The organism is Bradyrhizobium sp. 17 (assembly GCF_023073515.1).
Lineage (GTDB): Bacteria > Pseudomonadota > Alphaproteobacteria > Rhizobiales > Xanthobacteraceae > Bradyrhizobium > Bradyrhizobium canariense_D.
Genome location: NZ_JADPJQ010000113.1, coordinates 235,625 through 432,465, shown reverse-complemented (window position 1 = coordinate 432,465; position 196,841 = coordinate 235,625). Strand labels below are relative to the sequence as shown.

The 196,841-nt window shown below is 63.6% G+C and carries 163 protein-coding genes and 2 pseudogenes; 73 read left to right on the top strand and 92 right to left on the bottom strand.

Features of this window, described 5'->3' with window-relative positions:
* From groL to IVB13_RS24575, 6 genes are all read right to left on the bottom strand, one after another.
* A partial coding sequence (groL, locus tag IVB13_RS24600) for a chaperonin GroEL (protein ID WP_247490771.1) occupies positions 1 to 1,192 on the bottom strand: 1,192 nt, incomplete at its 3' end.
* 34 nt (positions 1,193 to 1,226) lie between these two features.
* A complete protein-coding gene (locus IVB13_RS24595) occupies positions 1,227 to 1,544 on the bottom strand; it encodes a co-chaperone GroES (protein ID WP_247490769.1) in 318 nt (105 codons plus the stop codon).
* A gap of 454 nt (positions 1,545 to 1,998) precedes the next feature.
* Positions 1,999 to 4,560 carry a matrixin family metalloprotease gene (locus tag IVB13_RS24590; protein ID WP_247490767.1) on the bottom strand — a complete coding sequence of 854 codons (2,562 nt, stop codon included), beginning with the start codon at positions 4,558 to 4,560 and terminating at the stop codon, positions 1,999 to 2,001.
* Between the two features lie 366 nt (positions 4,561 to 4,926).
* A complete protein-coding gene (locus IVB13_RS24585) occupies positions 4,927 to 5,841 on the bottom strand; it encodes a plasmid partitioning protein RepB C-terminal domain-containing protein (RefSeq protein WP_247490765.1) in 915 nt (304 codons plus the stop codon).
* Positions 5,838 to 6,758 carry a plasmid partitioning protein RepB C-terminal domain-containing protein gene (locus tag IVB13_RS24580; protein ID WP_247490763.1) on the bottom strand — a complete coding sequence of 307 codons (921 nt, stop codon included), beginning with the start codon at positions 6,756 to 6,758 and terminating at the stop codon, positions 5,838 to 5,840. The genes IVB13_RS24585 and IVB13_RS24580 overlap by 4 nt, the downstream gene beginning before the upstream one ends.
* Positions 6,755 to 8,284 carry a recombinase family protein gene (locus tag IVB13_RS24575; protein WP_247490761.1) on the bottom strand — a complete coding sequence of 510 codons (1,530 nt, stop codon included), beginning with the start codon at positions 8,282 to 8,284 and terminating at the stop codon, positions 6,755 to 6,757. Before IVB13_RS24575 ends, IVB13_RS24580 begins: the two co-directional genes overlap by 4 nt.
* A gap of 114 nt (positions 8,285 to 8,398) precedes the next feature.
* Here IVB13_RS24575 and IVB13_RS24570 point away from each other — a divergent pair, with 114 nt between their 5' ends.
* The gene (locus IVB13_RS24570; protein WP_247490759.1) at positions 8,399 to 8,782 is read left to right on the top strand and encodes a hypothetical protein; all 384 of its coding nucleotides are present in this window, start codon (positions 8,399 to 8,401) and stop codon (positions 8,780 to 8,782) included.
* 65 nt (positions 8,783 to 8,847) lie between these two features.
* On the opposite strand, the gene IVB13_RS40490 is transcribed toward IVB13_RS24570, so the two are convergent.
* From IVB13_RS40490 to IVB13_RS24520, 11 genes are all read right to left on the bottom strand, one after another.
* Positions 8,848 to 9,570: an HNH endonuclease gene (locus IVB13_RS40490; RefSeq protein WP_247490758.1), complete on the bottom strand. Its 723-nt coding sequence runs from the start codon at positions 9,568 to 9,570 to the stop codon at positions 8,848 to 8,850.
* Between the two features lie 523 nt (positions 9,571 to 10,093).
* Positions 10,094 to 10,402: a diguanylate cyclase gene (locus IVB13_RS40070; protein ID WP_253075500.1), complete on the bottom strand. Its 309-nt coding sequence runs from the start codon at positions 10,400 to 10,402 to the stop codon at positions 10,094 to 10,096.
* A gap of 11 nt (positions 10,403 to 10,413) precedes the next feature.
* Positions 10,414 to 11,148 (bottom strand): diguanylate cyclase, encoded by a 735-nt coding sequence (locus IVB13_RS40065; RefSeq protein WP_253075499.1) that lies wholly within the window; start codon positions 11,146 to 11,148, stop codon positions 10,414 to 10,416.
* Position 11,149: 1 nt separating this feature from the next.
* The gene (locus tag IVB13_RS24555) at positions 11,150 to 14,260 is read right to left on the bottom strand and encodes an EAL domain-containing protein (RefSeq protein WP_247295905.1); all 3,111 of its coding nucleotides are present in this window, start codon (positions 14,258 to 14,260) and stop codon (positions 11,150 to 11,152) included.
* Positions 14,261 to 14,396: 136 nt separating this feature from the next.
* On the bottom strand, positions 14,397 to 15,482 hold the full coding sequence (locus IVB13_RS24550) for a branched-chain amino acid ABC transporter permease (protein WP_026233042.1): 1,086 nt from the start codon (positions 15,480 to 15,482) through the stop codon (positions 14,397 to 14,399).
* Entirely contained in the window at positions 15,479 to 16,489 is a 1,011-nt protein-coding gene (locus IVB13_RS24545) for a branched-chain amino acid ABC transporter permease (protein WP_247295907.1), read from the bottom strand. Before IVB13_RS24545 ends, IVB13_RS24550 begins: the two co-directional genes overlap by 4 nt.
* On the bottom strand, positions 16,486 to 17,208 hold the full coding sequence (locus IVB13_RS24540) for an ABC transporter ATP-binding protein (RefSeq protein ID WP_018455863.1): 723 nt from the start codon (positions 17,206 to 17,208) through the stop codon (positions 16,486 to 16,488). Before IVB13_RS24540 ends, IVB13_RS24545 begins: the two co-directional genes overlap by 4 nt.
* Positions 17,205 to 17,981, bottom strand: coding sequence for an ABC transporter ATP-binding protein (locus IVB13_RS24535; RefSeq protein ID WP_018455864.1), 777 nt, complete (start codon positions 17,979 to 17,981; stop codon positions 17,205 to 17,207). The genes IVB13_RS24540 and IVB13_RS24535 overlap by 4 nt, the downstream gene beginning before the upstream one ends.
* 167 nt (positions 17,982 to 18,148) lie before the next feature.
* Positions 18,149 to 19,333 carry a substrate-binding domain-containing protein gene (locus tag IVB13_RS24530; RefSeq protein WP_018455865.1) on the bottom strand — a complete coding sequence of 395 codons (1,185 nt, stop codon included), beginning with the start codon at positions 19,331 to 19,333 and terminating at the stop codon, positions 18,149 to 18,151.
* A 219-nt stretch (positions 19,334 to 19,552) separates the two neighbouring features.
* Positions 19,553 to 21,289: an EAL domain-containing protein gene (locus tag IVB13_RS24525; protein WP_018455866.1), complete on the bottom strand. Its 1,737-nt coding sequence runs from the start codon at positions 21,287 to 21,289 to the stop codon at positions 19,553 to 19,555.
* Between the two features lie 208 nt (positions 21,290 to 21,497).
* Positions 21,498 to 22,463, bottom strand: a complete 966-nt coding sequence (locus tag IVB13_RS24520; RefSeq protein WP_085349750.1) for a sensor histidine kinase — start codon at positions 22,461 to 22,463, stop codon at positions 21,498 to 21,500.
* Between the two features lie 195 nt (positions 22,464 to 22,658).
* Here IVB13_RS24520 and IVB13_RS24515 point away from each other — a divergent pair, with 195 nt between their 5' ends.
* A complete protein-coding gene (locus IVB13_RS24515) occupies positions 22,659 to 23,501 on the top strand; it encodes a glucose 1-dehydrogenase (protein WP_018455868.1) in 843 nt (280 codons plus the stop codon).
* A gap of 99 nt (positions 23,502 to 23,600) precedes the next feature.
* Here the strand turns inward: IVB13_RS24515 and IVB13_RS24510 are convergent, their stop codons facing one another.
* Entirely contained in the window at positions 23,601 to 24,977 is a 1,377-nt protein-coding gene (locus IVB13_RS24510; protein ID WP_018455869.1) for a cytochrome P450, read from the bottom strand.
* A gap of 64 nt (positions 24,978 to 25,041) precedes the next feature.
* Positions 25,042 to 26,277: an LLM class flavin-dependent oxidoreductase gene (locus tag IVB13_RS24505; RefSeq protein ID WP_018455870.1), complete on the bottom strand. Its 1,236-nt coding sequence runs from the start codon at positions 26,275 to 26,277 to the stop codon at positions 25,042 to 25,044.
* Between the two features lie 230 nt (positions 26,278 to 26,507).
* Between IVB13_RS24505 and IVB13_RS24500 the strand changes: the two are divergent.
* Both IVB13_RS24500 and IVB13_RS24495 read left to right on the top strand, forming a co-directional pair.
* Positions 26,508 to 27,913 (top strand): annotated as a pseudogene (locus IVB13_RS24500) (MFS transporter).
* A 147-nt stretch (positions 27,914 to 28,060) separates the two neighbouring features.
* Positions 28,061 to 29,227, top strand: a complete 1,167-nt coding sequence (locus IVB13_RS24495) for a PHB depolymerase family esterase (RefSeq protein ID WP_026233043.1) — start codon at positions 28,061 to 28,063, stop codon at positions 29,225 to 29,227.
* A 118-nt stretch (positions 29,228 to 29,345) separates the two neighbouring features.
* Here the strand turns inward: IVB13_RS24495 and IVB13_RS24490 are convergent, their stop codons facing one another.
* Complete coding sequence (locus IVB13_RS24490; protein WP_018455873.1) at positions 29,346 to 30,026, bottom strand: MBL fold metallo-hydrolase; 681 nt, start codon at positions 30,024 to 30,026, stop codon at positions 29,346 to 29,348.
* Positions 30,027 to 30,197: 171 nt separating this feature from the next.
* Between IVB13_RS24490 and IVB13_RS24485 the strand changes: the two genes are divergently transcribed.
* A complete protein-coding gene (locus IVB13_RS24485) occupies positions 30,198 to 31,796 on the top strand; it encodes an alpha-amylase family glycosyl hydrolase (protein WP_018455874.1) in 1,599 nt (532 codons plus the stop codon).
* A 158-nt stretch (positions 31,797 to 31,954) separates the two neighbouring features.
* Here the strand turns inward: IVB13_RS24485 and IVB13_RS24480 are convergent, their stop codons facing one another.
* Positions 31,955 to 33,652: an alpha-amylase family protein gene (locus tag IVB13_RS24480; RefSeq protein ID WP_018455875.1), complete on the bottom strand. Its 1,698-nt coding sequence runs from the start codon at positions 33,650 to 33,652 to the stop codon at positions 31,955 to 31,957.
* Positions 33,653 to 33,911: 259 nt separating this feature from the next.
* Between IVB13_RS24480 and IVB13_RS24475 the strand changes: the two genes are divergently transcribed.
* Positions 33,912 to 34,400: an MmcB family DNA repair protein gene (locus IVB13_RS24475; protein WP_018455876.1), complete on the top strand. Its 489-nt coding sequence runs from the start codon at positions 33,912 to 33,914 to the stop codon at positions 34,398 to 34,400.
* 120 nt (positions 34,401 to 34,520) lie between these two features.
* Here the strand turns inward: IVB13_RS24475 and IVB13_RS24470 are convergent, their stop codons facing one another.
* Complete coding sequence (locus IVB13_RS24470; RefSeq protein ID WP_007598178.1) at positions 34,521 to 35,075, bottom strand: ActR/PrrA/RegA family redox response regulator transcription factor; 555 nt, start codon at positions 35,073 to 35,075, stop codon at positions 34,521 to 34,523.
* Positions 35,076 to 35,178: 103 nt separating this feature from the next.
* Entirely contained in the window at positions 35,179 to 36,489 is a 1,311-nt protein-coding gene (locus tag IVB13_RS24465; RefSeq protein WP_018455877.1) for an ActS/PrrB/RegB family redox-sensitive histidine kinase, read from the bottom strand.
* Between the two features lie 105 nt (positions 36,490 to 36,594).
* On the opposite strand from IVB13_RS24465, the gene IVB13_RS24460 reads away from it, so the two are divergent.
* The 4 genes from IVB13_RS24460 (at position 36,595) to IVB13_RS24445 (ending at position 40,833) form a co-directional block, all read left to right on the top strand.
* A complete protein-coding gene (locus IVB13_RS24460; protein ID WP_085349757.1) occupies positions 36,595 to 37,398 on the top strand; it encodes an ABC transporter ATP-binding protein in 804 nt (267 codons plus the stop codon).
* 109 nt (positions 37,399 to 37,507) lie between these two features.
* Entirely contained in the window at positions 37,508 to 38,326 is an 819-nt protein-coding gene (locus IVB13_RS24455) for an ABC transporter permease (protein ID WP_018455879.1), read from the top strand.
* A gap of 121 nt (positions 38,327 to 38,447) precedes the next feature.
* Positions 38,448 to 39,776 carry a polyhydroxyalkanoate depolymerase gene (phaZ, locus tag IVB13_RS24450; protein ID WP_018455880.1) on the top strand — a complete coding sequence of 443 codons (1,329 nt, stop codon included), beginning with the start codon at positions 38,448 to 38,450 and terminating at the stop codon, positions 39,774 to 39,776.
* 217 nt (positions 39,777 to 39,993) lie between these two features.
* The gene (locus tag IVB13_RS24445) at positions 39,994 to 40,833 is read left to right on the top strand and encodes a SprT family zinc-dependent metalloprotease (protein WP_026233044.1); all 840 of its coding nucleotides are present in this window, start codon (positions 39,994 to 39,996) and stop codon (positions 40,831 to 40,833) included.
* Between the two features lie 175 nt (positions 40,834 to 41,008).
* Here IVB13_RS24445 and IVB13_RS24440 read toward each other — a convergent pair whose 3' ends face one another.
* Both IVB13_RS24440 and IVB13_RS24435 read right to left on the bottom strand, forming a co-directional pair.
* Positions 41,009 to 41,668, bottom strand: coding sequence for a hypothetical protein (locus IVB13_RS24440; RefSeq protein ID WP_247295909.1), 660 nt, complete (start codon positions 41,666 to 41,668; stop codon positions 41,009 to 41,011).
* 355 nt (positions 41,669 to 42,023) lie between these two features.
* Positions 42,024 to 44,237, bottom strand: coding sequence for a penicillin-binding protein 1A (locus tag IVB13_RS24435; protein WP_018455883.1), 2,214 nt, complete (start codon positions 44,235 to 44,237; stop codon positions 42,024 to 42,026).
* A 167-nt stretch (positions 44,238 to 44,404) separates the two neighbouring features.
* On the opposite strand from IVB13_RS24435, the gene IVB13_RS24430 reads away from it, so the two are divergent.
* Positions 44,405 to 44,830 carry a DUF1330 domain-containing protein gene (locus tag IVB13_RS24430; RefSeq protein WP_018455884.1) on the top strand — a complete coding sequence of 142 codons (426 nt, stop codon included), beginning with the start codon at positions 44,405 to 44,407 and terminating at the stop codon, positions 44,828 to 44,830.
* Positions 44,831 to 44,914: 84 nt separating this feature from the next.
* Here IVB13_RS24430 and IVB13_RS24425 read toward each other — a convergent pair whose 3' ends face one another.
* The 3 genes from IVB13_RS24425 to IVB13_RS24415 all read right to left on the bottom strand — a co-directional run bounded on the left by IVB13_RS24425 (position 44,915) and on the right by IVB13_RS24415 (position 48,097).
* Positions 44,915 to 46,141 (bottom strand): ABC transporter substrate-binding protein, encoded by a 1,227-nt coding sequence (locus IVB13_RS24425; protein WP_085385519.1) that lies wholly within the window; start codon positions 46,139 to 46,141, stop codon positions 44,915 to 44,917.
* 231 nt (positions 46,142 to 46,372) lie between these two features.
* The gene (locus tag IVB13_RS24420; RefSeq protein WP_026233046.1) at positions 46,373 to 47,599 is read right to left on the bottom strand and encodes an ABC transporter substrate-binding protein; all 1,227 of its coding nucleotides are present in this window, start codon (positions 47,597 to 47,599) and stop codon (positions 46,373 to 46,375) included.
* Between the two features lie 135 nt (positions 47,600 to 47,734).
* A complete protein-coding gene (locus IVB13_RS24415) occupies positions 47,735 to 48,097 on the bottom strand; it encodes a DUF1304 domain-containing protein (protein ID WP_231189569.1) in 363 nt (120 codons plus the stop codon).
* A 90-nt stretch (positions 48,098 to 48,187) separates the two neighbouring features.
* On the opposite strand from IVB13_RS24415, the gene IVB13_RS24410 reads away from it, so the two are divergent.
* Entirely contained in the window at positions 48,188 to 48,718 is a 531-nt protein-coding gene (locus tag IVB13_RS24410; protein ID WP_018455889.1) for a methylated-DNA--[protein]-cysteine S-methyltransferase, read from the top strand.
* 94 nt (positions 48,719 to 48,812) lie between these two features.
* On the opposite strand, the gene IVB13_RS24405 is transcribed toward IVB13_RS24410, so the two are convergent.
* A complete protein-coding gene (locus IVB13_RS24405; RefSeq protein ID WP_247295911.1) occupies positions 48,813 to 49,181 on the bottom strand; it encodes a nuclear transport factor 2 family protein in 369 nt (122 codons plus the stop codon).
* A 189-nt stretch (positions 49,182 to 49,370) separates the two neighbouring features.
* On the opposite strand from IVB13_RS24405, the gene IVB13_RS24400 reads away from it, so the two are divergent.
* Positions 49,371 to 50,270, top strand: coding sequence for a LysR family transcriptional regulator (locus tag IVB13_RS24400; protein WP_018455891.1), 900 nt, complete (start codon positions 49,371 to 49,373; stop codon positions 50,268 to 50,270).
* Positions 50,271 to 50,294: 24 nt separating this feature from the next.
* On the opposite strand, the gene IVB13_RS24395 is transcribed toward IVB13_RS24400, so the two are convergent.
* A complete protein-coding gene (locus IVB13_RS24395) occupies positions 50,295 to 53,084 on the bottom strand; it encodes a [protein-PII] uridylyltransferase (RefSeq protein ID WP_085361945.1) in 2,790 nt (929 codons plus the stop codon).
* Positions 53,085 to 53,271: 187 nt separating this feature from the next.
* On the opposite strand from IVB13_RS24395, the gene IVB13_RS24390 reads away from it, so the two are divergent.
* The 6 genes and pseudogenes from IVB13_RS24390 (at position 53,272) to IVB13_RS24365 (ending at position 59,596) form a co-directional block, all read left to right on the top strand.
* Positions 53,272 to 54,243, top strand: coding sequence for an aliphatic sulfonate ABC transporter substrate-binding protein (locus IVB13_RS24390; RefSeq protein WP_247295914.1), 972 nt, complete (start codon positions 53,272 to 53,274; stop codon positions 54,241 to 54,243).
* Between the two features lie 231 nt (positions 54,244 to 54,474).
* The gene (locus IVB13_RS24385) at positions 54,475 to 55,317 is read left to right on the top strand and encodes an ABC transporter permease (protein WP_247295993.1); all 843 of its coding nucleotides are present in this window, start codon (positions 54,475 to 54,477) and stop codon (positions 55,315 to 55,317) included.
* 4 nt (positions 55,318 to 55,321) lie between these two features.
* Positions 55,322 to 56,107, top strand: a complete 786-nt coding sequence (locus tag IVB13_RS24380; RefSeq protein WP_018455896.1) for an ABC transporter ATP-binding protein — start codon at positions 55,322 to 55,324, stop codon at positions 56,105 to 56,107.
* 69 nt (positions 56,108 to 56,176) lie between these two features.
* On the top strand, positions 56,177 to 56,686 hold the full coding sequence (locus IVB13_RS24375; protein ID WP_018455897.1) for an OsmC family protein: 510 nt from the start codon (positions 56,177 to 56,179) through the stop codon (positions 56,684 to 56,686).
* 67 nt (positions 56,687 to 56,753) lie between these two features.
* Positions 56,754 to 57,563, top strand: coding sequence for a hypothetical protein (locus IVB13_RS24370; protein ID WP_018455898.1), 810 nt, complete (start codon positions 56,754 to 56,756; stop codon positions 57,561 to 57,563).
* Between the two features lie 358 nt (positions 57,564 to 57,921).
* Positions 57,922 to 59,596 (top strand): annotated as a pseudogene (locus IVB13_RS24365) (PAS domain-containing methyl-accepting chemotaxis protein).
* A gap of 103 nt (positions 59,597 to 59,699) precedes the next feature.
* On the opposite strand, the gene mutS reads toward IVB13_RS24365, so the two are convergent.
* The gene (gene mutS, locus IVB13_RS24360; RefSeq protein WP_026233049.1) at positions 59,700 to 62,438 is read right to left on the bottom strand and encodes a DNA mismatch repair protein MutS; all 2,739 of its coding nucleotides are present in this window, start codon (positions 62,436 to 62,438) and stop codon (positions 59,700 to 59,702) included.
* Between the two features lie 216 nt (positions 62,439 to 62,654).
* Here mutS and pcaF point away from each other — a divergent pair, with 216 nt between their 5' ends.
* From pcaF to IVB13_RS24330, 6 genes are all read left to right on the top strand, one after another.
* Positions 62,655 to 63,863, top strand: coding sequence for a 3-oxoadipyl-CoA thiolase (gene pcaF / locus IVB13_RS24355; RefSeq protein ID WP_018455901.1), 1,209 nt, complete (start codon positions 62,655 to 62,657; stop codon positions 63,861 to 63,863).
* Between the two features lie 192 nt (positions 63,864 to 64,055).
* Positions 64,056 to 64,949: a dioxygenase gene (locus tag IVB13_RS24350; RefSeq protein ID WP_018455902.1), complete on the top strand. Its 894-nt coding sequence runs from the start codon at positions 64,056 to 64,058 to the stop codon at positions 64,947 to 64,949.
* A 91-nt stretch (positions 64,950 to 65,040) separates the two neighbouring features.
* The gene (pcaH, locus tag IVB13_RS24345; protein ID WP_018455903.1) at positions 65,041 to 65,742 is read left to right on the top strand and encodes a protocatechuate 3,4-dioxygenase subunit beta; all 702 of its coding nucleotides are present in this window, start codon (positions 65,041 to 65,043) and stop codon (positions 65,740 to 65,742) included.
* A complete protein-coding gene (pcaG, locus tag IVB13_RS24340; protein WP_018455904.1) occupies positions 65,743 to 66,333 on the top strand; it encodes a protocatechuate 3,4-dioxygenase subunit alpha in 591 nt (196 codons plus the stop codon).
* 208 nt (positions 66,334 to 66,541) lie between these two features.
* Positions 66,542 to 68,233 carry a methyl-accepting chemotaxis protein gene (locus IVB13_RS24335; RefSeq protein WP_018455905.1) on the top strand — a complete coding sequence of 564 codons (1,692 nt, stop codon included), beginning with the start codon at positions 66,542 to 66,544 and terminating at the stop codon, positions 68,231 to 68,233.
* Positions 68,234 to 68,281: 48 nt separating this feature from the next.
* Entirely contained in the window at positions 68,282 to 69,376 is a 1,095-nt protein-coding gene (locus tag IVB13_RS24330) for a phosphotransferase (protein WP_018455906.1), read from the top strand.
* A gap of 38 nt (positions 69,377 to 69,414) precedes the next feature.
* Here IVB13_RS24330 and IVB13_RS24325 read toward each other — a convergent pair whose 3' ends face one another.
* From IVB13_RS24325 to IVB13_RS24315, 3 genes are read right to left on the bottom strand one after another with little or no spacing between them, the layout of a single operon-like run.
* Entirely contained in the window at positions 69,415 to 70,971 is a 1,557-nt protein-coding gene (locus IVB13_RS24325) for an MDR family MFS transporter (RefSeq protein WP_018455907.1), read from the bottom strand.
* Positions 70,972 to 70,975: 4 nt separating this feature from the next.
* Positions 70,976 to 72,151 (bottom strand): HlyD family secretion protein, encoded by a 1,176-nt coding sequence (locus tag IVB13_RS24320; RefSeq protein WP_018455908.1) that lies wholly within the window; start codon positions 72,149 to 72,151, stop codon positions 70,976 to 70,978.
* On the bottom strand, positions 72,144 to 72,626 hold the full coding sequence (locus IVB13_RS24315; RefSeq protein ID WP_026233050.1) for a MarR family transcriptional regulator: 483 nt from the start codon (positions 72,624 to 72,626) through the stop codon (positions 72,144 to 72,146). Before IVB13_RS24315 ends, IVB13_RS24320 begins: the two co-directional genes overlap by 8 nt.
* 157 nt (positions 72,627 to 72,783) lie before the next feature.
* On the opposite strand from IVB13_RS24315, the gene IVB13_RS24310 reads away from it, so the two are divergent.
* From IVB13_RS24310 to IVB13_RS24285, 6 genes are all read left to right on the top strand, one after another.
* Positions 72,784 to 73,278, top strand: a complete 495-nt coding sequence (locus IVB13_RS24310; RefSeq protein ID WP_018455910.1) for a transcriptional repressor — start codon at positions 72,784 to 72,786, stop codon at positions 73,276 to 73,278.
* 35 nt (positions 73,279 to 73,313) lie between these two features.
* Entirely contained in the window at positions 73,314 to 74,267 is a 954-nt protein-coding gene (locus IVB13_RS24305) for a DMT family transporter (protein ID WP_026233051.1), read from the top strand.
* Between the two features lie 12 nt (positions 74,268 to 74,279).
* Positions 74,280 to 75,563: a flavodoxin-dependent (E)-4-hydroxy-3-methylbut-2-enyl-diphosphate synthase gene (ispG, locus tag IVB13_RS24300; RefSeq protein WP_018455912.1), complete on the top strand. Its 1,284-nt coding sequence runs from the start codon at positions 74,280 to 74,282 to the stop codon at positions 75,561 to 75,563.
* 147 nt (positions 75,564 to 75,710) lie between these two features.
* Complete coding sequence (locus IVB13_RS24295) at positions 75,711 to 76,607, top strand: TauD/TfdA family dioxygenase (RefSeq protein ID WP_204513101.1); 897 nt, start codon at positions 75,711 to 75,713, stop codon at positions 76,605 to 76,607.
* Between the two features lie 86 nt (positions 76,608 to 76,693).
* A complete protein-coding gene (locus IVB13_RS24290; protein WP_018455914.1) occupies positions 76,694 to 78,031 on the top strand; it encodes a Rieske 2Fe-2S domain-containing protein in 1,338 nt (445 codons plus the stop codon).
* 3 nt (positions 78,032 to 78,034) lie between these two features.
* Positions 78,035 to 78,856 (top strand): N-acetylmuramoyl-L-alanine amidase, encoded by an 822-nt coding sequence (locus IVB13_RS24285; protein WP_018455915.1) that lies wholly within the window; start codon positions 78,035 to 78,037, stop codon positions 78,854 to 78,856.
* 26 nt (positions 78,857 to 78,882) lie between these two features.
* Here the strand turns inward: IVB13_RS24285 and IVB13_RS24280 are convergent, their stop codons facing one another.
* The 3 genes from IVB13_RS24280 to IVB13_RS24270 form a co-directional block, all read right to left on the bottom strand.
* Positions 78,883 to 80,490, bottom strand: coding sequence for a Na+/H+ antiporter (locus IVB13_RS24280; protein WP_018455916.1), 1,608 nt, complete (start codon positions 80,488 to 80,490; stop codon positions 78,883 to 78,885).
* 49 nt (positions 80,491 to 80,539) lie between these two features.
* Positions 80,540 to 81,409, bottom strand: coding sequence for a class A beta-lactamase (bla, locus tag IVB13_RS24275; RefSeq protein ID WP_026233052.1), 870 nt, complete (start codon positions 81,407 to 81,409; stop codon positions 80,540 to 80,542).
* Between the two features lie 191 nt (positions 81,410 to 81,600).
* Positions 81,601 to 81,975 carry a nuclear transport factor 2 family protein gene (locus IVB13_RS24270; RefSeq protein WP_007598116.1) on the bottom strand — a complete coding sequence of 125 codons (375 nt, stop codon included), beginning with the start codon at positions 81,973 to 81,975 and terminating at the stop codon, positions 81,601 to 81,603.
* A 91-nt stretch (positions 81,976 to 82,066) separates the two neighbouring features.
* On the opposite strand from IVB13_RS24270, the gene IVB13_RS24265 reads away from it, so the two are divergent.
* Both IVB13_RS24265 and IVB13_RS24260 read left to right on the top strand, forming a co-directional pair.
* Entirely contained in the window at positions 82,067 to 82,495 is a 429-nt protein-coding gene (locus IVB13_RS24265; protein WP_018455918.1) for a GFA family protein, read from the top strand.
* A 178-nt stretch (positions 82,496 to 82,673) separates the two neighbouring features.
* A complete protein-coding gene (locus IVB13_RS24260; RefSeq protein ID WP_247295918.1) occupies positions 82,674 to 84,500 on the top strand; it encodes a caspase family protein in 1,827 nt (608 codons plus the stop codon).
* 16 nt (positions 84,501 to 84,516) lie between these two features.
* Here IVB13_RS24260 and IVB13_RS24255 read toward each other — a convergent pair whose 3' ends face one another.
* Both IVB13_RS24255 and IVB13_RS24250 read right to left on the bottom strand, forming a co-directional pair.
* Entirely contained in the window at positions 84,517 to 85,209 is a 693-nt protein-coding gene (locus tag IVB13_RS24255) for a DUF1345 domain-containing protein (RefSeq protein WP_018455920.1), read from the bottom strand.
* A gap of 7 nt (positions 85,210 to 85,216) precedes the next feature.
* Positions 85,217 to 86,140 carry a polyprenyl synthetase family protein gene (locus IVB13_RS24250; protein ID WP_085361935.1) on the bottom strand — a complete coding sequence of 308 codons (924 nt, stop codon included), beginning with the start codon at positions 86,138 to 86,140 and terminating at the stop codon, positions 85,217 to 85,219.
* 160 nt (positions 86,141 to 86,300) lie between these two features.
* Here IVB13_RS24250 and mtgA point away from each other — a divergent pair, with 160 nt between their 5' ends.
* The 3 genes from mtgA (at position 86,301) to IVB13_RS24235 (ending at position 88,111) form a co-directional block, all read left to right on the top strand.
* On the top strand, positions 86,301 to 86,975 hold the full coding sequence (mtgA, locus tag IVB13_RS24245) for a monofunctional biosynthetic peptidoglycan transglycosylase (RefSeq protein WP_018455922.1): 675 nt from the start codon (positions 86,301 to 86,303) through the stop codon (positions 86,973 to 86,975).
* Positions 86,976 to 87,143: 168 nt separating this feature from the next.
* Positions 87,144 to 87,326 carry a 50S ribosomal protein L32 gene (gene rpmF, locus IVB13_RS24240; RefSeq protein ID WP_007598106.1) on the top strand — a complete coding sequence of 61 codons (183 nt, stop codon included), beginning with the start codon at positions 87,144 to 87,146 and terminating at the stop codon, positions 87,324 to 87,326.
* 143 nt (positions 87,327 to 87,469) lie between these two features.
* Positions 87,470 to 88,111, top strand: coding sequence for a hypothetical protein (locus tag IVB13_RS24235; protein WP_247490756.1), 642 nt, complete (start codon positions 87,470 to 87,472; stop codon positions 88,109 to 88,111).
* Between the two features lies 1 nt (position 88,112).
* On the opposite strand, the gene IVB13_RS24230 is transcribed toward IVB13_RS24235, so the two are convergent.
* On the bottom strand, positions 88,113 to 88,373 hold the full coding sequence (locus IVB13_RS24230; RefSeq protein ID WP_026233054.1) for a hypothetical protein: 261 nt from the start codon (positions 88,371 to 88,373) through the stop codon (positions 88,113 to 88,115).
* Positions 88,374 to 88,593: 220 nt separating this feature from the next.
* Between IVB13_RS24230 and IVB13_RS24225 the strand changes: the two genes are divergently transcribed.
* A complete protein-coding gene (locus tag IVB13_RS24225; RefSeq protein WP_026233055.1) occupies positions 88,594 to 90,288 on the top strand; it encodes a bifunctional diguanylate cyclase/phosphodiesterase in 1,695 nt (564 codons plus the stop codon).
* A gap of 16 nt (positions 90,289 to 90,304) precedes the next feature.
* Here IVB13_RS24225 and IVB13_RS24220 read toward each other — a convergent pair whose 3' ends face one another.
* The 7 genes from IVB13_RS24220 to IVB13_RS24190 all read right to left on the bottom strand — a co-directional run bounded on the left by IVB13_RS24220 (position 90,305) and on the right by IVB13_RS24190 (position 99,897).
* A complete protein-coding gene (locus IVB13_RS24220) occupies positions 90,305 to 91,813 on the bottom strand; it encodes a tripartite tricarboxylate transporter permease (RefSeq protein WP_018455927.1) in 1,509 nt (502 codons plus the stop codon).
* Between the two features lie 4 nt (positions 91,814 to 91,817).
* The gene (locus IVB13_RS24215) at positions 91,818 to 92,303 is read right to left on the bottom strand and encodes a tripartite tricarboxylate transporter TctB family protein (RefSeq protein WP_085349786.1); all 486 of its coding nucleotides are present in this window, start codon (positions 92,301 to 92,303) and stop codon (positions 91,818 to 91,820) included.
* A gap of 154 nt (positions 92,304 to 92,457) precedes the next feature.
* A complete protein-coding gene (locus IVB13_RS24210; RefSeq protein ID WP_018455928.1) occupies positions 92,458 to 93,435 on the bottom strand; it encodes a tripartite tricarboxylate transporter substrate binding protein in 978 nt (325 codons plus the stop codon).
* A gap of 192 nt (positions 93,436 to 93,627) precedes the next feature.
* Positions 93,628 to 96,495, bottom strand: a complete 2,868-nt coding sequence (locus IVB13_RS24205; protein ID WP_247490754.1) for a PAS-domain containing protein — start codon at positions 96,493 to 96,495, stop codon at positions 93,628 to 93,630.
* Positions 96,496 to 96,721: 226 nt separating this feature from the next.
* On the bottom strand, positions 96,722 to 97,597 hold the full coding sequence (locus tag IVB13_RS24200; RefSeq protein WP_026233056.1) for a hypothetical protein: 876 nt from the start codon (positions 97,595 to 97,597) through the stop codon (positions 96,722 to 96,724).
* Positions 97,598 to 97,634: 37 nt separating this feature from the next.
* Complete coding sequence (locus IVB13_RS24195) at positions 97,635 to 98,615, bottom strand: amino acid--[acyl-carrier-protein] ligase (protein ID WP_018455931.1); 981 nt, start codon at positions 98,613 to 98,615, stop codon at positions 97,635 to 97,637.
* Positions 98,616 to 98,679: 64 nt separating this feature from the next.
* On the bottom strand, positions 98,680 to 99,897 hold the full coding sequence (locus IVB13_RS24190) for an acyl-CoA dehydrogenase family protein (protein WP_026233057.1): 1,218 nt from the start codon (positions 99,895 to 99,897) through the stop codon (positions 98,680 to 98,682).
* 356 nt (positions 99,898 to 100,253) lie between these two features.
* On the opposite strand from IVB13_RS24190, the gene IVB13_RS24185 reads away from it, so the two are divergent.
* From IVB13_RS24185 to mtnA, 3 genes are all read left to right on the top strand, one after another.
* Complete coding sequence (locus IVB13_RS24185; protein WP_018455933.1) at positions 100,254 to 100,526, top strand: phosphopantetheine-binding protein; 273 nt, start codon at positions 100,254 to 100,256, stop codon at positions 100,524 to 100,526.
* A gap of 124 nt (positions 100,527 to 100,650) precedes the next feature.
* The gene (locus IVB13_RS24180; protein ID WP_018455934.1) at positions 100,651 to 101,526 is read left to right on the top strand and encodes an S-methyl-5'-thioadenosine phosphorylase; all 876 of its coding nucleotides are present in this window, start codon (positions 100,651 to 100,653) and stop codon (positions 101,524 to 101,526) included.
* Positions 101,527 to 101,544: 18 nt separating this feature from the next.
* Complete coding sequence (gene mtnA, locus IVB13_RS24175; protein WP_018455935.1) at positions 101,545 to 102,654, top strand: S-methyl-5-thioribose-1-phosphate isomerase; 1,110 nt, start codon at positions 101,545 to 101,547, stop codon at positions 102,652 to 102,654.
* 41 nt (positions 102,655 to 102,695) lie between these two features.
* On the opposite strand, the gene IVB13_RS24170 is transcribed toward mtnA, so the two are convergent.
* Complete coding sequence (locus tag IVB13_RS24170) at positions 102,696 to 103,331, bottom strand: HAD-IA family hydrolase (RefSeq protein ID WP_018455936.1); 636 nt, start codon at positions 103,329 to 103,331, stop codon at positions 102,696 to 102,698.
* Positions 103,332 to 103,442: 111 nt separating this feature from the next.
* Between IVB13_RS24170 and IVB13_RS24165 the strand changes: the two genes are divergently transcribed.
* Positions 103,443 to 104,201: a trypsin-like serine protease gene (locus tag IVB13_RS24165; RefSeq protein ID WP_018455937.1), complete on the top strand. Its 759-nt coding sequence runs from the start codon at positions 103,443 to 103,445 to the stop codon at positions 104,199 to 104,201.
* Positions 104,202 to 104,326: 125 nt separating this feature from the next.
* Positions 104,327 to 105,829: an NAD(P)/FAD-dependent oxidoreductase gene (locus IVB13_RS24160; protein ID WP_247490752.1), complete on the top strand. Its 1,503-nt coding sequence runs from the start codon at positions 104,327 to 104,329 to the stop codon at positions 105,827 to 105,829.
* 213 nt (positions 105,830 to 106,042) lie between these two features.
* Here the strand turns inward: IVB13_RS24160 and IVB13_RS24155 are convergent, their stop codons facing one another.
* Positions 106,043 to 106,972 carry a response regulator gene (locus IVB13_RS24155; protein ID WP_007598081.1) on the bottom strand — a complete coding sequence of 310 codons (930 nt, stop codon included), beginning with the start codon at positions 106,970 to 106,972 and terminating at the stop codon, positions 106,043 to 106,045.
* Positions 106,956 to 110,327: an ATP-binding protein gene (locus tag IVB13_RS24150; protein WP_018455940.1), complete on the bottom strand. Its 3,372-nt coding sequence runs from the start codon at positions 110,325 to 110,327 to the stop codon at positions 106,956 to 106,958. Before IVB13_RS24150 ends, IVB13_RS24155 begins: the two co-directional genes overlap by 17 nt.
* 175 nt (positions 110,328 to 110,502) lie before the next feature.
* Here IVB13_RS24150 and urtA point away from each other — a divergent pair, with 175 nt between their 5' ends.
* The 9 genes from urtA (at position 110,503) to IVB13_RS24105 (ending at position 121,795) form a co-directional block, all read left to right on the top strand.
* Positions 110,503 to 111,762, top strand: coding sequence for an urea ABC transporter substrate-binding protein (gene urtA / locus IVB13_RS24145; RefSeq protein ID WP_018455941.1), 1,260 nt, complete (start codon positions 110,503 to 110,505; stop codon positions 111,760 to 111,762).
* A gap of 148 nt (positions 111,763 to 111,910) precedes the next feature.
* Entirely contained in the window at positions 111,911 to 112,837 is a 927-nt protein-coding gene (urtB, locus tag IVB13_RS24140) for an urea ABC transporter permease subunit UrtB (protein WP_018455942.1), read from the top strand.
* Between the two features lie 17 nt (positions 112,838 to 112,854).
* Positions 112,855 to 113,994, top strand: a complete 1,140-nt coding sequence (gene urtC / locus IVB13_RS24135) for an urea ABC transporter permease subunit UrtC (RefSeq protein WP_018455943.1) — start codon at positions 112,855 to 112,857, stop codon at positions 113,992 to 113,994.
* Positions 113,995 to 114,112: 118 nt separating this feature from the next.
* Complete coding sequence (gene urtD / locus IVB13_RS24130; RefSeq protein WP_018455944.1) at positions 114,113 to 114,868, top strand: urea ABC transporter ATP-binding protein UrtD; 756 nt, start codon at positions 114,113 to 114,115, stop codon at positions 114,866 to 114,868.
* 11 nt (positions 114,869 to 114,879) lie between these two features.
* Positions 114,880 to 115,569: an urea ABC transporter ATP-binding subunit UrtE gene (gene urtE, locus IVB13_RS24125; RefSeq protein ID WP_018455945.1), complete on the top strand. Its 690-nt coding sequence runs from the start codon at positions 114,880 to 114,882 to the stop codon at positions 115,567 to 115,569.
* Between the two features lie 27 nt (positions 115,570 to 115,596).
* Entirely contained in the window at positions 115,597 to 116,826 is a 1,230-nt protein-coding gene (fmdA, locus tag IVB13_RS24120; RefSeq protein WP_007598072.1) for a formamidase, read from the top strand.
* Between the two features lie 90 nt (positions 116,827 to 116,916).
* The gene (locus IVB13_RS24115; protein ID WP_247490750.1) at positions 116,917 to 117,291 is read left to right on the top strand and encodes a zinc ribbon domain-containing protein; all 375 of its coding nucleotides are present in this window, start codon (positions 116,917 to 116,919) and stop codon (positions 117,289 to 117,291) included.
* Positions 117,292 to 117,331: 40 nt separating this feature from the next.
* Entirely contained in the window at positions 117,332 to 118,372 is a 1,041-nt protein-coding gene (locus tag IVB13_RS24110) for an aliphatic amidase (RefSeq protein WP_018455947.1), read from the top strand.
* A 303-nt stretch (positions 118,373 to 118,675) separates the two neighbouring features.
* Entirely contained in the window at positions 118,676 to 121,795 is a 3,120-nt protein-coding gene (locus tag IVB13_RS24105) for an autotransporter domain-containing protein (protein ID WP_247295926.1), read from the top strand.
* 3 nt (positions 121,796 to 121,798) lie between these two features.
* Here the strand turns inward: IVB13_RS24105 and IVB13_RS24100 are convergent, their stop codons facing one another.
* The 5 genes from IVB13_RS24100 to IVB13_RS24080 form a co-directional block, all read right to left on the bottom strand.
* Entirely contained in the window at positions 121,799 to 122,629 is an 831-nt protein-coding gene (locus IVB13_RS24100; RefSeq protein ID WP_018455949.1) for an MlaD family protein, read from the bottom strand.
* Positions 122,630 to 122,787: 158 nt separating this feature from the next.
* Positions 122,788 to 125,007 carry an acetate--CoA ligase family protein gene (locus tag IVB13_RS24095; RefSeq protein WP_026233059.1) on the bottom strand — a complete coding sequence of 740 codons (2,220 nt, stop codon included), beginning with the start codon at positions 125,005 to 125,007 and terminating at the stop codon, positions 122,788 to 122,790.
* A 159-nt stretch (positions 125,008 to 125,166) separates the two neighbouring features.
* Complete coding sequence (locus IVB13_RS24090) at positions 125,167 to 126,147, bottom strand: glycosyltransferase family 2 protein (protein ID WP_085361926.1); 981 nt, start codon at positions 126,145 to 126,147, stop codon at positions 125,167 to 125,169.
* Positions 126,148 to 126,298: 151 nt separating this feature from the next.
* On the bottom strand, positions 126,299 to 126,868 hold the full coding sequence (locus tag IVB13_RS24085) for a class GN sortase (protein ID WP_085361925.1): 570 nt from the start codon (positions 126,866 to 126,868) through the stop codon (positions 126,299 to 126,301).
* A gap of 189 nt (positions 126,869 to 127,057) precedes the next feature.
* On the bottom strand, positions 127,058 to 129,319 hold the full coding sequence (locus IVB13_RS24080; protein ID WP_247490747.1) for a marine proteobacterial sortase target protein: 2,262 nt from the start codon (positions 129,317 to 129,319) through the stop codon (positions 127,058 to 127,060).
* 183 nt (positions 129,320 to 129,502) lie between these two features.
* Here IVB13_RS24080 and IVB13_RS24075 point away from each other — a divergent pair, with 183 nt between their 5' ends.
* Positions 129,503 to 130,273 (top strand): helix-turn-helix transcriptional regulator, encoded by a 771-nt coding sequence (locus IVB13_RS24075; RefSeq protein WP_247295928.1) that lies wholly within the window; start codon positions 129,503 to 129,505, stop codon positions 130,271 to 130,273.
* Positions 130,274 to 130,320: 47 nt separating this feature from the next.
* Positions 130,321 to 131,832: a glycosyltransferase family 2 protein gene (locus IVB13_RS24070; RefSeq protein ID WP_018455954.1), complete on the top strand. Its 1,512-nt coding sequence runs from the start codon at positions 130,321 to 130,323 to the stop codon at positions 131,830 to 131,832.
* Between the two features lie 50 nt (positions 131,833 to 131,882).
* Here IVB13_RS24070 and IVB13_RS24065 read toward each other — a convergent pair whose 3' ends face one another.
* Both IVB13_RS24065 and IVB13_RS24060 read right to left on the bottom strand, forming a co-directional pair.
* On the bottom strand, positions 131,883 to 133,103 hold the full coding sequence (locus IVB13_RS24065) for an ABC transporter substrate-binding protein (protein ID WP_247295930.1): 1,221 nt from the start codon (positions 133,101 to 133,103) through the stop codon (positions 131,883 to 131,885).
* A 73-nt stretch (positions 133,104 to 133,176) separates the two neighbouring features.
* Positions 133,177 to 134,727: a long-chain fatty acid--CoA ligase gene (locus tag IVB13_RS24060; protein ID WP_247490745.1), complete on the bottom strand. Its 1,551-nt coding sequence runs from the start codon at positions 134,725 to 134,727 to the stop codon at positions 133,177 to 133,179.
* 262 nt (positions 134,728 to 134,989) lie between these two features.
* Here IVB13_RS24060 and IVB13_RS24055 point away from each other — a divergent pair, with 262 nt between their 5' ends.
* The 7 genes from IVB13_RS24055 (at position 134,990) to IVB13_RS24025 (ending at position 143,759) form a co-directional block, all read left to right on the top strand.
* Complete coding sequence (locus IVB13_RS24055) at positions 134,990 to 136,126, top strand: acyl-CoA dehydrogenase family protein (RefSeq protein ID WP_018455957.1); 1,137 nt, start codon at positions 134,990 to 134,992, stop codon at positions 136,124 to 136,126.
* A 76-nt stretch (positions 136,127 to 136,202) separates the two neighbouring features.
* Positions 136,203 to 137,366: an acyl-CoA dehydrogenase family protein gene (locus IVB13_RS24050; RefSeq protein WP_247295935.1), complete on the top strand. Its 1,164-nt coding sequence runs from the start codon at positions 136,203 to 136,205 to the stop codon at positions 137,364 to 137,366.
* Positions 137,366 to 138,022, top strand: a complete 657-nt coding sequence (locus tag IVB13_RS24045) for a glutathione S-transferase family protein (RefSeq protein ID WP_018455959.1) — start codon at positions 137,366 to 137,368, stop codon at positions 138,020 to 138,022. Before IVB13_RS24050 ends, IVB13_RS24045 begins: the two co-directional genes overlap by 1 nt.
* Positions 138,023 to 138,192: 170 nt before the next feature.
* Positions 138,193 to 138,993 (top strand): AraC family transcriptional regulator, encoded by an 801-nt coding sequence (locus IVB13_RS24040; RefSeq protein WP_018455960.1) that lies wholly within the window; start codon positions 138,193 to 138,195, stop codon positions 138,991 to 138,993.
* Positions 138,994 to 139,192: 199 nt separating this feature from the next.
* Entirely contained in the window at positions 139,193 to 140,059 is an 867-nt protein-coding gene (locus IVB13_RS24035) for a 3-keto-5-aminohexanoate cleavage protein (protein ID WP_018455961.1), read from the top strand.
* Between the two features lie 113 nt (positions 140,060 to 140,172).
* Positions 140,173 to 141,789 (top strand): carboxyl transferase domain-containing protein, encoded by a 1,617-nt coding sequence (locus IVB13_RS24030; protein ID WP_018455962.1) that lies wholly within the window; start codon positions 140,173 to 140,175, stop codon positions 141,787 to 141,789.
* Positions 141,786 to 143,759, top strand: a complete 1,974-nt coding sequence (locus tag IVB13_RS24025) for an acetyl-CoA carboxylase biotin carboxylase subunit (protein ID WP_018455963.1) — start codon at positions 141,786 to 141,788, stop codon at positions 143,757 to 143,759. The genes IVB13_RS24030 and IVB13_RS24025 overlap by 4 nt, the downstream gene beginning before the upstream one ends.
* A gap of 50 nt (positions 143,760 to 143,809) precedes the next feature.
* Here IVB13_RS24025 and IVB13_RS24020 read toward each other — a convergent pair whose 3' ends face one another.
* The 7 genes from IVB13_RS24020 to IVB13_RS23990 all read right to left on the bottom strand — a co-directional run bounded on the left by IVB13_RS24020 (position 143,810) and on the right by IVB13_RS23990 (position 152,180).
* Positions 143,810 to 144,796, bottom strand: coding sequence for a dipeptide ABC transporter ATP-binding protein (locus IVB13_RS24020; RefSeq protein ID WP_018455964.1), 987 nt, complete (start codon positions 144,794 to 144,796; stop codon positions 143,810 to 143,812).
* On the bottom strand, positions 144,793 to 145,800 hold the full coding sequence (locus IVB13_RS24015; RefSeq protein WP_018455965.1) for an ABC transporter ATP-binding protein: 1,008 nt from the start codon (positions 145,798 to 145,800) through the stop codon (positions 144,793 to 144,795). Before IVB13_RS24015 ends, IVB13_RS24020 begins: the two co-directional genes overlap by 4 nt.
* Complete coding sequence (locus IVB13_RS24010) at positions 145,800 to 146,693, bottom strand: ABC transporter permease (RefSeq protein ID WP_018455966.1); 894 nt, start codon at positions 146,691 to 146,693, stop codon at positions 145,800 to 145,802. The genes IVB13_RS24015 and IVB13_RS24010 overlap by 1 nt, the downstream gene beginning before the upstream one ends.
* A gap of 9 nt (positions 146,694 to 146,702) precedes the next feature.
* Positions 146,703 to 147,650: an ABC transporter permease gene (locus IVB13_RS24005; protein ID WP_247490743.1), complete on the bottom strand. Its 948-nt coding sequence runs from the start codon at positions 147,648 to 147,650 to the stop codon at positions 146,703 to 146,705.
* A 35-nt stretch (positions 147,651 to 147,685) separates the two neighbouring features.
* Positions 147,686 to 149,284, bottom strand: coding sequence for an ABC transporter substrate-binding protein (locus IVB13_RS24000; protein ID WP_085361917.1), 1,599 nt, complete (start codon positions 149,282 to 149,284; stop codon positions 147,686 to 147,688).
* A gap of 172 nt (positions 149,285 to 149,456) precedes the next feature.
* Entirely contained in the window at positions 149,457 to 151,007 is a 1,551-nt protein-coding gene (locus IVB13_RS23995) for an AMP-binding protein (protein WP_247295941.1), read from the bottom strand.
* A gap of 18 nt (positions 151,008 to 151,025) precedes the next feature.
* The gene (locus tag IVB13_RS23990) at positions 151,026 to 152,180 is read right to left on the bottom strand and encodes an iron-containing alcohol dehydrogenase (RefSeq protein ID WP_018455970.1); all 1,155 of its coding nucleotides are present in this window, start codon (positions 152,178 to 152,180) and stop codon (positions 151,026 to 151,028) included.
* 279 nt (positions 152,181 to 152,459) lie between these two features.
* Here IVB13_RS23990 and IVB13_RS23985 point away from each other — a divergent pair, with 279 nt between their 5' ends.
* From IVB13_RS23985 to IVB13_RS23975, 3 genes are all read left to right on the top strand, one after another.
* Positions 152,460 to 153,665 carry an efflux RND transporter periplasmic adaptor subunit gene (locus IVB13_RS23985; protein WP_018455971.1) on the top strand — a complete coding sequence of 402 codons (1,206 nt, stop codon included), beginning with the start codon at positions 152,460 to 152,462 and terminating at the stop codon, positions 153,663 to 153,665.
* Positions 153,662 to 156,826: a multidrug efflux RND transporter permease subunit gene (locus IVB13_RS23980; protein ID WP_018455972.1), complete on the top strand. Its 3,165-nt coding sequence runs from the start codon at positions 153,662 to 153,664 to the stop codon at positions 156,824 to 156,826. Before IVB13_RS23985 ends, IVB13_RS23980 begins: the two co-directional genes overlap by 4 nt.
* Positions 156,827 to 157,132: 306 nt before the next feature.
* Positions 157,133 to 158,326, top strand: coding sequence for an ABC transporter substrate-binding protein (locus IVB13_RS23975; protein WP_026233063.1), 1,194 nt, complete (start codon positions 157,133 to 157,135; stop codon positions 158,324 to 158,326).
* Positions 158,327 to 158,487: 161 nt separating this feature from the next.
* Here the strand turns inward: IVB13_RS23975 and IVB13_RS23970 are convergent, their stop codons facing one another.
* The 4 genes from IVB13_RS23970 to IVB13_RS23955 are packed head-to-tail and all read right to left on the bottom strand — an operon-like array spanning position 158,488 to position 163,086.
* A complete protein-coding gene (locus IVB13_RS23970; protein ID WP_247490742.1) occupies positions 158,488 to 158,874 on the bottom strand; it encodes an MAPEG family protein in 387 nt (128 codons plus the stop codon).
* Between the two features lie 27 nt (positions 158,875 to 158,901).
* Entirely contained in the window at positions 158,902 to 159,984 is a 1,083-nt protein-coding gene (locus tag IVB13_RS23965; protein ID WP_247295944.1) for a lipocalin-like domain-containing protein, read from the bottom strand.
* Positions 159,974 to 162,436, bottom strand: coding sequence for an ABC transporter permease (locus IVB13_RS23960; RefSeq protein WP_018455976.1), 2,463 nt, complete (start codon positions 162,434 to 162,436; stop codon positions 159,974 to 159,976). The genes IVB13_RS23965 and IVB13_RS23960 overlap by 11 nt, the downstream gene beginning before the upstream one ends.
* The gene (locus tag IVB13_RS23955; RefSeq protein WP_018455977.1) at positions 162,433 to 163,086 is read right to left on the bottom strand and encodes an ABC transporter ATP-binding protein; all 654 of its coding nucleotides are present in this window, start codon (positions 163,084 to 163,086) and stop codon (positions 162,433 to 162,435) included. Before IVB13_RS23955 ends, IVB13_RS23960 begins: the two co-directional genes overlap by 4 nt.
* 145 nt (positions 163,087 to 163,231) lie before the next feature.
* Here IVB13_RS23955 and IVB13_RS23950 point away from each other — a divergent pair, with 145 nt between their 5' ends.
* Entirely contained in the window at positions 163,232 to 164,602 is a 1,371-nt protein-coding gene (locus IVB13_RS23950; RefSeq protein WP_247490740.1) for an MFS transporter, read from the top strand.
* Positions 164,603 to 164,789: 187 nt separating this feature from the next.
* On the opposite strand, the gene IVB13_RS23945 is transcribed toward IVB13_RS23950, so the two are convergent.
* The 10 genes from IVB13_RS23945 to soxX form a co-directional block, all read right to left on the bottom strand.
* Positions 164,790 to 165,998, bottom strand: coding sequence for an MFS transporter (locus IVB13_RS23945; RefSeq protein ID WP_018455979.1), 1,209 nt, complete (start codon positions 165,996 to 165,998; stop codon positions 164,790 to 164,792).
* 131 nt (positions 165,999 to 166,129) lie between these two features.
* Positions 166,130 to 166,303 carry a hypothetical protein gene (locus tag IVB13_RS23940; protein ID WP_018455980.1) on the bottom strand — a complete coding sequence of 58 codons (174 nt, stop codon included), beginning with the start codon at positions 166,301 to 166,303 and terminating at the stop codon, positions 166,130 to 166,132.
* Between the two features lie 76 nt (positions 166,304 to 166,379).
* Positions 166,380 to 167,417: an MBL fold metallo-hydrolase gene (locus IVB13_RS23935; RefSeq protein WP_018455981.1), complete on the bottom strand. Its 1,038-nt coding sequence runs from the start codon at positions 167,415 to 167,417 to the stop codon at positions 166,380 to 166,382.
* A gap of 270 nt (positions 167,418 to 167,687) precedes the next feature.
* Positions 167,688 to 168,146, bottom strand: a complete 459-nt coding sequence (locus IVB13_RS23930) for a hypothetical protein (protein WP_018455982.1) — start codon at positions 168,144 to 168,146, stop codon at positions 167,688 to 167,690.
* The gene (soxB, locus tag IVB13_RS23925) at positions 168,143 to 169,894 is read right to left on the bottom strand and encodes a thiosulfohydrolase SoxB (protein ID WP_018455983.1); all 1,752 of its coding nucleotides are present in this window, start codon (positions 169,892 to 169,894) and stop codon (positions 168,143 to 168,145) included. Before soxB ends, IVB13_RS23930 begins: the two co-directional genes overlap by 4 nt.
* Positions 169,895 to 169,949: 55 nt before the next feature.
* Entirely contained in the window at positions 169,950 to 170,267 is a 318-nt protein-coding gene (locus tag IVB13_RS23920; protein WP_018455984.1) for a hypothetical protein, read from the bottom strand.
* Positions 170,264 to 171,127 (bottom strand): sulfur oxidation c-type cytochrome SoxA, encoded by an 864-nt coding sequence (gene soxA, locus IVB13_RS23915; protein WP_018455985.1) that lies wholly within the window; start codon positions 171,125 to 171,127, stop codon positions 170,264 to 170,266. The genes IVB13_RS23920 and soxA overlap by 4 nt, the downstream gene beginning before the upstream one ends.
* A complete protein-coding gene (gene soxZ / locus IVB13_RS23910; protein ID WP_018455986.1) occupies positions 171,127 to 171,438 on the bottom strand; it encodes a thiosulfate oxidation carrier complex protein SoxZ in 312 nt (103 codons plus the stop codon). Before soxZ ends, soxA begins: the two co-directional genes overlap by 1 nt.
* A 15-nt stretch (positions 171,439 to 171,453) precedes the next feature.
* Positions 171,454 to 171,945 (bottom strand): thiosulfate oxidation carrier protein SoxY, encoded by a 492-nt coding sequence (soxY, locus tag IVB13_RS23905; RefSeq protein ID WP_018455987.1) that lies wholly within the window; start codon positions 171,943 to 171,945, stop codon positions 171,454 to 171,456.
* A 38-nt stretch (positions 171,946 to 171,983) separates the two neighbouring features.
* A complete protein-coding gene (soxX, locus tag IVB13_RS23900) occupies positions 171,984 to 172,337 on the bottom strand; it encodes a sulfur oxidation c-type cytochrome SoxX (protein WP_018455988.1) in 354 nt (117 codons plus the stop codon).
* A gap of 258 nt (positions 172,338 to 172,595) precedes the next feature.
* On the opposite strand from soxX, the gene IVB13_RS23895 reads away from it, so the two are divergent.
* Positions 172,596 to 173,267 carry a DUF938 domain-containing protein gene (locus IVB13_RS23895; protein WP_018455989.1) on the top strand — a complete coding sequence of 224 codons (672 nt, stop codon included), beginning with the start codon at positions 172,596 to 172,598 and terminating at the stop codon, positions 173,265 to 173,267.
* A gap of 116 nt (positions 173,268 to 173,383) precedes the next feature.
* On the opposite strand, the gene IVB13_RS23890 is transcribed toward IVB13_RS23895, so the two are convergent.
* The gene (locus IVB13_RS23890; RefSeq protein ID WP_026233064.1) at positions 173,384 to 175,450 is read right to left on the bottom strand and encodes a prolyl oligopeptidase family serine peptidase; all 2,067 of its coding nucleotides are present in this window, start codon (positions 175,448 to 175,450) and stop codon (positions 173,384 to 173,386) included.
* A 207-nt stretch (positions 175,451 to 175,657) separates the two neighbouring features.
* Between IVB13_RS23890 and IVB13_RS23885 the strand changes: the two genes are divergently transcribed.
* Both IVB13_RS23885 and IVB13_RS23880 read left to right on the top strand, forming a co-directional pair.
* A complete protein-coding gene (locus IVB13_RS23885; protein ID WP_018455991.1) occupies positions 175,658 to 176,905 on the top strand; it encodes an MFS transporter in 1,248 nt (415 codons plus the stop codon).
* 174 nt (positions 176,906 to 177,079) lie between these two features.
* Positions 177,080 to 178,324, top strand: coding sequence for an MFS transporter (locus tag IVB13_RS23880; protein WP_018455992.1), 1,245 nt, complete (start codon positions 177,080 to 177,082; stop codon positions 178,322 to 178,324).
* Here the strand turns inward: IVB13_RS23880 and IVB13_RS23875 are convergent.
* On the bottom strand, positions 178,316 to 178,753 hold the full coding sequence (locus IVB13_RS23875; RefSeq protein ID WP_026233065.1) for a helix-turn-helix domain-containing protein: 438 nt from the start codon (positions 178,751 to 178,753) through the stop codon (positions 178,316 to 178,318). The two genes, IVB13_RS23880 and IVB13_RS23875, sit on opposite strands and share 9 nt — an antisense overlap.
* An 80-nt stretch (positions 178,754 to 178,833) precedes the next feature.
* On the opposite strand from IVB13_RS23875, the gene IVB13_RS23870 reads away from it, so the two are divergent.
* Genes IVB13_RS23870 through IVB13_RS23860 form a run of 3 tightly spaced genes read left to right on the top strand, consistent with a single transcriptional unit; the run spans position 178,834 to position 180,210 of the window.
* Positions 178,834 to 179,706 carry a class I SAM-dependent methyltransferase gene (locus tag IVB13_RS23870; protein ID WP_026233066.1) on the top strand — a complete coding sequence of 291 codons (873 nt, stop codon included), beginning with the start codon at positions 178,834 to 178,836 and terminating at the stop codon, positions 179,704 to 179,706.
* Positions 179,699 to 180,052, top strand: a complete 354-nt coding sequence (locus tag IVB13_RS23865; RefSeq protein WP_247490738.1) for a DUF2938 family protein — start codon at positions 179,699 to 179,701, stop codon at positions 180,050 to 180,052. Before IVB13_RS23870 ends, IVB13_RS23865 begins: the two co-directional genes overlap by 8 nt.
* Positions 180,053 to 180,054: 2 nt before the next feature.
* A complete protein-coding gene (locus IVB13_RS23860) occupies positions 180,055 to 180,210 on the top strand; it encodes a DUF2938 family protein (protein WP_247490736.1) in 156 nt (51 codons plus the stop codon).
* Here the strand turns inward: IVB13_RS23860 and IVB13_RS23855 are convergent.
* Both IVB13_RS23855 and IVB13_RS23850 read right to left on the bottom strand, forming a co-directional pair.
* Complete coding sequence (locus IVB13_RS23855) at positions 180,207 to 180,701, bottom strand: VOC family protein (RefSeq protein ID WP_018455996.1); 495 nt, start codon at positions 180,699 to 180,701, stop codon at positions 180,207 to 180,209. The genes IVB13_RS23860 and IVB13_RS23855 overlap by 4 nt on opposite strands.
* Before the next feature lie 91 nt (positions 180,702 to 180,792).
* Entirely contained in the window at positions 180,793 to 181,338 is a 546-nt protein-coding gene (locus IVB13_RS23850) for a carboxymuconolactone decarboxylase family protein (RefSeq protein WP_018455997.1), read from the bottom strand.
* Between the two features lie 136 nt (positions 181,339 to 181,474).
* Between IVB13_RS23850 and IVB13_RS23845 the strand changes: the two genes are divergently transcribed.
* Together IVB13_RS23845 and IVB13_RS23840 are read left to right on the top strand one after the other, a co-directional pair.
* Complete coding sequence (locus tag IVB13_RS23845; RefSeq protein ID WP_085349645.1) at positions 181,475 to 182,689, top strand: acyl-CoA dehydrogenase family protein; 1,215 nt, start codon at positions 181,475 to 181,477, stop codon at positions 182,687 to 182,689.
* 148 nt (positions 182,690 to 182,837) lie between these two features.
* On the top strand, positions 182,838 to 183,977 hold the full coding sequence (locus tag IVB13_RS23840) for an acyl-CoA dehydrogenase family protein (protein WP_018455999.1): 1,140 nt from the start codon (positions 182,838 to 182,840) through the stop codon (positions 183,975 to 183,977).
* 192 nt (positions 183,978 to 184,169) lie between these two features.
* Here the strand turns inward: IVB13_RS23840 and IVB13_RS23835 are convergent, their stop codons facing one another.
* The 10 genes from IVB13_RS23835 to IVB13_RS23790 form a co-directional block, all read right to left on the bottom strand.
* Positions 184,170 to 185,207 carry an amino acid ABC transporter substrate-binding protein gene (locus IVB13_RS23835; protein ID WP_026233067.1) on the bottom strand — a complete coding sequence of 346 codons (1,038 nt, stop codon included), beginning with the start codon at positions 185,205 to 185,207 and terminating at the stop codon, positions 184,170 to 184,172.
* 53 nt (positions 185,208 to 185,260) lie between these two features.
* On the bottom strand, positions 185,261 to 185,854 hold the full coding sequence (locus IVB13_RS23830) for a L,D-transpeptidase (protein WP_018456001.1): 594 nt from the start codon (positions 185,852 to 185,854) through the stop codon (positions 185,261 to 185,263).
* Between the two features lie 196 nt (positions 185,855 to 186,050).
* Positions 186,051 to 187,025 carry a hypothetical protein gene (locus IVB13_RS23825; protein ID WP_018456002.1) on the bottom strand — a complete coding sequence of 325 codons (975 nt, stop codon included), beginning with the start codon at positions 187,023 to 187,025 and terminating at the stop codon, positions 186,051 to 186,053.
* An 84-nt stretch (positions 187,026 to 187,109) separates the two neighbouring features.
* Positions 187,110 to 187,673 (bottom strand): thioredoxin family protein, encoded by a 564-nt coding sequence (locus IVB13_RS23820; protein WP_018456003.1) that lies wholly within the window; start codon positions 187,671 to 187,673, stop codon positions 187,110 to 187,112.
* Positions 187,674 to 187,704: 31 nt separating this feature from the next.
* Positions 187,705 to 188,403 (bottom strand): cytochrome c biogenesis CcdA family protein, encoded by a 699-nt coding sequence (locus tag IVB13_RS23815; RefSeq protein WP_018456004.1) that lies wholly within the window; start codon positions 188,401 to 188,403, stop codon positions 187,705 to 187,707.
* A gap of 312 nt (positions 188,404 to 188,715) precedes the next feature.
* Entirely contained in the window at positions 188,716 to 189,327 is a 612-nt protein-coding gene (locus tag IVB13_RS23810; RefSeq protein ID WP_018456005.1) for a sigma-70 family RNA polymerase sigma factor, read from the bottom strand.
* Positions 189,328 to 189,738: 411 nt separating this feature from the next.
* Complete coding sequence (locus IVB13_RS23805; protein ID WP_018456006.1) at positions 189,739 to 190,473, bottom strand: response regulator; 735 nt, start codon at positions 190,471 to 190,473, stop codon at positions 189,739 to 189,741.
* A gap of 10 nt (positions 190,474 to 190,483) precedes the next feature.
* Positions 190,484 to 192,229, bottom strand: a complete 1,746-nt coding sequence (locus IVB13_RS23800; protein WP_018456007.1) for a DUF3369 domain-containing protein — start codon at positions 192,227 to 192,229, stop codon at positions 190,484 to 190,486.
* On the bottom strand, positions 192,199 to 194,229 hold the full coding sequence (locus tag IVB13_RS23795; protein WP_018456008.1) for an ATP-binding protein: 2,031 nt from the start codon (positions 194,227 to 194,229) through the stop codon (positions 192,199 to 192,201). The genes IVB13_RS23800 and IVB13_RS23795 overlap by 31 nt, the downstream gene beginning before the upstream one ends.
* A 54-nt stretch (positions 194,230 to 194,283) precedes the next feature.
* Entirely contained in the window at positions 194,284 to 195,279 is a 996-nt protein-coding gene (locus IVB13_RS23790) for a TRAP transporter substrate-binding protein (protein ID WP_026233068.1), read from the bottom strand.
* A gap of 186 nt (positions 195,280 to 195,465) precedes the next feature.
* Here IVB13_RS23790 and ugpB point away from each other — a divergent pair, with 186 nt between their 5' ends.
* On the top strand, positions 195,466 to 196,806 hold the full coding sequence (gene ugpB / locus IVB13_RS23785; RefSeq protein ID WP_026233069.1) for a sn-glycerol-3-phosphate ABC transporter substrate-binding protein UgpB: 1,341 nt from the start codon (positions 195,466 to 195,468) through the stop codon (positions 196,804 to 196,806).
* Positions 196,807 to 196,841: the final 35 nt, after the last annotated feature.

The following is a 196,841-nucleotide window of genomic DNA, read 5'->3' as shown; positions in this document are numbered from 1 at the left end:
CATCCACGCGATCCTTGCGCTCCTTCACTTCGGTTTCAGTCGCGCCGCCGACGCGGATCACCGCGACGCCGCCGGCGAGCTTGGCCAGACGCTCCTGGAGCTTCTCACGGTCGTAGTCCGAGGTGGTTTCCTCGATCTGCGCCTTGATCTGCGAAACGCGCGCCTCGATGTCGGCCTTCTTGCCGGCCCCGCTGACGATGGTGGTGTTTTCCTTGTCGATCATCACCTTCTTGGCGCGACCGAGCATGGCGAGCGTGACATTCTCCATCTTGATACCGAGATCTTCCGAGATCGCCTGACCACCGGTCAGAACCGCGATGTCCTGCAGCATGGCCTTGCGGCGATCGCCGAAGCCCGGAGCCTTGACGGCCGCGACCTTCAGGCCGCCGCGAAGACGGTTGACGACCAGGGTGGCAAGGGCTTCGCCTTCGACGTCTTCGGCGATAATCACTAGCGGTTTGCCGCTCTGCACCACGGCTTCCAACAAGGGAAGCAACTCATTCAACTGAGATAGCTTCTTTTCGTTGATGAGGACGTAAGCATCTTCCATTTCAACGCGCATCTTGTCGGCGTTGGTGACGAAGTAAGGCGAGATGTAGCCGCGGTCGAACTGCATGCCCTCGACAACCTCGAGTTCGGTCTCGAGCGATTTTGCTTCCTCAACCGTGATGACGCCCTCGTTGCCGACCTTCTTCATGGCGTCGGAGAGGAACTTGCCGATTTCGGCATCGCCGTTGGCGGAGATGGTTCCGACCTGGGCGATTTCCTCGTTCGAGGTGACTTTCTTGGAGTTCTTGACGAGATCAGCGACCACGGCGTCCACAGCCAGGTCGATACCGCGCTTCAGATCCATCGGGTTCATGCCAGCGGCAACGGACTTGGCACCTTCCCTAATGATGGCGGCAGCCAATACGGTCGCGGTGGTGGTGCCGTCGCCGGCAGCGTCCGCCGCCTTGGAGGCCACTTCGCGCACCATCTGCGCGCCCATGTTCTCGAACTTGTCCTCAAGCTCGATTTCCTTGGCGACGGTGACGCCGTCCTTGGTGATGCGGGGAGCGCCGAACGACTTGTCGAGCACGACGTTGCGGCCCTTGGGGCCGAGCGTCACCTTGACGGCGTTGTTGAGAATGTCGACGCCGCGCAGCATCTTGTCCCGCGCATCAACGCCGAACTTAACTTCTTTGCTAGCCATGATGTGGTCCTTGAAATAATGGAAGGATTAGGCGCTATGCGGCCTTCTTCTTGGCGACAGGCAGATCGGTGAGAACGCCCATGATGTCGCTCTCCTTCATGATCAAGAGCTCCTCGCCCTCGATCTTGACCTCGTTGCCCGACCATTTGCCGAAGAGCACACGGTCGCCGACTTTGAGATCGATCGGAATTAGCTTGCCGGCCTCATCGCGGCCGCCTGGGCCGACCGCCGTGATCTCGCCCTGCGAGGGTTTTTCCTTGGCGGTATCCGGAATGATGATGCCGCCGGCGGTTTTGTCTTCGGCATTAATGCGTTTGACTACGACGCGGTCGTGAAGCGGACGGAATTTCATGCTGTCCTCCTTAGCTTTTTGTGGTTATTTCTGGATTGGCAATCGCAATGGGCGAGTGCTAGCCGCTTCTTACATAAGCCTGTGACGCTGGGGCGCAAGGGCATCGGGCCACGCGACTTGAGTTTCTTGAGGAGGAACGCTTGGCGGCGATTGCTAGCAGACGAAGTAGCATCCTGTTAGCGCGCGCGGGCGGAGACGACCGTCATCGATCAAGGTTGTCATGATCCTTGCGTCTATGAAGGCGGTGTTCAAGGCAAGGCCCGGCCGCGAAGAACCATGAGTCGAAGTTGCTTTTGCCGGCCATTAACGCTGCCGATTGTAAGGTTGCTAAGGCTAGGTTCGCTTTGGCCTACTTAAAGCGGCTTCATGCGTTCGGGGTCAGTTTCCTGATGCGCCTCGTAGATCCGCGTAAGCGCGCCAGCATTTTTGCCTTTAGGCTACTGGCCGCAATGAACTAAGGGTTTTCGCCCCAATGAACGTTCTGCAACGTGCTGGTGCTGTCGACGAAAAATAGCCTAACGTGCTCGGCTTTTCGCGAAACTGCAATTAGGTCGGATCCGGCTGCTGCGACTCCGGCTGCGACCGCAATTGAAGGCGTGCTCCAGGTGGCGGGCACCGCATCGGGCCGAGGAGCCCACCAGGTCGTCCATACAGAGCTGTCCGCCTCCTGCCAAAAAACCTGGAGACGTTCGTTCCATGAGTTCGGAGCGGCCAATGCAGAACCTGAACGAGCAGTGCGCCCAGCAGCGATGGCAAAGGGTGCCGACCAAAGCCCTGTCGCGGTATTCCAGAAACTGGACATCGGAGAGCGACTGACCTTATCGATCCAGAATACGTCTAGTTGTTCATTGTTGCGCGAGACGAGAGCGACCGCGCCATCGGCAATTCCAGCAGGAATTATTCTTTGGGGTGGCTGAAACCCAACTTGGTCATCAACGGATAATTCCCAAAACGCGCCCGCACCATCAACCACGATTATGAAGATGCGACCTGCACGAGGCACTGCTGCTATGGCCACAATCGGCCGCTGCCAATTGGCACGCGTGTTAGCAGCGACCCAGCCAACCGCCCCATTTGAGGCGACAATCTCTAGGTCGTCTTCTTTACCCGCGAAAAACACCGCGACATGCTGGTCGTTGAGCGACGATGCAATTAGGGGCGATGAAGTTACCGGCGGCATCGCCGCCGAATTTGCTGGACGCACAGGATTCCCCACAGGCGGGCGAAAACCTGGCAAAAGCCAGAGCGGTCCTGTAGGAAGTGTGCCTGATTGCGCGATTGTGGTCGAAAAACCGCTTCGGATAAAATTGTCGAAACCGACATAGAAAACATTCGCGGTGCTGGTGCTTCTGGCTGAAACGGCGACATTTGAATCGACGCGCGCATCGTTCGCCGGCTTCGGGCCCACAAACTCAAGAATGTCGCTGCCCTTGTTCTCGTCCAGGTCAGTCTGGTCCCAGACGCTGATCTGCAGCGGCGCATTAGCTGGTCCAGGAACTCCGCGGCTGGCCAGCACGATCGCTGCCTCGGACAGAGCCGCCGCGGCGATTTTCACTACTCCCGTCCCGTTCGGCACCGGCCGCACAACATTCCAGGTCGGCATTGGCGGCGATAGCACTCTGATGTAGGCGGCATCAGGTCCGTCTGGCGCGTCCAGCGTCAGCACTATGACATCTGGTCGAAGTGTTCCTCTAATGTTCGCGAAGGCTGCGCCGGCCCCACCGGTTTCATTGCCCCAGCTTCCAGGGATGCTGTGCGGCGTGCCCCACCCAGTAATGGGGACGCCATCGCGATCAAGATCTTCGCCAATCCGAACAAATGCATTGTTTGCTCCATCCGGATTGTCGATCCAGAACACCAGCATGTCCGGGCGACCGTTACCCCGCGTGTCCACGACGCTAATTCCGAGACCGCTGCTTGAGAAGCCTACTGGGTGTGGCACGGACATTTGGTCGGACCAAACCGCAACTGAACCATCCGCCGCGATGTCGTAGCCAATCTTATAATAGATGGTGTTTTCACCATCAGGGTTGTCAATCCAGGCGACAATCAGATCGGCGCCGCCGCTACCGTTAACGTCGAATAGAGCGCAGGCAACCTCCTCAGTCGTGTTTCCGAAATGACCCGGCACGGGAAAGTTGCCTGTCCACGTTGGCGTCAGCCCGTCCTCTCCGAGATTAAAGCCCACTCGATAAAGCAGCTGGTTTTCGCCCGACGGGTCGTCCATCCACATCATCACCATATCCAGCGATGAGCGTCCGTCCGGAAGGAGCCCGTGAATAAAGCCGGTGGCAAGGCCCAATCCTTGACTATCGTTGCCAAGTGGACCGCCCATGGCGATAGGGGGACTCCATCCACCGCGGGGATTTCCGTTGGCGTCTATATCGTATCCGACGCGGTAATAAGCAGTGTCGGCCCCGTCGGGATTGTCAATCTGCCCGACAATGACATCTAACGTTGTGCCTGAGCGACTTAGATCGACGACCACCACATCGGCACCGCTGGTCGAGTTTCCAAACCACCCAGGCACCGGTATAGGCGGGGCGCCCTTCAGCGCCTGTATACGCTCGATATCATCCGCGGAGAGACTTCGAACCCCCTGATTAACGGGATACATCGCTGATTCGAGGTTGGTGGAATGTTTCAACCCGAGATAATGACCCACCTCGTGCAATGCGGTGGAGCCCATATCGGTGAACCCCGGGAGCGGCGAAGGTGAATTGACCCAAAGCACGTTCGGGTTGAATGTGATCTGCTTATTTTTAGTCAAACCGATCGGTGGACTGACCCCAGGCGGAACGACCCCGGTGAGGATATTCAGCGTCGTGTTGTCCGAATTAGTTATAAGCCCGTCGAAGCGAAATCGAAGGTCCGGACTGTCGTTCACCAACTTAAACTGAATCGGCGCGACCTGTGCCCAAGCCCCTAGTGCGAATTCGATGGCACCGACAATGGCTCGACCGGACGCCGATGCGGGCGGAACATCAATTTTATAGTTATAGCTGGTGAGGCCCATGTCGTTCCTCCCAAAAAGCAATGTGATGCCGCCTATCAACAGCCCAAAACGTCTGATTGTCAATCATACGATCCAAAACCAGCGGTTTGATTTGGACCCGCTCCTGGATGCTTGCAATCTCACCGCTTTATTTCGACAGTAGATCGTTGCACTGTCAGAGCCACGGCCCATTCGGTTCGGCCAATCGGAGTGCCTGCTTCTATGGCGATGCCGACACCCCGAACTTGGTCGATTTAGCCCACGAAAGCTCGCTGGCCTGATGGGCTCCGAGCGGGTCCGCCGCCATCCCCACCACCACGATTGATCCGCCCCTGGTGCGGCTTCTCCTGTGGTCCCCGCGCTTTCGGGTCCGGGTCCCCTTCAGCATCAATCGGATGCCAGTGTAGAAGTCATTTGCACTACGTTCCGGAACTCTCCCAAGAACTCAGGCTGTTTCTTCTCCAAGTATCTTGTCACCTTCGCATTTCCGACCAGCTTGGCTAAATAGGCCTTTACAACCGTAAGATGCAGATGGTCTTGACCGTATGAATCTTGTATAGAAGTTATTGCTTGCTGCAGTTTTGTAAGCTCAGTTTCCATGCGAGCGAGTGCCTCTGCAGTCATTCCTCTTATTCGTTTGGGTGCGGATGGGTTCACAAGCTGGGTTTGAGCAGTTCCTGCGAGGATTGCCGAAGCGTAGCCGACGGAAAAATTGTTCGCGTTGATCAGAAGTTCGGCGGCCTCAATCTGTCGAATGGGTATCATCTTTCGGAGCACATCAAAAACAGCCATCGGACACATCTTGTCTTTAAGAAGATTCACAACCTCTTCGCATATCCCCTCAACCAATGTTGCCTTCCGAATCAGGCTGCGAATGTTGATGTCCAGCGCTTTTGCGATCTTTTCCTTCGGAACGTTGCGCTCGATTGCTTTTGCGATCATCCTTTGCTCTTGAATGGCCGATAGGCGGCTCACCCGCTTATTATAGGTAAAGGCCTCATCATCGGTAGAAATCAGGCACTCAACCTCCTGACGACCTAAGTCCTTCAGGACTTCAATGCGAAGATGTCCATCTAGGAGTAGAAAGATACTTGGATTCAGCCTATCTCGGCACACGACCGGTGGTTCAACGAGCCCGATCTCCGCGATGGAACAGGCTATTTGATGATACTTGTGGCTAGCTTTAATCGTCTTTCCAATCGCGCGGACTGGAAGAATGCAGCTGATGGCTAGGACCTGGGTGTCAGAACAGAAAGCTTGGGCAACGGCCTTGAGAGCGTCAACGCTGACATATCGATTCATGGGGTTGTCCTTGCGGCTAGTCTCTCTTCTAAGAATGCAGGCATAGACGCCAGCTCTTCAGTGTGGAGTAGCCGGACGAAATCCTTATCTTCGCGAAGCGCTCGAATGGCCTCTACTACAAACAAAAGTCGGCTTTGCGTCACCTCAGCCTTTTTTATCAGAAGCCGTTGCCGATCAGCTTCTCGTCTGTATACCCGGATCATAGCTTCGGTTGTCAGAGGCCGTTTCGCCGCGTCCCGCCGGCCATAGCTTTGCGAATGCAAGTGCTTGCCGCGCCTTCGGCGTTGATCAAGCAGCCGACGCACTGCAACGAGCTTTCGTCCCCGTAGCTTTTTTTCGGAATAGGCTTGGGTCAGGGCGCGTTGCACATCATCGTCGTCGGACTTGGCGATTTCGATCGCCATATTGATAGGAATAATGCCCATCTCTACAGCGTTTACCAGGCGCTCTTCGCCGTTGGCCAACAGAGTGCTGATCATTCTGATGTAATCAACGGTAACTCCAATCTTGTCCGCAATCTCTCGGTCGCCGTAGCCGCGCTTACGAAGCGTGTTGATGTCTTCAAGTAGGTCAATCGCGCGATGATGACGGCGAGCACAGTTCTCGACCAAGCTCATCACCAGGCAGTCGCTCTCTTCAGCATGGACAATTATGGCCGGGATTTCTGTTTGGCCTAGCTGTGTAAAGGCTTCTATTCGGCCTTGGCCGCAGACCAAGTCGAAACTGAAGCTGTCCCCCTCGGACCGTCGAGGACTGACGGTGATCGGCCGCTTCAAGCCGACCTGCGCGATGCTCGAAACTATGTCGCGGAAGTTTCGTTGACTTCTCGCTCGCGGATTGAGTATGCGAATCTGGTCTATCGGAATCACTTGCAATTCTCTCTTGACGATCTCTCCTTTGCTCTCGAAATCATTCATGCCGCTTCTCCGAAAGAACAGCGACGGGCCAAGGAATACACAAAGTCCAATGTTTCGAACCGATATGCATCTAACGCCAGTGGATTGTCTTGGCTCAATCCCATACGCGGTATCGTGCAGTCGATGCGCGGAAAAACGTAATAGTCGAGAGCTTCAGTGTTGGTAGTATCCAGGCGGACCGCAATTGTGAGGTCGGGAAGAAGCCCAGTATCGAGACGTATGTGCCAGCGGAATCCCGCTCCGCAGGGCGACGCGCGGGCAATCACGAGTGCTGCACTGAACTCATAGTTGATATTCAGTAACTGATTGTCGTCATTGCGCTCGACTTTGCCGCCCGAGAACTCGAAACCAGCAATCACCTCGTTTAGAATACGGGGGTGAGCCTCCCGAATAGCACGGTTGGTTTCTATGTAGGAGTAGTCTCGGTCCGGTGCGTATCCGATCAAGCCATACGCACGGATCAAACTTCCGAACCGCCGCCGATACACGCTAGAGGATGGCATGTCATCACGTTCATCTATGATGATTCCCGATAGGTAACCTTCATCCTTGAGCGCGGCCTGAAGGAGTGTAAGGAGCTCTTCGTCTGAGTAATGAGAGCTTCGCGCGTCAATTATGGCCCGAGCTCGGTCAAAGACGGCGCGAGACACCAGTGCTGGATATGCAGCGTCGGCGCGCACCCAAGTATCCGGGCTGTTTTTTACTCTCTTCTGCTTTAGCTTGAACGAGACACGATTAAAGACGTTGTTTCCGACGTATTTCTCGTTCGTCAAGATCTGATGAACCGAGGATCGCGTCCAGGGAGTCCCGCGATCGGTGATCAACCCCCGACCGTTCAGCCTTGACGCAATCTCCTTCTCTGGCAAACCGTGCTCGATGAACATTGAGTAGATTTCATGAACCTGCTGGACTTCTTCGTCTGGACCTAACGTAAGCACCACTCGGTCGGTCTGAAGGCTCTTCCGATCACCGCGGCCGAGCTCTCCTTTGGGCGTCCTGCTCTCATCAACAAGCTGGCGCCTGAGACCATAGCCTGCGGGCCCGCCTTGCCTGAACCCGAGCTCGATTAAACGGCATTGGCCAGCAAAGACTTTGACGGACAGCTCCCGACTATACTCGCCGGCCATGACGCGTTTGACGCTCTTCAGCAGGACTGAGCCAATACTGCCGTCGTTATCAAACTGCTCTCCGCAATAGTGAACTCGTATCCCGGCTCGGGAACAAACATATTCGTAGTAAGCGCCTTCGTCCGCGTCTTGGAAGCGCCCCCAGCGGCTCACGTCATAGACCAATATAGCCGTGAAACCCGCAGAGCCGTTCTGAACCTTTCGCATCAATAGTTGAAGGCCTTCGCGACCATCAACTGTCAAGCCGCTCCGGCCCGAATCTTCGAAAACTTCAGATACGTGGAATCCACGTTGCTCGGCGTAACGACGGATGACTTCGAGCTGGTTCTCGGTCGAATACTTTTGGTGGTCCGTTGACATGCGGACATACGCTGCTGCGAGCTGCTCGCCAACCAACATTTGGTTATTTCGGAAGGAGCGGCCACTTGGTGTTTTCAAACGCCACCTTCATCAAATAGCTTACTTTCTGCTATCGCCTAGCAGCTTGATTTGATCATAGAGCAGGGGAGCGGAATGTCGTTTCCAAAAAAGGGCAAGTTGTTTCCACCTGGATCAGTGGCAGAGCAGAGCGGTCGCCGGGTAGAATCGCAGATCTTTGCCGCCAACGTGGCATCTGCTCTCAACGATGCCCTCGGGCAGACTACTGCGCATGTGAAGATTGTGGCATCATGGACAGGTGCCAATGAGCGAACCGTCAAAAATTGGTTTGCAGGAAACTACGGCCCGAGCGGAGACCACCTCGTAAATCTTATGAAGCACTGCGATCCGGTTTTTGGCGCAGTCCTTACGATGGCTGGTCGCCCCGAGCTGCTTCTCGCTCTCGAGCTCAACGACATCAAAGGACGAGTAAACGAACTCACGACCCTTCTTCGCAGGCGGAAAGCGAGCGATTTGTGAGGACAGCGGGCGATCTCATGGAGTGATGTATTCGATTTCCGCGCAGGGGCTGAGAATCCGAGCCGTCACGCAGCTCGCCGGAAGAGGGCAAAGCGTTGCGCCAATCGGTCGCGATCAGGTTGGTCTTGGGGTCTCTGAGGCAGTCTGATCTTTAAGCCATTGAGCGCTTTCAGTGCGTCCAACATTGGGCCGTCATTTTGGCTAAGCAATCGACCTGAGACATGCATACGAAAGTCAGGATCAATTCCGATAAGATGTGCATCAAAGGCTGCGTGGTGAATTTTTGATAATGGGATGCCATTTGTTACTAGGGGTTGGCCTAGGAGCTCATGCCCATCCGCAATGATATGCGCAGCGTCGAGCAGCAAGGGCTCAGGGAGGCCCGACAGCGCGCAGCGCCCGTCGTAGGCGGTGATCACAGCCTCTCTGAAAGTTGCCTGATGCAGGCGCTGTTTGACCATGCGCACCGCATATCGCCGCTCTAGTCTATCCGCTGGAGGGTCCAGAGTGGCTGGCGCAATCCCAAAGGTAACTCGCGCTTTGAGCGTTTCTCGGTCCCAACCGGCTATGAAAGTTGGAAAGAAAGCTTGGTAACGGCCAGGGGCTATCCCGAGAAAATAGATTATCGCTACGTTGTTCTCGTATGCCTCGCGTAGCCAGCGATTATCGGCGGCATCGGGGTTTTGACCCATGAAAGCGTAGTCAATCGTCTCATCGCCGTCGAATATCTGACGATGAACCTCTCTCTGGTCGTCATACCAGATCTTCCCGCCCGCGTTCGGAAACACGGTTTTATCGACAGCAAGAACCGCATTTGCTGGGGCTTGAAGATGCCGCGCTGCGGATTGACTAGCGGGATGCGCTGCCCGCCGAAGACAAAGCCGGGCTTTAGTTCTGCTGCGGTCAGCTGGTCGTGCGTCTCAATAAGCCTTCGAACGTGTTCGAACGCCGCCTATCGCATTAGCGCATCATCTAGGCTTGTTCGGTCCATTTCCGGTAAGCTAGCGCGAGGAGTCCGAGTCTTGGAGGCTCAAGCTTCGCATAGTTTTCATGGGATTCGAAGCCGCTCCGGGCGAGTGAAGGATAGCAGCTCCAGCACAGCAGAACGTGGCCCGGCTGTGCCTATGAAGCGAAAAAGAGCCGCCCGAGCGTTGGGAAAGCTTAGTTTTTAAGGGATTCGGTCAATCTGCAAGCCAGCTTCGGAGGGCAACGCTCTATCCAGCTGAGCTACGGGTGCTAGTCGAGGTTCATTTAGCCGATTGGCGGAGGGTGGGCAACCGCTTCCGCCGGCTTCGTCCAGGCTGATTTGGGCTAGGCTGATTTACGAGTCGCGCGGTCAGGAACCGGCACGCCGTCCCGCCCGAGCTTGGCGAACTCGGCGAGCAGCCGTTCGGAGCACATGACGCGGTTGCGGCCGAGCCGTTTGGCCGCATAGAGCGCCTGGTCGGCCGCGCCCAGCAGCCGTTGGGGGCTGTCGTCGGTTTCGTCCGGAATGTGGCTGGCGACGCCGACACTCAGGGTGACGTGCTCGCCGGCACCGATGGCGCCGTGGGTGACCCGCAAGGCCATCACCGCGCAGCGGATTTCGTCGGCGATGGCGCAGGCGGCATCGCAACCCATGTCCGGCAGGATCAGCGCGAATTCCTCGCCGCCATAACGGCTGGCGAGATCGGCGGGCGCACGGCATACCGGCTGACGACGGACGCGACCGCGCGCAGGCATTCGTCGCCGCTCTGGTGGCCGTGGCGGTCGTTGAACAGCTTGAAATGATCGACATCGACGAACAGCAGCGCCATGGGCTTCTGCGTCCGCTGGGCGCGGGCCCATTCACTCATCAGCATCTGGTCGAACGCGCGGCCGTTCGACAGGCCGGTCAGCCCGTCCTTGGTGGCAAGCTCCTTCAGGGCCATCTCGGCGCGCTTCTGGTCGGCAAGGTCGCGCAAAGTCTCCACCACCGCGATCAGATGGCCGGCCTCGTCGTGAATGGGGCCGGCGTCGATGGCGAGATAGAGCTGGCTGCCGAGCTTCGGCATCACGCACCAGTTTTCGGCGCTGAAGCCGAGCCCGTTATGACCGCGCGCGGCATATTCCGAATAGAACGCCGGCAGCTGTTCCGGGCGGTCGAGCGCGACGAGGTCAGCGAGGCAAGGGCGCCTGGTCTCGTAGAAGGCCTGCCAGTGCTTATTGGTGCCGATCACCTCGGAGGCGGCGACACCGGTCAGCCGCTCGCAGGCCCTGTTCCAGATCACGACGCGGCGCTTGGGGTCGATCACGAAGGTCGGCACCACCAGATGCTGCATCAGCCGCACGGCATAGGAATCCGCAACGTCGACCGTCTTGGCTGGCGTTTTCCCCGGCTTCGCCATCTCAGGCCACCGCCGCCACCGGCAAGGCATGGCTCGAACCGAACAGCTTTCGCACTTCGCTGGCCGGCTTCGGTCTGCTGAAGAGATAACCCTGCATCTCCGTGCAGCCGAGCGCACGCAGCATCTCGCGCTGCGCCTCGGTCTCGACGCCCTCCGCGACCGTGGTCATGTCGCTGGCGGCGGCGATGTTCACCACCGCCTGCACGATCACGGGCGCGCCGCTCGTCTCGGCGATATCAGCGACGAAACAGCGGTCGATCTTGATCTTGTCGAACGGAAAGCGCTTCAGATAGCTGAGCGAGGAGTAGCCGGTGCCGAAATCGTCGAGCGCGATGCGCACGCCGATGGCGCGGAGCTGGTGCAGGATCGAGAGCGCCGCCTCGTCGTCGCGGATCAGCACGGCCTCGGTGATCTCGAGCTCGAGCCGGGAGGGGGCAAGTCCGGAAGCGACGAGCGCGCCGGCGATCCGCAGTGCCAGCGTGTCGCATTTGAGCTGCACCGGCGAGACGTTGACCGCGACACGCACATGCGCCGGCCAGGTCGCGGCCTCGTTGCAGGCCATGCGCAGCACCCAGTCGCCGAGCTCGTTGATCAGGCCGGTGTCCTCGGCAATCGGAATGAACTCCGCCGGCGACACCATGCCGCGCTCGGGATGCCGCCAGCGCAGCAGCGCCTCGCAGCCTGTGACCTCATTGGTGCGCAAGTCGACCAGCGGCTGATAGTGGATCTCGAAACCGCCGTTCACCAGGGCCTGCCGCAGATCCTGCTCCAGGCTCAGGCGCGCCTTGGCGCTCGCATCCATCTCCGGCTCGAAGAAGCGGTGAGCGCGGCGTCCTCCGGCCTTGGCGCCGTACATCGCGAGATCGGCATTCTTGATGAGCTGGTCGAGATCGGTGCCGTCCTGCGGCGCCATCGCGATGCCGATGCTGGCGTCGGTGGAGAGCTGATGGCCGAAGCAGTGATAGGGCCGGCGGATCGCCTCGAAGATCCGCGTCACGAATGACACCACGTCGGCGGACGACTTGATGCCGGTCTGGATCACCGCGAATTCGTCGCCGCCGAGCCGCGCGATCAGGTCGTCCTGTCCGAGGCAGCCGCGGATGCGGGCGGCGATTCCCTTCAACAGCTCGTCGCCGACGTGATGGCCGAGCGAATCGTTGATGCCCTTGAACTCGTCGACGTCGATATAGAGCAGCGCGAACTGACTGCCGCCGCCGACCTTCTCAAGTTCGCGCTCGATCTGCTCGCGGAATAGCGTCCGGTTGGGCAGGTCGGTGAGCGCATCGTAATGCGCCATATGCGCGATCTTCTCGTCGGCGCGCCGTCGTTCGGTGACGTCCTCGACCACGTTGATGAGGTAACGCGGCTCGCCGGAATTGTCGCGGATCCCGATCCGGGTCGAGGTGATGTAGCGCATTCCCTTGGCCTGGCTCTGCCAGGCATGTTCGTCTTTGAACAATCCCTCGGTCATCTGCAGCGCCTTGCTGTCGTCGTCGGTGACGACTCTGGCGGAGGCATCCGGGTAAATGTCGAAGGGAGTCTTGCCAACGATGTTTTCACTCGATTGGCCGAATTGCTCTTCCGCGGTCCGGTTGACCAGCAGATATTGCCGCGTTTGAGCATCCTTCACCGTGATCTGCGATGGGATGTGGTCGATGATCTCGCGCAGGAACATGTAGTTGCGGTCGCGTTCCTGCTCCAGATTGCGGCGTTCGGTGATGTCTTCGATCGTGGCCACCCATCCGCCCTGCGCGAGTGGGGTGTTGATGACCTGGAAAGCGCGGCCGCTCGGCAAGTGATGGCTTCTGGTGGAGACCGTGCCCTCCGCGACGATCCTCATGACGTCGGCGCAAAATGCCTCGACATCGCCTTCGAACGCGCCGCGCTCCTTGCGATGATACATCGCCTCGCGGATGTGACAGCCGGGCTTGATGACGTCGTGGGAGAGGCCGAACATGTCGGCGTAGCGGCGGTTGCAGGTGACGATGTATCCGGCTGCATCGTACAGGATCAACCCTTGCGACATGTTGTTCAAGGCGGTGTCGAGCCGCCCTCGCTCCGCTTCCAGCCGCTGCTGCGCCTCCCGATTCTGACGGCTGATCTGGCGAACGATCAGGAACAGGATCAGCGCAATCACGGTCGCCGAAAGCGCGGCGGTGGTGACCATGAAACCGGTCTGCTGCCGCCAGTCGGCCAGCGCCGCGCTCGTGGTGTTGGTCGCGACGATGACCAGCGGGAAATGCGAAAGCGAGGCGCCGGAGCCGAGGCGCTCGTCGCCGTCGATCGGGCCCCTGACGCGCAGGGTGTGCCGGCCACCTTCGGCCAGCATCTTGCGCATCAGCGGCGCGTCCTTGAAGTCCCTGCCGATCAGCTCTTCGACATGCGGGTAGCGCGACAGCATCTTGCCATTGCGGTCGAACAGCGAGATCGCCGTGCCCTCCGCAAGCGCAACGGATGCGAAATAGTTCTGGTAGCTGTCCGGATCGATCCGGCGGACCATCGTGCCGAGGAAGCTGCCGTCCACGCCGCTCAGCCGACGTGCGACAATCGTGGTCCATTTGCCGATGATGAAACTGCGGACCGACTCCAGAATCACCGGTTCGGCCATCGGATCGGATTTGAAGGTCTGGAAGTAGGCGCGCGAGGAGATGTTGATCTTGGGCAGCGGCTGGGCTCGCGACCAGTTGATCAGCTCGCCGTCGGCATCGTAGATCGCGATGTCGCCGAGATAAGACACCGAGCTGATCTTGCTCCGCAGCATCTGGTTCGTCGCGGGTCCGGACATGCGCTCGCGGAAAGCCGTGGCGGAACTGATCTCCGGCAGATTCATCTGCCCGATCACATCGGCGGCGACGACGTCCGCATCTTCGAATTGTTGATCGAAGTGCCGCGCGATCAGCTGCACCGTGTTTTCCAGCTCGCGCTCGCGGTTGGTCAGGGTACGTTCGCGAAATTCGCCGACGGCCATGGCGGTCACCGCGAAGATCCCGGCGACCAGCAACACGCCGCACAAAGTAAGCCACAGCACCGGTCCGCGCCGGATGGCTGCCTCCCAGCCGTGCTTCGCGGCTAGGAACATTCGTGACGCAATCTCTGCAAAGACCTGGCGCATTCCCTCCCCCTGGAAGGACAGGAATACACCGCACAAATGGCGTAAAGCTTAGGAAAGCCAGTTACCTGGGGGTTAATCTCGTTGCACGAATACGGTTGCGCCGAGCGAGCCGCCGCGCTGCATCATGAATCACGCGTTAATGCGATCCGCTCGCGCTCTTGTCGCCGCCGAGATTGCGCAGCCGTCCGACCACGCCGGTCGGAAAGAAGTAGACGCTGGCGATGAAAAGCAGCCCGAGCCACAGCAGCCAGCGGTCTGGATGCAACAGCCCCGGCAGCAGTGGCAGGCCGGCTTCCGAGGCCGCCTTGGAGGCGACGCCCATCAGCGCCTGCAGATAGTTCTGGGCGAGGATGAAGATGGTGGCGCCGATGATCGCGCCGTAGATCGTGCCCATGCCGCCGATCACGACCATCAGCAGGATGTCCAGCATGATCGAGAAGCTGAGCGAGGTATCGGGACCGGCATAGCGCAGCCACAGTGCATTGAGAATGCCGGCGCCGGCGGCGACCAGTGCGGCGATGCAGTTGGCGTAGCTCAGGTGGAAAACGGTGCGGAAGCCGAGCGCCTCGGCGCGGAAGCGGTTTTCGCGGATCGCCTGCAGCACGCGCCCGAACGGCGAGTTCACCACCCGCAGCAAAGCGAGGATCATCAGGGCCGAGACGGCGAACACCAGATAGTAGGTCAGGAGGCGGCCGTTGACCTCGAATCCCAGCACGTTCTTCGAGATCAGCACCGTGCCGGGCCTGAGCAGCTCGGGCAGCTGAAAGCTGCGCCCGTCTTCGCCGCCGGTCAGCCAGGACAGCTGCGAGGCCAGCACCTGGAAGGCGGATGCGACCGCGAGCGTGATCATGGCAAAGAAGATCGCGGCAACCCGCAGCGAGAACAGTCCGATCGCAAGCGCAAGCAGCGCGGCAAGCGGCAGGCCGACCACGATGCCGGTTGCGACCGCGCCCCAATTCGGGCCCATCCCGTACAGCGCGATCGCGATCGCGTAGCTGCCGATCCCGTAGAACATGGTGTGTGCGAATGACACCGAGCCGGTATAGCCGAGCAGGAGGTCGTAGGAGGCGACCAGCGCGGCGAAGACGCAGATCTTGGCCGCGACGTTCAGCGCCTTCGCCCCGGGAGACAGGAACGGCGTCGCCACCAGCGCCAGGATGATGAGGACGAGAACGAGCGTGAGCACGCGGCTGCGCGGCGGATCGCCTGACAGGATCATCATCGGCTGGTCACCGCATAGAGGCCGCGCGGCCGCCACATCAGAATGGCGACCATCAGCAGGATATTGGAGACGAGGGCGAGCTTAGGCACCAGGAAGCCGCCGTAATTGGCAATCATCGCCACCAGGATCGCGCCGATGAAGCAGCCGCCGATCGAGCCGAGGCCGCCGATGATGACGACGATGAAGATCAGGACGGTGAGGTCGTCGCTCATGGAGGCGTGGACTTGCTCGCGATACAGCGCCCACATCACGCCGCCGAGGCCGGCGAGCGCCGATCCCGTCATGAACACGCCGAGGAACAGACGGCGAATGCGATAGCCGAGCGCCTCGACCATCTCGCGGTTCTCGACGCCGGCGCGGATCAGAAGGCCAAGCTTGGTTCGGTTGAGCACGAGCTGGATCGCGATGAAGACGGCGAGGCCGATCAGCGTCGCCAGCACGCGGTATTTCGCGATCGCGACGTCGCCGAGGATGAAGGAGCCGCGCAGCGACGTCGGCAGCGGCGTCGGGATGATCTGCGGCCCCCACACCGCATAGAGCGTCTGCTCGGCGACGATCAGGCCGCCCGTCGTCATCAGGATCTGCTTCAGATGCTGACCGTAGACGGGCAGGATCAGCACCCGCTCGACAACCAGCCCGAGCGCGCCGGATACCGCCATCGACAGCAGTGCCGCCGGCGCCAGCACCGCGAGGTTAGTCCACAGCGAATCCGCCTGGAGGGAAGCGGCGAACGGCGCCAGCACCAGGGTCGCGACATAGGCCCCGACCGCGATGAAGGCGCCATGGCCGAAATTGAGCACGTCCATCAGGCCGAACACGAGCGTCAGGCCGGAGGCCATGATGAAGATCATCATGCCCATCGCGAGGCTCGCGGCCGTCAGCGTCAGCCAGGTGCTGGGCGAGCCGATCAGCGGGATCATCACCAGGGCGACCGCGATCGGCAGCAGGATCGGCGCGATGTCGCGCTTCGGCTTCGGCAGCGGATCGGTTGCGGCGAGCTCGGTCATTGATGCGTCTCCAGGCTCAGGCCGAGCAGCCGCTCCTGCAGCGGCACGTCTGAGGCCAAGGCCGCCATCTCGCCGCGATGAACGATGGTGCCGTTGTCCATCACCAGCACGTTGTCGCCGAGCTCGCGGGCGGCAAAGAAATTCTGCTCGACCATCAGGATCGTGGCGCCCTTGCGCTTGATCTCCTTCAGGCACTCGATCAGCGCCATCACGATCGCCGGCGCCAACCCCTTGGTCGGCTCGTCGATCAGCAGGAGCTTGCGGGGTTCGATGATGGCGCGGGCAATCGACAGCATCTGCTTCTGTCCGCCCGAGAGACTTCCCGCGCGCGACAGCCAGAACCGGCGCAGCGCGGGGAAGAAGCCAAAAATCCAGTCCAGCTGGGCGTCGTCGAGTGGTCCGTCGCGCGCCGCCAGCACCAGATTTTCCTTCACCGTGAGGTCGGAGAACACCGCCATGCTCTCCGGCACGTAGCCGACGCCGAGCCGCGCGATGTCGGGCGTCGCACGGCTCTCGATGCGCTCGCCGGCGAGGCTGATCTCGCCGGAGGAGGCCTGCCAGAGGCCCATGATGGTGCGCAACGTCGTGGTCTTGCCGGCGCCGTTGCGGCCGAGCAGCATCGTGGTCTGCCCCTGCGCGACAGCGAGATCGATGCCCTGGAGGATGTGATAGCGGCCGATATGAGTGTGAACACCGGAGAGCCTCAACAGATCGGTCATGCTGCGCTCCCTGCAACTTTATTGGGCGCGACGCCGAGATAGGCTTCCTGCACGATCGGTGACGCAATCACCTCGGCAGGCCTGCCGTCCGCAACAAGCTGCCCGTTATGCAACACGATGATGCGGTCGGCGAGCGATCGCACCACGTCCATCTTGTGCTCGACCAGGAGAATGATCCTGCTTTTGTCCTGCTTGAGCTGCGCGATCAGGTTCAGCACGACCGGCACCTCGTCGATGCTCATGCCCGCGGTCGGCTCGTCGAACATGAACACCTTTGGCTCGAGCGCCATCATCAGCGCGACCTCGAGCTTGCGCTGATCGCCATGCGACAGTGCGGTCGCGGCGACGCCACGGCGGCCGCCGAGCGCGACCTGATCCAGGATAGCATCGGCGCGGGCGATCAGATCGCGGCGGACCATCCAGGGCCGCAACATGTCGTAGTGAGTGCCGTTGGCGGCCTGCACCGCGAGGCGGACGTTTTCCTCCACCGACAGATTCGGAAAGAGGTTGGTGAGCTGGAAGGCGCGCCCCAGGCCTGCGCGCGTCCGCATCGGCGCGGAATGCTGGGTGATGTCGGTGCCGTCGAACAGAATGCTGCCGCTCGATGCGCGGAGCTGGCCGGAGATCAGGTTGAAATAAGTGGTCTTGCCGGCGCCGTTCGGGCCGACGATCGCGGTGAGTTCGCCCGGGCGGAAGCTGCAAGTGACGCTGTTGACCGCGACATGGCCGCCGAAGCGGATGGTGAGGTCGCGGGTTTCGAGGGTCAGCGTCATGGCGGATCTGGCAAATGATGAGAGGAGAATTTGTCCGCGATCAGGCTGCGCTCCCTCTCCCGCTTGCGGGAGAGGGTGGGAGAGGGTGTCTCCTCAGGCGAGAACCCCAAGAGGACAGAGCCTTCTCCCGGCCTCTCCCGCAAGCGGGAGAGGTGAAGGAAGAAAGATCAGCGCTTGTTCTTGACCGGAACGTCCATGTCCTCGATCTTCAGCTCGCGCACCGGCTCGAGCACGGCCCAGGCGACATTCGGATCGACCTTGACCTTGAAGTGATACATGCTCTGCAGCGCCTGATGGTCTTCCTTGCGGAACATCATCTTGCCCTTGGGCGTATCGAACTCCAGGCCTTCCATGACCGTGATCAGCTTCTCGGTGTCGGTCGACTTCGCCTTGGTGACGGCGGCGACGACGGACATCGCCGCGGCGAATCCGCCCGCGGTGAAGAAGTCCGGCGGCGCGTTGAAGCGCTTCTGGTGCTCGGCGACAAGCCAGTCATTTACCGGGTTCTTCGGGATCGCGTAGAAATAATAGGTCGCGCCTTCCATGCCGGGCAGGCCCTTGTAGGCGGCGAGCGCCGGCAGGATGTTGCCGCCGGTGGACAGTTCGATGCCGTAGCGCTTCGGATCCATGTCCTGGAGTTTCGCCAGCGGATTGCCGGCGCCGGCCCAGATCACCCAGATCACCTTGCGGCCCGGCTTGTCCTTCAGCGCGTCGAACAGGCGCTGGCCGACCGCGGTGAAGTCGGTGGTCGAGGTCGGGGCATATTCTTCGGCGGCGAGCGTCGCCCCGGTCTTGCCGAGCGCCTCCTTGAAGGCGGCGACGCCGTCGCGGCCGAAGGCGTAGTCCTGCGCCAGCGTCGCGACGGTGACGCCCTGCTTGCCGATCGCGACCGCGTTCGAGATCGCGTCCTGCGACGAGTTGCGCGCGGTGCGGAAGATGTAGCGATTCCACTTCTCGCCGGTAATCTGATCCGCGACCGCGGGCTCGACGATCAGGATCTTCTTGTTTTCCTCGGCGACAGGCAGGATCGCGAGTGCCGCGGCCGACGAGGTCGTGCCGATCGCGATGTCAACCTTGTCGTCCTGATAGGCTTCCGCGAGCGCGGCCTTGGAGAGATCCGGCTTGCCCTGGTCGTCCTTGGTGATGACGACGATCTTGCGCCCGTCGAGCGTCATGGTGCCCTTGGTGGCGTATTCGAACCCCATCTGCAGGCCGGTCTCGGTCTGCTTGGCATAGGCCTCGAGCGGGCCGGTCTTGCCATAGATCAGCGCGATCTTGAGATCGTCGGCCTGTGCGGAGGTGCCCGCGGCGAGGGCGAGGATGGTTGTTGTTAAGATGAGCGATCGGCGCACGATGGTCCCTCCTGATGAGTTCTTTGGCCATAGCGATTTGCACAACCGTGCGGACATTGCAATTCCACCTTCCGGCGGACCACGCGACGGGCATGTGTGATATTGTCCGGCCCGGCCGAGCCGGATCGCTTCTGCCGAAGAAATCGGCAGATGCAATTGTTGACCTCACCCGTGGAACGGGTTGCTCAGGCTTTGCAAAGTAACGACTCAGGCCCGGGGTTACCGCCGGTATCCGTTCGCGCGGGAATAGCCCTGCCGGTTCTGCTGCGTCGAGCGGTTTGTGACGCTGGCGCGTGCTTCGCTGGAAATGGGCGTTGCGAGCTTCAGCTCCTCCAGGAAGATCGGCCGGGAGAAGTAATAGCCCTGCGCGTAACGGATCTTGGTCGCAGCCTGGAGGTAGGCGAGCTCCTCGTAGGATTCGATGCCTTCGGCAATCACGGTCATGCCGAGCGCTTCGCTCAGGGATTCGATCGCGCGCAGGATGCCCTGGTTGCGTGGACGCTTATGGATATCGGTGATGAAGGAGCGGTCGATCTTGATCTCGTCCGCGGTGATGTCGGCCAGCGCCGAGAGCGAGGAATAGCCGGTGCCGAAATCGTCGATCGAGATGGCGACGCCGAGCTTGCGGAACATCGGCAGGATCTCGGCCTGGAAATGATTCTTGGCGACGAAGGCGTCTTCCGTCACCTCGATCATGAAGCGCTGCGGAAAGCCGGTGTCGTCGAGCGCCTGGGCAAAGCTGCGCATGAATTCCGGGTTGCCGGCCTGCTTGGCCGCGACGTTGATGCTGATGGTCGCTTCCGCACCGAACGTCTCGTTGATCAGGTCGATCGACTTGACGATCTCGGCGAGCACGAGATGGGTCAGCTCGTCGATCAGCCCGAGTTCGGTGGCAAGATTGATGAACGAGCCGGGCGCCTGGATCACGCCCTCGTCGTCGCGCAGCCGCACCAGGGCCTCGATGCCCTTCACGTCCTGCGTGCGGATGTCGACCTTGGACTGGAAGGCGCAGCAGAAGCGCTTCTCCAGGATGGCCTGCCGCAGCGACTGCTCGATCTTCATCCGCGCCAGCGCCTCGCGTTCCATGCTGGAATCGAAGAAGGCCGCCGATCCCTTGCCGTCATTCTTGATGCGGTACATCGCGATGTCGGCGTTCTGGCGCAGTGTCTCGAAGCTGCTTCCGTGATCGGGGTAGAGGCTGATGCCGACGGAGGTTGAGGCGAACACTTCCGAATTGTCGATGAAGAACGGCGCGGTCAGCCGCTCCAGCGTCGACTGCATGAATTCGGCGACTTCCTCCTGGTTCTGGATCGGCGATAGCAGCAGCAGGAATTCGTCGCCGGAGATGCGCGACAGCATGTCCGAGTCGCGCAAGCCGCGTCCAAGCCGCTTCGACAGTTCGACCAGCAGGGCGTCGCCCACGGCGTGCCCGTAATAGTCGTTGATGTGCTTGAAATTGTCGACGTCGAGAAAGGCGAGCGCAAAGCGATCGCCCGTGCGACCCTGCGCGAGCAGGCTGGTGGCGCGATGCTCGATCACGCGCCGCGAGGGCAGGCCGGTCAGATCGTCGAAATAGGCCGAGCGGAACAGCTGGTCTTCGAAATTCTTCTGCTCGGTGATGTCAGAGGAGGCCGAGATCAGCAGCTCGCGTCCGTCGAGGCGGACCGGACGATGGGTGGTCAGCAGCACCTGGCGTGCGGCTCCGTCGTGGAGCGCTTCCTCGGCGACGACCGCCTGGCCGGAGCTCAGGGCCTGCCGGCAGGCTTCGAGGCGCGACGCTAGATCGCGCGAGGGGCGGCTGCCGTCCATGCCGAGCTGGGCAGCCGCGACATCGTTGACCAGGAGAAGTTCGCCTTGCGCGTCCTGCACGGTCAGGCCGGCAGGCAGCATTCTAACGATTTCCTTGAGAAATCCGAGTTCGGCTTCGCTCGCGCCGGAATATTTGTTGTCGTTCATAGAAGTCATGAATCTTGTTGTTTCAGCGCGCCTTTGCAATGGCCGCGATCTTGCGCGGTTCCCTCTTAAGTTTGGTTAAGGGGCCCGGAGAATTACGGTGGTGTTTTGCGGCGATGCGACGCGCGCAGCCTATCGTCATTAACAGGGCGTCAACGCGTCCGGTGAAACCGCGAACGACGCGCGCGAACGGGTTTCGTTGGCGCCGCGTCTAACCGTCCTTGGGGATACGGCATTGCATGGTGCAATGAAGTCCGGTCCTGAGATAGGAAACCTCAGTCTTGCCGTCGAAGGCCGACAGCGCCGACTTCAACAGCTTGGTGCCGAAACCCGGCTCGGAGATCTTGTCGACGCTCGGACCCTCGGTTTCATCCCAGGTCACGGTCAGGCGATCGTCGCTGACGGTCCATGACACCTGCAACAACCCGCGCGGCGCGGAGAACGCGCCATATTTCCCCGCGTTGGTGGCGAGTTCGTGAAACATCAGGGACAGCGTGACCGCAAGTTTCGGCGGCAGGAACAGCCGGTCGCCGTTGAGCGTGAAGCGGACATGGCCGTAAGGGCCGAGCTCGGAGATCAGGAGGTCGCGAATGTCGCAGCCGGCCTTGTCGATCCGTGAGATCAAATCGTCGGTCGCGGCAAGCGACCGCAGCCGCGGATCGATCCGGGCCCAGATTTGCGGCTGATCGTGCAGCACCTGATGCAGCACGGCATGCACCGTCGACAGCTTGTTCTTCAGCCGGTGCTGGAGCTCGTCGACCAGCAGCTTGCGGTAGTCTTCTTCCTCGATCAGGCGTCTGGAAATCCGCCGCTGCTCGACGAGGAGCGAGCGATAGTGCTCGACGCCCCAGATGGTGAGCGCGCAGACCGCCCAATACAGCGCCAGCAGGGCGAATCGCGCGTTATCGGCAAAGGCATCGCCGAAATTCACGACGACGCCGAGCACGCCGCCCACCAGCGCCGTGATGATGCCGATGCGGAAGCCGCCGAACGCGGCTGCAAAGAACACGGCCGGGAAATACGGCGTGAAATAGACGTCGGGCCGCACATGGGCGAGGGCCCAGCGCGCCAGCGTCGCAACCAGCAGGCAGGCGACCGCAAACGCAAGGCTCAGGCCGAGCGACGGCGGTGCCACGCCCTGCCAGCCCTTGCGGAATTCGTCGATCAGCTTCCCCATGCGCAGTCCGGTCGCGATATGCGTTCGACAATCGAGCGATCGCCAGGAATGTTACGCATGTCGCCGGCCCCAAGCAAAGCTTGCCTTGTCGGAAGCCGGCAGGAATAGTGCCTGCCGCGGCGCCGACCGTCGCGGCGCCGTCGTCGATCGGTGTCCGCCATTTGGCGTCAAGGGGTTCGAAAACAGGGACATTCCATGGGCAGGCTGGATGGCAAGGTCGCGGTGATCACGGGCGCGACGAGCGGGATCGGGTTGCGGACTGCAGAAGTCTTCGTTGCCGAAGGTGCCAAAATTGTGATCGCGGGCCGGCGCATACCGGAAGGCGAGGCGCTGGCGAAGCAGCTCGGGGCGAATTGCGTCTTCCGCCAGACGGATGTGACGGTCGAAGCGCAGATGCAGGCGGTGATCGCGCTCGCGGTGGACAAATTCGGCCGCATCGACTGCCTGTTCAACAATGCCGGCGGTCCGGCGCAGACCGGCGGCATCGAAGGCCTCGAGGTCGAGCGCTTTGACGCGGCGATGGCGACCCTGCTGCGCAGCGTCATGCTCGGCATGAAGCACGCCGCGCCGCACATGAAGAAGCAGGGATCTGGCAGCATCATCAACAATGGCAGCATCGCCGGCCGTCTTGCCGGCTTCTCGTCATCGATGGTCTATGGTGCAGCCAAAGCGGCGGTGATCCATCTCACCAAATGCGTGGCGATGGAGCTCGGCGAATCCAACGTCCGCGTCAACTCGATCTCGCCCGGCGCCATCGCGACCGGCATTTTCGGCAAGGCGCTCGGGCTTTCGACCGACGCGGCGGAGAAGACGCCGGCGGTGATGCGCGAGGTCTACAAGACCGCGCAGCCGATCCCGCGCGCCGGCCTTCCCGATGACATCGCCCATGCTGCGGTGTTCCTGGCCAGCGACGAATCCAGCTTCATCAACGGCCATGACCTCGTCATCGACGGCGCGATGACCGGCGGCCGCAACTGGAGCCAGCAGCAGCAGGGCTACGTGGCCCTGCGCAAGGCGTTCGATCAGGGGGGCGGATAGTTTCGTCATTGCGAGGAGCGAAGCGACGAAGCAGTCCAGGCCGCTTCCGCGGACGCAGTCTGGATTGCTTCGCTTCGCTCGCAATGACGACTGCGATGCTCAAACCGCCTTCACCCGCACCCGCAATCCGTCGCGCGGCTTCGGGATCGGCCACATCTGCCAGTCGGGCTTGTAGCCGGGCTCCAGCGACACCTCGATGTTCTGCAGGAAGTGCCGCGCGAAGCATTTGGCCTGCATGTAGGCGAAGTGCAGGCCGAGGCACATATGCGCGCCGCCGCCGAACGGCACCCAGGCGAAGCGGTGGCGGTTGCGCTGGGCCTCTTCGGTGAAGCGCAGCGGATCGAAGCGATCCGGCTCCGGCCAGATGTCCTTCATGTGGTGGGTGTAGAGCGGATTGACGCCGATCGCAGTGCCGGCCGGAATCGAAAAACCCTTGAAGCTGAAATCGCGCACGGCTCGGCGCGGCATCGAGGGCACCGGCGGCTTGATCCGCAGCGCTTCCTTGAACGCCATCTCCGACAGCGGCATCTTTTCGAGATCGTCGAAGCTGCTTGGCGCGTCAGGGGCGAGCCCCAGCGCCATGACTTCCGCGCGAAGCTTGTCCTGCCAGCCGGGATTTGCCGCGAGTTCGCCAATGAACGACGTCAGCGACGAGGTCAGCGTGTCGTGCGCCGCCATCATCAGGAAGCTCATGTGGTCGATGATGTCCTGTTCCGAGAGCAGCGCGCCGTCCTCGTGGGTTGCGCGGCAGAGCTGCGAGAACAGATCATCACCGCCGAGATTGCCGCGTCGCAGCGGAATCTGCTCGCGGAAATAAGCCACGATGCGCTTGCGTCCCCTGACGCCGGCCGCCATCTGCGTGCCGGGCAGCGGTCGGCGGATCGGGGCGACGGCAGCGGCGACCATGTCGACGAAGGCCCGGTTGATCTCGTCGACCTCCGGCCCGATATCGGCGCCGATAAAGGACGCGGCGGCGAGATCGAGCGTGAGCTGCTTCATCGCCGGATAAAGCTGCATCTCGCCGGGCTTGGCCTTCCACTGCGCGACGCGGGCGGCGATGCCGCGGTCGAGATCGCTCAGATACGACTTCATCGGGCCGGACTTGAATGCGACCGACAGCGCCTTGCGGTGCAGCCGGTGCTCCTCGAAATCCAACAGCATCAATCCCCGCGGAAACAACAGGCCGAGCACCTTGTTCCAGCCATGGGTCGAGGAGAACAGCTTTTGCTGGTCGAACAGCACGAGCTCGTTGGCCTCGGGGCCGAGCAGCACGATATTGGTCTCGCCGAAGAAATGCGTGCGATAGACGAGGCCGTATTTGGCGCCGTTCGCCTCGATATGCCCTTTGGGGTCCGCGAGCACCTGGAAGGTCTTGCCGATGATCGGCCAGCCTTCGTCGCCGGGGATGTGGGTCAGCTCGTTGCGCTTGGGCGGAGTGAAGCCGTGCGCAGGGGCGGCCACATTCTGCATCGACATGACGATTGCTCCGGTTGGCTAGACCCGGCCAACATAACACAATCCAGCTGCGATGACTCCGCGCTTACCGCTTCGCCGCTTCCTTCTGCAAATCCGGCGCATTGACGGCCGGAATCGCAACGCGGCCGGCGCCGGTCACCTTCAGCGCCTCGGCGGCCTTTTCGTTTTCCATGATCTTGGCCATCACGGCCTGTCCCGCGCGCTCGAAGATCGCGCGGTTCTCGATCACAAATTTTTGCGACTTGCGCAAGCCGTCGATGTAGCCGTTGATCTCGGGCACCACGTAGCGCGCGACCATGTCCCAGCTCCGGCGCGTGTTCTCCGGATTGGCCCAGTCGTGCACGAAGCCGATGACGGCGCCGATTCCGCCGGAGACCTGCATCACGTTCTTGATCATCTTGACGAGGTCGTCGGGCGTGCCGATGACGGAGGCCGCGCCGTCGACGAAAGCGGTCTTGTCCACGGCCTCGTCGGGTGAGGCGAACGCGGTGAGCCCGGGCCGTTGCAGCGTGCCGACATTATATTCATTGTGCCAGCGCATTAGGCCGGGGCCGGCCTCGCGGCGCGCCTGCTCGCGGGTCTCGGCGATGTGCCAGGTCAGCAGCACGCGCCAGTTCGCGCGATCGACTTTGGTGCCGTGCTTTTTCGCCGCGTCCTCGGCGAACTGCCATTGCTGCTGCAGCGACATCAGCCCCTGAGTCGTCATCGAACCCAGCGAAATGATGCCGATTCCGTATTTTCCGGCGAGCGTCATGCCGGAGGGCGAGATCTGCGAGGCCACGACGAAGGGCATTTCCTCCTGCAACGGCAGGAGCTGCAGCGCGGCGTCGTTCATGGTGAACCAGTCGCTCTTCGCCGTGACGCGCTCGCCGCTGAAGAGGCGGCGGATCACGCCGATCGCTTCGTCCTGGCGGTCGCGCTGCGTCATCGGATCGATGCCGAGCGTATGCGCGTCGGAGGCGAGCGCGCCGGGACCCGAGCCGAAGATGGCGCGGCCGCCGGTCATGTGGTCGAGCTGCACCATGCGCTGCGCGACGTTGTAGGGATGATGGTAGGGCAGCGACACCACGCCGGTGCCGAGCCTGATCCGCTTGGTGCGCTCGCCGGCGGCCGCCAGGAACATCTCGGGGGAGGCGATCATCTCCCAGCCGGAGGAATGATGCTCGCCGCACCAAAACTCGTCATAACCGAGGCTATCCAACTGCTCGACCAGGTCGAGATCGCGCCGGAACTGGAGCATCGGATGCTCCCCGATCGGATGATGCGGGGCAAGGAAGGCTCCGAACTTCAGGCGCGCCATGGCGTTCTCTCCGGCTTACATTTTTTTGTTTGTGGCGCGAAGCTACGTGCTGGAGACAGCGAACGCAATCGTGCGATGTCCCGCGCGGCGGAATGCAGCCATGCGTATGTCGTCTTCCTCTCCCGGCACGCTGAGAGAGGCGGAACGCGCGAGGATCCTACCTTCGAGGTAATCGCGGCGCCGCATGCGGTCTGAGATGATCGGCAAGGACATCCGAGGATCACGCGCCGATGCATCAAACCGTCACAAAGCAGGTCGACACGTCGCGTCGCTGGTGGGTGCTGGCGATCGTCGTGGCCGCCCAGTTCATGTTCGGCGTCGATGCCTTCGTGGTCAACGTCGCCATTCCCACCATCGCGGTCGAGTTGAAGGCGTCGCCGGCTCAGATCGAATCCGTCATCGCGATCTACCTGATCGCCTATGCCACGCTGGTCGTCACCGGCGGCCGGCTTGGCGACATTCACGGCACCAGGAACGTGTTCCTGGCAGGTCTGCTCGGCTTCACCCTGACGTCGCTGTGGTGCGGACTGGCGCGATCCGGTTCGGAGTTGATCGTCGCGCGATTGACGCAGGGTGCCTCCGCCGCGCTGATGGTGCCGCAGGTGCTGGCGACGCTGCATCTCCTGTTCACCGACGAACAGCGCAACCGCGCCTTCGCCATCTACGGCATCGTGCTGGGACTCGCGGGTGCCGCGGGCTTTCTGCTCGGTGGTCTCCTGGTCACGATCGATCTCGCCGGCACCGGCTGACGCTCGGTGTTCTTCGTCAATGTGCCGTGCGGTCTCGTGATCGCGGTGGCGGCCTGGCGCATCATGCCCTCGGCACCGCATCGCGCCGGCACACGGCTTGACATCACGGGCAGCATCGTCCTGTTCGCCGGATTGCTGTGCATGATCGGTCCGCTGCTGCTGGGTCACGATGTCGGCTGGGCACCGTGGCTGTGGCTGGTGATGGCGGTCGGCGCCGCGATCCTCCTGGGGTTCCCGAAGCTGGAGCATGCGGTGACACGCGCCGGCGGCATGCCGCTGATTGATCTCTCGCTGCTGGCGGACGCCGCTTTCCTGCGCGGCCTTGGCGCGGCGTTCTTTTTCTTCTCCGCCAATCTCTCGTTCTATCTGGTCATGACGCTGTTCATGCAGCGAGGGCTGAAATCCCGCCGCTCGCGGCCGGCATGGCCTTCATTCCGCTCGCGCTCGCTTTCGTCGTGGCCTCGCGCCATAGTGGCGCACGGGCGCGCCATCGCGGCACCAGGGTCTTGATCGAAGGCTGCGCGCTTCAGATCGCGGGCCTCGCGGCCCTTGCGCTGGTCGCGTTCTCTGTCGACGCGCCGTCCGCGCTCCTGCTCGCGCTCACCATGATCGTGTTCGGCTACGGTCAGGGGCTGGTGATGGCGCCGCTCTCCGGCGCGGTGCTCTCGACGGTGAAGCCTGTGGCCGCCGGTTCTGCCTCCGGCATGTACGGCACCACGGCGCAAGTCGGAAATGCGGCCGGAGTGGCCGCAATCGGCGCCATGTTTTTCGCCGTCGAAGCGGTGCAATCAGCGCGCGCAGGATTTCTCGTCTCGCTCGCACTGTTCGCAACATTAATCATGATCTGCGCCGCATTCCTGGCGTGGATGCGCCGGGTATCTGCATGAAGTTGAGGCATTGCGGTTAATGCGTGCTGATTTCTGCAGGCTTTCCTGAGATTTAGCACCTCATCGACAGCACACGGTCTTTTTATTTTGCGCTGCAGCAACTATTTGGTTTGGGTGGACGTTGAACGTCGCCTGCTAGGAGCTGCCGTGTCGTTAACCAGAAATGTCGATCTCTTGAGACGTCTGCCAAAGCTGGACGGATTGCGCTTCGCCGAGTTTGGCCGGAGCGCCGATGCGTCCAGTCCGTTGCAAGAGGTCACGGGCTTCGGCGACAATCCCGGCAATCTGCGCCTGTTCGCGTTCGTGCCGCCGCAACTGCAGAAGCCGCGCGCGCTCGTCGTCGTGCTGCACGGCTGCGGCCAGACGGCGGCAAGCTACGACCTCGGTGCCGGATGGTCGACGCTCGCCGAGCACTACGGCTTCGCGCTGTTGATGCCCGAGCAGCAGCGCATCAACAACAGCAACACCTGCTTTAACTGGTTCCATCCGGAAGACACGGCGCGGGACAGTGGCGAGGCCTGTTCGATTCGCGAGATGATCGCGCATATGACGGAAACGCATCGCGTCGATCCCAAGCGCATCTTCATCACGGGCCTGTCGGCCGGCGGCGGCATGACGTCGGTGATGCTCGCGACCTACCCTGAAGTCTTCGCGGCCGGTGCGGTGATCGCGGGACTTCCCTACGGCATCGCGACCAATCTGCGCGAGGCGCTCGACGGCATGTTTCATTCCCCGGAGCGGCCGGCGCGTGAACTTGGCGATCTGGTGCGGCGGGCCTCGAATCATCGCGGGCCCTGGCCGAGGATCTCGGTGTGGCACGGCAGCGCCGATCGCACCGTCAATCCCGGCAATGCCAACGAGATCGTCAAGCAATGGCTCGACCTGCACGATCTGCCCGAGGCGCCGATGGCGGAAACTGACATCGACGGCTATCCGCGCCAGGCCTGGTGGAACAAGGACGGCGAGACGCTCGTCGAGTCCTACGCCATCACCGACATGGCCCACGGCACGCCGCTCGGCCTTGCCGACAACGACCAGCGCTATGGCGTGGAAGGCGCGTTCCTGATCGAGGCCGGCATCTCCTCGTCTTATCACATCGCCAAATTCTTCGGCCTCACCGGCTGGATTCCCGACGCTGCGAAGAAGGCGGAGGCAAAGCCGACGCCGGCCCGCTCGCCCGCGCCGCATCTGGCGCGCTCGATCCGCGCCGCGATCGCCGAAGAGCCGGCCGAGCCGAAGCGCGAGGAGGCCCGCGGCTTCGATCTCGGCCAGATCATTACGCGCGCGCTCACGGCCGCGGGATTGATGAAGTAACTCAGGCCGTCGCGCCGATAAGGCAGGAGTTTTGTGCCCGTCGTCGCTGCGATCCGCGAATGGGGTGACCGCAACCTGAGCCAGCCCGCGGCGTTCGCAGACGCCGCGGAATAGGCGCTCACATCTCGCCGGTGATGAACGGATTTGTCATCCGCTCCTGGCCGATGCTCGAGCCGGCGCCATGGCCGCAGATGAAGCCGACATCGTCGCCGAGCGGCAGCAGCTTGGTCTTGATCGAGTCGATCAGCGTCGCGTGACTGCCGCCGGGCAGATCGGTGCGACCGACCGAGCCCGCGAACAGGACGTCGCCGACATGGGCGAAGCGCAAGTCCTTGTTGAAGAACACCACGCTGCCGGGCGAGTGGCCGGGGCAATGATAGATCTCGAACTGGAGATCGCCGATGGCCACGCTGTCGCCTTCGTCGAGCCAGCGGTCCGGCTCGAAATTGCGCACCCCCGTCATGCCGAAGCGCGCGCCGCTCTCGACCACGTTGTCGAGCAGGAATTTGTCCGCGACGTGCGGGCCCTCGATCGGCACCTTCAGCTCGTCGCGCAGTTCGGCCGCGCCGCCGACATGGTCGATATGGCCGTGGGTGAGCCAGATCTTCTCCACGGTGACGCCGGTCTGCTTGATGGCGTCCAGGATCTTCGGCACGTCGCCGCCGGGATCGATCACCACGGCCTTCTTGGAAGGCTCGTCCCAGATGATGGTGCAATTCTGCTCGAACAGCGTCACGGGGACGATGATCGCGCCTGCCTTCGCGCTGGCCTCAGCTTGTGTCTCGTTTTGCTCGGTCATGGCGCCACAATGCCGATTTTTGCCATGCCGCCAAGCAAAAGATTTCTCCCCGGGGCCTGGGAACAACCGCAGACATCGTCACACGGCCGTCCCAATTCGCCTGCTGGTTTGAACCGGAGCGCTCCTTCCGCGTTCTCCCGCGCAACAAGCAGTTTTGGATGGATTTCCCGCATGGCTCAGGGCGGCAGCGATTGGTGGCGCGACGGCATCTTCTATCAGGTCTATCCGCGCTCCTTTCAGGATTCAAACGGCGACGGTGTCGGCGATCTCGCCGGCATTTTGCAGCGGCTACCTTATGTGAAATCGCTCGGCGTCGACGCGATCTGGCTGTCGCCGATCTTCCCCTCGCCGATGGCCGATTTCGGCTACGACATCTCCGACTACACGGGCATCGAGCCGCTGTTCGGCACGATGGCGGATCTCGATGCGCTTCTCGCCGCCGCGCACGACAACGGCCTTAAGCTGATCCTCGACCTCGTGCCGAACCACACCTCGGACCAGCATCCCTGGTTCGTCGAGAGCCGTTCCTCGCGCGACAATCCCAAACGCGACTGGTACATCTGGCGCGACCCGGACGAGGGTGGCGGCGTGCCGAATAATTGGCTGTCCGAGTTCGGCGGTAGCGCGTGGCAGTTCGACGAGACCACCGGCCAATACTACTATCACGCCTTCCTCGCCCAGCAGCCGGATCTCAACTGGCGCAATCCCGATGTCCGCGCGGCAATCTATGACGTGATGCGGTTCTGGCTGGAGAAAGGCGTCGACGGCTTTCGCGTCGACGTGATCTGGCATCTGATTAAGGACGCCGAGTTCCGCGACAACCCGCCCAATCCGCATTATGCCGAGGGCCGGCCGCCGAACGAAAAGATAATGACGCAATATTCCACCGACCAGCCGGAGGTGCACGACGTCATCGCCGAGATGCGCCGCGTCACGGATGCCTATGATGCCCGCGTCCTGATCGGCGAGATCTATCTGCCGCTGCATCGCCTCATGGCCTATTACGGCAACGATCTCACCGGCGCGCAGATGCCGTTCAACTTCGCGCTGCTCTCGACCTTCTGGAGCGCGCGCTCGATCGAGAAAATCGTCGAGGATTACGAGAAGGCGCTGCCGAAGGGCGCCTGGCCGAACTGGGTGCTCGGCAATCATGACCGTCCACGCGTCGCAAGCCGCGTCGGGCCGGAGCAGGCCCGCGTCGCCGCCATGCTGCTGCTGACGCTGCGTGGCACGCCGACGCTCTACTATGGCGACGAGATCGGCATGCATCAGCTCGCGATCGCGCCCGAGGACGTGCGCGACCCCTTCGAGAAGAACGTGCCCGGCATCGGTGTCGGCCGCGACGGCTGCCGCACACCGATGCAGTGGGATTCTTCCAACTTCGCCGGCTTCTCGGACGTCAGGCCATGGCTGCCGCTGCCGGAGGATCACATCCGCAACAACGTCGTCGATCTCGAGGCCGATTCACGTTCGATCCTGACGCTCTATAAGCGTCTGATCGCGTTGCGGCAGGGCTGTCCGCCGCTGGTCGCGGGCGACTATCATCCGCTTGCCGCGCAAGGCGATCTCCTGATCTATCGCCGCGAGGCCGAGGGCAGGGCGGTGACCGTGGTGCTCAATCTCGGCCCTGAGCCGATCGCGGTCACCACCAGCGCGATCAGGTTCGGCAGCGAGATTCTGCTGTCGACATTCCTGGATCGCGAGCGAGAGCGGATCGAAGGCGTGCTGGATCTGCGCGGCAACGAGGGCGTGATCATCACGCCACCCTGACCGTCGTCCTGGACAAGGCGAAGCGCAGATCCAGGACCCATTGCCCCAGGGAGTGGTTTGACGAAGATTCGTGGTGATAGCTTCGTACAACAATCACCTATTGGGGTAATGGGTCCTGGCTTTCGCCAGGACGACAACGGAGTGCGTGGTCGCACTGACTACCCCGGATGCTTGTTCCCTCGCACCGTCCCGTCGATATCGCTCCGCTTCAACAGATAGTCCAATCCGCCGACGCGGTACCAGCGATAGCCATAGGGCTCCAGCACGACGCGGTGCTGGCCGCGCTTGTCGGCGTGGCTGTGGTCCTCCGCGAGCAGATTGATCAGGTGCGCGCCGGCCTCGCCTGGCAGCCCCGCCGAGAACGCGATCTCGCGCGGCTTCTCGTCGAGATTGTGCACGAACAGCACGGAATTGTTGCGCCAGTCATAGCGCATGATGAACACGGCGGGATCGCGCGTCGCGATGATCGAAAAATCGCCCCAGCCGATCTCCGGCACCTCCTTGCGCATGCGGACGATGCGCTCGGTCCAGTTCAGCATCGAGTTGGGATCGCGCCGCTGCTTGGCGACGTTGACGTGCGGATAGCCGTACGGTCCTTCGTCGATGACGGGCAAGGCCGGCTTGTCGCTGGTGGTGAAGCCGCCATGCGGCTCCGTCGACCATTGCATCGGCGTGCGCGCGCAATTGCGCTCGGGGAGCGAAAGATCATCGCCCATCGCGATCTCGTCGCCGTAGCGGATCACGGGCGTTCCCGGCAGCGTGCACATCAGGCTGTAGGCGAGCTCGAGCCGCCGGCGGTCGCCACCGAGCATCGGTGCCAGGCGACGGCGAATGCCGCGGTCGTAGAGCTGCATGTCCTTGTCAGGACCGAAGCTTTTGAACACGGTGTCGCGCTGCGCCTTGGTCAATCGCCCGAGATCGAGCTCGTCATGATTGCGCAGGAACAGGCCCCATTGCGCCGAGGCGGGCCGCGGCTTGGTCGCCTTCAGCGCTTTCCCCAGCGGGCGGGAATCGGACGAGGCCAGCGCATAGAACAGATGCTGGTTGACCTGGAAATTGAACATCATATGCATGCGGTCGGCATCACGGCCGAAATATTCCATGTCCGTCTTCGGCAGCACGTTGGCCTCGGCGAGGATGATGGCATCGCCCTGCCGCCATTGCAGGAATTCACGGAACGTCCGCAGCATGTCGTATTGTTCGGCCGGCTTTTTCACTTTGGCGCCTTTGGTCGCGATGACGAAAGGCACGGCATCCATCCGAAAGCCCGAGACGCCGAGTTGGATCCAGAAGCCCATGATCTTCAAAATCTCGGCCTGCACGCGCGGGTTCGAGGTGTTGAGGTCGGGCTGGAAATCGTAGAAGCGGTGGAAGTACCAGGCGCCGGCTTCCTTGTCGCGCGTCCATGTCGATTTCTGAACGCCGGGAAAGACCATGCCCTGATTGGCGTTGGCCGGCTTCTTGTCGGACCAGACATACCAATCGCGGTAGGGCGAATTCCTGTCGCTCCGCGCCGCCTTGAACCAGGGATGCTGGTCGGAGGTGTGGTTGACGACGAGATCGATGATGACGCGAATGCCGCGTTGCTTGCAGCCATGAGTGAACTCGACGAAATCGCCGAGCGTGCCGTAGCGGGCATCGACGCTGTAATAATCCGCGACATCGTAGCCGTCGTCGCGGCCGGGCGAGGTCTGGAACGGCATCAGCCAGATCGTGGTGATGCCGAGGCCGTGCAGATAATCGAGCCGGCGCAACAGGCCCTTGAAATCGCCGATGCCATCGCCGTTGGCGTCCATATAGGTGCCGACGGACAGGCAATAGATGATGGCGTTCTTGTACCAGAGATCGTCGATCATGCGCGCGCAGCCTCGGTGGTTCCGCCGAGGTGCGGCGGCTGCGTGATAAGTGTTAAGAGCGAGAGCGGTTCCGTACCCCGCCGTCGTGCTGGACAAGCGAAGCGCAGATCCAGGACCGAATACCACAGGCCGAAATTTGACGAGGACTGGTGGTGATCCCCTCGTGCACCAACGATCCCTTGGGGTCATGGTCCTGGCTCCCGTGCGCAATTGCGCACTAGGCCAGGACGACGACGGAGGAATCGGCTATCCTCCCCCGATGGACAACACCGCCCGCATTGCCCTCGTACCGCCGCCGGACCGCCGACAATCCGAGACGGCGCTGGCGATCGCGCGCGGGACGGCGCGGTTGCTGCGCTCGCTCGGCTTCACCTGCATCAGCGAATTGCCGCTGCCCTCGGGGCGACGCGCCGATCTCGTCGCGCTGAACGAACGCGGCGAGGTCTGGATCGTCGAGATCAAATCGTCGGTGGAGGATTTGCGCGCCGATCAGAAATGGCACGAATACCGGGCGCATTGCGACCGGCTGTTCTTCGCCTTCACGCAGGACCTGCCTTGCGAGATCTTTCCGCAAGATACCGGCTTGATCATCGCGGATGCCTATGGTGCGCACCTGCAATGCGAGGCGCCCGAGCACAAGCTCGCTGCGGCCACGCGCAAGCAGATGACGGTGCGGTTCGCCATGGCGGCGGCGTTGCGGATCAACCGGCTGGTCGATCCGCAGGGGCATGCGGAGTTTTGGGAATAGCGGCGCCGCGAGCGCGATGCCGTAGGGTGGGCAAAGCGGAGCGTGCCCACCATCCAGGTCAAAGATTGAAGCAGACATGGTGGGCACGGCGCTTTGCGCCTTGCCCACCCTACGGCACCGTTATCGCGGCGCGCGCTTGGCCAAAATCCGCTGCAACGTGCGCCGATGCATGTTGAGCCTGCGTGCCGTCTCCGAGACGTTGCGGTTGCACATCTCGTAAATGCGCTGGATGTGTTCCCAGCGCACGCGGTCGGCCGACATCGGGTTCGCCGGCAACTCGGACTTGTCCGAGCCGGTCGATAGCAGCGCCGCGACGACGTCGTCGGCGTCCGCGGGTTTCGAGAGATAATCGACCGCGCCCATCTTCACCGCGGTGACGGCGGTGGCGATGTTGCCATAGCCGGTCAGCACGATCGCGCGGGCGTCGGGGCGCTTCTTCTTCAGCGCCGAGACCACGTCGAGACCGTTGCCATCACCGAGCCGCAGATCGACCACGGCGAATGCCGGCGCCGCCTTGCCGATCTGCGCCAGACCGTCCGAGACGGTGTCGCATGACGTCACCGCAAAGCCGCGCGTTTCCATGGCGCGCGACAGCCGCTCCAGAAACGGCTTGTCGTCCTCCACGATCAGCAGCGAGCGGTCGGTCTGTTCGTTCAGTTCGGCGATGGCGTTCAAGGTTTGGTCCTCTCTCCAGCGCGTCTACATATGGCGGCGCAATCGGGCGGTGCCAAGGGCGCCAATGGTCGATCGGCCCCGTTGTGCGACGCAAGGTCGCGGCCTATCCTATTGTTTCTTCGAAGGTCTCGATAGCCTCAAAACGGTCTCGCGGCCACGTGATCTGGACCACTGCGCCATGGTCCGGAAAGGTCCGGTTGGTAAACGAGACCTTGGCGCCGGTGCGCTCCAGCAAGGTGCGCGCGATGAACACGCCGAGCCCGAGGCCGCCGCCTTCGTCCTTGCTGCGCCGCCGCGACAAATAGGGCTCGCCGATCCGGTTCAGGATGTCAGGCGGAATGCCGGGACCATCGTCGGAGATCACGAGCTCGATTGTGTCCTTGTTCCACCACGCATTCACCTCGACGGTGGTGCGGGCGAAATCGACCGCGTTCTCGACGATATTGCCGACGCCGTAGAGGATCGCCGGATTGCGCGAGCCGACCGGTTCGGCCACGATGGCGACGGCGATGCGCACCTTGATATCGACGCCGAAATCGCGGTGCGGCGCCACCACCTCCTCGATCAGCTCCGACAGCTTCATGCGGTCGAACGGCGCGCCGGTGGAGGAGAGCTGGGTGATCTTGCTCAATATGTCGCGGCAACGCTGCGTCTGCTCGCGCAGGGTCTTCAGGTCGGCGGCAAAGTTCGGCTCCTTCACCGTCTTCTCCAGCTCGCGCGAGATCAGGAAGATCGTCGCGAGGGGCGTGCCGAGCTCGTGCGCTGCGGCTGCGGCCAGGCCGTCGAGCTGGGTCAGATGCTGCTCGCGCGTCAGCACCAGCTCGGTCGCGGCCAGCGCGTCGGCGAGCTTGCGCGCCTCCTCGGTGACCTGGAACGAGTAGAGGCTGGTCACGCCGATCGCGAGCGCGATCGAGAGCCAGACGCCGACGAGATAGATCGGCGGCAGCACCAGCGGATCATCAGAATCCCAGGGCAGCGGCAGATGGAAGAAGAACAGGACCGAGGCGCAGGCGACAGCCAGCACGCCGAGGCCGAAGGTGAAGCGGGCCGGCAGCGCCGTCGCGGAGATCAGCACGGGCGCGAGGAACAGGAACGAGAACGGGTTCTGGAGTCCGCCGGTGAAGAACAGGAGACCCGCCAGCTCCACGATGTTGAGCGCGAGCAGTCCGGCCGCCTGCATCGGCTCCAGCCGCTGCAGCGGATTGGACACGGTCTGGAGCGCCAGATTGAGCGCCGCCGACAGGGCGATGATGCTGACGCAGGGAACGATCTCGACATTGAATTCCAGCCCCTGCGCCACGATGAAGATCGCGGCGAGCTGGCCGAGCACCGCGAGCCAGCGCAGTCGCAGGATCGTATCCAGGCGGATATGCCGCTGCGCGGGGCGAAAGTCGGAAGCGGCAAGTTCGGTCATTTCGGCCAATGGGGCGGTGCCTTCTCGATCACAAGCGCGCGGCTCACGGAACCGCCGGATTACAAGCCTTGCGCTCTCCGCTGCAATAGCAGAAGAACGCCCAGCATGACGGAGAATGACAAGGCTTCAAGCTGGCCGACTGTCGCGGATCGCAGCCTCTCCGCGGCAATCGCGGTCGATCACCTGGTCAAGGTCTACAAGCAGACCCGCGCCGTCGACGACATCTCCTTTTCGCTTCCGCGCGGCAGCATCACCGGGCTGCTGGGCGGCAACGGCGCCGGCAAGACCACGACCATCGCGACGATCATGGGCCTCGTGCTGCCGACCTCCGGCCGCGTGCAGGTGCTCGGGCATCGGATGCCGGAGGACAGCGCGTCCGTGCTGGGTCGGATGAACTTCGAGAGCCCCTATGTCGACATGCCGATGCGGCTCACGGTGCGTCAGAACCTCACGGTGTTCGGCAAGCTCTATGCGGTGAAGAACCTCTCCGATCGCATCGCTGAGCTCGCCGACGATCTCGATCTCACCGAGTTCATCGACCGCGCCAACGGCAAGCTCTCCGCAGGACAAAAGACGCGCGTTGCGCTTGCCAAGGCGCTGATCAACCAGCCCGAGCTGCTGTTGCTGGACGAGCCGACCGCCTCGCTCGATCCCGACACCGCCGACTGGGTCCGGGGGCATCTGGAGCGTTATCGCATGGCGAACAACGCCACCATCCTCTTGGCGTCGCACAACATGCTCGAGGTCGAGCGGCTCTGCGATCGCGTCATCATCATGAAGCGCGGCCGTATCGAGGACGACGATACGCCCGAAGCCATCATGGCCCGCTACAACCGCACCACGCTGGAAGAGGTGTTTCTGGACGTCGCGCGCGGAAGGGTGAACGGCGCGCAGGAGGTGGCACGATGAGCCAGGCCGTATGTTGCGACCGTAGCCCGGGTGAGCGAAGCGATACCCGGGAACGCCGCCAGCAAGGTCCCGGATATCGCTTCGCTCATTCGGGCTACGCGGTGCCGCAATGACCGAACTCTCCCTCCACCGCGGCATCTCCGTCCACCGCATTGGCGCGATGATCCTGCGCTATTGGTACCTGTTGCTGTCGTCCTGGCCGCGGCTGCTCGAGCTGCTCTACTGGCCGGCGCTGCAGGTCATCACCTGGGGCTTTCTGCAGCTTTACATCGCGCAGAATGCCAACTTCTTCGCGCGTGCCGGCGGCACCCTGATCGGCGCCGTCATTCTCTGGGACATCCTGTTTCGCGGGCAGCTCGGCTTTTCGATCTCGTTCCTGGAAGAGATGTGGGCGCGCAACCTCGGCAATCTCATGATGAGCCCGTTGAAGCCGATCGAATTTCTGCTGTCCCTGATGATCATGAGCCTGATCCGGCTCGCGATCGGCGTCATCCCCATGACGCTGCTCGCGTTATTCCTGTTTCACTTCAATGTTTATGCGCTCGGCGTGCCGCTGATCGCGTTCTTCTGCAATCTGATCTTCACGAGCTGGTCGGTCGGCATTTTCGTCTCCGGACTGGTGCTGCGAAACGGCCTCGGCGCCGAGAGCATCGTCTGGACCTTGATGTTCGGCATCATGCCGCTCGCCTGCGTCTACTATCCCGTCAGCGTGCTGCCGGTCTGGTTGCAATACATCGCCTGGACGCTGCCGCCGACCTACGTGTTCGAAGGGATGCGCGCGCTGCTGATCGAAAACACCTTCAGGACCGATCTGATGCTGAGCGCGTTGGCCATCAACGCGGTGCTGTTGCTTGCATCTTTTGGGGCATTCCTTGCCCTTTTGCGCAGCGCCAGGATGCAGGGCTCGCTGCTGTCAGGCGGCGAATAACGTCACTTTCTCGTGGATTCTGCCCGGTTTGGGCACCTCGGCCACGTAGATGTACGGAACCATGCATTGACGCAATATTACGCATTCGGCAGTATGCTGCGATGCGAAGAGGAATATAGCGATGCCGATTGGTGAGTTTGGCGGGGCGCCGCCCCTGGTGGCCGAAGGCAGTCCTGTCCTGACGACGCCGATGTACTGGATGTACGAGATGGGGCAAGCCTCTCTCAATCCGGCGCGTGCGATCACGGACGCGACCAAGCTCCTGTTTCAGAATCCGCTGAACCCCTGGGCACGCACCGAGGTTGGCAAGTCGGTTGCCGCGGCCTGCGAATTGTTCGAACGCACCACCCGCCGCTACGGCAAGCCGGAATGGGGCCTCAACGACACCGAGGTCAACGGCATCCGCGTTCCCGTCGAGGTCCGCTCGGTCTGGGAAAAGCCGTTCTGCCGCCTGCTCTACTTCGATCGCAAGTTCGCCCGTCCACTGCGCAGTCCGCATCCACGCGTGCTGATCGTCGCTCCGATGTCCGGCCATTACGCGACGCTCCTCCGCGGTACCGTCGAGGCTTTCCTGCCGGCGCATGAGGTCTACATCACCGATTGGGCCGATGCCCGCATGGTGCCGCTCAGCGACGGCCGCTTCGATCTTGACGACTACATCGACTACGTCATCGAGATGCTGCATGTCCTCGGCGGCAACACGCATGTGCTGGCGGTGTGCCAGCCCTCGGTTCCCGTCGTCGCTGCCGTTTCGATTATGGAAGCGCTACGCGATCCCTTTGTGCCGACCTCGATGACGCTGATGGGCGGCCCGATCGACACCCGGCGCAATCCGACTGCGGTGAACAACCTGGCCCAGGAGCGCGGCATCGACTGGTTCCGCAACCACGTCATCACCAAGGTGCCGTTCCCGCATCCGGGTATGATGCGCGACGTCTATCCGGGCTTCTTGCAGCTCAACGGCTTCATCAGCATGAATCTCGACCGGCATATGGATGCCCACAAGCAGCTATTCGCCAACCTGGTAAAGGGCGACGGCGACCTCGTCGACAAGCATCGTGACTTCTACGACGAATATCTCGCGGTGATGGATCTCTCCGCCGAGTATTACCTGCAGACCGTCGACACCGTGTTCGTGAAGCATTCGCTGCCGAAGGGCGAGATGACCCATCGTGGAACACGCGTCGATCCCTCCAAGGTCACGCGCGTCGCGTTGATGACCGTCGAAGGCGAGAACGACGACATCTCCGGCATCGGTCAGACCGAAGCAACGCACACATTGTGCAGCTCGATTCCCGATCACCGCCGCGTTCATTACGTCCAGAAGGGCGTCGGACATTACGGCGTGTTCAATGGCTCGCGCTTCAAATCGGAAATCGTGCCGCGCATCCACGACTTCATGGTCTCGGCGGCGAATCCGAGCTCATTGCAGGCTCTCGCGGCCGAATAATCGCGTTTTTCGGCTTTCCCGCTGAAAATCGACGCCCTGTCGGAGGCTCCGACAGGGGCGAGTTCCCGCTAGATTCGCGGTATTTAGGTAGCTTTGTAGGAGTGAGTCCAACCTCACCCCTTGGGGGTGCCACATGCGCCGAACGGGGGCGAAAAAAGCCGGTTCCAACCCCAGTCTGTAGGGTCTCCCGGACGCCAGACCCCTGTATATTGGGCAAATGATTTGTTTTTGCGCCGAGCGCTTTCCCTGGCGGCGGTTATGGCAGAATCCGGGCGCTCTCCTGCCCCCCGGACTGACAGACATGGCCACTCGCGCACTCCTCTATCGGCGGCCCCACGAGCCGAAGACCCTCCTGATCACCCATGGATCGCAATATTTTGCGATTCGACTGCGCCGGCATCGCCGCGCGCGCCGTTACACGCTCAGAATTCATCCGAGCGATCGCGAAGCCATCCTCACCATGCCGCCGCGCGGCACGCTCGCCGAAGCAAAAGACTTCGCGCAGCGCCACGGCGCGTGGATCGCGGCACGTCTCGGCCGTTTGCCGAAGGCCGCGCCGTTCCAGCCTGGCACAGTGATACCACTTCGCGGCACGGCCCATCGCATCGTTCATCGCGCCGGCACGCGCGGTACGGTGTGGACGGAAGTGCGCGACAGCGGGGAGCGCATTCTCTGCGTCGCCGGCGGCGTCGAGCATGCGGACCGTCGCATCAGCGACTTCCTCAAGCGCGAGGCTCGCCGCGACCTTCAGCGTGCGGCGGAATCCTATGCCGCCGAGCTCGGCGTCAAGGTCAAGCGGCTCTCGATCCGCGATCAATCCAGTCGTTGGGGCTCCTGCACCTCGGCCGGCTCGCTGTCGTTCTCCTGGCGCCTGATCCTCGCGCCGCCCTACGTGCTCGACTATCTCGCCGCCCACGAGGTCGCCCATCTCGTTGAGATGAACCACTCGGCGCGGTTCTGGCGCGTCTGCGGCAAGGTCTGCCCGTCGATGGAGCGCGCCAAGAAGTGGCTCGATACGTACGGCAACGACCTGCACCGCTACGGGGTCGAGGATTAGGCCCTCGCTGCCAACCTCCATCTGACGCTGTCATCGCCCGGCTCGACCGGGCGATCCAGTGTTCCGAGGCGGTTGTTATTGAACCGAGAGGCCGCGGCGTACTGGATTCCCGCGTTCGCGGGAATGACAGTTGAGAATGCAGCGACGTCCGCGCGTACTCAATTCATCCCTCTGCTCAGGCGCTGACATCCGCGCTTGTCCCCGGCTGCGTGCGCGAGGCGAGATAGGATGACTGCAATTGCACGCCGGCCTTCTGGCCCTCGGCCAGCATCGCCTGGAAGGCTGCGTCGAGTTGATCGCGGCTATAGGTTGCGGAGCTGCTTTCACGCGGGGTCCATTGCGATTGCGTGATCGCGGTGGAAGCTTTTTCAACGGTGCCACCGAGCCGCTCGGCGTATCTGTCGGCCCGCCACTGCGCCAGATCCGGTCCACTCAGATCGGGTGGATCCTCCAGCTTGCCGATCTTTCCAGCCGCCTCGTTGGTCATCGTTGAGGACCCGCCATTGTACAGGGTGGCGACCACCTTGCCGTCGACCTTCACCTGAGCATAGGTGTTCTCAGGGGCATCGTCCGAGACGACCGACTGAGTTGCGCTCGTGTCATGGGTCATCAGCCAGTTCGATGCCATGAGGTCGCGCAGGTGAGGATTGTCCGCCGCCGATATCGACTTGGCGCCTGTCAGGGGCTTGACCTGCGAGACGTCAATCCGAAAGCCGTCGGTCGCAGCATCAGTCGCATCCGGTCCCGCCGGCTGAAGACTCGATGTCCTATTCGAAGCGGACGTTGATGCGGGTCGCAGATGAGGCAACGCCGCGCTGGATACACCCGACATCATGGAACGCTCTCCGATACTTGCTCAACCTGTGAGAGCAAATCCCGGGCCGCCGACCGGAGCTTGAAGAGACTGGTGTTTTTGCGTTCCGGGAGCTGCGGGGATCGGCCGATTTTGCCATGGTAGGCAGGACTTGCCGAAGACGACACCGGTGGCGAACCGGGAGAGCCGAGATAGCGGCCGCGTTCGGGATGATGGCGGAACGGTTCTGTTTTGCCCGAGGTGTCAAATGGCTTTGCTGTCAGAATCAGCCGTCTTGCGCCTCACGCAAGCCGTTGATTTCGTTATCCTCGGCTACTGTGCATGGGGTTGTTTTCGCTTGTTTTTGTTTTGAGGTCACCCGGACCTCAGGTCGGCGCTAGCGATTCCCGCCGAACAGCCGGTCCATCAGCCAGCCATCGAGTCCTGCGGCTGCCTCCGGTCGCGCATTGGCGCGCGTGGGGGGTGGGCGATAGCCGCCGTTGCTGGCCGGTGCGGGTCCGGGCGCTGCCGCTGTTGGCGGCGACACCTGCGACGTCGCCTGCGCCAGGTTCGACAGGCCCCAGCCACCTGGAGAGCTCGGCAAGGCTGCTACCGGCACGCCCTCGTGCGCTGTGCGCATGAAGCGCGACCAGACTTCGACCGGCAAGCCGCCGCCGGTGGCCTTCTTGGTCGGCGAGTTGTCGTCATTGCCGAGCCACACGCCGGTGACGAGGTTGGCGGTGTAGCCGATGAACCAGGCGTCGCGGTAGTCCTGGCTGGTGCCGGTCTTGCCGGCCGCTGGCCAGCCCGGGATCTCCGCCTTCTTGGCGGTGCCGCTGATCAGCGTTTCCCGCATCATCGCGTTCATCATGCCGACATAGCGCGGGTCGACCACCTGGTTGTGCTCGTCCGCCTGGCGCATGTAGAGCAGCTTGCCACTGAGCGTCCTGATCCGCGTGACGACATGCGGCGTCGCCGTGAAGCCGCCATTGGCGAAGGGTGCATAGGCGCCGACCAGCTCGACCATCGAGACTTCGGAGGTGCCGAGCGCGATCGAGGCGTTGGGCTCGAGTTTCGAGGAGATGCCGAGCCGGTGCGCGGTGCGCACCACGTTCTTCGGCCCGACCTCGAGGCCGAGGCGAATGGCGACCGTGTTGAGCGACATCGCGAGCGCCTGGGTCAGCGTCACCGCGCCGAAATATTCGTGGGTGTAGTTCTCAGGCCTCCAGCCCTTGACCTCGATCGGCGCGTCCTGGCGGACCGTGTCGGGCGTCAGCCCCTGCTCGAGCGCGGTCAGGTACACGAACGGCTTGAACGAGGAGCCCGGCTGGCGCCTGGCGGTGACCGCGCGGTTGTACTGGCTCTCGGAATAGTTCCGCCCGCCCACCATGGCGCGAACCGCGCCGTCGGGCGTCATCGCCACCAGTGCGCCCTGGCTGACATTGAATTTCACGCTCTTGGCCGCGAGCTCGTCGATGATGGCGGCTTCCGCCACGCTCTGGAGCTTCGGATCGATCGTGGTCTCGACCTTGATGCTCTCGTCGATCTGGCCGACCAGATCGTCCAGCACCTCGCCGATCCAGTCGGCGACGTAATTGACCGTGCCGGCGCCGACCGGCTTCACATTGTAGGAGGGTTGGCCGATCGAGGCCTGCGCCTGCGCTTCGGTGATGAATTTGGCATCCGCCATCGCCGTGAGCACGATTTTCGCGCGCGCTTCTGCGCCCTCGGGGTTGCGGTTAGGCGCGAGCCGCGAGGGCGATTTGACGAGACCGGCCAGCATCGCCGCTTCCGCGACGGTGACGTTCTTGGCCGATTTGCCGAAATAGCGCTGCGCGGCGGCCTCGACGCCGTAGGCGCCGGAGCCGAAATAGACGCGGTTGAGATAGAGCTCCAAGATCTCGTTCTTGGAATGCTTGCGCTCCAGCCAGATCGCGAGCTCCGCTTCCTGCAGCTTGCGCGCCATGGTGCGCTCCTGGGTCAGGAACAGGTTTTTCGCCAATTGCTGCGTCAGCGTCGAGCCGCCCTGCGACACGCCGCGATGGAGCACGTTGGTGACGAGCGCGCGGAGGATGCCCACGGGATCGATGCCGAAATGCGAATAGAAGCGGCGATCCTCGATGGCGATGAACGCCTTGGGCAGATATTGCGGCAGATCCTTCAGCGAGACGTTGGCGCCGGCCATCTCGCCGCGTTGCGCCAGCATGCTGCCGTCCATGCCGACGATCTGGATCGTCGGCGGCCGCTTGGGGATTTCCAGCGACTGGATCGGCGGCAGATGAGCGCCGACATAGATCACGACGCCGATCACGGCGATGGCGCCCCATAGGCCCAGCACCGCGCCCCAATAGACCAGGCGACCAAGGCTCGCGCCGATGCGTGACTTCGATCGCCGCTTGGGGCTGCCGCGGCCGGCTGGCGCCTTCCGCTCGCGCGGCGGCTCGTCGCCGGCATCCTCGCTCTTGCGCTTGGCAGATGACTTCGTTGATTTCTTCGGCTTCTCATCGCCGCCAGGAATGCGGTCGGCCGCGGTCAGGCGCAGATCGGCGAGTGCCGCAGGCAAGCCGAACAACGGCTCCTTCCGCCCACCCTTTTTCTTTCCCAACCCCATACGCAAACGCCCGGTCAGCCCGCCCCGCCGCACGCTAGCGGTCGCTGTTTAAGGCCCGGTTACCCAGAGCTTAACGCGCGATTAGGAGGTGCGGCATTCGCTGGCCGCAGCTCCGCTGGGAGGTCGGCAGAGCTAGGATCGCCGGCATAAAAGAAAAGGAAACTCAGATGGGCCACATCGATCCAACCAAGGAGATTTTCGCGCAGTTCCGGGACAACGACCGTCCCGGCCCGATCCACATGCTCAACCTGGTGCGCTTACGCAAGGAGGCAGCCTATCCAGATGGCCGCAAGGCGAGCGGCGCGGAAGCCTATGCGGCCTATGGCCGCGAGAGCGGCCCGGTGTTCGAACGCCTCGGCGGCCGCATCGTCTGGCAAGGCAAATTCGAGTTGATGCTGATCGGCCCCGAGACTGAGCGCTGGGACCATTGCTTCATCGCCGAATACCCAAGCGTCGCCGCGTTCGTCGAGATGATCCGCGATCCCGTCTATCGCGAAGCGGTTAAGCACAGGCAGGCCGCCGTGGAGGATTCACGGCTCATTCGGCACGCGGTGCTGCCGGTGGGCAAGAACTTTGGCGAGGTGCCGGCCTGAGCGGCGTCGGCGGAACTCCCTCCTCAAGGTGGATGGCCGGGCTTGACTCGGCCATCCACGCCTCACCTGCTTGCTCCGAGAAAACTAACCCGCCGGACCCGCATCTTCCAGGAGCGGGCCGAACAGCTCCCAGCGTTCGCCGTTGAACTTCATCATCTGAAGCTGCTTGTTGACGCGGTAGTCGGTCGCCGAGGTGTTGGCCTTGATGCCGGGCAGGGCGATATCGCTGGTCACGTCCTTCAGCGAAGCCGCCTGCTTCATGACGTTTTCGCGCGTCAGGTTGTCGCCGCACTGCTGCAGCACGTGGGCCAAAAGCTGGGCGGTACCGTAGCCGTAGGTATTGAAGTTCGAATCCTTGTCGCCGTCCGGATAGTACTTCGCCATGAAGTCGAAATACTTCTTCAGGCCGGCATCGTCCTTCCAGGTCGGATCGAGCGGATCCTTGCCGTAATTGACGCTGATCACGCCCTTGGCGGCGTCGAGACCGGCAGGCTTCATCACCGCGCCGACCGAGGTGGCGTTGATGTCGACGATCTGCACCGGCTTCCAGCCGATCTCGCCGATCTTCTTGATCGCCTGCGCCGCTTGCTTCGGCGTGCTGGCGCTGAAGAACAGATCGGCGCCGGCATCCTTGATCTTGAGGATCTGCGAATCGACGGTCGGGTCCGAGACTTCGTAGGAGGACTCGTTGACGATCATCTTGGCGGCCTTGTCGCCGAGCCCGGCCTTGATGCCGTTCAGATAGTCCTTGCCGAGATCATCGTTCTGATAGAGCACGCCGACTTTGGCGTTTGGATATTCCTTCAGGATGTACTGGCCGTAGATGCGGCCCTCGACGAAATAGTTAGGGTTGTAGCCCATCGTCCACGGAAAGTTCTTCGGGTCCGTGAACTTCGAGGCGCCGGTGGCCGCGAACAGCTGCGGCACTTTCTTGGAGTTGAGATATTTTTGCACGGCCGCATTCGATGGCGTGCCGATGATCTGGAAGGTCAAGAGCACCTCGTCGCTCTCGACCAGCTTGCGCACCTGCTCCACTGCTTTTGGCGGCGAGTAAGCGTCGTCATACTGGATCAGATTGATCTTGCGGCCGTTGATGCCGCCCTGGTCGTTGATCATTTTGAAATAGGCGGCCTGGGTCTTGCCGATCGACGCGTAGGCCGATGCCGGTCCCGAGAACGGCACGGTCTGGCCGACTTTGATCTCGGTATCGCTGGCCCCCGGATCATATTTCTTCTGGGCATTGGCCGCCGAGACCGATAGCGCCAGGGTCAGCGCCGTTGCCGTGGCCAGATGCAGCATTCCATTCCTCATTCGCATTTCCTCAATGTTTGTTGCCGGTGATCAATCAGGTGCGCCTGTGCGCACCTGATGTCACCGCTGACGGCGATAGTGGATGAGGCGTTGTTGCAACGCAAGTTTGGGCGTGCGCCCGCAGTTCGTAGCATGCGCGGCTGCGCAGCAGGTTTGTAAGGTGGGCAGCGCCGGCGGATGCGCGAAGTGCAGTCCGCCGGGCGTAACCCGCCCTATGAGATATCCGAGAGGCTAACCCGCTGGACCCGCATCCTCCATGATCGGGCCGAACAGCTCCCAGCGTTCGCCGTTGAACTTCATCATCTGCATCTGCTTGTTGACGCGGTAGTCGTTCGGCCCGGTGTTGATCTTGATGCCGGGTAGCGCGAAGCTCGGGGTGAAGTCCTTGATGTTAGCGACCTGCTTCATCACGTTCTCACGCGACAGGTCGTCGCCGCACTGTTTCAGCACCTGCGTCAGCAATTCGGCGACTGAATAAGCATAGGTGTTGACGGTATTGAGCTTGTCCCCTTCGGGGAAATACTTGTCCATGAAGGCAAAGAACGCTTTCACGCCCGGATCGTCCTTCCACTGCGGATCGCCGGGCTCCTTGCCGTATTGGGTGGAGATGATGCCCTTGGAGATGTCGAGACCGGCCGGCTTCAACGTCGCCGAGATCGGGCTCGCGTTGATGTCGAGAATGTGCACCGGCGTCCAGCCGAGCTCGGCGACCTTCTTGATCGCCTGCGCCGCGAATTTGGGTGTCGAGGCATCATAGAAAAGATCGGCGCCCAACGACTTCAGTTTGACCACCTGCGAGTCCACCGTCGGATCGGTGACCTCGTAGGACACCTCGCCGACGATCATGCTGGCGGCCTTGTCGCCGAGACCGCTCTTGAGGCCGGCGAGATAGTCGCGGCCCATGTCGTCGTTCTGGTAGAGCACGCCGATCTTGGCGTTCGGATGCTCCTTGAGGATGTACTTGGCGTAGATGCGTCCCTCGGACACGTAGTTGGGATTATAGGCGATGGTCCAGGGATAGTTCTGCGGATCGTTGAAGCGCGCGGCGCCGGTCGAGGCCAGCAGTTGCGGGATCTTCTTGCCGTTGAGATATTTTTGCACGGCAGCGTTCGCGGCCGTGCCGATGATCTGGAAGGTGAACAGCACCTCGTCGCCTTCGACGAGCTTGCGCACCTGCTCGACCGTCTTCGGCGGCGAATAGGCGTCGTCATACTGGATCAGATTGATCTTGCGGCCGTTGATGCCGCCCTGATCGTTGATCATCTTGAAGTAGGCGGCCTGGGTCTTGCCGATATTGGCGTAGACGGAATAGGGCCCGGAGAACGGCACGGTCTGGCCGATCTTGATCTCGGTGTCGCTCGCGCCGGTGTCGTATTTCTTCTGGGCGAGAGCTTGGTTGGCGGAGAACGCGAAGGCGAGCGCCGCCGTGGCGGTGATGAAGGCTCTGCGATTGCTCATGTGGGCTTGTTCCTCCTGACGGAATTTCCGACCGACGGTCTTGTCCCGTTGATTGCCAACGGTCGCCATCGCTGTCGGAGATTGTGGAGGAACGGCAGGCGCCGCGCAAGGATCGCGGTGCCGCGCTATGGCATCTCAGGTCAGGAACAAGGCCAACAGCGCGAGCGCCGCCGGCAGCGCCTGCACGATCAGGATCCGCGTGCTGACGGTCGCCGCGCCATAAGCGCCGGCCACGATCACGCAGAGCAGGAAGAACGCCTTGATCTGGAACGCGAAGGCCGGATTGCCGTGCACCAGCCCCCAGACCAGGCCGGCGGCCAGGAAACCGTTATAGAGTCCCTGGTTCGCGGCCAGCACCTTGGTGATCGCTGCCTTCTCCGGCGTGTTGCGGAAAACCTTCAAGCCCTGCGGCTTGTCCCAGAGCAACATCTCCAGGATCAGGAAGTAAGCGTGCAGTGCGGCGACCAGCGCCACCAGGATATTCGCGATCCAGATCAAGTTGAGCTCCCCCAGCGTCAGCTTTCGGGTGGACGCTAGCACGGCTGGCGTGGCAAGTGCGATGGCGTGTTTCGATGCAATGGTGCCGCAATGCCCGCGCGACCGACCAAACCGCCTGTAAGCTTCGGCCTCGATCGGCTGGCGACGCCGATCGGGATCGCGCTGCTGATCACCGACGCTGAGGGCGCCTTGCGCGCGCTCGACTGGGAGGATTACGAGCACCGCATGCGCGAGCTCTTGCGCCTGCATTACGGTCTGGTGGACCTGAGTGACCAGCCCGCGCCCGCGGCCATGCGGACTGCGCTGTCGGACTATTTCGACGGCGATCTCGGCCAGCTCTCAGACATCGCCTGGCGCATCGCCGGCACGCCGTTCCAGCAGAAGGTCTGGAATGCATTGGCGCAAATCCCTGCCGGCACCACAATGAGTTACGGCGCGCTCGCCGCAAGGATCGACACGCCCAAAGCCATTCGCGCCGTCGGCCATGCCAACGGCTCCAATCCGATCAGCGTGGTGCTGCCGTGCCACCGCCTGATCGGCGCCGATGGTTCTCTGGTGAAGTATGGCGGCGGCCTCGAGCGCAAGCGCTGGCTGCTGCGGCATGAAGGCGTGGCGGTCTAAGCGCCTGTTTGACAACGGTTGAGCGATTGGCGGCGGCCGGCGATGGGCCGTCGAGCGAGCCTTCGGCCGCTCTCCCCCGCCGTGACCGAATCCATCAGACGTTCGACGTCATTACTTTCTGCGCGATCTTCCAGGTCCCGTTCACCTTCAAGCACGACAACAGGTCTGTGAAGTAACGCGGCGGGATGCGCAATTTCACCTTCAAAAGCGCGAGCTCTCCTTCAACATCCGTCGACAGGATCTGATCGTCTCGCTCGAAGCCCTGTTGCTTTGGAGCTTTCATGTCGCGGACCGCTGCCAGCCAGGTCGCAATCGGCGTCACGCCCACGTTGCCGTCCTCGGCGACCTTCGTCACGGAACTCAAGGGGTGAAATATGGATGCAAATTTCTCGGCATCCATTTCATAGGCAGCATCGAAATAGGTTTGCGCAAGGGAGTGCAAGGCGGGAACGTCCGTATTCATTGTCATCCTCAAAGCCGTTACACCGGGCATTCATGCGGCCCGGCCCGGCCAGCCGTGCCGAGCGTCAGCCTGGCGCCCGTGCAGAAAAGCACCGTAGGTCGTCGAATTGCGGGTGGGAGCCTACGGCATAGTTGTTTATGAAGCCAGCCGACTTGCGCGGCATGGGCTTATGATCGATATTCATAGACGATGACAAACGAATTGAACGAGCTCGCGACGTTCGCAATCGTGGCCAGTGAACGAAGCTTTACGCGCGCTGCGATAAAGCTGGGTGTGTCTCAGTCTGCCTTGAGTCACACAATCCGGAGGCTTGAGCAACGGCTTGAGCTGCAGCTGCTCGCTCGAACAACCAAGAGCGTTGCGCCAACCGCTGCGGGGGCAGCTCTTTTGGAAGACTTGTCTCCGGCGCTTGAGCAAATTCGTCACGCCCTCGACAAGGCCCGAAGTGTTCGGCAGCGACCCGAAGGTCGTCTCCGAATCGTAATGTCACGATCAGCTGCCGTGATGGTGTTGTTGCCGCGGTTGAGAGCTTTCGCTGAGTCCTACCCGGACATCGTTCTGGACGTTGTTACCGTCACTGGCCCCGTGGACCTTGTTGCAGGCGAGTTCGATGCCGGTATCCAGCTTGGCGAGTACATTCAAAAGGATATGATCGCGGTTCGCCTCACGCCCGAACTGCGATTGGCGGTAGTGGGCTCGCCAAGCTATTTCGCTTCACGAAGCATCCCCAAGAAACCAAAGGATCTGAACGATCATCGGTGCGTTACGCTGCGTCTTGCGGGTGGACCATATCGGTGGGAGTTTCAGCAGGGACGAAAGTCGGTCACGATCAACGTGAACGGCCCACTCATCATTGACGATACCCACCTGGTGATCCAGGCGGCGCTCGCCGGGGTTGGTGTGGGACTCGCTTATGAAGAGCAGGTCGCCGAATATGTTGCGAAGCGCCGCCTTGTCCGGGTGCTGGAGGATTGGACTCCGCCAATTCCGGGCTTCTTCATGTATTATCCCAGTCGTCGGCATCAACCGGCGACGCTGTCTGCGCTGGTGAACGCGCTGCGATTCTCCGAACAAAAGTCGGCGCGATGATTCAGCGGGGAATGACGAGAGAAGTCAGGCCGCTGGCTGAACCGCCTTGTCGCCGGCCATCACGTGGGTCAGCGCGCTCTTGATCGCGGCCTGACGTGTCGGCGCGCTGATCTGTGCGCCCAGGAGATCGGTGACGTAGAACACGTCGCGCGCGCGCTCGCCGAAGGTCGCGACATGGGCCGAGGCGATGTTGAGGTTGAGCTTCGAGATCGCGGTGGTCAGCTCGTAGAGCAGCCCGGGGCGGTCGAGGCCGGACATTTCGATCACTGTGTAGCGGTCGGACCATTGGTTGTTGATGGTCACTTCCGGCTCGATCACGAACGGCCGCGCCTTGCCGCGCACGGTGCGCCGGGCCACCACTTCGGGCAGACGCAGCTTGCCTTCCAGCACGTCCTCGATCATCTCGCCGATGCGTGTGGCGCGCCGTCCCTCGTCCTCGTCGCGGTCGTATTCCCTGGAAATCGAGATGGTGTCGAGCGCGCGACCGTCGGTCGTGGTGTAGATCTGGGCATCGACGATGTTGGCACCGGCCGAGGCACAGGCGCCTGCGATGATCGACAGCAGCCAGGGATGGTCGGCGGCGAAGATGGTCAGCTCGGTGACGCCACGCACCTCGTCGAAGCCGACATTGATCGCGAGCTTGTGGCCCGCCTGCTCGCTGGCACGGACGAAGCGCGCGTGGCGGATCTTGCGCGGCAGCTCGACCTTGAGCCAATAGGCCGGATAGTGCCGGGCGATATAGGCGTCGAGCTCTTCCGCCGGCCATTCCGCGAAGGCGTTACGGAATTCGGCATACGCGGCCGTGAGCCGCTTGCCGCGGTCTACCTCCGAGAAGCCACCCGTCAGCACCGGTTCGGTCTCGTAGTACAGCGAGCGCAAGAGCTGCGCCTTCCAGCCGTTCCACACGCCTGGGCCGACGCCGCGGATGTCGGCGGTGGTCAGGATCGTCAAGAGCTTCATCTGCTCGACCGACTGCACCACGGCGGCGAAATTCTCGATGGTCTTGCGGTCGGAGAGATCGCGCGACTGTGCGACCGTGGACATCGTCAGATGCTCCTCGATCAGCCAGGCCACGAGCTCGGTGTCGGCCGGACTGAAGCCGAGCCGCGGGCAGAGCCGTCGCGCCACCTTGGCGCCGGCGATCGAGTGATCCTCGGGCCGGCCCTTGGCGACGTCGTGCAGCAGCGTCGCAATGTAGATCACGGAGCGATGCTCCGGCCGGATCTTGCGCATCAGGTCGCTCGCCACCGCGAATTCCTCGATGCCGCCGCGTTCGATGTCCTGGAGGAACCCGACGCAGCGGATCAAATGCTCGTCGACGGTGTAGTGATGATACATGTTGAACTGCATCATCGAGACGATCTTGCCGAAGGCACGGATGAAATGGCCGAGCACGCCGGTCTCGTTCATCCGCCGCAGCACGATTTCCGCGTTGTCGGATGTCAGGATCTCCATCAACAGCCGGTTGGCTTCGGGATTCTCGCGCATCTGCGCGTTGATCAGGCCGAGCGAACGCGTCACGTCGCGCATCGCGTCCGGGTGGAAGGCGAGATTGTTCTTCTGCGCCAGGCGGAAGATGCGGATCAAATTGACCGGATCATGCTTGAACACGTCGGGCGCGGCGACGTTGATGCGGTTGTTGTCGACGATGAAGTCGTCGCTGTCGGGCACTCGCCGCTTCACCGCGGTGGGGCGCAGCCGCGCCATCATCCGGCTCAGCACCGGCGCGGGCTTGGCCTGCTGGTCCTCGAGCTTGGCGCAGAGGATGGCGGTGAGGTTGCCGACTTCCTTGGCGACCAGGAAGTAGTGCTTCATGAAGCGTTCGACGTCCTGCATGCCGGGATGCGAGGTGTAGCCGAGCCGGACCGCGATCTCGCGCTGGAGGTCGAAGGAGAGGCGCTCTTCAGGGCGACCGGAGTAAAAGTGAAGATTGCAGCGCACCGACCAGAGGAAGTCGGCGCAGCGGCGGAAGGTGCGGTATTCCTGCGCGTCGAACACGCCGCGGTCGACCAGTTCGTCGGTGTCGCTCACGCGGTAGACGTACTTCGCGATCCAGAACAGCGTGTGCAGGTCGCGGAGCGCACCCTTGCCGTCCTTGACGTTGGGTTCGACCAGATAACGCGATTGGCCGCCGCGGCGATGCCGCTCCTCACGCTCGGCGAGTTTCGCGGTGACGAACTCGGACGCGGTGCCTTGCACGACCTCCTTGTCGAAGCGGGCAACCAGCTCGTCATAGAGCGGCCGGTCTCCGGTAAGGAAGCGCGTCTCCAGGATCGCGGTGCGGATGGTCATGTCGCCGCGCGCCTGCCGGATCGACTCGTCGACCGAGCGCGTGGCGTGACCGACCTTCAGCCCCATGTCCCAGAGGCAATAGAGAATGGCCTCGGCGACCTGCTCGCCCCAGGCGGTCTGCTTGTAGGGCAGGATGAAGAGCAGATCGATGTCGGACTCGGGGGCCATCAGGCCGCGGCCATAGCCGCCGGTCGCCACCACTGCCATGCGCTCGGCACCGCTCGGAATCGGCGAGCGGTAGAGATGGCGGGTCGCGGCCGAATACAGGATGCGGATGATCTCGTCCTGCACGTGGCACAGTCGCTCGGCGCAGCGCCGGCCATGACGGTCCTTCAGCAGGATCGTCTGTGCCGCAGCGCGCGAGGCAATCAGCTCGGCCTTGAGCAGTTGCGCCATGGCCGTGCGGAACGCGTCCTCGCGTCCCTGGTGCTTCTCGGCAAGCGCATCGACCGCGGCGGTGATCCGCGCGGTGTCGAAGCGATCGTCCACCTCGGCCTTGTGTTCAGTCGCGACGCTGTCCATGTCTCACCGGATATAAGAGGCGGCCGGCGCTGTCACCCGCCATTCTCTCGCAATAGTCGTTCCATGCTGGAAAGGTGCGGCTTTGGGCAAAGCTGTTCTCAGCCGGCGCGCTTTCGAGGGATGGATTTTCTCGTTGATTTCTAGATCTAACTCATTGAAAAACAATGAAGTTTTGAGGAGGTCGGGCATGACCAGGATTACACGACGCATACTGTTGGCGGGAGCGGTCGCTCTTGCCATGTCCCCCGCGGCGCGGGCGGCGGATCCGCTCAAGGAAATCCGTATCGACTGGGCGACCTATAATCCGGTGTCGATGGTCCTGAAGCAGAAGGGACTCCTGGAAAAGGAGTTCGCCAAGGACGGCATCACCGTCACCTGGGTGCAGTCGGCCGGCTCCAACAAGGCGCTCGAATTCCTCAATGCGGGCTCGATCGACTTCGGCTCGACCGCGGGCTCGGCGGCGCTGGTCGCGCGTATCAACGGCAACCCGATCAAGTCGATCTACGTCTATTCGCGTCCCGAATGGACGGCGTTGGTGACATCAAAGGATTCCAAGATTGCTAATGTCGCCGATCTCAAGGGCAAGCGGGTCGCGGTGACGCGCGGCACCGATCCGCACATCTTCCTGGTGCGCGCATTGCTTGGCGCAGGTCTCACCGAAAAGGACATCACGCCGGTGCTGCTCCAGCACGCCGACGGCAAGACCGCGCTGATCCGCGGCGACGTCGATGCGTGGGCCGGGCTCGATCCGATGATGGCGCAGGCCGAGGTCGAGGACGGCGCGAAACTGTTCTATCGCAAGGCCGACGCCAACACTTGGGGCATCCTCAATGTGCGCGAGCAGTTTTTGAAAGACTATCCGGACGCCGCCCGCCGCGTGCTCGCGGTGTACGAAGAGGCGCGCAAATATTCGCTCGCGAATTACGACGAGCTCAAGAAGACCTTCATCGCCGTGACCAAGCTGCCGGAGCCTGTCGTCGACAAGCAACTCAAGGAGCGCACCGAGCTGACCCACAGCCGCATCGGCGCGCCCCAGCGCGAATCGATCCTCGCCGCGGGCCTCGCCCTGCAACAGGCCGGCGTCGTCGACGCCAAGGTCGATGTGAAGGCGACGCTGGATGCGTTGATCGACGATCAGGTCCCGCTGCCGACGAATTAAAGGCAGGCGGGCGGCAAACTCGGTCGTCGTCCCGGGGCGCGAAGCGAGCCCGGGACCCATAACCACAGGAAGTGGTTTGGCGCCAAAGGGGCAACTCCGAGTCACCGTAGCCACGCCTTCCCGTGGTTAGGGGTCCCGGATCTGCGCTCCGCTTCGCTGCGCTTGTCCGGGACGACGCCGAGAATGCCGCGCGCCCTTGCAATCTCGCACAGGACGCGCTTCCTACCGGCCATGATCTCTGACGCGCCAGTCCTGCAACAGACTACGGAACCGGCCGAGAGCGCCGCGCCCTCGCGGCTGTCGCGCTATGCGGGGCCGACGCTGGGATTGCTGTTGCCACTGACCCTCGCGCTTGGCTGGGAACTCGTGGTCTGGTCCGGCTGGTCCAACGGCCGGCTGGTGCCGCCGCCCTCGCGCTTGTTCGCCACCGTCGTTGATCTTGCGCGCTCCGGCGAACTGTTCCGTCACATCGCCGCAACGCTGTGGCGTGTCGGCCTTGGCTTTGCGTTCGGCGTGGTCGCGGGGACCTTGCTCGGCGCCATATCCGGCTATTGGTCGCTGGCGCGGCGGCTGCTCGACCCGACCGTGCAGGCGCTGCGCGCGATCCCGTCGCTGGCCTGGGTGCCGCTGTTCATCCTCTGGCTCGGCATCTTCGAGACCTCGAAGATCGCGCTGATCGCAGTCGGCGTGTTCTTTCCGGTCTATCTCGGCGTGATGGGCGCGATCCTCATCGTCGATCGCAAGATCGTCGAGGTCGGTCGCACATTCCGTCTCTCCGGGCCTGCCATGATCCGCCGTATCCTGCTGCCCGCGGTGCTGCCGGCCTATGTCGTGTCCTTGCGCGTCGGTCTTGGTCTGGGCTGGATGTTCGTGGTGGCGGCCGAGCTGATCGGCGCGTCCGAAGGCCTCGGCTATCTCCTGCTCGACGGCCAGCAGCTCGGCAAGCCCGCGCAGATCCTCGCCGCCATCGTGATCTTCGCGATCCTCGGCAAGCTCACGGATTGGTTGATCGAGATCGCGGCTGCGCCCTTCCTGCGCTGGCAGGACGCCTTTGGGCGTACAACGGGAGCATAAGGCGATGCTGGCGCTCGACCGGGTCAGCAAGACCTATCCCAACGGCGTGCAGGCGCTGGCGCGCTTCTCCGCCGAGATCAGGCAAGGCGAGATCGTCGCCATCATTGGCGGCTCGGGCTGCGGCAAGTCCACGCTGCTGCGCGCCATCGCGGGCCTCGACCGCGCAAGCTCGGGCACGGTGACGCTGGACAACGAGGCGATCGCCGCGCCGCATGCCAAGATCGGCATCATCTTCCAGGAGCCGCGGCTGCTGCCCTGGCTCAGCGTCGCCGACAATATCGGCTTTGGTCTTGCCGATGGGCCCGCGACCGAGCGGCGTGAAAAGGTGGCGCGTGCGCTCGAGCGTGTCGGGCTCGCCGAGAAGGCGCAGGCCTGGCCGCGCGAGCTCTCGGGCGGGCAGGCACAGCGCGTCGCGATCGCCCGCGCGCTGGTGCCGCAGCCCGAGGTGCTCTTGCTCGACGAGCCGTTCTCGGCGCTCGACGCTTTCACCCGCAGGGACCTCCAGGATCATCTGCTCGATCTCTGGGCCGACACGCGGCCGACGCTCATCCTCGTCACCCATGACGTCGACGAGGCCGTGGTGCTGGCTGACCGCGTGCTGGTGATGCGGCCGCGGCCGGGCCGGCTGTTCGACCAGATCGAGATCAACCTGGGCAGGCCACGCGACCGCAATTCGCCGCTGTTCGAGAATTTCAAGCGAAGTGTGCTGACGTCACTCGATCGTTCGCTCGACCGCAGCGTGCCCGACCGTGACGCAACCCAGGGTCCCGGTCAGGCCATGTGGTGGTGACAATTTCGCTCCGAGCCGGTACATCGCAAGCCGGTACTTCGTAGAGACGATTTTCCCGGGAGAGACAAAATGGACGCCGCAGCACTGCGCCAGATGCAGGCCCCGATCAAGGAGCGCTACAAGACCGACCCCAAGACCGCGATGATCACGTTGAGGGCCAAGGGCTCGACCGACAGCGAGGGCATCGCCTGCAAGGTCGAGACCGGCCGCGCCATCGCAATGGCCGGCCTGCATCCCGCAACCGGCGGCTCCGGCCTCGAGCTCTGCTCGGGCGACATGCTACTCGAAGCGCTGGTCGCCTGCGCCGGCGTCACGCTGAAATCGGTCGCGACCGCGATCGAGGTACCCTTGAAGACCGGCAACGTCTACGCCGAGGGCGATCTCGATTTCCGCGGCACGCTCGGCGTCGACAAGGAGACGCCGGTCGGCTTCGCCGAGATACGTCTGCGCTTCGACGTCGATACTGATGCGCCGCAAGACAAGCTCGACCTGCTGCTCAAGCTCACCGAGCGCTACTGCGTGGTCTATCAGACCATCAAGAACGGCCCGAAGGTCTCGGTGTCGATGCAGCGGATGTAGCGAGCGAAGGCCGCTCGCCCAACAATTCGTGTCGTCTCGGCGAAGCCCGGGACGACAAAAGAAAAAAATGTCCCCCGAGCTCCACCTCATCCTCATCCTCGTTCTGCGCATGATGGTCGCGGCGGCGTTCGTCGTGACGGCGTCGATCATCACCGAGCGTTCAGGGCCGGTGATCGGCGCGCTGGTCGCGACCTTGCCGGTTTCGGCCGGACCATCCTACGTCTTCCTCGCGCTCGACCACGATGCCGCCTTCATCGCGCAGGGCGCGCTGTCGAGCTTGCCGGTCAATGCCGCGACGATCTTCATGTGTCTCACCTATGTGGTGCTGGCGCAGCGGCGCAGCCTTCTGGTGAGTTGCGGAAGCGCGGTCGCGGTCTGGATCGTGTTCGCCTCGATCATCAAGCAGTTCGACTGGCCGCTCACCGCCGGGCTCGCCGCCAATCTGATCGCGTTCGGCATCTGCATTCCGCTGCTCGCGGGCTATCGCCATGTAAAGATGCCGCTGGTGACGCGGCGCTGGTATGACGTGCCGATGCGGGCCGCGCTGGTCGCGACCCTCGTCGCAATCGTCGTCTCGACCTCGGGCTGGGTCGGTCCCCGGATCAGCGGCATCATCGCGCTGTATCCGGTGGTGTTTTCCAGCATCATGGTGATCCTGCATCCGCGAATCGGCGGTCCGCCGACCGCCGCGGTGCTGGCCAATTCGGCTTGGGGGCTGCTCGGATTCGGAATGGCGATCGCGGTGTTGCACGTGGCGGTGGCGTGGTTCGGCTCCGCCGTCGGTCTTGGGCTTGCACTCGCCACCTGCATTGTTTGGAATCTGACGCTGTGGGGGATCGGGCGGCGTACGCAGCACAAGGCGCGGCAAGCGCCGTGACACTACGGACATGCGGCGCGGCGTCGCCGGATACTTCCGTAGCAAAACTCGCCATGACCGATCGCGAGACGCTTTCCTTCAAACTCCTGAAGGACCAAGCATTCAAGTGACAGCGCCGACCGAGCAGCGTGTAAGGCCTACCGTCGTGCAGCTTTAGGCTGCTCTGTCGGCGATCGCTTTTCCCAGAATTCGTTAGCACTTTATTCGAATCTTATGGGTACTGAATCATCTTGCGTATCCGCCTTGGTCTTCGCAACGCGAGTTTTACCGGCGGAATTCGATTGGAATTCAGCGCGTGTGCCGCGCCGTCACGTCACCTGATCCCGTCTCGCAATTTAATGATTTTGGAGATTCAATGATGTTTGGCCGCAAGTCCCGCAACGACGCGGATGCTAAGCTCGCCGCCATCGGCCGCTCGCAGGCCATGATCGAGTTTGCCATGGACGGCACGATCCTGAGCGCCAACCAGAATTCTTGAACGCCCTCGGCTATTCCCTCGACGAAATCAAGGGAAAGAAGCACGCCATGTTCATGCCGGCCGACCAGCGCGACGGCGCCGAGTACAAGGCGTTCTGGGCTGCATTGAACCGCGGCGAGTATCAGGCAAGCGAGTTCAAGCGGATCGCGAAGGGCGGCCGTGAGATCTGGATCGAAGCATCCTACAATCCGGTGCTCGACGGCAACGGCAAGACGGTGATGGTCGCCAAGATTGCGACCGAAATCACCGAGAAGAAGATCCGGAGCATGACGGAGTCTTCGAAGATCGCCGCTATCGGCCGCGCCCAGGCCGTGATCGAGTTCAAGCTCGACGGCACCATCGTCACGGCCAACGAGAATTTCTGCAACGCGCTTGGCTATTCGCTGACCGAGATCCAGGGCAAGCATCACAGCCTCTTCATGCCCCAGGCCGAGCGCGACGGCGCGGCCTATCGCGAGTTCTGGGCCAAGCTCAACCGCGGCGAATACCAGGCTGGCGAGTTCAAGCGCATCGGCAAGGGCGGCCGCGAGGTCTGGATTCTCGCCTCCTACAATCCGCTACTCGATGAGAACGGCAAGCCCTCGGCGTCGCCAAGTTCGCGACCGACGTCACGGCGGAGAAGCTGAAGAATGCCGTCCTTGCGGGCCAGATCACGGCGATCGAGAAGGCGCAGGCGGTGATCGAGTTCAACATGGACGGCACGATCATCACCGCCAACGCCAATTTCCTCGGCGCCCTCGGCTATTCGCTGGCTGAGATCAAGGGCAAGCACCACAGCATGTTTGTCGAGCCCTCGGAGCGCGATGGCAATGGCTATCGCGAGTTCTGGGCGGCGCTCAACCGCGGCCAGTATCAGGCGGCCGAATACAAGCGCATCGGCAAGGGCGGCAGGGAGGTCTATATCCAGGCCTCCTACAATCCGATCATGGATCTCAACGGCAAGCCGTTCAAGGTCGTGAAATATGCGACCGACGTCACGAAACAGGTGCTGGTCCGCATGGGCAACGAGCGCGTCCGCGGCATGATGGAATCGGTCGCCGCCGGATCGGAAGAGCTGAACGCCTCGGTGCGGGAGATTTCCGAGGCGATGACCAAATCGCGCGAGACGGCGATGAGCGCGGTGGAGCAGGTCGCGTCCGCTGATGCCCAGGCCCAGCGCCTCACTGAAGCGGCGCTGGCGATGAGCGGGATCGTCGAGCTCATCAACAACATCACCGGGCAGATCAACCTCCTGGCACTCAACGCCACCATCGAATCCGCCCGCGCCGGTGAAGCCGGTCGGGGTTTTGCGGTGGTGGCCTCGGAGGTCAAGAGCCTCGCCAACCAAGCCAAGCAGGCCACTGACAAGATCGGCGCTGAGATCGGTAGCCTCAACGGCATCTCTGGAGACGTCGTCACCGCCCTGGCTTCGATCAAGACGGCCATCAGCAACGTCAGCGAATATGTGACGTCGACGGCCGCGGCAATCGAAGAGCAGAGCACGGTGACCAACGAGATGTCGACCAGCATGCAGCGCGCCGCAGCGGAAGTGGCGGCGATCGCGGCGAGGGCGTAGCGTTCAGAAGCATAGGGTGGGTTAGCGAAGCGTAACCCACCACTTCTCGCGCGCTGACAAAGGTGGTGGGTTACGCCTTCGGCTCACCCACCCTGCGGCACCGTCACTGCTTCGGCAGCTTGGCCTTCAACGCATACAGCGCATCGAGCGCTTCGCGTGGCGACATCTCGTCCGGATGCAGCGCCTTCACCGCGTCCATCAGCAGTTCGGCCTCGCTCGGCGGTGTGACTTCTGCGGCGGCGCGCGAGGGCACTGCGAACAGCGGCAGATCGTCAGCAAGCGCGCGCGCGGTCTGGCCGCGGTCCTGGGCTTCCAGCTTCGCCAGTACCGATTTGGCGCGCGTGATCACGGCCGGCGGCAGGCCCGCGAGCTTGGCGACCTGGATTCCGTAAGAGCGATCGGCCGAACCCGGCAACACCTCGTGCAGGAACACGACATTGCCCTGCCATTCCTTTACCCGCACGGTCGCGTTGAACATCCGCGGCAGCTTGGCGGAGAGCGCCGTCAGCTCGTGGTAATGCGTCGCGAACAGCGTGCGGCAGCGGTTGCTCTCGTGCAGGTGCTCGATTGCGGCCCAGGCGATCGAGAGGCCGTCGAAGGTCGCGGTGCCGCGGCCGATTTCATCAAGGATCACGAGCGCGCGCTCGCCGGCCTGGTTGAGGATGGCAGCGGTCTCGACCATCTCGACCATGAAGGTGGAACGGCCGCGGGCGAGATCGTCGGCGGCGCCGACACGCGAGAACAGGCGGTCGATGATGCCGATCCGCGCGCGTGTCGCCGGCACGAAACTTCCGATCTGGGCGAGCAACGCAATCAGCGCGTTCTGGCGCAGGAAGGTCGACTTACCCGCCATGTTCGGACCGGTCAGCAACCAGAGCTGGCCGGATTTTTGCGCAGGGCCCGGCGAGAGATCGCAGGCATTGGCGATGAACGGCTGGCCATTGCGCTTCAAGGCCTGCTCGACCACGGGATGGCGGCCCGCCTCGATCGCAAAGCCGAGAGACGAGTCCACCTCGGGCCGCACATAGTTCTGGTCGATCGCCAGCTTGGCAAGCGACGTCGCGACGTCGAGCAGCGCAAAGGCGTGAGCGGCGGCGCGCAGTTCCTCGCTGATGGCCAAAGCCTTGGCGCAGAGCCGCTCGAAAATCTCGAGCTCGAGCCCGAGTGCGCGGTCGCCGGCATTGGCGATCTTGGCTTCGATCTCCCCGAGCTCGGAGGTGGTGAAGCGGACCTGGCCGGCCAGCGTCTGGCGGTGGATGAAGGTTGCGTTTAGCGGCGCCGACATCAGCTTGTCGCCGTGCTGCGCGGTGACCTCGACGAAATAGCCGAGCACGTTGTTGTGCCGGATCTTGAGCCCCTTCACACCCGTGTTGTCGGCGTAGCGCGCCTGCATCGAGGCCACCACCAGGCGCGAGGCGTCGCGCAGATTTCGCGTTTCGTCCAGCGCAGGCTCATAGCCCTGGCGAACGAACCCGCCGTCGCGCTTGATCAGCGGCAGTTGATCGTCGAGCGCCCTGGCGAATTCCGCCGCGAGCTCGCGCGATGGCTTTTGCAGCGCCGCCATCACGACGGCGATCTCCTGCGGCGGCTGGTCGAGTTCGTCAAGCCGCGTCAGCACCTGGTCGGCGGCGATGATGCCATCGCGCAGGCCGGCGAGGTCACGCGGACCGCCGCGGCCGACGGATATACGGGCCAGCGCCCGCGACATGTCCGGGGCGCCGCGCAGGATGCTGCGGATGTCCTCGCGCGCGGCCGAGTCGGCAACGAAGCTGCCGACGGCATCGAGCCGCCGCGCAATCGCCGCCGCATCGGTCAGCGGCGCGGCAAGCCGCTGCGCCAGCAGGCGCGAGCCGGCCGAGGTCACCGTGCAGTCGATCGCGTCGAGCAGCGAGCCGCGGCGTTCGCCGGCGAGTGTCCGCGTCAGTTCGAGATTGGCGCGGGTGGCGGGATCGATCGCCATGGTCGCGCCCGAGGCTTCGCGCGCGGGCGGCGACAGCGGCGGATGTTTGCCGACCTGGGTGCGGTCAACATAGGTGACGGCGGCGGCGGCGGCAGTGGCTTCCAGCCGCGTGAGCTGGGACAGTCCGTCCATGGTCGCGACGGCAAAATAGTCGCACAGCCGCTTCTCGGCAGTGGCGCCGTCGAAGACGTCGCGGGTCAGCGGCGTCACCGCCGGCAGCTCGCGCAGGGTCTGTCCGAGCTCGCTGTCGTTATAGAGCGCGTCGGTGACGATCACCTCGTTCGGATTGATCCGCGCCAGCGTGGCGGCGAGTTCGCCGCCCGAACATTCCGTCACCGTGAATTCGGCGGTCGAGATGTCGATCCAGGCGAGGCCAAAGCGGTCACCGCCCGCCGATGAGCGCGCGCGCGCGAGCGCCAGCAGGTAATTGTTGGCGCGCGCGTCGAGCAGCGTGTCCTCGGTCAGCGTGCCCGGCGTGACCAGGCGCACCACGCCGCGGCGCACGACGCTCTTGTTGCCGCGTGCTTTCGCCGCCGCGGGATCCTCGGTCTGCTCGCACACCGCGACCCGGTGCCCGGCGGTGATCAGCCGGTGCAAATAGTCCTCGGAGCGCTCGACTGGCACGCCGCACATCGGGATATCGGCGCCTTGATGCTTGCCGCGCTTGGTCAGGACGATGCCGAGTGTCCTGGAGGCGATCTCGGCGTCCTCAAAGAACAGCTCGTAAAAGTCGCCCATCCGGTAGAACAGCAGAAGGCCCTGATGTGCCGCCTTGATTTCAAGGTACTGTTCCATCATCGGCGTGACGCGCGCGGCAGCTTCCGCCTGCGGCGCGGGCGTATCGTCGGGAGGCGGTGCAGGGATCGGTTGTTGCATTGTCATGGGCGGCGCAACCTACAAAATTTCGCCCCGCGCTCCTATCGCTTTGGGCGGAGAGGGGAGGTTTTCCACGTTGTCCGCACCGCGGCATGCGCAACTCGCGTGCACACCCGTCGGAACACGCGCGTATCGGTCAATTGACCTGCCGCGGGCGCCCTCCTAAAACTCCGTCGACATTGAAGAATTTAGGCCGGATCGCGGCATTCAGGGAGAACAACCATGCGTGACGTCTTTATCTGCGATGCCGTGCGGACCCCGATCGGCCGTTTTGGCGGGTCGCTCGCCAAGGTGCGTGCCGACGACCTGGCGGCGGCCCCGATCAAGGCGCTGATGGCCAAGCACCCCAATCTCGATTGGGCACAGGTTGACGAGGTCTTCTTCGGCTGTGCCAACCAGGCCGGCGAGGACAACCGCAACGTGGCACGCATGGCGCTCCTGCTTGCGGGCCTGCCGGATTCCGTTCCAGGCCAGACCCTGAACCGGCTCTGTGCCTCCGGTCTCGATGCGGTCGGTGCGGCCGGCCGCGCTATCCGTTCCGGCGAGATCGAGCTTGCGATTGCCGGCGGCGTCGAATCCATGACGCGCGCGCCCTTCGTGATGGGCAAGGCGCAGGAAGCGTTCTCGCGCTCGGCTGAGATCTTCGACACCACGATCGGCTGGCGCTTCATCAATCCGCTGCTGAAGGCGCAGTATGGCGTCGACGCGATGCCCGAGACCGGCGAGAACGTCGCCGAGGAATTCCAGGTCTCGCGCGCGGATCAGGACGCCTTCGCGATCCGCTCGCAGCAGCGCGCGGGCGCCGCGATTGCGGCCGGCTATTTCGCCGAAGAAATCACCCCGATCACCATTCCCGGCGGCAAGGCCGGCCCTGTCACCGTCGACAAGGACGAGCATCCGCGTCCCGAGACCACGCTGGAAGCCCTGACGAAGCTCAGGCCGATCGTGCGCAATCCCGGCACGGTGACCGCGGGCAACGCCTCCGGCGTCAATGACGGCGCCGCCGCGATGATCCTGGCGTCCGAGGCTGCGGTGAAGAAGCACGGCCTGACGCCGCGCGCGCGCATCCTCGGCCTCGCCTCCGCCGGCGTGCCGCCGCGCATCATGGGCATCGGCCCGGTGCCGGCCACCCGCAAGCTGATGGAACGTCTCGGCAAGAAAATCGGCGATTTCGACCTGATCGAGCTCAACGAAGCCTTTGCCTCGCAGGGTATCGCCTGCATGCGCCAGCTCGGCGTTGCCGACGATGCCGATTTCGTCAATCCGCATGGCGGCGCGATTGCGCTCGGTCATCCCCTCGGCATGAGTGGCGCGCGCCTCGCGCTCACCGCGGTGCACGGCATGGAGAAGCGCGGCGGCAAGCTCGCGCTCGCCACCATGTGCGTCGGCGTTGGCCAGGGCGTTGCGGTCGCCATCGAGAAGCTGAACTGACGGGACGCGCAGCGTGCCGTCATCCCGGAGCCGGGTGCCCCAGACTCGTCATGCCCGGGCTTGTCCCGCCTGCGAGGCCGAAGCCTCTTCGGCGAGGCGAAGGCCCGGGCATCCACGTTCTTGGTGCCGCGAGAAGAAGGTCGTGGATGGCCGGGACAAGCCCGGCCATGACGCAAGGTGAGGGAGCATCCCATGATCATCGCGCGCGAGCAGGACGTCACGGCCGCGGCCTTGGCGGTGATGGAGCAGACATCCGATCCACGGCTACGCCAGATCATGGTCTCCCTGGTCAAGCATCTGCACGGTTTTGTTCGCGACGTTCGCCTGACCGAGAAGGAATTCCGCGACGCCACGGCTGTTATCGCCGAACTCGGCAAGCTCTCGACCGACACGCATAATGAGGTCGTGCTGATGGCAGGCTCGCTCGGCGTCTCGCCGCTGGTGTGCCTGCTGAATAATGGCGATGAGGGCAACACGGAGACCGACCAGTCGCTGCTCGGACCATTCTGGCGGCTGAACTCGCCGCGGGTGGAAAATGGCGGATCGATCGTCCGCTCCGAGACCCCAGGCGCGCCGCTGTTCGTCAACGGCCGCGTCGTGGACAAGGACGGCCGTCCCGTCGCCGGCGCCGAGGTCGACGTCTGGCACGCGTCGCCGGTTGGTCTCTATGAAAACCAGGACCCCGAGCAGGCCGACATGAACCTGCGCGGCAAGTTTACGACCGACCAGGACGGAGCCTTCTCGTTCCGCTCCGTGATGATGGTCGGCTATCCCATTCCGACCGACGGCGTGGTCGGCCGCCTCCTGGAGGCGCAGAAGCGGCATCCCTATCGTCCCGCGCACCTGCACGCGTTGGTCTTCAAGCCCGGATTCAAGGTGCTGATCTCGCAGGTCTACGACCCCGCCGACCCGCATATCGATAGTGACGTGCAGTTCGGCGTGACCAAAGCGCTGATGGGCAAGTTCCTGCGCCATGACACGCCACATCCGACCGAGCGCGACGTCGCGACGCCCTGGTATTCGCTGGACCATGTCTATCGGCTCGAAGCCGGCGAGGCCGTCCTGCCGCGTCCGCCGATCAAATAGGGCTCAAAGCCGCTTCCCCCAATTAGTTATATCCTATAATGATTGGCGGAAGCGTTGACCGGTCGGAAAAGGGCCGGGGAGGAGTTCGCCAATGACATTCATCTATCCCGTCGACAGCAACACGGCGCATCCGCTGCCGCTGTCGCCCGAGTACAAAAGCTCGGTCAAGCGTGCGCCGAACAAACCCTTGATCCCGATGCGCCATACGCTGTCGGAGCTGACCGGCCCGGTCTACGGCCACGAGACCGTTCGCGAGGGCGACAATGATCTCACCACCCAACACACCGGCGAGCCGCTCGGGGAACGCATTATTGTGCACGGCCATGTGCGCGACGAGGACGGCCGCGGCGTGCCGAACTCGCTGGTCGAGATCTGGCAGGCCAATTCCTGCGGCCGTTACGTTCACGTCCGCGACCAGCATCCGGCTCCGCTCGATCCGAACTTTACGGGCGCCGGCCGCACCGTGAGCGACGTCTCCGGTTACTACCGCTTTGTCACCATCAAGCCTGGCGCCTATCCCTGGGGCAACCATCATAACGCCTGGCGTCCCGCACACATCCATCTCTCTGTGTTCGGCCATTCCTTCGTCACGCGTCTCGTGACGCAGATGTACTTCCCGGCCGATCCGCTGTTCCCGTTCGATCCGATCTTCAATTCGGTGCCGGACGAGAAGGCGCGGGCGCGGATGGTGTCGTCATTTGATCTCGAGAACACCCAGCCCGAATGGGCGCTGTGTTACCGCTTTGACATCGTGCTGCGCGGCAAGAACGCCACCCCTATGGAGAACCATTAAGTGCAGGACAATGGGATCACGCCGTCGCAGACCGTCGGCCCGTTCTTCAAATACGGCCTGACGCCGACCGGCGAGTATGCCTGGAATGATGCGTTCACCAACTCGACGCTGACGCCCGACGTCACCGGCGATCGCGTCCGGATCGAGGGCCGCGTGTTCGACGGCGACGGAGTCGTTGTGCCCGATGCCATGCTGGAGATCTGGCAGGCCGACGCGCAGGGGCGCTTCGCGGATCCGCAGGACAAGCGCGCGCTGCCGAATGCGAGCTTCCGCGGCTTTGCCCGTTGCGGCACCGACAAGGACGGCAATTATTCCTTTGAAACCATCAAGCCGGGCGTGGTGCCCGATCCCGACGGCAAGCCGCAGGCACCGCATGTCCTGCTTGCGGTGTTTGGTCGCGGCATGCTGCGGCATCTCTATACCCGCATCTATTTCAGTGACGAGGCCGGCAATGCCGCCGATCCCGTGCTGGCGGTGGTGCCTGCCGACCGTCGCGCCACGCTGACGGCCGTGCGCGAGGCCGGCAAGCCGGTGTACCGGCTCGACCTGCGGCTCCAGGGCGACAACGAAACGGTATTTTTCGACGTGTGACCCCCAGCGCCGTCCCGGACAGGCGGAGCGCCGATCCGGGACGACAGCGGAGGACGGGCCCAAGCTTCGCTGCCCGAAACTGTTGACCTGACGCCATTTCCCGTATTTTTCCGGAGTTCGCGCGATGCAATTTCCGCGCGATGCAATCCCGTGTTTACCGTAATCCTTTAGGGTCCGTGGGATTCAGCGCGGCCCATTGGATTTTTCCATGAAAATTCGTCTTTCGCTTTCTTCCGCAATCATTGCTTTCGGCATCGTTCTGGCCATCGGCTTTACCGCCGTGGTCTCGACCAGCCTCTACGCCTTGAAAGAGCTCAAGGTCGGCGGTCCGCTCTATTCTGATATCAAGCTCGGAAACGATCTCATCGCCGACATCCTGCCGCCGCCGGAATATGTGATCGAGGCCTACCTCGAGGCCACGCTCGCCATGCGCGAGCCCGACCAGCTGGCGGCCCATGCCGAACGCCTGGCCCAGCTCCGCAAGGATTACGACGAGCGCAAGGCATTCTGGGTCACCTCCAGCCTCTCGGCCGACCTGAAGACGACCCTGGTGTCGAAATCCGACGCCGAGGTGCAGAAGTTCTGGAAGCTGTTGTCCGACCAGCTCCTCCCCGCCCTCAAGGCCAAGGATACGGCCGTCTCCGAGCGGGCCTACGCGCAGCTCAAGGAGGCCTATACCGCGCATCGCGCCGTCATCGACAGCATCGTCGAGAGCGCCAACAAGCAGAATGCCGACATGGAGAAGCTGGCCGCGGACCGCGACAGCTCGATGCTTTACATCCTCCTCGGCGTCTCCGCCGCCGTCCTCGCCTTCATTGCGGCGGGCCTGCTCGGCGTCGCCTTCGGCGTGATGCGCCCGATCGTGCGCATGACCAGCGCGATGCAAAAGCTCGCGACCGGCGATCTCGCCGCCGACATTCCTTTCGCGCACCGGCAGGACGAGGTCGGCTCGATGGCGGGTGCGCTCTTGGTGTTCAAGCAGTCCGCGGTCGAGAATTTCCGCCTGCGCGAGGAGCAGTTGCAGAAGGAGCAGGAGGCGGCGCTCGCCAAGCGTGAGGCCCTGCATCAGATGGCCGAAACCGTCGAGCGCGAGACCGGCCGCTCGGTCGACACCGCGAGCGCGGCGACGCAAGGCGTGGAGCGTGCCGCCTCCAGTCTGTCCGAGATCGCAAGGTCGCTCTCGACACAATCGCAGGCGGTCGCAGCCGCCTCCACCCAGGCCCTCGGCAGCTCGCAGACCGTCTCGGCCGCAGCTGAAGAACTCAGTGCTTCGATCCGCGAGATCGCAACCCAGGTCGCGCGGACCAGCACGGTTACAAAATCGGCGGTCGCCGGTCGGGAACAGGCGCGCTCGACCATCCAGACGCTGGCTGGATCGGTGAAGAAGATCGCCGAGGTCTCCGACCTCATCGGCGGCATCGCCGGCCAGACCAATCTGCTGGCACTCAACGCCACGATCGAGGCGGCGCGCGCCGGGGAGGCCGGCCGTGGCTTCGCGGTGGTCGCCGCCGAAGTGAAATCCCTCTCCGACCAGACCGCCAAATCCACCGAGGAGATCGCGCGGCTGATCGCCGAGATCCAGGCCTCGACGCAAGCCGCCGTCGACGCCGTCGAAACCATGGGAGGCCACATCGTCGAGATCGACGGCGTCGCCACCTCGGTTGCCGCCGCGATGGAAGAGCAGGACGCCGCGACCCGCGAGATCACGCGGTCGATTTCCGAATCGACTTCCGCGGCGAAGGAGGTCTCGGCCAAGATCGGTGATGTCAGCCGCGACGCCGCCTCCGTGAACGAGCGCGCCGCGGAGGTCAGGCAGGCGATCGCCGGCATGGCGGCCAATCTCGAGCAGCTTCGGTCGGTCGTGGTCCGGACGGTGCGCGACTCCACAGCGGCGGCCTGAGCCCGGCGCGATGCCTATTGCTGGTGCCGGGGGGTGTGATTGTGCAGTATGGTCCGGGACGAGGGCATCGTGGCGTCCATGACACCTCCACAACTGCCGGCGGTCGTTGAGCGGGCTCGACTGACCGCTGCGCTACGCAGGGGCGGCGTGCTGGATGCGGGCGCCGTGCGCGAGGTGAAGGTGCTGCACCAATACCCCGCCATGGTGTCGCACGTTATCCGACTTGGGCTGCGCTATGTCGGGGAAGCAGCCGGGTCCCCGCACTCTGTCATCCTGAAGATCCCGAATCCGGCCTACGCCAAGTCGCTGGCAAATTCTGGTCGGCAGGAAGTGGCCTTCTACACCCGCCTTGCGCCAAATATGCCGTCGCACATCGTGCCGCGCTGCTACGATGGGCATTTCGACGAGGAGAGCCAGGACTGGCATCTGCTGCTCGAAGATCTCACCGACAGCCATGACGTTGCAGCTGACTGGCCATTGCCGCCCTCACGCGATCAGGCGATGGCGATCGTAACGGCGCTCGCCCGCTGGCATGCATCTTGGTGGGACCATGCGGGTCTCGGCGACACCATCGGCACCTGGATGAGCCTTGATGATACGGCGAGTCTGATAGAGACATTCGCCGGCCATTACGACCGCTTCGCCGATTTGCTTGGTGATCGCCTCAGTGAGGAGCGGCGGACCCTGTATCGGCGCTTCATCGACAAGGCCGAGCAACTGTTGCAACGCTACCATTCGCATCGCCATGTGACCATCGCTCACGGCGATGCCCATACCTGGAATTTCCTGCTGCCACGCGCGGGCATCGCTGACGCTGTGCGCATTTTCGATTTCGATCATTGGCGCATCAACGTTCCTACCCACGACCTTGCCTATATGATGGCGACGCAATGGTATCCAGAGCGCCGGCAGGCGCTCGAACGCCCGCTGCTCAATCGCTATCACGAGATGCTGATGGCGCACGGTGTCAGCGGCTATACGCGCGGCGCGCTCGACCAGGACTATCGGCGGTCGGTGCTGTGGCACATCACCAAGCCAGTCTGGCAGTGGAGCATCAACATCCCACCGGTGATCTGGTGGAATAATCTGGAGCGGGTGATGATGGCGGTCGAGGATCTGGGCTGCGAGGAGATTTTGGGGTAGAGGCGCGCAACATCATCGGTGTCGTCCCGGCGAAGGCATCACTCCATCACCGCATGTTCCGGCCCCGCCGCCTGCTTGCGCAGGGTGGCCTTGGTCGAGCCGATCAGCAGGGCGAGCGGGATGGTGCAGAGGATGAAGAACATCACCAGCTCGTAGTCGTGCGCGAAGGCGATGATCTGCGCCTGCACGCTGACCATGCGATCGGCCATGGCGCGACCGGCGTCGGTGGAGAGATTGATCATGCCGCTGACGCTGGGCATCTGGAGCGCATGGTTGAACGGGTTGATGTGTTCGGACAGGATCGCGTAGGTCCGCCGCGTGCCTTGTGTCAGCTGGGCGATGACGACGGAAATGCCCACCGAGCTCGCGACGTTGCGCATCAGGGTCAACATCGCGGTGCCGTCGGTGCGCAGCTCATTCGACAAGGTCAGGAATGCCACCGTCGAAAGCGGCACGAAGACGAGGCCGAAGCCGAAGCCCTGGATCACGCTGACGGTCACGATCTCCGGCACCTGGGTCAAATCGGTCCAGCCGGTCATCTGGAACAGCGAGCCCGCGGTCAGCGTCAGGCCGGTGATGATCAGTGTGCGGGCTTCGATGTAACGCATCATGCGGCCGACCAGCATCATGGCGAAGAAGGTGCCGAAGCCGCGGCTCGCCAGCAGCAGGCCCGCGGTGATGATGGGATAGCCGATCACGTTCTGCATATAGGGGGAGGCCAGCGCCATGGTCGAGAACAGCACGAGGCCCATCACGACCATGAACACGCAGCCGGTGACGAAATTGCGGTCCTTGAAGAGCCCGAAGCGGATGAACGGTGTCGAGGTCGTGAAGGAATGCGCGATGAAGAAGTAGAAGGCGACGGCCGAGACGATGAACTCCGCAAGGATCTCACCCGATTCGAGCCAGCCCAATTGCTCGCCGCGGTCGAGCGCGAGCTGAAGCGACCCGATCGCGACCGCCAGCGCCGCGAAGCCGAACCAGTCGAACTTGAGACTGAGATCCTTCCGGGTCTCGTCCATGAAGATGATCAGCCCGATCACGGTGATGGCGCCGAACGGCAAATTGACGAAGAACACCCAGTGCCAGGAATAAGTCTCGGTCAGCCAGGCGCCGAGCGAGGGACCCATGATCGGCCCCATCATTACGCCCATGCCCCAGATCGACATCGCCTTGGCGCGTTCCTGGAGCGTGTAATAGTCGAGCATCACCGATTGCGACAACGGCACCAGGGCCGCGCCGAACACGCCCTGCAGCAGGCGGAAAATCACCATCTGGTTGATGTCCTGCGCAAGCCCGCACAGCACCGATGCCATGGTGAAGCCGGCCGAGCAGATGATGAAGATGCGCTTGCGGCCGAAGCGGTTGGCGATCCAGCCCACCGGTGCCGTCATGATCGCGGCGGCGACGATGTAGGAGGTCAGCACCCAGTTGATCTGGTCCTGCGAAGCCGACAGCGTGCCCTGCATGTAGGGCAGGGCGACGTTGGCGATGGTGGTGTCCAGCGCCTGCATGATGGTTGCCGTCATGGCGCAGATCGTCACCATGTTCCGGCGCAGGCCGGGGACCATAAGGGCGGGATTGGACTCCGCCATAGGATTAGTCCTTGTCCTGATCTTTGTCTTGGCTCGCGGTCGCCGACAGGCCGAGCAGACCGGCGAGCGAGCGCTGGTGGCCGGTGTCGATGGTGGCGTAAACGCTCATGCCGGCCTTCAGCTTGCGTACGTATTTGTCGGTCTCGTCGAAATAGATGCGGATCGGCACGCGCTGCACCACCTTGACGAAATTGCCGCTGGCGTTCTGCGGCGGCAGGATCGCGAATTGCGCGCCGGTGCCGGGCGAGAGCGAGCCGATCTTGCCCTTGAAGGTATGGTTCGGGAACGCGTCGACCTCGAGCGTGACCGGCTGTCCTTCGGTGACGTAGGTGAGGTCGCTCTCCTTCGGATTGGCGTCGACCCAGGGATGGGCCACGTCGATGATGGAGAACACCGGCGTGCCGGCGGCGACGTAGCGGCCGAGCTGGATCTGTTCGACCTGTGTTGCCACGCCATCCATCGGCGCGCGCAGCACGGTGTGGTCGAGGTTGCGCTGGGCATCGTCCAGCTTGGCTTTCGCTTGCGCGTAGGCGGGGAATTGCTCCAGCGGCAACTCGGGATTCCCCAGCAATTGGGTCTTGGCATTGGAGAGTTGCTGCTTGATGTATTGCGCCTGCGCGCCGGCGGTAACCAGTGCATTGGACGCGTTGTCGAGATCGAGCTGCGAGCCGTAATTGTTCTTCACCAGCGACTGCTTGCGTTCGACGTCGCGCTGCTTCAGGTCCATGCCCTGCTGGGCAAGATTGAGCATGTCACCGTAGATCTTGATGTTGGCAACAAGATTGTCATAGGTGATGCGGGCTTGGGCGAGTTGCGCTTTGGCTTCTTCCAACGCATGACGGAACGGAGCGGGGTCGATCTCGAACAACTCGTCGCCGTGCTTGACGACCTGACCTTCCTTGACGACGACCTTCTGGATTTTGCCGGAGATATCAGGGGTCACCAGCACTTTCTGCGCGCCGACATAGGCGTCATCAGTGCCGACGTAACGGCCGCCATTGAGATAGAAGGTGAAGCCGGCAACCGCGACGACGAGCGGCAGCACAACCAGGAGCAGCACGCGGCGATAGCGGCGCAGGCCCGCCACCAGGCGGCGGCGCGGATCGGTGCCGGCTTTCTTGGTGGGCTTGCCGCCGTCGATTTTCTGCTCGGGCTGGAACTTGAGAACCTGATCAGCCATAGCGTTGCTCCTTACGCGCTTGTTCCGCTCCGCTGCTCTGGATCGCGGACCGCACGTTTTCCTTGATTGTTTCGAGTTGGGTGAGGAGGCGATGGGCGTCCGCCGGAGTGATGCCGTCGAGCGCGTTGGCCGTGAGCTCGGACTTCAGCCCGCTCATCCGCCCGAGCAACTGCCGCCCGGCCTTCTTCAGGTACAGCCGCTTGACGCGGCGATCCGAAGGATCGTTGCGTCGCTCGATCCAGTCGCTGTCACAGAGTTTGTCGATCAGGCGCGTCAGCGTGATCGGCTGCACCTCGAGAAGCTCGGCGAGTTCCGACTGCTTCATGCCTTCGCTGCGCTCGACCTTGGCCAGCACCGCCCATTGCGCGCGGGTGATGCCGAAGCGCGAGGCTTCCTTGTCGGCATAGACCCGGAGCAGGCGATAGAGCTCGGCGAGCGTAAACAGGAAGTTCTGGTCCACGGGCCCTGGGCTCATGAGCTTGGTCTCCAATAAGCTTGCAATATAATAAGCAAGCTTATGATTATTTCATGGCGGGTTTGCGGGACGCTGTCCCGCAGGCCGAGCATGGCTGCTGGCCGCATCGCCGGTCCTGCTTTGGGTTCCCCTTTCGAAATGCTAGAACGCCGGTCGCATGACCCTCGCAAAACCGGCATTTCCCGCGCCCGATCACGATCACGGCCGCTGCACCGCGGATGCGCTGGCGCATGCCGAGGCCGTTTGCGGAGAGCGCGCGCAGAAATTCACGCCTATACGCCGCCATGTATTGGGGGCGCTGCTCTCGAGCCACCGGCCGCTCGGCGCCTATGAGGTCATCGACGAACTGGCGAAGTCGATGTCGCGGCCGGCGCCGATCACGGTCTATCGTGCTCTCGATTTCCTGATGGCCAACGGCCTCGTGCACCGGATCGAAAGCCGCAACGCCTATCTCGCCTGCGCCGCTCACGACCACGACGCGATCTCGGCGGTGACGTTCCTGATCTGCGAGCGCTGCGGCCTGGTCGGTGAGATTCCGTCGGCATCCTTCGCCAAGGACCTCAACGCCGCCGCGCGCAGCTCAGGCTTCGCTCCCAAATTGTCGGTGGTGGAAATCACGGGCGTTTGTGCGCATTGTCAGAAAGCCGCATAGAGCAACAACGGCGCAAAGCCGGTTTTTAGGAAAAAATGTCCTCACCTCAAGCCATACCGTCCGCCGGTCGTCCCCTCAGTGCCGGCGCCATCGCCCTGATGCTCATGCTGTGCCTGACCTGGGGGTTCAACCAGATCGCCGTGAAGCTGGTGCTGCCGGACATTCCGCCGATGCTTCAGGCCACGTTCCGCTCGATGGGCGCGCTGCCGGTGCTGTTCATCATCGGCAGCTTGCGCGGCGTTAAATTCTTCGAGCGCGACGGCACCTGGAAGCCCGGCGTCATCGCCGGACTGATGTTCGGCATCGAGTTCGTGCTGATCTTCCAGGGCCTGCGGTTCACACCAGCATCGCGGGCGGTCGTGTTCCTCTACACCGCGCCGTTCTTCGTCGCGCTCGGCTCCTACCAGGTGCTCGGCGAGCGACTTGGCGGGACGCAATGGCTGGGGCTCGCCATCAGCTTTGCCGGTGTCGCGCTCGCGATCGGCGTGCCGCAGCCCAACGTCGATTCGCATGTCCTGCTCGGCGATCTCATGATCGTCGGCGGCGCCGCGCTGTGGGCGGCGACCACGCTAGTTGCCAAGGGCACGCGGCTGCGCTTCGCGGCGCCCGAGAAGGCTCTGGGCTATCAGGTCGCGACCTCGATCCCGATCCTGGGGCTGGCCGCCTGGCTGTTCGGGGAGACCATCCCCCACACGCCGTCGCCGCTGTCGCTGGGCCTGATGGCCTTCCAGGCGATCTGGGTCGTGGGAACCACGTTCACGCTTTGGTTCGCGCTGGTGAAGACCTATTCGGCCAGCAAATTGTCGGCTTTTACCTTCATCACCCCTTTGTTTGGCGTGGTGGGTAGCTATTTCATCATGCACGACACGCTGAACCTGACATTCGGGGCTGCCGCCCTCCTTGTCATTGCTGGGCTTTTTCTGGTTAACCGTCCCAGTCAATCCGCTGCGGCGCCGCGCGATGCATTGCTGAACGTCACCAAAACCTGATATTTGGACGCCATGAACAAGCTCGAAAAAACCATCGATTCCGACGTCGCGGGCCCCGCGCCCCGGCACAAGACCACCCAGGTCAAGGTCGGCGACGTTGCCGTCGGCGGCGGTGCCCCGATCGTCGTGCAGTCAATGACCAACACCGACACCGCCGATATCGACGGCACCATTGCCCAGGTCGCAGCGCTCGCCCGCGCGGGCTCCGAAATGGTCCGCATCACCGTGGACCGCGAGGAGGCCGCCGCTGCCGTCCCGCACATCCGCGACGGCCTGCTCAAGCGCGGCATCACCACGCCGCTGATCGGCGACTTTCACTATATCGGCCACAAGCTGCTCGCCGCCTATCCGGCCTGCGCCGAGGCGCTCGCCAAATATCGCATCAATCCCGGCAATGTCGGCTTCAAGGACAAGCGCGACACCCAGTTCGCCGACATCATCGAGATCGCCAACAAGAACAACAAGCCGGTGCGCATCGGCGCCAATTGGGGCTCGCTCGACCAGGAGCTCTTGACCAAGCTGATGGACGAGAACGCCGCCTCCCCCGATCCGCGCGACGTGCGCGCGGTGACGCGCGAGGCCATGGTGCAATCCGCGCTGCTCTCGGCCGCGCGCGCCGAGGAACTCGGCATGCCGAAGAATCGCATCATCCTCTCGGCCAAAGTCTCGGCCGTGCAGGATCTGATCGCGGTCTATCAGGATCTCGCCAGCCGTTCCGACTACGCGATCCATCTCGGCCTGACCGAGGCCGGCATGGGCACCAAGGGCATCGTGGCGTCCTCGGCCGCGCTCGGCATCCTGTTGCAGCAGGGCATCGGCGACACCATCCGCATCTCGCTGACGCCGGAGCCCGGCGGCGACCGCACCCGCGAGGTGCAGGTCGGCCAGGAGCTCTTGCAGACCATGGGTTTCCGCACATTCGTGCCGCTGGTTGCGGCGTGCCCCGGCTGTGGCCGCACCACCTCGACCACATTCCAGGAACTGGCCAGCTCGATCCAAGGTTTCATCCGCGACGAGATGCCGACCTGGAAGACGAAATATCCCGGCGTGGAAGAGCTCAACGTCGCGGTGATGGGCTGCATCGTCAACGGCCCCGGCGAATCCAAGCACGCCAATATCGGCATCTCGCTGCCGGGCACGGGCGAGGCGCCGGCTGCCCCGGTGTTCGTCGACGGCAAGAAGTTCCGCACCCTGCGCGGCCCGACCATCTCCGCCGACTTCAAAGCACTCGTGATCGACTACATCGAGCAGCGCTACGGCCAGGGCGCCAAGGTGCCGGTGACCGCGGCGGAATAGTTCTGCTCCAGATCAGGAATCGTGGGGCGGGTTAGCGAAAGCGTAACCCGCCTTATTTTTGCAGGCGCGAAGTGGCGGGTTACGCTTCGCTAAGCCGCCCTACATTGCTACGATGCTCCCAAGCAAGAATGCATCGGGAGACACGCCATGAGCTCACTCGCCGGCAAGCAGGGCCCGCGCTATCGCCACGCGACGGACGACGGCGCGCCTTACGAGACCATCGCGGTCGAAAAGCTGACCCCGATCATCGGCGCGGAAATCTCGGGCGTCGACATCGGCAAGCTCGTCTCCGACGATGCGCGCTCCAACCGGCAGATGGACGAGGTCCACCGCGCGCTTGCCGAAAACCTCGTCATCTTCTTCCGCGACCAGCACATCACGCCACAACAGCATCTCGCCTTCGGCCGCAAGTTCGGTGAGCTGCATTTCCATCCCGCCGCGCCGCATGAGGATGAAGACCCGGCCCTGATGAAGATCTATGCGGATGCGAATTCGCCGCGGGCCAATGGCGAGGGCTGGCATTCCGACGTGTCCTGCGATCACGAGCCGCCGATGGGCTCGATCCTCTACATCAAGCAGTGCCCGCCGCGCGGCGGCGACACGCTGTTCGCCAACATGTATGCGGCCTACGAGGCGCTGTCGGACCGGATGAAGGCCTATCTCGACGGGCTGACTGCGTTGCATGACGGCGAGCCGATCTATCGCGGGCTCTACGCCAATTACGGCGTCGCCGACCGCCCGTCCTATCCGAGTGCCGAGCATCCCGTGGTGCGCACGCATCCGGTCACCGGCAAGAAGGCGCTCTACGTCAACCGCGGCTTCACCCGCCACATCAACGGCATCCCGCGCGACGAGAGCGAGGCGATGCTTGCCTATCTCTACCAGCACGCCGAGAATCCGCTGTTCCAGTGCCGCTTTCGCTGGACAGAGAATGCCATCGCCTTCTGGGACAACCGCTGCACCCAGCACCGCGCGATGTGGGATTATTGGCCGCACACGCGCTCCGGCACGCGCGTGACGGTGAAGGGGGAGCGGCCGGTTTAACCGGCCTGCGCGCCGCGTTCCGCGTTGACGTCTTCCCGCGTCCGCGCCAATCTTGCCGGCAACAACGACCGTCGGGAGGATTTTCCATGCTCCGCGCCGAGGACAACAAATTCCTGACCGAGTCGGGCTCTGGTACGGGCATGGGCGAATTGTTGCGCCGGTTCTGGATTCCTGTGCTGCTGTCCGAAGAACTCCCTGAACCCGACGGCGAGCCGAAGAAGATCATCGTTCTCGGCGAGGAGCTGCTCGCCTTCCGCGATACGCGCGGCGTTGTCGGAATCATCGATCAATACTGCCCGCATCGCGGCGCCAATCTCTGGCTCGGGCGCAACGAGGAATGCGGCATCCGCTGTGTCTATCACGGCTGGAAGTTCGACACCGACGGCCGCTGCGTCGACATGCCGACCTCCTATCCCGACCTCAACGCCAAGGATCTCATCCGCATCAAATCCTATCCGGCGCGCGAATGGGGCGAGATGATCTGGGCCTATATGGGTCCCGCGGATGCGATGCCCGAGCTGCCCGATCTCGAAATGGCACTGCTGCCGGCCTCGCACCGCTATGTCAGCAAGAAATGGCAGGACTGCAACTGGGTGCAGGCGCTGGAAGGCTCGATCGACACCGCGCATTTCACCTTCGCCCATCTCTCCTTCGACAAGGAGGAGAACGAGATCCTGGACATCAAGAAGCATTTCGTGAATCCGATCGCGCGGATGTCGAGCGATCACATGCGCTGGATCGCGGAGGATCCGCGCCCTGTGATCAAGATCGCCGCGCACGCAGCGGGCCTCACCATCGCCGGCGGGCGGCTCACCGGCGGCGACAACATCTACTGGCGCATTGCGCAATTTCTGATGCCGTTCCACGCCTATGCCCCGAGCGCGATGCCGGGTGAGAACATCTTTGGGCAGACTTTCGTGCCCGTCACCGACACCAATTGCTGGATCTACACCTATGCCTGGAATCCGGAACGGCCGCTGACGCAAGCCGAGCGCGACGTCTTTGACCGCGGCAACGGCGTGATCGCGGAGGTTGGCGACAATTACGTGCCGCTGCGCCACAAGGGCAACGACTATCTGATCGACCGCAAGATGCAGAAGACCAGGAGCTACACCGGCATCAAGGGCGTCTCCGAACAGGATGCGGCCGTGCAGGACAGCCAGGGCCCGATCGCCGACCGCACCCGCGAGCATCTCGGTCCGACCGATCTCGGTATCATGCATTTCCGGAAAGTCGTGATGGAGCTGGCGCGGGCGCTTCAGCAGGGCGAGCCGCCGCCGCAGGCCGCGCATCAGGATCGCCATGCCGTGCGCTCGGGCGCCTGCGTCACCAGCAAGGCCAAGGACCTTTCCGCGGTGATGCTGGAGCGTTTCGGTGACGTCACAGGCTTTGTCGGCCGGCCGCGAACAGCGGCAGCGGAGTAGTACTTGGGACAGCCGCGCAGCATCATCGCAAGTCTCGTCTCGACGCTGGTCGCGTCGATCTTGCTATGGTCGCTGGCGCCTGCAGACTCTGGTCATGCTGCTATCGCGCGGAAAATCGCGAAACCCAAGCCGCCGCACGCGCCGGTCAAGTGTGAGCTGTCGAAATTCCGGATCCTCGTGGATGTCGGGCACACCCCGGACTCCTACGGCGCGTTGAGCGCGCGCAACGACACGGAGTTCGGCTTCAACTTCCGGCTTGCAAGTCTGATTACGGCGAGGCTCAAGGCCGAAGGCTTTGCCGCGACCCGGTTGCTCGTCACGGACGGCAAGGCGCGGCCGAGCCTGTTCAAGCGCGTCAGCACCGCGAATGACGCCCGGGCCGATCTCTTCCTGTCGATCCATCACGATTCGGTGCCGGACAAGCTGCTCGGGAGCTGGGAGTTCGACGGCGCGAACAGCTATTTCAGCGACCGCTTTTCGGGCCACTCTCTGTTCGTGTCGCAGCGGAATCCGCACTTCGCCGCCAGCCTGATGCTGGCCCGGATGATCGGCAGGCAGCTGAAGCAGCAGGACCTGCACTATGCCAGCCAGTACACCCTGCCGGTGATGGGCCGCTACCGGCGCCAATTGCTCGACAAGGATGTCGGCGTCTACCGCTATGACGGGCTCGTTGTGCTCTCGCAGACCCGCAGCGCCGCAGTGCTGCTCGAAGCGGGCTCCATCATCAACCGCGACGAGGAGATGGCGATGAACTCCCCGGAGCGGCAGGAGATCATTGCGGGCGCCGTGGCGGTGGCGATGAGGGAATTTTGCGAGAGGCGGTAGTTCGCGCCCCTAGCAATGACGGGAATCTATAGCGGCCCTCCCCGGTACTCCCGGTTTGCCAAGCTTGCCTCCTCCAGGTCCAGATCGCGCTCGATCCGCCGCCGCGTCTCGTCGGTGATCTGGCCCTCGCGCAGCAGCTCGTGGATGAACTTGCGCTCGGTGGCGATCAGACGGCGGGTCAGGGCGGTGCCGGCGGCGGAGACGTCGTGGTGGGTGGGATCGAGCGAGTCCGGCAGCTGGTTGACCCGGATCTCGTGGCGGGCGCGCAGGAGCCGCATCACCTCGTCGGACACGTCCTTTTCCTCGGTCAGCGCGTCGAGCGACTTTAGCGCCGCGTCGAGGGCCTGGCGCCGTGCCGCGATCTCGGCCTCGTGCTCGGCGGCATGCTCGTTGCGACCGGCTTCCGCGACACCGAGCCAACGAACCACGGGGGGCAGCGTGAGGCCGACGCCGATCAGTGTGATGAAGATGACGCCGAACGCGACGAACAGGATCAGGTCGCGAAACGGGAAGGCCTCGCCGCCCGGCAGCGTGAACGGCAGCGCCAGTGCTGCCGCCAGCGACACCGCGCCGCGCACGCCGGTGAGCGCAAGCACGAACGGCCATTGCCATGGTGGTGACGGATCGCGCGCACGCAGCGACTTGCTGAGCATTCGTGGCAGATAGGTCGCGGGATAGAGCCAGGCGAAGCGCGCGATCACGACCACCGCCAGCACCACGGCAGTCGCAATCATGATGTCGTCGAGCGGGAACGCCTTCGATTTCTCGTAGAGTGCGCGCATCTGGAATCCGGTGAGCAGGAACAGCAAGCCCTCGATCAGATAGATCACGAGGTCCCAGAAGAAGATGCCTTGCAGGCGCGTCGATGCCGAGATCAGCAGCGGGCCATTCCAGCTCACATAGAGGCCACAGGCGACGGTGGCGATCACGCCGGAGCCGCCGAGATGCTCGGGCAGCCAGTAGGACACGTAGGGCGTGATCAGCGACAGTGTCAGCTCGACCTGCGGGTCTCCCGACCATTTGCGGAACCGCAGGGAGAGCCAACCGACGCCGATGCCGAAGGCGATCTCGCCGGCGACGATGAGCAAGAACTCGCCGCCTGCCAGAGGCAGCGAGAATTGCCCGACCATGATTGCGGCGAGCGCGAAGCGGTAGAGGATCAGAGCGGTGGCATCATTCGCGAGCCCTTCGCCTTCGAGGATGACCATCAGCCTGCGCGGCAGATGCAGCCGGCGCGCGATCGCGAGCGGCGCCACCACGTCGGGCGGCGCGACGATGGCGCCGAGCAGGAAGCCGATCGTCCAGGGCAGGCCGATGAAATAATGCGTGGCGGTTGCGACCAACGCCGCGGTGAAGATCACCGCACCGACCGCCAGCAGCACGATCGGGCGAAGATTCTTTTTGAACTCGCGCCAGCTCATCGCGACGCTCGCCGAGTAGATCAGCGGCGGCAGCACCATCAGCAGCACCAGTTCCGGCGGCAGTTCGACCGCTGGCATGCCCGGCACGAAGGCAAGGCCGACACCTGAGAGCATCAGCAGAATGGCGGGCGCGATGTTGAAGCGGCGCGCGACAAGCGCGGTGCCCGCCAGCACGGCGAGCAGGATGAGAAAGGTCTGAAATTTCGCTTCCATGATGGTCTGTCTTCACCCGGAAGCGGTCGCAACGTCAATGCGTGCGGCTTTACGCCAGCCGTTCGGCCACCATGCGGCCGATGCGTGCGAACACGGTTTCGATCTGCGCCGCGCTCGGCGTGCCGCCCTGGGTATAGGCCGCGATCAGGATCGGTGCATCGGGCTTCGTATCGGGCTTGGGCCAGGCCACCGCGATGTCGCCGGATGCGTCCTTGCCGTTGTTGCCGGTCTTGTCGCCGATCTTCCAGCTTGCGGGGAGCCCGCCACGCAGCCGGTTCGCACCGGTCTTGCAGCCCACTAGCCACTCCGTGAGCTGCGCGCGCGAGGTGGCCGACAGCGCCTCGCCCGTGAGCAGCCGGCGCAGATTGCCTGCCATCGCCGCCGGCGTCGTGGTGTCGCGGGGATCGCCGGGCGGTGAGCGGTTGAGCTCGGGCTCGTTGTGGTCGAGCCGCGAGGCGGTGTCGCCGAGCGACCGCCAGAACGCGGTGAGTGCGGCGGGACCGCCGATCCGCGCCAGCAATAAATTGGCGCAGGTGTTGTCGCTGAGCTCGACGATCGCCTTGCACATCTCGGTGACCGACATTGCGCCGGCGGCAATGTTCTGCTTGGCGACCGGTGCGTACTCCAGCAGGTCGGCCTTGCCGTACGGGATCATGGCCGCAAGCTGATCCTCGCCACGATCGACCCGCGCCAGGACGCATGCCGCCAGCGAAGCCTTGAATGTCGAGCACATGACGAACCGTTCGTCGGCGCGCCAGGCGAGCCTTGCGCCGGTCGCGAGGTTCTCGGCATAGACCCCGATCCGGCCGCCACTCTCGCGCTCATAGGTTTCGAGCTCAGGCTGCGCGTCTGCGGCGAGCGCGGGGGAGGCGGCGATCCAGTACAGCGAGGCGAGCAGCGAACGGCGGTCGAGAAGCATGGTGGACCTTTTGAGCGAGACGGGGGCGGAGGAGAGATGCGGCATGCACTCCATCCGCATCGTCATTGCGAGCGCAGCGAAGCAATCCGGTCTTCCTCCGCGGAAAGACTCTGGCTAGCTTCGCTGCGCTCGCAATGACGGAGGATGTGGGAGGAGTGTGCCCGATTTCGGGCAGCGGAAGATTAGGCCCCTCACTCTCGCAGATCATACCGGTAAGACTTCGATACGATCTGCCAGCCATCGGCGAGCTTCATAGCCACCAGATAGTCCGTGAAAAAACGCGGCGGCAGTTGGCATCGGACCTTGATGAAGGCGGTCTTGTCGTCCGAACGGTCAATCGTGACGATGAAATCCTCGCGCGGCTTGCCTTCGGCCTTGCCGGAGGGGCGCTTGCGCACGCGGTCGAGCCAGTCCGGCACGGTCAGCACCTGCAGCTCGCCCTTCTCGACCCAGCGCAAATCGGCGGAGGGATGGAAGATGGCGCCGAGCTTTTCGGCATCACCCTCGTAAAGTCCGTCGAAGTAAGATTGCACGACGGCTTCGACGCTCGAACGGTTCTGGCTCATGGGTCATCCCTTTGAATGATGGCTCAGGGCGAACTTAGTCGTACACGTCAAAATGCGCTATGGTGTCCGTACCATTTGCTGGGACGCTGTGATGACCGGATCAGAGAATTCGAACGCTCCCTTCCTGATCGGCGAATGCTGCTGCCGCGCCGTGCGCTACGAGGTAGCGGACGCGTTCTCCTATGCGATGAACTGCCATTGCTCGAATTGCCGCCGCACCACCGGCGCTGCCTTCAAGCCGTTCGCCGGCATCGAGCAGGGCAAGCTCCGCATCGTCAGAGGCGAGAACCAGCTCACCATCTACGGTGACGAAACCACCCACGACGCCCACTGCGCCCGCTGCGGCTCGTTGCTTTATTCCCGGGTGCGCGACGGAAAATGGGTCCACGTCGCCATGGGAACCCTGGTCGATGCCCCCTCGATCCGACCGAGCGCCCACATTTTCGTGGGGTCGAAGGCGCCCTGGCACGAGATTACGGATAATCTGCCGCAATATCGGGGCCACATCGGGGATGTCTGAGGGAACCTGCTGCGCACCTGTTTGGCGGCGAACCGCGGCCGGACTGGCGCGACGAACAAGGGGACCTTTCGGCTTGCCGCCGGCGCCATCTTCGTGACCTCCGTTACAAGCGTCCGCGACGGACCCTGCTAAAGCCGTCCCAAAGGGCGCGAATCGCCCCGAAATCGGAAGTCGTGTCATGCGCAAATTGCTCAGACTTTGCCCAGTCCTCCTCGCCGTCGCGCTGCTATTCGGCGCCGGGCCTGCTTTCGCCGGAAAGCGCGTCGCGCTCGTGATCGCCAACTCCGCCTATCAGCATGCGCCGTCGCTGACGAACCCCGTCAATGACGGTTCGGTGATGGCCCGGACGCTGAAGGAGGCCGGGTTCGACATCGTCGATTCCCGGCACGACCTGACGGCGCAGGAAACCCGGCGTGTGCTGCGCGAATTCGCCGACCGGACCCGCGATGCCGATATCGCCGTGGTCTATTATGCCGGCCACGGCCTCGAGGTCGAAGGCTCGAACTATCTGATCCCTGTCGACGCCAAGCTGGAGCGTGACACCGACGTCTTTGACGAGGCGCTCTCCCTCGACCGCGTCCTGGTCGCGGTCGAACCGGCTAAGCAGCTTCGCCTGGTGATCCTGGATGCCTGCCGTGACAATCCGTTCGGCAAGACCATGAAGCGCACGATCGCCTCGCGCGGCGTCGGCCGCGGCCTCGCCCAGGTCGAGCCGACCAGCTCGAACACGCTGATCGCCTATTCGGCCAAGGCCGGTTTCACGGCGCAGGATGGCGACGGTGCGAACAGCCCCTTTACGGTGGCGCTGTCGAAGCATCTGACGAGGCCCGGCCTAGACGTCCGCCGTGCCTTCGGCTTCGTGCGCGACGACGTGCTCAAGTCGACAGGTAATAAGCAGGAGCCGTTCGTCTATGGCTCGCTCGGCGGCGAGGACGTGCCGCTGGTGCCGGTCAAGGTGACCGCTGCGGCTGCCGCTGCGCCCAACCCTCAGGCCGACATCCGCCGCGATTACGAGCTCGCGCTCCAGGTCGGCAACCGGCCGGCGTGGGAGGCCTTTCTCGCCCAGCATCCCGACGGCTTCTATGCGAGCCTTGCCAAGCTGCAACTCGAGAAAATCGGCGCCGAGCAGGCTCATGCGGCGGCCACCGAGAAGGCGAAACAGGCCGAGGCCGAGCGCGATCGTCTTGCCGCACTTGGCGCGCAGAAGGATACGCAGGCCAAGGCAGCCGCCGATGCGGAGGCCGCCGAGCAGATACAGCTTGCGGCGCAAAAGGCCAAGGAGCAGGCGCAGCAGCAGGCGGCCGCTGCCGAGCAGCAGCGCGTCAATCTCGCCGCCGCGGCGCCGAGTGCAGCGCCCGCCAGCACGGCGGGCCCTGCCGGCACCAACGTCGCCTCGCTGACGCCGGCCATCGCGCCGGCCGATCTCAGCCGCTCGGTACAGACCGAGCTCGGCCGCGTCGGCTGCTTCTCCGGCGCCGCCGACGGCAACTGGACGACATCCGCGCAGCGGTCGTTATCGCAGTTCAACCGTTATGCCGGCACCAAGCTCGACGTGAAGGTGGCGAGCACCGATGCACTCGACACGGTCAAGTCGAAACAGTCGCGCGTCTGTCCGCTGGTTTGCGAGCACGGCTTCAAGACCGACGGCGACAAATGCACCAAGATCGTCTGCCGTGATGGCTATGCGCTCAACGACGACAACGAGTGCGAGAAGCAGCGTGCCGCCAAGCCTGCGACCGCCAAGCCTGCGACCGCCAAGCGGGACGACGGCGACGAGCGTCCCGCACGGCAGCGTCGTCAGGCCGGCGGTGAGGCTGCCGGAGCGGCCGGCGGCTTTGGTGGCGCTGCGGGCATCGCTGCTGCCGCTGGCGCCAGCCGCCGCTCGAGTGGCGGACAGCTATTCTGCAACAACAGTGGCTGTCGTGCGGTCAACCGCGGCTGCCATCTCGAATATCGCGGCGGCGGCGGCCCGGGCAACGATGGCAATGCCGAGGTCTGTAACTAGGATTGCGGAAATGAGTTCAGGTCGAGATCGCGCTCGCCGCGATGTTGACCGTCAGCGCCAGCAAGGCCGTGTTGTAGATGAATGAGACGATGCCGTGCGCGGTGGCGGTGCGGCGGATGGTCTTGTCGGAGATGCCGACATCGGAGACCTGCGCGGTCATGCCGATCACGAACGAGAAATAGACGAAGTCCCAGTAATCTGCGTGGTCTTCCTTGTCGCCGCTGGGAAACTGAAGGCCGCCCGGCGTGGCGTGCCGGTAATAATCATGCGCGTAATGCAGAGCGAAGATTGTGTGCACGGCGGCCCATGACAATACGATGGTGGTGATTGCGATGCTCAGCTCCAGGCCGCCGCGATGCGGCGTTCCAAGCTCGGAGACGATCGCGGCGATGCTGGCGAAGGCGCCGATCGCCGTCACCAGCAGGATCACGAAGCGACCGTCGTCCTGCATCGCTGCGGCGCGGCGGATGTGCTGGTGGTCGTTGCACAGCATCATCGCGTAGACCAGCACCAGATAAACGGCGATCAACGCATCCCAGCCGAACACAAGCCGCGTGACCAGCCGGTGCGAACCCGGGATGAGCAGGCAGACGAGAATACCAACGGCAAGCGACATGAACGTCCGCGGACGCGCATAAATCAGCCGCATCGGCCGCGACATCTTGCGAAAGCGGGCGAGGGCGGGGTCTTCCTTGCTGCCGCCCGCCATCGCGCTATCAGCTCTTCCGTTCGGCCACGAACCGCGCAGCCGCTTGCAGCACGGCGGCCCGTTCGCCGAAGATCGACACGGCGCTGTCGGCGCGCGCGAGCAGATCGCGCACGCGCTGCTTGGCGCCTTCGATGCCGAGCTGGGTGACGAAGGTGGTCTTGCCGAGCGCTGCATCAGCGCCGGCAGGCTTGCCGAGCGCGGCGGCATCGCCTTCGACGTCGAGCAGGTCGTCGGCGATCTGGAAGGCTTCGCCGAGCGCGCGGCCGTAATCGTCGAGCGCCTGATATTCCTTTTGCGAGGCCTGGCCGAGGATCGCGCCGGCGATGCAGCCGTAGCGCAGCAGCGCGCCGGTCTTCATCTGCTGAATGCGGGCGACGTCGATCGGCTCGTTGCCGCCAAAGCGGCCTTCGCCGGCGAGGTCGAGGATCTGGCCGCCGACCATGCCGCCGATGCCGGCGCAGCGCGCGAGTGCGCGGGTCAGCAAAAGCCTCACATTGGCGTCGCGATGAATCTCGTCGCGGGTGATGATGTCGAAGGCGAGTGTCAGGAGGCCGTCGCCGGCGAGGATCGCGGTCGCGTCGTCGGTCTTCTTGTGCAGGGTTGGGCGGCCGCGGCGCAGGTCCGAATTGTCCATCGCCGGCAGATCGTCATGGATCAGCGAATAGCAGTGGATGCATTCGAGCGCCGCACCGACGAGCAGCGCGGCTTCGCGGGACACGCCGAACACGGCCGCGCTCTCGACCACCAGGAAGGGCCGGAGGCGCTTGCCGCCGTTGAGGCTCGAATAGCGCATTGCGTCCATCAGTCGCTTGGGCCGGGCGATCTCATCGGGCAGGATGTCGTCCGACAGCAGGCGCCCGAGCAGGGCCTCGGTGTCATCAGCGGTCTTGTCCAGACGTTTGGCGAAATCGGACGGGGACGTGCCGGTCATCAAGAAGGGCTCCAGAACTAAAATTCGGCGGGACAATCCTTTATGCGCCCGCCTCAGTCAATCGTTTGGAAGGCCTAAAAAGTGCTGGAAAAGGCCCGAATTATCACAGACTTAATGCCGGGCCCGTGGCCGCGTTTCGTTCTGCGCCGGAAAGGTTGATTTGCGCGTCGTCAAAACCCTTCTCCTGGTGCTCGCGGTCGCGGCTCTCGCGCCCTATGTCGTCGCGCCGTTCTACCGTGCCGGCCATCCCGTTTCGACGCTGATGATCTGGCGCTCGCTGCGGGGTGCGCCGATGCAGCGGGAATGGATCGATCTGGCGGCGATGTCGCCCTCGCTGCCACGCTCGGTGGTGGCGGCCGAGGACGCCCATTTTTGCAAGCATCACGGCATCGACTGGGGTGCGCTGCGTGAGGCGATCGACGATGCGAAGGAGGACGGCACCCCGTTCCGGGGCGCTTCCACCATCACCCAGCAGGTGGCGAAAAACCTGTTCCTCTGGCAGGGGCGGGACTTCGTCCGGAAGGCGCTGGAATTCCCGTTGGCGCTGTGGATCGATCTCGTCCTGCCCAAGGCACGGATCCTGGAGATTTACCTCAACATCGCCGAGCTCGGCCCGCAGAGCCAGTTTGGGGCCGAGGCCGCCAGCGCCTATGCCTTCGGCAAGTCGGCGGCGAACCTCTCCCCCCGGGAGGCCGCGCTTCTAGCCTCTATCCTGCCGAATCCGGTCAAACGCAGCGCCAGGACGCCGGGACCGGGTGTCCGGCGGCTGGCCGGGACCTATGTGGCGCGAGCGCAGGCGAGTTCACTTTCGACCTGCTGGCGGGAGAATCGCTGATTTCCGGTCCTTTTCGGGCGCATTTTCCGGCCCAGAGCCCTAGATTTAAGGCAGGCCTTCCTCTATAAGCCCGGCCTTGACCGGCATTCAGCTCGCCTCGGTTTGCGGGTGCTGAGCCGTCCCCTCGCGGACGATGCCCCAAAACACCAATCCCTAGAGGATATTGAAATGGCCGTTCCGAGAAGAAAAACCTCGCCGTCCCGTCGTGGCATGCGCCGCTCGGCAGACGCCATCAAGAAGCCGACCTATGTGGAAGACAAGGATTCCGGCGAACTGCGTCGTCCGCACCATCTCGACCTCAAGACCGGCATGTACAAGGGCCGTCAGGTCCTGAAGAAGAAAGAGTCCTGAGTTCGGGACCTTTCTGTGGGCAGGACGATCGGGCCTGCCTGATTTCGGCCCACCCATGAGATATGACAGTGACGGCGGCGGAGCGAATGCATCGCCGCCGCATTGTCCTGTCTGGATATCTTGATCGAGAAGGCATTTCGCCGATGGTCGGTTTCCCGCTGCTCCTGATCCCGCTCGCGGTCTACAACATCATCGCATTCCTGATGCCGAGCGTGTCCTTTGCGGACGTGCTGTTCAAAGTGCCGATGATCACGGGCGAGGCCTGGCCGGTCACGCTCGCCGACGTGATGCTCGCGCTAGGTATCGTGCTGCTGCTGCTCGAAGTGGTCAAGGGCGCGCGGCCCGGCTCGAAATTCCTGATGGATCATCTGCTGTCGCTGATCGTGTTCGGCGCGGCTGCGGCCGAATTCGTGATGTGGCCGAAATTCGGCAACTCCACCTATTTCCTTCTGGTGCTGCTCGCGATGGCCGATTTCCTCGGCGGCATCGCCCAGCGCACCCGCCGCCGCGTCGCTTATGTCGCCGAAACGACGGTGCCGGCGCCCCGCAAGACCAAGCGCCAGGCCGAGACGCCGGCGGATGAGTTCGAGCCCAAGTTCGAGCCAGTGTCCGCTCCGCGACCAGCTCCGGCGGAGCCGCCCGCGCCCACGGCACAATCGGTCACCGAATCCGTGCTGATGGATCACCCGGCGCCGAAGCCTGTGAGTGCGCCCTCGCCGGAAATTCCCTCGCCTCATTTGCAGCCGGGCAACGGCACCCAGCCGTCTCCCGACGCGCCGCGCTGATTCAAGCCACCTGCCGCGTGCGCGCGCTAACGCTCGGAAGCGGGCGCTTGCTGCCATAGGCGACCTGCGCATCCTCGGAAGAAGCGCGGCGGAGCCGGCTCGCCTGGGGCAGATGCTCGGCATTGGCGATGAGCTGGGCGACGAAGCTGGGATCGGGGCGTGGCAGCGGGGCCTTGTGGACCCACTGCAAAACTGGCATCAGCGGCACCAGGGCCGAGCCTGTGCCGTTGTCCGCCACGTCCAGTTGACCAGTACTCAACATCGCAATCACCGTTGACCGGCCTAGATTGTCGCGTTTCGAGACGCTGGCGCCGGTGCGTGTCATGTACTCGCAAGGCCTATGCCGGGTGAGCCGCTTCGGTTCCTGCGAGCGAGGAAACGTGGTTTCCAAATTGTTTATCAACTTTGCCTAGGGTCAATGGCGAATCTGGCTTTATCCTGTGCCGGCTCAGGACTCCCCGCTGTCCCGAAACGAGGCGATTTTGACCCCCGCATTGCCGCAAGCCTCCGACATCCTGGCTGCCCTCGGCCAGGCCGTGTTCGCCTGGGACATCGCCAGCGATGCCATCGTCTGGGGTGAGCAGGTCAGCGCCATCTTTCCCGGAATTCCCGCCGAACGGCTGGCCACCGGTGCCGAATTCGCCAGGCTGATCGAGCCCGCGCAATCAATGCGGACCGCCGCGCTGGCGCAGACCTCAGCCGTGCATGGCGCCGACGGCACGCCCTACCGGGTCGAGTACGGCGTGCGCATGAGCGCCGCCGATCCCATGGTCTGGATCGAGGAGACCGGCCGCTGGTTCGCCGGCCCCGACGGTCGCCCGGTGCGTGCGATCGGCTCCGTCCGCATCAACAATGAACGCCATGCCCGCGACGAGGAACTGACGAAGCTGGCCCGGCTCGATCCGCTGACCGGCGAGCTCAATCGCTCGCATCTGATCGCCGCGCTGGCCGAGGCCATCGAGGAGACGACCCGTTTCCGCTCGACCGCGGCCTTCATGCTGGTCGGCATCGATCATCTCGCGCGTGTCAACGAGGCCTTCGGCTTCGACGTTGCCGACGCCGTGATCCTCGACGTCGCCACGCGCATTCGCGCGCGCTTGCGCGGCGGCGACGTGCTCGGCCGCTTCTCCGGCAACAAGTTCGGCCTGATCCTGAAGAACTGCACCGTCGATGACATGAACGTGGCTGCCGAACGTTTCCTCGCCGGCATTCGCGACGAGGTGGTGCCGACCAAATCCGGACCGGTGTCGGTCACCGCCTCGATCGGCGCGGTCAGCGTGCCGCGCTATGCCCGCAACGCCGATGAAGCCGTCAATCGCGCCCACGAGACCCTGGACACCGCGAAACAACGCCGCGTCGGCTCGTTCGCAGCCTGGCGCCCGGATGCCGCGCGCGACGCCCAGCGCCGCGTCAACATCCGCGTCACCGACGAGATCGTCACCGCACTGAATGAGCGCCGCATCAAGCTTGCCTATGAGCCGGTAGTTGCCGCCCTTTCGCGCGACTGCGCCTTTCACGAATGCCTGGTGCGGATGGACCAGGGCGACGGCCAGGTGCTGCTCGCGCCCGACATCGTGCCGGTTGCGGAACGCCTCGGCCTGATCCGCCTGGTCGATCACCGGGTGCTCGAGCTCGTGGTCGCCGAGCTCGCGGCCGCGCCGGACATCTGCCTCAGCCTCAACATCTCGCCCGACACCACCATGGATCCGGATTGGTGGGCGGGAATCGAATCGCTGATGCGTGCCCATCCCGGCGTTGCCGAGCGGCTGATCGTCGAGATCACCGAAACCGTCGCGATCCAGGACATCGACGATGTGCGCGGCTTCGTCACCCGGCTGAAGAATTTCGGCAGCCGCATCGCCATCGACGATTTCGGCGCCGGCTACACCTCGTTCCGCAATCTGCGCAAGCTGGGCGTGGACATCGTGAAGATCGACGGTGCCTTCGTGCAGAACATCACCCGTTCCGCCGACGACCGCGCCTTCGTGCAGACCCTGATCGACCTCGCCCGCCGCCTCGACATCAAGACGGTGGCCGAATGGGTGCAGGACGAAGAAGCTGCGAACATGCTGCGCGACTGGGGCTGCGACTACATCCAGGGCCGCCTGATCGGGCTCGCCTCAGCCGACCGCCCCTGGGGCGCGCCGCCGGATAACGTGCTGCCCGCGGCAGGCTGAGACACCTGCCAATCCCTCACGCGCCCTCATCCAGCGCCACGAGCTCGCGCTTCTTACGCAGCGCGGGTAATAGCGGCGCCATCAGCAGCACCAGCGCGAGCGCAAGACACGCTGCCGAGATCGGCCGCTGCACGAAGGTCCAGAGGTCGCCCTGCGACAGGATCAGCGACTTGCGCAGATTGTTCTCCATCATCGGTCCCAGCACGAACGCCAGCACCAGCGGCGCGGGCTCGAAGCCGAGCTTGCGCATGAAATAGCCGATGATCCCGAACGCGATCATCACGTAGACGTCGAACACATTGTTGCTCGAGCAGTAAACGCCCAGGATCGTGAACAGGATAATCAGCGGGAACAGGATGTTGTAGGGCAACTTGAGCAGCTGCACCCACATGCCGATCAGCGGCAGATTGAGGATCAGCAGCATGACGTTGCCGATATACATGCTGGCGACGATGCCCCAGAACAGGCCGGGGTTTTGCGTGATCAGTAGCGGCCCCGGTTGCAGGCCGTGGATGACGAAGGCGCCGAGCAGCAGTGCCATCACCACATTCGGCGGGATGCCCAAGGTCATCAGCGGAATGAACGCGCCGCCGGCCGCCGCGTTGTTGGCGGATTCGGGACCCGCTACGCCCTCGATTGCGCCATGGCCGAAGCGCTCCGGCGTCTTCGACAGCCGCTTCTCCAGCGCATAGGACGCGAACGAGGCCACCACCGCGCCGCCGCCCGGGAGAATGCCGAGCAGCAAGCCAAGTAACGTGCCGCGCGCCACCGGGCCGGCGCTCGCCTGCCAATCGGCCTTGTTGGGCAGCAGCTGCGTGATTTTGGCGTTGATGATGTCGCGTTTGATCACCTGCTCGGTATTGAGCAGCACCTCGGCGACGCCGAACAGGCCCATCACGACGGGGACCAGTCCTATGCCGTCGATCAGCTCCATGCGGCCGAATGTCAGCCGCGGCTGCGCGGTGATGCTGTCGAGCCCGATCAGTCCGAGCACGACGCCGATACATGCCATCAGAAGCGCTTTCGGCATCGATCCCTGCGTGAGGAAGGTGAGCACGACGAGGCCGAGCACCATCAGGCTGAAATATTCGGCAGGGCCGAACGCGATGGCGATGTTGGCGAGCCGAGGCGCCACCAGCATCAGTGCAACGAGTGAAAATGTGCCGGCGATGAACGAGCCGAAGGCTGAGATGCCCAGCGCGGGGCCGGCACGACCCTGCTTCGCCATCTGGTGGCCGTCAATACAGGTCACGACGGAAGCCGCCTCGCCGGGAATGTTGACCAGGATTGAGGTCGTCGAGCCGCCATACATCGAGCCGTAATAGATTCCCGCCATCATGATGATGCCGGATTCCGGCGTTCCTGACAGTGTCACCGGAAGCAACAGAGACATCGCCGAGATCGGCCCGATGCCCGGCAGCACGCCGACCAGCGTGCCGATGAAGACGCCGATGAAGCAGTAGAGCAGGTTGATCGGCAGGAGAGCGACGCCAAACCCATGCGCGACGTTGAGAAGCGTATCCATGCGATCAGCCGATCCCGAATAGGCCGGAGGGTAACTGGATCAGCAGCAGTCGCTTGAGCATCCACCACATGCCGAGCGGTGCCAGAGCGGCGATCGGCATCGCCAATGTCCACCGCAAGGGATCGATCAAGCGCAACAAAAGCAGCATGAGCGGGATCGATGACAGCAGGAATCCCAGCGGCTCAAGGGCAAAGGAAAACGCGGTAAGGCAGACGATGACGAGTAACGGCTTGCTCCAGCTCACGTTCTGCCAGCGCGAAGCCAGCGTTGGTCCGCCCTCGGTGATGGCCGAGATGATAATGCTGGCCGCGAACACGCACATCAGGATGCCCGTGTAGAAAAGCACGTAGCCGGAGCCAGGGTCGTTGATGGTGCCGAGCTTGAGCTTTAAGCCTTGCCAGATCACGAAGCCGCCGAGTGCGAGCCCGATCAACCCACCCCAGAGTTCGGAGTTGTTGAGGCGGAGTTTGACGGTGGTTTGGTCGTTCATCAATACCTCTCGGCCGTGCCGGGACGCTATGCGGCGCGAAGCGGTGCGCTGCAGATCCGGGATCGATAGATGCGTGGCAAAGGTAGATCCCGGCTCTGTGGTGCAGCGCTGGAGAAGCGCTGCACCACGCCCGGAACACGAAAGTGGCTCAATACTACTTCTTCGCAAGCCCGAGCGTATCGATCACCTTGCGCTCCGATTCCGTAACCTCGACGACGAACTTCTTGTAGTCCTCGGTATTCTTGTAGCTCGGCACCATGTCGTATTTGGCGAGCGTGGCAATCACTGCGGGATCCTCGACTGCCTTCTTGAAGGCGTCGTGCAGCTTGGCGACGATCTTGGGATCCATGCCCTTGGGGCCGGCGATGCCGAACGGGGAATCATAGACCATGGGATAGCCGAGTTCCTTCAGCGTCGGCACGTCAGGATAGTTCGGTGATCGCGCGCCGGTCCACACCATGAGAAGCTTCAGCTTTCCGGCGTCGACCAAGGGTCGCCAACCTGTGGAGTCGGCCTGCAGCATGGTGTGCTGGCCGAGTACCGCGGCGTTGGTCTCTGCCCCGCCCTTGAACGGCACCTGCGTGAGCTTGATGCCGGACATCGCGGCGATCTGCTCCATGCCGATATGAAGCGAGGTGCCGGTGCCGGGCGTCGCGTAGGTCACCTTGCCCGGATTTGCCTTCGCGAACTCGACCACGTCTTTCCAGGACTTGAATTGCGACTCCGCGCTGGTGGTTACGCCAAAGGTGTAGCCGGTGAGATGTATGATGTAGGTAAAATCCTTTGCCGGATCCCACGAGACCTCCTGCATCAGGGGCAGGCGGAAGACGGTGATCGGAAGCTGTGAGATGGTGTAGCCGTCCGGCTTCGCAGCCGCGGCCATGGTGGCTGGTCCAACCGTGCCGCCGCCACCGGCTTTGTTGTCGATCACGATGGGCTGCCCCAGGACCTTGGACGCGCTGTCGGCGATCGCGCGCATCGAGATGTCGGTCGATCCGCCGGCCGGCCATGGAACGATCAGCGTTACCGGTTTGATGGGATAATCCTGTGCACCCGCGGCGGTTGCGAGCAGCGCGCTCACGACGGCATGCATGGCGGCAATGGCAAAGGTCTTCAGCCCGTATCGAGACATCGAAACTCCTCCCTCGCGGTGGCCTCGTTCGGGCCGCCGTTTCTCATTGTTATGACGGGATTGTCCCCGAAATCATGGGAGAAGAAAAGCGCATTGCGCGGGCGCGATACGGTGATCTCGCCGAAAAGCGCACGTGCGACAATTGGTCGTTTGGAGGCGTACCGAGATACGGAATTGGCTTCGGCTGAGCCCTTACGCCACGCGGCGGACTGCGCTCAGCGTCTCGATCATGCGTCCGACTTCCGCGGCCGGGCAGGGCTTGCCGAAATAATATCCCTGAACGGCGGTGCAGCCGCATTCGCGAACGAAGTCGAGTTGTTCAATCGTCTCCACGCCTTCCGCCGTGGTCTCGACGCCGAGCACCGAGCCGAGGCTGGCGATGGTGCGGACGATCGCCACACTCTCCGGACTTTCGCCGAGCGTGCCGACAAAGGAGCGGTCGATCTTGATGCGGTCGAACGGAAACTTGCGCAAATAGCTCAGCGAAGAATAACCGACGCCGAAATCGTCGAGGCTGACGCGCACTCCCAACGCGCGGAGCTGGTGCAGGATCTCGATCGTGGCCTCGCTGTCGTCGAGCAGAGCCGTCTCGGTGACCTCGAGCTCGAGCCGATGCGGCGGCAAGCCGGCCTCCGCAAGCGCGCTCGTCACCATCGTCACCAGCCCGCGCGAGCGGAATTGCACCGGGGACAGGTTCACCGCGACCGTGAGATCGGGCCAGGTCGCGGCGGTCGCGCAGGCTGTGCGCAGCACCCACTCTCCGATCGGAACGATCAGCCCGTTCTCTTCCGCAATCGGAATGAATTCGGCCGGCGGGACGAGGCCGCGCGAGGGATGTTTCCAGCGCAGCAGCGCCTCGAAGCCGGTAAGTTCGGTGGTGTCGAGCCGCACCTGCGGTTGGAACGCCAGGTGGAATTCACGGGCCTCCAGCGCGCCGCGCAGATCGTGCTCGAGCGCGTGCCGGCTGCGCGCCTCTTCCTCCATTTTGGGCTCGAACAGCTGATAGGCGCCGCGCCCCTTGGCCTTGGCCTGGTACAGCGCGAGGTCGGCGCATTTCATCAGCTCGTCGGCATCGAGCCCGTGATCGGGAGCGATTGCGATGCCGACGGAGACGCCGACATGGATCGACTGGTTCTCCAGCGGCGGCGGGTGACCGATGATCTCCACCAGGCGGCGTGCGAGCCTTTCCGCCGATTGCGGCTGCGGTCCGCGCTGGAGAACCGCGAACTCGTCGCCACCGAGCCGCGCGACGGTGTCGTGCTCGCCGACATTCTCCTGCAGCCGCGCCGCGACCCAGCGCAACAGCCGGTCGCCGGCCGCGTGTCCGAGGCGGTCGTTGACGGTCTTGAAATTATCGAGGTCGAAGCACAGCACGGCCATCGCGCCACCTGCGATTGCGACCTGGTTCAGCCCCTCGCCCATCTTCTCGCGGAACAGCGTGCGGTTGGGCAGGTCGGTGAGCGAATCGTGCCGCGCCATATGCGCAACGCGGGCCTGGGCCTTGTGGCGCTCGGTAACGTCCTCATAGGTGACGACCCAGCCGCCATGCTCCATTCGCTTGTGATTGAGCTTGATGATGCGGCCGTCGCCCAAATAGCGGTGCAGTGTGTGCTCGCCCTCGCGCAGCCTCTCGACATAGTCGGCATAGAGCCGCGCGGCGGTGGTGTTTGGATGGATGCCGAGCTCGCAGCTGTGCTCCATGATCTCGCGCATCGACACACCCGGCTTCACCAATTCGGGCGACAGTCCGTACATCTCGATGTAGCGCCGATTGCAGACCATGACGCGCAAGCTCGAATCGAGCATGCACAGGCCCTGGCTCATGTTGTTCAGGGCCGCGTCGAACCGCCGATACTGCTCGCTCAACTGCTCGACTGCGTGCTCGCGCTCGGTGATGTCCTCGTAGGTGGCCACAAAACCACCCTCGGCCAGGGCGCAATAGCGCACCGAGATCGTGGTGCCGTTCGACATCCGTCGGCGTATCGGCGAGGAGTTGCGGTCGGCGATCCTTGCGCTGGCGGCCTCCAGGAGGTGTCGCGGGCTATACTCGGAAGAGAACGCGCCGTTTGCCATCGAGCGTTCGATCAGTTCGCCGAGATGCGTGCCCGGCTTGGCTTCCTCCGGCGAGAGCCGATAGATCTTCCGGTAGGTGGTGTTGCAGACGCGCAGGCGCATCTCGCTGTCGTAGAAGGCGAGTCCGTGCGCCATGTTCTCCAACGCCGCATCGAGCATGAAGTTCTGGTGCCTCAGCATCTCCTCGTATTGCAGCCGCTCGGTGACGTCTTCGTGCACCGTCACCCAGCCGCCGTCGGGCAGAAAACGGGAAACCACCTGCACCATCCTTCCGTCATAGCGCATCACCAGCAGGGTTTTCTCCTTCCTGGTGCGCACGTCCTCCAGCCTGGTGTCGTGGAATTCCTCGCCCGGCATGCCCGGCAGGTTGCCGCGCGACATCCAATGCTCGATGACCGTACAATGCGAGACGCCCGGCTTCACGATTTCCGGGTCGAGGTTATAGAGATTCAGGAAACGTTCGTTGCAGACGACGACGCGGCTGTCGGCATCGTACATGATCAAGCCGTGCGCCATGTTGGCGAGCGCGTGCTGGCTGCGCTCGGTCTGCACGCGCAGCTCCGCCTCGAGCCGGGCGAGGCGGCTGACGTCGTCGCAGATCGTCATCCAGCCGCCGCCGGGAAGCGGCTTCAGCTCGAGCGCCATGACGAGGCCGCTCGCGAGTGTCTGTTGAGTCCGGAACGGCTGGCCGGCTGCGATCCGCGCCAGGCGCGCGGCATAGAGTGCGTCGACTTCCCCCGCGGGGATGTTGCCGAGGGCCACACTGTGGGCGAGCACGTCGCGGTAGCTCGTGCCGACCCGCACGATTTCGGCCGACATGTTGAACAGGCTGAGATAGCGCTGATTGACCAGCACGATCCGGTTGCCGGCATCGTAGACGCAGACACCCTGTTCCATGTGGTCGAGTGCAAGCTGGCTCAGCCCGACCAGGGCCTTCGGGCCCTGCTCGCGGCGTGCATCAAGCTCGTTGTCGCGGATCGACGTCATGGGGCGGCGGGGTCTCGGCGGGCAATAGACTTAACGCAGGGCAATTCAGCCGCCGAGGCTAGCGAACAGGCGGGAAAATTCCCTTAAGCGCCGTAGTTTACGGAGGGTGACCGTGATGCAGAGATGCTGCCAATGTGGAGGGGGGTGCAAGGTAGCGTCGCGCCGGTCGGCCTGCGCAATTGCGCCTTAGGCCCGGATGGACATCGAATGTCTGGTCCAAACGGGCCTACGGCCCGTACAGCACGAGTTCCGTATCCGTGAGATCGGCGAGCTGCGGCCGGTGCGGGCCCTTGAAATATTTGCGGCCGCGACGCTCGGTGTAGATGCCGACGAGGCCGGGAACGGAGCCGTTGGAATCGACGGCGACCGCGATCTTGCCGAGCCGCAGCAGCAGCCGGCCGATGCGGCCCGCGCATTCGGTGTACTCGGCCGCGTTGCGGCAGTAGATCAGCTTCATCGCGGGCGGCGCAATGATGCCACGGCGGATGCGCACCGGTTGCAGGATGAAGGGGAACGCTCCCTTCGGCGTGCGGCAGACGAGGCTGAGGCAATTGTAGCGCGCATGCCGCGTCAAGAGCTCGGTCTCGGCATCGGAAAGCCCGTCGATCGTTTTGGCGTGCTGCGAGATGACCTCGATCTTGCTCCAGCGTGGGACGCGCGCCAGCGCAGGCACGGAGAAGAATATACCCCTGCAATAGGCGCGAAAGCCCTGCGTCTCGATAATCGGCCAGGTCCACGGCGCCGGGCTGATGTTGAGATAGGTGACGTCCTTGTGCCGCTGCGCGATCTTGGTCAGGAGCGGGGCGTAGTTGCGGTAGGCCGGATCGACGTACCAGCTCGACAAATTGCACTGGATGGCGGTCTCATCGCCGTCCCTCCGCGCCGTGTAGATCAGCAGCAGCACGCCGACCGGCGTGCCGTCATTGTCGAGCATGTAGCCGAAGCGCGGGTAGCCATCCGGTACCGGTCGGAAGGCTTGCCGGCGCAGGCCTTGGATCCAATAGCCGCGCGAGCGCCCGACGAAGCCGCGCGTCAGCAAGTCCGCGACCGCATCGACGTCGGACTCGGTGATCTCGCGGCATCGGACCTTGGTGTGGATCACGCTCGTCTTTCCCGTGGAAATGACCGGCCTCGTTCCGTTAGCGCCAGCCTTCGCCGTGGGCATCGGCCGCGATCTGCGGCTGCAGGCCCATGATCTCCCGCACCTTGGCGGGCCAGGCGGAAGGGTCGGTGCCGTGGGTGTGGAACATGGCGACCGCCAGCCGGTCCATGCCGAAAGCGACGCAGCCGGTGTGGGCCGGCTCGCCATTGGCGTCCTTGATGTCCCACGTCGTGCCGAAATGCTCGCGGTGATAATTGAAGCTCATGCAGGCGGTCGGCTGCTCTTCCGAGCGCAGCGGGATCAGCAGTTCGAACTTGAGCTGCTGCTGCTTCTGGCTCACGGCCTTCATCTGACCGACGCGGCCGAAGAACGGATCGCTGGCATAGTCGACGCGGAAGGTGAGACCGAGATCGGTCGCAATCGCCTGCGCGCGCACCATCCAGCGCTCGCGGAAATCGGCCACGTCATCGGGGCTTCCGATGCAGACATATTCCCGCATCCGGAACGATTGCAGCCGGTCGAGATGTTTTGACGGTTCACGGCGGAAGCAGTCGGCGGCGACGTCGAAGCGCAGGCCACCCTTCGGCAACTGGCCGCGGCTCGCCGCGATCGGATAGACGGGATAGCAGGCCGCCGGCGACAGCACGAGGTCTGCCGGCGAGAGCGAGCTGGTCCAGTCACCGCCGGCGTCGAAGCGGCTTACCGCGGCGTTGATCTCGCGCTCGGTGCCGTGCAGGCTGCAGACGCAGCCGAGCAGGTTCGGAAAGCTCTTCAGGTAGCCGGACTTCTCAAGCTGAGATCGGCTCATCACCGGCGGGAAGCGCATCACCTCAGTGCCGGCCTCGCGATGGCTCGTGATCAGCGCGGCGAGCCGCTCGACGATGCCCTCATAAAGCGCGGTGCGGGCGTAGACGCCGTCCGAGCCCATCGGATGAAAGAGCTTATCGGCGAGATGATCGAGCGGATCCGCGATCTGCGGCGCGGTCTCAGGCGAGTTGGGGAGAACAGCAATGTTCATTGTCGGCTTCCTGCTATCTGAAATTATTCTTATTGAACGAAGGCACGTCGGTCTCGAAAGCTCGTCAGTCCCGAAGGCTTGTCGGCACGCCGCTCATCAGGGTCGATGTTGCGGCATTGGCCAGAATGCGGTCGTTGTTGATCATGATCGGCGACGACAGCACGTCGCGCAGGTGGCGGCCCATCGTGAACTCGCCGTCATTGCGGTAGCCGGAAAGGCCTGCGGTGCGCATCGCATGCATCACGGTCTCGACCGCGAGCTCCGAGGCCTGCACCTTCAGAAGCGTGATCGAAGACTGGAAGTCGAGCGAGCCGAGCGCGCGTTCATCGTGCTCGGCGAGAGCAAAGGCGTCGATATTGGCCGATATCAGCGCCCGCAGCTTGGCCAGCGACATCTTGGCGGCGGTGAAATGTGCGGCTGCCGGAGGCATCTGTCCGCCCGAGGTGCGGGCCGCCTTGCGGACGAAGGCCTGCGCACGGGTAACGGCGGCTGCAGCGATACCAGCCCAGGCCGAGGACCAGCACAGATGCGCGAACGGCGTCATGGTCTGGGCGTGGATCTTGTCGTAGGATTCCGGGAAGACGCGGTCGGTGGGGCAGTCGACCTTCAGCTCGAAACCGGTCGAGCAGGTGCCGCGCATGCCGAGCGTTTCCCAGCCCAGCGTCCGCTTCAGCGAATAATCGTCCCTGGCGAGCGCCAACAGCACCTGGTCGGACGCAGAAGCGTCTGTGGCGCGGCGGGCGATGGTCACGAGGCCGTCGGCCTCGGCACCGTAGGAGATCACGGTGGCGTCGCGCAGCAGCGAGACAGTGTCGCCGGCGACGTCGACGGCGGCGGCGCTAGCGCGGATGTTGCCGCCGTTCTGACCTTCGGTGGTGGAGGAGGCGAGCAGCCACTGGTCGCGTGCGACCCGGCGCATCATGGTTTCCATCCAGGGGATGCCGTGGCCGTGCCTGACGACGCAGGCGACCTTCGTGGTGTGCATGGCGTAGATCATCGCCGTGGAGGCGCAGGCGCGTCCGAGCGTGTAGCAGACGTCGGTGGCGTCGTGGATCGAGGCACCGAAGCCGCCGAACTCGGCCGGGATCATGACGCCGAGCAGCTTCTGCTCACGCGCAACCTCGAAAGCCTTGTGGGGGAAGCGGGCATCGCGATCGACCCCGTCTGCGTCGGCAGCCGCCACGGTGGCGGTGCGGGCGGCGCGCTCAATGAGAGAGGGACCATGCTCGAGAAAGCTCGTCTGCGTCTCGTCGACAGTGAGGACTGCTTCACGCACGTTCATATCGTCCGCCTCCGGTTTGCCGTTCAGGATCGCCGGCATCATTCGCGATGCCGCTTGAGCGATTCCTTCGACCATCTTTGCTTATGAGATGAGGCTACGGATTTAATTCAAATTCGTCGATGAAATAGAGGGTAAACAAAGCCCAATTCCGAACGAACAGTTAAGTTCGGGTTGTTTGCCTCGTCCGGATTTCCGCGATCGCGTTAGGGATCTGTAAGAAGCCGGAAATCCAACAATCTGAGTCATCGTTTACTAAGAAACGCGAAGTAATGGTGGCGTCCATTGCGGGATCGGCCCGCCGTGCCCATCGTAGCCGGCAACCGGTCCGACCTTTGTCGACAGATGGGAATTTACCGATGCAGGCTTTCGATACCGAGTTGCGCAATCGCATCATCAAGCTGGTGAAGGGCATCCTCGCGCAGAACTCGCTCTCCGCTGAGGTCACGCCGCAGGCCAAGCTCGTCGACGTCGGCCTGACCTCGATGGACATGGTCAATCTGATGCTCGGCGTCGAAGCCGAATTCGACTTCACGATTCCCCAGGTCGAGATCACACCGGAGAACTTCCAGTCCGTCGAGACGCTGGAGCGCATGGTCGCGACCCAGCTGCGGTCGGCGGCCGCGGCATAGCCGGGAGTGCTGGCGCGCGTTCTCCTGACGGCACCTCTTGACCCCATCACCCGTTCCAAAACCGACGTAAAACTGGCATAGCTTCTCCACGGAATCGCGATGGCGCGAACGGGGTGGAGCAGGCATGACGCAGGCGGTATTGGGCATCATCGGCGGCTCCGGCATCTACGATCTGCCGGGGCTGGAGGACGCTCGCGAAGAGGTGATCAGGAGTCCCTGGGGTGAACCGTCGGCACCCCTGCGGCGCGGCTCGATTGCCGGCCTGCCGATCGTGTTCCTGCCGCGCCACGACAAGGGCCACCGGCTGTCGCCCTCCGACATCAATTATCGCGCCAATATCGACGTCCTCAAGCGCGCAGGGGTCACAGACCTGATCTCGCTGTCGGCCTGCGGCTCGTTCAGGGAGGAACTGCCGCCGGGAACCTTCGTTCTCGTCGACCAGTTCGTCGATCGTACCCACAAACGCGAGAGCTCGTTCTTCGGGAGGGGATGCGTCGCGCATGTGTCGATGGCGCACCCGGTCTCGCCGCGGCTGCGCATCCACCTTGCCACGGCGGCCGAAGCCGAGGGCATCGCGTTTGCGCGCGGCGGCACCTATGTCTGCATGGAGGGACCGCAATTCTCGACCTATGCGGAAAGCATGACCTACAAGACGCTTGGCTATTCCGTAATCGGCATGACCAACATGCCCGAGGCGAAACTCGCGCGTGAGGCGGAGCTTTGCTACGCCACCGTCGCGATGGTGACGGATTTCGATTGCTGGCATCCTGATCACGACGCCGTCACCGTGCAGGACATCATCCGCGTTCTGAGCTCGAACGCCGACAAGGCAAAAGCGCTGGTGGCGCGGCTGGCGAAAGACTTCCCGCGCGAGCATGAGCCGTGCCCGATCGGCTCGGACCGCGCGCTCGATACCGCGCTGATCACCGCGCCCGAGGCGCGCGATCCCGAGCTCTTGAAGAAGCTCGACGCGGTGGCCGGGCGCATCCTGCGAACGTGATACGAAAGGCAGAATCCCATGAAGGTCGACGGCAAGCATTTCCGCAGCATCTGGCGTGAGCGCGACGGCTGGTCGGTCGGAGCGATCGACCAGCGCCGGCTGCCGCATGAGTTCATCGTTGCGAAGCTGACCTCATGCGAGGACGCGGCCCTCGCCATCCGCGACATGCTGGTGCGCGGTGCGCCACTGATCGGCGCGACCGCAGCTTACGGCATGGCGCTGGCGATGCGCGAGGACGCTTCCGACGCCGGCCTGAAGCGCGCCTACGACACGCTCGTGGTGGCGCGGCCGACCGCGATCAATCTGAAATGGGCCCTGGACGAGATGCGCGCGAGCCTCGCGCCGATCGATGCACTGGAGCGCGCGGAGGCCGCCTATGCGCGCGCCGACGAGATCGTCGAGCAGGACGTCGAGATCAACCGCGGCATCGCCGGCAACGGCCTGAAACTCATCGAGGCGATCGTCGCAAGGAAGAAGCCGGGCGAGACCGTCAATGTGCTGACCCATTGCAATGCCGGCTGGCTTGCGACCGTCGACTGGGGCACGGCGACGGCGCCGATCTATCTGGCGCACGAGCGCGGCATCAAGATCCACGTCTGGGTCGACGAGACGCGGCCGCGCAACCAGGGCGCCTCGCTCACGGCCTGGGAGCTTGGCCATCACGGCGTGGCGCATACGGTGATTCCGGACAACACCGGCGGGCATCTGATGCAGCACGGCATGGTCGATCTCGCCATCGTCGGCACCGATCGCGTTGCCGCCAATGGCGATGTCTGCAACAAGATCGGCACATATTTGAAGGCGCTCGCCGCTCACGACAATAATGTGCCGTTCTATGTCGCGCTGCCGTCGCCGACGATCGATTTCGCCGTTGATGACGGCATCCGCGACATCCCGATCGAGCAGCGCAGCGGCACGGAAGTCACCGACATGACCGGCCGCACCGCGGACGGAAGGCTTGAGACCGTGCGCATCGTGCCGGAGGGCTCGCCGGTCGCGAACTATGCCTTCGACGTGACCCCGGCACGGCTCATCACCGGCCTCATCACCGAGCGCGGCGTGCTGAAGCCCGATCGCGCCTCACTTGCCGCGGCGTTTCCGGAGCGGATCGCAGCTGCGGCGGAGTAGTTCTGGCTCGGCGATAGCTCGCAATGACGGAGAATGACGCTCTAGCTCAGCTTCAATCCCGTCGCGGCCTCGAGCCCGGCGATCGCCTGGGCGCCGCTGGTGACCTTGATCGTCGTCATGCCCATCTCGCGTGCCGGCTTCAGATTGACGCCGAGATCGTCGAGATAGACGCAATTCTTCGGATCGACCTTCAGCGTTTCGACCATCAGCTGATAGATGCGCGGGTCGGGCTTGCGCAGGCCGATTTTGGCGGACTCGATGACATGGTCGAACAGCACCATCACCTCGGCGACATAGAGTGAGCGCCCGGTCATGCTGCCGATCGCATTGGCCGGCAGATTGTTGGTAATGCAGCCGGTCTTGAATTGCGCCTTGATGCGCTTCAACGCTTCGACCATCTCGGGGCGCAGATCGCCCTGAAGCAGCGGCAGCACGTCGCGGCCGCGCACCTCCGCGCCGAGCGCCAGCGATTCCGTCGCGAACAGTCTGTCGAACGTGTCGATATCGACCTCGGCGCGCTCGAACTTGGCCCAGGCATTTTCCAGATGATTGGCGGCATTGGTGCGCCGGATGATGTCGATGGGCAGGCCACGCTCTGTCTCGAACCGCGTGAACGCTTCAAACGGCGAACTCGTCAGCACGCCACCAAAATCAAAGATCACAGCCTCGATCGTCAAGATCCCGCCCTCGTCAATTCCTTTCCAAGAGCGCTAGCATGCGCTATCGGCAAGGGCCAGTCCGAAGCCATCCTAATGCTGTCACCGACGCCAACACCAAAGCGTGTTCCCATGAAGAAGCTCGTAACCCTCATTGCGATCGCGCTGCCGCTCGCCACGCCCGCTTATGCCATCGTTGGTGGCGGCACGCCCCAGGCCGATGGCGTCGCGCGCGCCGTCGTCACGATCGTCGGCTCGCGCGGCAATTTCTGTACCGGCACCCTCGTTGCGCCAAAGCTGGTGCTTACCGTCGCCCACTGCGTGCAACCCGGCGCGGACTACAAGATCGTCGATCGCGGCACCGACGGGCAGCCGCAACTGCTGAATGTCCGCACCGTCGCGATCCATCCGAATTTCAACATGCAGGCAATGCAAGCGCATCGCGCTACCGCCGACGTGGCGCTGCTGCAGCTGGAAATTCCACTCAAGGGAAAATCGACGGTGCCCGTCGGCGCGCCGAATATTCCGATCCAAGTCGGCAGCCGCTTCGTCGTCGCCGGTATCGGCGTCACCGTGCGTGGCGAGGGCAAGAGTGGCGGCGCGACGCGTGTTGCCGGCCTCGTCGCGACGGGTCAGCCCGGCACGCTCCAGATCCGGCTGGTCGACCCCGTAACCAACGGTGTTCGCGACGGAATTGGCGCCTGCACCGGCGATTCCGGCGGTCCCGTGTTCGAGGACAAGCCGACCGGATCCGTGCTCGTCGGCGTCATCAGCTGGTCCACGGGGCCGAACGGAGCCGCCGGCTGCGGCGGGCTGACCGGTGTTACGCCGCTCACGCTCTATCGCGACTGGATCTTGCAGACCGCGCGGAGCTGGGGTGCGGCGCTGTGATTTGACCGCGACCCGATCTATGTCATCTTGAAGCGGAAGCGCGATGGGCGACCATGTCCGTCGCGGAGGAAACGCGCCGCCCAACCAAGGGCGGCCACAAAAACAAGCAAGGCATAGAAGCAACAATGAATGTCGCTGTTCGCAGTCACGCCACGGCCAAACAGGCTTCTGAACATTTCGACGTGCTGATCGTCGGCGCCGGCATCTCGGGCATCGGCAGCGCCTATCACATGACCAAGCAGCTTCCGGGTGCGAGCTTCGTCATCCTGGAAACGCAGGCGACGTTCGGCGGCACGTGGACCACGCATCGCTATCCCGGCATCCGCTCCGACAGCGATCTCCACACCTTCGGTTATAGCTTCAAGCCCTGGGTCGGGCCGCCGATCGCGACCGCCGAGGAAATCCTCGCCTACATGAACGAGGTGATCGACGAAAACGATATCGCGCGGCATATCCGCTACAAGCACAAGATCAATTCGGCGAGCTGGTCGAGCGAGCAAAACCTCTGGACTATCGAGGCGGTGACGACCGACACCGGCGAAGCGAAAACATTCACTGCGAACTTCCTCTGGCTGTGCCAGGGCTATTACCGCCATTCGGAAGGCTATACGCCGGAATGGAAAGGTACCGATCGCTTCAAGGGCCGCATCGTTCATCCGCAGACCTGGCCTGATGATATCGACCTCGCGAACAAGAAAGTCGTCGTGATCGGCTCCGGCGCGACGGCGGCGACGCTGGTGCCGAACATTGCCGACAAATGCGCGCATGTCACGATGCTGCAGCGTTCGCCGACCTATTTCCGTCTCGGCCGCAACGCCATCGAGATCGCGGAGGAGCTGCGCCGGCTGCAGGTCGACGAGGCCTGGATCCACGAGATCGTTCGCCGCAAGATCCTGTTCGAGCAGGACGCGTTCACCAAGCTTTGCTTGTCAAAACCCGAGCAGGTGAAAAAGGAGCTGATCGGGCAGATCAGCGCAGTGCTCGGTCCGGAGTACGATGTCGACACGCATTTCACGCCGAGCTACCGGCCGTGGCGGCAGCGCATCGCCTTCGTGCCCGATGCCGATCTGTTCAAGGGCATCGCCAGCGGCAAGGCGTCCGTCGTCACCGACGAGATCGAGTTCTTCGTTGAGAACGGCATCCAGCTCAAATCCGGCAAGCTGCTTGAGGCCGACGTCATCGTCACCGCAACCGGCTTCAATCTCGCGGCGCTCGGCGACATCGCCTTCGAGGTCGACGGCAAGCCGCTCGCTTTCGGCGACACCGTCACCTATCGCGGCATGATGTTCACGGGCGTGCCGAACATGGTCTGGGTCTTCGGCTATTTCCGCGCCAGCTGGACGCTGCGCGTCGATCTCGTCGCTGACTTCGTCTGCCGCCTGCTCGGTCACATGAAGGCCAAAGGCAAGAAGAAGGTCGAGGTCAAGTTACGCGCCGAAGACCACAACATGCCGATCCTGCCCTGGATCGATCCGGAAAACTTCAATCCCGGCTACATGATGCGCAACATGGACCTGCTGCCCAAGCGCGGCGACAAGCCGGAATGGCAGCACAGCCAGGATTACTGGACCGAAAAGGACGAGATCCCGAAGACGAATCTGGATGGCGGGGAGTTTGTGTACGGGTGAGGACTAGGCGCTAACCAAGCATTGCAACGTCGTCCCGGCCTAGTGCGCAATTGCGCACGGGGGCCGGGACCCATACAGCGAGGCCTATCGATTGCGGACGGTGCTAGTCCGAACGACTAGTCTTCGCCAAATCACTCCCTGGGGTTATGGGTCCCGGCCTTCGCCGGGACGACACGGTGTGCTGAGTCACATCCCAACTCACTCGGAGCAAGACTACGAATTCCTTCTTGTCGCATTCGTTGCAATCGCCGCAGCCGCGGTCCGGTTCTCGACTCCAAGCTTGGAGTAGATCTGCTCGAGATGCTTGTCGACCGTGCGCGGGCTCAAGCCCAAAATCTGCGCGATGTCGCGGTTGGTTTTGCCCTTGCTGAGCCAGGCCAGCACCTCGCCTTCGCGGGTAGTGAGGCCGAGCTCGCTGGTGAACTCGGGTGGCGGCGCGGTGCCGGATTCCCTGGAGAGCCGCAGCAGGAACTCGTTCGGTGCGGTCTCGCCCATGTAGTACAGCCGGAGCTGAGGATTGTCGGGCAAGGAAGCCGCCTGAGACTTCGAGCTGCCCTTGCCCTTCGCCTGCTCCAGCCATTGCAGCAATGATACCGGCAGGACGAAATCGTCGTCGGCCTGCGCGCCGTGGTGGTCCGCCAGCAGCTTCTGCGCCTGCGGGGTCGCCCACAACAATTTGCCCTGGCGGTTGACCGCGAACAGGAATCGGCCGGAGACATCGAGCGCGGCGCGTGCGCTTTGCGTCAGCCGCGCATTGCCGAGATGAACGCGGATCCGCGCCAGCATCTCCTCGATCACGATCGGCTTGGTCACGTAGTCGACGCCGCCGGCCTCCAGCCCGCGCACGATGTGCTCGGTCTCGGCGAGCCCCGTCATGAATATCACCGGGACATTGGCAAGGCCCGCATCGCGCTTGAGGCGGCGGCAGGTCTCGAACCCGTCCATGCCCGGCATCACAGCGTCGAGCAGCACGATGTCAGGCGTGATTTGGTCGACGATACGCATCGCGGCCGCGCCATCGAGCGCCACCATCACCGTCATCCCGGCGCTGTCGAGCGCGTCGGTGAGCAGCCGCAGCGTCTCCGGGGAGTCGTCAACAACGAGCGCGACGTCGCGCTTTTTCGACTCAGTGCTCATACGCATGCAACGTCTTCAATGTGGCCATGTACTGGCCGAGATCGAAGCGGTCGATCAGCGACCGCATTTCCGCGACGAAGTCGGCATGTTCAGGGTGCTCACTGCCGATCTCGTCCAGCTTCAACTGGATAGCCTTGACGTAGCCGATCTGACCGAGCCCGATCAGAGCCTCGATGTGTCGTACAGGCGGCCGCGAGCCGCTCTCCGGCCGCCACAGCGGCACCGCGATCTCCTCCGAGCCGTATTGCCATTCGACCTTGAGAAGCTGGCGGATACTTTCCAAAAGCCTGGGAATATCGATCGGCTTCATCAGGTAGCCGTCGTGGAAAGGCTGTGCCAGCGGTGTGCCGTGCGCCTCGAGCGCGCTGGCAGACACCATCAGGATGCGCGCCTGATGGTGGCCGCTGGCGCGCAGCGTCTCCGCCACCGTCCAGCCGTCCATGCCAGGCATGGAGATATCGAGCAGGAACAGATCAGGCCGGCAGTGCTGGGCTAGCGCCAGGCAGCCAGGCCCGTCGGGCGCGCTGAGCAGGATGAAGCCGAGTGGGGTCAACACCTCGCGCAGGAGGTCGCGATGCACGGGATCGTCGTCGGTGATGAGGATGGTCTTGCGCGCGCCGTGATAGCCCGAGATCGGGGCCTCCACCGGCGCAATGCGCTGCGGATTGGTGACTTCGGATAGCAGCATCTTGACCTTGAACGTGCTGCCGCTGCCGACCGTGCTCAAGACCTTGATGTCGCCGCCCATGACGCCGGCGAGCAACCGGCTGATGGTGAGGCCCAGCCCCGTGCCGGTCTGCGGCTGCGAGACACCGAGCGCGCCACGTTCGAAAGGTGCGAAGATGCGTTCGAGATCGTCGCCCTGGATGCCGGGGCCGGTGTCGATCACCTCGAACTCCGCGACCGGGCTGCGATAGTGCACCACGAACTGCACACTGCCGACCTGGGTGAATTTGATCGCGTTGGACAGCAGATTGATCAGCACCTGGCGCAGCCGCTTCTCGTCGGCATAGACCACGACCGGCAAATGCGCCGGCCGCCTGAACACGAAGTCGATGCTCTTGGCCGCGGCCTGAAGGCGGAACATGCCGACGAGCTGGTCGAGGAATTCGGTCAGGCGCACCTCGTCGCGCGACAGGTACAGCCGCCCCGCCTCGATCTTGGAGATGTCCAGAATGCCGTCGATCAGGCCGGAGAGGTGATCGGCGCTGCGGCGGACGACGCGGACCTGGTCGCGCGGCTTGGTGTTGAGCGTGGTGTCCTGCTCCAGGAGTTGGGCATAGCCGCTGATCGCATTCAGCGGCGAGCGCAGCTCGTGGCTCAGGCCCACCACGTAGCGGCTCTTGGCGAGGTTGGCGGATTCTGCGATTTCCTTGGCGCGCTGGAGCTCGGCATCGGTGCGCTTGTGGGCGTCGATCTCCTGAATCAGCAGCGTGGTCTGGCGTCGGGTCTCGGCCTCGGCGGCCCGTCGGCTCTGCTGCGCCAGCACGAACAGCCAGGCCACCACGCCGATGATGATGCTGAGCGAGAAGAACACCTTCCAGAGCACGTTGGAGACGAGCATGTTCTCGCCAGGCACGCTGACCGAGCTCTGGAGGTAAATCAGCCCCAGCACCAGCGCGACGAGGCCCGCGGAGACCACGAACACACCGATGTAGTGGCCGAACTGCGAGTTGATCCGCTGATAGATCGCCTGCGGCAAGATCCTGGCGAGTGCGTCGGCGAACTGCACCTGCGCGCGCGCATGCGGTTTGCACAAATCGTGGCAGCGCGCATCGAGCGAGCAGCATAGCGAGCAGATCGGGCCGGCATAGGCAGGACAGGAGGTCATGTCCTCCGGCTCGAAATGGTGCTCGCAGATGCAGCACTGGATCGATTCGATGTTGGCCCAACTCCTCTTCGGCTTGCGCGCGATGTAATATTTTCCGTCGGTGAGCCAGGCGATGACGGGCGCGGTGACGAAGGCGACCGTCAGCGCGACGAAGGCCGCGAGCGCTTTCATGGTCGAGCCGAACAGGCCGTAGAATGCCGCGATCGAGACGATGGTCGCGATCGTCATCGCGCCGACGCCGACCGGGTTGATGTCGTAGAGATGGGCGCGCTTGAACTCCATCTGCGGCGGGCGCAGGCCGAGGGGCTTGTTGACCACGAGATCAGAGACCAGCGCACCGACCCAGGCGATCGCGACATTGGAGTAGAGCGCGAGCGTCTGCTCCAGCGCCTTGTAGACGCCGATCTCCATCAGCAGCAAGGCCACCATCACGTTGAACACCAGCCAGACGACCCGGCCCGGATGGCTATGAGTGAGACGCGAGAAGAAGTTCGACCAGGCGATCGAGCCTGCATAGGCGTTGGTGACGTTGATCTTGAGCTGCGACAGGATCACGAACGCGCCGGTGAGTGCCAGAGCCATGTCCGGCTGCGACAACACGTAGCGAAACGCCTCGAGATACATGTGCGCAGGCTCGGCCGCCAGCTCGCTGGAGAGGCCGTGGCTCAGCGCGAAGAAGGCGAGAAACGAGCCCAGCAGCAATTTCAGCGCGCCGAAGATGATCCAGCCGGGCCCCGCGATCAGCAGGGCGGCCCACCACGACGTTCGCGAGGTGCGGCGGTCGCGCGGCAGAAACCTGAGGAAGTCGACCTGCTCGCCGATCTGAGCCACCAGCGAAAACACCACGGAGGATGCTACGCCGAACAGCAGTAGATCGAAATGTCCGCTGGGGTCGCCGTGCTCGCCGGCGAATTTGCGCCATTCCGTGAACGAGTAAGGGTTGGCCCAGGCGATCGCCGCGAAGGGCAGGATGTGCAGGATGATCCAGATCGGCTGCGTCCAGAGCTGGAAGCGGCTGATCAGCGTGATGCCGTAGGTGACAAGCGGGATGATCGCGACCGCGCTGATGAGATAGCCGATCGGGCGCGGAATGCCGAAGCACATCTCGAGCGCCGTGGCCAGGATCACCGCTTCGATCGCGAAGAAGATGAAGGTGAAGGAGGCGTAGATCAGCGACGTGACGGTCGAGCCGATATAACCGAAGCCGGCGCCGCGGGTGAGCAGGTCAATGTCGATGCCGCATTTGGCGGCATAATAGGCAATCGGGACGCCGCAGCAGAAGATGATGATGGAGACGACGAGGATCGCGGCGGTGGCGTTGGTAACCCCGTAATTCAGGGTGATGGTGCCGCCGATCGCCTCAAGCGCGAGAAAGGAGATGGCGCCCAGGGCAGTGTTGGCGACGCGGGCAGCGGACCACCGGCGCGCGCTCTTGGCGGTGAAGCGCAGCGCGTAGTCTTCCAGCGTCTGGTTGGCGACCCATTGGTTGTACTGGCGCCTGACGCGATCTATTCGCTGCCGCCCTGCCACTTCAGCCCCCACTCCTACTCCCGAACGCGCCGGACCCCCTCGCAAAATCCGTACCAAAAGCCTACGTCGTCATTTTGCGGTGCAGTATACGCGATCTTGCGTATGCTTGCAGTGCACAAATTCGAGCCATCCTCACGGCACCAATCGCGTGTCCTCGAACAACAGTGGGGTGCTCATGTCAGACGAAGCGAACAAGGGCCTGTTATCGCCGCTCCGGCGCAAATTATTGATGGGAATGGCGGCCGTGCCGGCCATCACCATGCTACCGCGAGCATCTTTTGCGCAGGCCCCAGCGACCTCGGCAGTCAACACCACGGGTCTCGCGGTCACCGACACCGAGGTGACGGTCGGCATCCTGCATTCGGCGACCGGCACCATGGCCATCTCCGAGACCGGCTCGATCGAAGCCGAAAAGCTTGCCATCGAGCAGATCAATGCCATGGGCGGCGTGCTCGGTCGCAAGATCAAGTTCATCCAGGAAGACGGCGCCAGCGACTGGCCGACCTTTGCCGAGAAGGCCAAGAAGCTGCTGGTCAACGACAAGGTCGCGGCGATCATGGGCTGCTGGACCTCGGCGTCCCGCAAGGCCGTGCTGCCCGTCATGGAGCAGTACAACGGCATGCTCTATTACCCGACCTTCTACGAAGGTCTCGAGCAGTCCAAGAACGTGATCTACACAGGTCAGGAAGCCACTCAGCAGATCCTCGCCGGCCTGAACTGGATCGCCAAGGAGAAGGGCGCCAAGTCGTTCTTCTTCATCGGCTCCGACTACATCTGGCCGCGCACCTCGAACAAGATTGCGCGCAAGCATGTCGAGAACGTGCTGAAGGGCAAGGTGGTCGGCGAAGAGTATTATCCGCTCGGCAATACGCAGTTCAATTCGGTCATCAACAAGATCAAGCTGACCAAGCCCGACGTGATCTTCACCGACGTCGTCGGCGGCTCGAACGTCGCGTTCTACAAGCAGCTCAAGGCGGCCGGCATCGACCTCTCCAAGCAGGCGCTGCTCACGATCTCGGTGACCGAAGACGAGATCGACGGCATTGGCGGCGAGAACATCGCGGGCGCCTATGCCTGCATGAAGTACTTCCAGTCGCTCGACAATCCGAACAACAAGACCTTCGTTCCTGCGTTCAAGAAGATGTGGGGCGAGAAGACCGTGATCGGAGACGTCACCCAGGCTGCCTATCTCGGACCGTGGTTGTGGAAGTTGACGGTGGAGAAGGCGGGCTCCTTCGACATCGACAAGATCGCCGCGGCGTCGCCGGGCATCGAGTTCAAGGGCGCTCCGGAAGGCTATGTGCGCATCCACGAAAATCATCACCTCTGGTCGAAGACCCGGGTGGGACGCGCCAAGCTCGATGGCCAGTTCGAACTGATCTACGAGACCGCCGATCTGGTCGAGCCGGATCCGTTCCCCAAGGGCTACCAGTAAGACGAGATCTATCAGTTAGTCACGGCGTTCGTCGCCGTTTCCCTCTCAGGCAAAACCTCTCCCTGGCGTGGACCGCAAATCCACGCCCAAGACCCCCGCGTCGCGAACCTGCTCGCGACGCGGGACCCTTTCCCGACGGAGGACATCGATGTTCGGCGACTACTCGCTTGGTGACCTTGGCTCCATCTTCGTCATGCAGGGCTTTGCAGGACTGATCCTGTTCTCCGTCTACGTCCTGATGGCGCTGGGTCTTGCGATCATCTTCGGCCAGATGGGCGTCATCAACATGGCCCATGGCGAGTTCATGATCCTTGGGGCCTACGTCACCTGGATGACCTCGAGCTTCTTCCAATCCTATTTGCCAAGCCTGTTCAGCGGCTATTTCTTCCTCGCGATGATCCTGGCCTTTGTCGCATCCGGTGCGTTGGGGATGCTGGTGGAATGGGTGCTGATACGGCATCTCTACAAGCGCCCGCTCGACACGCTGCTCGCGACTTGGGGCCTCAGCCTGATCCTGCAACAGGCCTATCGCTCCGTGTTCGGCGCGCGCGAGGTCGGCGTCGAGCTGCCGCAATGGATGCTCGGCTCGCTGCACGTGACCGACAGCATCGAAGTGCCGATCAACGGCGTCTTCGTGATGTGCCTCACCGTCCTGATCACTGTCGGCGTCGCCTACGTGATGTACAAATCGCGCTGGGGTCGACAGGTGCGCGCCGTCGTGCAGAACCGCATCATGGCCGGTGCCGTCGGCATCAACACCGAAAAGGTGGATCGCTACACTTTCGGCCTCGGCTGCGGCATTGCCGGTGTCGCTGGGAGCGCCTTCACCATGATCGGCTCGACCGGGCCGACCTCCGGACAGCTCTACATCGTCGATACGTTCCTGGTGGTCGTGTTCGGCGGCGCGGCAAGCCTGCTCGGCACCATCGCATCGGCCTTCTCAATCTCGCAGACCCAATCCACCCTCGAGTTCTTCCTGTCGGGCTCGATGGCTAAGGTGCTGACGCTGCTTGCCGTTGTCGGAATCCTGATGCTGCGGCCGCAGGGTCTCTTCGCCCTCAAGGTCCGCAAATAACAAGAAGCAGGCAAGTCATGGTCATCAACTCACGCTTCTTCAATCGATCCGAGCTCATGGGCTTCCTCGTGCTGGCCGCCGTGCTGTTCGTGATCCTGCCGCTCTCGCTGGATGTGTTCCGTCTCAACCTCGTCGCGAAGTATCTGACCTACGCCTTCGTCGCGCTCGGTCTCGTGCTGTGCTGGGGCTACGGCGGCATTCTCAGTCTGGGGCAGGGCGTGTTCTTCGGCCTCGGCGGCTATTGCATGGCGATGTTCCTCAAGCTGGAGGCCTCCAGCGTCGAAAATACCAAAATCCAGTCGACGCCAGGCATCCCGGACTTCATGGACTGGAATCAGATCACGTCACTGCCACTGTTCTGGCAGCCGTTTCACAGTCTCGCCTTCACCATCCTCGCCATCATCTTGGTCCCCGGCATCTTCGCGCTGATCATCGGCACTGCGATGTTCAAGCGGCGCGTGGGCGGCACCTACTTTGCCATCATCACCCAGGCGGTGGCGGCCATCCTCACCATCCTGATCGTGGGCCAGCAGGGCTACACCGGCGGCATCAACGGCATGACCGACCTGCGCACCCTCAAGGGATGGGACATCCGGCCCGACCACGCCAAGGTCATCTTGTACTTCGTCGAAGTGGTGCTGCTGTTCGCCTGCATCGGCATCGCGCAGTTCATCCGCCTGACCAAGCTCGGCCGCATCCTGGTGGCTATGCGCGAACAGGAGGACCGCGTCCGCTTCTCCGGCTACAGCGTCGCCAACTTCAAGATCTTTGCGTTCTGTATGGCCGCGGTTTTCGCCGCGATCGGCGGGGCCATGTTCGCGCTCAATGTCGGTTTCATGTCGCCGTCCTTTGTCGGCATCGTGCCGTCGATCGAGATGGTGATCTACACCGCGGTCGGCGGACGGATGTCGATCTTTGGCGCGATATGGGGGGCCATTCTGGTGAACTTCGCCAAGACCAGCCTGTCGGAATCCTTTCCGCAACTCTGGCTGTTTGGTCTCGGCGCGCTGTTCATCGCGGTCGTGCTCGCTTTCCCGAACGGCCTGTCGGGGCTCTGGGCCGACTATGTGCAGCCGCGCGTCGACCGCCTTTTCGCCTCGCGCAAGAAGCCGGGCTGGAGCGACAATTCGGTTGCCGACGGCGCACCAGCAGAGTGAGGAGACCATCATGCTCGTCGGTCATCACGATGCCGATGCCATGCTGGCAGTGAGGAGATAGGTCATGCTCGTCGGTCATCGCGATGCCGATGCCACGCTGGCAGTGAGGAGATAGATCATGCTCGTCGGTCATCAGCCCAAGGAATTCCTGCTCGCGGTCTCCGGGCTGACGGTTTCCTTCGACGGCTTCAAGGCCGTCAACGATCTCTCGTTTTACGTCGAGGAGAACGAGATCCGCGTCATCATCGGCCCCAATGGGGCCGGCAAGACCACGGTGCTTGACCTGATCTGCGGCAAGACCAAGGCGACCGAAGGCTCGATCCAGTTTCGCGGGACCGAGCTGACCAAGCTGAAGGAGAACGAGATCGTCAAGGCCGGCGTCGGCCGCAAGTTCCAGACGCCGTCGGTGTTCGAAGACCTCACCGTGTTCGAGAATCTCGAGATCTCGTTTCCGCGCGGCCGCACCGTATTCGGCTCACTCACGTTCCAGCGTGACCAGCTGGTGAGGTCACGCGTCGGAGAGGTTGCCGAGATGATCTTCCTCAAGGACAAGCTCAACACCTATGCCTCCGAGCTCAGTCATGGCCAGAAGCAATGGCTCGAGATCGGCATGCTGCTGATTCAGGATCCTGACCTGCTCATGCTGGACGAGCCCGTCGCCGGCATGAGCGTGTCCGAACGCACCAAGACCGCCGAGCTGCTCAACCGCATCATCAAAAACCGCTCGGTGCTCGTGATCGAGCACGACATGAAGTTCGTCGAGGACATCGCGCACAAGGTCACCGTGCTTCACCAGGGCCAGATCCTCTCGGAAGGCACCATGGAAAAGGTGAAGAACGATCCCAAGGTCGTCGAAGTTTATCTCGGTCACTAAGGAGCGCGACGATGCTGGCTATTTCTGATCTTCACGTCGCCTACGGCCAGAGCGAGGTGCTGCACGGGCTCAACGTCAAAGTCGCGCCCAACGAGATCGTGGCGATCATGGGTCGCAACGGCATGGGCAAGACCACGCTGATGAAATCGCTGATGGGGATCCTGCCGGCCAAGAGTGGCTCGGTGACCATGGACGGCGCCGAGCTCGGCAGCCTGCCGAGCTACGAGCGGGTGGCCAAGGGGCTCGCCTATGTGCCGCAAGGCCGCATGATCTTTTCTACCATGACGGTGAAGGAGAACATCGAGACCGGCCTCGTGGTCTCCGGCGGAACCGAAGTGCCCGGTGACATCTACGAACTGTTTCCGGTGCTGCTGGAGATGAAGGACCGCCGTGGCGGCAATCTCTCCGGCGGCCAGCAGCAACAACTCGCGATCGCTCGTGCGCTGGCGACCAAGCCAAAAGTGCTGCTGCTCGACGAGCCGACCGAAGGTATCCAGCCGTCGATCATCAAGGAGATGGCGCGCACGCTCAAGCACATCCGCGACGAGAAGGGGCTTTCAATCGTCGTGTCCGAGCAGGTCCTGAGCTTCGCGCTCGATATCGCCGACCGTGTGCTGGTGATCGAGAACGGCGAGATCGTCCGTGATGATCCGCGCGGCGCCGTCGATGCCGCACAGGTCTCGAAATATCTGTCCGTCTAACCAACCGTGTAAAAGGGGAGCCTCTCGATGCCAGAGACACTGATCAAGGTCGATCTCACCAAGTCGGCCTATGAAAATGACATGGTGCATAACCGCTGGCACCCCGACATTCCGATCGTGGCCTGGGTCAATCCCGGCGACGACTTCATCATCGAGACTTATGACTGGACCGGCGGTTTCATCAAGAACAACGATTCCGCCGACGACGTGCGCGACATCGATCTGTCGATCGTGCACTTCCTCTCCGGCCCGATCGGCGTCAAGGGCGCCGAGCCCGGTGACCTCCTCGTCGTCGACCTGCTCGACGTTGGCCCGATGAAGGAGAGCATGTGGGGCTTCAACGGCTTCTTCTCCAAGCAGAACGGCGGCGGATTTCTTACGGATCATTTCCCGCTGGCGCAGAAGTCGATCTGGGACATCAAGGGTCTCTACACCTCGTCGCGGCATATTCCGGGCGTCAACTTCGCCGGCCTGATCCATCCCGGCCTGATCGGCTGTCTCCCCGATCCGAAGATGCTGGACACCTGGAACAAGCGCGAGGCCGAGCTGATCGCAACCAATCCGACCCGTGTGCCCGGCCTCGCCAATCCGCCGTTCGCGCCGACCGCTCATGGCGGCCGCGCCAAGGGCGAGGTCAAGGACAAGATCGGAGCCGAAGGCGCGCGCACCGTGCCGCCGCGGGAGCATGGCGGCAATTGCGACATCAAGGACCTTTCGCGCGGCTCGAAGATCTACTTCCCGGTCTACGTGCCCGGCGCCGGTCTCTCGATGGGCGATCTCCACTTCAGTCAGGGCGACGGCGAGATCACCTTCTGCGGTGCGATCGAGATGGCCGGCTGGCTGCATCTGAAGGTCGAGGTGATCAAGGACGGCATGGCGAAGTACGGCGTCAAGAATCCGATCTTCAAGCCGTCGCCGATCACACCGAACTACAAGGACTATCTGATCTTCGAAGGCATCTCGGTCGACGAGGCCGGCAAGCAGCACTATCTCGACGTCACCATCGCCTACCGCCAGGCCTGCCTGAATGCGATCGAATATCTGAAGAAGTTCGGCTACTCCGGCGCCCAGGCCTATTCGATCCTTGGTACGGCACCGGTTCAGGGGCACATCTCCGGCGTCGTCGACGTGCCCAATGCCTGTGCCACATTATGGCTGCCGACGGAAATCTTCGACTTCGACGTGATGCCGTCCTCGGCAGGTCCGATCAAGCACATCAAGGGCGATATCCAGATGCCGATATCGCCGGACAAGTAATCCCTGCGCGACCGGATGCGAGACGGCGTATCTGCCGCCCCGCATCCGCCGCGACAGTTCTCTCACAGACAACAGCGTAGGGATGATGCGATGCCGGTCTATGAATATCTCTGTGACGATTGCGGTCCGTTCAAGGATATGCTCCCGATGGCCGAATGCGACGATCCGCAAGCCTGTCCGCAATGTGAAATCATGGCGCCCCGCGTGATTCTGACCGCCCCGAACTTCTTCTGCATGCCGTCGGAGACGCGCAAGGCTCACGCCGCCAACGAGCGCAGCACGCACGCGCCGCAGACGCTGGCGCAATACAAGGCCTCGCATGGCCCCGGTTGCGGCTGCTGCTCCACGGGCAAGAATTCGTCAAAGAACGCGCCGGATAAGAACAAGCCGGCGCGGCTGGTGACCAAGACCAGGAGCGGTGCCAAGGGTTTTCCCACCGCGCGGCCCTGGATGATCAGTCACTGATTCACGCGGCAATCTCAAACAGAGTAGAGGAGCAATTCAAATGCTTCACGGTGACATCTCCAGCAGCAACGACACCGTCGGCGTCGCGGTGGTCAACTATAAGATGCCGCGCCTGCACACCAAGGCCGAGGTGCTCGACAGCGCCCGCAAGATCGCCGACATGGTGGTGGGCATGAAGACCGGCCTTCCCGGCATGGACCTGGTGATTTTCCCGGAATACTCCACCCAGGGCATCATGTACGACTCCAAGGAGATGTATGAGACCGCTTGCGCGGTGCCCGGTGAAGAGACCGCGATTTTTGCGGAGGCCTGCCGCAAGGCCAAGGTGTGGGGCGTGTTCTCGCTCACCGGCGAGCGCCACGAGGAGCATCCGCACAAGGCGCCCTACAACACCCTGATCCTGATGAACGACAAGGGTGACATCGTGCAGAAGTACCGCAAGATCATGCCGTGGGTGCCGATCGAGGGCTGGTATCCCGGCAATTGCACCTATGTCTCCGACGGCCCGAAAGGGATGAAGGTCAGCCTGATCATCTGCGACGACGGCAACTTCCCGGAGATCTGGCGCGACTGCGCCATGAAGGGGGCCGAGCTGATCGTGCGCTGCCAGGGCTACATGTATCCGGCCAAGGAGCAGCAGATCCTGATTTCAAAAGCGATGGCATGGGCCAACAATGTCTATGTCGCGGTCGCCAACGCTGCCGGCTTCGACGGCGTCTATTCTTACTTCGGTCACTCCGCGATCATCGGTTTCGACGGCCGCACCCTCGGCGAGTGCGGCGAGGAGGACTACGGCATCCAATATGCCCAGCTGTCGAAGCATCTGATCCGCGATGCGCGCCGCAACGGCCAGTCGCAGAACCATCTCTACAAGCTGGTCCACCGCGGCTACACCGGCATGATCAATTCCGGCGAAAGCCCGCGCGGCCTCGCCGTCTGCCCCTATGATTTCTACAAGAACTGGATCGCCGATCCCGAAGGCACCCGGGACATGGTCGAGGCGATGACGCGCGCGACGCCCGGTACCGCCGAATGCCCGATCGACGGCATCCCGAATGAAGCGGCGCCCACCAATTACTAAGCCGTTGCCCAAATCAGTGTGTGTGAAGGCGTGCCGCTCGCTCCCGTTGGGACGCGGCGCCGCCCCAGATGATCAGTCATTGATGTGAACGACGGTCAATACTGCGACCGAACCGCACACGCAAACGTCGTGGATCGACCAGGCTGCGCCGGAAAAGCGTGCCTCTGGTGCAACATGGTCCGCTGAATCAGTCCGGTTTTGCTGTCCCCCAGCGATTCCGCCGATTCCGTAGTTCCACGGAGGGGCCCGGCGGCCTAGTTTGCCGGCGGCGCCGCTGGGGAGCGCTGGACTGAGGGCATCAAAGTGGAATTTGGGCCGCCGAAGGCTGGTCGGATTGGGCTGCGCCTTGCCGCGGTCGCTTCGTCTGTCGTGGCGGTCGTTCTCAGCCTCGGCCTATCGGCGACACCTGCGCAGGCGGACTGCGCGCCCGACCCGGCGGCAAGCGGGCAGACCGTCACCTGTAGCGGCACCGATGCCGACGGCTTTGCGGCAAGCGGCGGCGTCACCAATCTGACCGTAAATGTGCTGACTGGCGCCAGCGTCAACGATAACGGCACGGCGGCGATCAACGTCAATGACACCAACGTCATCACTAACAACGGCACGGTGGCGGCGGGCTCGGGCCTCACCGGCATCAATGGCGGCAATTCGAACACCGTGACCAACAACGGCGCCATCACGGTGCTTGATAACGGCCTCGGTATCTCCGCGCTCGATCACAACATCATCATCAATGCCGGGACCGTCACCACCGGCGACCACGGCAGCGCGATCTCGGTAGGAAACAACAATAGCGTTAGCAACAGCGGTGCGCTGTCCATCGGCGCGTCGGGCGCGGGCATCTTCGCGGTCCAGAGCAACACGATCACCAACGCCGCGACGGGCACGATCACCGGACTCGATGATTCAATCGGGATTTTCGCTTCGTTCGGTGGCACGACCGTGACCAATGCAGGCGCGATCAAGGTCGGCGATTCCTCCGGCTTCTCCGGCGGCATCGTTGCGACCATGGATAACAACACGGTCACCAACACCGCCACCGGCACGATTTCGGTCGGGCAGGGTGCCGCTGGCATCTTTATGCAGGGTAGTTTTCAAATCGTCAGCAATTTCGGCGCAATCACGGCCGGCGACTTTGGTGCCGGCATCGCCTTGTTCGGTGATGACGCCAAGGTCACCAATAGTGGCTCGATCAAGTCGGGCGATGGCACGTCCGCCGGCATTGCGGTGCAGGGCAATCGGGTCGCGATCAACCAAAACGGGACGATCAGCGTGGGTCTGGGCGGTGCGGGCATCGCGTTTACGGGCCTGTCCTCCACGATCAGCAACAATGGACGGATCACAGGGGCCGATTTCGCCGAGGGCATCGTAGCTCTCGGTGATTCCAACACCATCATCAACAGAGGTACGATCACGGTCGGCGATTCCGGCTTCGGCATCGACGTGAGCTCGTTCACAACGACAAACCACGTTGTCAATACCGGAACCATCACCGTCGGTGCTGGCGGCGTCGGCATCAGCGTGAGCGGCGGGGCCAACGTCTTCAACTCCGGGACCATCAACGCTGCGGCCGGAATCGCTGCAATCGAGTTTTGTGTCTGCGGCCCCAACACGCTGACGCTAGGACCCGGCAGCATCATCAACGGCCTGGTGCTCGGCACTGGCGTCGACACGTTCCAGCTCGGAGGCATCGGCAAGGATACGTTCAACCTCGACCTGATCGGTCCCCTTCTTCAGTATGACGGCTTCTCGACCTTCAACAAGGTCGACAATTCGACCTGGACGGTGACCGGCACGGGTAATCAGGACTGGAACGTGCTGGGCGGCACGCTCACGCTGGCCGGCACCATCAATGGCAATGTGAGTGTCGCGGCCGGCGGCACGTTCGGTGGCGTCGGCACGGTCGGAAGCTCCATCTCCGTCAACGGCGGTACGCTAGCACCGGGCAGTCCCACCGGGACGCTCAACGTGTCCGGTGATCTCTCGTTTACGTCGGCGTCGCACTACATGGTGCAGGTCTCGGGCACCAGCAACGGCGTCGCGGTCGTCACGGGAACGGCGACGCTCGCCGGCGCCACGGTCGTCGTCGTACCGACCGGCTCGATCGCGAAGCACTACACGATCCTGAACGCGGGCACGCTGCCCGACAGCTTCAATCCGGTCGTCGCGGGTTTGTCATCGAACCTGCATGCGACCCTGAGCTACGACCCCAACAACGTCTTCCTGGATCTCGCGCTGGGCTATGGCGGCGGCCTCAATATCAACCAGCAGAATGTCGCCAACATTCTGACGCACTACTTCGACAACACCGGCAGCCTTCCCGTGGTGCTGGCGAATCTCTCGCCGACGGGACTGACGCAAGCCTCCGGCGAATCAGGGACGGGATCGCAGCAGACGACGTTCAATGCGATGAACCAATTTATCGGCTTGTTGACCGACGTCTTCAGCGCGGGACGCGGCGGCGCACCGGGCGCGACGCCCTATGCCGACGAGACGAACGCGACTGCCTATGCCGCGACCCGCAAGAACGCGAACGAAGCCCTTGCTTCGATCTACCGCAAGGCACCGCCGCTGACATTCGAGCAGCGCTGGGACGTCTGGGCCGCCGGCTATGGCGGCTCGCAGGCCACTGACGGCAATGCGGCGCTTGGCTCGAACAACGCCACCAGCAGCGTGTACGGCACGGCGGTTGGTCTGGATTATCGCTTCTCGCCGTCGACGATCGTAGGTTTTGCGCTCGCCGGCGGCGGCACCGGCTTCAATGTCACCGGGCTCGGCTGGGGCCGCTCGGATTTGTTCCAGGCCGGCGCCTTCGTGCGTCACAACGCAGGACCGGCCTATGTCACGGCCGCGCTGGCCTATGGCTGGCAGGACGTCACGACCAATCGCATCGTCACCGCCGCCGGCGTGGATCAATTGCGTGCGCAGTTCAACGCCAACGCGCTCTCGGGCCGTGTCGAGGGCGGCTATCGCTATGCCTGGCAGTGGATCGGCCTCACCCCCTATGCGGCGCTCCAGGCCACCGTGTTCAGCCTTCCGAGCTATTCGGAGTTCGCTGTGGTCGGCAGCAACGTCTTCGCGCTGAATTATGCCGCCAAGGACGTGACCAGCACCCGCACCGAACTCGGTCTGCGCGCGGACAAGTCCTTTGCCGCAGCCGGCGGCCTGATAACCTTGCGCGGCCGCGTCGCCTGGGCGCATGACTACAATCCGGATCGCACCATCGGTGCGGTCTTCCAAACGTTGCCGGGATCGGCGTTCGTGGTGAACGGCGCCGCCCAAGCACACGATTCCGCGCTGACCACAGCGGCGGTGCAGATGAGCTGGATGAACGGCTGGTCTGCGTCGGCGACTTTCGAGGGCGAGTTCTCGAACGTCACCCGCTCTTACGCCGGCAAGGGCGTCGTCCGCTACGCGTGGTAGGCGCTACCGTTTCTGCTGCGCCGGCTTCCGGGGCGGTCGCGGAGCGGCGGCCGGCGTGGGTGTCCCGCTCATCTTGTTGGCGGCTTCGCTGACGTCGAGCAGCGAGCGACGGATGTCATCGAGGAAGTTCGCCGATTTCTTTTTCATGGTGTCGGCGAGTTCGTGCAATCCCTGGATCTTTTCGAACAGCTCATCCGCCTTGCCGTCGGCAAAGCCGGGCACCACGCCTTCGATCTTTGTGACCGCCTTGTCGAAGCCCGCGAAGGCGCTGTCGACCCTGGCCATGACGGAATCGATTTCGCCGCCCTTGCTCCGGAGATCGGCGGTGTAGTTCTCGAACGTGCGCAGGCCTTCCTTGATCGCCGGGGCGTTGCTGACGATCGTACGGTCGACGCTATGCAGGGTGTCGACGATCGATTCGGCATCGCTGAGATCGGCGGTCAGCACGGGGACGCCGTCCGAGTCCAGCGGCACTGGCGGCGCCGAGGGCGCGCCGCCGATCAGCGAGACCGCGGCGACGCCGGTGAGGCCCTGGAACTCGATGCCCGCGACGGTGTCCTTGCGTATCGGCGCGGTATTGTCGAGCATCACCAGGGCCACGACCTTGCGCGGATTGTCCAGCTTGATCGACAGGATTTGGCCGGCGGGGACGCCATCGAAATTGACCGGTCCGCCGCGGCGCAATCCGCTGGCGGAGCCCCCCTCGAATACCACGCGCAACTGGCTGCGGCTCTGGAGGGTGCGCCATTTCTGCACGCCGAGCACGCCGCCGAACGCCACGGCGATCACCGCCAGCGTCGCCGTTCCGATCACCAGATTGCTCGCGCGTGCCATGCGGGATGATTTTACGGCCAAAGCGGGGAAGTTGGAAGGATGATGGCGTGGCCGCAATAATAGGATGGGCGAGTTAGGGAAGCGTAACCCGCCACTTCCTCTCGCGTTTTGTCGCAAGGATTGGCGGATTACGCTGCGCTAAACCGCCCTCAGCGACATCAATGCCCGGCGGTGTTCTTGGCCGCAGCATTGTTCAGCACGATCAGGGCATCGACGGCGACGCCTGTTTTGGCATTGATCAGGAACGGATTGACGTCGATCGAGGCGATCCGGTCGCCAGCATCCGCGATCAGGTTGGACAGGCCGACCAGCGCCTTCACCGCGGAGGCCTCGTGCAAGGCCGGTTTGCCCCGATAGCCGCGCATCTTGATACCGGCCTTGGTGCGGCCGATCAGGAGTCGAGCCTCAGCCTCGTCCAGCGGCGCGCCGGCGAGCGCGACGTCCTTCATCAGCTCGATGTCGATGCCGCCAGTGCCGAACAGCACGACCGGGCCCATCTCGGCATCGAGGGAGGCGCCGACCACCAGTTCCAGATCTGCCTTCACCTGTTGCGCGATCAGGATGCCGTCGAGCTTCGGCTTGCCCTTCAGCTTGCTCAGCCGCGCGGTGATGTCGGCGAACGCCTTCTTCACCGCGGCCGGGTTGTTGAGATTCAGCACCACGCCGCCGATATCTGATTTGTGCAGGATCTCGGCGCTGACGACTTTGGCCACGACGGGGAAGCCGATCTGCTTGGCGATCTTCACGGCCTCGGCTGCCGTCTGTGCGATTGCCTCCTTCGAGATCGGGATGCCATAGGCCTTCAGCAGCTTCTTGGAGGCGACCTCGTCGAGCGCGGCGCCAATTGCCGATTTCAGCGCCTTCTCAAGCACGGCGCGCGCTGCAGGCTTCGAGCTGGAGACGATATCAGGCACTTCCTTGCGCAGCTTGGCGTAGTCGAGCAGCGACTTGATCGCAGTCACCGCGCGATCCATGCCCTGCATGACCGCGAGATGCGGCAGCGACTTGCGCAAGGTCTTGGTGAACTCCGTGAAGCCGATCGACATCGCGCTGATATAGATCACCGGCTTGCCGGCCCGGCTCGCCATCTCGTCGACGATGCGCAGATTGCGCTCGCGCAGCTCGTGCGGCGCTTTCGGCAGCTCGGCATCGATGATGACGATGTCGATATCGGGGTCGTCGATCATCAGCCCGATCGATTTCATGTAGACGGAGGGATCGACCACCGCGGCAAAGCCGGCGTCGAGCGGGTTGCCGACGATCGAGCCCGGCCCGAGCATCTTTGCCAGCTCCGAGCCGACATGCGAGCTGAGTGGTGCAAAATTCAGGCCTTCTGCATCGAAGGCGTCGATCAGCATGCCGCGCTTGCCGCCGGATAGCGTCACTGCGGCGAGCCGGTCGCCCCTGGGCACTGCGGCGTGGACGAAACATTCGGTGGTCTCGATCAGCTCGTCGAGCCCGCCGACCCTGATGACCCCTTCGCGCGTTGCAATGGCGTCGAAGGTCTCGATCGAGCCCGCGAGCGCGCCGGTATGTGCCATCGCCGCCGCGCGGCCGCCCTCGGACGCTCCGAGCTTGAGCGCGATCACCGGTTTGCTCGCGGCGCGCGCCGCCTTGCAGGCGTCCCGGAATGCCTTGGTGTTGCGCACGCCTTCGAGGTAGACCACGATCACCTTGATGCTAGGATCCTCGGCGAAATAGCGCATCAGGTCCGGCGTCTCGAGCCCTGCCTCGTTGCCGGTCGTCACCATGTAGCCGACCCCGACGCCGCGATCTTCCAGGGCCTGGCGGATCGCCATGACGATGGCGCCGGATTGCCCGGCAATCGCCACCGCGCCCTGTTCCATGGTGACGATACGGTCGTCGATATTGGTGAAGAGCTTTTCGCCCGCGCTCAAATTGCCGAGGCAGTTCGGGCCGGTGACCGCCAATCCCGTCTCGCGCACGGCCGCTTGCAGTTCGGCGGCGAGCTTCTGGCTTTCCTCGTCCTGCAACTCGCTGAAGCCCGAGGTGACGATGGTGGCCGAGCGCGCGCCGGCCGCGGCGGCATCGCGGATCACCTGCACGGCAAAGCGCGCCGGCACCAGCACCAGCACGTGGTCGGGCTTCTCCGGGAGGCTTGCAAAGTCCTTGTAGCAGGGGACACCCCAGATGGTGTCGCGCTTGGAATTGACGGGATAGAGCCCGCCCTCGTAGCCGTATTTGACCAAATTGTTCCAGATGCGCTCGGCATAGTTGCCGGGCTTGTCGGTCGCGCCCACCAGCACGATGTTGCGCGGATGCAGCATGGCGTGGATGCCCTTGACGATGTCGCTGGCATCGGGCGGCGGAGACCATGGGCGCGATGAAGCTGAGGCGGCAGATACGCGAGCTTCCATGGTGTGACCTCACCTGTTGTTCTTGTTGGCGGTGCGTCACTCTGTTCTATGGCGAGTTCTTCGGACTGGCAACCACGTGGGCGGGTATGCCGTGCGGTGGAATGAGCGCGCGCCAAGCCCTGGTGATCGACATTTTGGGATCACTGCTCGCGCCGTGGTTCAGTATCGCAGGATGCCGAGCTTGTAGGCGTAGTGATAGGCCAGCTGCTTCGCCAGATAAGGAGCGATGGCGCGCCGGATCTGCATCTGTGTCGGTTCGAAGCCGAGAATGCGTCGCCGCAGGATGCCCATCTCCCTGACGCCGACCGCATAGGTCGATGCCGTCTTTTGTGCGTCATGGATTCGGAAGCAGGCGAGAAATCGCGGCAAGCGTGCAAATTTGAATCCTGCGGCTTGCGCCCGCAGGATGAAGTCCCAGTCCATCGCGTAGTGTAAGCTCTCGTCGATCGGCCCGATCCTGTCCCATACGCGCTTGCGCCAGAACATCGTCTCTTGCGGAATGTAGTCGGCATATCGCAACGCCTTGCCGTCATGAGGCGGCAGCACGGCGCGGCCGACCTCGAGTCCCTCGCGATCGATGAAGACGCGATGGCCGTAGACGACGTCGACACGCGGATGTGCGATGAAGTAATTTGCGACATACGCAAGTGTCCCGGGCAGCAGCACGTCGTCGCTGTTGAGATAGGCCATGATCTCGCTCTCGGCGCCGACGAAGCCGAGATTGATGGCGCTGGATTGCCCCTTGTCCGGTTCGCTGCTCCAGCTCAGGCTATCGCCGCGCCTCTTCAGGAGATCGAGCGTGCCGTCGATCGAGGCGCCGTCCTGCACGTGATAATACAGGTCCGGATAGTTCTGGCTGACGATGCTGTCGATCGTGGCGCCGAGATATTGCGCATGGTTGTAGCTCGGAGTGACCATCGCGATTCTGGGCGCGCCCGGATGGATCGCAGGAGCTCGCGGGAAAGCCGTCAGGTTGAGCAGGCGCGGCGGATATTGCTCGAAGGTCCACATCGGCGGGCGGCGCCAGAGGCTCCGAAGCGAGGAGCGTCTTTGCCCGGCGGCGATAAGATCCTGGTTCCTCTCCAGGAGCGCGACGCGGCTTTCCAGCTGTTCGAGACGCTGCCTGAACTCCTCATCCATCACCGTCTTCTCGCAAATTACAGCGGAAATGCTCAATAGGCCATTCTGATGGGTCTGCGGTCGACGGCGCCGGTTCAGGGGTTCCATCGAGCGGCATTGTCCCTACAGGTCGGGCGGATTCAAGAGGGGGGTGCGGATCGATTGCGAACCGCTATTCATCAGTGCCGATCAGGGTAGCATGCAGGATGTAGCGCTCGGGGCCGGACGCGACGGCGTTGAACGGCCAGCAGGTCGCGAGCACGAGTTCGGCTGCCCGTGCCGCAGGATCGATCCCCGAGGCATCGAAGCGAACCACAGCGGAGGAATCCGCGCGAAAACGAAAGTGCTTGCCATCACTGCGTGTGACGTCGATCAGGTCACCAATGGCGACATTCCGCAGGAAACGGAAATGAGTGTCGCGGTGCGCTGCATATACGGCAACGCCCCGCTCGCCCGCGTCAGCCGTTTGGCGGATATGGCCGGGCCCGAAAGCGAGCGCCTGGCCGCTCGCGCCTTCCAGTACGATCGCGCGGGCGCCGATCCGCCTCACCTCGATTCGCGCAACCGGCCAAGTATCGGCCCATGACCATGGCCTGACCACCTCGCCGGTCGCAACGCTCTGGTCGAATGCGCGCTCCAGCAGCACCTGCGCGAGCCATGCTTTGGCATGGATGTAGGCGCCGTCGCCGAACAGGATGATGCCGATCAGGGCGAGAGCGAGGGGAGAGATGATGCGCGGCATTGTACTAATTCCCGTCATTGCGGGGAGCGAAGCGACGAAGCAATCCAGACTGTCTCCGTGGATGAGTTTCTGGATGCTTCGCTTGCAATGACGAAGGTGAGAGGGGGAGTTCAAAAAGGCGCGCGCGGCCGTTGGTGTGTGGGACGGGCAGCCGCGCGCGCTAACAGAGGAGTTCGGGGGGCTCCTCTCTCAAGCGGCGTCAGTGAGCAAGGACTGACGCCGCTTGAACACGAACAGGATCAGGGCGAGCACGACCAAGATCAGGCCTGCGGTCATTTTCAGCTCGGCCGAGGTCGCGGTCTTGGGCAGGCGGATCGCATCCGGTGCAGCGGGCGTCGGTCGCCTCGTGGCCGGCTGGTTGCGTGCATCGGCGTGACGCTCGCGGAGCTGCGCTGGGACCTGCTGTCGTTCGCCAAAGACCTTCGCGAAATCCCAACCGGCCGGCAGGTTGATCGGCAATTCGCTGGGCTTGAGCGGCTCGCCTTCGGGACGGCTCGGCGTCTTGTCGACCGCGACGAGGCTGGTGAGCCGCGTGACGATCTGATGGTCGAGCGCCAGTGCCAGGATTGCCTTGTCCGAGTCTTCGGGCGTCATTTCGCGCAGGGTGCGCGCCACTTCGGCATCGGCGATCTTGCGCTTGGCCCAAAGCTTCGACAGGCCGTTGCCTTCGGCCGTATTTTGCAGCGGCAGCGTCACCGACCATGGGCGGTCACCGACGCGGCCCTTGATTTCGACCGAGCCCGCAAGCGTGTCGAGCTTTGCCGCCAGCACCAGCGGCTCGTCGCGATAGACGTCGGGAATGATCGTCGGTGTGACGTCGGCCTTCGCTTCGGAGAACTTTACGCTCAGCCCGGTCACGGCCGGGTTCTCGAGCTTGGCAAACAGGCCGCGCATGCGCTCCTCGACCTGCTCGACGGAGCCGATATGGGTGAAGGCACCGCGGCCGAGCTCGGCGGCGCGCGTCATCAGATAGGTGTTGGGCGCCGACCCGATGCCGACCATGAACACGCGCGAGCGGCCGCGCATCGCCGTGATCGTTTCGAACAATTGCTGCTCGTTGCCGATCGCACCGTCGGTCAGGAATACGACCTGGCGAACCATGCCGGCGTCGCCAAGCTTGTCGGTCAGCGCGGCCCGCATCGCCGGCACCATCTCGGTGCCGCCACGCGCCTGCAGCGCGCTGACGAACGAGGTGGCTTCACCGACACGCTCGGCATCCGCCGCGACGGAGACCGGAAACAGCACGTCCATGGTATCGTCGAAACGGATGACGTTGAAACGGTCGGTCGGCTGGAGACGGGAGAGCGCGTAGGTGAGGCTCGCCTTGGCCTGAACGATCGACGTGCCGCCCATCGAGCCGGAATTGTCGATCACGAATATCACCTCGCGCGGCCGCGGCTTCTGCGTCGCCTGCTCGGCGGCGGGCGGGGTGACAAAGGCAAGCAAATAATCGGCGTCGCCGACGCGCTCGCGAAATAAGCCGACCGACGACGCCTTCACGGCCGCTGGCTTCCAGGTCAGTTCGAAATCGCGGTCGGCAGCCACGGCACCGTCGGCAAGCGAGACGATTCGCATCGTATTGTCCGGGCTCGCGACCTTGACGTTATGATGGGGGCTCGTGACCTCGCCGAGCGCAAAGCCGGCGTTCAGACGCACCGTGATGCTGGTCGGATTGACCGGTGCATTCCTGGCGGGATCCAGCACGGGCGGCGAGATGCGGTCGCGGTCCGGCACCGGGTCCGAGTTGGTCGCGCCCCAGCCGGAGCCATCGTTGCGGAAATCGACGCTCTGGACGATCGGCGCCGGATTGTAGCGCGGCCCGACCACCAGCGGCAGGCGCAGCGAATATTCGTTGCCGGATTGATGCACCGGCTCCTGATATTCGATCTGCACCAGCACGGTTTCGCCAGGGCCGATATTGGCGACCGAGTTGGTGAAGATGTTCGGCCGCTCCTGCTCGGTGAGCGCGGCCTTCTGGCCGGCGCGGCGCGCCTCTTCGTAGATCATGCGCGCCTGTTGCCGCTCCTTGATGTCCCCGACGATGACGCGGTTGCCGACCACCATCTTCAGCGAATCGACGGCGCCGTCCGCGGGGAGCGGATAGACATAGGTCGCCTCGACCCAGTCCTTCGTCGGGTTGCGAAAGATTTGGGTGACTCGTGCTCGCAGTGTCGGGCCCGACACCGTGATGTCGACGTCGATGCCGAGGCGGATCGCTTCCGTGTAGGCGCCATCCTCCTTGAGGAGGAGAGAACCGGATTTGGCATCGCCGGGCTGGAGCAGGCTGGCCTGCTCCGTCGTCGCCGACCAGCCCGGCTCGAAGCTCACCAGCAGGGCCACGAAGGCGACCAGCATCACCGCGATGCCCTGCGCCAGAAGGAACAGTCCGACCACGATCAGTCTGCCCAGCCAAGGGTGTTCGTTGCTGTCCGTCGTGTCAAAAGTATCCATTTGGCCTGCTCCCGAGCATGTTTGCTGGCCCCGAGCATCCGCCGGGACGGCCCGATTTCGCGAGCAGAATGATCGGCAATGTTCCGCCACGGCCGGCCCGGCCGGCCGCCTCCGAGATGGCGAAGTGCGGTTTTGTGCTGGTTTGTCCGTCCTGCTAGGATGTCGTCCTGGAGCAGGGCCACGATGCAGACGCAGGACAAATTCACCGACAAGCAGCTGTCGGACGAGCAGAGCCGCGAGATCGCGGAGACCATTCGCGAGGAGCTCGCCAGGCGCCGGATCTCCCGGCAGGCGCTGGCCGAGCAGGCCAAGCTCAGCCTGTCGACGCTGGAGAAGGTGCTCGGCGGCCGACGGCCGTTCACGCTGGCGACCACGGTGCGGCTGGAGCAGGCGCTGGGCGTCTCCCTGCGCAGAAGCGCCGCCGTAGTGACGCCTCCGGCCGCAAACGATGTCGCGCCCGACAGCCTCGGCTCCTATGCCCATCGCGCGGTGACGTGGCTCGAGGACGTCTACATCACGCTGCGACCGTCGTTCGGCGACAAGGACGCGATCTTCGCCTACCGCACCGAGATCGTCTGGGAGCCGAAGGTCTCTTCACTGGTGTTCCGCGAGGGCGAGCGGACCGATGCCGCCTATGAACACACCGGCGAGGTCGCCGTGCCGCATCAGTCCGGCTTCATCTATCTCGTCATCATCAAGCACGGCCAGCATCGCGTGATCACTGTGTCGCGGCCGACGGTCGCCGGCGAGATGTACGGGATCATCTCGACGCTCCGCGCCGGTCCCGGCTCGCAGCTGACGCCGATCGCAGCGCCGATCGCTTATGTGCCGCTCCGAAACTTCGCGAAGCCCTCGCTGGGTCGGGTCGCGCCCGGCGATGCTAACCACGAATTGTACCAAAAGCTTCTGCGCCGAACGGTGGAAGAATCGTTCGCGCTGTTTCTGTCGGTATAGCCCGCAAGAAATTATCCGGAATGACGAGCATGCGTCTATAAGGGGACATGCAGGACGCGTCCGCACTCTACGACGGCGAATCTCCGCTGTTCTCAATCATTATCCCGCTCGAATCTCACCGCGGGCAGTGGGAGATGTCCTGGCTCGGCTGGACGTCGCAAACTGCCGACACATCGCTCTACGAGATCATTCTGGTCGTGCCTCCGGATTTCACGGCACGCGAGCAGTTGAAGGCGCTGGCCGGCAACAGGGCTCGCCTCGAATTCACCGATTCCGAACACGACATCGGGCTCTGCGCATTCGGCGCGACGAAGGCGCGCGGCAGCTATCTGTTCTTCACGGAATCGCACTGCCGGCCCGAACCCGACGTGATCGAACTCTGCATTCGCGCGATCGATGCTCATCCCGATTGGGCCGGCTTTTCCTGCCGTTCGATCCCGATCTGCCATAACCGGTTATCCGTGGCAGAGGCCGCCATGTACCAGGCCGACATCGAGTTCGGTATGAAGCAGCATCCCTGGCGCAAGGTCCTGGATCAGTGTTTCGTGACGCGGCACGACGTCTACCGGGAATGCGGCGGCCTGCGCGAGGAGCTCGGTCATTTCGCCGAATGGGTGCTCGCCGCCGCCTATCACGCGAGAGGTCATTCCATCGGCTATCTCGAGGAGGCGCGCTTCCATCACTACTATGTCGGTGAGATCGGCGAGCTGAAGCAATTCACGCTCGACTTCGTGCAAGGCGAGATTCGCTATCTGAGCGAGGCCCGCAACGATGCCGGCAGCGAGCTGCTCGACATTCCGGTCGAGTGGAGCTCGCGGAGCGAGGCCGGCGCGTCGCTCGCCCGCAATGCACTGAACGCGCTCCTGCGCTCCAGCCTCGGTGACGGCGGGGGAGGGCCTGGCGAGAAATGGCTGGCGGTATGGCGTTGGGCCGTGCCGGCGCTGCTCGGCGGTCTCGGCGCGCGCGGTTTCGCGCGGCTGGCGGCATGGCACGCGCGGGCCGTGCTGGTCGCTGTGACGGCCGCCGGATCGAGCGATGCGATCGCGCGATGGATGCGGCGATACATCGCCGCGCTGATCCGGCATCAGAGGCTCGATTGCATTCACCGTCTCGGACGAGATGCGGGACCTGTTGACGGGCTCCTTGGTGAGCGCGTTGTCGCGCAGATCGGATTCCATGCCGAAGAGTTCTCTGCCGGTCACACTTTCCGCTGGAGCGAACCAGAGGCAGCCGTGCGCATCAAGGGGAAGCCGGGCCGCACCATTGTCCGCGTTCGAAGCCCCGCACTTCGCGCACCGCTAGATACGATAGACACGCGATTCTATGTCGATGGCACGGCCATCCGCCCCGAAGCGGTCGTGACCGGTTGTGACAGCTACAGGCTGAGCCTCGATCTGCCGCCGTCAGGCATCGCCACCCTCGCCTGGGCATGCCCCATGTTCAGGGGCGTCGGCGATTCGCGTCGTCTCGGCCTGCCGATCGCGGGCATCGACGTCGGCGACGACATGATCGAGGTTGAAAGCGCGGGAACAGCGCCGTCGCTTGCTGGAAAAGAATAGCGGCCCTTCGGCCGCTATTCGGTCGATTCAGGCTGTTGCTCTCAGTCGAACTAGCCGCCCGTTTCGGCGCTGATGATATCGCCGAACAGTTCCCACTGGCCCTTCTTGAACCGCCACATCTTGAGCTGCTCGATCGGCGCGAAGTCCGTGGCGGAGGTGTTGATCTTGATGCCCGGGATCAGTGTGTCGGGCACGAAGTCCTTGAGGCTCGCTGCCTGCTTCATCACATTCTCACGGGTCAGATTGTCGCCCGCCTGCTTCAGCACCTGCACCATGGTCTGGGCTGCGGCATAGGCGTAAACCAGATTGGCGTCCGAAATATTTGCACCGGGTATGTATTTGTCGACGAAGACCATGAACTTCTTCATGCCCTCATCATCCTTCCACTGCGGATCCGACGCATCCTTCAGATAACCAGCCGACAGCACCCCTTCGGATGCCTCGAGGCCGGCAGGCTTCATCACCGCGCCGATGGACACCGAGACATCGGTCATGAGATGCATCGGCTTCCACTCCAGCTCCGCGATCTTCTTGATCGCCTGCGCCGCGAATTTCGGCGTGGCGATGTTCACGAAGACATCGGCGCCGGTGCCCTTGAGCTTGACGATATGAGCATCGATCGAGGGTTCCGACGTCTCGTAGCTCTCTTCGGCCACGATCAGTTTCGATGCCTTGTCACCGAACACGTCCTTGATGCCGGCGAGGTAGTCCTTGCCGAAATCGTCGTTGGCATAAAAAATCGCGACCTTCGCGTCCGGCTTCTCCTTCAGAATATACTTCGCGAAGATCTGTGCCTCGACGCGGTAGCTGGGCTGGAAGCCCATCGTCCAGGGAAAGTTCTTCGGGTCATTCCACTTGCTGGCGCCTGTGGCGAGGAACAGCTGCGGCACCTTCTTGGAATTGTGATACTTCTGCACGGCGGTCTGGGTCGGCGTGCCCAGCGCGTTGAACACCAGGAAGACCTCGTCGCTCTCGATCAGCTTGCGGATCTGCTCAACGGTCTTAGGCGGCGAGTAGCCGTCGTCGTAGGAGATCCAATTGATCTTTCGGCCGTTGATGCCGCCCTGATCGTTGATCATCTTGAAATAGGCTTCCTCGGTCTTGCCGATGACGCCGTAGGCGGAAGCCGGGCCGGAATAGGCCTCGACATTGCCGATCTTGATCTCGGTGTCGGTGACGCCGGTGTCGTACGCCTTTTGCGCATACGCGGTTTGGGCTGTCAGCAGCATCAGCGCCGTTGCTGCGGCGAGCAGGGAGAGTTTCTTGTTCATGAAAATTCCTTGGCTTTTCTGGGTTGGAACACGCACGTCAAAAAGAAAAGTGCCCGCGAGAGGGGCGCTTTGATCAGGCGTTGGCGGCTTTCTTGTCGACTTCCGAGGCGCCTGAGAATTCCTTGCGCAAGGTCGGCTTGTGGATCTTGCCGGTGGCGTTGCGGGGTAACGCATCGACGAAGCGGACCTGGCGTGGACATTTGAAGCGCGCGAGATTCGCCGCGCAGTGCGCGAAGACATCTGTCTCGGTCAACCGCTGGCCGGGATTGGCCGCGACGATGGCGAGGCCAACCTCGCCCCATTGCGGATCGGGAATGCCGATCACGGCGGCTTCCGCGATAGCGTCGAGTTGGTGCAGGACGTTCTCGACCTCGGCCGGATAGACGTTCTCGCCACCGGAAATGTACATGTCCTTCCAGCGGTCGACGATGTAATAAAAACCTTCCTCATCGACGCGTGTCGCGTCGCCCGTGTGCAGCCAGCCATCGGTGAACGACGTCTTGTTCGCCTCCGGCCTGTTCCAGTAGCCGGGCGTAATGTTCGGTCCCTTGACCCAGAGCTCGCCGAGTTCGCCGACATCGGCGTCGCCGCCGTCAGGACGCACGATGCGCACTTCCGTGTGCAGCACCGGCTTGCCGGCGGAGCCGGCTTTCCGTGCCGCATCCTCGCGGTCGAGCACCAGCACGGCCGGCGAGGTCTCGGTCATGCCGTAGCCCTGCTGGAGTGCGACGCCACGCGCCTCCCACACCTTGAGCAGCGGCACCGGCATTGGTGCGCCGCCGACACCTCCCACGATCAACCGGCCGAGGTCGGTGGTCGCGAACGCCGGATGCTGGGCCATGAACTGGTAGATCGCGGGCACGCCGAAGAACACGTTGATGCCCTGTGCGGGATCGTTGATCAGGCCGAGCGCCGTGCCGGGATCGAAGGCGCGCATGATCATCACGGTGCCGCCGGCGTGCAGCACCGGATTGGTGTAGCAATTCAGGCCGCCGGTGTGGAACAGCGGCAGCACGGTGAGCAGCACCGAGGACGGCCCGATGCAGGCGGGGCCGCCGAGATTGACGCAATTCCAGAAGGTCATGCCATGGGTGATGGTGGCGCCCTTGGGATGACCCGTTGTGCCCGAGGTGTACATGATGGTCGAGACGTCATCGAGGGTCACCTCCTCGATTTTCTCGAGTGGCTTTGCGGCGGCGATGCCGGCCTCATAAGTCCCGCTGGGGCCAAGCAGCAGGCTCGTCGCAATGCCGCAGAGCCTTGCCACGGCCAGCGCCGTTTCGGCGAGATCGGTGTCGTGGATCATCACCTTCGGCGCGCAATCTGCGGTGATGAACTGGAGTTCGGGAACGGTGAGGCGGGTGTTCAGCGGCACGAAGATCGCACCTAACCGCCCGCAGGCGAATTGCACCTCCAGCGTATCGGTCGTGTTCAGCGCCAGCACCGCGACCCGCTCGCCGCGCGAGACTTTCAGCGCATGGCGCAGAAATGACGCGAGACGCGAGATGCGCGCGTCGAGCTGCGCATAGGTAAAGCGGCGCTCGCTCGCGAGGTCTATCACCGCAATCTTGTTCGGTGTGCGGCGGCCATGGTGGGCGATCCAGTCGTAGTAACGAACGGCCAAGAATTCCTCCCTCGGCGGACTTGTGCCGCCCGCGTCCCTATTGCCATGCACCATGCCCGGCATGGCCCAAGGGCCAGCCGGAGTTTGTGCACCATCCTTTTTTTGATCCGGAGTTGGCGCGCGAGCGATGAAAATCGTCTTGCGTTGAGTTGCTAGAGCGAGCTTGCTTGGAGCGGGGCTCGGCCAGCCACTCCGCGCAAGTGAGCCGCCAAGGTTCCGGCCATGGTGGACGAGACGAATCCGCCAGCAAGGCGAGAGTGCGATGATGAGCCCGTTCTATACCGCCGAGCATGACGCCTTTCGCGAGGTGATGCGCCGCTTCGTCGACAAGGAGATTGCGCCCTTCGCCCACGAGTGGGATGAGGCCGGTGAATTCCCCCGCGCGCTCTATCGCAAGGCGGCCGAGATCGGGCTCTTGGGACTCGGTTTCCCCGAGGAATATGGCGGGATCGCCGCCGACCAGTTCATGAGGATCGTCGCCAGCCAGGAGTTGGCGCGGGCTGGCGCCGGCGGTGTCAGCGCCAGCTTGATGAGCCATACGATCGGTTCGCCGCCGGTCGCGCGGGCCGCGCGCCCCGAGGTGAAGGCGCGCGTGCTGCCTCAGGTGCTCGCGGGTGAGAAAATCTCCGCGCTCGCGATCACCGAGCCGGGCGGCGGCTCTGATGTCGCGGGCCTCCGCACCAAGGCGCGGCGCGACGGAGATCACTACGTCGTGAGCGGCGAGAAGACCTTCATCACATCCGGGATGCGTGCCGACTATCTGACCGTTGCGGTGCGCACCGGCGGCGAGGGCGCCGGCGGCGTCAGCCTGCTCCTGATCGAGGGGGATACGCCCGGCCTGTCCCGGACAAAGCTGAAGAAGATGGGCTGGTGGGCCTCCGACACCGCGACCCTGCATTTCGACGAGTGCCGCGTACCGGCGGAAAACCTGATCGGCGAGGAAGGCCAGGGGTTCAAGATCATCATGCGGAATTTCAACAGCGAGCGCATGGGCATGGCGGCGGGCTGCACCGCGTTCGCGCGCGTCTGCCTCGACGAGGCCATTGCCTACGCCAAGGAGCGCAAGACCTTCGGCAAGCCGCTCGCGCAGCACCAGGTGATCCGCCACAAGATCGTCGACATGGCGCAGAAGGTCGCCGCATCGCAAGCGATGCTGGAGATGCTGGCCTGGCGGCTGGAGCAGGGCGAAAGCCCGGTCGCCGAAATCTGCATGATGAAGAACCAGGCGACCCAGACCATGGCGTTCTGCGCCTCGGAAGCGGTGCAGATTTTTGGCGGCGCCGGCTTCATGCGCGGCATCAAGGCCGAGCGCATCTACCGTGAGGTCAAGGTCAACGCGATCGGCGGCGGCACCGAGGAGATCATGAAGGATCTCGCGTCGCGGCAGATGGGGTTGTGACCTCTTTCTCCGTCATGGCCGGGACGAGCCCGGCCATGACGAGCACCTCAGAGATACCAAGAACTGGGCTAACAAGATGCTGTTCACCGCCGACCACGACGAGATCCGCCGTTCCTTGCAAAAATTCATTGCCAACGAGATCAATCCGCATGTCGATGAATGGGAGAAGGCCGACATCTTCCCGGCGCACGAGCTGTTCAGGAAGATGGGCAGGCTCGGCTTTCTCGGGCTGAACAAGCCGGTCGAATTCGGCGGCTCCGGCCTCGACTATTCCTATGCGCTGATGATGGCGGAGGAACTCGGCGCGATCAATTGCGGCGGCGTGCCGATGGCGATCGGGGTGCAGACCGACATGGCGACTCCTGCGCTGGCGCGGTTCGGCTCCGATGAAGTGCGGCGCGAATTCCTGGCGCCCTCGATCTCTGGCGACTATGTGGCCTGCATTGGCGTCTCGGAGCCCGGCGCGGGTTCTGACGTGGCCTCGATCAAGACCAATGCGCGCGGGGACGGCGACGATTACGTCATCGATGGTGGCAAGATGTGGATCACCAACGGCACCCAGGCCGACTGGATCTGTCTGCTCGCCAATACGGGCGACGGGTCCGTTCACCGCAACAAATCGCTGATCTGTGTGCCCATGAAGACCAAGGGCGTCACGGTCGCGCGCAAGCTCGACAAGATGGGCATGCGTTCCTCCGACACCGCGCAGATCTTCTTCGACAATGTCCGCGTGCCCAAGCGCAACCGGATCGGCGAGGAGGGCAAGGGCTTTACCTACCAGATGATCCAGTTCCAGGAGGAGCGGCTCTGGGGTGCGGCCGCCTGCCTGAAGGCGCATGAATACATTATCAACGAGACCATCGAATACACCCGCAATCGCAAGGCCTTTGGGAAGTCGATCCTCGACAACCAGGTCGTTCATTTCAAGCTCGCGGAGATGCAGACCGAGGTCGAGCTGTTGCGCGCGCTGATCTACCGTGCCGGAGAGGCGCTTGTGGCGGGCGAGGATGTCACGAAACTTGCGACCATGGCCAAGCTGAAGGCCGGGCGACTCGGCCGCGAGCTTACCGACGCCTGCTTGCAATATTGGGGTGGAATGGGCTTTACCAACGAGACGCCGGTCAGCCGTGCCTATCGCGACAGCCGTCTGACATCGATCGGCGGCGGCGCCGACGAGGTCATGCTGATGGTCCTGTGCAAGATGATGGGGACGCTGCCCGGCAGCAAAGGAAGTTCCTGATGATCACGCTCTATCACTGCGACGCCGCGCGCTCATTCCGTCCGCTCTGGATGCTGGAGGAGATGGGGCTGCCCTACGAGCTCAAGATGCTGCCGTTCCCGCCGCGGGTCTTCGCCAAGGAGTATCTCGCGCTCAATCCGCTGGGCACGATTCCCTTCATGGTCGACGGCGAGACGAAAATGACCGAGTCCTCCGGCATCTGCCACTATCTCGGCATCAAGCATGGACCGACGCCACTGATGGTCGGACCCGAAGATCCCGCCTATGGCGCGTTCGTGAACTGGATGTATTTCAGCGACGCCACGTTAACCTTTCCGCAGACGCTGGTGCTCCGATACACCCAGCTCGAGCCGGAAGAGCGCCGCAATCCGCAGGTCGCCGGCGACTATGCCAAATGGTTTTTGGGCCGCCTGCGCGCCGTCGAGGCAGCCACCGCAAATACCGAGGCCTTGTGCGCGGGCCGCTTCACTGCCGCCGACATCGTGATCGGTTACGCGCTCCGCCTCGCCGATACTATCGGGCTTGCCAAGGATTTTGGGCCAAATGTCGCAGCCTATTGGGCACGCTTGCAGCAACGGGATGGTTTCAAGCGCGCGGTTGCTGCGGAGCAACAGGCCGGCGTCGAGCAGAACGTGGCGCCAAGGGTGAGGGCCTGATTGTCGTTCTGGCGAAAGCCGGGACGGCCATGTTGCCGGGAGTTCCGGGTCGTCGGGACTGCCGCTGTTTTGCGCTTCATGATAGCGCTATCCCGCCGTGACAGCGCCCAGATTTCCGCTAAGGTGACCTCCGTCCGCAGCGGCCAAAGAGCCGCGCGAGGAGGATCCCAATGGAAGATAACGGTCGCGAATCCGACCATTTGATGCTGATCACGCCGGAGCGGGTATTCTATGCCGGCCTGCTCGGCCGCCCCCGCAAGCGGACGCCCGGCTGCTGCCATGTCTATGTCGCGGTGAAGGGCAGTCTGCATCTGACGATCGATGATGCGCTCGCCACCGGCGAGCTGTTCGTTACCCTACCGAACCAGCGGCATTCCATTGCGAGCGACTACCGCACCGCGATCAGCGTGACGCTGGAGCCGGAGAGCATGCCCGATGGCGTGATCGAGGTCCTGGCCGAGCGGCTCACCGGACCCGACAGGGCCGTCTATGCCCGCAAGATCCTCGCCGCCTACACGCTGCTGCGCCAGCGTCGCTACGGCGACATCACCACCGCCGAATTCGACCAGATGTGTTTTGGCGAGGCGCTGCCGCGCCGCGTGCTCGACCCCCGCGTGACGCGTGCGGTCGCCCGTATCGGCCGCTTCACGGGCGAACCCGTGACGGCGGACACATGCGCGGCGGAGGCCGGACTTTCCGCTTCGCGCTTCCTGCATCTGTTCAAGGAAGAGACCGGCATCTCGTTCCGCTCCTTCCGCGCCTGGAAGCGGGCGCGTCACCTGCTGCACTTCGCCAACCAGGACCTCAACCTCGCCCATCTCGCGCAGGACATCGGCTATCCCGACTCCACCCATTTCAGCCACTCGATCCGCCGCTTCTACGGCCTGAAGCCGCGCGCGATCTTCGTCGGCTCGCGCGATCTCGCGATCTATCGCAGCAGCGAGACCGTGAGGCTGGCGGAGGCGAGCTAGCGTCGTCTCGTAGGGTGGGCAAAGCGAAAGCGTGCCCACCATCTTCGCGAGGTATTGAGAGATGGTGGGAAGGGCGCAAGAGCGCCTTTGCCCACCCTACGGTTTATCGCCTTTTTCCAGCTTCTCCGCGCAAGAAGCCGCCTGCCGCCCATCACATGATCGCAAACGTTGAATTATCAACGTGCGAGACATTCAAGGCATGAGCGACAAGGCCGTCATCACCTGCGCGCTGAACGGCGTGCTCACCGACCCGAAGCAGCACAACGTGCCTGTCACGCCCGAGCAGATGGCGCGCGAGGCCAAGGCTGCGTTCGATGCCGGCGCGTCCATCATGCACATCCATCTGCGTCAGCAGGCGCCGGACAAGGGGCATCTGCCGTCCTGGGAGGTCAGCGTCAGCAAGGAGATCCAGCAGGCGATTCGCGAAGCCTGCCCTGGCGTGATCATCAATCACACCTCCGGCGTCTCCGGGCCGAACTACAACGGTGCGCTGGATTGTATCCGCGAGACCAGGCCGGAGATCGCGGCCTGCAATGCCGGCTCGCTAAATTACCTGAAGGTGAAGGCCGACAACAGCTGGGCCTGGCCGCCGATGATGTTCGACAATGCGGTCGAGAAGGTGAAGGACTATCTCGACGTCATGAACGCGGTCGGTACCATCCCCGAATTCGAATGTTTTGACGTCGGCATCGTCCGCTGCGTCGGCATGTACCGCCAGGTCGGCATGTACAAGGGCCCGCTCGAGTATAACTTTGTGATGGGCGTCGCCTCCGGCATGCCGTCGGATCCCGATCTGCTGCCGATCCTGATCAAGCTGAAGCGTCCCGAGGCGCAATTTCAGGTCACCGCGATAGGCCGCGAAGAAATCTGGCCGCTGCACCAGCGCTGTGCGGAGCTCGGCGGTCATCTGCGCACCGGTCTCGAAGATGCCTTCTATCTCGCCGACGGCAAGAAGGTAACGTCGAACGGCCAGCTGATCGACGCCATCGCCGCCTGCGCCCGCCGTGCCGGCCGCGAGATCGCGAGCCCGGCGGAAGCGCGAAAGATTTTTGGGACGAATAGGTAAATTATCGCCTCAACCGTCATTGCGAGCGAAGCGAAGCAATCCAGAATCTTTCCATGGATGCGCCTGGATTGCTTCGTCGCTTTGCTCCTCGCAATGACGAGCAGGATTGAGTTATGTCCATTCTCGAAAACACGATTTCTCCCGGCAGTGCCGCCTATCGCGCCAACCGCGACGGCATGCTTGGCCTGATCGACCGCATGCGCGCGCTGGAAGAGCGCACGCGTGCGGCATCAGCCGCGGCGAAAGACCGCTTCCACAAGCGCGGCCAGCTGTTGCCGCGCGAGCGCGTCGCGCTGGTGCTCGATCCCGGCGCGCCCTTCATCGAGCTGTCCACGCTCGCCGGCTACATGTTCGACGTATCTGATCCGGACAAGAGCGTCCCCGGCGGCGGCGTCATCGCCGGCATCGGTTTCGTCTCGGGCATCCGTTGCATGGTCAGCGCCAACGATTCCGGCATCGATGCCGGCGCGCTTCAGCCCTACGGCCTCGACAAGACGATACGCGTGCAGGAGCTCGCGCTGGAGAACAAGCTGCCTTACGTCCAGCTGGTCGAAAGCGCCGGCGCCAATCTCCTGCGCTACCGCGTCGAAGACTTTGTCCGCGGCGGCAACATCTTCCGCAATCTCGCGCGACTCTCCGCAGCGGGCCTGCCCGTCGTGACCGTAACCCATGGCTCCTCGACCGCCGGCGGCGCCTATCAGACCGGCCTGTCCGACTACATCGTCATGGTCCGTGGCCGCACCCGCGCCTTCCTCGCCGGGCCGCCGCTGCTGAAGGCCGCCACCGGCGAGATCGCGACCGAAGAGGAGCTTGGCGGCGCCGAGATGCACACGCAGGTGTCGGGACTTGGCGACTACCTCGCCGAGGATGACCGCGACGCCCTGCGCATCGCGCGCGAGATCATGGCGGCGCTGGAATGGGAACGGCCGGGCAGGGCGAGCGCGGAATATAAGCCGCCGCGCTACGATCAAGACGAACTGCTCGGCATTATGCCGATGGACCACAAGCGCTCCGTGGACATGAAGCAGGTGATCGCACGTATCGTCGATGATTCCGACTTCACCGAGATGGCGCCGAACTACGGCCCGGCCACCGTCTGCGGCCATGCCCGCATCGAGGGCCAGACCATCGGCATCATCACCAACAACGGTCCGCTCGATCCGGCCGGTGCCAACAAGGCGACGCATTTCATCCAGGCGTGCTGCCAAACCCGAACGCCGCTGCTCTATCTGAACAATACCACCGGCTACATGGTCGGCAAAGCTTACGAAGAAGCCGGCATGATCAAGCATGGCTCCAAGATGATCCAGGCGGTGACGTCGGCGACAGTGCCGCAGATCACCATCTATTGCGGCGCCTCGTTCGGCGCCGGCAATTACGGCATGTGCGGGCGCGGCTTCCATCCGCGCTTCTGCTTCTCCTGGCCCAACGCCAAGACTGCCGTGATGGGCGGTGAGCAGGCCGCCGAGACCATGGCGATCGTCACCGAAGCCGCAGCCGCGCGTCGCGGCAAGCCGGTCGAAAAAGAAAAGCTCGATGGCATGAAGGCGCAGATCGTCGGCGTGTTCGACGGCCAGATGGACGTGTTCTCGACCAGCGCGCGCGTGCTCGACGACGGCGTGATCGATCCGCGCGACACCCGCGCGGTGCTGTCCGAAGTGCTCGCGATCTGTCGTGAAGGTGACGCGCGGAGCCCACAGCGCATGCAATTCTCGGTGGCCCGCCCATGAGGAACGGATCAGTGCAGCACCGGCCGTTCTTCAAGGTCCTGATCGCCAATCGCGGCGAGATCGCACTGCGGGTGATGCGCAGCGCGCGGAAGCTCGGCCTCGGCGTCGTCGCGGTCTATTCGGATGCGGATAGGGATGCGCTTCATGTGCAACAGGCCGACCAGGCCGTGCGAGTCGGCGAAGCGCTGCCGGCGCAGTCCTATCTCAACATCGCCGCGATCATAGCGGCCGCAAAGGCCAGCGGCGCGGATGCCGTTCATCCCGGCTATGGCTTCCTCGCCGAGAACGAGGAGTTTGCGCAAGCCTGCAAGGATGCCGGCCTCGTCTTCATCGGCCCGTCGCCGCAGGCGATCGAGACAATGGGCAACAAGGCCGGTGCCAAGGAGATCATGAAAAAGGCCGGCGTGCCCGTCGTGCCCGGCTATCAGGGCGCCGATCAGGGCGATGAAGTCATGCTCGCGGAGGCGAGAGAGATCGGCTTTCCCGTGATGATCAAGGCGGTCGCCGGCGGCGGTGGACGCGGGATGCGGCTCGTTGCGGATGCCAATTCGTTCCCCGAGGCACTGCGTAGCGCGCGGTCCGAGGCGAAGGCGGCGTTTGGCGATCCCACGGTGATCCTCGAACGCGCCATCCAGAATCCCCGTCACATCGAAATTCAGGTGTTCGGCGACAGCCATGGCAACGCCATCCATCTTGGCGAGCGCGACTGCTCGGTGCAGCGGCGGCACCAGAAACTAATCGAGGAGGCGCCGTCGACCGCAGTCACGCCCGACCTGCGTGCGAAGATGGGCGAGGTCGCGGTCGCCGCGGTGAAGGCGTTGCGTTACGAGGGCGCCGGCACGCTCGAATTTCTGCTCGATGCGAGCGGCGGATTCTACTTCATGGAGATGAATACGCGTCTCCAGGTCGAGCATCCCGTCACCGAGGCCATCACCGGGCTCGATCTCGTCGAATTGCAGCTGCGCGTCGCGCGCGGCGAGTCGCTGCCGCTCAAGCAGCAGGACATTCGCTTCACAGGCCACGCCATCGAGGTGCGGCTGTGCTCGGAGGACGCCGCGCAGGATTTCATGCCGCAGTCCGGGCGCATGGCGCGCTGGCAGGTGCCGGATGGCATCCGCGTCGAACATGCGCTGCAATCGGGCTCCGAGATTCCGCCGTTCTACGATTCCATGATCGCGAAGGTGATCGGCCATGGCGCGACCCGCGAGGAGGCGAGGGGGCGGCTGATCGTCGGCCTGGAGCAACTGACCGGATTTGGTGTGACTACCAATCAGACTTTCCTGATGTCATGCCTGCGTCATCCCGGCTTCGCCAAAGGCGAGGCGACCACGGCGTTCATTGGTGCCCATCGCGACGAGCTGCTGGCGCCGCGCGCGGACGCCGCATTCGACATGGCCTTGGCCGGCCTGCTGCTCTACGTCACGAACCCCCAGGCACCGTCGTGGCGCCGCGGACGGAGCCTCGCGGCAACGTTCCCGCTGCCGGCGAAAATCGAGATCGCAGGCCAGGCGCTTGAGCTAGAAGTCTGGCGCGAGCGCGATGGCAGCTACATTGTTGCCAGGGACGGCCGGCAAGACAAGTTCGAGATCGACCAACTCGATCTCGACGTGATTCGCTTCCGCCATGACGGCGTGATGGACAGTGCCAAATTCCTGCGCGACGGCGACCGGCTCCACCTCCAGCGCCGCGGCATCCCGCTCGCGGCGACCGATCTCACCCTCGCCGCGCCGAAGGCGGCCGCAAGCAACGGAGACGGCAAGGTTCGCGCTGCCATGAACGGCCGCGTCGTTGCCGTCCTGGTCAAGCCGGGCGACCGCGTCACTGCCGGCCAGCCGGTGATGACGCTGGAAGCGATGAAGATGGAGCATGTCCACAAGGCCGGCATCGACGGCGTCGTCGCCGCGATCGACGTCGCCGAGGGCGAGCAGGTGACAACGGGCCGGATCGTGGCGGAGATCGGGGCTGAGTAGGGCGGCAAGCTCAACTCGTCGCCCCGGCGAAGGCCGGGACGACAGCGGAGCTACTGGCTCCGCCCCGTTCCGCCATTGAGCAAGCACGCCACCTGGTGCCCGTCCCCCGCGTCCACCAACGCCGGTCGTTCCGTCCTGCATCGCTCCATCGCATACCGGCAGCGGGTGTGAAACGCACAGCCCGGCGGCGGATTGACCGGGCTTGGCACGTCGCCGTCGACCAGCGGCACGAGCTTTTTGGCGAGCGGGTTGGCGACCGGTACCGAGGCGAGCAGGGCCTGCGTGTAGGGATGGCGCGGATTGCGGAACAGCTCGTCCTTGTCCGCGATCTCGACGATGCGGCCGAGATACATCACGGCGACGCGGTGACTGATATGGGCGACCACGGCGAGGTCATGCGCGATGAAGAGGTAGGAGAAGCCGTGCTGCCGTTGCAGATCGATCAGGAGATTGATCACCTGCGCCTGGATCGAGACATCGAGCGCGGAGACCGGCTCGTCGCAGACGATCAGGCGGGGCCCGAGCGCCAGCGCGCGGGCGATGCAGATGCGCTGGCGCTGGCCGCCGGAGAATTGATGCGGGAAGTTGCGCATCTGGTCGGGCCGCAAGCCAACCTGCTCGAACAGCTGTGCGGTACGTGCCTCCAGCGCTTTGCCGGTCGCGAGCCCGTGCACGAACAGCGGCTCGCCCACGATGTCTCCGGCAGTCATGCGCGGGTTGAGCGAGGCGAAAGGATCCTGGAATACGATCTGCATCGAACGACGGTGTGGCCGCAGCGCGGACTTGGAGAGATGCGTGATGTCCTCGCCTTCGAGGCGAATCTGGCCCGAGGTCGGCTCGACCAGCCGCAGCACGCTGCGCGCCACCGTCGACTTGCCGCAGCCGGATTCGCCGACAAGGCCCAGCGTCTCCCCGACCCCAACCGAAAACGAGACGCCGTCGACCGCATGCACTGTGCCGATTTGTCGGCGCAACACGCCGGCGCGCACCGGATAGTGCTTCTTGAGTTCGGTGACTTCGAGCAGTGCGTCGGTCATGCCACCTCCGCCACTTCGGCTGCGCGCCAGCAGGCCGCGAGATGGCCGCCGCCCCAATCGATGAGCGGCGGATATTCGGCCTCGCAGCGCTTGATCGCGAGCTTGCAGCGTGGCGCGAACGCGCAACCTTTGGGCAGCCCCACCAGCGACGGCACGGTGCCGGGAATTTCGTTCAACCGTGCCGGCGCGGCAACGCCGGGCGCCGGCACCGCCGGGATCGATGCCATCAATCCGCGCGTGTAGGGGTGCTTTGGCGCGGCGAACAGCGCCTCGACGCTCGCTTCCTCGACCTTGCGTCCCGCATACATCACGATGACGCGTTGCGCGGTCTGCGCGACGACGCCGAGATCATGCGTGATCAGCACGAGCCCGGTGCCGAGCTCTTTCTGAAGGTCTAGGATCAGCGCCAGAATCTGCGCCTGGATGGTGACGTCGAGCGCGGTCGTGGGCTCGTCCGCGATCAGCAGCACCGGCCGGCACGCCAGCGCCATCGCGATCATGGCGCGCTGGCGCATGCCGCCGGACAGCTGATGCGGATATTCCCGCGCGCGCCGAGCCGGCTCGGGGATGCGCACCAGGCGCAGCATCTCGATTGCGATGCCCCGGGCCTCTTTGCTCGACATGTTCCGGTGCAGCCGCACGGTCTCGACGATCTGGTCGCCGATCCGCATCACCGGATTGAGCGAGGTCATCGGCTCCTGGAAGATCATCGAGATGCGGTTGCCCCTGACGGCACGCATCTCTGCTTCGTCCAGCGTCAGAAGGTCGGTGCCTTCGAGCGTGACGGAGCCGCCGACGATGCGGCCGGGTGGATCCGGCACCAGCCGCATCAGCGATAGTGCAGTGACGCTCTTGCCGCAGCCGGATTCGCCGACGATCGCCAGCGTCTCGCCGCGCTTCACCGTGAAGGAAACATCATCGACGGCCTTGAACAGACCGGAGTTGGTGAAGAACACCGTCTTCAGGTTCTTCACCTCGATCACGAGATCGGAGTTCTCAGCCATCAGCCGCGCTGCCGGGGATCGAGGATGTCGCGCAAGGCGTCACCGAACAGATTGGCGCCGAACACCGCGAGGCTGATGGCGATGCCCGGGAAGATCACCAGCCATGGCGCCGTGCGGACATATTCGGCGGCGGATTCAGAGAGCATGCGCCCCCACGACGGGTACGGCTCGGGAATGCCGAGGCCGAGGAAGGAGAGCGAGGCTTCCGTGAGGATAGTCGAGCCGAGCTGGGCCGTCGCAAGCACGATCAGCGGCGCCAGCGTATTCGGCAGCACGTGACGGAGCGCAATGCGTACCTCGCTCATGCCGATCGACTTGGCGGCCTCGATGAATGGCAGCTCGCGCAGCGCCAGCGTGTTGGCGCGGATGACGCGCGAGACGGTCGGGATCAGCGGAATGGCGATCGCAATGATGACGTTCGGCAAGGACGGCCCAAGCGCCGCGGTCATGATCAGGGCCAGCACCAGCAGCGGCAGCGCCTGGAGGACATCGGAGACGCGCTGGAACACGAGATCGACCCAGCCGGAGAGATAGCCGGAGGTGAGGCCGACGATCACGCCGATGCTGCCGCCGAGCGCCGTCGAGCCGATGCCGACCGCGAGCGAGATCCGCGCGCCATGAATGATGCGGCTGAAGACATCGCGGCCGAAGGAATCCGTGCCCATCCAGTGTGCCAGGCTTGGACGCGCCAGTGCCCGAGCGGCATCGATCGTCAGCGGATCGTAACGCGCGATGAAGTCGGCGAAGATCGCGGTGAACACGAACAGGGTCATGATGACGAGCCCGGCCGCGCCCAGCACATGCCGCTGCGCCAAAAACAGCACGCGCCGCCAGCCGACGGTCGCGTGCGCCCCGGCGCGCCTCAGTTCAACGTCATAGTCGATCGCAGCCAACAGGTTCTCCTAATCCGTGTACCGGATACGCGGGTCGAACACCGCGTACAGCATGTCCACGATGAAATTCGCGCTCACCACGACGATGGCAATCAGCATCACCAGGTTCTGCACGATCGGATAATCGCGCCAGCGAATCGCCTCGACCAGGAAGCGCGCGACGCCGGGGATGTTGAACACCGTCTCCGTCACGATGAGGCCGCCGATCAGGAACGCCGCTTCGATGCCAATCACGGTGATGACGGGCAGAATCGCATTCTTCAGCGCATGCTGATAGTTCACAGCGGCGTCCGATGCGCCCTTGGCACGCGCGGTGCGGATATAGTCCTGCCGCAGCACCTCCAGCATCGAGGATCGCGTGATGCGCATGGTCAGTGCCGCGCTGCGGAAGCCGACGGCTGCGGCGGGCACGGCATAGGTCGCAAACGCTTCCAGCCAAGTCGCTGGATTCGGGTTGAAGATCGGCATCTGGTTGAACATCGCCACCGAGGCGGTGAGGATGAGCAGGCCAAGCCAGAACGAAGGCAGCGACAATCCGCTGAGGCTCACCACACGCAATGCGTAGTCGAGCCTCGTTCCCTGCTTCACCGCGCTGATCACGCCAAGGGGGATGCCGATCGAGGTCGAGAACAACAGCGCCAGGCCCGCGAGCCGTGCGGTGATCGGGATCCGTGGCAGGATCTCCTGGAGCGCCGGCTTCTCGGAGACGTAGGAGTAGCCAAAATCGCCGCGCAGGAAGCCGCTGATCCAGTGCCAATATTGCACCACCAGCGGCTGGTCGATGCCGAGCTCCTTCTCCAGATTGGCCTTGTCGGCGGGGTCCACATAGCCCGCGGCGGCGAACAGGATGTCGACGATATTCCCGGGGACGATGCGCAGCAGGAAGAAGATGATGATCGAGATCCCGAACAGGGTCAGGAGCATCAGCAACAGGCGCCGCACCAGATAGGCAAACATGCATCGCCTCCCGTCGAACCCGTCAGCCGCCCGCGCTACTTGTCCATCCAGACGTCCTCGTAGCGATAGCCATTGTAGGAGCTGTTCGACATCACCGTCACGCCCTTGACGTAAGGTTGCCAGCAGCTGCCGGTACGTGCGTGGAAGATGATCGGGCGGGCGACGTCCTCCTGCAGCTTCTTGTCGATGTCCCACACCAGCTTCTTGCGCTTGTTAATGTCGGTCTCCTGGGACTGCACGTCGAACAGCTTTTCGATCTCCTTGTTGCAGTAATTGGTGTAGTTGCGCTCGGAGCCGCAGGAATAGTTCTCGTAGAAGGACTGGTCGGGGTCGTCGACGGCATTGCCGGTCAAATTGAGCCCGAGCATGTAATCCTTCCGCGCGATCTTCGGGAACCAGTTTGCGGTCTCGACCACGTCGAGCTCGCCGTCGATATAGATACTCTTGAGCTGATCGATCAGAATCACCGCAGGATCGCGGTAGACCGGAATGTTGCGGGTCGAGACCTTGACGGCGAGATGCTTATCCGGCCCATAGCCGGCCTTCTGCATCAGCTTTTTCGCTTCCTCACGGTTGGCGTTGATGTCGGGGCCGTAGCCCGGAATGGTCTCGAGCATCTCCTTCGGCATCCCCCACAGCCCATTCGGCGGCGGCAGCAGGGTGCCGCCGATGTCACCCTGGCCCTCGAACAAGATCGAGATGAAGGCCTTTCGGTCGAGCGACAGCGCCATGGCGCGACGGATGTCGATATTGTCGAACGGCGGCGCGGACGAATTGACGATGATGTTGGTGGCGACATTGTTGGGCTCGACCACGCAGACCGCGTTCGGCGCCTGCGATTTGACGTCCTTGAGCAGCGGGATGCTCACCTCGGTCGGGAAGGTCATGTCGAACTTGCCGGCGACGAACGCGAGGATCGCGGTGGAGCGGTTCGGGATGATGGTGAACTCGATGCCGTCGAGATAGGGCCGGCCCTTGCGCCAATAGTCGGGATTGCGGGTCAGCTTGATCGATTCATTGGCCTTGAACTCGACGAACTTGAACGGCCCGGTGCCGATCGGGTGCGTGCGCATGTCGCCGGGCGAGACGTGGCAGGGATAGACCGGCGTGTAGCCCGAGGCGAGCAGCGCCAGCAGCGAAGGCTGTGGCCGCTTCAGATTGAAGGAGACCTCGAGATCGCCGTTGGTGGAGACGTCGTTGACCTGTTCGTACCAGCTCTTGCGCGGGTTCTGCCGGAACTTCTGCTGCGACTTGCCCATCAGCATGTCGAAGGTGCATTTGACGTCCGCCGAGGTGAACGGCTTGCCGTCGTGCCACTTCACGCCCTGGCGTAGCTTGAAGGTCAGCGTCTTGTTGTCGTTGACCCAGGCCCAGCTCTCGGCGAGCTCGGGCACGATGGTGTCCATGCTGTTCTGCGCCACGTCCTGCTTGTAGATGACGAGGTTGTTGAACACCGGCATGAAGGGAACGTTGAGCGAGTAGGTCGCGCCTTCGTGGATCGAGGCATTGCCGGGACTGTCGCGGTGGTACATCCGCAAAATGCCGCCCTGCTTGGGCTCGCTGGCGAGTGCAACGCTCGAAAACGCAAGCAAAGATAGCGCCGCCGTCGCGGCGAGCGCCCGTACGCTCCGCATCCTCGTCCTCCCTGGACATCGGCCTTTTGCGGCCTGTTTGTCCCGACGATAGCGGCGCGTGCGCGGTGAGGCAACCGTCAAGGTCCGCTACTCTCTCGGCAATTCGGACGACGGAAGGCCGCAGGGGTGTCTCTCACGATGAGAGGGAAGTTTCTCCGGCGACAGCGGCCCTTCACACAATCCTTGACGCCTTGTTCCCCCAATACCGGTCCCGAAGCAGCCGCTTGTACAGCTTCCCCGTCGGCAGCCGCGGCAACTCCTTCTCGAAATCGACCGAGCGCGGCACCTTTTGCCGCGACAGCGACGCCCCGCAGAACGCGATCAGCTCCTCGGCGAGCGCCTCGCCCGGCACGGCCCCGGGCATCGGCTGCACCACCGCCTTCACCTCTTCGCCGAGATCGGAATTGGGCACGCCGAACACCGCGGCGTCCGCAACCTTCGGATGGGTGATCAACAGATTCTCGCACTCCTGCGGATAAATGTTCACGCCGCCGGAGATGATCATGAAGGTCGCGCGGTCCGTTAGATAAAGGAAACGATCCTCGTCGACATAGCCGACGTCGCCGACCGTGCTCATGCTGCCGTCGGCCGAGCGCGCTTCCCTGGTCTTCTCCGGGTCGTTGAAATATTCGAATGGCGAGGCCGTCTTGAACCAGACCTGACCCGGCGTGCCGGTCGGGCATGGCTTCATGTTTTCGTCGAGAATGTGGAGATCGCCGAGCAGGACCTTGCCGACGGTGCCGCGATGGGCGAGCCATTCCGCGCTGTCGCAGGCGGTGAAGCCAAGGCCTTCGGTCGCGCCGTAGTACTCGTGGATGATCGGTCCCCACCATTTGATCATGTCGTCCTTGACCAGGGCGGGGCAGGGCGCGGCGGCATGGATCGCGATCTCGAGCGACGACAGGTCGTAGCGCGTGCGCACCTCCTCCGGCAGCTTGAGCATGCGCGAGAACATCGTCGGCACCAACTGGGTGTGAGTGATACCCCACCGCTCGACGAGCTGGAGGTAACGCTCGGGATCGAAATTCTCCATGATGATCGCGGTGCCGCCCATGCGGATCGTGAGGTTCACGGCGGCCTGCGGCGCCGAATGATAGAGCGGCGCCGGCGACAGGTAGATCATGCCCTCGCGGTAGTGCCAAAGCTTTGTCAGGAAATCGAACAACGGCAGATTGTGTTTCGGCGGCTCCTCCGGAAGCGGCCGCAGAATCCCTTTTGGCCGTCCCGTCGTGCCCGATGAATACAGCATGGCGGTGCCGAGCCATTCATCCGGGATCGGCGTCTTCGGCAGGTCGGCGGTTACCTCAGTGAGGCCGACGATGCGCTCGCTCTCGCCCGGGCCGTCGGCGACGATGCACAGCTTGATGTCGGGGCAGACCTTGATCGCCTCGCGGGCGATATCGAGCTTCGCAACCGACGTGATCAGGATTTTCGACTGGCTGTTGACCAGGAGATAGGCGAACTCGCCCGGCGTCAGGAACGAGTTGATGCAGGTGTAGTAGAGGCCGGAGCGCTCGCCCGCGCCGCAGGCTTCGAGGTAGCGGGAATTGTTCTCCATGAAGATCGAGTAGTGGTCGAGCCGCTTCAGGCCATACTTGCGGAACAGGTGCGCCAGCCGATTGCTGCGCGCATCGAGCTCGCGATAGGTGACGGCCTCGCCGGTCGTCGCCATGATGAAGGCGGGCTGGAGTGGGCGCAGGCGGGCATGCTGACCTGGGTACATCAGTCCTCCGGCTTTGGATCATGCGGCAAGAAGCAGGATTTCGCGCACTTGAGCGGGGCTGTCGATCTTGCGCGGGTTGCGCGGGATCCAGTTCGTGCGCATCGCAGCGTCCGCGATGGCGTCGAAATGCTCCGGCGAGACGCGCACATCGGCGAGGCTGCGCGGCATGCCGAGCGAGCGGATGAAGGCATCGAGCACATCGGCTGCCGCGTGGCCGGGAAAGCCCATTGCGGCCGCGACGATCATCTGGCGCTCGGCATTGTCGCGCGCATTCCAGCGCATCACGGCCGGCAGCATGACGCAGGAGGTGTAGCCATGCGGTACGTCGAAGGCTGCGCCCAGCACGTAACCGATGCCGTGGCTCGCGCCCATCGGCACGCCAGCGGCGAGCGCGCCCATCGACAGCCAGGTGCCGATCTGCGCATCCATTCGCGCGTCGAGGTCAGCAGGGTCAGCCTTCACCCGTGGCAGCGCGTCGGCGAGCATGGCGAGGCCCTTCACCGATTGCGCGTCGGCATAGGGGTGCGTCTCGCGCGAGCAGATCGCCTCGACGCAATGATCGATGGCGCGGATGCCGGTCGAGAGGAATAGCCATTCCGGCGTGTGCACGGTGATGGCGGGATCGAGGATGGTCGCGCGCGGAACGCTGAGCGGATGCCGTAGCATCTGTTTCACATGGGCGGTGCGGTCGGTGACGCCTGCGATCGAGCTGAACTCGCCGCCGGCGATCGTGGTCGGCACGCTGATCTGACGCACGGTCGGCGCCGTCATCTCGGGCGCGACGCCCTTGTGCACGCGGATACGCTCGATGCCGTCGACATCGTCGATGCCGTTGGCGAGGCAGAGCTGCACCGCCTTGGCGCCGTCGGTGATCGAGCCGCCGCCCACGGTGACGATCAGGTCGGCGCCCGCTTCGCGCGCCGCATTGGTGGCGGCGATCACCGCCTCGCGCGGGGTGTGCGCCGGCATGGCATCGAAGACGCCCGCGCAATTTGTGCCCAGGGCTTGTTTGATCTTGGCGATTTCGTCGGTCTGCCGGTTGAGCGTGCCCGAGACCATCAGGAAGGCGCGGCGCGTCCCCAGCCGGTCCATCTGGGCGACCACGGCCTCGGCCGCGGGGTGGCCGAACACGACTTCCTCGATGGCGCCGTAAACGACACGTCCCTGGTGCACGCCTGTCCTCCCCGGACAATTCGTCTTGTTTTATGAGGAGCAATCTAGCCGAGCCGGCTCCGCCCGTCATGTGCGAAGACGCTAACGCACTCTCCGCTTGCTCTCCCGGCTTACGGGGAGAGGCCAACAAGCCCTGTCAACCCGTCATCCGGCCAGGGCATTCCTCCGAGCATTGCCTGCGCTTTGGTCTTGAAGAGTTCATCATTGCCACCCATCTTGTGGCGCCCGCGGGTACAGGCGTACCCTGCTTTTTCCGCGGCTTTGATGCGAGGACCTGGGATGACTGGACCGGACGGAAGCGAGCAATTTGTCAAAACGCACGATTTCGTTTCGCCTCGGCCTTACGCCATCGTCGGCCTTCTCGCCGCGGCGTTCGTGCTCACCGGTTGCGGCCAGCCGGCCTCGCAAGCGAGCGCTCCCCCGCCGGCGCCGGTAACCGTCGCCCAACCGGTCAAGCGCACCGTCACCGATTGGGACGAGTTCACCGGCCGCTTCGAGGCGATGGAGGAGGTGCAGGTCCGCCCGCGCGTCGGCGGGTTCGTCAACTCTGTCGAATTCCAGGATGGCGCCATCGTGCGTCAGGGCGATCTGCTCTACGTCATCGACCCACGTCCGTTCGAGGCGGTGGCCACGCAGGCCGAGGGGCAGCTTTCCGATGCCCGTGCCAAGGTGGAGCTTGCAAAGCGGGAGCTCGATCGCGGTTTGAGCCTGGTGCAGACCAGCGCCGTCTCCGAGCAGGTGGTCGATCAGCGCCGTCAGGCCTTGCAGGCTGCGCACGCTGCCGAAACACAGGCCGAGGGTGCGCTCAAAGTCGCCAAGCTCAATATCGAATTCACGCATGTGACGGCGCCGCTGACCGGCCGCGTCAGCCGCCACCTTGTCAGCCCTGGCAATCTCGTGCAGGGCAGCGATACCGGAACGTCGACGCTGCTCACCTCGATCGTGACGCTCGACCCGATCTATATCTATTTCGACATGGATGAGGCGACCTTCATCAAATACAGCAAGCTGTGGTTCGAAGGCCGCCGCCCGAGTTCGCGCGATACGGCGAACCCGGTGCAGGTGACGCTCGCCGGCGAGACGAAACCATCCCGTGAAGGCAGCATCAATTTCCTCGACAACCGCCTCGATGTCTCCACCGGCACGCTGCGCAGCCGCGCCGTGGTCAAGAACACCGATCTTTCGATCCTGCCCGGTCAGTTCGGGCGTATCAGACTGATCGGCAGCGCGCCCTATGAAGCGCTGCTGATCCCCGACGTTGCGGTCGCAACTGACCAGTCCCGCAAGATCGTGTTCGTGGTCAAGCCGGACGACACCGTCGAGGCGCGTCCCGTGACGCTCGGACCGCTCGACGAGGGCCTGCGCGTGATCCGCGAGGGATTGAAGGCGGACGACCGCGTCATCGTCAACGGCATCCAGCGCGCCCGCGTCGGTGCCAAGGTCGCACCGCAGACGGCACCAGCGCCCGCCGGTGGCAAATCATGAATCTTGGCCGTCTCTCCATCAACCAGCCCATCCTGGCGATGGTGCTGTCGATCGTGCTGCTGATCGTCGGCGCGCTGGCCTATACCACGCTGCCGGTCTCCGAATATCCGCAAGTGGTGCCGCCGACCGTCGTCGTCACCACGCAATATCCCGGCGCCTCCGCGCAGACCGTGTCCGACACGGTTGCCGCACCCATCGAGCAGGAGATCAACGGCGTCGAGGACATGCTGTATCTCTACAGCCAGGCGACCTCGAACGGCCAGCTCACCATCACCGTCACTTTCAAGCTCGGCACCGATCTCGACAAAGCCCAGGTGCTGGTGCAGAACCGCGTTGCGATCGCGCAGCCGCGTTTGCCTGAAGAGGTTCAGCGCAACGGCGTCACCACGCGCAAGAACTCGCCCGACATCCTGATGGTCGTGTTCATGCTGTCGCCCGACGACACGTTCGACCAGCTCTACATCTCCAACTATGCGCTGCTCCAGGTCCGCGATCAGCTGCTGCGGATCGACGGCGTCGGCGACATCCAGATCTTCGGCGCGCGCGATTATTCGATGCGGCTATGGCTCGATCCTGACCGGATCGCCAATCTCGGCCTGACCGCAACCGAGGTGCTCGCCGCGATCCGCGCGCAGAACGTGCAGATCGCGGGCGGCCAGATCGCCGAACCGCCGATCGCCGACCGCGCCTTCCAGCCGAACCTCACCTTCACCGGGCGATTGAAAGACCAGAAGCAGTTCGAGGACATCCTGATCAAGGCCGGCTCCGACGGCCGCACGGTGCGCCTGCGCGACGTCGCCCGTATCGAGCTTGGTGCTCTCGCCTACTCCACCAACAGCTTCCTGCTGCGCAAATCGGCGGTCGCCATGCTGGTGACGCAGCGGCCGGGATCGAACGCGCTCGCGACCGCGAAGAACATTTCGGACACCATGACGAAGCTGAAGGAGACCTTTCCGAAAGGCCTCGACTTCAATATCGGCTACAACCCGACCGAGTTCATCGCGCAGTCCGTCCACGAGCTGATCAAGACCATCTACGAGGCCATGTTGCTCGTGGTCGTCGTCGTGCTGGTGTTCCTGCAGGGATGGCGTCCCGCGATCATTCCGATCATCGCGATTCCGGTTTCGCTGGTCGGCACCTTCGCGGTGATGGCGGCGCTCGGCTTCTCGATCAACAATCTCACGCTGTTCGGGCTCGTTCTCGCCGTCGGTATCGTGGTCGACGACGCCATCGTGGTGGTCGAGAATGTCGAGCGGCATCTCGAGCATGGCATGAGCCGGCGCGATGCCGCGCTGAAGACCATGGAGGAGGTCGGCGGCGCATTGGTGTCGATCGCGCTGGTGCTGTGCGCGGTGTTCGTCCCGACCGCATTTCTGGGCGGAATTTCGGGTCAGTTCTTCCAGCAATTCGCCGTCACCATTGCGGTCGCGACCGCAATCTCCTGCTTCTGCTCGTTGACGCTATCGCCGGCGCTGGCCTCGCTTCTCCTCGTCCCCCACGAGGAGAAACGGCCGCCCGCGCGCTGGAATCTTGTTGCACGCGGCTGGAACGCTTTCACTGGCGTGTTTAACCGCGTGTTCGACCGTCTCGCGCATGGCTACGCCGGCCTCGCCAATTTCGTGATCCGGCATTCGGCGGTGATGATCCTGATCTACGTCGTGCTGATCGGCAGCGCCGGCTGGCTGATCGCCACCACGTCGCAAGGCTTTATTCCGGCGCAGGACCGCGGCTACGTCATCATCTCCGTGCAATTGCCGGGCGCCGCTTCGCTGGCGCGCACCACCGAGGTCGTGCGCGAGATCGAGCGGATCGCGCTGGATACGCCGGGTATCATCCGCGTGGCCGCTTTCGCCGGCTTCTCCGGCGCGACGCGGACGCAGGCCGGCAACGCGGCGGCGCTCTTCCCAGTGTTCGACGAGCCCGAGGCGCGGATCAAGAAAGGATTGTCTGCGAACGCCATCACGGTCGAGCTGCGCAAACGCTTGGCCGCGATTCAGGGTGCCTTCATCATCGTGATTCCGCCGCCGGCCGTGCCCGGCATCGGCACCGGTGGCGGCTTCACCATCCGCATCCAGGACCGCCAGGGCCGTGGGCCGGAGATGCTCGCCGCGGCTACTGACGAGCTTGTCGCCGCGGCGCGCAAATCGCCCTCGCTGCTCGCTCCCTCCGTGTTCTCGCCGTTCTCGGCCAATACGCCGCAGCTCTTCGTCGACATCGACCGCACCAAGGCGCAGAAGCTCGGCGTTCCCATCGCCGGCATCAACGACACGATCCAGACCTATTTCGGATCGACTTATGTCAACGACTTCAACCTGTTCGGCCGCACCTACCACGTCACCGCGCAGGCCGACTTCCCGTTCCGGAAAGAGCCGAGCGATCTCTCGCGGTTGCGCACGCGCAACGCCTCCGGCGACATGGTGATGCTCGGCAGCGTGGTCGAGTTCAAGGACGTTTCCGGCCCTGACCGCGTCGCGCGCTACAATCTCTACGCGGCCTCCGAGCTGCAGGGCGAGCCGGCGCCGGGCACCAGCTCGACCACCGCGCTCAACGCGATCAAGAAGCTCGCCGACGACACCCTCCCGAGTGGCTTCAGCTTCGAGTGGACCGATCTGTCCTACCAGCAGATCACGGGCGGCAATGCGGGTCTCTACGTATTCCCGATCTGCGTGCTGTTCGTCTATCTGGTGCTTGCCGCGCAATACGGCAGCTGGACCCTGCCGTTCGCGGTGATCCTGATCGTGCCGATGTGCCTGTTGGCGGCCACCATCGGCGTGCGCATCATGGGGCAGGACGTCAACATCCTCACCCAGATCGGTTTCGTCGTGCTGGTGGGGCTGGCGGCAAAGAACGCGATCCTGATCGTCGAGTTCGCGCGCGACATCGAGAAAGAAGGCAAGCCGCGGCTGGAGGCCGTGATCGACGCCTGCCGCCTGCGCCTGCGGCCGATCCTGATGACGTCCTTCGCCTTCATCCTCGGCGTCTTGCCGCTGGTGATCTCGTCCGGCTCGGGCTCGGAGATGCGGCAAGCCGTCGGCGTCGCCGTGTTCTTCGGCATGATCGGTGTCACCCTGTTTGGGCTTCTGTTCACGCCGATCTTCTATGTGGTGGTGCGGAACCTGGCCGAGGGGAAGAACGAGGGGAAGCCGAAGGCGGTGGGCTGATAAGTATCAAATGGCGCGCCACCGACCCTTCAATATTCACGCTGTCGTCCCGGCGAAGGCCGGGACCCATAACCCTCGAACGTGGTTTAGTGAAGATTCGTCGTTCGGTACTCCTACCGACCGCAACCGAGGGATTCCGCGGTATGGGTCCCGGCCCCCGTGCGCAATTGCGTACTAGGCCGGGACGACGCCGTTTGCTTGGCACGCCCTTCATACTAACGACCAACATGCAATGGATGGGCACCGCCGGGGTTCTTCACTAGTATCCGCGCGATTTCAAAACAGAAAACTGCTGGGAGCTAACAGATGAAATCAGCACTTTTGGCCGCTGTCGCAATTTCGGCTTTGCTGCTGGCCGCGCCGGCCTCTGCGCAAGGCGTCAAGATCGGCATCCTCAACGACCAGTCCGGCGTCTACGCCGATTACGGCGGCAAATGGTCGGTCGAGGCCGCCCGGATGGCGATCGAGGATTTCGGCGGCGAGGTGCTGGGCCAGAAGGTGGAGCTCGTCACCGCCGACCACCAGAACAAGCCGGATCTCGCGACCTCGATCGCGCGCCGCTGGTACGATGTCGAGAACGTCGACATGATCACGGAGCTGACGACCTCATCGGTCGCGCTCGCGATCCACGAGCTTTCCAAGGAAAAGAAGAAGATCGACATCGTCGTCGGCGCTGCGACCTCGCGCCTCACCGGCGATGCCTGCCAGCCCTATGGCTTCCACTGGGCTTATGACACCCGCGCGCTCGGTGTCGGCACCGGCGGCTCGCTGACCAAGGCCGGCGGCGACAGCTGGTTCTTCCTCACCGCGGACTACGCCTTCGGCTACGCGCTGGAGAAGGACACCAGCGAGATCGTCACCGCCAATGGCGGCAAGGTGCTCGGTTCGGTGCGCGTGCCGCTCAACTCCTCGGACTTCTCCTCCTTCCTGCTCCAGGCGCAGAGCTCGAAGGCGAAGATCGTCGGCCTTGCCAATGCCGGCCTCGACACCACCAATTCGATCAAGCAGGCGTCCGAGTTCGGCATCGTCTCCGGTGGCCAGAAGCTCGCGGGCCTCTTGATGACGCTCGCCGAAGTGAACGGCCTCGGCTTGCAGGCCGCGCAAGGCCTGGTGCTGACCGAGGGCTATTACTGGGACATCAACGACCGCACGCGCCATCTCGGCGAACGCTTTCTCAAGCGCACCGGCCGGATGCCGAACATGATCCAGGCCGGCACCTATTCGGCGACGCTGAGCTATCTCAAGGCGGTCAAGGCCGCCGGGTCCAAGGATCCGGATGCGGTCGCCAAGAAGCTGAAGGAGCTGCCGGTCGACGACGACTTCGCGCAAGGCGGCAAGGTGCTCGAGAACGGCCGCATGGTCCACGACATGTATCTGTTCGAGGTCAAGAAGCCCGCGGAATCGAAGAAGCCCTGGGACTATTACAAGCAGCTCGCGGTCGTTCCCGGCGAGAAGGCGTTCTTCACTGCCAAGGAGAGCGGCTGCCCGCTGACGAAGTGAGGATCTCTATGTCGTCCTGGCGAAAGCCAGGACCCATTACCCCGACAGCCGCTTGTTGAAACAAGCTGTCGCCGCCATCGTGCCCATAACCGTGTCCTGTGGTTATGGGTCCAGGCCTCCGCCAGGACGACGGCGGGGCAAGTGGCCGTATGTCGGCTGCCTCACACCAGTCGCAGCACCGCCGCCCCCAGCGCCCCCGCCCACAGCGCAATGGCCGCGATACCCTGAATAAAAAATCCCGGGCCGCGTTTTGCGGCGGCCTTCGAATAGCCGATGAAGTAAACGATGCGGCCGACGATCCAGACCGCGCCGATCGCCGCTGCGCCGGAATCGCCGATGTAAATCGCGAAAAGCCAGAGCGACGGCAGGAAGATCGGCATCCATTCCAGCGTGTTCATCTGGATCCGGAACGCGCGCTCGAAATCCGGATGGCCCGACATTGCCGGCACCTTGACGCCGGTTTTGGTGCGCGAGCGCGACACGTTGATGGAGGTGAAGAAGTAGAACAGGATCGCCAGCAGCGTGACGAGGGCGGTGAGGTGATGCATCGCTAGTCCCTTCGAAGAGGTCCCGGTTCAATACCCGGTCAGCTCGAGATAGCCAACGCCGTCATGCGTACCGGCAAAGCTGATCGGCCCTTCCCAATAGGAAAAACCGGTCCCCATCCACGCCTGTGGATTGAGCGGCTTGCACTGGATCGAGAACGACCGCGAGGGGATCGCGATCTGCCATTCCACCGGGAGCTTGTGTCCCGCGACCTCAGCCGTCGCTTTCGGCATCATCTGGATGTCGTCGCCCGCGATCATCTGCGTCTCGCCCATCGCGCTGATCCAGTTGCCGAACGGATAATCTTTGCCGTCCTTCTGCCGGAGCCGGTACAGCATCAGCTTGTCACCGGATGACAGGTGCAGCGACAGCCAGTCCCAGCCGGTCTGGTCGGCATCGAGTGGCTGGCTGCTCCATTCGCGGTCCATCCAGGCCTGGCCGGAAACATCGACCGTCCTATCGTCGATGGTGAGCGTGCCGCGGGCGCGATAGAACGGCTGGCTGTAATAATAGGAGGCCTGACCGCGCTCCGATTTACGGCTGTAGCCGCCGGCGCCCTGCAACACCACCGGACGATCGGCCTCGAGCGTCAGCACGTAACTGAAGTCGGCGCCCGAGGCCTTCAGCGTCAGCGGCGCTAAAGCGCGATCTTCGGTGCGCTCGGATCCGTTCATCTCCCAATCGTCGATCCAGGCCGAGAACGGTTTCGCCGTGACTCCGGCCTGTCCCACACCACCGCGGGAAAACAGCTCGTTGAAGCGGTGGGTGTCGGCGCGCGTTACCGCGGCATGCGCCATCCACACCTGTTGATTGGCCCAGCCTTCGCCCTGCGGCCCCGGCTGCGTCGCCTGTCGGAACAGCGTCCATTGCAGGCTGCAAGCCGCGCCGCTGGCATCGACGAGGTTCGCCGTGAGATACCACCATTCGATGCGAAACTCCGGATGCGGCCCGTGATCGTCCGGAAAGGCGAACGTCTTCCCCGGCGTGACCTTGGCAAAGCCGTCGGCTGTCTCGCCGAGCCCGGCATAGCCTTGCGCGCCTGCGCGGCGGACTGCCGCGAGCGCGGCGATGCCGCCGGCGAAGGTGCGCCGCGAAATCCCATCAGCGCTCATTGGCAAACACCTTGACGAGGCTCGCCGGCTGCATCCGGGCAAGTCGGATCATCGGCGGCAGGGTGGCAAGCAACGAGGCGAACAGCGCGACTGCCACCAGCTCGACCAGTTGCAACGGAAATACATGGAACGGCAGCCGCCAGCCGAACGCTTTCACATTGACGATCGCGATCAGGCACCACGCCACCAGCAGCCCGAGCGGCACCGCCAGCAGAGACGTGAACAGCGCGACCGACAGCGTCTTGGTCAATTCGATCGCGGCAAGGCGTGGCCGCGTGATACCGATCGCCCAGAGCGGCGCAAGCTGCGGCAGGCGCGAGTTCGCCAGTGTGAGAAGGCTGGTCAGAAGCGCGATCCCGGCGACGCCGAGGGTGAAGGCGTTCAGCGCCGAGGTCACCGCAAAGGTCCGGTTGAAGATGCGGATCGATTCCGCCTTCACCGTCGCCTGGTCGGCGACGCTGCGGTCGTCCAGCGCAAACTGCTTCTGCAGCGCCGCGATCAGACCGGGGATATTCTCCTTCGCGACGATGAGACCGATGCGCGTCTGCGGCGTCTGCGGAAAATGCCGGATCAGCGCCGCGACATTCACCGCCAGCTGTCCCTTGGGGTTGCCGTAGTCGGCATAGATGCCGACGATGTCGAGCTCCCAGGTCCCGCCCGGCGCCGGGACGTCAACGACGTCACCGACGCGGACGTTGAGGCGGCGGCTCAGCTGCTCGCTGATGAAAGCGGCATTGCCGGGTATGAGTTGTGTCCAGGCACCGGGTGCGGCTTCGAGCAGCGGCCAGCGCTCGCGATAGAGCGCGTGATCGGGCAGGCCGAGCAGTTCCACCGGCTGGCCCTGCACCTGCGCCTCGGCACGTCCGCCCGACAGGATCGCCTGGACATCGCTGCGCTCCTTCAGCCAGTTGCGGATCGCGACGCCTTTCGCATTGTCGGAGGCGCTGATGTAGACGTCGGCTGCGAGCCGCCCGTTGAGCCAGCCGATGAAGGTGCGGCTGAACGTTTCCACCATGGTGGACACCCCGACATTGACGGCGAGCGCGAGCAGCAGCGCCATCAGCGCCAGCGACAATCCCGAGAGCTGCTGCCGGCTGTCCGCCCAGAACCACAGCGCGAGCGGTTTTCGCGCGAAACGCTGCCCGGTTTGCAGGATGATGTCGAGGAAGGCCGGCAAGATCAACGCCGCGCCGAGCATCAGCGCTGCCAGCACGCCAAAGCCCGCGATCAGCGATTGCCCGTACTGGAGCAGCAACAGCGCGACGGCGAACACGGCGCAGGCAGCCCCGCTCTGCAGGATCAGCCAACGGCTCTGCCTCTGTTGCCAGGCGCGCGGCTGCGCGGTCGCCAGCACCGGCATCCTGACAGCCTTGATCAGGCTGGTCGCCGCGGCAACAAGCGCGCCCACAATGCTGATGCCGATCCCGGCGAGCCACCATTCGGGACGCAAGCTGAGCTGCCCCGGGATTTGCGCGCCGTAGAGCCCTCGCAGGGATGCTGCGACGTCGGGCAAGAGCGCGGCTGCAATGAAATAGCCGCAGGCGAGCCCGATCAGGCCTGCGACCAGCGACAGCGCCACGAGCTCGACCACCAGCACGGTGTTGACCAGTCGTGCCGAGGCACCGCAGGCCCGCAGCGTGCGCAGCATCGGCAGCCGCTGCTCGAAGGCGAGGCCGACGGCTGAATTGACGATGAAAAGACCGACGAAGAACGACAGCAGGCCGAACGCGGTGAGGTTGAGGTGAAAGCTGTCGGTGAGACGCTCCAGCTCGGTCTCCGCATCCGGCTCAACCCGCTGTAAGCGGTCGCCGACGACGCTCGCTAAGGGCGCGGGCTTGCCCTTGGGCTTGCCGATCAGAAGCCGCGAGATCTGGTCCGGCTTGTTCAGCAGCCGCTGCGCCACGCCGATATCGACCACGAGCACGTCGGGCACGAGCTGCGGCAGCACGCGCAGCGGCGGCAGTATTGCGCCGTTGCTGATCGGCGGCGCTGCGCCTTCCCGCTCCTGCAAGTCGGTCAACGTTTCCTTTGCCACCAGCGTCTGGCCCGGCGGCGCCACGAAGCTGCTCAGATCGGCGGCGCCGAGGCGCGGTGCGTTGCCGACATCGACCGGTAGCGTCACCGGCTCGATGCCGAGCAGCCGGACCGAGCGCCCGTTGACCTGGACCCGTCCCTCCAGCATCGGCGAGACCGGCCAGCCGGCGCGGCGCAGCTTGACGAACAGCTCCTGCGGAAAAGTCGCGGCATCAGGCGCGACCAGCATCGGCGTGCGCGCGCCGCCGAAGGTTGCCGCGGCGCGGTCATAGGCGCTGCGGGCCTGCTGGTTGATCGCCTGCACGCCGCTCCACAGCGCAGTCGCCGCGATCAGCCCGATCAGGAGCGTCGCGAACTGCATCTTGTGGCGCCGCCAATGGCTGAGCAGCACGGCGAGGACCCAGAGCGCGCGCCTCATGCGATCCGCCCGGCATGCAGGTTGACGTGGCGATCGAGTGCGGCGGCCAGATGCAGGCTGTGCGTCACCATCAGAAAGCCGCAGCCGGTGCGCGTGACGAGGTCGCGCGTCAAGGCCAGCACGTCCTCGGCGGTGGCCTCGTCGAGATTGCCGGTCGGCTCGTCCGCCAGCAGCAACGACGGCTTCGTCGCCAGGGCCCGGCCAATCGCGACCCGTTGCTGCTGTCCGCCCGACAATTGTTCTGGATAACGCTTGAGCAGGCCGCCAAGCCCGAGACGCTCGATCAGCTCCTTGTACCAAGCCTCGTCGTACCGGCCGGCGATCCGTGCCTGAAACACCAGATTATCCCCGACCGACAGACTCGGGATCAGATTGTATTGTTGAAACACCAGGCCGATCCGGTCGCGCCGCAGGCCCGCGCGTCCCGCATCGGACAATTTGGTGACCTCCGTGTCTTCCAGTCGGATCGTGCCGCCATCGGCGGCATCGAGCCCTGCGATCAGGTGCAGCAGTGTGCTCTTGCCGCTGCCGGACTCGCCGGTCAGTGCGACGCGTTCGCCGGCCTTGAGATCGAGATCGACGCCGCGCAGGACATGGACCGGCTCACCGGCCGAAGAGAACGTCTTGGAGAGGTTTCGGATGCTCAGCACGATGAATGGCGCCGGACGGAATTAGCGGAATTGCTGCGTAGCACACTTGCTGCGGAAATGCCGGGTTGCGTTGGTATTGAAGCCGTTGTTAGCTCCTAAGAGGACCACATCAAAAAAGTGCCAAAAAGGGACGACGGGGAGAACGATGAGCGCTCAGGCAACGCAGCCCGCGGCGGGCAAGATGACGGGGATGTCCAAGGAAACGTCGAAGGAAACGCAAAAGCAAACGCAACAGCAAACGCCAAAGGGCGCCTGGACCGTTACATTTCTCCTGTTTCTTTTCATGCTGGTGAACTTCGCCGACAAGATCGTCGTCGGTCTCGCGGGCGTTCCGATCATGACCGAGCTGAAGCTCGAGCCCGAGCAGTTCGGTTTGCTCGGCTCGTCGTTCTTCTTCCTGTTCTCGATCTCGGCGATCGTGGTGGGCTTCATCGTCAACAAGGTACCGACCCGCTGGGTGCTGTTGACGCTCGCGGTGATCTGGGCGCTGACGCAGTTTCCGATGGTCGGCACCGTCTCTTTCACCACACTCCTGATCTGCCGCATCGTGCTCGGCGCCGGCGAAGGCCCGGCGGCCTCGGTGGCGATGCACGCAGTCTACAAATGGTTCCCCGACGAGAAGCGCACGATGCCGACCGCAATCCTGTCGCAAGGTTCGGCCTTTGGCGTGATCCTGGCGGTCCCGGCGCTGAACTGGATCATCGTCAATCATTCCTGGCACTATGCGTTCGGTGCGCTTGGAATCGTCGGCCTGATCTGGGTCGCCGCCTGGCTCGCACTCGGCAAGGAAGGCCCGCTGGACACCCACGCATCGGCCGTGATCGAACCGAAAATACCCTATCTCCAGCTTCTGACATCGCGCACTTTCATCGGCTGTGTGACCGCGACCTTCGGCGCCTATTGGGCGCTGTCGCTCGGGCTCACCTGGTTCACGCCCTTCATCGTCAAGGGCCTCGGCTTCTCGCAGTCTCAGGCGGGCTTCGTCTCGATCCTGCCCTGGGTGTTCGGGGCGACCATCGTCATTCTCACGGGCTGGATCTCGCAGGTGATGCTGGCACGCGGCTACACGTCGCGGATCTCCCGCGGCGTGCTCGGCTCTGTGCCGCTGATCGTCGGCGGCCTGATCCTCGCGATGATGCCGCACGTCCAAGGTGCCGGCCTCCAGATCGCCCTGCTCGTGGTCGGCTCCGGCCTGTGCGGCGCGATCTACGTCGTCTGCCCGCCCATGCTCGGCGAGTTCACGCCGACGTCGCAGCGCGGCGCGGTTCTCGCGATCTACGGTGCGCTCTATACGCTTTCCGGCATCATCGCGCCGCTCGTGATGGGCAGCGTAATCCAGCGCGCCGGCAGCATGCTCGACGGCTACATGACCGGCTTCACCATCAACGCCGCGATCATGGTCGGCTCCGGTGCGCTCGGGCTGCTCCTGCTCTGGCCCAACACGGAAAAGGCCAGGCTGACCGGTGGAGCTGCTCCGCAGGCAGCGCCGCTGAATAGCGCGGTGTCGCCGACGTAAGGGGCCACTTCAGCCAACCCAATCACAACTGTCATCCCGGCGAAGGCCGGGATCCATAACCACGATTTTTAGTTTGGCGAAGACTTGGAGTTGGCAGCTTTGCGCCACAACTCCGATTCGTGGTTATGGACCCCCGGCCCCTATGCGCAATTGCGCACTAGGCCGGGACGACAATTGAGTTTGTTGCTCAAGCCGCGATTTGCCGCTTCCGCTCCGTGAACGGCGACAGCACCACCGTCGCGACCATGAAGATCACGGATGCGCCGAACACCCAATGCGGCGCGCTCTGGTCCATAATCCAGCCGAACAACAGCGGGCTGACGATGCCGCCGAGATTGAAGCCGGTGGAGACGATGCCGAAGGCGCGCCCCGCCGCGCCGGGAGGTGCTGCATTGCGCACCAGCATGTCGCGCGAAGGCGCGATCACGCCGGAGAGGAATCCCGCGGCCGCCATCGTGGCGGTCAGCGCCCAGCCCGGCAGCGTGACCAGCGCGATCAGCAGCACGATCGCCGCGTTCGCGGCGAAGCAGGCGGCGGCGACATAGCCGTGGCGCTCGGTGTGGTCGGCAAGAAAGCCGCCCGCGAGCACGCCGGCGGCGCTTGCACCGAGGAAGGCGGTGAGCGCGACATTGGCCGCGGAATAGGTCACGCCATAGCCACTCATCAGCGCCACCACGCCGAAATTGTTGATGCCGGCGACCGACAGGCTGAGCAGCATGAACAGTGCCGTCAGCGTGATCAGCGCCGGCGTGATCACGGCCTGTTTGGGTGCGTTCTCGGTGCCTGGCTTGGTCTTGTGCGCGCCGGCATCGGGAATGTTCATGGTCACCAGCAACACCGCGACCAGAACGCCGATCACGCCCGATGCGATCAGCGCACCGACACCGCCTGACACGATGACCATCGCGGCGACGATCGCCGGCGCCACCGCGCCGCCGAAATAGCCGGCAAAGGTATGGATCGAGAAGGCGCGGCCCATCCGCGCTTCGTCCATGTGCTCGGCGAGGATGGCGTAATCGGCGGGATGGTAGACGCTGTTGGCGAGCCCGAGCAGCACGGCGCAGGCGATCAGCGAGGTGTAGCTGAGATGCAGGCCAAGCAGGATCAGCGCGAGGCCGCCGAGGGTGAGGCCGCCCAGCAAAATCTTTCGCGCGCCAAAATGGTCGACGAGATAGCCGGTCGGCGCCTGCGTCAGCCCCGACACCACGGCCGACACGGTCAGCGCGAAGCCGAGCTCGACGTAGCCGACGCCGAGTTGATTTTTGAGGAAGGGAAACAGCATCGGCAGGACCAGCAGATGAAAATGGCTGACCCAATGCGCGATCGAAATTCCCGTCAGCGTGCGTAGCGCGCTGTCCGCCTTGCCTTGCTGCGGTGCGGCGAGAACGTCGACCATTGCAGTTCCGTTTCACGTCCTTTGGAGACGCGCAAACTATCGGGCAGAGCGGTTATTTGTCCATGAACGCAGGCGCATGGCAGTAGCGCGGGGCAGGACGACAGTTGAGAGCGTGGCAAGAGACGAGCCCCTCAAAACGGCTCGTCGTCCGGCCCGTAGCGGTCGCGCTTTGGTGTCGCGATGTCGCCGTCTTCGTAATCATCGTCTTCGGTGTCGCGCGGAGGCTGAGGCTTCTTCGCCTTGTCTTTTGCTGGCGCGTCGTCCGCAATTTTGGGCGGCGCGCTCGGCTTGCCGATCTTGGCCATGGCTGGTCCCGGACAGTGATGCTGCGCCCAAACCTATCCGGAAGATATGTGCAGTTCCTGACTTATCTCAAGGCGGTCAGTGCACCACCGGCCCGCCGGCCTTCTTCCAGGCATCGATGCCGCCGGCGATGTGGGCGGTGTTGGTGAGCCCGGCCTCCTTGGCGGCGGCGACAGCCATCGCAGAGCGTTCGCCGAAGGCGCAGAAGAACACGACGCGGCGACCGGTGGCGGCCGCGACCTCGCGCAGCATGCCGCCGGGCTTGAGGCTGTCCTCAACGGACGGATAGGGTGTATGCAGCGCGCCTTCGAGCATGCCGTGCTTCATCCGCTCATTGGTCTCGCGCAAATCGACCAGCAGGATATCGGGACGGCCGAGGCTGCGGATCGCCTCGACGGCGCGGAGCACGCGGCCCTCTTTCTCCAGCTCCTCCTGGTGCAGGCCGACATGCATGTTGGCGGGCACCGCGACGTCCATCATCTTCGGATTGGGCAGCTTCAGATTGGCCATCAGCTCGATATAGTCGTCGACCGAGCGCACCTGGAGCCGCGGATTGTAGCGTTTCTCCTCGCCGATGGTGGAGACGGTGTCGCCCTTGTAGTCATGCGCCGGGAACACCATGGTCTCGTCGGGCAGCTTGAGCAGGCGGTTGAAGATCGAATCGTACTGCGCGCGCGACGAACCGTTCTGGAAATCGGTGCGGCCGGTGCCGCGGATCAGCAGCGTGTCGCCGGTGAAGACGCGGTCGCCCATCAAGTAGGAGTAGGAGTCGTCGGTGTGGCCGGGCGTGTACATCACGTCGAGCGACAGGCCCTCGATCGTCACCTTGTCGCCGTCGGCAACCCGCATCGCCACCACGTCGGCCTTGGTCTGGTCGCCCATCACGGTCATGCAATGGGTGCGGTCGCGCAGCTCGCCGAGGCCGGTGACGTGGTCGGCGTGCAGATGGGTGTCCACGGCCTTGACCAGCTTGAGATCGAGCTCGCGCAGGAGCTGGCAGTAGCGGTCGACCTTCTCCAGCACGGGATCGAGGATCAGCGCCTCGCCGCCGGCGCGGCTCGCCAGGAGATAGCTGTAGGTGCCCGAAACACTGTCGAAGAGCTGGCGGAAGATCATGGCAAGACCCGGCGTGAACTACCCCGAGATTCTATTACATTTCGGGCTTACAAGAGAAGCAATTCACTGTGTAAGCAAGAAAATTTGGAAGATTTTTATTCCTGTGACGGGCGGGTGGGCGTCACCTAGCCACGGCTGCCATTCCCGCGAAGGCGGGGAATCCAGTACGCCGCGCCCTCCCGTACCCCTCGCGGTCTCGGAGTACTGGATCGCCCGCCTTCGCCGGCGATGACACCGAGTATGCCGCGACGCTTCGCCCCGACAAAAGGCTCAGGGCCTCACCACCGTGTATCCGTTCTCGCTGAGGAACAGGATCTGCCCGACCCCGACCTGCACCGGCGTAGCGGCAGGGATGAACTCCGGCCGCTTGCCGGTCTCCCGCTCGATCGTGTCGACAGTGTTGAGGCAGATGTCGAAGCGTACGCCTTGCGCGATCAGGCTCTCGACCTGCTTGCGGCGCTCGCTGCCGGTGAACAGGAGGTCGATGCCGGGACCGAACGCCACCACCTCGATTGCGACCTTGTCGGGGTCGTAGGCCTTCAGCAAATTGTTGGCGACGCTGAGCACCAGAGCTTGCTTCCTGGCATCGCCATCGGAGAGCTGCAGCACGATCTTGTGCTCGGCGAACGGCTTGTCCTGGAGCGGCACCTGCTGCGCGAAAGCGGGTGGCATCGCCGCCCAGGCGAACAGCGCCAGCAGCATCGCGGATAGGGTTTGCGACCGCATCATCCCTGTCCTGCGATGCCCGGATTACCCTCGACGCCCTTTAGCGTGACGCCGGAGCCGAGCCGCTCCTGAAACATCCGGCCCGAGCGCAGATATTTTGCCACCACATCCCACACCGGCGCGCCTTGCTGGCCGTTGACCGAGGCCCAGCCCGCGACCTTGTAGCGGTGGCTGGCACTGAGCGCCTTGCCGCCATTGAGCTTCAGCTCCGAGATCCGGCTGCCGATCGTCGCCGTCGGCGTGCAGGTGTAGCTGAGCCCACCGGCGCGCACCATGTCGCCGCCCTGCTGGTAATAGGGATCGGTATTGAAGAGGTTGTCGCAGACGTCTTCCAGCACGTCCTTGATCTCCGCGCCGGTCATCTCCTGCACATAGGTCTCGGGATAGCTGATCGCGGTTTCCGCGAGCAAATCCTCCATCGTCAGTGCCTGGCCGGACAGTCCGGTGACGCCCCAGCGGAAGCCCGGCGACAGCGCGATCTCGGCGTCGAACTCGGTGCGCAGCGCGCTGCAGATCAGCTCGTCGACCGGGCCGGCGAAATTGTCGCGTCGATACAGCAGGCGATCGGGCGTCGCGATCTTCTCCAACCAGTCGGTGACGAAGGGTGCCCGCAACCGGCCGATCAGTTCGGCCATCCCGGGATCGGGTTTCAACAGCTCGGAATAGACCGGCAGCAGATGATATTTGACGTCGCCGACCTTGCCCTTGTCGAGCGCGAGATCGAGCACGGCCAGAAATTTTCCGTTGGAGCCGGCATTGGTGACGAGCGTCGTGCCGCTCGCATTCTTCACGGCGATGGGCTGCGGGATCGCATCATGGGTATGGCCGCCGAGGATGACGTCGATACCGGTGACGCGGCTTGCGAGCTTGAGATCGACGTCCATGCCGTTATGCGACAGCAGGATGACCGCATCGACCTTGTCGGTGCCGCGCAGGCCGTCGACATGCTTCTGGAGCTCTTCCTCGCGGATGCCGAAGGACCAGTCCGGCGTGAACCGTTTGGGATGCGCGATCGGCACGTAAGGGAAGGCTTGGCCGACGATCGCGACGCGATGGCCGCCGAGCTCCTTGATCACGGAGGGCTTGAACACGCGTCCCGTCGCCTTGTCGAAGGCCGGGGCATCATTGAATGCGGCTTCCTCGGTGAGAAAAACGTTCTGCGCCAGAAACTCGCCCCTGAAGCGCGCGAGATTGTCGCGCAGCGCCTGCTCGCCATAGGTGAATTCCCAATGCCCGGTCATCGCCTCGACACCGAGCAGGTTTGCGGCCTCGACCATGTCGCGGCCCTGCATGATGTTGGCAAGTCCCGAGCCTTGCCAGAGGTCGCCGCCGTCAACGAGCACGGAGCGTTTTTCGCCGACATCGCCACGCAAGCGGTCGATCAGCGTCTTCAGATGGGCGAAGCCGCCGAGCTTGCCGAAGCGGCCTGCGGACTTCTCGAACTCGAAGCAGCTGAAGGCATAGGCATCCGCGCTGTCGGGCCTGATGCCGAAACGGTCGAGAAAGGCGCGGCCGACCAGATGCGGCGGCCGTCCCGCCATCTCGCCGATCCCGATATTGACGCTGGGCTCGCGAAAATAGACTGGATTGAGTTGCGCATGCGTGTCGGTGAGGTGAAGGATGCGCGCATTGCCGAACCGTTCGAGGTCGTAAATGCTCGCAGCCTCAGCACCGAGCGCAAGCCGCGGCAGGCTCAGCGATGCGGCAGCAAGGCCTGCATTCTTCAGGAAATCGCGGCGGCGGATCGCCATCCAGAAATTCTCCGCGCCCTCTCACGGTCGCAAGGCTGTTGCACAAGCGAACAGTCTAACGGATTTCCATCGCCTTCCAGGCTTCTTTTTCGGAAATCGCCTGGAAGATCGACGCCTTCGCCAGCGCCTCGGCCTCCCTGGCTGCGGCCACGGCGCGGTCGAAATCGCCGCCATCGGCCGCCTTCTTTGCGGCGGCCAGCGTCGAGACGGTCACGGTCCATTGGTTGCGCATGCCGGCGGCCTCCTTGGAGGCGGCCTCGGCGGCGGCAAAGGCCGCCTTGTAGTCTGCCTCATCTGCCGCGCGCGCCGCCGGCGCGAGCCCGAGGGTAAGCAGCAAGGCAAGCAGCCGGACGAAAGGGAGTGACAGCTTCATGGCCGCGCTCCCGGTCCCGATATCGGCAGGCCGTTGGCGACGTAGGACAGGAAATATTCGACGTCGCGATATTCATCCGCCTGCGGCTCCAGCGGAACCGCGCGGGTCTGGCTGTTGCAGGTGACGAAGCGGCGGCTGGTGGTGCCCATGCCGCTCCATTCGGAGCGGTAGATCGGCATCGCGTTCAGAATGCCAAGCGCCGGCGCCAGGATCTCGGCGCGGATGCGCTCACCCGGGCTCTGCACATGGCAGCTCGCGCAGGAGAAATTCAATTGGCCGCGGCGGGTGTAGAAATAGCGCTTGCCGTTCTCGAATGCCGCGAGCGCGCGAGGATCGTCGGGGATCTTGATGTCCATCGGCTTGCCGCGCGAGGTGAAGGCCATGTACGCCGTGAGCGAGGCCATCTCGTCCTTGACGTAAGAATAGGGCGCCTCGCCATTGGCCTCGCGGCAGCGGTTGAGCGCCAGCTCCAGCGTGACGACCTTGCCTTCCTTCTCGTCGAAATAAGGATAGTTCTGGCGGATGCCGATGCCGCCGTTCGGGAAGCAGTCCGCATAGGTCTTGCCGTTCTTGAACGGGGTGGCGAACATCTCCTTGCCGGCGTCGAGCGCAAACTCGTAGGGCGGGAATTCCTCCTTCTCCTGCCACTGCCGCTTCATGTCCTCGTTCATGGAATAAGGACCGTTGACGAAATCCTCGTGCTTCACATCAGGGAATTTCTGGAAGAAGAAGTTCTGGAACGCCTTGGCATCGGCGATGGGATCGACCTTGTCGGCCGCCACCACGCGTGGAGAGGTGAGGGCCAACGCGACGAGCGCGGCGCTCAACGAACCAAGCAGGATGGTGGTGCGGGCCTTCATCACGAGATCTTCGCAGTGGTCGTGTCCGACGCACCCTTGTTATCGGTCCAGGAGACCTTGAGATCGTCGCCCTTCTTGGCTCCCTTGAAGCTGAACTTGACGTAGGGGTCCTTCGAGACCGCGGTGCCCCAATCGGCAACGAAGACGTCCTTGCCGTTACATTCGAATTTCAGCTGCTGGATGTAATGCGCCGGGATCAGTTCGCCTTTGGCGTCCTTGACGAAGCCGGTATCCATCGGGTGCTGGATCAGCGCCTGCACCTCGGTGATGTCGCCGTTGGTGGTGGCGCGGACGCGAATGCTGGATGCCATCTCGATCTTCCTCGCTTAGCCGCCGCAGCCGCCGACGGTGACCTTGACCTCTTTGGTCGCGCTGTAGAGCTTGCCGTCGGCCTCCACGATCGCGACCACGTTGGTGGTCTTGGCCATCTTCAGCCGGTTGGCGACAGCAGGGATCGTGCCTTCGGGAATCCTGTAGCTGGCGGCCAGCGCGCTGGGATTCTCGGCCACGAAGAATGAAATCGAGGTGACCTTGTCGAGTGTCGTCGTCACCGAGATCGGCACCACACCGCCGTTCTCGGCGATCTCGGGGGCGTCCAGCTTGACCTTGTCGGACGGCTCGGCGGTTTTGCCGTAGAGCGCCTTGATGGCGTCAGCCTCGCTCTTTTGCTTGAACGCCTCTTCCGGATATTTGTCGTTGGCCGCGGCGCGCGCGGGCGCGGCGCCGAACGGCAGATTGCCGAGGCCGAGCAACGCGACCGAGGCTGCGCCCTGAAGGATCAGGCGCCGCGTCGCGCTTGGGCCGGTGAGTGTGGTCATCTCTGGTCTCCCAACCAAATCTCGTGGCATGCCTGAAGTCACAGGGTCTGCAGGAAATCAACGATCGCGCTGATCTCCTGTTCGGTCAAAATCCGGTTCCGGCCGAACGGCGGCATCATGGTCTGCGGATTGCGCTTGGTCTCGTCGAAGATGATCGCGGTCAGTTCGTTGCGATCGGGGTACTTGGCCTTGAGGTCCTTCAGTTCCGGCCCGATCGTTCCCGGCAGGTCGCCACCCCTGATGACATGGCAGGTCAGGCAATTGCCCTTGCCGCGGTCGAAAGCGAGTTTCTGGCCGTCGGCCACAGCGGACTGCGCCCACGCCGGGGTGGCGAGGCCGGCTGCAATGGCCAGCAAGATGAACAGAACGGGCGTCCGGGAAAAGGCGGTCAAGGCGTTATTCCGAGGCGTTATGCGATGGTCTCGATTACGAAATAGAAGCGTTCCAAAGCACAAAGGGCGCCGCCTGACAATCAAGACTATCCACGCGACAAAATGGAGTTAATATCTTCCCGATTGCAACTAAAGAGATTATTTGTTCAGCCGGCTTGGTCCGAGAGTTAGGGACCGTGGCGCGGGCCGGCTGTTTCCTGAGCGTTTGGGCGCTCAACCTGTTTTCATCGCGTTCTCGTTTTTTCAAGGGGACCTCACTTGGCTGAATATGTCGTCGAATTCGGCAGGGATGGCGGTCGGGTCGAGTCGGATGGGCGGCTCGATGCGCCGGCATTTCATCGCAATCACGAGCCGCTCTGGGCGGCACTGGAACGGCATCTCGCCGGCTGCACCGGCAACGTGGTCGAGCTCGGCAGCGGAACCGGCCAGCACGTGGTCTACTTCGCCCGTCACACGCCCGGCCTGATCTGGTGGCCCAGCGATCTCAACCAGCGCCACCTCAAGAGCATCGAGGCCTGGCGCGTTCATTCAGGTCTCAAAAACATCCGCTCGCCGCTGCGGATCGATCTCACCGATCCGGACTGGTGCCCGGAGATGAAAAGCGGGCAGGGGCCGTCGAGTCTTGCCGCATTGTTCTGCGCCAATGTCATCCACATCGCGCCATGGAGCGTCGCCGAGGGTCTGTTCGCCGGCGCCGGCCGCTATTTGCGGGCCGACGGCAAGCTGTTCCTCTACGGCCCGTTCAAGCGCGGCGGCAAGCACATCGCGCTCAGCAATGCGGTGTTCGACACCTCCCTGCGTGAAGGCAATCCCGACTGGGGCGTGCGTGACATCGCCGATGTCGAGGCGCTTGCCCGCGGCGTTGGTCTTCGCCTTGTCGATACGATGGACATGCCCGCGAACAATCTGACCTTGGTATTCGCGCGATAGGAGGTCGTCATGCCCGGGCTTGTCCCGGGCATCCACGTTCTTCGTGCACCAGCTAAGGCGTGGATGGCCCGGTCAAGCCCGGCCATGACCGTGCGGAGATGTCAGCGCCGCAAACGCTAGCCCTCGTCCTTCCACCCGATCTTGTCCTTTAAGAACCGAAAGCCAATCACCTCGAACCCGGCGCGCTCCTTGTTGTCCTTGCCGTAGCCGTGGCCACCGGCTTCAGGCTCGTAGAACCAGGCCTCGTAGCCCATGGCCTGGAGCTTTGCCGCCATCTTGCGCGCATGCCCGGGATGGACACGGTCGTCGCGTCGCGTGGTGGCGATCAGGATCGGCGGATACGGCTGGCCGGCCTTGACGTTGTGATAGGCGGAGTAGGACTTGAGCCAGTCCCACTCCTCGGGCTTGTCGGGATCGCCATATTCCGCGATCCAGCTCGCGCCGGCGAGCAGCTTCGTGTAGCGGCGCATATCGATCAGCGGGATGGTGCAGAACAGCGCGCCGAAACGTTCGGGGTATCGCACCAGCATGTTGGTGATGAGGATGCCGCCGTTCGATCCGCCCTGCGCGGCGATGCGCTTTGCCGTCGTCACACCGCGGCGGACGAGATCGGCGGCAACGGCGGCGAAATCGTCGTGCGACAGTTTCTTGCCGGCGAGCCGGCCGGCATCGTGCCAGCGCGTGCCGAATTCGCCGCCGCCGCGCAAATTCGCCTGCACCGTGGTGCCGCCACGCTCCAGCCACAGCTTGCCGAGCGACGGGTTGTAATACGGCTTCACCGAATGGGCGAAGCCGCCATAGGCGCTCATATAGACCGGTGCATCGCCGGTCTCGCCGGCGGGGCCGGTCTGTACATAGGGGATGCGTTCGCCGTCGGTCGAGATCGCTTCGTGCTGGGTCACCACGAGGCCGTCGGCGTTGAATGTTTTCGGCGCCTGCTTCAACACGGTCGGGCTCGCGACGCCGCGCTCGATCAGCAGCAACGACGGCGGCGTCAGCGGATCCTGCACATTGGCAAGCAGGTCGCCATTGCTCTCGGAGGGATGGCGATCCAGCGGCCAGATGTCGACGACGCCGATCTGCGGCAGGCCGCCGAGCGACGCGCGGCTCCAGCCTGTGGCCGACGGCGTGCAGATCTCGAATTGCGGCTGGAGCTCGTCGAGGATCGACAGCACCAGCTTGCCTCCGGTCCAGAACAGGCCTTGCAGGGCGCGGCGAGGTTCCGGCTCGAACAGCACCGCGAAATCGCGGCTGCCGGCGAGGAACGCCGAGAGCGACATGCCGAGCACGGTGTCGGCGGCATAGGTCTTGCCCTCGATCGACCAGGCTTCGCGCAGCTTCATCGCGAACCAGTCGCCATGCGCCTGCAACCAGATGCCGGTCGGCAGATCGAGCTTCGTCGTCGCACCGTCTGCGTCGCGCAGCCAGAGCGCATGATTGAAGAAGTCGATCTGGTCGACGATCCAGCTGCGCGGGGCCGCAGCGGTGTCGTCGACGATGCCGGAGATCGCCATATGATCGGCCGTGGTCTCGATGATCACCTGCGCCTGATCGACAGGCTGGCCGCGCCGCCACAGTCGAACCGTCCGGGAATATCCCGAGCTCGTCGCCATGCCTTCGCCATGGGCGCTCGACAGCAGCAGCGTGTCGGCATCGAGCCAATCGGCGCCGCCCTTGGCTTCCGACAGCGCAAATCCGTCCGCAACGAAACTCTTGGTGTCGAGGTCGAATTCCCGCAAGGTGACGGCATCGCTGCCACCGCGCGACAGCCCCAAAATGGCGCGCGCGCTTCCCGGCTGCGTGGTGATGCCGCTCAGCAGCCAGTCCTCGCCTTCGCGTGCCGCGAGCTGGTCGACATCCAGCATGATTTCCCACGTCGGATGCGGTTTGCGAAACTCCGCGAGGGAAGTCTTCCGCCACAGGCCGCGCGGGTTGGTGGCGTCCTTCCAGAGATTGTGCAGTTCGGTGCCGCGGCGGCTGACATAGGGAATGTTGTCGGGACGATCGTAGATCGCCGCGAGGATGTCGCGATCGCGCGCGAAGGCCGCTCCGCCGAACGCGTCGAGTGTCAGGCTGTTCTGCCGCGTGACGAAATCGAGCGCCTGCTTGCCTTCGATCTCCTCCAGCCAGAGCCAGGGATCGTCGTCAGGAGCGCTGAGCGTAGGCCTGTCGTCGACGGACATGAACGAAACTCCGGAAGGTCGCGGCGGATAGGATTTGATCGAGCGCAAGCCGTCAAGTGCGCGGCCCATTATCATCGGCCCGATTGCGTCAGAGACATGGCCTGCGCCCGTTTGCGCCGGTTGCCCGCCCTCCCGCGTCCCGCCATAGTGCCGGGAATCAAGCGAGCCCTTGAAAGCACTTAAAAGCCCGTTGGGGCGGAAATGCCGATGCTGGATGTGACTGCAGCCAATGAGGTCGCCGCCGACGCCCGCGTGCGCGCCAATGTGGTGCGCCTTGCTGCCGCGCAGGCGCTGACCGGCGCCAATTCGGCGGTGATCTTCGCCACCGGCTCCATCGTCGGTGCGACGCTTGCACCCGACATGTCGCTCGCGACGGTACCGCTGTCGATGTACGTGCTGGGGCTTGCGGCCGGCACGCTGCCGACCGGCGCGATATCGAGTCGCTTCGGCCGCCGCTGGGCCTTCATCATCGGCACGGGCCTGGGTACGCTCACCGGCCTGCTCGGCTGCTTCGCGATCCTGCACGCTTCGTTTCCGTTGTTCTGTCTGGCGACTTTTCTTGGCGGCCTCTACGGCGCGGTGGCGCAGTCCTATCGCTTCGCTGCCGCCGACGGCGCCAGCGCGGCGTACCGACCCAAGGCGGTGTCCTGGGTAATGGCGGGCGGCGTGTTCGCCGGCGTGCTCGGTCCGCAGCTCGTGCAATGGACCATGGATGTCTGGCAGCCTTATCTCTTCGCCTTCAGCTTCTTGGTCCAGGCGGCTGTCGCGCTCATCGCGATGGGCATCGTCGCCGGGGTCGACATGCCGAAACCGGCGCCGGCCGATCTTCATGGCGGGCGGCCGCTGCTCGAGATCGTGACCCAGCCACGCTTCATCGCAGCGGCGCTGTGCGGCGTCATCTCCTACCCCATGATGAACCTGGTGATGACCTCGGCGCCGCTTGCCATGAAGCTGTGCGGCTTGAGCGTTTCAGATTCCAATTTCGGCATTCAATGGCACATCGTCGCCATGTACGGGCCGAGCTTCTTCACGGGCGCGCTGATCGCCCGCTTCGGCGCGCGCAAGATCGTTGCCGCCGGCCTGCTGCTGGAGGCCGGCGCGGCCGGCATCGGCCTGTCCGGCATCACCGCGATGCATTTCTGGGCCACGCTGATCGTGCTCGGTGTCGGCTGGAACTTCTCCTTCATCGGCGCCTCGGCGCTGGTGCTGGAGACGCACCGGCCGCAGGAGCGCAACAAGGTGCAGGCCTTCAACGATTTCCTGGTGTTCGGCATGATGGCGATCGGCTCGTTCTCGTCCGGCCAACTGCTCGCCAGTTACGGCTGGTCCGCGGTGAACATGGTGGTGTTTCCGCCGGTGCTGCTCGGTCTCGCCGTGCTCTCGCTGGCGTCCTGGACCCGTCGCCGCAAAGCGCGGCTCGACGCGGCCATGGGCGAGTTCCCGGATGCGATCTGAGATGGCGGGAGGCTGTCAGCAGCGTTGATAGTTCGATCCAGGTCGAAGTGATTTTCTGGTGAAGGTTACTAGATGTCGTCATGGCCGGGCTTGTCCCGGCCATCCACGTCTTGAGCGCGCGGATCGAAGAACGTGGATGCCCGGAACAAGTCCGGGCATGACGGAGTAAGCGGCATGCTCGATAACCCTCGACACGACGGATCCGTCGACGAATCCTCTCTCCGCTACGAAGGCTGGCGCATCGTTGCGGTCTGCTTCCTGCTCGCGACCTTCGGCTGGGGGCTCGGCTTCTACGGCCAGAGCGTCTATGTCGCCGAGCTCCAGCGTGCGCACGGCTGGTCGGCCTCGCTGATCTCGTCGGCCACGACGTTCTTCTATCTGTTCGGCGCGCTGCTCGTCGTCTTCGTCGGCGAAGCCGTCAACAAGTACGGCCCGCGCCTCGGCCTGATCGCAGGGACGCTGGCGATGTCGGCCGCGGCGGTCGCGATCGGCGCGGTGCGCGAACCGTGGCAGCTTTATCTCGCGAACGCCGTGCTCGCCTTCGGCTGGGCCGGCACGAGCCTGGCCATGATCACCAACACGATCAGCCTGTGGTTCGACCAGAAGCGCGGCATGGCGATCAGCCTCGCGCTGAACGGCGCAAGCTTCGGCGGCATCGTCGGCGTGCCGCTGCTGGTGAGCTTGATCGGCCATGTCGGCTTCGCCAGCGCTATGTTTATCGTCGCCGGCGCCATGCTGGTACTGCTCGTGCCGGTGATCCTGATTGTCGTCGGCCGCCCGCCCGATCTCCATGGCCGGCGCGCCGCGACGAAAACGAAGCCGCAATCGTCGGCGCAGATTCGTAGCCAGGCGTTGCGCGATGTCGGCTTCCTCACCGTGACCATTGCCTTTGCTTTGGTGCTGTTCGCGCAGGTCGGCTTCATCGTCCACCTGATCTCGTTCCTCGATCCCGTGATCGGGCGCGAGCGCGCGGCCGTCGCGGTTGCGGTGCTGACCGCGATGGCGGTGATCGGCCGGGTGCTGTTCTCGCTGGTGATCGACCGACTCAACCAGCGGCTCGCCTCGGCGCTGTCGTTTCTGAGCCAGGCCGTGGCGCTTCTCGTCGTCATCAATTTGCACAATGATTACGTGCTGATCGCCGCCTGCGCGTTATTCGGCTTCTCGGTCGGCAATCTCATCACGCTGCCGTCGCTGATCGTGCAGCAGGAATTCGATTCCGCCTCGTTCGGCGTGCTGATCAGCCTCAACACTGCGATCAACCAGGTGACCTATGCGTTCGGCCCCGGCGTGGTCGGTTTTCTGCGCGATTTCTCCGGTGGCTATGAGCTGCCGTTCTATCTGTGTATTGCGCTGGAGCTGGTGGCCGCGGCGTTGATCATGGTGCGGGGGCACACAAGGCGATCGACCGCTTCAGTCTGATCGCGGCGCGCGCGGTGCCCGCTTGGGCGACCTCGCCTTTCCCAATGCCGCGACCCGCATGAGGCGGCGAAAATGCAGGCATTCCATGTGACTTGGCGCCGGACAGGCCGCGGCATGGCGCAGGCCGTCGCGCATCGCGATAAGCTTGCGGATCGTTCGGTCCAACTCGTCGGCCTTGGCGGCAAGCTTCCGCCGGTCGATACGCGGCCTTCCGTCGGGTGCGAACATCCGGGCAACTTCATCGAGCGAGAAGCCCGCCGCGCGCCCCAGCGCGATCAGCGCCAGGCGATCCAGGATCTCCAGATCGAACAGCCGGCGCAGGCCGCGCCTGCCGATCGGGGCAATCAACCGCTTTTCCTCATAGAATCGCAGCGTCGACGCCGGAACACCGGAGCGCCGTGCGACTTCGGCGATATCGATCGTCATCACGCCTCTTGACCTCAAGTTCACTTGAACTGGCAGTATGCCGCGTCCAACGCCGCCAAGGCAAGACGAAAGGGGAAACCATCATGGACGCTATGCAGAAGGCGATTGAGCAGATGAGGCTTTGGAATGGTCCCGCCGGACGCGCCTGGGTCGAGACCCAGGACATCCTGGATGAGATGTTCAAGCAATTCGAGAGGCCGCTGTGCGAGGCCGTTCCTGCCGGCTCCAATCGTCGCGTTCTGGACGTCGGCTGCGGCACTGGTGGTCTGACCGTTGCGGTCGCTCGAAAGCTCGGGCAAGGCGGCCGTGTGGTCGGCATCGACATCTCCGCGCCGATGATCGGGGCGGCGCTGGCCCGCGCCGAGCGCGAAGGCACCTCGGCCAGCTTTATCTGCGCCGATGCGCAGCACCATAAATTCGACCCGGCGAGCTTCGATACGATCATTTCACGTCTCGGCGTGATGTTCTTCGAAGACCTCGTTGCGGCCTTCGCAAATCTGAGGCGCGCTGCCGCCGAAGGCGCCGGGCTCGCCGTCGTTGCATGGCGGGGCGCAGCGGAGAATCCGTTCATGACGGCGGCCGAACGAGCCGCCGCGCCCCTTCTGCCGAATATGCCTGCCCGTCCATCCGGCGGTCCGGGGCAGTTCGCCTTCGCTGACAAAGATCGGGTCAGGACCATCCTGCTGGAGAGCGGCTGGACCGAGATCGACATCCGGCCGGTGGATATTCCATGCCGCTTTCCTGCCAGCGAACTCGCTCGCTATGTCGGTTGGCTGGGACCCGTCGGAACGATCCTGCAGGACGCCGACAGGGGATTGCGCGAAAGGGTCGTGGATGCGGTGCGGCCCGCCTTCGCCCCCTACGTGGAGGCAGATGCGATCCGTTTTACCGCCGCATGCTGGATGATCCAGGCGCGGGCTTCAACCGACGCGGCAGGCGAGGTCTCGAATGGGTGAAATGATTGAATTTCTGGTCGGCGCCGCCTTGATCGGATCCGGTGCAACGGCCGTGATCGATGGTTGGGCAGTTCTCCGCGCGCATGTTCTTGGAATCCCATCGCTAGACTATGGACTCCTAGGTCGCTGGCTCATCCTGCTCGCGCGCGGACAGTATCGGCATCTTAAGATCGCGGCACCCGATCCGGCTCCACGCGAGCGCCTGATTGGGTGGGCCGCGCACTACCTGATCGGCATTGCGTTCGCGGCCGTCTTGCTGGCGATCTGGGGGCTCGATTGGCTGCATTCCCCGCGTGTCGGCCCCGCATTGATCGTCGGAATCGGCAGCGTGGCGGCACCTTCCTGATCATGCAGCCGGGCATGGGCCTCGGCATTGCAGCCCATCACGCGCCACGTCCCAACGTGGCGCGTCTCAACACGCTACTCACGCATGCCGTGTTCGGCGTCGGGCTCTATGTGGCCGGATGGGTCCTGAGGCTCGTGCAGTGGCGAGGTGCGGACTAGGCCTCCCGCTGCTTCAGCAGCTCCTCCACATCCAGCCGCTTCGTGAACATCGAAAGCTTGCCGTCCGGCCCGAATGGCCATTGCTCCCGCGGCTTGTCCCAATACAGCTCCACACCGTTCTGGTCCGGATCGCGCAAATACAGCGCCTCGCTGACGCCGTGGTCGCTGGCGCCGTCGAGCGCAATGCCGGCCGAGAGCACGCGGTGCAACGCATCCGCCAGCGCCGGCCGCGTCGGATAGAGGATCGCGGTGTGATAGAGCCCGGTCGCATCAGGCGGCGGCGGCGAGCCGCCCTTGCTCTCCCAGGTGTTGAGCCCGATGTGGTGGTGATAGCCGCCGGCCGAGATGAAGGCCGCGCCCGAGCCCATGCGCTGCATCAGCTCGAAACCGAGCACGCCGCAATAGAAGCCCAGCGCGCGATCGAGATCGGCGACTTTGAGATGGACGTGGCCGATCCTGGTGCCGGCGGCGACGGCTTGGTTTTGCGACATGCGGCTGCTCCGTTGATGAACTCCACATAAGTCCGGCCTCGGGACAGTGCTACCGGCCGATCCCGAAACCCAGCGTTTCCGGATAGGCAACTTACGACAGCTCCCGCACCTCGCCCTCCGGCAGCTCGAACTCAAACGTGTTCAGCGTCATCGACACCAGCGTGTAATAGCCGCAGAGACCAATCACCTCGACCACGCCGCGCTCGCCGAGCAGCTTCACCGCCTCGTCATAGAGGCCCTTCTCGACGCCGTGGCCCTCATGCAGCGATTTTGCGACGTCGTAGATCATCTTAGCCCTGGGATCGTCGAAGACGGGCGTGCGGCGGTCGCGGATCGCGTCGATGATGTCAGGGTCCATGCCGCCCGCAAGCGCCAGCCGCTTGTGCGCGTACCATTCGTAATGGGCGGTCCAGTGCCGCGCCGTCACCAGGATCGCGATCTCCGAAAGTTTCGCGGGAAATATCGTATCGTAACGCAGGACCTCGCCGAGCCGCGTGGCGTGACGGGCCATGTCGGGGCTGTTGAGCCAGGCCATCATCGGTGCCGGCGGCCTGCCGCGCTTGCCGGCAATCGACTCGTCATAGGTCTGCCGCTGGCTCTCGTTCATTTCGCCAGGCGAAAGAAGCTTCAGGCGCATTGTTGTTTCCTCTTTGTTTTCAAGCTCGCCGTGGCGGCGACTATAGCGGATGCGTGACACGGAAGTGGTTGAATTCCGCGGGAGCTTGGCCCAGAGTCGCGCCCAACAAACCGACATAGATTGATGGAAACGACCTATGACTGACTCCAGGGCCAGCGAGACTGAGACCGCCGATCTCGAAACATTCCGCAGCGAAACGCGCGCCTGGTTGGAAGCCAATTGCCCGCCGGAAATGCGCAAGCCCGCGACGTCCGACGCCGACGTGTTCTGGGGTGGACGTAACGCAAAATTTTCGTCCGAGCCGCAACGCATCTGGTTCGAACGCATGCGCGACAAGGGCTGGACCGTACCGGACTGGCCGAAGGAATATGGCGGTGGGGGCTTAAGCGCCGCGGAGCACAAGGTGCTGCGCGCGGAGATGGCCAGGATCGGCGCGCGGCCCCCGCTGTCGAGCTTCGGGATCTGGATGCTCGGGCCGGCGCTGCTGAAATACGGCAACGATGCCCAGAAGAAGGAGCATCTGCCAAAGATCGCCGCGGGCCTGATCCGCTGGTGTCAGGGCTATTCCGAGCCGAACGCCGGCTCCGATCTCGCCTCGCTGCAGACCCGCGCCGAGAGCGACGGCGATGATTTCATCATTACGGGGTCGAAGATCTGGACCTCCTATGCCAACTACGCCGACTGGATCTTCTGCCTCGTTCGCACCGATGCCGCCGCGAAGAAGCATGACGGCATCAGCTTCATCCTGTTCGACATGACCTCGAAGGGCGTGACGACCAAACCGATCCTCCTGATCTCCGGCTACTCGCCGTTCTGCGAGACTTTCTTCGACAATGTCCGCGTGCCGAAATCGCATGTGGTCGGCACCGTCAATCGCGGCTGGGACGTCGCAAAATATCTGCTCCAGCATGAGCGCGCGATGATATCAGGCATGGGCGAGCGCGGCGTCGGCCGTCCGCTGGGCCAGATTGCGGCCGATTCCGTCGGCACCGATGCGCAGGGACGGCTCGACGATTCCATGCTGCGTGGCCGCATCGCCAGCTTCGACGTCGACGAAGCGGCCCTTGGCGCCTGCGCCGAGCGCGCGGTCGATCTCGCCAAGGCCGGTCAGGCCCATCCGGCGTTCTCGTCGGCGATGAAATATTACGGGACCGAGCTCAACAAGCGCCGTTACGAGATCCTGATGTCGGCCGGCGGCGTCGATGCGCTGGAATGGGAGAGCGAGCGTTCGAAACAAGGAGCGCGTCCGCGCGCCTGGCTGCGGACCAAGGCCAACTCGATCGAGGGCGGCACCACCGAGGTCATGCTCGGCATCGTCGCCAAGCGCATCCTCGATTTGCCGGGGGCGTAACCCCAGCGTCGTTCCGGGGCGGTCCGCAGGACCGAACTAAGGTGCGCGGTTGCGCACCTGAGAACCTCGAAATTCCGGGTTCACGCTTCGCGTGCCCCGGAATGACAACAACAGACATGCATTCCGCCAGACGTTAGAGACATTGCACATGGCCCTCGTCCTCACCGAAGAACAATCGATGCTCCGCGACAGCGCGCGCGGGCTGATCAGCGACAAGGCGCCGGTGTCGCATTTGCGGCATCTGCGCGATAGCAAAGACCCCATCGGCTTCTCCAGGGAGTTTTGGCATTCCTTCGCCGAGATGGGTTTTGCCGGCTTGCTGGTGCCGGAAGAGTTCGGCGGCAGCGGCCTCGGCTATGTCGAGGCCGGGGTGGTGATGGAGGAGATCGGCCGCACGCTGATGCCCTCGCCCTTCCTCGCAACCAGCGTGGTCGCGGCCTCGGCACTGAACCGTGGCGGCAATGCCGCGCAGAAGTCGGAGTATCTGCCGAAGATTTCCAACGGCTCCCTGCTCGCGACGCTCGCGATCGACGAGGGCGCAAAACACCGCCCGCTTCAGACCAGCCTCCAGGCCGTGCGCGCCGGCAACGGCTTCAAACTCTCCGGCGCCAAGGCGCTGGTGGTCGACGGTCACGTTGCCGATCTCCTCATCGTCGCTGCGCGTACGGCCGGCTCAGCCGGCGAGCGCGAGGGGCTGACGCTGTTCCTGGTCAACCCCAAGGCCAAGGGCGTTGCGATCGAGCGCACCATCATGGTCGACGCGCACAATGCGGCGCGGATCGAGCTTGCCAATGTCGAGGTCGATGCCGACAGCGTGCTCGGCGAAGTCGACCAGGGAGCCGGCTTGCTCCACGGCGTGCTCGATATCGGGCGGGGCGCAGTGGCCTCCGAAATGGTGGGTCTGAGCGAAGAGGTGTTCAACCGTACCGTCGAGTACCTGAAGAGCCGCAAGCAGTTCGGCAAGCTGATCGGCGAATTCCAGGCGCTGCAGCACCGCGCCGCCGAACTCTATGTCGATATCGAGATCACCCGCGCCGCCGTGATGAAGGCGCTGCAAGCGCTCGATACGGACGTCGCCAAGGCGGCGTCAGCCGTCGCAGTGGCGAAAGCCCGCGCCGGCACCACCGCCACGCGCGCGGTGCAGGAAGGCGTGCAGATGCATGGCGGCATGGGCATGACCGACCAGTTCGACATCGGCTTCTTTATGAAGCGCGCGCGCGTGTGCGAGGAATTGTTCGGCGACGCCAATTACCACACCGAGCAGCTGGCAAGGGCGCGGGGGTATTGAGGCGAGGGTACCAATGGGCACAGCTGCGCCTCGAATAGAGGTGTCGTCCCGGCGAAGGCCGGGACCCATAACCCCAGGGAGCAGTTTGAGAAAGACTCGGAGTTGCTAGCTGCCGCTACAATTTCCGATGGTGGTTATGGGTCCCGGCCCCCCGTGCGCAATTGCGCACTAGGCCGGGACGACAAAGACCTCTTACCGCACCGGCGGCGCGTACTGCACGCCGCCCGCATTCCACAGCTGGTTCATGCCGCGCGGGATCTTCAGCTTCGACTTCTCGCCGATGTTGCGCTCGTACATCTCGCCGTAATTGCCGACGTGGCGGATGATGCGGACCACCCAATCCTTGGTCAGGCCGAGCTGCTCGCCGTAATTGCCCTCGGTGCCGACCAGCCGCATCACTTCCGGCTTCTTCGACTTCAGGGCCTCGTCGATGTTCTCCGAGGAGACGCCGAGCTCCTCGGCGTTGATCATCGCGTACAGCGTCCACTTCACGATCATCATCCAGTCGTCGTCGCGCTGGCGCACGACGGGGGCGAGCGGCTCCTTGGAGATCATGTCCGGCAGGATCATGCTGTCGCCGGGCTTCGACAGGTTCAGCCGCAGCGCGTAGAGCTGGGAGACGTCGGCGGAGAGCGTGTCGCATTTGCCGGTGTCGTAGGCTTTCACGACGTCGTCCAGCTTGTCGAACTTCACCTCTTCATACTTCATGTTGTTGGCACGGAAGTAATCCGCGACGTTGAGCGCCGTGGTGGTCCCGGTCTGGACGCAGACCTTGCTCCCGGTCAGGTCCAGCGCGGTCTCCTTGTTGCGCGCGCGCGGCAGCATGAAGCCTGCGCCGTCGTAATAGGCGACCGCGGGGAAATAGAGATCGTAGTCGAGCTCGCGCGCCATGCTCCAGGTCGAGTTGCGCGAGAGGATGTCCACTTTCCGGCTCTGCAATTCCTTGAAGCGCTCGTTGGCATCGAGCGCGACGAATTTCGCCTTGCTCGGGTCGTTGAAGATCGCGGAAGCCACCGCGCGGCAGAAATCGACGTCGAAGCCGGTCCAGTTGCCCTTGTCGTCGGGGATCGAGAAGCCCGGCAGGCCCTTGTTGACGCCGCACAGCACTTCGCCGCGGCGGACGGTGCGCTTCAACGTGCGGGTGTCGTAGAATTCATAGATGATGGCCAGGACGGCGACCAGCACGGCGACTGCGAGCCCGATCAGCAGGCCGCCACGAAAAGTGCGCATCATGTTGCTCTCTCGAAAAATCGGGAAAAGGAATATTCGCTAATGCGAGGAGATCAGAGTTCGGGCTTCTGCCGGATGACGACCTTGGTGCCGACAGGGACGCGATCGTAGAGATCGGCGACGTCGCGGTTGACGAGCCGGAAGCAGCCGGAGGAGACCTTGGTGCCGATCGTGTCGGGCCGGTTGGTGCCGTGGATGCGGTAGACCGTGGTGCCCAGATACATGGCGCGCGCACCGAGCGGATTACCGGGGCCGCCGGCCATGAAGCGCGGCAGATAAGGCTGGCGCTGGATCATCTCCGGCGGCGGCGTCCAGTCCGGCCACTCCTTCTTGTTGGTGATGTTCACCAGACCCTGCCACTGAAAACCGTCGCGGCCGACGCCGATGCCGTAGCGGATCGCACGACCGCCAGGCTGCACCAGATAGAGATGCCGTTCGGCGGTCGAGATGATGAGGGTGCCGGGCGCTTCGGTGGTGCGGAAGTAGACGACCTGCTTCTGCCATTCCGGATCGAGCTCATAGGCATCGTCGGCGACCAGGCCCGGCTCGTCGCCGCGGTCGGGCTGCTGGGCGTAGGCGTGGGGCGCGGACAGGATCAGGCCGATCGCAGCCACAAACACCCCGGTCAGGCGACGAAAATCCGTCATTTCAAGCTCTCCCCGCGGCCAAAGCCAAATCATCTGGAACCATCAAATCTCAGGGCCATCTTCATGGCAAGTTCAAGGCACCCTTAGACCATATGTCACGAGAATGCTTTGGTTTTTTGACGGACCGCGCGCAATGCCACAAACGGGGGATGGCGCGAAAAGCAGTGGTCGCAGCATCCTCACCGCGCGCGGCCTGTCAGATCTGGTTATTCTCAGCCGCGATCCCGAGCCGCCGGACGATCTCCGTCCCCACGGCCCGGGCCTCAGGCCTCGAACCGATGCGAGGGCTGCGAAACCGTTGTCCTGACTGCAATCGGATCACGACGATGCAGTGCTCGTCCTCGGAGCGGCCGCGGCGCTCGACCGTGATCGTCTTGACGTCGCGCCCTTCGATGTGGTCGGCGCGCAACGTGCCGTCGCCCCACAGGCGTTCGATCCGGATATCGCCCTGGCGGATGATCCAGAACGCGCCGGTCACAAGGTTGGCATAACGGGAAACGCCAAAAGCGGCGAGCGCGCCGACGGGCAGCAGCACGATGTCGACCGACCCGGGCGACAGGCCACGCCAGAGCCTGTAGGCGTAGGGAACGGCGCACAATGCGACGACGATCAGTGCGACGATCCTGATGTCTCTCTTCGAGAACGGCTCGAGGGGGTCGCCGAGACGCATCTCGGGATTGCTGGCATCGAGCGGATTGACCGGAGACTCGACGTCGGGGACGTCGAATTGCGCGGCGATCCGCGCCACCGTGTCGTGCACATGGGTGACGTCGGAGATCGGCGGCGAGGTCAGGCGTTCTCCGGAGGCCAGCGTGAAGGCCAGCTGAAAGCGGGCTTTCGCCCTCTTGCTGCCGGGAACCTGCAATCCCTTGATGTCGTCCTTGGCGACGATCCGCGTCCGCAGTTTTCCGAACGGGCGCTGCTCGCCGATCAAGATCTCGTCCGGCGTGATGATCCACACCACCGCCGGCGCCAGCATGATGATAGCGACGAACGCTGCTCCAACGAGCAGCGCGACCACGGAGATGATCACCTCCAGGGGATCGTGTGTGAACAGGCCCGGCGTGAAGCACAGCGCAACGGCAGCCGCAAAGCCGGACATGACCAGCCGCTGCGCAATCGAGGCGCCCTCGCGAAGGCGAATGTCGGTGCTGTTGGTGGCGTCGTCCATCGCGGGCGGCTGATTACGTGGCCCGCGAAACTCCACGGACGGGTCCGTGGAGTCAAGCAACAAGGGCGCGACCCGTGCCGGGCGTCAGCTATTGGCGTTCAGCAGCTTTGCCACGGTGCGGTCGATCTCGTCATAACGGCCTTCGCCCTCGTGCTGGAATACGATCTTGCCGTTCTGGTCGATGATGTACTGCGCCGGCCAATATCGGTTGCGGTAAGCGTTCCAGGTCCTGGAATCATTGTCCTGCGCCACCGGATAGGTGATGCCGTGGCGCTTCAGCGCCGCCTGCACATTGGAGGCCGAGCGCTCGAACGGGAACTCCGGCGTGTGCACGCCGACCACGACGAGGCCCTTGTCCTTGTACTTGGCATAGAGATCGGTGACGTGCGGCAGCGTGTTGACGCAGTTGACGCAGCCATAGGTCCAGAAGTCCACCAGCACGACCTTGCCGCGGAGATCGGCGATATTAAGCGGCTTCGAGTTGAACCAGTTGTTGATGCCGGCGAAGTCGGGCGCGGTGTCCTGGCTGGCGGCGGCGGTGACGACAGGGACAGCGCGCGCGGCCTCGTCGCAGATGCCGGGGATGACGGCGCCTGTTACGGCGATGCCGATCAGTGCGGCGGAGACGGCGAGCAGTTTGAAAGTCATGGAAAGATCCTCCGGTGAAGCTGAGGGATGATCACAGGCCGATCTGGCCGGTGGGATAGAAGCCGGTGAGCCACGCCACGATCAGCGTGTCGTATTGGAAGTAGGCGGCGAGCGCGAAGCCGATCACGACGACGCCAAAGCCCTGCTGCAGCCGTGGCGAAATGCGCGCGAGACTGCGCACGCGCGTGGTCGCGGCCTGCCCGCCATAGGCGATCGCCAGCATGGGAATCGCCGCGCCGATGGCGTAGGCGATCAGCAGCGTGCCGGCCCAGGTCGCCTTCTCAGTCGTTGCGACCAGCGTCAGGATCGAGCCGAGCACCGGGCCGGCACAGGGCGTCCAGACCAGGCCGAGCGTGGTGCCGAGCACGAGCCCGCCGAGTGCGCCCTCGCGCTGCGTGGCGCTGGAGTTGCCGAGATCGAGCCAGCCGTTGAGCCGGATCGACAGCCATTCGAACGGTGCCGGCCACAGCATCAACAGGCCGAAGCCGAGCAGCAGGATCGAGGCCGCTTCGCGCAGCACGTTCGGATCGAAATTAAACAGCCGCGTGATGGCGCCGAGCAGCAGCGCGGTCGCGGAGAACGAGATGACGAAGCCGAGCGCGATCATCGCCGGACGAAGATGCGAGCTGCGGCCGATTGAGGCGCCGAGCAGGATCGGCAGCATCGGCAGCGTGCACGGCGCGGCGATGGTGAGGATGCCGGCGAGGGCAGCGAAGAGAAGTTCGAGCATGGGGCACTCGTGGAGAGGGTCACGAGGGCAGTTCGGGATGAGCGAGGCAGTCGTTACGCCGCGTCACGCCTTCGTGACGGGAGTGCTGCTGCCGCAGCTGTCTGCTCCAAACACAAAACGACCCGGAGGGGGGCATCCCGTCCGGGTCGTTGGAGGTCTTGGGAGGTTTAACGAAACCGTATGTGAGCTTTATAGGAGGGAAGTTTTTCCGCCTGATGTTGTGCTTTGTTTCAATTGTTTCGTCGGCGGTAACACTTCCGTGTCCGAGATAGGGCCAAAGCCAATGGCCTATCCCATTGAAATATCTGAATTTCAGGCGGCGAAGCGCTCGACGCCACAGCCCTTAAGCAATTCGGCCAGTTGCTTGCGGGCGTAGAACATCCGGGTCTTCACCGTGCTCTGCGGGATGCCGATGATCTGGCCGACCTCCTCCACCGACTTCTCGTGGTAGTAGACCAGCGTGATGATCTCGCGATGCGCGGGCGACAGCTTCTGGACGCAGGCGCGCAGGATGGCGCTGGTGTCGCTGCGGTCGAGCGAGGTCTCCGGCGTGTCGCAACCATCGGCGATCTGGCGCACGTCTTCCTGGTCGATGTCCTCGAAGCGGCGCTGGCGCATCGCAGTCAGCGCCTTGAAGCGGGCGATCGAGAGCAGCCAGGTCGAAACCTGCGAGCGGCCCTGGAATTGGCCGGCGGTCCGCCACACGTCCAGAAACACCTGGCTCACCAGGTCTTCCGCCGTAGTCGCGTCGCGCACGATCCGCAGGATGAAGCGGTAGACGCGCACATTGTGCCGGCAATAAAGGATGTGCATGGACGTCCGGTTGCCGTCGGCAATGCTTTCGAGAAGCATGTCGTCCGAGGTCGCCTGAGCGGCAATGATGCTCTGGCTGGCTTGGGCGTTGATGGCGATGACGTTCGGCATTGACTTGGCTCCCCGTAGCGCCGCAACCGAGCGGCGTTTCCTTGGACCAAAGTGTTAATGAGCCAACGTTTCGGGACGTCTGCACGAAAAGCGGAAAATGGTTTCGTGCGCCGACAAATTGTTTCGTCGAATTAGCCGCGACGAAACATTCGGGGCAAAAAAGCGTGGAATTTCAAGGTACGGAAAATACGGGGGTGGGGATTAGGCCGCCAGCGGAGGCGCCGGGAACGTATTTCGGGCTTTTGCGTTCGCACTCCCCGTGTCGTCCTGGACAAGCGAGCAAAGCGAGCGCCGATGCAGGACCCATTACCCCAGGGAGACGTTTTGCGGAGACGTGTGGTTGCCAGCTCGCGCCACAATCTCTGCCTGGGGTAATGGGTCCTGGCGTTCGCCAGGACGACAATGGAGCCCCTACGCCTTCTCACCCGCCGGCGAGAACAAATAGCCGCCGCCGCGGATGGTGCGGATCACGGCGGGTTTTGCCGGATCGGGCTCGATCTTGCGGCGGATGCGCATGATGCGCAGGTCGACGGCGCGGTCGAAGGCTTCGGCGTCGCGGGCATTGGCCAATTCCAGCAGGCGCTCGCGCGACAGCACGCGCTTCGGATTGGCCGCGAACACTTTCAAGAGCCCGAACTCGGATGCGGTCAGCGGGTGCTCGTTGCCCTCGTCGTCGCGCAAGGCCTGCGCTTCGAGATCGAGCCACTTGGTCCCGAACCGTACCAATTGCTCCTTGTCCGATTTCGCAGCCGCCGCGTCCGCCACGGCTTTCGCCGGCGCGCTCCGGCGCAGCACCGAGCGGATGCGTGCCATCAGCTCACGCAGCTCGCACGGCTTGGCCACGTAATCGTCGGCGCCGAGCTCGAGGCCGACGACGCGGTCGATCGGGCTTGCCGTCGCCGTCAGCATGATCACCGGCACGTTGATGCGGCTCTTGAGGTCGCGGATGATCGAGAGCCCGTCTTCCTCCGGCATGTTGAGGTCGAGCACGACGAGGTCGGGCATGCTGCCGTCGATCGCCGTGCGCAACGACTTACCGCCGTCGCACAGCGTCACGGTGAAGCCGTGCATCTTGAGGTAATCGCCGACCATCTCCCGGGCCGGGGCCTCGTCGTCGACGATCATGATGTGCTGGCTTTGGGTCATGGTCCTGAGATCACGAAATTTCGGTCGCGGGGAGGGTGATGGTGAAGGTCGAGCCCTTGCCGGGGCCCTCGCTCTCGGCGGTCACCTCGCCGCCGTGCATGTCGATAATACGCTTGACGATGGACAACCCAAGCCCGGTCGAGCTCTCGCCGGCGGTCGGTTTTGCCGACAGCCGCTGGAACCGGCCGAACAGGCGGCCGAGATCCTCCGGCGACAGGCCGGCGCCCTCGTCGCTGACGCGGACGATGGTGTCGCCGCCCTCATGGCTGACGACGACGCCGATCTTGCCGCCGATCGGTGAGTATTTGATGGCGTTGCTGATCAGATTGTCGATTGCCTCGCGAATGCGGTCGGTGTCGCACATGGTGACGACGTTGACGGGCGCGGTGACGCTGATCGCCTGCTGCTTGTTGACGGCGAGCGGCTGGTTGGCCTCGGCGACCTCCTTGACCAGGGCCGCGACGTCGACGGGCTCGCGGCGGATGGTGATGTCGAAGGCATCGGCCATCGCATCCGAGATCAGATGATCGACCATCGTGGTCAGGCGCTTGGTCGCATCGCGGATGTGATCGACCTGGGCCACGACGCCGCCTGACGACGCGCCGGTCGAGATCAACTCCTTCAGCATCTCGGTGCGGCCGAGGATGACGCCGAGCGGATTCTTCAGATCGTGGGCAACGGTACCGAGGATTTCGTTCTTGAAGCCGTTGGCGCGTTGCAGCCGCAGCCATTGCGCCGAGAGGCGGCGGTTGGCCTGCATCAGCGCGCGGGTGCGCTGGGCGACGCGGTCTTCCAGCTGGGTGTTGGCGGCCTGGAGCTGCTGGTAGAGGATGACGTTGTCGAAGGCGATCGAGAGCCGGCTGGAGAAGATCTCGACCAGCGAGCGGTCGGTCTCGGACAGCTCGCGCTCGGCCTGCAGCAGCACCACGACCTCGCGGCCGCTTCCGGTGCGCAAATAGATCACGCTGCGGTGGTCGGCGAATTCGTTCTTGCGGCCCTGGAACGCGGCTTCCACCATCGCGCGCAGATCGGGGTCGAGCGCCTTCGACGAGGTGGTGCCGATGAAGCGGCTGTAGCAGCCGCTGCCGGCGAGCACCGAGAGCTCGGGGTCGATGCCGCCATTGTCGCGCAAAACCAGGATACCGGCGCAATCGACGTTGAGCAGCGAGGCAAGCTGGGTCAGTACGCCCTCGGCGAGCCGCTGCATCGACTTGAAATCGTACAGCGTCGAAGCCGCGTCGATGATGATCTCGAGCCCGCGCCTTGTCTGCAGCATGCGCTCGAGCTGCTGGTAGGAGCGCAGCGCCGCGGTCAGCGAGGTGAACAGCTTGTCGGCGGTGAGCTCGGTCTTCGCTTTGTAGTCGTTGATGTCGTACTGCACGATCACGCGCCGTTCAGGCGCTTGACCGGGCTGTCCGGTGCGCAGGATGATGCGCACGGTCTCGTTCTTGAGCTCGTTGCGGATGTACTCGACCAGCTCGAGGCCGGCGACGTCCGTCTCCATGATGACGTCGAGCAGCACGGCGGCGATGTCGTTGTGCGCGGCCATCAGCTTGCGACCTTCGGCCGCGGAATGGGCGGAGAGGATCTCCAGGCCCTGGCCGTTGAGGGAATAGTCCGAGAGCGCAAAACGCGTACCGTCATGCACGGCCGGATCGTCGTCGATGACGGCGATCTTCCATTTCCGGGCGTCAACATCCTCCGATGCGGTACCGGTGTCGTCGATCAGGTGGAGGACATCGTCCTGTTCGGCCATTGAGAAGTCCCGTCAGTCTCTGTGCTTTGCCCGCCGCCCTTGGCGACCCGGGGCATGATAATGCGAAAAGTAGTGCCTTGTCCCAGCTTGGATTCCAGCATCATGCGACCGCCGAGCTGCTGGGTGACGAGGTTATAGACGATATGGAGGCCGAGTCCCGTGCCACCTTCATTGCGCCTGGTGGTAAAGAATGGGTCAAAGGCCTGGCGCTGCACGTCGGAGGTCATGCCGGCCCCGTCATCGGTGAAGATGATCTCGACGTCGTCGGCCCCGCGCGGCCGCGCCGAGATCGTGATCGTGCCGGCGCGGCCGTCGGCAAAGGCGTGGTTGGCGGCGTTGAGGAACAAATTGGTCAGGATCTGGCCGTAGGAGCCGGGATAGCCGTCGAGCAGCAGCCCCTCGGGCATGTCGACATGGAGCGTGATCGGCGACCGCTTCAACACCGGCCGCAGGCTCGCGATGATCTGCTCGGTGGCTTCGCTCAGTGAGAACTGTCGCCGCTCGGCATGGGAGCGGTCGACCGCGACCTGCTTGAACGACTGGATCAGCTCGCCGGCGCGCTGGAGATTGGCGACGAGCTGCTGCGAGGCGTCGCGCGAGGACTGCACGAATTCTTCCAGCTGCGAGCGGCGCAGGCCGCCGTCGCCCTTGAGCTGGGCCTCGAAGATTTCGGTGCGCCGGGCAAAGCTCGACGCAACGGTGAGGCTGATGCCGATCGGGTTGTTGACCTCGTGCGCGACGCCGGCGACGAGGCCGCCGAGGGCTGCGAGCCTCTCGGCATCGATCAGATTCTGCTGCGCGGCGTTGAGCTCGAGCAGCGCGCTTTCGGCCTTCTCCTTGGACGCGCGCAGCTCGTCCTCGGTCTGGCGCTTCGCGATGGCGTTCTCGCGGAACACTTCCACCGCGCGCGCCATGGCTCCGACCTCGTCGCGCGCGCGCGTGCCCTGCACCTCGCGGCCGAGGTCGCCGAGCGTGATCGCGCGCATCGCCGCCATGATCTGCTGCAGCGGCAGCCGGATCGACAGCGCGATCAGCACGCCGGCGGTGAGGATGATGCCGAGGAAGATCACGGCGATGGAGAGAACGCGACGGGAAATGTCCGCCAGCGTGCGGTCGAACGTCTCCTGCGCCTTTTGCTCGCGCTGGCGCATCTTGGTGGAGAGATCGTCGATGGCGCCGATCGCCTCGGCCTGGTTGGCGTCGATGGTGTTGCGCAGCAGCTCGGTACGGTTCGTGAGCTGCTCGGAGAGCTTTGCAAAACCCTCGCGCAGCGCGGCGGTCCGGGCGGCGAGTCGTCGCAGCGCCATGCGCTGGAGGTCGTTGTCGGCGAGATCGATCATCACGGGGATGGTCTTCTCGATGGTCTCGGTGTTGCGGCGGGCGTCGTCGGCCGCACCCGATGACAGCGACAGATAGTAGGAATTGGCCGCGACCAGCATCGCGGTGAAGGCCTCGCGCGACTTGCCCAGCGAAGGCCAGATCAGCGCGTCGCGATGGCCGGTGGCGCCTTCGATGATGGAGTAAAGGCCGGCCATGTCCCTGGCCGGTCCCTGCACCTGATCCTCGTAGGTCTTCGCGATGGTGGCCTGCACGCCGCGCAGCTCGCCGAAGCCGTTGAGGAAGCGGTCGGTGGTGCGCTCCAGCTCCTCGACCGAGCCCGACAGCATCGGGTCCTTGGCGGCGCGATTGGTCAGCGTCCCCAGCACCGCCTCGCGCAGCAGCAGGATCTCGGCGAACAGGTCGGGGCTCGGCTGGTTGATGTAGCGGTGGATCAGATTGTGCAGCCGCCCGGTCTCGCTTTCGAGCAGCGCCAGAATCCGGTCGGATTCGCGCACCTGGCGCACGTCGTCCCAGGCCGAGCCGAGCACCTGCGAGCCGTTCCAGATCAGCCCGACCAGCACGATGACCACGGCGGAGTTCAGCGCCGCGATCGACAGGATGCGCCAACGGATCGGCACCGCCCGGAGCACGCCGACCAGCCGCGCGCGCAGCCGCCCCATCGGGCCGGGCGACCTGTCTGCATGCTCGCTGTGTCCAAGCCCGGGCAAGAGGCCTCACTCCACCTTGCGAATGCGTTCGATCAGCGCGGCCGCGGCCGGATCCTGCCCGGCCTTGGCGTAGATCGCGACCATCGCGTCTTCGAACGGCTTGCGGTCGATATCCCTGACGATGGTGACGCCCGCTGCTTCCGCCTTGCGCTGCGACTGCTCCTCCAGGTCGCGCCATTTCTCGCGCATGAAGCGGCTGGAGCGCTGTGCGGCTTCCCTGAAGATGGTTTGCTCGTCGGCCGACAGGCTTTTCCAGGCCTTCAGCGAAATCACCAGCACTTCGGGGCTCATGGTGTGCTCGGTGAGGGCGAGATAGCCGGCATGTTTGTAATGGTCCGTCGTCACGTAGGATGGCCAGTTGTTCTCGGCGCCGTCGATCAGGTGGTTGGCAAGCCCGGCAAGCACCTGCCCATAGGGCATCTCGACCGGCTCCGCGCCGAGCGCGCGGATCATCTGGCTCATCAACTCCGACTGCTGCACCCGGATCCGCAATCCCTTGAGGTCCGCGACGTTTCTGACCGGGCGGGCGCCGTTGTAGATCGATCGCGCGCCGGAATCGTAGAAGGCGAGGCCAACGAAGCCGTAGGGCTCGAAGCTGCCGAGGATCTCGCTGCCGATCGGCCCGTCCAGCACCTTCTGCATGTGCTCGATGGACCGGAACAGGAACGGCATCGCCAGCACGTTCATCGCCGGAACGAAATTGCCGATCAGCGCCACATTGGTCCGGTTGAGATCGATCGCACCGACCCGGGTCTGCTCGATGGTCTCCTTCTCCTCGCCGAGTTGGCGGGAGTGGAAGACCTTGACCTCGTGCCGACCGCCGCTGCGCTCGGCGATCAGGGCGCCCATGTAGCGCAGCGCCTGCACGGTCGGATAATCCTCGGTCTGGGTGTCGGCGGCGCGGAACTCACGCGCAGCAGCTCCCGTCGCGCAGAGGGCGATCAAAAGCGCGACGAAAACCACCCCGGTCCGCGTGCGTTCGGCACGGTTCAACACTGGCACACTCAACCCCTCAGTGGTGGAGTCTATGGCGGGAGGAAAAGGTTCAATGCAATCTAGCAGATGGTCGTGGGAAGGCCATCCCGCCGGGCGCCTCGACGTGATTGTGCGGCGCGGCCGGGGCTCATTCCCGGTTGAAACCGCAAATGCCGCGCCTTAAGCAGGGGCAGCCGCTTTCGTCGGTGCGGCATGGAAAGAGCCATCGTGACTTCAGCATCGCGCCTTTTGCAGGTCGTCGCCGCCTTTGCGGCGCTCTCCTTGGCCGCGCCGGTGCGTGCCGCGACCGACATCGCGTGGTGGCACGCCATGTCCGGCGAACTCGGCCGGCAACTGGAAAAGCTCGCCTCCGACTTCAACGCCTCGCAGCCGGATTATCGCGTGGTGCCAACTTACAAGGGCAGTTACACCGAGACGGTGACGGCCGCGATCTTCGCCTTCCGCTCGCGCAGCCAGCCCGCGATCGTCCAGGTCAACGAGGTCGCCACCGCCACCATGACCGCGGCCAAGGGCGCGATCTATCCCGTGTTCAGCCTGATGCGGGACATGAAGGAGCCGTTCTCGCTCAATGACTACCTTCCCGCGGTCTCCGGCTACTACACCGATGCGGCCGGCAATCTCTTGTCCTTCCCTTTCAATTCGTCGACGCCGATTCTTTATTACAACAAGACCATGTTCCGCGACGCAGGGCTCGATCCGGAGGCGCCGCCGAAGACCTGGCCGGAGCTTGGCGCTGCTGCAAAACGCCTGCGCGATCGCGGCGCGGTGTGCGGCTTCACCACCTCCTGGCCGTCCTGGATCCATGTCGAGAATTTTTCAGCCTTCCACAATCTGCCGCTGGCAACGCGGGCGAACGGCTTTGCCGCGTTGGATGCCGAGCTGACCATCAACAATCCGTCTCTCGTGCGTCACGTCTCCGAGCTCAGCGAGTGGCAGAAAACGAAAGTGTTCGACTATAGCGGCCGCGGCCAGTCGGCCGAGCCGCGCTTCCAGAACGGCGAATGCGGCATCTTCATCGGCTCCTCGGCGACGCGCGCCGACATCAAGGCGAATTCGAAGTTCGAGATTGGCTACGGCATGATGCCGTATTGGCCCGACGTGAAGGGTGCGCCGCAGAATTCGATCATCGGTGGCGCCACGCTGTGGGTGCTGCGCGACCGTCCGCGCGAGGAATACAAAGGCGTGGCACGATTCTTCGCCTATCTGTCGCAGCCCGGCGTGCAGGCCGCCTGGCACCAGAACACCGGCTATCTGCCTGTCACCCGCGCCGCCTTCGAGCTGACGCGCGCGCAAGGTTTTTACGAGCGCAATCCGGGCTCGGCGATGTCGTTCGAAGAGATCACGCTGCATCCGCCGACGGAGAATTCAAAGGGCATCCGGCTCGGCTCCTTCGTGCTGATCCGCGGCGCGATCGAGGACGAGCTGGAGCAGGCCTTTGCCGGCCGCAAGAGCGCGCAAGCCGCGCTCGATGCTGCGGTCGAACGCGGCAACAAGATCCTGCGCCAGTTCGAGCGCGCCAGCCCGGATAGGTAGGGGGAGGGATGGTAGCTCGGCGTTAAGGCGCAAGG

Bases quoted from the DNA above. Each gene is read 5' to 3' on its own strand.
- IVB13_RS24595 (WP_247490769.1), bottom strand. From the start codon at position 1,544: ATGAAATTCCGTCCGCTTCACGACCGCGTCGTAGTCAAACGCATTAAT.
- IVB13_RS24590 (WP_247490767.1), bottom strand. From the start codon at position 4,560: ATGGGCCTCACCAGCTATAACTATAAAATTGATGTTCCGCCCGCATCG.
- IVB13_RS24585 (WP_247490765.1), bottom strand. From the start codon at position 5,841: ATGAATCGATATGTCAGCGTTGACGCTCTCAAGGCCGTTGCCCAAGCT.
- IVB13_RS24580 (WP_247490763.1), bottom strand. From the start codon at position 6,758: ATGAATGATTTCGAGAGCAAAGGAGAGATCGTCAAGAGAGAATTGCAA.
- IVB13_RS24575 (WP_247490761.1), bottom strand. From the start codon at position 8,284: ATGTTGGTTGGCGAGCAGCTCGCAGCAGCGTATGTCCGCATGTCAACG.
- IVB13_RS24570 (WP_247490759.1), top strand. From the start codon at position 8,399: ATGTCGTTTCCAAAAAAGGGCAAGTTGTTTCCACCTGGATCAGTGGCA.
- IVB13_RS40070 (WP_253075500.1), bottom strand. From the start codon at position 10,402: ATGGGTTGCGATGCCGCCTGCGCCATCGCCGACGAAATCCGCTGCGCG.
- IVB13_RS40065 (WP_253075499.1), bottom strand. From the start codon at position 11,148: ATGGCGAAGCCGGGGAAAACGCCAGCCAAGACGGTCGACGTTGCGGAT.
- IVB13_RS24555 (WP_247295905.1), bottom strand. From the start codon at position 14,260: ATGCGCCAGGTCTTTGCAGAGATTGCGTCACGAATGTTCCTAGCCGCG.
- IVB13_RS24550 (WP_026233042.1), bottom strand. From the start codon at position 15,482: ATGATGATCCTGTCAGGCGATCCGCCGCGCAGCCGCGTGCTCACGCTC.
- IVB13_RS24545 (WP_247295907.1), bottom strand. From the start codon at position 16,489: ATGACCGAGCTCGCCGCAACCGATCCGCTGCCGAAGCCGAAGCGCGAC.
- IVB13_RS24540 (WP_018455863.1), bottom strand. From the start codon at position 17,208: ATGACCGATCTGTTGAGGCTCTCCGGTGTTCACACTCATATCGGCCGC.
- IVB13_RS24535 (WP_018455864.1), bottom strand. From the start codon at position 17,981: ATGACGCTGACCCTCGAAACCCGCGACCTCACCATCCGCTTCGGCGGC.
- IVB13_RS24525 (WP_018455866.1), bottom strand. From the start codon at position 21,289: ATGAACGACAACAAATATTCCGGCGCGAGCGAAGCCGAACTCGGATTT.
- IVB13_RS24520 (WP_085349750.1), bottom strand. From the start codon at position 22,463: ATGGGGAAGCTGATCGACGAATTCCGCAAGGGCTGGCAGGGCGTGGCA.
- IVB13_RS24515 (WP_018455868.1), top strand. From the start codon at position 22,659: ATGGGCAGGCTGGATGGCAAGGTCGCGGTGATCACGGGCGCGACGAGC.
- IVB13_RS24510 (WP_018455869.1), bottom strand. From the start codon at position 24,977: ATGTCGATGCAGAATGTGGCCGCCCCTGCGCACGGCTTCACTCCGCCC.
- IVB13_RS24505 (WP_018455870.1), bottom strand. From the start codon at position 26,277: ATGGCGCGCCTGAAGTTCGGAGCCTTCCTTGCCCCGCATCATCCGATC.
- IVB13_RS24490 (WP_018455873.1), bottom strand. From the start codon at position 30,026: ATGACCGAGCAAAACGAGACACAAGCTGAGGCCAGCGCGAAGGCAGGC.
- IVB13_RS24485 (WP_018455874.1), top strand. From the start codon at position 30,198: ATGGCTCAGGGCGGCAGCGATTGGTGGCGCGACGGCATCTTCTATCAG.
- IVB13_RS24480 (WP_018455875.1), bottom strand. From the start codon at position 33,652: ATGATCGACGATCTCTGGTACAAGAACGCCATCATCTATTGCCTGTCC.
- IVB13_RS24475 (WP_018455876.1), top strand. From the start codon at position 33,912: ATGGACAACACCGCCCGCATTGCCCTCGTACCGCCGCCGGACCGCCGA.
- IVB13_RS24465 (WP_018455877.1), bottom strand. From the start codon at position 36,489: ATGACCGAACTTGCCGCTTCCGACTTTCGCCCCGCGCAGCGGCATATC.
- IVB13_RS24460 (WP_085349757.1), top strand. From the start codon at position 36,595: ATGACGGAGAATGACAAGGCTTCAAGCTGGCCGACTGTCGCGGATCGC.
- IVB13_RS24455 (WP_018455879.1), top strand. From the start codon at position 37,508: ATGACCGAACTCTCCCTCCACCGCGGCATCTCCGTCCACCGCATTGGC.
- phaZ (WP_018455880.1), top strand. From the start codon at position 38,448: ATGCCGATTGGTGAGTTTGGCGGGGCGCCGCCCCTGGTGGCCGAAGGC.
- IVB13_RS24445 (WP_026233044.1), top strand. From the start codon at position 39,994: ATGATTTGTTTTTGCGCCGAGCGCTTTCCCTGGCGGCGGTTATGGCAG.
- IVB13_RS24440 (WP_247295909.1), bottom strand. From the start codon at position 41,668: ATGATGTCGGGTGTATCCAGCGCGGCGTTGCCTCATCTGCGACCCGCA.
- IVB13_RS24435 (WP_018455883.1), bottom strand. From the start codon at position 44,237: ATGGGGTTGGGAAAGAAAAAGGGTGGGCGGAAGGAGCCGTTGTTCGGC.
- IVB13_RS24430 (WP_018455884.1), top strand. From the start codon at position 44,405: ATGGGCCACATCGATCCAACCAAGGAGATTTTCGCGCAGTTCCGGGAC.
- IVB13_RS24425 (WP_085385519.1), bottom strand. From the start codon at position 46,141: ATGAGGAATGGAATGCTGCATCTGGCCACGGCAACGGCGCTGACCCTG.
- IVB13_RS24420 (WP_026233046.1), bottom strand. From the start codon at position 47,599: ATGAGCAATCGCAGAGCCTTCATCACCGCCACGGCGGCGCTCGCCTTC.
- IVB13_RS24410 (WP_018455889.1), top strand. From the start codon at position 48,188: ATGCCCGCGCGACCGACCAAACCGCCTGTAAGCTTCGGCCTCGATCGG.
- IVB13_RS24405 (WP_247295911.1), bottom strand. From the start codon at position 49,181: ATGAATACGGACGTTCCCGCCTTGCACTCCCTTGCGCAAACCTATTTC.
- IVB13_RS24400 (WP_018455891.1), top strand. From the start codon at position 49,371: ATGACAAACGAATTGAACGAGCTCGCGACGTTCGCAATCGTGGCCAGT.
- IVB13_RS24395 (WP_085361945.1), bottom strand. From the start codon at position 53,084: ATGGACAGCGTCGCGACTGAACACAAGGCCGAGGTGGACGATCGCTTC.
- IVB13_RS24390 (WP_247295914.1), top strand. From the start codon at position 53,272: ATGACCAGGATTACACGACGCATACTGTTGGCGGGAGCGGTCGCTCTT.
- IVB13_RS24385 (WP_247295993.1), top strand. From the start codon at position 54,475: ATGATCTCTGACGCGCCAGTCCTGCAACAGACTACGGAACCGGCCGAG.
- IVB13_RS24380 (WP_018455896.1), top strand. From the start codon at position 55,322: ATGCTGGCGCTCGACCGGGTCAGCAAGACCTATCCCAACGGCGTGCAG.
- IVB13_RS24375 (WP_018455897.1), top strand. From the start codon at position 56,177: ATGGACGCCGCAGCACTGCGCCAGATGCAGGCCCCGATCAAGGAGCGC.
- IVB13_RS24370 (WP_018455898.1), top strand. From the start codon at position 56,754: ATGTCCCCCGAGCTCCACCTCATCCTCATCCTCGTTCTGCGCATGATG.
- mutS (WP_026233049.1), bottom strand. From the start codon at position 62,438: ATGACAATGCAACAACCGATCCCTGCACCGCCTCCCGACGATACGCCC.
- pcaF (WP_018455901.1), top strand. From the start codon at position 62,655: ATGCGTGACGTCTTTATCTGCGATGCCGTGCGGACCCCGATCGGCCGT.
- IVB13_RS24350 (WP_018455902.1), top strand. From the start codon at position 64,056: ATGATCATCGCGCGCGAGCAGGACGTCACGGCCGCGGCCTTGGCGGTG.
- pcaH (WP_018455903.1), top strand. From the start codon at position 65,041: ATGACATTCATCTATCCCGTCGACAGCAACACGGCGCATCCGCTGCCG.
- IVB13_RS24335 (WP_018455905.1), top strand. From the start codon at position 66,542: ATGAAAATTCGTCTTTCGCTTTCTTCCGCAATCATTGCTTTCGGCATC.
- IVB13_RS24330 (WP_018455906.1), top strand. From the start codon at position 68,282: ATGGTCCGGGACGAGGGCATCGTGGCGTCCATGACACCTCCACAACTG.
- IVB13_RS24325 (WP_018455907.1), bottom strand. From the start codon at position 70,971: ATGGCGGAGTCCAATCCCGCCCTTATGGTCCCCGGCCTGCGCCGGAAC.
- IVB13_RS24320 (WP_018455908.1), bottom strand. From the start codon at position 72,151: ATGGCTGATCAGGTTCTCAAGTTCCAGCCCGAGCAGAAAATCGACGGC.
- IVB13_RS24315 (WP_026233050.1), bottom strand. From the start codon at position 72,626: ATGAGCCCAGGGCCCGTGGACCAGAACTTCCTGTTTACGCTCGCCGAG.
- IVB13_RS24310 (WP_018455910.1), top strand. From the start codon at position 72,784: ATGACCCTCGCAAAACCGGCATTTCCCGCGCCCGATCACGATCACGGC.
- IVB13_RS24305 (WP_026233051.1), top strand. From the start codon at position 73,314: ATGTCCTCACCTCAAGCCATACCGTCCGCCGGTCGTCCCCTCAGTGCC.
- ispG (WP_018455912.1), top strand. From the start codon at position 74,280: ATGAACAAGCTCGAAAAAACCATCGATTCCGACGTCGCGGGCCCCGCG.
- IVB13_RS24295 (WP_204513101.1), top strand. From the start codon at position 75,711: ATGAGCTCACTCGCCGGCAAGCAGGGCCCGCGCTATCGCCACGCGACG.
- IVB13_RS24290 (WP_018455914.1), top strand. From the start codon at position 76,694: ATGCTCCGCGCCGAGGACAACAAATTCCTGACCGAGTCGGGCTCTGGT.
- IVB13_RS24280 (WP_018455916.1), bottom strand. From the start codon at position 80,490: ATGGAAGCGAAATTTCAGACCTTTCTCATCCTGCTCGCCGTGCTGGCG.
- bla (WP_026233052.1), bottom strand. From the start codon at position 81,409: ATGCTTCTCGACCGCCGTTCGCTGCTCGCCTCGCTGTACTGGATCGCC.
- IVB13_RS24270 (WP_007598116.1), bottom strand. From the start codon at position 81,975: ATGAGCCAGAACCGTTCGAGCGTCGAAGCCGTCGTGCAATCTTACTTC.
- IVB13_RS24265 (WP_018455918.1), top strand. From the start codon at position 82,067: ATGACCGGATCAGAGAATTCGAACGCTCCCTTCCTGATCGGCGAATGC.
- IVB13_RS24260 (WP_247295918.1), top strand. From the start codon at position 82,674: ATGCGCAAATTGCTCAGACTTTGCCCAGTCCTCCTCGCCGTCGCGCTG.
- IVB13_RS24255 (WP_018455920.1), bottom strand. From the start codon at position 85,209: ATGGCGGGCGGCAGCAAGGAAGACCCCGCCCTCGCCCGCTTTCGCAAG.
- IVB13_RS24250 (WP_085361935.1), bottom strand. From the start codon at position 86,140: ATGACCGGCACGTCCCCGTCCGATTTCGCCAAACGTCTGGACAAGACC.
- rpmF (WP_007598106.1), top strand. From the start codon at position 87,144: ATGGCCGTTCCGAGAAGAAAAACCTCGCCGTCCCGTCGTGGCATGCGC.
- IVB13_RS24235 (WP_247490756.1), top strand. From the start codon at position 87,470: ATGGTCGGTTTCCCGCTGCTCCTGATCCCGCTCGCGGTCTACAACATC.
- IVB13_RS24230 (WP_026233054.1), bottom strand. From the start codon at position 88,373: ATGTTGAGTACTGGTCAACTGGACGTGGCGGACAACGGCACAGGCTCG.
- IVB13_RS24220 (WP_018455927.1), bottom strand. From the start codon at position 91,813: ATGGATACGCTTCTCAACGTCGCGCATGGGTTTGGCGTCGCTCTCCTG.
- IVB13_RS24215 (WP_085349786.1), bottom strand. From the start codon at position 92,303: ATGAACGACCAAACCACCGTCAAACTCCGCCTCAACAACTCCGAACTC.
- IVB13_RS24210 (WP_018455928.1), bottom strand. From the start codon at position 93,435: ATGTCTCGATACGGGCTGAAGACCTTTGCCATTGCCGCCATGCATGCC.
- IVB13_RS24205 (WP_247490754.1), bottom strand. From the start codon at position 96,495: ATGACGTCGATCCGCGACAACGAGCTTGATGCACGCCGCGAGCAGGGC.
- IVB13_RS24195 (WP_018455931.1), bottom strand. From the start codon at position 98,615: ATGAACATTGCTGTTCTCCCCAACTCGCCTGAGACCGCGCCGCAGATC.
- IVB13_RS24190 (WP_026233057.1), bottom strand. From the start codon at position 99,897: ATGAACGTGCGTGAAGCAGTCCTCACTGTCGACGAGACGCAGACGAGC.
- IVB13_RS24185 (WP_018455933.1), top strand. From the start codon at position 100,254: ATGCAGGCTTTCGATACCGAGTTGCGCAATCGCATCATCAAGCTGGTG.
- IVB13_RS24180 (WP_018455934.1), top strand. From the start codon at position 100,651: ATGACGCAGGCGGTATTGGGCATCATCGGCGGCTCCGGCATCTACGAT.
- mtnA (WP_018455935.1), top strand. From the start codon at position 101,545: ATGAAGGTCGACGGCAAGCATTTCCGCAGCATCTGGCGTGAGCGCGAC.
- IVB13_RS24165 (WP_018455937.1), top strand. From the start codon at position 103,443: ATGAAGAAGCTCGTAACCCTCATTGCGATCGCGCTGCCGCTCGCCACG.
- IVB13_RS24160 (WP_247490752.1), top strand. From the start codon at position 104,327: ATGAATGTCGCTGTTCGCAGTCACGCCACGGCCAAACAGGCTTCTGAA.
- IVB13_RS24155 (WP_007598081.1), bottom strand. From the start codon at position 106,972: ATGCGTATGAGCACTGAGTCGAAAAAGCGCGACGTCGCGCTCGTTGTT.
- urtA (WP_018455941.1), top strand. From the start codon at position 110,503: ATGTCAGACGAAGCGAACAAGGGCCTGTTATCGCCGCTCCGGCGCAAA.
- urtB (WP_018455942.1), top strand. From the start codon at position 111,911: ATGTTCGGCGACTACTCGCTTGGTGACCTTGGCTCCATCTTCGTCATG.
- urtC (WP_018455943.1), top strand. From the start codon at position 112,855: ATGGTCATCAACTCACGCTTCTTCAATCGATCCGAGCTCATGGGCTTC.
- urtD (WP_018455944.1), top strand. From the start codon at position 114,113: ATGCTCGTCGGTCATCAGCCCAAGGAATTCCTGCTCGCGGTCTCCGGG.
- urtE (WP_018455945.1), top strand. From the start codon at position 114,880: ATGCTGGCTATTTCTGATCTTCACGTCGCCTACGGCCAGAGCGAGGTG.
- fmdA (WP_007598072.1), top strand. From the start codon at position 115,597: ATGCCAGAGACACTGATCAAGGTCGATCTCACCAAGTCGGCCTATGAA.
- IVB13_RS24115 (WP_247490750.1), top strand. From the start codon at position 116,917: ATGCCGGTCTATGAATATCTCTGTGACGATTGCGGTCCGTTCAAGGAT.
- IVB13_RS24110 (WP_018455947.1), top strand. From the start codon at position 117,332: ATGCTTCACGGTGACATCTCCAGCAGCAACGACACCGTCGGCGTCGCG.
- IVB13_RS24100 (WP_018455949.1), bottom strand. From the start codon at position 122,629: ATGGCACGCGCGAGCAATCTGGTGATCGGAACGGCGACGCTGGCGGTG.
- IVB13_RS24095 (WP_026233059.1), bottom strand. From the start codon at position 125,007: ATGGAAGCTCGCGTATCTGCCGCCTCAGCTTCATCGCGCCCATGGTCT.
- IVB13_RS24090 (WP_085361926.1), bottom strand. From the start codon at position 126,147: ATGGATGAGGAGTTCAGGCAGCGTCTCGAACAGCTGGAAAGCCGCGTC.
- IVB13_RS24085 (WP_085361925.1), bottom strand. From the start codon at position 126,868: ATGCCGCGCATCATCTCTCCCCTCGCTCTCGCCCTGATCGGCATCATC.
- IVB13_RS24080 (WP_247490747.1), bottom strand. From the start codon at position 129,319: ATGGATACTTTTGACACGACGGACAGCAACGAACACCCTTGGCTGGGC.
- IVB13_RS24075 (WP_247295928.1), top strand. From the start codon at position 129,503: ATGCAGACGCAGGACAAATTCACCGACAAGCAGCTGTCGGACGAGCAG.
- IVB13_RS24070 (WP_018455954.1), top strand. From the start codon at position 130,321: ATGCAGGACGCGTCCGCACTCTACGACGGCGAATCTCCGCTGTTCTCA.
- IVB13_RS24065 (WP_247295930.1), bottom strand. From the start codon at position 133,103: ATGAACAAGAAACTCTCCCTGCTCGCCGCAGCAACGGCGCTGATGCTG.
- IVB13_RS24055 (WP_018455957.1), top strand. From the start codon at position 134,990: ATGATGAGCCCGTTCTATACCGCCGAGCATGACGCCTTTCGCGAGGTG.
- IVB13_RS24050 (WP_247295935.1), top strand. From the start codon at position 136,203: ATGCTGTTCACCGCCGACCACGACGAGATCCGCCGTTCCTTGCAAAAA.
- IVB13_RS24045 (WP_018455959.1), top strand. From the start codon at position 137,366: ATGATCACGCTCTATCACTGCGACGCCGCGCGCTCATTCCGTCCGCTC.
- IVB13_RS24040 (WP_018455960.1), top strand. From the start codon at position 138,193: ATGGAAGATAACGGTCGCGAATCCGACCATTTGATGCTGATCACGCCG.
- IVB13_RS24035 (WP_018455961.1), top strand. From the start codon at position 139,193: ATGAGCGACAAGGCCGTCATCACCTGCGCGCTGAACGGCGTGCTCACC.
- IVB13_RS24030 (WP_018455962.1), top strand. From the start codon at position 140,173: ATGTCCATTCTCGAAAACACGATTTCTCCCGGCAGTGCCGCCTATCGC.
- IVB13_RS24025 (WP_018455963.1), top strand. From the start codon at position 141,786: ATGAGGAACGGATCAGTGCAGCACCGGCCGTTCTTCAAGGTCCTGATC.
- IVB13_RS24020 (WP_018455964.1), bottom strand. From the start codon at position 144,796: ATGACCGACGCACTGCTCGAAGTCACCGAACTCAAGAAGCACTATCCG.
- IVB13_RS24015 (WP_018455965.1), bottom strand. From the start codon at position 145,800: ATGGCTGAGAACTCCGATCTCGTGATCGAGGTGAAGAACCTGAAGACG.
- IVB13_RS24005 (WP_247490743.1), bottom strand. From the start codon at position 147,650: ATGTTTGCCTATCTGGTGCGGCGCCTGTTGCTGATGCTCCTGACCCTG.
- IVB13_RS24000 (WP_085361917.1), bottom strand. From the start codon at position 149,284: ATGCGGAGCGTACGGGCGCTCGCCGCGACGGCGGCGCTATCTTTGCTT.
- IVB13_RS23995 (WP_247295941.1), bottom strand. From the start codon at position 151,007: ATGTACCCAGGTCAGCATGCCCGCCTGCGCCCACTCCAGCCCGCCTTC.
- IVB13_RS23985 (WP_018455971.1), top strand. From the start codon at position 152,460: ATGACTGGACCGGACGGAAGCGAGCAATTTGTCAAAACGCACGATTTC.
- IVB13_RS23980 (WP_018455972.1), top strand. From the start codon at position 153,662: ATGAATCTTGGCCGTCTCTCCATCAACCAGCCCATCCTGGCGATGGTG.
- IVB13_RS23975 (WP_026233063.1), top strand. From the start codon at position 157,133: ATGAAATCAGCACTTTTGGCCGCTGTCGCAATTTCGGCTTTGCTGCTG.
- IVB13_RS23970 (WP_247490742.1), bottom strand. From the start codon at position 158,874: ATGCATCACCTCACCGCCCTCGTCACGCTGCTGGCGATCCTGTTCTAC.
- IVB13_RS23965 (WP_247295944.1), bottom strand. From the start codon at position 159,984: ATGAGCGCTGATGGGATTTCGCGGCGCACCTTCGCCGGCGGCATCGCC.
- IVB13_RS23960 (WP_018455976.1), bottom strand. From the start codon at position 162,436: ATGAGGCGCGCGCTCTGGGTCCTCGCCGTGCTGCTCAGCCATTGGCGG.
- IVB13_RS23950 (WP_247490740.1), top strand. From the start codon at position 163,232: ATGAGCGCTCAGGCAACGCAGCCCGCGGCGGGCAAGATGACGGGGATG.
- IVB13_RS23945 (WP_018455979.1), bottom strand. From the start codon at position 165,998: ATGGTCGACGTTCTCGCCGCACCGCAGCAAGGCAAGGCGGACAGCGCG.
- IVB13_RS23940 (WP_018455980.1), bottom strand. From the start codon at position 166,303: ATGGCCAAGATCGGCAAGCCGAGCGCGCCGCCCAAAATTGCGGACGAC.
- IVB13_RS23935 (WP_018455981.1), bottom strand. From the start codon at position 167,417: ATGATCTTCCGCCAGCTCTTCGACAGTGTTTCGGGCACCTACAGCTAT.
- IVB13_RS23930 (WP_018455982.1), bottom strand. From the start codon at position 168,146: ATGATGCGGTCGCAAACCCTATCCGCGATGCTGCTGGCGCTGTTCGCC.
- soxB (WP_018455983.1), bottom strand. From the start codon at position 169,894: ATGGCGATCCGCCGCCGCGATTTCCTGAAGAATGCAGGCCTTGCTGCC.
- IVB13_RS23920 (WP_018455984.1), bottom strand. From the start codon at position 170,267: ATGAAGCTGTCACTCCCTTTCGTCCGGCTGCTTGCCTTGCTGCTTACC.
- soxA (WP_018455985.1), bottom strand. From the start codon at position 171,127: ATGAAGGCCCGCACCACCATCCTGCTTGGTTCGTTGAGCGCCGCGCTC.
- soxZ (WP_018455986.1), bottom strand. From the start codon at position 171,438: ATGGCATCCAGCATTCGCGTCCGCGCCACCACCAACGGCGACATCACC.
- soxY (WP_018455987.1), bottom strand. From the start codon at position 171,945: ATGACCACACTCACCGGCCCAAGCGCGACGCGGCGCCTGATCCTTCAG.
- IVB13_RS23890 (WP_026233064.1), bottom strand. From the start codon at position 175,450: ATGTCCGTCGACGACAGGCCTACGCTCAGCGCTCCTGACGACGATCCC.
- IVB13_RS23885 (WP_018455991.1), top strand. From the start codon at position 175,658: ATGCTGGATGTGACTGCAGCCAATGAGGTCGCCGCCGACGCCCGCGTG.
- IVB13_RS23880 (WP_018455992.1), top strand. From the start codon at position 177,080: ATGCTCGATAACCCTCGACACGACGGATCCGTCGACGAATCCTCTCTC.
- IVB13_RS23870 (WP_026233066.1), top strand. From the start codon at position 178,834: ATGGACGCTATGCAGAAGGCGATTGAGCAGATGAGGCTTTGGAATGGT.
- IVB13_RS23865 (WP_247490738.1), top strand. From the start codon at position 179,699: ATGGGTGAAATGATTGAATTTCTGGTCGGCGCCGCCTTGATCGGATCC.
- IVB13_RS23860 (WP_247490736.1), top strand. From the start codon at position 180,055: ATGCAGCCGGGCATGGGCCTCGGCATTGCAGCCCATCACGCGCCACGT.
- IVB13_RS23855 (WP_018455996.1), bottom strand. From the start codon at position 180,701: ATGTCGCAAAACCAAGCCGTCGCCGCCGGCACCAGGATCGGCCACGTC.
- IVB13_RS23850 (WP_018455997.1), bottom strand. From the start codon at position 181,338: ATGCGCCTGAAGCTTCTTTCGCCTGGCGAAATGAACGAGAGCCAGCGG.
- IVB13_RS23845 (WP_085349645.1), top strand. From the start codon at position 181,475: ATGACTGACTCCAGGGCCAGCGAGACTGAGACCGCCGATCTCGAAACA.
- IVB13_RS23840 (WP_018455999.1), top strand. From the start codon at position 182,838: ATGGCCCTCGTCCTCACCGAAGAACAATCGATGCTCCGCGACAGCGCG.
- IVB13_RS23835 (WP_026233067.1), bottom strand. From the start codon at position 185,207: ATGCGCACTTTTCGTGGCGGCCTGCTGATCGGGCTCGCAGTCGCCGTG.
- IVB13_RS23830 (WP_018456001.1), bottom strand. From the start codon at position 185,854: ATGACGGATTTTCGTCGCCTGACCGGGGTGTTTGTGGCTGCGATCGGC.
- IVB13_RS23825 (WP_018456002.1), bottom strand. From the start codon at position 187,025: ATGGACGACGCCACCAACAGCACCGACATTCGCCTTCGCGAGGGCGCC.
- IVB13_RS23820 (WP_018456003.1), bottom strand. From the start codon at position 187,673: ATGACTTTCAAACTGCTCGCCGTCTCCGCCGCACTGATCGGCATCGCC.
- IVB13_RS23815 (WP_018456004.1), bottom strand. From the start codon at position 188,403: ATGCTCGAACTTCTCTTCGCTGCCCTCGCCGGCATCCTCACCATCGCC.
- IVB13_RS23810 (WP_018456005.1), bottom strand. From the start codon at position 189,327: ATGCCGAACGTCATCGCCATCAACGCCCAAGCCAGCCAGAGCATCATT.
- IVB13_RS23805 (WP_018456006.1), bottom strand. From the start codon at position 190,473: ATGACCCAAAGCCAGCACATCATGATCGTCGACGACGAGGCCCCGGCC.
- IVB13_RS23800 (WP_018456007.1), bottom strand. From the start codon at position 192,229: ATGGCCGAACAGGACGATGTCCTCCACCTGATCGACGACACCGGTACC.
- IVB13_RS23795 (WP_018456008.1), bottom strand. From the start codon at position 194,229: ATGGGGCGGCTGCGCGCGCGGCTGGTCGGCGTGCTCCGGGCGGTGCCG.
- ugpB (WP_026233069.1), top strand. From the start codon at position 195,466: ATGGAAAGAGCCATCGTGACTTCAGCATCGCGCCTTTTGCAGGTCGTC.